General features: G+C 61.5%; 200 protein-coding genes, 1 tRNA gene and 2 pseudogenes (1 of these 203 cut by a window edge). 95 read left to right on the top strand and 108 right to left on the bottom strand.

From position 1 onward, the window contains the following. From QD208_RS04030 to QD208_RS04010, 5 genes are all read left to right on the top strand, one after another. Positions 1-726, top strand: the 3' portion of a protein-coding gene (locus QD208_RS04030; protein WP_279835796.1) for a trehalase family glycosidase. The gene continues 618 nt to the left of window position 1, outside the view; only the last 726 of its 1,344 coding nucleotides appear in the window; the start codon falls outside the window, past its left edge; the stop codon is at positions 724-726. Between the two features lie 71 nt (positions 727-797). Continuing rightward, on the top strand, positions 798-1,988 hold the full coding sequence (locus tag QD208_RS04025; protein ID WP_279835794.1) for an AGE family epimerase/isomerase: 1,191 nt from the start codon (positions 798-800) through the stop codon (positions 1,986-1,988). Positions 1,989-2,326: 338 nt separating this feature from the next. Then, the gene (locus QD208_RS04020; RefSeq protein ID WP_279835793.1) at positions 2,327-3,622 is read left to right on the top strand and encodes a DUF3100 domain-containing protein; all 1,296 of its coding nucleotides are present in this window, start codon (positions 2,327-2,329) and stop codon (positions 3,620-3,622) included. A gap of 97 nt (positions 3,623-3,719) precedes the next feature. Beyond that, positions 3,720-4,883 carry a M20 family metallopeptidase gene (locus QD208_RS04015; protein WP_279835792.1) on the top strand — a complete coding sequence of 388 codons (1,164 nt, stop codon included), beginning with the start codon at positions 3,720-3,722 and terminating at the stop codon, positions 4,881-4,883. An 84-nt stretch (positions 4,884-4,967) separates the two neighbouring features. Beyond that, positions 4,968-5,909, top strand: coding sequence for an NAD-binding protein (locus QD208_RS04010; protein ID WP_279835790.1), 942 nt, complete (start codon positions 4,968-4,970; stop codon positions 5,907-5,909). Here QD208_RS04010 and QD208_RS04005 read toward each other — a convergent pair. Continuing rightward, positions 5,881-6,807 (bottom strand): LysR family transcriptional regulator, encoded by a 927-nt coding sequence (locus tag QD208_RS04005; RefSeq protein ID WP_279835787.1) that lies wholly within the window; start codon positions 6,805-6,807, stop codon positions 5,881-5,883. The genes QD208_RS04010 and QD208_RS04005 overlap by 29 nt on opposite strands. Before the next feature lie 385 nt (positions 6,808-7,192). Here QD208_RS04005 and arfB point away from each other — a divergent pair, with 385 nt between their 5' ends. The 4 genes from arfB to QD208_RS03985 all read left to right on the top strand — a co-directional run bounded on the left by arfB (position 7,193) and on the right by QD208_RS03985 (position 9,173). Next, positions 7,193-7,606, top strand: coding sequence for an alternative ribosome rescue aminoacyl-tRNA hydrolase ArfB (gene arfB / locus QD208_RS04000; protein ID WP_043334927.1), 414 nt, complete (start codon positions 7,193-7,195; stop codon positions 7,604-7,606). A gap of 51 nt (positions 7,607-7,657) precedes the next feature. After that, positions 7,658-8,365, top strand: a complete 708-nt coding sequence (locus QD208_RS03995; RefSeq protein ID WP_043336853.1) for an SIMPL domain-containing protein — start codon at positions 7,658-7,660, stop codon at positions 8,363-8,365. A gap of 97 nt (positions 8,366-8,462) precedes the next feature. Further along, entirely contained in the window at positions 8,463-8,765 is a 303-nt protein-coding gene (locus tag QD208_RS03990; protein ID WP_043336855.1) for a winged helix-turn-helix domain-containing protein, read from the top strand. Positions 8,766-8,870: 105 nt separating this feature from the next. Beyond that, a complete protein-coding gene (locus tag QD208_RS03985; RefSeq protein ID WP_279835784.1) occupies positions 8,871-9,173 on the top strand; it encodes a hypothetical protein in 303 nt (100 codons plus the stop codon). Positions 9,174-9,442: 269 nt separating this feature from the next. On the opposite strand, the gene QD208_RS03980 is transcribed toward QD208_RS03985, so the two are convergent. Further along, complete coding sequence (locus tag QD208_RS03980) at positions 9,443-9,817, bottom strand: hypothetical protein (protein ID WP_279835783.1); 375 nt, start codon at positions 9,815-9,817, stop codon at positions 9,443-9,445. Positions 9,818-10,233: 416 nt separating this feature from the next. Continuing rightward, positions 10,234-10,310: transfer RNA gene (locus QD208_RS03975), tRNA-Pro, on the bottom strand. A 242-nt stretch (positions 10,311-10,552) separates the two neighbouring features. Here QD208_RS03975 and QD208_RS03970 point away from each other — a divergent pair. Both QD208_RS03970 and QD208_RS03965 read left to right on the top strand, forming a co-directional pair. After that, on the top strand, positions 10,553-10,822 hold the full coding sequence (locus tag QD208_RS03970) for a hypothetical protein (RefSeq protein WP_279835781.1): 270 nt from the start codon (positions 10,553-10,555) through the stop codon (positions 10,820-10,822). A 270-nt stretch (positions 10,823-11,092) separates the two neighbouring features. Then, the gene (locus tag QD208_RS03965; protein WP_279835780.1) at positions 11,093-12,196 is read left to right on the top strand and encodes a GGDEF domain-containing protein; all 1,104 of its coding nucleotides are present in this window, start codon (positions 11,093-11,095) and stop codon (positions 12,194-12,196) included. A 135-nt stretch (positions 12,197-12,331) separates the two neighbouring features. Here the strand turns inward: QD208_RS03965 and QD208_RS03960 are convergent, their stop codons facing one another. From QD208_RS03960 to QD208_RS03945, 4 genes are all read right to left on the bottom strand, one after another. Next, positions 12,332-12,871 carry a YaeQ family protein gene (locus QD208_RS03960; protein ID WP_043336867.1) on the bottom strand — a complete coding sequence of 180 codons (540 nt, stop codon included), beginning with the start codon at positions 12,869-12,871 and terminating at the stop codon, positions 12,332-12,334. 180 nt (positions 12,872-13,051) lie between these two features. Then, positions 13,052-14,302, bottom strand: coding sequence for an S-methyl-5-thioribose kinase (gene mtnK, locus QD208_RS03955; protein WP_279835777.1), 1,251 nt, complete (start codon positions 14,300-14,302; stop codon positions 13,052-13,054). Positions 14,303-14,545: 243 nt separating this feature from the next. Further along, positions 14,546-15,973 (bottom strand): cardiolipin synthase, encoded by a 1,428-nt coding sequence (gene cls / locus QD208_RS03950; protein ID WP_043336874.1) that lies wholly within the window; start codon positions 15,971-15,973, stop codon positions 14,546-14,548. A 188-nt stretch (positions 15,974-16,161) separates the two neighbouring features. Next, complete coding sequence (locus QD208_RS03945; RefSeq protein ID WP_043336877.1) at positions 16,162-17,667, bottom strand: fumarate hydratase; 1,506 nt, start codon at positions 17,665-17,667, stop codon at positions 16,162-16,164. 345 nt (positions 17,668-18,012) lie between these two features. Between QD208_RS03945 and QD208_RS03940 the strand changes: the two genes are divergently transcribed. Together QD208_RS03940 and QD208_RS03935 are read left to right on the top strand one after the other, a co-directional pair. Continuing rightward, a complete protein-coding gene (locus QD208_RS03940) occupies positions 18,013-18,951 on the top strand; it encodes an N-acetylmuramoyl-L-alanine amidase (protein WP_052384890.1) in 939 nt (312 codons plus the stop codon). Positions 18,952-19,170: 219 nt separating this feature from the next. Then, positions 19,171-19,530, top strand: coding sequence for a hypothetical protein (locus tag QD208_RS03935; RefSeq protein ID WP_279835774.1), 360 nt, complete (start codon positions 19,171-19,173; stop codon positions 19,528-19,530). Positions 19,531-19,806: 276 nt separating this feature from the next. Here the strand turns inward: QD208_RS03935 and QD208_RS03930 are convergent, their stop codons facing one another. From QD208_RS03930 to QD208_RS03895, 8 genes are all read right to left on the bottom strand, one after another. Then, positions 19,807-20,508, bottom strand: coding sequence for an ABC transporter ATP-binding protein (locus QD208_RS03930; protein WP_043336899.1), 702 nt, complete (start codon positions 20,506-20,508; stop codon positions 19,807-19,809). A 74-nt stretch (positions 20,509-20,582) separates the two neighbouring features. Beyond that, positions 20,583-21,338, bottom strand: coding sequence for a high-affinity branched-chain amino acid ABC transporter ATP-binding protein LivG (gene livG, locus QD208_RS03925; protein WP_043336900.1), 756 nt, complete (start codon positions 21,336-21,338; stop codon positions 20,583-20,585). Positions 21,339-21,435: 97 nt separating this feature from the next. After that, positions 21,436-22,761, bottom strand: a complete 1,326-nt coding sequence (gene livM, locus QD208_RS03920) for a high-affinity branched-chain amino acid ABC transporter permease LivM (RefSeq protein WP_084589644.1) — start codon at positions 22,759-22,761, stop codon at positions 21,436-21,438. Then, a complete protein-coding gene (gene livH, locus QD208_RS03915; protein ID WP_043336883.1) occupies positions 22,761-23,681 on the bottom strand; it encodes a high-affinity branched-chain amino acid ABC transporter permease LivH in 921 nt (306 codons plus the stop codon). Before livH ends, livM begins: the two co-directional genes overlap by 1 nt. Before the next feature lie 269 nt (positions 23,682-23,950). Beyond that, positions 23,951-25,054: a branched-chain amino acid ABC transporter substrate-binding protein gene (locus QD208_RS03910; protein WP_043336885.1), complete on the bottom strand. Its 1,104-nt coding sequence runs from the start codon at positions 25,052-25,054 to the stop codon at positions 23,951-23,953. A gap of 687 nt (positions 25,055-25,741) precedes the next feature. Further along, on the bottom strand, positions 25,742-27,769 hold the full coding sequence (gene uvrB / locus QD208_RS03905) for an excinuclease ABC subunit UvrB (protein ID WP_043336887.1): 2,028 nt from the start codon (positions 27,767-27,769) through the stop codon (positions 25,742-25,744). A gap of 66 nt (positions 27,770-27,835) precedes the next feature. Beyond that, positions 27,836-28,270 (bottom strand): OsmC family protein, encoded by a 435-nt coding sequence (locus QD208_RS03900; protein WP_279835768.1) that lies wholly within the window; start codon positions 28,268-28,270, stop codon positions 27,836-27,838. 78 nt (positions 28,271-28,348) lie between these two features. Then, positions 28,349-28,540: a hypothetical protein gene (locus tag QD208_RS03895; protein WP_043336892.1), complete on the bottom strand. Its 192-nt coding sequence runs from the start codon at positions 28,538-28,540 to the stop codon at positions 28,349-28,351. Between the two features lie 286 nt (positions 28,541-28,826). Between QD208_RS03895 and QD208_RS03890 the strand changes: the two genes are divergently transcribed. Beyond that, complete coding sequence (locus QD208_RS03890; RefSeq protein ID WP_279835766.1) at positions 28,827-29,948, top strand: folate-binding protein; 1,122 nt, start codon at positions 28,827-28,829, stop codon at positions 29,946-29,948. A 147-nt stretch (positions 29,949-30,095) separates the two neighbouring features. Here QD208_RS03890 and QD208_RS03885 read toward each other — a convergent pair whose 3' ends face one another. The 5 genes from QD208_RS03885 to QD208_RS03865 all read right to left on the bottom strand — a co-directional run bounded on the left by QD208_RS03885 (position 30,096) and on the right by QD208_RS03865 (position 36,977). Further along, complete coding sequence (locus QD208_RS03885) at positions 30,096-32,939, bottom strand: EAL domain-containing protein (protein WP_279835765.1); 2,844 nt, start codon at positions 32,937-32,939, stop codon at positions 30,096-30,098. Between the two features lie 74 nt (positions 32,940-33,013). After that, on the bottom strand, positions 33,014-33,781 hold the full coding sequence (locus tag QD208_RS03880) for a TatD family hydrolase (RefSeq protein ID WP_043336078.1): 768 nt from the start codon (positions 33,779-33,781) through the stop codon (positions 33,014-33,016). A gap of 139 nt (positions 33,782-33,920) precedes the next feature. Continuing rightward, complete coding sequence (gene mscL / locus QD208_RS03875; protein ID WP_279835762.1) at positions 33,921-34,403, bottom strand: large conductance mechanosensitive channel protein MscL; 483 nt, start codon at positions 34,401-34,403, stop codon at positions 33,921-33,923. A 346-nt stretch (positions 34,404-34,749) separates the two neighbouring features. After that, a complete protein-coding gene (locus tag QD208_RS03870; protein ID WP_043336093.1) occupies positions 34,750-36,339 on the bottom strand; it encodes a peptide chain release factor 3 in 1,590 nt (529 codons plus the stop codon). Between the two features lie 167 nt (positions 36,340-36,506). Then, positions 36,507-36,977 (bottom strand): helix-turn-helix domain-containing protein, encoded by a 471-nt coding sequence (locus QD208_RS03865; RefSeq protein WP_245163114.1) that lies wholly within the window; start codon positions 36,975-36,977, stop codon positions 36,507-36,509. Between the two features lie 68 nt (positions 36,978-37,045). On the opposite strand from QD208_RS03865, the gene QD208_RS03860 reads away from it, so the two are divergent. Beyond that, positions 37,046-37,798, top strand: coding sequence for a cation diffusion facilitator family transporter (locus QD208_RS03860; RefSeq protein WP_279835757.1), 753 nt, complete (start codon positions 37,046-37,048; stop codon positions 37,796-37,798). A gap of 91 nt (positions 37,799-37,889) precedes the next feature. On the opposite strand, the gene maiA is transcribed toward QD208_RS03860, so the two are convergent. The 3 genes from maiA to hmgA all read right to left on the bottom strand — a co-directional run bounded on the left by maiA (position 37,890) and on the right by hmgA (position 41,119). Then, the gene (gene maiA, locus QD208_RS03855; RefSeq protein ID WP_279835829.1) at positions 37,890-38,540 is read right to left on the bottom strand and encodes a maleylacetoacetate isomerase; all 651 of its coding nucleotides are present in this window, start codon (positions 38,538-38,540) and stop codon (positions 37,890-37,892) included. A gap of 145 nt (positions 38,541-38,685) precedes the next feature. Next, entirely contained in the window at positions 38,686-39,705 is a 1,020-nt protein-coding gene (locus tag QD208_RS03850) for a fumarylacetoacetate hydrolase family protein (RefSeq protein ID WP_279835753.1), read from the bottom strand. Positions 39,706-39,781: 76 nt separating this feature from the next. Further along, entirely contained in the window at positions 39,782-41,119 is a 1,338-nt protein-coding gene (gene hmgA / locus QD208_RS03845) for a homogentisate 1,2-dioxygenase (RefSeq protein ID WP_279835751.1), read from the bottom strand. 246 nt (positions 41,120-41,365) lie between these two features. Between hmgA and QD208_RS03840 the strand changes: the two genes are divergently transcribed. From QD208_RS03840 to QD208_RS03820, 5 genes are all read left to right on the top strand, one after another. Further along, positions 41,366-41,884, top strand: coding sequence for a MarR family winged helix-turn-helix transcriptional regulator (locus QD208_RS03840; protein ID WP_279835749.1), 519 nt, complete (start codon positions 41,366-41,368; stop codon positions 41,882-41,884). A gap of 114 nt (positions 41,885-41,998) precedes the next feature. After that, complete coding sequence (locus tag QD208_RS03835; RefSeq protein WP_084589600.1) at positions 41,999-42,166, top strand: DUF2256 domain-containing protein; 168 nt, start codon at positions 41,999-42,001, stop codon at positions 42,164-42,166. Further along, positions 42,153-43,673 carry a DASH family cryptochrome gene (locus tag QD208_RS03830; protein WP_279835745.1) on the top strand — a complete coding sequence of 507 codons (1,521 nt, stop codon included), beginning with the start codon at positions 42,153-42,155 and terminating at the stop codon, positions 43,671-43,673. Before QD208_RS03835 ends, QD208_RS03830 begins: the two co-directional genes overlap by 14 nt. Positions 43,674-43,856: 183 nt before the next feature. Then, positions 43,857-45,128: an ATP-binding protein gene (locus tag QD208_RS03825; protein WP_043336060.1), complete on the top strand. Its 1,272-nt coding sequence runs from the start codon at positions 43,857-43,859 to the stop codon at positions 45,126-45,128. A gap of 32 nt (positions 45,129-45,160) precedes the next feature. Then, entirely contained in the window at positions 45,161-45,697 is a 537-nt protein-coding gene (locus QD208_RS03820; protein ID WP_043336058.1) for a response regulator transcription factor, read from the top strand. Between the two features lie 153 nt (positions 45,698-45,850). Here QD208_RS03820 and QD208_RS03815 read toward each other — a convergent pair whose 3' ends face one another. The 6 genes from QD208_RS03815 to QD208_RS03790 form a co-directional block, all read right to left on the bottom strand. Further along, positions 45,851-46,624 (bottom strand): 3-hydroxybutyrate dehydrogenase, encoded by a 774-nt coding sequence (locus tag QD208_RS03815; protein ID WP_043336055.1) that lies wholly within the window; start codon positions 46,622-46,624, stop codon positions 45,851-45,853. Between the two features lie 222 nt (positions 46,625-46,846). Then, positions 46,847-48,265, bottom strand: coding sequence for an ATP-binding protein (locus QD208_RS03810; protein WP_279835743.1), 1,419 nt, complete (start codon positions 48,263-48,265; stop codon positions 46,847-46,849). Next, positions 48,262-48,924: a response regulator gene (locus tag QD208_RS03805; protein ID WP_043336047.1), complete on the bottom strand. Its 663-nt coding sequence runs from the start codon at positions 48,922-48,924 to the stop codon at positions 48,262-48,264. The genes QD208_RS03810 and QD208_RS03805 overlap by 4 nt, the downstream gene beginning before the upstream one ends. 137 nt (positions 48,925-49,061) lie before the next feature. Continuing rightward, entirely contained in the window at positions 49,062-49,937 is an 876-nt protein-coding gene (locus QD208_RS03800; RefSeq protein WP_279835739.1) for a hypothetical protein, read from the bottom strand. A 323-nt stretch (positions 49,938-50,260) separates the two neighbouring features. Continuing rightward, positions 50,261-50,989 carry an LrgB family protein gene (locus QD208_RS03795; protein WP_043336043.1) on the bottom strand — a complete coding sequence of 243 codons (729 nt, stop codon included), beginning with the start codon at positions 50,987-50,989 and terminating at the stop codon, positions 50,261-50,263. Continuing rightward, positions 50,986-51,507: a CidA/LrgA family protein gene (locus tag QD208_RS03790; RefSeq protein ID WP_052384830.1), complete on the bottom strand. Its 522-nt coding sequence runs from the start codon at positions 51,505-51,507 to the stop codon at positions 50,986-50,988. The genes QD208_RS03795 and QD208_RS03790 overlap by 4 nt, the downstream gene beginning before the upstream one ends. A 212-nt stretch (positions 51,508-51,719) precedes the next feature. Here QD208_RS03790 and QD208_RS03785 point away from each other — a divergent pair, with 212 nt between their 5' ends. Continuing rightward, positions 51,720-54,986 (top strand): EAL domain-containing protein, encoded by a 3,267-nt coding sequence (locus QD208_RS03785; RefSeq protein ID WP_167333712.1) that lies wholly within the window; start codon positions 51,720-51,722, stop codon positions 54,984-54,986. Positions 54,987-55,193: 207 nt separating this feature from the next. Here QD208_RS03785 and QD208_RS03780 read toward each other — a convergent pair whose 3' ends face one another. Together QD208_RS03780 and QD208_RS03775 are read right to left on the bottom strand one after the other, a co-directional pair. After that, positions 55,194-55,853, bottom strand: a complete 660-nt coding sequence (locus QD208_RS03780; RefSeq protein ID WP_043336040.1) for an HlyD family secretion protein — start codon at positions 55,851-55,853, stop codon at positions 55,194-55,196. A 27-nt stretch (positions 55,854-55,880) separates the two neighbouring features. Then, positions 55,881-56,321, bottom strand: coding sequence for a phosphotyrosine protein phosphatase (locus QD208_RS03775; RefSeq protein ID WP_043336039.1), 441 nt, complete (start codon positions 56,319-56,321; stop codon positions 55,881-55,883). Between the two features lie 359 nt (positions 56,322-56,680). Between QD208_RS03775 and QD208_RS03770 the strand changes: the two genes are divergently transcribed. Further along, positions 56,681-58,063 carry an NAD-dependent succinate-semialdehyde dehydrogenase gene (locus tag QD208_RS03770; RefSeq protein ID WP_279835733.1) on the top strand — a complete coding sequence of 461 codons (1,383 nt, stop codon included), beginning with the start codon at positions 56,681-56,683 and terminating at the stop codon, positions 58,061-58,063. Between the two features lie 214 nt (positions 58,064-58,277). Here QD208_RS03770 and QD208_RS03765 read toward each other — a convergent pair whose 3' ends face one another. Further along, positions 58,278-59,144 (bottom strand): cation diffusion facilitator family transporter, encoded by an 867-nt coding sequence (locus tag QD208_RS03765; protein WP_279835731.1) that lies wholly within the window; start codon positions 59,142-59,144, stop codon positions 58,278-58,280. 396 nt (positions 59,145-59,540) lie between these two features. Here QD208_RS03765 and QD208_RS03760 point away from each other — a divergent pair, with 396 nt between their 5' ends. From QD208_RS03760 to QD208_RS03745, 4 genes are all read left to right on the top strand, one after another. Then, complete coding sequence (locus QD208_RS03760) at positions 59,541-60,470, top strand: DMT family transporter (protein WP_279835728.1); 930 nt, start codon at positions 59,541-59,543, stop codon at positions 60,468-60,470. Positions 60,471-60,565: 95 nt separating this feature from the next. Continuing rightward, complete coding sequence (locus QD208_RS03755; RefSeq protein ID WP_279835726.1) at positions 60,566-61,672, top strand: endonuclease/exonuclease/phosphatase family protein; 1,107 nt, start codon at positions 60,566-60,568, stop codon at positions 61,670-61,672. A gap of 87 nt (positions 61,673-61,759) precedes the next feature. After that, positions 61,760-62,524, top strand: a complete 765-nt coding sequence (locus QD208_RS03750; protein ID WP_279835723.1) for a YiiX/YebB-like N1pC/P60 family cysteine hydrolase — start codon at positions 61,760-61,762, stop codon at positions 62,522-62,524. Positions 62,525-62,640: 116 nt separating this feature from the next. After that, positions 62,641-63,141 carry a DUF1456 family protein gene (locus QD208_RS03745; RefSeq protein ID WP_054557257.1) on the top strand — a complete coding sequence of 167 codons (501 nt, stop codon included), beginning with the start codon at positions 62,641-62,643 and terminating at the stop codon, positions 63,139-63,141. A gap of 89 nt (positions 63,142-63,230) precedes the next feature. Here the strand turns inward: QD208_RS03745 and QD208_RS03740 are convergent, their stop codons facing one another. From QD208_RS03740 to QD208_RS03720, 5 genes are all read right to left on the bottom strand, one after another. After that, entirely contained in the window at positions 63,231-63,566 is a 336-nt protein-coding gene (locus QD208_RS03740) for a metalloregulator ArsR/SmtB family transcription factor (protein WP_279833316.1), read from the bottom strand. Positions 63,567-63,593: 27 nt separating this feature from the next. Further along, the gene (locus tag QD208_RS03735; protein WP_279835719.1) at positions 63,594-64,007 is read right to left on the bottom strand and encodes an arsenate reductase ArsC; all 414 of its coding nucleotides are present in this window, start codon (positions 64,005-64,007) and stop codon (positions 63,594-63,596) included. A gap of 273 nt (positions 64,008-64,280) precedes the next feature. After that, a complete protein-coding gene (locus QD208_RS03730; protein ID WP_054557255.1) occupies positions 64,281-65,297 on the bottom strand; it encodes a substrate-binding domain-containing protein in 1,017 nt (338 codons plus the stop codon). A gap of 483 nt (positions 65,298-65,780) precedes the next feature. Next, positions 65,781-66,644, bottom strand: coding sequence for a PA4780 family RIO1-like protein kinase (locus QD208_RS03725; RefSeq protein ID WP_054557253.1), 864 nt, complete (start codon positions 66,642-66,644; stop codon positions 65,781-65,783). A gap of 147 nt (positions 66,645-66,791) precedes the next feature. Then, positions 66,792-67,877, bottom strand: a complete 1,086-nt coding sequence (locus QD208_RS03720; RefSeq protein ID WP_279835714.1) for an NAD(P)-dependent alcohol dehydrogenase — start codon at positions 67,875-67,877, stop codon at positions 66,792-66,794. A 330-nt stretch (positions 67,878-68,207) separates the two neighbouring features. On the opposite strand from QD208_RS03720, the gene QD208_RS03715 reads away from it, so the two are divergent. Together QD208_RS03715 and QD208_RS03710 are read left to right on the top strand one after the other, a co-directional pair. Continuing rightward, on the top strand, positions 68,208-68,396 hold the full coding sequence (locus QD208_RS03715) for a hypothetical protein (protein ID WP_084589604.1): 189 nt from the start codon (positions 68,208-68,210) through the stop codon (positions 68,394-68,396). Between the two features lie 205 nt (positions 68,397-68,601). Then, the gene (locus QD208_RS03710; RefSeq protein WP_279835712.1) at positions 68,602-69,159 is read left to right on the top strand and encodes an NYN domain-containing protein; all 558 of its coding nucleotides are present in this window, start codon (positions 68,602-68,604) and stop codon (positions 69,157-69,159) included. A 152-nt stretch (positions 69,160-69,311) separates the two neighbouring features. Here the strand turns inward: QD208_RS03710 and QD208_RS03705 are convergent, their stop codons facing one another. Then, positions 69,312-70,082, bottom strand: coding sequence for a UTRA domain-containing protein (locus QD208_RS03705; protein WP_279835711.1), 771 nt, complete (start codon positions 70,080-70,082; stop codon positions 69,312-69,314). Between the two features lie 643 nt (positions 70,083-70,725). Here QD208_RS03705 and QD208_RS03700 point away from each other — a divergent pair. The 7 genes from QD208_RS03700 (at position 70,726) to QD208_RS03670 (ending at position 77,790) form a co-directional block, all read left to right on the top strand. Beyond that, positions 70,726-71,814 carry an extracellular solute-binding protein gene (locus QD208_RS03700; RefSeq protein WP_279835710.1) on the top strand — a complete coding sequence of 363 codons (1,089 nt, stop codon included), beginning with the start codon at positions 70,726-70,728 and terminating at the stop codon, positions 71,812-71,814. Positions 71,815-71,906: 92 nt separating this feature from the next. Further along, positions 71,907-72,740 carry an alkaline phosphatase family protein gene (locus tag QD208_RS03695; protein ID WP_279835708.1) on the top strand — a complete coding sequence of 278 codons (834 nt, stop codon included), beginning with the start codon at positions 71,907-71,909 and terminating at the stop codon, positions 72,738-72,740. Continuing rightward, positions 72,740-73,588 (top strand): ABC transporter permease subunit, encoded by an 849-nt coding sequence (locus tag QD208_RS03690; RefSeq protein WP_216060786.1) that lies wholly within the window; start codon positions 72,740-72,742, stop codon positions 73,586-73,588. The genes QD208_RS03695 and QD208_RS03690 overlap by 1 nt, the downstream gene beginning before the upstream one ends. After that, positions 73,572-74,552 carry an ABC transporter permease gene (locus QD208_RS03685; RefSeq protein ID WP_234368161.1) on the top strand — a complete coding sequence of 327 codons (981 nt, stop codon included), beginning with the start codon at positions 73,572-73,574 and terminating at the stop codon, positions 74,550-74,552. Before QD208_RS03690 ends, QD208_RS03685 begins: the two co-directional genes overlap by 17 nt. Beyond that, positions 74,552-75,739: an ABC transporter ATP-binding protein gene (locus QD208_RS03680; RefSeq protein WP_279835705.1), complete on the top strand. Its 1,188-nt coding sequence runs from the start codon at positions 74,552-74,554 to the stop codon at positions 75,737-75,739. The genes QD208_RS03685 and QD208_RS03680 overlap by 1 nt, the downstream gene beginning before the upstream one ends. Further along, a complete protein-coding gene (locus QD208_RS03675; RefSeq protein ID WP_279835703.1) occupies positions 75,732-76,406 on the top strand; it encodes an HAD-IB family hydrolase in 675 nt (224 codons plus the stop codon). Before QD208_RS03680 ends, QD208_RS03675 begins: the two co-directional genes overlap by 8 nt. A 178-nt stretch (positions 76,407-76,584) precedes the next feature. After that, a complete protein-coding gene (locus QD208_RS03670) occupies positions 76,585-77,790 on the top strand; it encodes a GAK system CofD-like protein (RefSeq protein ID WP_279835702.1) in 1,206 nt (401 codons plus the stop codon). 112 nt (positions 77,791-77,902) lie between these two features. Here the strand turns inward: QD208_RS03670 and chrA are convergent, their stop codons facing one another. The 4 genes and pseudogenes from chrA to QD208_RS03650 all read right to left on the bottom strand — a co-directional run bounded on the left by chrA (position 77,903) and on the right by QD208_RS03650 (position 82,270). Continuing rightward, positions 77,903-79,171 carry a chromate efflux transporter gene (gene chrA, locus QD208_RS03665; protein ID WP_279835699.1) on the bottom strand — a complete coding sequence of 423 codons (1,269 nt, stop codon included), beginning with the start codon at positions 79,169-79,171 and terminating at the stop codon, positions 77,903-77,905. A gap of 264 nt (positions 79,172-79,435) precedes the next feature. Continuing rightward, positions 79,436-80,755 carry an organoarsenical effux MFS transporter ArsJ gene (gene arsJ, locus QD208_RS03660; RefSeq protein WP_279835696.1) on the bottom strand — a complete coding sequence of 440 codons (1,320 nt, stop codon included), beginning with the start codon at positions 80,753-80,755 and terminating at the stop codon, positions 79,436-79,438. 1 nt (position 80,756) lies between these two features. Further along, positions 80,757-81,805 (bottom strand): annotated as a pseudogene (locus tag QD208_RS03655) (ArsJ-associated glyceraldehyde-3-phosphate dehydrogenase). 114 nt (positions 81,806-81,919) lie between these two features. Then, the gene (locus tag QD208_RS03650) at positions 81,920-82,270 is read right to left on the bottom strand and encodes a metalloregulator ArsR/SmtB family transcription factor (protein WP_347881989.1); all 351 of its coding nucleotides are present in this window, start codon (positions 82,268-82,270) and stop codon (positions 81,920-81,922) included. A 526-nt stretch (positions 82,271-82,796) separates the two neighbouring features. Between QD208_RS03650 and trxA the strand changes: the two genes are divergently transcribed. Beyond that, positions 82,797-83,120 (top strand): thioredoxin, encoded by a 324-nt coding sequence (gene trxA, locus QD208_RS03645; protein ID WP_279835692.1) that lies wholly within the window; start codon positions 82,797-82,799, stop codon positions 83,118-83,120. A 200-nt stretch (positions 83,121-83,320) separates the two neighbouring features. Beyond that, a complete protein-coding gene (locus QD208_RS03640) occupies positions 83,321-84,439 on the top strand; it encodes an L-dopachrome tautomerase-related protein (protein WP_279835690.1) in 1,119 nt (372 codons plus the stop codon). Positions 84,440-84,549: 110 nt separating this feature from the next. On the opposite strand, the gene QD208_RS03635 is transcribed toward QD208_RS03640, so the two are convergent. Next, positions 84,550-84,795 (bottom strand): hypothetical protein, encoded by a 246-nt coding sequence (locus QD208_RS03635; protein ID WP_279835688.1) that lies wholly within the window; start codon positions 84,793-84,795, stop codon positions 84,550-84,552. Between the two features lie 182 nt (positions 84,796-84,977). Then, on the bottom strand, positions 84,978-85,820 hold the full coding sequence (locus QD208_RS03630; RefSeq protein ID WP_279835827.1) for a nuclease-related domain-containing protein: 843 nt from the start codon (positions 85,818-85,820) through the stop codon (positions 84,978-84,980). Here QD208_RS03630 and QD208_RS03625 point away from each other — a divergent pair. After that, the gene (locus QD208_RS03625; RefSeq protein WP_279835835.1) at positions 85,707-86,066 is read left to right on the top strand and encodes a hypothetical protein; all 360 of its coding nucleotides are present in this window, start codon (positions 85,707-85,709) and stop codon (positions 86,064-86,066) included. The two genes, QD208_RS03630 and QD208_RS03625, sit on opposite strands and share 114 nt — an antisense overlap. Positions 86,067-86,143: 77 nt before the next feature. Here the strand turns inward: QD208_RS03625 and QD208_RS03620 are convergent, their stop codons facing one another. The 6 genes and pseudogenes from QD208_RS03620 to QD208_RS03595 form a co-directional block, all read right to left on the bottom strand. Then, a complete protein-coding gene (locus QD208_RS03620; protein WP_279835686.1) occupies positions 86,144-87,034 on the bottom strand; it encodes a LysR family transcriptional regulator in 891 nt (296 codons plus the stop codon). Positions 87,035-87,449: 415 nt separating this feature from the next. Then, positions 87,450-88,070, bottom strand: a pseudogene (locus QD208_RS03615) (trimeric intracellular cation channel family protein); the annotation flags it as partial. A 222-nt stretch (positions 88,071-88,292) separates the two neighbouring features. Continuing rightward, positions 88,293-89,354, bottom strand: coding sequence for a helix-turn-helix domain-containing protein (locus QD208_RS03610; RefSeq protein WP_279835685.1), 1,062 nt, complete (start codon positions 89,352-89,354; stop codon positions 88,293-88,295). Positions 89,355-89,551: 197 nt separating this feature from the next. Further along, positions 89,552-90,781 carry a GGDEF domain-containing protein gene (locus tag QD208_RS03605; RefSeq protein ID WP_279835683.1) on the bottom strand — a complete coding sequence of 410 codons (1,230 nt, stop codon included), beginning with the start codon at positions 90,779-90,781 and terminating at the stop codon, positions 89,552-89,554. 216 nt (positions 90,782-90,997) lie between these two features. Further along, positions 90,998-92,419: a sodium:solute symporter family protein gene (locus QD208_RS03600; RefSeq protein WP_279835825.1), complete on the bottom strand. Its 1,422-nt coding sequence runs from the start codon at positions 92,417-92,419 to the stop codon at positions 90,998-91,000. Between the two features lie 74 nt (positions 92,420-92,493). Beyond that, entirely contained in the window at positions 92,494-92,766 is a 273-nt protein-coding gene (locus QD208_RS03595; protein WP_279835681.1) for a hypothetical protein, read from the bottom strand. A 450-nt stretch (positions 92,767-93,216) separates the two neighbouring features. On the opposite strand from QD208_RS03595, the gene QD208_RS03590 reads away from it, so the two are divergent. The 4 genes from QD208_RS03590 to dkgB all read left to right on the top strand — a co-directional run bounded on the left by QD208_RS03590 (position 93,217) and on the right by dkgB (position 97,520). Then, positions 93,217-94,398, top strand: a complete 1,182-nt coding sequence (locus QD208_RS03590) for an MFS transporter (protein ID WP_279835679.1) — start codon at positions 93,217-93,219, stop codon at positions 94,396-94,398. Between the two features lie 108 nt (positions 94,399-94,506). Further along, positions 94,507-95,421, top strand: coding sequence for a TIGR03571 family LLM class oxidoreductase (locus tag QD208_RS03585; protein WP_279835678.1), 915 nt, complete (start codon positions 94,507-94,509; stop codon positions 95,419-95,421). A 120-nt stretch (positions 95,422-95,541) separates the two neighbouring features. Continuing rightward, positions 95,542-96,549, top strand: coding sequence for an alcohol dehydrogenase catalytic domain-containing protein (locus QD208_RS03580; RefSeq protein WP_279835677.1), 1,008 nt, complete (start codon positions 95,542-95,544; stop codon positions 96,547-96,549). Positions 96,550-96,713: 164 nt separating this feature from the next. After that, on the top strand, positions 96,714-97,520 hold the full coding sequence (gene dkgB / locus QD208_RS03575) for a 2,5-didehydrogluconate reductase DkgB (RefSeq protein ID WP_279835676.1): 807 nt from the start codon (positions 96,714-96,716) through the stop codon (positions 97,518-97,520). A 145-nt stretch (positions 97,521-97,665) separates the two neighbouring features. On the opposite strand, the gene QD208_RS03570 is transcribed toward dkgB, so the two are convergent. The 8 genes from QD208_RS03570 to QD208_RS03535 all read right to left on the bottom strand — a co-directional run bounded on the left by QD208_RS03570 (position 97,666) and on the right by QD208_RS03535 (position 108,006). Then, positions 97,666-98,517 carry an SDR family oxidoreductase gene (locus QD208_RS03570; RefSeq protein WP_279835675.1) on the bottom strand — a complete coding sequence of 284 codons (852 nt, stop codon included), beginning with the start codon at positions 98,515-98,517 and terminating at the stop codon, positions 97,666-97,668. Continuing rightward, positions 98,514-99,362 (bottom strand): iron-containing redox enzyme family protein, encoded by an 849-nt coding sequence (locus QD208_RS03565; RefSeq protein WP_279835673.1) that lies wholly within the window; start codon positions 99,360-99,362, stop codon positions 98,514-98,516. The genes QD208_RS03570 and QD208_RS03565 overlap by 4 nt, the downstream gene beginning before the upstream one ends. A 10-nt stretch (positions 99,363-99,372) precedes the next feature. Further along, the gene (locus tag QD208_RS03560; RefSeq protein ID WP_279835672.1) at positions 99,373-101,073 is read right to left on the bottom strand and encodes an AMP-binding protein; all 1,701 of its coding nucleotides are present in this window, start codon (positions 101,071-101,073) and stop codon (positions 99,373-99,375) included. Position 101,074: 1 nt separating this feature from the next. Further along, positions 101,075-101,893, bottom strand: coding sequence for a thermostable hemolysin (locus QD208_RS03555; RefSeq protein WP_279835670.1), 819 nt, complete (start codon positions 101,891-101,893; stop codon positions 101,075-101,077). Positions 101,894-102,056: 163 nt separating this feature from the next. Further along, a complete protein-coding gene (cydC, locus tag QD208_RS03550) occupies positions 102,057-103,802 on the bottom strand; it encodes a thiol reductant ABC exporter subunit CydC (protein ID WP_279835667.1) in 1,746 nt (581 codons plus the stop codon). Continuing rightward, a complete protein-coding gene (gene cydD, locus QD208_RS03545; protein ID WP_347881987.1) occupies positions 103,799-105,610 on the bottom strand; it encodes a thiol reductant ABC exporter subunit CydD in 1,812 nt (603 codons plus the stop codon). The genes cydC and cydD overlap by 4 nt, the downstream gene beginning before the upstream one ends. Next, complete coding sequence (gene cydB / locus QD208_RS03540) at positions 105,597-106,595, bottom strand: cytochrome d ubiquinol oxidase subunit II (protein WP_225346747.1); 999 nt, start codon at positions 106,593-106,595, stop codon at positions 105,597-105,599. The genes cydD and cydB overlap by 14 nt, the downstream gene beginning before the upstream one ends. Before the next feature lie 4 nt (positions 106,596-106,599). Next, the gene (locus QD208_RS03535) at positions 106,600-108,006 is read right to left on the bottom strand and encodes a cytochrome ubiquinol oxidase subunit I (protein ID WP_279835665.1); all 1,407 of its coding nucleotides are present in this window, start codon (positions 108,004-108,006) and stop codon (positions 106,600-106,602) included. A gap of 822 nt (positions 108,007-108,828) precedes the next feature. On the opposite strand from QD208_RS03535, the gene QD208_RS03530 reads away from it, so the two are divergent. From QD208_RS03530 to QD208_RS03510, 5 genes are all read left to right on the top strand, one after another. Beyond that, positions 108,829-109,029 carry a hypothetical protein gene (locus tag QD208_RS03530; protein ID WP_279835664.1) on the top strand — a complete coding sequence of 67 codons (201 nt, stop codon included), beginning with the start codon at positions 108,829-108,831 and terminating at the stop codon, positions 109,027-109,029. 9 nt (positions 109,030-109,038) lie between these two features. Further along, on the top strand, positions 109,039-109,653 hold the full coding sequence (locus QD208_RS03525; RefSeq protein WP_279835662.1) for an SDR family oxidoreductase: 615 nt from the start codon (positions 109,039-109,041) through the stop codon (positions 109,651-109,653). 178 nt (positions 109,654-109,831) lie between these two features. Then, positions 109,832-110,326 carry a MaoC/PaaZ C-terminal domain-containing protein gene (locus tag QD208_RS03520; protein WP_347881988.1) on the top strand — a complete coding sequence of 165 codons (495 nt, stop codon included), beginning with the start codon at positions 109,832-109,834 and terminating at the stop codon, positions 110,324-110,326. Beyond that, on the top strand, positions 110,272-111,219 hold the full coding sequence (locus QD208_RS03515; protein ID WP_279835659.1) for a bifunctional enoyl-CoA hydratase/phosphate acetyltransferase: 948 nt from the start codon (positions 110,272-110,274) through the stop codon (positions 111,217-111,219). The genes QD208_RS03520 and QD208_RS03515 overlap by 55 nt, the downstream gene beginning before the upstream one ends. Beyond that, complete coding sequence (locus QD208_RS03510) at positions 111,216-112,445, top strand: acetate/propionate family kinase (protein ID WP_279835657.1); 1,230 nt, start codon at positions 111,216-111,218, stop codon at positions 112,443-112,445. The genes QD208_RS03515 and QD208_RS03510 overlap by 4 nt, the downstream gene beginning before the upstream one ends. On the opposite strand, the gene QD208_RS03505 is transcribed toward QD208_RS03510, so the two are convergent. From QD208_RS03505 to ltnD, 8 genes are all read right to left on the bottom strand, one after another. Then, on the bottom strand, positions 112,415-113,659 hold the full coding sequence (locus QD208_RS03505; RefSeq protein WP_279835654.1) for a GGDEF domain-containing protein: 1,245 nt from the start codon (positions 113,657-113,659) through the stop codon (positions 112,415-112,417). The two genes, QD208_RS03510 and QD208_RS03505, sit on opposite strands and share 31 nt — an antisense overlap. Further along, positions 113,656-115,035 (bottom strand): GGDEF domain-containing protein, encoded by a 1,380-nt coding sequence (locus tag QD208_RS03500; RefSeq protein WP_279835652.1) that lies wholly within the window; start codon positions 115,033-115,035, stop codon positions 113,656-113,658. Before QD208_RS03500 ends, QD208_RS03505 begins: the two co-directional genes overlap by 4 nt. 298 nt (positions 115,036-115,333) lie before the next feature. Further along, positions 115,334-116,710, bottom strand: coding sequence for a gluconate:H+ symporter (locus QD208_RS03495; protein WP_279835649.1), 1,377 nt, complete (start codon positions 116,708-116,710; stop codon positions 115,334-115,336). 163 nt (positions 116,711-116,873) lie between these two features. Continuing rightward, entirely contained in the window at positions 116,874-117,869 is a 996-nt protein-coding gene (denD, locus tag QD208_RS03490) for a D-erythronate dehydrogenase (protein ID WP_279835647.1), read from the bottom strand. A gap of 83 nt (positions 117,870-117,952) precedes the next feature. Then, positions 117,953-118,765: a 2-oxo-tetronate isomerase gene (gene otnI / locus QD208_RS03485; protein ID WP_279835645.1), complete on the bottom strand. Its 813-nt coding sequence runs from the start codon at positions 118,763-118,765 to the stop codon at positions 117,953-117,955. A gap of 38 nt (positions 118,766-118,803) precedes the next feature. Beyond that, a complete protein-coding gene (gene otnC / locus QD208_RS03480) occupies positions 118,804-119,457 on the bottom strand; it encodes a 3-oxo-tetronate 4-phosphate decarboxylase (RefSeq protein ID WP_043336237.1) in 654 nt (217 codons plus the stop codon). Beyond that, positions 119,454-120,806, bottom strand: a complete 1,353-nt coding sequence (gene otnK, locus QD208_RS03475) for a 3-oxo-tetronate kinase (RefSeq protein ID WP_279835643.1) — start codon at positions 120,804-120,806, stop codon at positions 119,454-119,456. Before otnK ends, otnC begins: the two co-directional genes overlap by 4 nt. Further along, complete coding sequence (gene ltnD / locus QD208_RS03470; RefSeq protein WP_279835642.1) at positions 120,806-121,744, bottom strand: L-threonate dehydrogenase; 939 nt, start codon at positions 121,742-121,744, stop codon at positions 120,806-120,808. Before ltnD ends, otnK begins: the two co-directional genes overlap by 1 nt. Positions 121,745-121,905: 161 nt before the next feature. Here ltnD and QD208_RS03465 point away from each other — a divergent pair, with 161 nt between their 5' ends. From QD208_RS03465 to QD208_RS03445, 5 genes are all read left to right on the top strand, one after another. Beyond that, positions 121,906-122,943, top strand: coding sequence for a LacI family DNA-binding transcriptional regulator (locus tag QD208_RS03465; RefSeq protein WP_279835640.1), 1,038 nt, complete (start codon positions 121,906-121,908; stop codon positions 122,941-122,943). A gap of 280 nt (positions 122,944-123,223) precedes the next feature. Next, complete coding sequence (locus QD208_RS03460; protein WP_279835638.1) at positions 123,224-124,159, top strand: 3-keto-5-aminohexanoate cleavage protein; 936 nt, start codon at positions 123,224-123,226, stop codon at positions 124,157-124,159. Next, positions 124,156-125,109 carry an L-carnitine dehydrogenase gene (locus QD208_RS03455; RefSeq protein ID WP_054557175.1) on the top strand — a complete coding sequence of 318 codons (954 nt, stop codon included), beginning with the start codon at positions 124,156-124,158 and terminating at the stop codon, positions 125,107-125,109. Before QD208_RS03460 ends, QD208_RS03455 begins: the two co-directional genes overlap by 4 nt. Then, complete coding sequence (locus tag QD208_RS03450; protein WP_279835637.1) at positions 125,109-125,576, top strand: thioesterase family protein; 468 nt, start codon at positions 125,109-125,111, stop codon at positions 125,574-125,576. The genes QD208_RS03455 and QD208_RS03450 overlap by 1 nt, the downstream gene beginning before the upstream one ends. 120 nt (positions 125,577-125,696) lie before the next feature. Next, positions 125,697-126,743 carry an alpha/beta hydrolase gene (locus QD208_RS03445; RefSeq protein ID WP_279835635.1) on the top strand — a complete coding sequence of 349 codons (1,047 nt, stop codon included), beginning with the start codon at positions 125,697-125,699 and terminating at the stop codon, positions 126,741-126,743. A gap of 113 nt (positions 126,744-126,856) precedes the next feature. On the opposite strand, the gene QD208_RS03440 is transcribed toward QD208_RS03445, so the two are convergent. Next, on the bottom strand, positions 126,857-127,774 hold the full coding sequence (locus QD208_RS03440) for a hypothetical protein (RefSeq protein ID WP_279835634.1): 918 nt from the start codon (positions 127,772-127,774) through the stop codon (positions 126,857-126,859). 138 nt (positions 127,775-127,912) lie between these two features. Further along, positions 127,913-128,869: a GlxA family transcriptional regulator gene (locus tag QD208_RS03435; RefSeq protein ID WP_054557162.1), complete on the bottom strand. Its 957-nt coding sequence runs from the start codon at positions 128,867-128,869 to the stop codon at positions 127,913-127,915. Positions 128,870-129,408: 539 nt separating this feature from the next. Here QD208_RS03435 and QD208_RS03430 point away from each other — a divergent pair. The 6 genes from QD208_RS03430 (at position 129,409) to tdh (ending at position 139,768) form a co-directional block, all read left to right on the top strand. Continuing rightward, positions 129,409-131,211, top strand: a complete 1,803-nt coding sequence (locus QD208_RS03430) for a BCCT family transporter (protein WP_234368156.1) — start codon at positions 129,409-129,411, stop codon at positions 131,209-131,211. A 617-nt stretch (positions 131,212-131,828) separates the two neighbouring features. Further along, positions 131,829-133,526 (top strand): BCCT family transporter, encoded by a 1,698-nt coding sequence (locus QD208_RS03425; protein WP_279835633.1) that lies wholly within the window; start codon positions 131,829-131,831, stop codon positions 133,524-133,526. A 364-nt stretch (positions 133,527-133,890) separates the two neighbouring features. Next, a complete protein-coding gene (locus tag QD208_RS03420; RefSeq protein ID WP_279835632.1) occupies positions 133,891-135,414 on the top strand; it encodes a BCCT family transporter in 1,524 nt (507 codons plus the stop codon). Between the two features lie 457 nt (positions 135,415-135,871). Next, positions 135,872-137,383 (top strand): Na+/H+ antiporter NhaC family protein, encoded by a 1,512-nt coding sequence (locus QD208_RS03415; RefSeq protein WP_279835631.1) that lies wholly within the window; start codon positions 135,872-135,874, stop codon positions 137,381-137,383. Between the two features lie 124 nt (positions 137,384-137,507). Then, on the top strand, positions 137,508-138,746 hold the full coding sequence (locus QD208_RS03410) for a glycine C-acetyltransferase (protein ID WP_279835630.1): 1,239 nt from the start codon (positions 137,508-137,510) through the stop codon (positions 138,744-138,746). Next, positions 138,743-139,768: an L-threonine 3-dehydrogenase gene (tdh, locus tag QD208_RS03405; protein ID WP_054557159.1), complete on the top strand. Its 1,026-nt coding sequence runs from the start codon at positions 138,743-138,745 to the stop codon at positions 139,766-139,768. The genes QD208_RS03410 and tdh overlap by 4 nt, the downstream gene beginning before the upstream one ends. 15 nt (positions 139,769-139,783) lie before the next feature. On the opposite strand, the gene QD208_RS03400 is transcribed toward tdh, so the two are convergent. Continuing rightward, a complete protein-coding gene (locus QD208_RS03400; RefSeq protein ID WP_279835627.1) occupies positions 139,784-140,725 on the bottom strand; it encodes a LysR substrate-binding domain-containing protein in 942 nt (313 codons plus the stop codon). Between the two features lie 131 nt (positions 140,726-140,856). On the opposite strand from QD208_RS03400, the gene QD208_RS03395 reads away from it, so the two are divergent. From QD208_RS03395 to QD208_RS03380, 4 genes are all read left to right on the top strand, one after another. After that, complete coding sequence (locus tag QD208_RS03395) at positions 140,857-141,309, top strand: DoxX family protein (RefSeq protein WP_279835626.1); 453 nt, start codon at positions 140,857-140,859, stop codon at positions 141,307-141,309. A 61-nt stretch (positions 141,310-141,370) separates the two neighbouring features. Further along, positions 141,371-142,096: a pirin family protein gene (locus QD208_RS03390; protein ID WP_279835625.1), complete on the top strand. Its 726-nt coding sequence runs from the start codon at positions 141,371-141,373 to the stop codon at positions 142,094-142,096. A gap of 245 nt (positions 142,097-142,341) precedes the next feature. Further along, positions 142,342-142,782, top strand: a complete 441-nt coding sequence (locus tag QD208_RS03385) for a YkvA family protein (RefSeq protein ID WP_279835624.1) — start codon at positions 142,342-142,344, stop codon at positions 142,780-142,782. A 175-nt stretch (positions 142,783-142,957) separates the two neighbouring features. Next, complete coding sequence (locus QD208_RS03380; RefSeq protein ID WP_192839265.1) at positions 142,958-143,641, top strand: hypothetical protein; 684 nt, start codon at positions 142,958-142,960, stop codon at positions 143,639-143,641. Between the two features lie 215 nt (positions 143,642-143,856). On the opposite strand, the gene QD208_RS03375 is transcribed toward QD208_RS03380, so the two are convergent. Next, positions 143,857-144,816 (bottom strand): DMT family transporter, encoded by a 960-nt coding sequence (locus tag QD208_RS03375; RefSeq protein WP_279835623.1) that lies wholly within the window; start codon positions 144,814-144,816, stop codon positions 143,857-143,859. 755 nt (positions 144,817-145,571) lie between these two features. On the opposite strand from QD208_RS03375, the gene QD208_RS03370 reads away from it, so the two are divergent. Both QD208_RS03370 and QD208_RS03365 read left to right on the top strand, forming a co-directional pair. After that, a complete protein-coding gene (locus QD208_RS03370) occupies positions 145,572-147,266 on the top strand; it encodes an L-lactate permease (RefSeq protein WP_279835622.1) in 1,695 nt (564 codons plus the stop codon). Positions 147,267-147,464: 198 nt separating this feature from the next. Next, positions 147,465-148,406, top strand: coding sequence for a 2OG-Fe(II) oxygenase (locus tag QD208_RS03365; RefSeq protein WP_279835621.1), 942 nt, complete (start codon positions 147,465-147,467; stop codon positions 148,404-148,406). A 92-nt stretch (positions 148,407-148,498) separates the two neighbouring features. Here the strand turns inward: QD208_RS03365 and QD208_RS17655 are convergent, their stop codons facing one another. The 5 genes from QD208_RS17655 to QD208_RS03335 form a co-directional block, all read right to left on the bottom strand. Then, positions 148,499-149,137: a cold shock and DUF1294 domain-containing protein gene (locus tag QD208_RS17655; protein ID WP_347881986.1), complete on the bottom strand. Its 639-nt coding sequence runs from the start codon at positions 149,135-149,137 to the stop codon at positions 148,499-148,501. Between the two features lie 26 nt (positions 149,138-149,163). After that, entirely contained in the window at positions 149,164-149,721 is a 558-nt protein-coding gene (locus QD208_RS03350; protein ID WP_279835620.1) for a DUF2628 domain-containing protein, read from the bottom strand. Positions 149,722-149,911: 190 nt separating this feature from the next. After that, entirely contained in the window at positions 149,912-152,047 is a 2,136-nt protein-coding gene (locus tag QD208_RS03345; RefSeq protein WP_279835618.1) for a 2Fe-2S iron-sulfur cluster-binding protein, read from the bottom strand. Positions 152,048-152,075: 28 nt separating this feature from the next. Further along, positions 152,076-152,717, bottom strand: coding sequence for a glutathione S-transferase (locus QD208_RS03340; protein WP_279835617.1), 642 nt, complete (start codon positions 152,715-152,717; stop codon positions 152,076-152,078). Between the two features lie 79 nt (positions 152,718-152,796). Next, entirely contained in the window at positions 152,797-153,273 is a 477-nt protein-coding gene (locus QD208_RS03335; RefSeq protein ID WP_279835616.1) for a nuclear transport factor 2 family protein, read from the bottom strand. A 148-nt stretch (positions 153,274-153,421) separates the two neighbouring features. Between QD208_RS03335 and QD208_RS03330 the strand changes: the two genes are divergently transcribed. Then, a complete protein-coding gene (locus QD208_RS03330) occupies positions 153,422-154,345 on the top strand; it encodes a LysR substrate-binding domain-containing protein (protein WP_279835614.1) in 924 nt (307 codons plus the stop codon). Between the two features lie 6 nt (positions 154,346-154,351). Here QD208_RS03330 and QD208_RS03325 read toward each other — a convergent pair whose 3' ends face one another. Further along, entirely contained in the window at positions 154,352-155,284 is a 933-nt protein-coding gene (locus QD208_RS03325) for a LysR family transcriptional regulator (protein WP_279835613.1), read from the bottom strand. Positions 155,285-155,412: 128 nt separating this feature from the next. On the opposite strand from QD208_RS03325, the gene QD208_RS03320 reads away from it, so the two are divergent. From QD208_RS03320 to QD208_RS03300, 5 genes are all read left to right on the top strand, one after another. Further along, positions 155,413-156,333, top strand: a complete 921-nt coding sequence (locus QD208_RS03320) for an NAD(P)-dependent oxidoreductase (protein WP_347881985.1) — start codon at positions 155,413-155,415, stop codon at positions 156,331-156,333. Positions 156,334-156,336: 3 nt separating this feature from the next. After that, positions 156,337-157,902: an aldehyde dehydrogenase family protein gene (locus QD208_RS03315; protein ID WP_279835612.1), complete on the top strand. Its 1,566-nt coding sequence runs from the start codon at positions 156,337-156,339 to the stop codon at positions 157,900-157,902. 305 nt (positions 157,903-158,207) lie between these two features. After that, on the top strand, positions 158,208-158,483 hold the full coding sequence (locus QD208_RS03310; RefSeq protein ID WP_279835610.1) for a CocE/NonD family hydrolase: 276 nt from the start codon (positions 158,208-158,210) through the stop codon (positions 158,481-158,483). Then, entirely contained in the window at positions 158,483-160,276 is a 1,794-nt protein-coding gene (locus QD208_RS03305) for a CocE/NonD family hydrolase (protein WP_279835609.1), read from the top strand. Before QD208_RS03310 ends, QD208_RS03305 begins: the two co-directional genes overlap by 1 nt. A gap of 94 nt (positions 160,277-160,370) precedes the next feature. Continuing rightward, entirely contained in the window at positions 160,371-161,360 is a 990-nt protein-coding gene (locus QD208_RS03300) for a LysR substrate-binding domain-containing protein (protein ID WP_279835608.1), read from the top strand. Here the strand turns inward: QD208_RS03300 and QD208_RS03295 are convergent. Further along, positions 161,281-162,225 carry a LysR family transcriptional regulator gene (locus QD208_RS03295; protein ID WP_279835606.1) on the bottom strand — a complete coding sequence of 315 codons (945 nt, stop codon included), beginning with the start codon at positions 162,223-162,225 and terminating at the stop codon, positions 161,281-161,283. The two genes, QD208_RS03300 and QD208_RS03295, sit on opposite strands and share 80 nt — an antisense overlap. Before the next feature lie 248 nt (positions 162,226-162,473). Here QD208_RS03295 and QD208_RS03290 point away from each other — a divergent pair, with 248 nt between their 5' ends. Together QD208_RS03290 and QD208_RS03285 are read left to right on the top strand one after the other, a co-directional pair. Further along, positions 162,474-163,901, top strand: a complete 1,428-nt coding sequence (locus QD208_RS03290) for a sodium:solute symporter family protein (protein ID WP_279835604.1) — start codon at positions 162,474-162,476, stop codon at positions 163,899-163,901. A 246-nt stretch (positions 163,902-164,147) separates the two neighbouring features. Next, on the top strand, positions 164,148-165,434 hold the full coding sequence (locus tag QD208_RS03285) for an FAD-dependent oxidoreductase (protein WP_279835602.1): 1,287 nt from the start codon (positions 164,148-164,150) through the stop codon (positions 165,432-165,434). A gap of 175 nt (positions 165,435-165,609) precedes the next feature. Here the strand turns inward: QD208_RS03285 and QD208_RS03280 are convergent, their stop codons facing one another. Further along, positions 165,610-165,798 carry a CopG family transcriptional regulator gene (locus QD208_RS03280; protein WP_077377572.1) on the bottom strand — a complete coding sequence of 63 codons (189 nt, stop codon included), beginning with the start codon at positions 165,796-165,798 and terminating at the stop codon, positions 165,610-165,612. A gap of 293 nt (positions 165,799-166,091) precedes the next feature. Between QD208_RS03280 and dauA the strand changes: the two genes are divergently transcribed. Beyond that, positions 166,092-167,864, top strand: a complete 1,773-nt coding sequence (gene dauA / locus QD208_RS03275; protein ID WP_279835600.1) for a C4-dicarboxylic acid transporter DauA — start codon at positions 166,092-166,094, stop codon at positions 167,862-167,864. Positions 167,865-167,985: 121 nt separating this feature from the next. Here the strand turns inward: dauA and QD208_RS03270 are convergent, their stop codons facing one another. From QD208_RS03270 to QD208_RS03255, 4 genes are all read right to left on the bottom strand, one after another. Continuing rightward, positions 167,986-168,687 (bottom strand): FadR/GntR family transcriptional regulator, encoded by a 702-nt coding sequence (locus QD208_RS03270; RefSeq protein ID WP_279835599.1) that lies wholly within the window; start codon positions 168,685-168,687, stop codon positions 167,986-167,988. A gap of 166 nt (positions 168,688-168,853) precedes the next feature. Continuing rightward, complete coding sequence (locus tag QD208_RS03265; protein WP_043334188.1) at positions 168,854-170,374, bottom strand: tripartite tricarboxylate transporter permease; 1,521 nt, start codon at positions 170,372-170,374, stop codon at positions 168,854-168,856. After that, positions 170,374-170,844, bottom strand: coding sequence for a tripartite tricarboxylate transporter TctB family protein (locus tag QD208_RS03260; RefSeq protein WP_052384646.1), 471 nt, complete (start codon positions 170,842-170,844; stop codon positions 170,374-170,376). The genes QD208_RS03265 and QD208_RS03260 overlap by 1 nt, the downstream gene beginning before the upstream one ends. Positions 170,845-170,903: 59 nt before the next feature. Continuing rightward, entirely contained in the window at positions 170,904-171,869 is a 966-nt protein-coding gene (locus QD208_RS03255; protein WP_043334189.1) for a tripartite tricarboxylate transporter substrate binding protein, read from the bottom strand. A gap of 648 nt (positions 171,870-172,517) precedes the next feature. Between QD208_RS03255 and QD208_RS03250 the strand changes: the two genes are divergently transcribed. The 9 genes from QD208_RS03250 (at position 172,518) to QD208_RS03210 (ending at position 183,196) form a co-directional block, all read left to right on the top strand. Beyond that, on the top strand, positions 172,518-173,294 hold the full coding sequence (locus QD208_RS03250; protein WP_279835595.1) for an SDR family NAD(P)-dependent oxidoreductase: 777 nt from the start codon (positions 172,518-172,520) through the stop codon (positions 173,292-173,294). A 183-nt stretch (positions 173,295-173,477) separates the two neighbouring features. After that, entirely contained in the window at positions 173,478-175,070 is a 1,593-nt protein-coding gene (locus tag QD208_RS03245) for an aldehyde dehydrogenase (NADP(+)) (protein WP_279835593.1), read from the top strand. 107 nt (positions 175,071-175,177) lie between these two features. Beyond that, positions 175,178-176,206: a sugar kinase gene (locus tag QD208_RS03240; protein ID WP_279835591.1), complete on the top strand. Its 1,029-nt coding sequence runs from the start codon at positions 175,178-175,180 to the stop codon at positions 176,204-176,206. A 75-nt stretch (positions 176,207-176,281) separates the two neighbouring features. Further along, positions 176,282-177,334, top strand: a complete 1,053-nt coding sequence (locus QD208_RS03235) for a D-glycerate dehydrogenase (RefSeq protein WP_279835590.1) — start codon at positions 176,282-176,284, stop codon at positions 177,332-177,334. Between the two features lie 140 nt (positions 177,335-177,474). Beyond that, positions 177,475-178,602 carry a LacI family DNA-binding transcriptional regulator gene (locus QD208_RS03230; protein WP_279835589.1) on the top strand — a complete coding sequence of 376 codons (1,128 nt, stop codon included), beginning with the start codon at positions 177,475-177,477 and terminating at the stop codon, positions 178,600-178,602. A 174-nt stretch (positions 178,603-178,776) separates the two neighbouring features. Then, positions 178,777-179,871 (top strand): TRAP transporter substrate-binding protein, encoded by a 1,095-nt coding sequence (locus QD208_RS03225; protein ID WP_279835588.1) that lies wholly within the window; start codon positions 178,777-178,779, stop codon positions 179,869-179,871. A gap of 118 nt (positions 179,872-179,989) precedes the next feature. Next, positions 179,990-180,607 carry a TRAP transporter small permease gene (locus tag QD208_RS03220; RefSeq protein WP_192839303.1) on the top strand — a complete coding sequence of 206 codons (618 nt, stop codon included), beginning with the start codon at positions 179,990-179,992 and terminating at the stop codon, positions 180,605-180,607. Beyond that, complete coding sequence (locus tag QD208_RS03215; RefSeq protein WP_279835587.1) at positions 180,604-181,911, top strand: TRAP transporter large permease; 1,308 nt, start codon at positions 180,604-180,606, stop codon at positions 181,909-181,911. The genes QD208_RS03220 and QD208_RS03215 overlap by 4 nt, the downstream gene beginning before the upstream one ends. Before the next feature lie 415 nt (positions 181,912-182,326). After that, on the top strand, positions 182,327-183,196 hold the full coding sequence (locus QD208_RS03210; RefSeq protein ID WP_279835586.1) for a DUF4437 domain-containing protein: 870 nt from the start codon (positions 182,327-182,329) through the stop codon (positions 183,194-183,196). A gap of 154 nt (positions 183,197-183,350) precedes the next feature. On the opposite strand, the gene uxuA is transcribed toward QD208_RS03210, so the two are convergent. Beyond that, on the bottom strand, positions 183,351-184,526 hold the full coding sequence (gene uxuA, locus QD208_RS03205; protein WP_279835585.1) for a mannonate dehydratase: 1,176 nt from the start codon (positions 184,524-184,526) through the stop codon (positions 183,351-183,353). 502 nt (positions 184,527-185,028) lie between these two features. Between uxuA and QD208_RS03200 the strand changes: the two genes are divergently transcribed. The 5 genes from QD208_RS03200 (at position 185,029) to QD208_RS03180 (ending at position 190,135) form a co-directional block, all read left to right on the top strand. Continuing rightward, complete coding sequence (locus QD208_RS03200) at positions 185,029-185,775, top strand: ribonuclease activity regulator RraA (RefSeq protein ID WP_052384648.1); 747 nt, start codon at positions 185,029-185,031, stop codon at positions 185,773-185,775. Positions 185,776-185,904: 129 nt separating this feature from the next. After that, positions 185,905-186,975, top strand: coding sequence for a tripartite tricarboxylate transporter substrate binding protein (locus tag QD208_RS03195; RefSeq protein WP_279835584.1), 1,071 nt, complete (start codon positions 185,905-185,907; stop codon positions 186,973-186,975). 113 nt (positions 186,976-187,088) lie between these two features. Beyond that, on the top strand, positions 187,089-187,643 hold the full coding sequence (locus QD208_RS03190; protein WP_279835583.1) for a tripartite tricarboxylate transporter TctB family protein: 555 nt from the start codon (positions 187,089-187,091) through the stop codon (positions 187,641-187,643). Positions 187,644-187,646: 3 nt separating this feature from the next. Then, positions 187,647-189,209 (top strand): tripartite tricarboxylate transporter permease, encoded by a 1,563-nt coding sequence (locus QD208_RS03185; protein WP_279835582.1) that lies wholly within the window; start codon positions 187,647-187,649, stop codon positions 189,207-189,209. Between the two features lie 335 nt (positions 189,210-189,544). Further along, positions 189,545-190,135 (top strand): hypothetical protein, encoded by a 591-nt coding sequence (locus tag QD208_RS03180; protein ID WP_279835581.1) that lies wholly within the window; start codon positions 189,545-189,547, stop codon positions 190,133-190,135. 150 nt (positions 190,136-190,285) lie between these two features. On the opposite strand, the gene QD208_RS03175 is transcribed toward QD208_RS03180, so the two are convergent. Both QD208_RS03175 and QD208_RS03170 read right to left on the bottom strand, forming a co-directional pair. Next, positions 190,286-191,539, bottom strand: coding sequence for an FAD-dependent oxidoreductase (locus QD208_RS03175; RefSeq protein WP_279835580.1), 1,254 nt, complete (start codon positions 191,537-191,539; stop codon positions 190,286-190,288). Between the two features lie 80 nt (positions 191,540-191,619). Then, the gene (locus QD208_RS03170; RefSeq protein ID WP_225346809.1) at positions 191,620-192,054 is read right to left on the bottom strand and encodes a MarR family transcriptional regulator; all 435 of its coding nucleotides are present in this window, start codon (positions 192,052-192,054) and stop codon (positions 191,620-191,622) included. A 310-nt stretch (positions 192,055-192,364) separates the two neighbouring features. Between QD208_RS03170 and QD208_RS03165 the strand changes: the two genes are divergently transcribed. Then, positions 192,365-194,320: a TonB-dependent receptor gene (locus tag QD208_RS03165; protein ID WP_279835579.1), complete on the top strand. Its 1,956-nt coding sequence runs from the start codon at positions 192,365-192,367 to the stop codon at positions 194,318-194,320. 126 nt (positions 194,321-194,446) lie between these two features. On the opposite strand, the gene QD208_RS03160 is transcribed toward QD208_RS03165, so the two are convergent. Together QD208_RS03160 and QD208_RS03155 are read right to left on the bottom strand one after the other, a co-directional pair. Next, positions 194,447-195,196 carry a siderophore-interacting protein gene (locus tag QD208_RS03160; RefSeq protein ID WP_279835578.1) on the bottom strand — a complete coding sequence of 250 codons (750 nt, stop codon included), beginning with the start codon at positions 195,194-195,196 and terminating at the stop codon, positions 194,447-194,449. Next, entirely contained in the window at positions 195,189-195,674 is a 486-nt protein-coding gene (locus QD208_RS03155; protein ID WP_279835577.1) for a MarR family transcriptional regulator, read from the bottom strand. The genes QD208_RS03160 and QD208_RS03155 overlap by 8 nt, the downstream gene beginning before the upstream one ends. A gap of 237 nt (positions 195,675-195,911) precedes the next feature. On the opposite strand from QD208_RS03155, the gene QD208_RS03150 reads away from it, so the two are divergent. The 3 genes from QD208_RS03150 (at position 195,912) to QD208_RS03140 (ending at position 198,732) form a co-directional block, all read left to right on the top strand. After that, the gene (locus QD208_RS03150; RefSeq protein ID WP_279835576.1) at positions 195,912-196,586 is read left to right on the top strand and encodes an HAD-IA family hydrolase; all 675 of its coding nucleotides are present in this window, start codon (positions 195,912-195,914) and stop codon (positions 196,584-196,586) included. Positions 196,587-196,898: 312 nt separating this feature from the next. After that, positions 196,899-197,987 carry an SDR family oxidoreductase gene (locus QD208_RS03145; protein ID WP_279835575.1) on the top strand — a complete coding sequence of 363 codons (1,089 nt, stop codon included), beginning with the start codon at positions 196,899-196,901 and terminating at the stop codon, positions 197,985-197,987. A gap of 49 nt (positions 197,988-198,036) precedes the next feature. Further along, a complete protein-coding gene (locus tag QD208_RS03140; RefSeq protein WP_279835574.1) occupies positions 198,037-198,732 on the top strand; it encodes a fibrobacter succinogenes major paralogous domain-containing protein in 696 nt (231 codons plus the stop codon). A 330-nt stretch (positions 198,733-199,062) separates the two neighbouring features. On the opposite strand, the gene QD208_RS03135 is transcribed toward QD208_RS03140, so the two are convergent. The 11 genes from QD208_RS03135 to QD208_RS03085 form a co-directional block, all read right to left on the bottom strand. Then, positions 199,063-199,503 (bottom strand): hypothetical protein, encoded by a 441-nt coding sequence (locus tag QD208_RS03135; protein WP_279835573.1) that lies wholly within the window; start codon positions 199,501-199,503, stop codon positions 199,063-199,065. Positions 199,504-199,664: 161 nt separating this feature from the next. Next, on the bottom strand, positions 199,665-200,258 hold the full coding sequence (locus QD208_RS03130; RefSeq protein ID WP_279835572.1) for an ankyrin repeat domain-containing protein: 594 nt from the start codon (positions 200,256-200,258) through the stop codon (positions 199,665-199,667). A gap of 174 nt (positions 200,259-200,432) precedes the next feature. Then, the gene (locus tag QD208_RS03125; RefSeq protein ID WP_279835571.1) at positions 200,433-201,971 is read right to left on the bottom strand and encodes a catalase; all 1,539 of its coding nucleotides are present in this window, start codon (positions 201,969-201,971) and stop codon (positions 200,433-200,435) included. Between the two features lie 550 nt (positions 201,972-202,521). Next, positions 202,522-204,129, bottom strand: a complete 1,608-nt coding sequence (locus tag QD208_RS03120) for a BCCT family transporter (protein WP_279835570.1) — start codon at positions 204,127-204,129, stop codon at positions 202,522-202,524. Positions 204,130-204,816: 687 nt separating this feature from the next. Further along, a complete protein-coding gene (locus QD208_RS03115) occupies positions 204,817-207,327 on the bottom strand; it encodes a CoA transferase (protein ID WP_279835569.1) in 2,511 nt (836 codons plus the stop codon). An 85-nt stretch (positions 207,328-207,412) separates the two neighbouring features. Beyond that, positions 207,413-209,050 carry a BCCT family transporter gene (locus QD208_RS03110; protein WP_215823029.1) on the bottom strand — a complete coding sequence of 546 codons (1,638 nt, stop codon included), beginning with the start codon at positions 209,048-209,050 and terminating at the stop codon, positions 207,413-207,415. A gap of 196 nt (positions 209,051-209,246) precedes the next feature. After that, on the bottom strand, positions 209,247-209,615 hold the full coding sequence (locus QD208_RS03105) for a tautomerase family protein (protein WP_279835568.1): 369 nt from the start codon (positions 209,613-209,615) through the stop codon (positions 209,247-209,249). A 68-nt stretch (positions 209,616-209,683) separates the two neighbouring features. Then, positions 209,684-210,445 (bottom strand): enoyl-CoA hydratase-related protein, encoded by a 762-nt coding sequence (locus QD208_RS03100; protein WP_131433075.1) that lies wholly within the window; start codon positions 210,443-210,445, stop codon positions 209,684-209,686. 147 nt (positions 210,446-210,592) lie between these two features. Continuing rightward, a complete protein-coding gene (locus QD208_RS03095) occupies positions 210,593-212,005 on the bottom strand; it encodes a CoA transferase (protein ID WP_279835567.1) in 1,413 nt (470 codons plus the stop codon). Between the two features lie 26 nt (positions 212,006-212,031). After that, positions 212,032-213,789, bottom strand: a complete 1,758-nt coding sequence (locus QD208_RS03090) for a GMC family oxidoreductase N-terminal domain-containing protein (RefSeq protein WP_279835566.1) — start codon at positions 213,787-213,789, stop codon at positions 212,032-212,034. A 74-nt stretch (positions 213,790-213,863) separates the two neighbouring features. Then, positions 213,864-215,381 carry a CoA-acylating methylmalonate-semialdehyde dehydrogenase gene (locus tag QD208_RS03085; protein WP_107334494.1) on the bottom strand — a complete coding sequence of 506 codons (1,518 nt, stop codon included), beginning with the start codon at positions 215,379-215,381 and terminating at the stop codon, positions 213,864-213,866. A gap of 454 nt (positions 215,382-215,835) precedes the next feature. On the opposite strand from QD208_RS03085, the gene QD208_RS03080 reads away from it, so the two are divergent. From QD208_RS03080 to QD208_RS03065, 4 genes are all read left to right on the top strand, one after another. Continuing rightward, a complete protein-coding gene (locus QD208_RS03080) occupies positions 215,836-216,732 on the top strand; it encodes a LysR family transcriptional regulator (RefSeq protein WP_279835564.1) in 897 nt (298 codons plus the stop codon). 280 nt (positions 216,733-217,012) lie between these two features. Next, positions 217,013-217,381 carry a PH domain-containing protein gene (locus QD208_RS03075; RefSeq protein ID WP_024952722.1) on the top strand — a complete coding sequence of 123 codons (369 nt, stop codon included), beginning with the start codon at positions 217,013-217,015 and terminating at the stop codon, positions 217,379-217,381. A gap of 86 nt (positions 217,382-217,467) precedes the next feature. Then, positions 217,468-217,785, top strand: coding sequence for a hypothetical protein (locus QD208_RS03070; protein WP_279835562.1), 318 nt, complete (start codon positions 217,468-217,470; stop codon positions 217,783-217,785). 132 nt (positions 217,786-217,917) lie between these two features. Continuing rightward, positions 217,918-218,094, top strand: coding sequence for a hypothetical protein (locus QD208_RS03065; RefSeq protein WP_160317890.1), 177 nt, complete (start codon positions 217,918-217,920; stop codon positions 218,092-218,094). 457 nt (positions 218,095-218,551) lie between these two features. Here QD208_RS03065 and QD208_RS03060 read toward each other — a convergent pair whose 3' ends face one another. From QD208_RS03060 to rfbD, 10 genes are all read right to left on the bottom strand, one after another. Beyond that, a complete protein-coding gene (locus QD208_RS03060) occupies positions 218,552-219,220 on the bottom strand; it encodes a DUF938 domain-containing protein (protein ID WP_279835561.1) in 669 nt (222 codons plus the stop codon). Between the two features lie 159 nt (positions 219,221-219,379). Then, positions 219,380-220,432 (bottom strand): glycosyltransferase, encoded by a 1,053-nt coding sequence (locus QD208_RS03055; protein ID WP_279835559.1) that lies wholly within the window; start codon positions 220,430-220,432, stop codon positions 219,380-219,382. A gap of 325 nt (positions 220,433-220,757) precedes the next feature. Next, positions 220,758-221,684, bottom strand: a complete 927-nt coding sequence (gene rfbA, locus QD208_RS03050; RefSeq protein WP_279835558.1) for a glucose-1-phosphate thymidylyltransferase RfbA — start codon at positions 221,682-221,684, stop codon at positions 220,758-220,760. A 323-nt stretch (positions 221,685-222,007) separates the two neighbouring features. Beyond that, positions 222,008-223,081, bottom strand: a complete 1,074-nt coding sequence (gene rfbB / locus QD208_RS03045; protein WP_279835557.1) for a dTDP-glucose 4,6-dehydratase — start codon at positions 223,079-223,081, stop codon at positions 222,008-222,010. A 293-nt stretch (positions 223,082-223,374) separates the two neighbouring features. Beyond that, a complete protein-coding gene (locus tag QD208_RS03040; RefSeq protein WP_279835556.1) occupies positions 223,375-224,433 on the bottom strand; it encodes a glycosyltransferase in 1,059 nt (352 codons plus the stop codon). Next, the gene (locus QD208_RS03035; protein WP_279835553.1) at positions 224,433-225,485 is read right to left on the bottom strand and encodes a phytanoyl-CoA dioxygenase family protein; all 1,053 of its coding nucleotides are present in this window, start codon (positions 225,483-225,485) and stop codon (positions 224,433-224,435) included. Before QD208_RS03035 ends, QD208_RS03040 begins: the two co-directional genes overlap by 1 nt. Positions 225,486-225,546: 61 nt before the next feature. After that, positions 225,547-227,733 (bottom strand): glycosyltransferase family 2 protein, encoded by a 2,187-nt coding sequence (locus tag QD208_RS03030; protein ID WP_279835551.1) that lies wholly within the window; start codon positions 227,731-227,733, stop codon positions 225,547-225,549. A 289-nt stretch (positions 227,734-228,022) separates the two neighbouring features. Continuing rightward, a complete protein-coding gene (gene rfbC / locus QD208_RS03025; RefSeq protein WP_279835549.1) occupies positions 228,023-228,571 on the bottom strand; it encodes a dTDP-4-dehydrorhamnose 3,5-epimerase in 549 nt (182 codons plus the stop codon). 99 nt (positions 228,572-228,670) lie between these two features. Further along, complete coding sequence (gene rfbA / locus QD208_RS03020; RefSeq protein ID WP_279835546.1) at positions 228,671-229,567, bottom strand: glucose-1-phosphate thymidylyltransferase RfbA; 897 nt, start codon at positions 229,565-229,567, stop codon at positions 228,671-228,673. A 57-nt stretch (positions 229,568-229,624) separates the two neighbouring features. Then, on the bottom strand, positions 229,625-230,542 hold the full coding sequence (gene rfbD / locus QD208_RS03015) for a dTDP-4-dehydrorhamnose reductase (protein WP_279835543.1): 918 nt from the start codon (positions 230,540-230,542) through the stop codon (positions 229,625-229,627). Positions 230,543-230,686 lie beyond the last annotated feature (144 nt).

Here is a 230,686-nt window from a genome sequence, read left to right as displayed (position 1 = left end):
ATCTATCTGGTGAAGTTCTTCCAGCAGAATGAGCACGACGCCGAGGTGCTGTATCGCGACTGCCCGTACCGTGTCGAGGACATCAGCCTGATCTCCATCCTGCACCGCGGCACGCGCGACCTGATCGCGCTGTGCGAAGAAGATGCCGCCGGCCTGGGCCTGGTCAACACCCACGGAGAGGCGCTCTTCAGTCTCAAGCAGTCGCTGGCGCGCACCGAGGAAGGCGTGCAGGCGCTGTGGAGCGATGAGCTGGGCTGCTTCCTGAGCCGCGATGCGCGCGCCAACGTTCTGCTGGAGCACGTCACCACCGCCGGCATTCTGCCGCTGTTCGCCGGTGTCGCCAGCGGCGCCCAGGCGCAGCGCATGGGCGGACTGCTTGAGGAATGGCTGGAACAGGCGCCCTTCGGTGTCGCCTCCACCCACCCGGTCAGCACCCGCTTCGAGCCGAAGCGTTACTGGCGCGGACCGAGCTGGCTGCATATCAACTGGATGCTGGCCATCGGCTGCGAGGAATATGGCATGTCCCGCGAGTCCGACCAGATCAAGCAGGCCAGCCAGAAGTGCATCGAGGCCGCCGGCTACTACGAGTATTTCAACTCGGTAACCGGCGAAGGCTGTGGCGGTCGCGACTTCTCCTGGACCGCGGCGATGGACCTCTACTGGCTCAACCCGCTGGAGAGCTTCACTGCCAGCAAGGCGGCAGCCGGCGTCGTGGAGGCTTCCTGATGACTCAGCAAGCCTCTCAACTAGCGCAGGCACCGCAACAGGCACCGCTGACCAGACAGGCAGTACCGCCCATGCCGGCAACTTTCGCCAGCCGCGGCTTTCTGGACACGCATATCCGCTCGATCATGGACTTTTATCTGCCCAACGCGATAGATCATGAGCGCGGTGGCTACTTCCAGGCCTGGCGCGACGACGGCACTGTGTATGCGCCCGCGGCGCGTCATCTGGTCAGCAGCACGCGAATGGTGTTCAACTTCGCGATGGAATATCTGCGCAGCGGTGATGAGCAGTGTCTGGCCGCGACCCGCCACGGCATCGACTACCTGCGCAATGTCCATCTCGATCCGCAGACCGGTGGCTATCTGTGGTCGCTGAGCGAGCAAGGCGAGGCGGACCACACCAACCAGTGCTACGGCCTGGCGTTCGTGATGCTGGCCTATGCGACGGCCTATCGCGCCGGTATCGAGGAGGCTCGCGTCTGGCTCGAGGAGACCCGCGTGCTGATGGAAGACAAGTTCTGGTCGCCAGAGGCGGGGCTCTATGCCGACGAGGCCAGCGCCGATTGGCAGACGCTGTCCGACTACCGTGGCCAGAACGCCAACATGCATGCCTGTGAAGCCATGCTGGCCGCCTTCGAAGCCACCGATGAGGCGCACTATCTGGAGCGGGCCATGACCCTGGCCAGCAACATCTGCCAGCGTCAGGCCGCCAAGGCCGATGGCCTGATCTGGGAGCATTATGATCGCGACTGGAACGTCGACTGGGACTACAACCGCGACGACCCCAAGAACCTCTATCGTCCGTGGGGCTTCCAGCCGGGGCACCTGACGGAATGGGCCAAGCTGCTGCTGATGCTCAAGCGTCATCGCGATGACGACTGGCTGCTGCCGACCGCGCAGCGTCTGTTCGATACCGCCTTGGATCTGGCCTGGGACAGCGAGCGCGGCGGCATCTACTACGGCTTCGCGCCGGATGGCACCATCTGCGACGACGACAAGTACTTCTGGGTGCAAGCCGAGAGCCTGGTGGCTGCGGCGCTGCTGCACGAGGCCACCGGCAATTCACACTACGCCGAGTGGTACGAGCGCCTGTGGGGCTATGCCTGGCAGCACTTCATCGACCACCGGTACGGTGCCTGGTATCGCCTACTGAATGCTGACAACCAGCGCTTCGATGACCTCAAGAGCTCACCGGGTGCCAAGTGTGACTATCACAGCCTCGGCGCCTGCCATGAGCTGTTGCGCGTGATCACCCGCGACTGACCGCAGGCTGCTGTCCCGGGGCATGAATCTCTGCCCTGAACCAGCGGATGGCAATAAAATGACGACCCGACTCCCGCCTCTGCGGGGCGTCGGGTCGCTGCGTTCTGTTCGTTACGTTCGTGCCATCGAGTGCAGGTCGAACCGATGAGCTTGCACATCACGAGCTATTTTTTAGCACACCCATCGTGTTTCTTTAGAACACCGCTAATGACAATACTGAATTGCGCTGATCACCCCACGAGAGGGTGGCAGTCACCATCCGCGGGAATGACCCGACGCGATACCCGTCTCGAATGCTTCAAAACCAGCAGAAACTACAATAACAAGCGGAGTCCCACATGCCCCTTTCTCAACTACTGGACTGGCGGTTACACCTGCTGGTCGTGGTGCTGTCTCTCGGCGCCGAACTGATCGGTATTCTCAAGTTCCCGCTCGGCCCCGGCACCTTGCTGCTGTTGCCGCTGTTCTATGCCTTCATTGCCGCCGTACTGTGCAATCCGCACCTGTTCAGTGGTACCAAGCGCTTCATCCCGCCGGTGGTCAGCGCGGCAGCAGGGCCAGTCATCCTGTTGTCGATCATGCCGTTCATCGCCCGCTTCGGCTCCACCATCGGCCCGGCCATCGAGCAGCTGATCTCGGCGGGACCGGCGCTGATCCTGCAGGAGCTGGGCAATCTGGGCACCATGCTGATCGCGATGCCGATCGCAGTGGTGGTGCTCAAGATGGGCCGCGAGGCGATCGGTGCGACTTACTCCATCGCGCGTGAACCCAATATCGCGATCATCTCCGACAAATATGGCCTCAAGGGCCCGGAAGGTGTCGGCGTGATGGGCGTCTATGTCGTGGGCACCATGTTCGGCACCCTGTGGTTCGCGCTGATGGCGGGCTACCTGACCTCACTGGACATCTTCGATCCGCGTGCACTGGCCATGGCCTGCGGTGTCGGTAGCGGCAGCATGGTGGCGGCGTGTTCCGGCGCCATCGCCGGTGCCCTGCCGGAGATGGGCGAAGAACTGCTGGCCTTTGCCGGCGCCAGCAACCTGCTGACCTATGCCACCGGCCTCTATGTGTCACTGTTCATCGCCCTACCGGTTGCCGAGCGCCTGTTCCGCTTCTTCAGCCGCAAACGGACTGGCAACGATGACGCCATGAATGATGAGGAAGCCAAACTCGCTTCCGAAGCACTGGCCGAGGACCGTCCGGAGAACCAGCTGGGCAAGACAGCACTGGTCGTCGCAGCCGTCTGCGTAGTCGGCTGGGTGGTCAACACCATCAATGGTGCCAGCCTGATCGATGCAGCGCCCGGCATGCTGATCCTTTACGTGATGACCATGCTCGGTCTGCTGGTCGCCCGCGTCATGCCCTTCTACCTGCCGGCCATCGCCTGGGTGTCGCTGGTCAGCATCCTGATGACACTGCCGTGGTTCCCGGGCAGCGGCTGGATCACCCAGCAACTGGGTTTCGTCAACTTCCTTGCCATCGTCACGCCGGTACTCGGCTATGCGGGTCTGGCACTGAGCAAGCGAGAATTCAGCATGTTCCGCCAGGCGGGCTGGAAGCTGGTGATCATCTCCCTGCTGGTCTTCACTGGCACCTATATCGGCTCGGCGGTCGTGGCTCAGGCACTGCTCTGATCACACGGACTTCGCTTTTCGCTTCTCACTTTGCTTCACCCCTTCTCATCACTTTCACGCCGGCACTCCAGGGTGCCGGTTGGTACAGGAATTCAGCATGCAACTACCCGACAAGATCGACGAGGCACTGCTGCGCAGCTGGCGTCATGAGTTTCATCAACATCCCGAGACGGCCTTTGAGGAACACCGCACCTCGGCACGCGTCGCCGAGATCCTGCGTGCAGCAGGCCTGGAAGTCACCACAGGGCTTGCCGAGACCGGCGTGATCGCGGTACTGGACGGCAAGCTCGGCAAGGGCCAGACAATCGGCCTGCGCGCCGACATGGATGCGCTGGATGTCACCGAGGCCAATGCCGTCTCACATTGCTCACATACGCCGGGCAAGATGCATGCCTGCGGCCATGATGGCCACACCACCATGCTGCTGGGCGCGGCCTGTGAGCTGGCACGCAATCCTGACTTTGCCGGGCGCGTGGTGTTCGTCTTCCAGCCAGCCGAGGAGAACGAAGGCGGCGGACGTCGTATGGTCGAGGACGGCCTGTTCGAGCAGTTCCCGATGGACGCCATCTATGGCCTGCACAACTGGCCGGGCCTGGCACTGGGCGAAGCGGCCGTGCATGAAGATGCCGTCATGGCAGCCTTCGATGTCTTCACCCTCACCCTGACCGGCCACGGCTGCCACGCCGCCATGCCACATCTGGGCAAGGACACCATCCTGGCAGCCTGTCAGCTGGTCACCCAGCTGCAGGGACTGATCAGCCGCGAGACCCCCGCGCATCAGACCGCGATTCTCAGCATCACCCAGTTCCATGCCGGCGACGCCTTCAACGTGATGCCGGAAGAGGTCGAACTGCGCGGCACACTGCGCTGCTTCGACCCGACATTGCGCGCGCATCTGCAGCAGCGCTTCCATGACGCTGTCGATGCCATGGCGACCTTCCACGGCCTCAAGGTCAACTTCGACTATCAGCCGCGTTATCCCGCGACCCTGAATGCGCCCGGCCATGCCGAACGCTGCGCCAGCGTGCTCGAACAGCTGCCGAGCATCCAGCAGGTCCATCGTGATCTGCCGCCCTCGATGGCCTCGGAAGACTTCGCCTATCTGCTGCAGGAGTGCCCGGGGGCCTATATCTGGCTGGGCAACGGCGAAGACAGCGCCTCATTGCACAACCCGCACTACGACTTCAATGATGCAGCCACGCTCATCGGCGTCAGCTACTGGACGTCGCTGGTGCGTCAGCTGTTGGCCGTTAGCAGATAGCGGACGGCTGAGGTGAAGCACTGACGAAATAACCACCACTGATCAAGACAACCAGCGACACGGGCCCGGCGAGGAGTGCTGAGCATGAAGATCTGCGTGATTGGTGATGCGCCTATTGGCACTCGGGCAATACAGACGCTTGCGCATGCCGGAGTCGAAGGCGTCATGGCAATGGCGTCGCCTGAGGTGCAAGTCGTCAAGCGCCACTCGCCCTTCAGCGCCGAGGTCTATCTGATGGCGCTGGCCACATCACAACAGGTGCAGAAGGTACTGACGGGCAAGCAAGGCCTGCTGCGCAAGGCGCCACCAGGCAGCACTGTGATCGATCTTTCCAGTGGCGACGTCACGCTCAGCCGCGAACTGGCCGTGCAGACACGCCTCGCCGGCCATCACTGGCTGGAAGCGGCCACCAGTCGCAATCCGGTCGATGAGGCGAATGACAGCCTGACGCTGCTGATCGGCAGTGATGAGGCGACAGTGGCGCGTATGTCAGCGCTGCTCGACACTATCTGCACACACTATCTGCATGTCGGCGATGCCGGCTGTGGGCATGCGGCGGCGTTGGCCAATGATTACCTGCATGCCGCGCACCTGATCACCACCGCCGAGGCGGTCGCCATGGCCTATCGCGCGGGCGTGACACCCCAGGCGTGTATCGATGCCATCAACCTGGGCGCCGGGCGCAGTGCCGTGAGCGAGGTGAATTTTCCGCGTTGGGTGCTGCCAGGCCGCTACGACTCGGGGATCTGCACCGGTCAGCTGCGCCGCGACCTGCGCCTGGCGCGTAGCTTCGTCACCACGCTCAACCTGCCGGAAGGCTTGATGAAGGCGGTCTTCGAACGCTGTCAGCCGCCGGAGCTGTGTCCGGCGGACGAGGATGATCTCCATCATCTGTGCGATCGCTGGCTGAGCAAGGTGCCCGCTCAGCTGCATTCGTCTCGGCTGTCCACGCCAAAAGCACTCACGACCCAAAGTCCTGACACCAGAGCAGCTGCTATCAGCGCGCTTCCTGACGCGGACCACTGAATGCCGTGATCCAGCGTTCGAGATGGCGCAGCAACTGCAGGCTGGCACGCGGCATGCGCCGCCCGACCCGCGTGATGATATGTGCGCGGGCCTGGCGGAAGCTGGCGCACTCCACATCCCGCGCGATCAACACGCCCTCCTGAAGCTCACGCGCCGCGGCGAAGGCCGGCAACAGCGTGATGCACAGCTCGGAACGCGCCGCCTGCTTGAGCACTTCCATGGAATTGGTCTGCACCACCATATGCGGGCGCACCCCTGCCTCACGAAAACCATCGTCCATCAGCTGACGCACCCCGTGGCTCGGCCCCCAAAGCGCCATGGGGTGCTGCGCCACTTCTTCGAGCGTCAGCGCATGGGTCTCGCTCGCCAGCGGATGATCCGGCGACATGATGGCTACCAGCGGCTGCGGGCTTGAATGCCAGAAGCGCAGCTGGGGATGGACCCGCTCGTGATACATCAGGCCGATATCCGCCTCATCTTCGATCACGCTGTCGATGATGCTCTGCATGCTGCCGGTATCGACCTTGAGCGTGATACCCGGGTATTGCCTGCGAAAGGCCCGCAGCGGGCTATTGATGATATCCCCCACAAAGCCTTCACCGATGATCAGACGAATCTCGCCAGTCTCCAGCCGCTGATAGGCATCCAGACGCTCACCGAGATTCTGGTCAAGCTTCTCACGTTGCAGAATGTACTCCAGCAACATCTCGCCTACCCGCGTCGGCTGCACACCATCGCGGGTGCGCTCAATGAGCGACGCAGCCATGGCCTCTTCCAACAGACCGATCTGACGACTGACAGCCGAAGGGGCGATGTTCAGGCGCGCAGCGGCACGCCGAATGGAACCGGCTTCGACGGTAACTTGAAAATAGACGAGACGCTGATGCGGGATATCCATGAGGCGCTCTGCAAAGGATGGAAGAGGGTCTAAGTGAAGTAGTGCCAAGATAAGTGGAGAGTCTTCACACAAGACGCAGTCAGCAGAGTACCCGATATTCTGGCGTCTCGGGCAGCGCGCGGTTGAACTCACCCTCCCCCAACGCCATATCAAAACAAATCATCACCTAGTGCCTTCATTTCTGAAGATCGACCCGAGCCATCGCCTCGTCTCGTCTCCATGACAGCTCTCGCGGCTCTCTCTGCAGTGAAGGAGCTGACCTTGAGGGCAGGTAGACGCACCCGCCATTCTGAAGCCAGTGCGCGAATAGGCTAAGATGGTCCATCGCTTCACTGACTGTGCCTGCGTGACAAACCACACAGTCCTCATGACAAGGAGATTCAATATGCTGACCATCTCCAATTCGGTAGCGCTGGCCGACTGGGAAATCGACCTCACCCAGATTCGCGCCCAGGGCAATGGCGGGCAGAACGTCAACAAGGTCGCCTCCGCCGTCCATCTCCGCTTCGATGTGCAGCGCTCGACGCTGCCCGGCTTCTACAAGGAGCGCTTGATGCAGCTGTCGGATCAGCGCATCAGCAAGGAAGGCGTCATCATCATCAAGGCGCAGAGCCATCGCACCCTCGAGCTGAACAAGGAAGATGCGCTGGCGCGCCTCAAGGCGATGATTCTGGAAGCCGTCAAGGTACAGAAGGCGCGCCGTGCGACAGCGCCAAGCAAGGGTGCCAAGCGTCGCCGCGTCGACAGCAAGACGCGCAAGGGCAAGATCAAGGCCATGCGCGGCAAAGTACAGGACTGACCCCGCCGAGGGCGGCGGCCAGCTCACAGTTCACGTCAGGGACGACAATTCATGCGCAACATCATCAGCTCGGCCGTGCTGGGCGGCCTGCTGGCCGTGGGAATGGTCTGGAGTGGCAGCTACCTCAAGCAGGCCGCACAGGTATGGGAATCTTCCAGCCGTGTGGTCACGGTCAAGGGGCTCGCCGAGCGAGAGGTCAAGGCCGACCTGGCCCTCTGGCCGCTGCACTTCAGCGTCAATGCCAATCAGCTGACAGGCCTTCATGAGGCGCTGGCAAATGACGAGCGCAAGATTCGCGCCTTTCTCACCGCCCGGGGCTTCCCCGCCGACCAGGTCAGCGTAACCTCCCCTCAGGTAACTGACCTCTACGCCAACAGCTATAACGCCCAGCGCCCGGATGAGCGCTATCGCGCCGAAGCCACGGTGCTGGTGCGCTCGCCCAAGGTCGACCTCGTCAAGCAGAGTGCCTCACTGACCGGTGAGCTGGTGCGCGAGGGTATCCTGCTGTCGGCTGACTATGCCTATCGCACCGAATTCCTGTTCACGGGGCTTGAAGCCATCAAGCCTGACATGATCGCGGCCGCGACCGCGGATGCACGACGCGCCGCCCAGCAGTTCGCAGAGGATTCCGGCAGTACGGTCGGTCACATCAAGCATGCCAGCCAGGGCTATTTCTCGATCTCGGATCTCGACAGCTACACCCCTGACATCAAGAAAGTCAGAGTCGTGACCACCATTGACTACACCCTGAGCCACTGATCACCGCACGGCGCCAATCACTGTACTGGCGCCGCCACCCGCTGTCAGAAGCGGCGACGCCTCTCGACAGTCTCCTTCTTCGCCGTATGGAGTCCCCATGTCCGATACCCCGCTGAGCAAGACCCAGACGAGCTTCTATCGACGCCTGTTCGTAGCCCACCTCATCGCGCATGACATCGCCAGCGTACCGGCCATCATCGCGGCCACCGGCATGCCGCGGCGTACCGCCCAGGACACCATCACCGCCCTGGGTGAGCTCGAGATCGTCTGTGAATTCCAGCGCGAGGAAGGCCAGCGCAACAATATCGGCCACTACGTGATTCGTGACTGGGGGCCGATCAATGCCCAGTGGGTGGCCGACAACGCCGAGCGCCTGCAGAAGGCGCTGGGCTATGCGTGAGAGGCGCGAGCTTGACCGAACAAAGAGGGCCGAGAAGTTAAGGTCGAGAAATGAGCGTCAAGGGATGGCTCTCAAGAATGAGGCCTAATGCATGATGGATGACATATGACGGCCGAGATCCTGGGCAGTGCCGTTCAGCATGGCGTGATCGCCATGCTGATCCAGCTGGCGCTATGGCCGCTGTTTGGCGTGTGGTCGGCAGGTGCCATCGCCGTGGCCCTCTTTCTGGGCCGCGAGATCGCTCAGCATGAATACAAGGGCGACGGCCCCAAGGCGGAGAACTGGGACTACGGCCTGCTGCAACACTGGAACCTGGATTCCTGTCTCGATGTCGCCCTGCCGCTGCTCTTCTGTGTGAGCCTGGCCAGTTTGGTCTGGGCGCTCAGGTACTATCGAGTCCGGACATGATCCTGCGCACGCCTTGCGAATACATGGGGCGTGTAAATGCACGGCGAAGAATGAACGTCGTAAAAAGTGTGCGCCGTAAAAAGTGAAAAACCTGCGCAGTCTTCTCTGAACTGCTCCCCTTCCCCAGCGCTGCGTTCTACCCTTCCTTGACCTGCTCGTTTTTCTTTTCCTGGCTGCCTATTTGGCACTGCGCTCGCCTGTCTCATGCCTGCATCTGGCCTACTTTTCATCTCAGCACGGCGCAACGACATTCGCTGAAGAGCGTTGCCTCAAGAATCATCAACCAACAGCAATGCTGGTGACACTGCGCCGTGCGGCGCTCGACGCAGTGGCGGAAGGCGCAGAGGCAGCACGACGACGCAGTGGATGTCGAGCACGATCCTGCAGGTAGGCCGAGAGCGTTTCCGGGCGAAGCCGGGATGCTGGAATACGTAATCCTCGGTGATGATCGACAGAAATTCAGCACTTCGCGCGCCTGCGACCTCAAACCCCAGGATGAAGTGTCGCGACTGAGAGACCTCGAAGCAGTAGTTTTCGGCGGCCACTGCACAGGTCTGTACCACATAGCCTCCGCCCAGCTGTTCTCTGAGGATGGATCGTTCGGGATTGAATCGAGATGCCGTGTAAATGTCTATGATTTTCATTATCACCCCCAATATCGACTGGCGCAGTATATACGAAAACCCTAATACTTACATGCTTAGAGAACTCATCCTTCCTACCCTGCCCTTCGAACCGGCAGAAAATTGATCCACATCAACTCAAGCGGCAGCATTTTCAGGGCCGATTTCAGCGGCATCTGCCTGGATCAACAGAAAAGCACTTTCGCGAGCACAGCGCTGATTGAATTGAGCTCAGGGGCCAGGAAAGTGAGCAATACGGACGAAGGCGAGATGCGGGAGGCAGGCTGATTGTCGCGAGAAGGGAAATGAAGAATGGAAATGAGGGGCGGAGAATGGAAAAGAAGAGCGCAGAGCGAATAGTGAAGAGACAGGCATCTTTTCGACATGCGAAAACGCAAAAAGGCCATCCGTCTCCGGATGGCCTTTTCACTTGAATCTGGTCGGGACGACAGGATTCGAACCTGCGACCTCTGCAACCCCATTGCAGCGCGCTACCAAGCTGCGCCACGTCCCGACAGTGCCTGGAAGAGCTTCCCCCTCAAGACGAGACGTAATGTACCGCATTGATCTCAAAAAGAAAAGCAGGAATCTCACATTTCTTTACCTGCGTCGTGATCTGGTGTCGCAGTGACGCCTGAATCCGCTGTCGGCATTGCAAAATGCCCAGGTGCGACGCATGTTCATGAAGCAGCCATTCGTTGCGCACCTTCGAATGCAGCGCCCCATAAACGACAATCGTCCAGGAGTTACCTACCGATGATCCAATTCACGCTTACGACCACGCTCAAGAGCGGCACCACTGTCAGCGGAGACCCCATCAAGGTCAGCGCCGACAGTGCCCCTGCTGCCGGCAGCCAGATCACCAAGGGGCAATGGCCGGCACTCGATGCCCTGTCGCCCAACTTTCCGGTGACGGTAACGGGGGTCGAAGAGGATGACGATGACAACATTCTCTTGCGCCTCAAGGAAGCCGATAGCCCGGATGCTAACGACCCCGATAGCTACCGCTACACGCCTTGGAAATAAAGGAGACTGCCACAAGCCACACAAAATCGCTCCGGGTAGCTGACGAGATACGCACACTGCAGGTAGCTTTTGCGCCGCTTCAGCAAAACTACTGAACGCCATTGCGCATGACGCTATATACGGCAATCTTTTGCCTTCCTCTGCGTTGGTATAGGGTTAACAAGCTTATCGTTGGCTCCAGCGAGGTGTGACTGATGATGGGGCGTAGTATTATCCAGTCTTTCCCAAGTGGTGCCTGCTGTGCACTGAAATCTCGTTACCCGAGGTCACATGGTCAGCCCATTGAAAATGATAGTTTCCTCTTGGCGGTGGCTGGTTGGTGGGACCGGATCCGCGCGTGAGACACTCCACCATGGCTTTCTCGTATCCGCTATCTTCATCGGGTTGATCTCTGCCCTCTTCAATTCCCTGCTGGACCTTACCCTACCGGCGTATAACATCGTGCTGACCATCATCAGCGCATGCATCGCTCTAATTTGGTATCGCTCGCGCTTTCATGGTGAATTTCAGCGTATGGCCTGGCTGTTCTGCACCTTGGTGACCTTTGTGATGCTACCGGGCAACTGGTTGTTCAATCATGGCGCGACCGGCCCGACCCTGCTGTTCTACTTGATGGCATCGGCTTATGTGCTTGCCGTACTCCCCGACAACCCCAGGCGCCGGGGCGTCATCATAATCGGTCTGATGTTCATGCCTTGGGGGTTGCTGGCGTTTGAACAGGCAAGACCGGGACTGGTCAGTGCCTATCCATCCGAGGGCATGCGCTTCCTCGATATGGGCTTCAGCTATACGCTGTCCTTCGGACTGCTCAGTGTAGTAATTGCCGGATACGCCAAGCGCATCCACGAAGAGCGAGATATCGCCAATGCCTATGCCGCACGGCTCGAGCGCCTCAGCATGCTGGATAGCCTGACTGGCCTCTACAACCACCGCGCCATCCACGAACAGGCCAAAGCCTGGATCAGAAGTTCGCAAAGTGCCTGCCTGCTGATCTGTGACCTGGATCACTTCAAGATGATCAATGACAACCACGGGCACCCTTACGGCGACACAGTACTGGAAGAGTTCTCACGCCATGTCAGCCAGCTGACGCAGGAATTCTCAGGGGAAGCGGGACGCTATGGCGGCGAGGAGTTCATGATCCTGATCCCCGGGACCTTGGCGACGGCTCGCCAGTTCGATAGAAACTTGCGGGAGCGCTGCGAAGCCTCGCCTCTGCTACATGGCGTAATCCTCTTCAGCACCGGCGCCAGCGAATTGCACGCCGATGATACCCTGCCGAGCTGGGTCAAGCGCAGCGATGACGCCCTCTATCACGCCAAGGAAAATGGCAGAGGCCGCCTGATGGTCGACAAGGACCTGAGCGTCATCTAAACCTCGATCCTACTTTCTTGGACCGGCTGAGCCATCCCCAAACACATCGCCCCCGCAAGCTTGGCTTGCGGGGGCGATGTGTTTGGGGTCTGATGCGAAGCCACTACACCCAACGCGAGGCGAGGCAGATGCCGCTCAGCGCTCGCCCTTCAGCCACTCGAGGTTGATCTCGTGCTGGCCGTTGTCATCGGTGATGAAGATGGTGCCTTCGGAGATCATCACGGTCCACTTGATGTTGCGTGGCAGCGACTCGGTTATGGCGTCCAGCGAACCTTCCGGCACGGCCGCGATGTTAAGGTTGGAGAGCCCCGCCACTGCCGGCACGACCTTGGTTTCCCACACGCGCAGGCTGCCATAGGCCAGCAGCGAGGTACGCTCGGTGCGGCGCGAGCACCAGGTCAGGCGCTCGGCATCCGGCTGACCGACTTCGATCCAGTGCAGGACACGACCATCGAGGCTCTTTTCCCACAGCGCCGGCTCATCGACATCGGACAGGCCGCGACCGAACGCGATGTTCTCGCTGTACCACAGGGCGTGGCCCAGCAGGCGCACGCAGAGACGCAGTTCGGTTTCGGAGGGATGACGAGCCACCGTGAAGCGCAGGGTCTCGTAGACGCCGCGATCCAGGTCGGTCAGCGACAGATCCACCTTGTAAGGCGTGGAAGACAGGGCCATGAAAATCTCTTCTTGAAAAGGCAAACGTCTCGGAAAGGCGATGGCAGGGATACATTCCCGATAAAGCACCATGCTCCTCGACTGAACCACGCGCGTGAAAGTGCAAACGCGTGGGTGCGGAGCGCAGAGTCTACCCTAGCCGGGCCCTGAACGCCCGACTCCTGCCTAGCATGCCAACCCTCAGGCGAGGTGACGCGCTACCAGGGCATCAATGGCCTGGATATCGCTCAGGCTTTCGCGCACCATGATCAGCTCGCGCCCGAGCGCCAGCGCCCGCCGCTCGGCGCGTGCGCGGGTGGTCTCATCGCTGATGGATTCGAGTTCCAGAATATGCGCAAGCCCCACGGTACGACGGATCAGCTCACAGCCGGCGTAACCGAGCGCATCCCGCAACATGCGAGCCAATAGACGCTCAGCCACGCCCGGCGCAGCGAAGCTGGCATCCGGCGTGTTGGCAGCCTGCTCACGATACTCACGAGCGAAGTTATCCCAGCTGGCGACCGCCTGGGCGCGCAGCTGGGCCACGTAGTCACGCTTGTCGCCCTGCTCTCCCTCAAGCTCGGTATGCGCACAGGCCGCCAGCCACAGTGCCGCCAGCCAGCTGCCGATATCGAAACCCGCCGGACCGAAGAAGCCGAATTCCGGATCAATGACCTTGGTGCTGTCTTCACGCACGAAGATCGAACCGGCATGCAGATCGCCATGCAGCAGTGCCTCGGGCGCGGACAGGAAACGCTGCTTGAGCTCCGCCACTTCAACCTTCAAGGCGGCGTCCTGCCACAGGGTTTCGGCATCCGCGCGCAGCGCCGGATTGATGCTGTTGCGCTCGTGATCACAGAACGGATCGATGAAGAACAGGTCTTCGGTGATCTTGCACTGATCGGGATTGATGAAACGTGCGACACGCGCCTTCTTGTCGTGGGCATCGAGTGCCAGGTCGCTGCTGCGATACAGCGTGGTGGCCAGAAAACGCCCCATCTGCTCGCCCAGCCGCGGCAATGACGCGCGCGCCAGGAAGGCATGGCGCAGATTGCGGTGATCGCCGATGTCTTCCATCACGATCGCTGAGCGAGCTTCATCGAAGTGATGAAGCGCCGGCACCAAGTCCGGCGCGCAGTCGGCCTCGAACTGCAGGGTTTCCGCCTCGATACGCACGCGCACCAGCGACAACGGCCAGCTTTCGCCGATGATGCGCACCCAGGGCAGACCCTGCTTGACGATCACCGAGGCGGAGCGGTCCGGCGTGCAGACGCGATAGACATAGTTGATGTTGCCGTCGCCGATCTCTTCGACTTGAAGTTCTTCAGCGGTCGCGAAGGCCGGATAGCGCGCGCCGACGTGCTGGCGCGCGAAGGCGATCACATCCGCATCATCGCGAAACTGATAATCGATGGAATAAGCAGTGCTAGCGGCGGGGTCTTGAACAGTCATGGCAGGTCTCAGCGCTGAGTCATGAAGTCGCCGGCCCCGACGGCCCTTCGCGTGCACGGCACGTGAAGCACCTCCAGGCTCTCACCTTATTCCTACCGGAAATAAGAGGGCGATCAGTTATAGCGAGAAGATGCCTGCTGGCGCGACGATTGGCAAGACCTGCCGAGTGAGTTTTGCTCAGCTCGGCAGGCGCTTGTCGCATTCAGGACTTCGCATGCAGGACTTCGCATACGGGGTGCTGCATTACTGGATGGGCGCCAGCAGATAGGCCGCCCGCGAGACCAGCTTGCGCCACATCGGACGTGCATCCAGCTCTTCGCAGCTGATTTCACGACAGTGGCGGAAGTCTTCCTCCAGCATCGCCTCCACTTCCGAGGCGAACTGGTGATCGGGCACGAACGCCGTGATCTCGAAGTTGAGGCGGAAGGAGCGATTGTCGAGATTGACGGTGCCGATGGTCGCCGTATGGCTGTCCATCAACATCACCTTCTGGTGCAGGAAGCCTGGTTGATAGCGGAAGACACGCACGCCGGAGCGAATCATCTCGGATAGGAACGAGAATGCCGACAGGAACACCAGCAGGTGATCAGGACGCTCAGGAATCATCACCCGCACGTCCACCCCGCGCAGTGCCGCGATCTTGAGCGCATCCTGCACGCCCTGGTCCGGCACGAAATAGGGGCTGGTGATCCAAATGCGACTGACAGAGGAGTGTATGGCCTGCTGCACCAGCAGACTGGCCGTCTCGCGACGATCCGCCGGGCCGGAAGGCACGATCACCACATGCTGACATTCGTCACAGCTGATCTGAGGCTGCCATTCGAGCGACAGCACCTCACCGGTCGCCCAGTGCCAGTCTTCCCAAAAGGCTTCCTGCAGGCCCATCACGCTAGGCCCCTCGAGCTTGAGGTGGGTATCGCGCCAGGCGCCGTAGCGCTCGGAATGGCCCAGATATTCATTGCCGACATTCAGCCCACCAACGAAGCCGACGCGCCCATCGATGACGGTGATCTTGCGGTGATTGCGGAAGTTGATCTGGAAGCGATGGCGCCAGCCGCGCGAGGAATTGAAGGCGCTGACCTCACACCCAGACTCCATCAGATCTTTCAGATAGCCGTCGGGCAACTTGCGCGAACCGATCTCGTCATACAGAAAGCATACCCGCACGCCGCGTTCGGCTCGGCGCATCAACTTCTGCTTGAGGCGTATCCCCAGCTCATCGTTGCGCACGATGAAGAACTGGATGAGGATGTAATCCTCGGCGGTATCGATGGCATGGAACAACGCATCGAAGGTGTGTTCGCCATTGATCAGCAACTGGGCGCGGTTGCCGGTGGTGACCGGCATCATCGCCAACCGCTCGATAGCATCAAGATGGGTGGGATTGCCGCCCAGCGGGCGTGACAGCCACGGCGAAAGCTTAGGGCGAAAGCGCATCAGCACGCGGCGCATGGTCGAGTCGCGCTCCTCACGAGCGCTTACGTAACCATAGAAGCGTGGACGTCCGAACACCCAGTAAAGTGGCAGCGCCACATAGGGGAACGTCAGCAGACACAGAATCCATGCGATCGCCCCTTGTGAAGTGCGGCTCGACATCAGGGCCATGACGGCGGACATGGCACCGAGGATATGACTGGTCAGCAGTAGAAAGCCGAGTAGCCAGGCGGTCATTGCAACTCCATTGCAGGCGTCAAGGTTGCAAGAGTATGCCACAGCAGCGAGCGCGACGATGCCGTTGCGTTGGCGCTCATGAAGATGTCTTGAGCGCCGCAAAGCCAAGAACCCCGCCGATGATCGATCACGGGCGGGGTTCTTCGGGTCATGTCACAAGGACGTGACGAGTCATCACTCGGCCGTCATCAGGCGCGACTGGCGATGATTTCCTTCCACTTGGCCGGGCCCGTCTGATGCACGGAGACGCCCGCGCTGTCGACGGCCACGGTCACCGGCATATCTTCGACCTCGAATTCGTAGATCGCTTCCATGCCCAGGTCTTCAAACGCCAGCACGCGTGACTTCTTGATCGCCTGGGCGACCAGGTAGGCAGCGCCGCCGACGGCCATCAGGTAGCTGGACTTGTTGTCACGGATGGCATCGATCGCGGTCGGGCCACGCTCTGCCTTGCCGACCATTCCCAGAAGGCCGGTCTCTTCCAGCAGCGTGCGCGTGAACTTGTCCATGCGGGTCGCGGTGGTCGGGCCAGCCGGACCGACGACTTCGTCACGGATCGGGTCGACCGGGCCGACGTAGTAGATGAAGCGACCCTTAAGGTCGACCGGCAGCTGCTCGCCGCGTGCCAGCATCTCGGTCATGCGCTTGTGAGCGGCATCGCGGCCGGTCAGCAGCTTGCCGTTGAGCAGCAGGGTGTCGCCCGGCTGCCAGCTCTGCACTTCCTCGGGCGTCACGGTATCGAGGTTGACACGCTTGACGCTGTCGCCCGCTTCACGGGTGATTTCCGGCCAGTCTTCGAGCTTGGGTGCCGGCAGTTCTGCCACACCGCTGCCATCCAGGGTGAAGTGCACGTGACGGGTCGCCGCGCAGTTCGGGATGATCGCCACCGGCTTGTTGGCCGCGTGGGTCGGGTAATCCATGACCTTGATATCTAGCACGGTGGTCAGGCCGCCGAGGCCCTGAGCGCCGACGCCAGTGGCGTTGACCTTCTCAAACAGCTCGAGACGGATCTCTTCGGCGCGGTTGGAGGCACCACGCGCCTGCAGCTCCTGGATATCGATCGGCTCGAGCAGGGACTCCTTGGCCAGCTGCATCGCCTTCTCGGCGGTACCGCCGATACCGATGCCCAGCATGCCGGGCGGACACCAGCCAGCGCCCATCTTCGGAATCTGCTCCAGCACCCAGTCGACCACGGAGTCGGACGGGTTGAGCATCGCGAACTTGGACTTGGCTTCGCTGCCGCCACCCTTGGCCGCGACGTGGATCTCGACGCTGTCACCCGGCACCAGCTTGTGGTGGATGATGGCCGGCGTGTTGTCCTTGGTGTTGGCACGCTTGCCGTCCGGGTCTGCCAGCACGGAGGCACGCAGCACGTTGTCCGGCAGCAGATAGGCACGACGCACGCCTTCGTTGACCATGTCATCCAGGCTCATCTCGGCCTCGAAGCGCACGTTCATGCCGACGTGAACGAAGACTGTGACGATACCGGTGTCCTGACAGATGGGACGATGACCCAGGGCACACATCCGGGAGTTGATCAGGATCTGCGCGATGGCATCCTTGGCGGCAGGATTCTCTTCACGCTCGTACGCCGCGTTCATGGCGTCGATGAAATCCTTCGGATGGTAGTAGGAGATGTACTGCAGCGCGTCGGCGACGCTCTGGATCAAGTCATCCTGGCGGATCACGGTCATCAGGATCGGCTCCTCAAGGGCAAGCGATGGGAAAGACAGACACACTGGCGCGGAGGGCACAGGGGCGATTACTGTTGTCAGGCACGGCAATCGCGCCGCCACGGGGCGAGCGTCAGGTCAGGTGCGCAGGATTATACCTCATGCGAGCACGAGGCGGCAGAGCGAATCCTGCAACCCGCAAGTCATGAGAATTCAGCAGGTTATGGCCCAATCGGTGTGATGCCCTCCGCCCGGAGCCGCCTGCTTCGCTGCCGGCAGTCGCGTGCATCGCAAGGCGACTGCCGCCGTCCCGTTGCGGTAACGTCTTGTCATGCAGCCCCCTTCTCCAGCCACGATGATCGCTCAATGACGCTACGCTCCTGTTCACCACGTCCCTGCTCGCGACGTCTGCTCCCGCTGGCCGCTGCCGCGCTCACTGTGTTGCTGGCAGGCTGTGGCACCCAGCCAGGTTCTAGCGCAGGTGACGAAAGCGATGCCTTCGACTGGGTGAAATCTTCTCCCCAGGGCCAGAGCAATTCGCGGATTCGCCATCTGGTGCTGCACTACACCGATGATGATCTGCGCGGCTCCCTGGTCAGCCTGACTGGCCCTCAGGTCAGCGCGCATTATCTGTTGTCGGCACCAATGCCCGAAACTGGTCTGCCGCGAGTCTATCCGCTGGTGTCGGAAGCGCGCCGTGCCTGGCATGCCGGCGTCAGCCATTGGGGTGAGCGCAGCAACCTCAATGACACCTCCATCGGCATCGAGATCGTTAATGCCGGGCCTCTGGCACTGGTGCCACTGCAGGCAGGCGAGCAGGAAGATACCAGGGCGGCGGTCGCCAGACGCTGGTCCTCCTCGCGTGACTTCGCACCGTGGAGCGAGGAGCAGATCACTGCATTGATCGCGCTGCTCAAGCCCATCATCGCACGCCATGGCATCAAGGCGGTGGATGTCGTCGGGCATTCTGACATCGCCCCTGAGCGCAAGACCGACCCCGGCCCGCGCTTCCCCTGGCAACGCCTGCATGACGCCGGCATCGGCGCCTGGCCGCGCAGCTCTGACGTGCTGTGCTTCCAGCGTCAGTTGGCAAGCGAGGGGCTCCCATCACAAGAAGTTCTGCTCACGGCGCTCGCGCACTACGGCTATCCGGTGGACGCCGCACGTCCCGAATTGGCGATTGCCGCGTTCCAGGCACATTTTCGCCCGGGGGCGATCAGCGGAGTCTTCGATGCCGAGAGTGTCGCGATATTGCTGGCGCTCAACACACGTTACCGCCAGTCGCTTCATTGCCAGCAGCTCTAAGGCCGCCAGGTAGAAGGCCGGGCTAGTCATGTGAATGTCACCCAGCTGTCACATTTCTGACGCAGCATCAATTCATCCATGACACGTCAAACAGATTTGCATGGCACTTTAACGACCGCCGTCTACTCTGGGGTGAGGCATGACCAGAGAGGGTCATGGACAGACAAGCTAGCGACTGGCTCGGAGAAGCCGGAATACCCCATCACAATGAGGTTCATCATGGCTGACAACATTCTCAGTGCAATACCTGACACGGCAGCAGACATGACAACACCCGCTACATCCCTCGGCGCTCTCGGATTCGTCGTCTGTGATGACAATCGCATCTACGGTGCTGGCATGAGCGAAGAAGACTGCCTCGACAACGCCCTCGAGTGCCTGTGCGGCTACTGTGAGCGCAGCGCGCTCAAGAAGATGCTTGAACTGTGCCAAGCCGGCGTGCGCTATCCCCTGCGCCAGCTGCCCGCCAGTCAGGCATGCGTCAACAGTTGCCAGGCCTCAGGCCCCACTGATCATTACCGCATTCATGACGGTGTCGCCTACATGCCCGAAGAGTTTCCCGAATCGCTCTCTGCCTGACCTCTGTTCACGCAGGGCACTGACACAGAGGCTGGCGCAGAGCCTATAACAAAACCTGTCAAAGGTCTGGTGCGTTAAGCACACCACTGACCGAGTCAGCCTTTTACCTCTCTTACCCCTCCTTCCACCTCATCCTCATCTCGAGCGCAACAGAAGACGCCGCCCCAGACACTGACGATTCAGTACCGGGGGCGGCGTCTTAGTTTGATGAACCGGACCACTGCCATCCCTCGGAAAGTCTTGGCGAGGGCTGGCAGTCGATCGACCTCCGAGCGATCAGCCTCCGAGATAGGCGCGGCGTACATCGTCATTGGCCAGCAGTGCTTTGCCGCTATCCGCCAATACCACTCGACCATGCTCCAGCACGTAACCGCGATCGGCGATCGACAAGGCACGATGGGCGTTCTGCTCCACCAGGAAGATGGTGGTGCCCTGCTCACGCAACTGCTCGACAATCTCGAAGATCTGCCCAATCACGATAGGCGCCAGCCCCAGCGATGGCTCATCGAGCAACAATAGCCGCGGCCGACTCATCAGGGCGCGCCCGATGGCCAGCATCTGCTGCTCCCCGCCGGACATGGTGCCGCCGCGCTGCTGGAAGCGCTCCTTGAGACGCGGGAAAAGCCCCAGTACATGCTCGATGCTGCGCTCGTTTTCCTCCTTGCTCTGGTAATAACCGCCCATAGCCAGATTTTCCTCCACCGTCATGCCGGTGAAGATGCGGCGACCTTCCGGCACCACCGACAGCCCACCACGCATCACGCGCGCCGTGGGCGTGCCGGTGATCTCCTCGCCCTCGAACCACACCCGCCCGCTGGTCGGACGCGGGTCGCCACAGATCGACATCAGAAGTGTCGTCTTGCCGGCGCCGTTGGCACCGATCAGCGTCACGATCTCGCCCTGGCCGACAGCCAGCGAGACATCATTGAGCGCCTGCACCGGCCCGTAATGGGTGGTCAGATGCTCGAGGGCCAGCATGGCCTCCTGGGGCGCAAGCTCCTCACCGGCAAGCGTGGCCTCGGGCGTCACGTCTTCGACATGCTCACTCATGATCACTCCTCCCCCAGATAGGCCTTGATCACGGCGTCATTGCGCCGGATGTCCTCCGGACTGCCATCTGCCAGCGGCTGGCCCTGATTGACCACGTAGATGTGGTCCGAGATACCCATCACCAGACTCATGTCATGCTCGATCAACAGCACCGAGATGCCCTCATCGCGAGTCAGACTGACGATCAGATCATCCAGATCACGCGTCTCGTTGGGATTGAGGCCCGCCGCCGGCTCGTCCAGCATCAGCAGCCGCGGCTTGGCGACCATGCAGCGCGCAATCTCGAGTCGACGCTGCTGGCCATAGGCCAGATTGCCGGCCTCGCGGTTGGCGAAGTCGAGCAGACCGACTCGTTCCAGCCAGTCTCCGGCATGTTGCATCAGCGTCTTTTCACTGCGTCGATAGCCCGGCGTCTTGAACAGTCCCTTGAGAAGATTGCGCTCGGCATGCATGTGCTGCGCCACCAGCAGGTTCTCGATGACGGTCATCTCCTTGAACAGCCGCACGTTCTGGAAGGTGCGTACCATGCCGGCCTGGGCGATGCGATAGCCCGGCAGGCGATGCATGGCGCGGTTCTGGAAATACACCTCGCCGCCGGTGGGCTGATAGAAGCCGGAGATGCAGTTGAAGACGGTGGTCTTACCCGCACCATTCGGCCCGATGACCGACACCACCTCGCCCGGATGCACCTGCAGCGTCACACCGTCCACGGCCTTGAGGCCACCGAACTGCATGGTGAGATCGCGCACATCCAGCAATGGCGCCCCACCCTCGACGCGCGCCTGACGACGCGCAGAGGCAACCGGTGCTGCTTTTTCGAGGTCTTGCCTGTCGCGGACCTGCTTGTCATGTATGTCAGCCACGGTCGAGCTCCATGTGCGGTCGTTTGAGCGGGACCAGGCCCTGGGGACGCCAGACCATCATCAACACCATCATCAGTCCGAAGAGCAGCATGCGATATTCATTGAATTCGCGTGCCAGCTCCGGCAACAAGGTCATGGCGATCGCGGCCAGTATCACACCCAGCTGCGAGCCCATTCCGCCCAGCACCACGATGGCCAGAATGATCGCCGACTCGATGAAGGTGAAGGACTCGGGACTGATGAAGCCCTGACGTGCGGCGAAGAAGGCACCGGCGAAGCCCGCGAAGCTCGCACCGATCGTGAAGGCCGAAAGCTTGATGCCGGTGGGATTCATGCCCAACGAGCGACAGGCAATATCATCCTCGCGCAGTGCCTCCCACGCCCGCCCGATGGGCATGCGCAGCAAGCGGTAGATCACGAACAGCGTGATCAGCACCAGGATCAAGGCCAGCAGATACAGGTAGATCACCTTGAGGGCCGGGTCGTAGTCGATGCCGAAGTACTCATGGAAGGCAATGTTGCCCTCATCGGCCCGCCGCGAGAACTCGAGGTTGAACAAGGTCGGCTTGGGAATGCGCGCGATGCCATTCGGGCCGCCGGTCAGCTCGGTCCAGTTGTTGAGCAGGATGCGGATGATCTCGCCGAAGCCCAGCGTCACGATGGCCAGGTAATCCCCGCGCAATCGCAGTACCGGGAAGCCGAGCAGATAGCCGAACAGCGCCGTCATCAACCCGGCAATGGGCAATGCCTCCCAGAAGCTGAAGCCCAGATAGCTGTTGAGCAGCGCATAGGTATAGGCCCCGACGGCATAGAAGCCCACGTAGCCGAGATCCAGCAGCCCAGCGAGCCCCACCACCACGTTGAGCCCCAGGCCCAGCATGATATAGATCAGCGTCAGGGTGGCGAGATCCACCGCCGAGCGGTTGGAGAGGAACGGGAAGATCAGCAGCGCGCCGATGGCCAGCATGATCCACAGCTGACGCTTCTGGCCGCTCATCACATCAGGGATGCTGAAACGTGAGGGTTTACGGGTGCGCGCACGCCATTCCTCGATCTGCGGACGTACCAGCTGATGCAGGAAGACGGCCAGTGCCGCGGCCAGCAACCAGCCCCAGGTATCCATGCCCATCAACCGCACCGTGGTGGTGATGCCGGTGGATTCGAGCTGCACACCCAGCACCGAGCCCCCCAGCACGAGGGTCAGCACGGCGGCCGCGAGTGCCGACCACCAAGGGCGCCGGTAGGCCGGCTGTGGCGGCAACGTCTCGGCAGGCGAGGTGCCCGCTTTCTTCAGAGTCTGTTTCGCAAGCTTGGGCATCAGATCTTCTCCACTTCGGGCTTGCCGAGAATCCCGGAGGGACGGAATAGCAGAATCAGGATCAGCAGTCCGAAGGCCACCACGTCCTTGTATTCAGTAGACAGATAACCGCCGGTCAATGCCTCCGCGACCCCCAGCAGCAGCCCGCCCAGCATCGCGCCAGGGATACTGCCGATACCGCCCAGCACCGCCGCCGTGAAGGCCTTGAGGCCGGCCAGGAAGCCGATGTAGGGATTGACCACGCCGTAGTACATACCGAGCAGCAGGCCCGCCACGGCAGCAAGCGCCGCCCCGATCACGAAGGTCATCGAGATGATCATGTCTGTATTGATCCCCAGCAGACGCGCCATGCCGGCATCCTGCGAGCAGGCACGGCAGGCACGCCCCAGGCGGGAGCGCGAGATGAAGGACGACAGCAGCAGCATGCACACCAGGGTGACGCTAAAGATGATCACCTGCATATAGGAGAGATTGACCGCGAAGCTTTCCAGCCCGAACTCCCAACCGCCCGGGATCAGGCTGGAGATCGCCATGTCACGCGAGCCTTGGGCCAGCCGCATATAGTTCTGCAGGAAGATCGACATGCCGATCGCCGAGATCAGCGCAATCAGACGCTTGGAGCCACGTACCGGGCGATAGGCCACCCGCTCCACGGCAAAGCCGTAGGCGCAGGACACCAGCACCGCCACCAGCAAGGCGGCCGCCATCAGAAAGAAGGGGTTGGCGATGCCCAGCATGCCCAGCGCCGCGATGACGATGAAGGTCACGTAGGTGCCGATCATGTAGATCTCGCCGTGGGCGAAATTGATCATGCCGATGATGCCGTAGACCATCGTGTAGCCGATGGCGATCAAGGCATAGGTACTGCCGATGGTCAGGCCATTGATGACCTGTTGCAGGAAGTAGAGGATGTCTTCCATTGAAACGACCCTTGGCCGCGACTGTCTTCGGCTTGTGACCGGTGACCGTCAGGGAAATGCCGCATGCGCGGCGACAACGGGAAGGCACGGCGATATTGCATCACCGTGGACTCGACCGAACGGAGAAGCCCGCCATGCCAGGTGGCATGACGGGAAGCGTCTCGGGGTTGATCCACCACGGCCACATGATTCCTCAAATGAAGTACCAGATGAGATGTCACATGGCCGTGGCGAAGGCTGGGCTCAGACGAGCGAAGGCCAGCCGATGATCAATGTGCCGCTTCGCTCTTGGTTCCGTCGGCGTGCCAGTTGTAGACGACGAAGTTGAAGTCCTTCAGATCGCCCTTCTCGTCGTATTCGACCTTGCCGATGGGCGTGTCGAAGCTGTTGGCGCGCAGATATTCGGCGACATCATACGGGTCGGTGGAGTCCGCGCCCTTGATGCCATCGGCGATCAGTTCCACCGCGGTGTAGGCCGGCATGACGAACGGGCCGGAGGGGTCCTGATCCTTGTCCTTGAAGGCCGCGACCAGATCGGCATTCTTCGGGTCTGTCTCGAAGGCCGGCGGCAGCGTCACGTAAAGCCCTTCGGAGGCCTGACCGGCGATCTTGGAAATGTCCGGGTTGCCGACCCCTTCCGGGCCCATGAAGGGGGCATCAAAGCCCAGCTCACGCGACTGACGCAGCAAGAGGCCCAGCTCCGGGTGATAGCCGCCGTAGTAGACGAAGTCGACGTTCTCCTTCTTGAGCTTGGAGATCAGCGCCGAGAAATCCTTGTCGCCTGCCGTGATGCCCTCGAACAGCACCACATCGATGCCTGCTTCCTCGACGGTGTCGCGCACGCCGGTGGCGATGCCTTCCCCGTACTGCTGCTTGTCGTGGATCACGGCCATGTGCGTGGGCTTGATCGTCTCGGCGATATAGCGCCCGGCGACCGGCCCCTGCAGGGAATCCAGGCCGATGGTGCGGAAGACCAGCTCATAGCCCTGCTCGGTGATGGTCGGGCTGGTGGACGCCGCCGTAATCATCATCACGCCTTCCTCGGCGTAGATGTCCGAGGCCGGCTGCGTCGCGCTGGAGCAAAGGTGCCCGATCACGTACTGGACACCGTCATTGACGATCTGGTTGGCCACCGCCACCGCCTGCTTGGGATCACAGGCGTCATCGTATTTGACGCCCTTGAGCATCTCGCCGTCGACGCCACCGGCGGCATTGATCCGCTCGATGGCCATCTCGGCACCGATGAACTGCATGTCACCGTACTGGGCGACCGGCCCCGTGACTGGGCCTGCCATGGCGATGGTGATATCGGCCTGAGCCTGGGTGGACATCGCCGCGGCGATACCGAGAGCGAGAAGAGACCTGCGCATCATGATGAGTATTCCTGTTCCCGATTATTGTTGTACTACGGCCGGGCAGACCTGACTGACGCCTGGTGGCAGCGCAGGGCTGACCGAAAAGGCTGGCGACAGTGTCTGTCATTCGCTGACCTTGTGCGCCGCTGCCAGCCTGCAGGCAGGGGGTCGACACGTCAGGAATGCCTTGAAAGCATTATTGGCAGCAGCGAATACGCATGTAAAGTGACCGTTTGGGCGCTCATGAATGCAGCTCGGCAGCCTGCCAATAGCGAAAAGCACCACGCTTTCCAATGTGGCCAGACAATCCTCGGAAATCCTGATCGAAGCCAGTCATTGGCACATGCCAATACGCGGATGACAGGATTTCCCTCTCCCCTTGCACCATCAAGACGCACCGCAGCCCCCTGCTCGGCTACGCCCAAGGTTGTAAGAGACGCCATGATGCCGCCCTCCCCGAGCAACCGCCTGTTCCTGAGCCATGCGCTGAACTGCAATGAGATGAACTGCGATGCAATAACAAGATAACGGGATAACTTACTGATGACACTTGCGCAACACATATCCGCCACGCGCTGGTGCTAGGGTGCCTGCAGGCTGGCACACACCAGCCCTGAACGCCACGCGCCCGACGATGGGTGACATCGTCGGGCGCGCAGGGTCATACCTTTAGCAACGTGAATGCTGGGGGGATGGAGAGTAGCGTCAGCCCAGCGCAATCAGGCGATTGCGGACATCGTTGATCTGGTCGCGCAGTCGACCGGCCTCTTCGAACTCGAGGTTCTTGGCCGCGGCAAACATGGCATCTTCGAGACGGCTGATCTCCTTCTCGAGCGCCTGAGGACCTTCGGCCGCCAGCGCAGCGTAGTCCGGCGTCTCTTCCGCCACCTGACGCTCGCTGCCCTTGCGACGGCTGCTCTTGCGTCCCGGTGCTTGGGCGCCTTCCATGATATCCGCCACCGACTTGGTGATGGTGCGCGGCGTGATGCCGTGCTCTTCATTGAAGGCCATCTGCTTCTCGCGACGCCGTTCGGTCTCGGCGATGGCCCGCTGCATGGAATCGGTGATGCGATCCCCGTACAGGATGGCCTTGCCGTTGGCGTTACGCGCCGCGCGGCCGATGGTCTGGATCAGGGAGCGTTCCGAGCGCAGGAACCCCTCCTTGTCGGCATCCAGAATCGCCACCAGCGAGACCTCCGGAATATCGAGGCCCTCTCGCAGCAGGTTGATGCCGACCAGCACATCGAACTTGCCCAGACGCAGGTCACGAATGATCTCGACGCGCTCGACGGTATCGATATCGGAGTGCAGATAACGCACCCGCACGTCGTGCTCGCCCAGATACTCGGTCAAGTCTTCCGACATGCGCTTGGTCAGCGTGGTAATCAGGACGCGCTCACCCACCTGGGTACGCGCCTTGATCTCGGAGAGTACATCATCGACCTGGGTCGAGGCCGAACGGACCTCGATGACAGGGTCGAGCAGCCCCGTAGGACGTACTACCTGCTCGACCACCTGTCCGGCATGCTCTTCCTCGTAAGTGCCAGGCGTCGCCGAGACGAATACGGTCTGCGGCAGGATGCTCTCCCACTCCTCGAATTTCATCGGACGATTGTCGAGAGCCGACGGCAGACGGAAGCCATATTCGACCAACGTTTCCTTACGCGAGCGGTCACCACGATACATGCCGCCGACCTGGGGCACGCTGACGTGGGACTCGTCGATGAAGACCAGCGCGTCCTTGGGCAGATAATCGAAGAAGGTCGGCGGCGCATTGCCGGGATCACGCCCCGAAAGATAGCGCGAGTAGTTCTCGATGCCGTTGCAGTAACCCAGCTCCATCATCATCTCGATGTCATAGAGGGTGCGCTGTTCCAGGCGCTGGGCCTCGACCAGCTTGTCGTGCTTGCGCAGGTAATCAAGGCGCTCGACCAGCTCTTCCTTGATGTGATCGACCGCGGCGACGATGGTCTCGCGCGGCGTCACGTAGTGACTCTTGGGATAGATGGTCATGCGCGGCACCGACTCGGCCACTTCGCCGGTCAGCGGGTCGAACAGACGGATGGAGTCGATCTCGTCATCAAACAGCTCGACACGCACGGCTTGTTCTTCCGAGTCCGCCGGGAAGACATCGATCACGTCACCACGTACCCGGTAGGTACCGCGCCGAAAATCCATGTCATTGCGGGTGTACTGCAACTCAGCCAGACGCCTGAGGAAAGCACGCTGGTCGATCTGTTCGCCACGATTGAAGTGCAGACGCATCTTCAGATACTGATCAGGATCACCCAGGCCGTAGATCGCCGAGACGGAGACCACGATGATCGCATCGCGGCGCTCCAGCAACGCCTTGGTCGCCGACAGACGCATCTGCTCGATGTGGTCGTTGATCGAGGCGTCCTTCTCGATGAAGGTATCCGAGGAGGCGACGTAGGCTTCTGGCTGATAGTAATCGTAATAGGAGACGAAATATTCGACGGCGTTGTCGGGGAAGAACGACTTGAACTCACCGTATAGCTGCGCCGCCAGCGTCTTGTTGGGGGCCATGACGATGGCCGGACGCTGCAGGCGCTCCACGATGTTGGCCACCGTGAAGGTCTTGCCGGAGCCGGTCACGCCCAGAAGGGTCTGATGCGCCAGGCCCGCGTCCAGGCCGGTGATCAGCTTCTCGATGGCCGCCGGTTGGTCACCGGCCGGCTGAAACTTGGAATTGATGCGAAATGGTTTGCTCATGCGCTCTCAATGGTGGCAGTCAGTCGGGTCTTCAACTGACGACAGGCAGATGATTGCCCGGCGGCATCAATCGCTCGCGGGCGCTTCTCGACTGGTCACCGAGACCCGGGTGCTGGTCATCAGGCGATGGATGGGGCAACGCTCGGAGATCTCGATCAGGCGAGCGCGCGTCTCGTCGTCCAGCTCATGGCCCTCCCCGGCCAGGAACTGCATGCTGACAGTGAGGCGATATTCGCTGTTGCTGCCACGCCGCTCGTCGCTGTCGTCCCGATCCACCGTGGTGATGATTCCCGCCAGCGGCAAGCCTTTGCGCAGGGCGTACATCTGCACGGTGATCGACTTGCAGGCCCCCAGCGACAGATCGAAATAGTCATGCGGGTCCGGAGCGCTCTCGTCGCCACCGACCACCGCCGGCACATCGACCAGCAACTCATCAAAGCTTGCGACCTGTACCCGCTGCACGAAGCTGCCTGACCGACGGCTGATTACCTCGATGCTCATTCGTCACCTCCCTGTCGCTGATCTGTCCGTGATCCCGCTCATGAGACGTTGCCTGCTTGCCGCCTCACCGCACTGCGGTCACTTGACCTTGTAACCGGCCTTCTCGACCGTCTTGACCACCGCGTCATAACGCACCTGACCGTCGACTTCGGCAAAGCCACGTCCGACCTCGGCTTCCTTGACGCCATCCATCATCATCAGCGCCGTGGTGACCTTGTTGACGTCCTTGACGCTCTCGACGCCGATCAGAGTAAGAGAAAAGCTGGCCATCGTGTCATTCCTGTCATGCAGTAAAAAAGGGGAGCGCCGCGGCGCATTGCAGCCGTCAAGAATAGCACGGTTGCCTGACATTCAGCGCGCCTCGACCTCGGCGCGAGCCAAGCCGCAGAAACGCCTGGCAGGACGGGAACACTGATTTGCCCGCTCTTTTACTGCCACTTGGGGCACAAGGGGCTGACAGCCGCCAGCTGGCGCGTGACAATGCGGGCATCCGACATGCCGCATGGTTGCCAGTGCGCCACCGGCAGTTCACTCCTTCGCAACAGGATGGTGGTAGATGAATCCCTTGAAGACCCTGATGCAAGACCACGGCTACCAGCTCGGCGAGGACGGCCGCCTGACGCTGGGTGAGCCAGCCGACGCCTCCATGCCACTCGCTGACCTGGCCGACCGTGCCTTGGCCGAAGATGTACTGACCCCGCTGGGCAATTTCGAGGTACTCGAGGTCTGCGGCAAGGATGGCGAACGCTTTCTGCAGGGACAGACCTCACAGCAGCTGAGCCTGGTCGATGGCGAGCTGGCACCGCTGACGACCTTCTGCACCCCGAAGGGACGCATTCTGGCCATGGCCCAGCTGCTGCGCGTCAGCGAAGAGCGCCTGTGGCTGGTGATGCCGGCTGGCACCGCCGAACCGCTGCGCGCCCATCTGGCCAAGTTCGCGCCCTTCTACAAGGTGACGCTGGAGGTGTCGAGTGAGCTGAGCGTGCTCGGCCTGCTCGGTGGGCAGACTCTGGCGGCCTGTGCCGACGCCCTCGCGGCACCTGCGCTGGCCGAGCATGACTTAGCCATGCGCTCGGTCCTCCAGCCGCCCCTGCCGTCGAGCGAGGAAGAAGAACCGCAGACCTGCGCGCTGGCGCGCCAGCCGTCAGGCAATACCCCACGCGCGATACTGGTCGGCCCGCATGCCGCCTTGGCAGACCTCGCGACAGCGCTTTTCGCACGCGATGTGGCCACCAGCGACGGAACCCGCTGGCGTCTGGAAGATATCCGCGCCGGCCTGCAATGGGTCACCTCCGCGCAGACAGACAGCTGGCTGCCGCAGATGCTCAATCTGGAAGCCCTAGCCGCGATCAGCTTCAAGAAGGGCTGCTACACCGGACAGGAAGTCGTGGCTCGTGCCCACTTCCGCGGCCAAGTCAAGAAGCGCCTGCAACGCCTGACGACAACGCAGCCGGCCGACTTGCCAGCGGTGGGCAGCAAGGTCACAAGCCCCGACGGCAAGTCCCTCGGCGAAGTGCTGCAGGCAGCCCATGATGAGCAGGGTCGTCTGGAGCTGCTGGCCGTGATCAGCCTGCGCGATGAAGAGATCGCATTGGCATTAGAAGATAGCACCCAGCTTGAGCGCAGCGCGCTGCCCTATGCCGTCGAGCGTCGCGACCCGGAGCAGCTCAAGGGCTGAAGGGTACGGCTTGAAGGACTGGCTGTCTTGAAGGGCTTAGCCTTGAAGGACTTAACGCTTGAAAGCCGCCACAAGAAAGCCCCACACGTGCCAACGTGCGGGGCTTTCGTCTTTCACGGATTGCAGACCTGATGCACCTACCGGGGCTCACAGCCCTTCCGGCAGCCAGCCATCCCCTGCGATCAGGTGCTCGATCAGCTCCTGCACCGGCATCGGTCGTGCATAGAGATAGCCCTGATGCAGCGAGCAACCATGCGCGAGCAATTCGGCTCGCTGCTCTGGCGTCTCGATGCCCTCGGCCACCACCGCAAGATGGAAGGCCTCCGCCAGCCCCAGCATCGCTTCGATCATGGCCTGCCCCTTGCTGGAGCCCAGCGCCGTCACGAACTGTCGATCGATCTTGAGCTTGTCGAACGGCAACCGCTGAAGCTGTGACAACGAGGAGTAGCCGGTGCCGAAGTCATCCAATGCCAATGCCACGCCGTGAGCCCGGATGGTCTGGAACAGCACGGCCAGGGCCTGGATGTCATCCGGCAGCTGGCTTTCGACCAGTTCAAGCGTCAGGCGCTCACATAGCTCCGGATGTCGGAACAACATTTCCAGGTCTGACAGGAAGCGCTTGTCCATCATGTGGCGCACGGTCACGTTGACGCTCAGATGCAGCTCATGACCGCTTTCGTGGACGCGCATCAGGGTAGCGATGCTCTCCTTGAGCACCCAGCGCCCCAGCGCGACATCCAGGCGTGCGGATTCGACGATCGCCATGAAATCCGCCGAGCCCATCAAGCCATGCTCGGGGTGCTGCCAGCGAATCAATGCCTCCGACAGCTGCAAGCGGCCGGTACGCCCATCGACGATCGGCTGCACGAAGAGCCTGAGCTGATTCTCGCGCAGCGCGACGGTGAACTCGGCCTCCAGTTGCTTGAGACGACGCAACTCACGCTCCGTCTCCTCATCGAAGAAATGCCACTCGCGTTGGCATTGCTGGGTATCGTGCAAGGCACGCTCGGCGCGATAGACCAGCGCATCCACCTGATGGCCATCCTCGGGATAGCGCGTGATGCCCAGGCTCGGCTGCAGATAGATCACCTCATCATTGAGCGTGACCTTGTCGCGCACGGCGTTCAGCAGGTTGTCCAACCAGCCGCTGATACCACCACGCGTCGCTTCCAGCAGTCGGCGCTGGACCATGATCAATAACCTGTCGGTCTCGAGGCGCGCCACATCGCCGGAATTGCCCAGCAAGGGAGCGATACGCTTCTGGATCTGCTCCAGCTGGTGATTGCCCGGCTCGGCGCCGGCATGATCGTAGAGCACCTGCAAGCCACCGATCCGCAGCGCCATCAGCACGAAGCCCTCCATCGGCGCGACCTCGCCCAGCTGGTCAATCCGCACCTTGATCAGGCGCAGCATGCCCTCTCGGCTGAGCAGACCGGTATCGAGATCCGTCTCGCGCTCCTCGAGCAACTGGTGCTGGAGCAGCACGCGCTCCTGCTCCAGTCCTCGTACCACCAGCGTATCGAGAGTCATGTCCAGCAACGGCATCATCTCGGTGGCGTTGAGTCGATGGCCACGACTGGCCACCAGCAGCAACTCGCTGCGCCCGGGATGCGGCGAGACCGAATAGCCCATCAGCTGGCTGGCGCCCAGTCGCTGACACAGCAGCAGCGCGCGATCCTCCTGCTCATCGGCATTCTTCTCGACGCTCCCATCGCCATCGCGCCGCGAGCCATCACCGGCTGACACGCAAACGCGCCCTACCGGCAGGCGCCATAGAGGATCACGCCGCAACGATGCTTCACTCAACCACTCACGCTCATCGTGACTCTGCAGAATCAGGTAGCCGGCATTGGGATTTCCCACCTCACGCCGATAGATGATGATCTCCGCCCCCAGCATCTCGCGCACGCGCTGCAGGTATCGGGTTAGAGACGCACGCGCATTCTGCGGCGCGTGGGTTTCGTAGGGGACGCTCAGAAATTGCTGGTTGAGAGTGTTGTGGCGCTGGTTTTGATGCTCGAGATAGGCGCCATAGGCCCGACTCGCCCTGCGGCGCCGACTGTCGCGCACCAACATGCCAATGGTGCCCATGCCCGCCAGCACAATGATCAACAGCAGCACCGCCAGCGGAGCGCCCATCTCATACACAAGCTGAGCGACGCGATTCTCATCCTGCCAGCAGGCCTTGGCATGGTGGTAGCGATCAACACGGCCAGTTGCCGGCAAAGCCACGCAGACCTGCTGCGTCGCGATGGGCTGTGGCATGGCGTTGCTGACCACATGCAGGCCCTTCAAGCCCAGCACGGCCGCCTGCTCGTCCAGTAAATCTGTCGTGAGCGGCATGCCCAGAATCAACAGCCCCAGCTCGTCTCGCGATGGCAAGGCCTCCTCATCCTCGTAGAGCCCCTGAATACCGATCAGCCATGGCTGATTGTCGACGATCAACCAGGCCAGCTGAGGTTGTGTCGGTGACTGGCGGGCAGCCTGCATGACGGGGGCGAGCGCACGTCGCCAGCTCACCGGCTCCTTGCCCAACCAGTCGGCCCCCGGCGACCCTGCGTTATGCTGCACCCAGGCTGTCACCTGCCCATCGCCACGCACCGCAGATATCAGATGTATGCCAGTATTGATGGCGAACTCGGGGCCATACATGGACTCGAGCCAGGTCGTGTCGAGCTCGGGCTCGCGCAGAAACCTGGTCACGGCTTCTTCCCAGTAGCCGTTTTCCTGCAATTGTCCCTCGAGCAGGCGCTGTTCACTCTTGACCCACAAGGCCAGCCGCTGCCTGTCGGACTCACGATCCGCCTCGCGGGATTGCGTAATCTGGCTGGCCGTCAACCAGCCGGTGGCCAGCAATGCCGCCAGCAACAGTAGCGGCAGCAGATACATCCGATAGTGGGGACCAGCAGGCAGAGAGGCGTGCGCGAAGTCAGCAGAAGACTCGTGTGCCGGCACACGAGAGGCAGAACGCGAAGCTGAAGAATCTGGCATTGATTTACCGATGATGAGGTGACCTCCTAAACCGGGTCGGCAGGCTGTCGCCTAGCCTTTGAGGTCAGTCTAGATCAGACGTTCAGTTGAAGAATACGCTGCACATTCGTCGTGGTGGATAACGCGATATCGTGGCGACTGCTCGAACGGAGTTCCGCCACCACGTCCGCGACCTTCGCCACTCGCGATGGCTCATTGCGCTGGCCCTGAAACCCGCACAGCGGCATGTCGGGGCTATCGGTTTCCAGCACGAAGCCATCGTCTGGCAGTGACGCCACCACTCCGCGCAGCTTGTTGGCACGTGGGTAGGTCACGCTGCCGCCCAGCCCCAGCACGAAGCCAAGCTCGAGAAAGCGCTCCGCCTGCACCTGACTACCCGCGAAGGCGTGGATGATGCCGCCACGGGTGAGTCGTGCCTGCTTGATACGCTTGGCGACTTCGTCATTGGCGCGCACGCAGTGCACGATGACAGGCAAGGAGAATTCGCGTGCCATGCTCAGCTGGGACTCGAACAGCTGCCATTGGGCGTCATGATCGGCCAATCGCGTATCGAAGCCACATTCTCCCAACGCGACGATCTTGCCAGCATGCTGGTCGAGAGCCTGATGAAGCGACGCCAGCGCGTCATCGCCATGCTCGGACAGAAAATAGGGATGCAACCCCAGGGCACCGAACATACGCGCCGATGAACCCGCCAGCGCCAGCACTGCCGGGAAGCTTGCCACCGTGGTGGCGGGCACCACGAAGGCCGAGACGTCTTCCTGCTCGGCACGCGCGATGACCGCCTCACGATCCGGCGTGAAGTCAGCGAAATCCAGATGGCAATGGCTGTCGATCAGCATGGAATCTCCCGGGGATGGTCGTACAGCCATCGTGCTATATCAGCGTGTGTCAGACAAACGAAGGGACCGGCCTGGTGGCCGGTCCCTTGTGGACGAGTGTCGATATTGCTTGTCAGTCGTCGTGACTGGCGCAGATGGCCTAGGCCGCCTCCACCGGCGCTGCCGGCACCAGCTCGGAGGTGCAATGACCACAACGGGTCGCCGCCAGCGGCACCTTGGAAAGGCAATACGGGCAATCCTTGTCGGTGACCTCTTCCGGAGCTTCCTCGGCTTCCTTCTTGAGCTTGTTGATCTGGCGGATCAACACGAAGACCGCCAGCGCCACCAGCGCGAAACTGATGATGGCATTGATGAACAAGCCATAATTCAGCGTCACGGCTCCCGCTTCCTTCGCGGCATCCAGGCTGGCATAGGGGGCAGCCTGAGCGCCTTCCTTGAGCACGATGAAGAAATTCGAGAAATCTACCCCCCCGATCAGCAGCCCGATCAGCGGGTTGAGCATGTCCCCCACCAGACTCTTGACGATTAGTGTGAATGCCCCGCCGATGATGATGCCGACGGCCATGTCGACGACGTTACCCTTGACGGCAAAATCACGAAATTCCTGCATAAATCCGGACATCTGTCATCTCCTGTCACTCGCTAACCATCCGGTGAATTGCCACGCATCATGCATGGCCCGCACTGAGACACATTCCACGCCATTGTTGTTGTCATTGTCTGCGCCCTACCGACCTTCGCCCCAGCAAGCTTCATCACACGGATGCCAGCAAGACAACATGACCCGAACATTATGCCGTGCTGATGCCGCGCCATGGGTTGGCTGTGTAAACGTAGGGTTACACGCATATCTGGACACAAAAAACGCCACCCCGAGGGGTGGCGTTCTTCAAACCGTGATCGACAGTCTCGCCATGGCAGCGCCATAACTACATCGCCGTTGTGGCAACTCCGTTGTGGCAACTGTCTCAGTGCTCACGGGTCGCGCGGAAGGTGATGTCCGGCCAGCGTTCCTGGGTTAGCTGAAGGTTGACGCGGGTCGGCGCGATGTAGGTCAGCCAGCCGCCGCCGTCATAGGCCAGGTTGGCACTGGCCTTGCGCTTGAAGTCTTCCAGCATCTTGGTGTCATCGCAGTAGATCCAGCGCGCGGTCTGCACGTTGATCGCTTCATAGATGCACTCGACCTTGTACTCTTCCTTCAGGCGATGAGCGACCACGTCAAACTGCAGCGTACCGACGGCACCGACGATCAGATCGTTGTTGTCGAACGGCTGGAAGACCTGGGTCGCGCCCTCTTCGGAGAGCTGCTGCAGACCTTTCTGCAGCGCCTTCATCTTCAGCGGGTCCTTCAGGCGCACGCGCTTGAACAGTTCCGGCGCGAAGTGCGGAATGCCGGTGAAGCGCATGTCCTCACCGATGGTGAAGGTGTCCCCGATCTGGATGGTGCCGTGGTTGTGCAAGCCGATGATGTCGCCCGGCCAGGCCTCTTCCACGTGGGAGCGGTCCGCCGCCATGAAGGTCAGGGCGTCAGGGATCTTGACATCCTTGTTGATGCGCACGTGGCGCATCTTCATGTTCTTCTCGTACTTGCCGGAGCAGACACGCAGGAAGGCGACACGGTCACGGTGTTTCGGGTCCATGTTGGCTTGGATCTTGAACACAAAGCCGGTGAAGCGCTCATCGTGGGCCGTGACTTCGCGGGTATCGGTATCACGCGGCTGGGGCGGCGGGGCATATTCGACGAAGCCGTCGAGCATCTCGCGCACGCCGAAGTTGCCCATGGCGGTACCGAAGTAGACCGGCGTCAGCTCACCGCGACGATAGGCCTCGAGATCGAACTCGTGAGAGGCGCCGCGCACCAGCTCGACTTCCATGCTCAGCTCTTCGATCAGGTCCTCACCCAGCACTTCGATGGCTTCGGGGCTGTCGAGGCCCTTGATGCGCACGTCATCGGGAATGCGGTTGCCCTGGCCCTGCTTGTAGAGATGGATCTCATCATTGACCAGATGATAGACGCCCTTGAAGCCCTTGCCGACGCCGATCGGCCAGGTCATCGGCGCGCACTGGATGTTGAGCACCGTCTCGACTTCGTCCATCACCTCGATGGGGTCACGCGTCTCGCGGTCCATCTTGTTGACGAAGGTCAGGATCGGCGTGGTGCGCAGGCGGCAGACTTCCATCAGCTTGATGGTGCGGTCCTCGACACCCTTGGCGCCATCGATGACCATCAGTGCCGAATCGACGGCGGTCAGCGTCCGGTAGGTATCTTCGGAGAAGTCCTCGTGCCCGGGGGTATCCAGCAGGTTGACCATGCGGTCCTTGTAGGGGAACTGCATCACGGAGGTGGTCACGGAGATGCCACGCTCCTGCTCCATTTTCATCCAGTCAGAGGTCGCGTGGCGATCGGCCCGCTTGCTCTTGACCGAGCCGGCCATTTGGATGGCATTCCCGAATAGCAGCAGCTTCTCGGTGATGGTGGTCTTACCGGCATCCGGGTGAGAGATGATGGCGAATGTACGGCGCACATCCGCCGCCTTGGCAATCTGGGAATCTGACATGAGCTGAAAGGCATCCGGCCCGACGTGAGGCACGCCGCGCGCACTGTTGGGTGAATAGCAGAACAAGACGAATGGCGCGCATTGTAGCGGCTGGCGCGGCGCGGCAACAGAGGCGAGCGCGATCAGCGGCCTTCAGTCATCCTTGCGCGCGCGAAAATGCCAGGGCCTTACTCCTCGACCTCGGACAGTGTCTCGACGATACGGCACTGCGCCACTACCCCGCCGGCACAGCAGTGCGTCAGGCGCTGCAACTCCTCCTCCATGACGGCGAGATCGCGCTGGCGCTTGCGTACCTCGGCCAGCTGCGCCTCGATACGCGCGTCGATCTGATCGCACGGCAAGGCCTGCTGATCCGCCAGTCCCAGCAAGGCGCGGATATCATCCAGCGAGAACCCCAGACGCCGACAACGGCGGATAAAGGTCAACCGGCGCAGCTGTGCATTACCATATTCGCGATAGCCGTTGGCCGCACGCCGCTGTGGGGCCAACAGACCCTGCTTCTCGTAGTAGCGGATCGTCACCGCCTGAACGTCTGAGGCCTTGGCCAGCTGGCCGATGCTCATCACCCCTGTAACAGCTCTTGAGCTTTGCGGGTCTTGCGCTGCTGTCTCCGGCTCGAGCTCGAATCCTTGTGTCATGAGGCTTTACCTTATAGTGACTATAACCTCCATGCTGTCAGCAATACGACAGGAGGCCAAGACCCCTTATGAAAAGCTGTTGCGAAGGCAAATCCGGCGAGCTGGCAGAGCTCAGAGCCTCTCAGGGCAAGGTGCTCAAGATTCTGCTGGCATTGAATGCCAGCATGTTCTTCATCGAATTCACCGCGGCCTGGTGGCTGGGCTCCACTGCGCTGCTCGGGGATTCCCTCGACATGTTCGGCGATGCCAGCGTCTACGCGCTGACCCTCTATGTCCTGCATCGCAGCGTGCGTGAACGTGCGTTGAGCGCGCTGGTAAAAGGCATCATGATGCTGGCGCTGGGCGTGATCGTCCTTGGCGAGGCGGGTTATCAGGCTCTCCATGGAGTCGCCCCTGCCGCACACGGAATGGGAGCCTTCGCCCTGCTGGCGCTGACCGTCAATCTGGTCTGCTTCGGCCTGCTGTGGCGTTTCAAGTCGGATGATTTGAACATGCGCTCCACCTGGCTATGTTCACGCAATGACATCATCGCCAATGCCTCGGTCTTCGGCGCCGCGCTACTGGTCGGCTGGACAGGTTCCCGCTGGCCGGATGTGCTGCTGGGGGCGGCGATTGCCGCACTCTTCCTGCAATCCGCCTGGCAGGTGATTCGCGATGCGCGAGTTGAGCTGCGCGAGGCCAAGCAAACGCAAAGCGCGCAAGCTCCTAACGCTCCGGCATCATCCTGCGCCAGCCGCAGTTGTTGCGTCCCATCCACGGCTACCGGGGTGATCGAGCCCGCACACGCCAGCGGCAGCGGCTCCAGCAAGTGCTGTCGTTGAAGCACGACTTCCCTGACCAATGACTACCAGCAACACGAAAGCGCCCCGTCAATGCCGACGGGGCGCTTTCGTGCCGGGGTTCCGAAAATGATCAGGTCGCCGGACAATCTGGCTGATGCTCGGGATGGGCCTGTTGGAAGGCTTCCAGTGACTGACAGGCCGCCTCGATGGCCAGAATTCTCGGATAGTCCTTGAGTTCACACTCGAAGCGCCGCGCATTGTAGAGCTGGGGCATCAGGCAGGCATCCGCCAAGCCCGGGCTATCGCCATGGCAGAAACGCCCTGCACTTGCCGCCAGCATCACTTCCAGACGCGCGAAGCCCTCGGCGATCCAGTGTCGATACCATTCAAGGCGCTGCTGCTGGGTGATCTCAAGCCGATCGGTCAGATAATTGAGCACGCGCGGATTGTTGAGCGGATGCATCTCACAGGCCATGAACTGGCACAGTGAGCGCACCTTCGCACGCGCTTCCGGCGCTGAGGGCAACAACGCCGGAGTGGGCCAGCGCTCCTCCAGATACTCCATGATCGCGAGCGACTGGCTCAAGGCCACAGGTGTTGGTGTCTCTCCCACCATCAGGGTCGGCACCAGTCCCTGGGGGTTGATGGCCAGATAGTCCTCGCTGCGCTGTTCGCCCTTGAGAAGATTGACCGGCACCTGGGCGACCTCAATCCCCTTGAGCGCCAGCGCGATTCTTACCCGATAGCTGGTAGATGAACGGTAATAGCCATACAGGCTCATTGAACTCATGCTGCACTCCTCTATGACGCGGTTGAATGCCGGCCGCCCCTTCGCACTACCTCGCACCCAGTTGGCTTGAGGCTTACCGGCACACGACGTCTTCCCGAGACGTGTCTCTGAGAAGCTCTGCCTCTCTAAGCCGCCATCAGGCGTCCAACTGCGTGACCTGCTGATCAATGGCGCCGAAGATGCTCTGACCATCGCGATCGAACATTTCGATGCGGATGCGATCACCGAAGCGCATGAAAGGCGTGCGAACCTCATCGAACAGGATCTTCTCGACCATGCGCACTTCGGCCAGACAGCTGTAGCCCACGCCCCCTTCGCTGATCGGCTTGCCGGGGCCGCCATCCTTGCCGGGATTGGACACAGTGCCTGAGCCGATGATCGCGCCGGCCCCCAAGGGGCGAGTCTCGGCGGCATGCGCCACCAGCTGCGGGAAACTGAAGATCATGTCTGGCCCAGACTCTGGCTCACCGAACTTCTCACCATTGAGATGCACGCTCAGCGGCAAATGCACGCGCCCCTGCTGCCAGGCATCTCCCAACTCATCCGGCGTCACGGCGATGGGCGTGAAGCTTGACGATGGCTTGGCCTGGAAGAAGCCGAAGCCCTTGGCCAGCTCGCCGGGGATCAGCCCACGCAGACTGACGTCATTGACCAGCATCAACAGGCGGATGTGGTCCTCGGCCTGCTCCGGACTGACGTGCATCGGCACATCATCGGTGATGACGGCGATCTCGCCTTCGAAATCGATGCCATGCTCCTCACTGACGCACACGATATCGGCGCTGGGGGCCAGGAAGCTGTCGCTGCCGCCCTGATACATCAGCGGGTCGTGCCAGAAGGTCTCGGGCATCTCGGCGCCACGCGCCTGACGCACCAGCTGGACATGGTTCAGATACGCCGAGCCGTCTGCCCACTGATAACTGCGCGGCAACGGGGAATGCAGCGCTTGGCTTTCCAGGGCAAAGGCGTCCGTCAACGTGCCATCATTGAGCGCCGCGTAGCGTTGCTCGAGCCTGGGCGCCAGTGACGTCCAGTCTTCCAGCAGCGCCTGCAGCGTCGCGGCGACATCCGCGACCTTGACGGCGCGGGTCAGGTCACGGGAGACCAGCAGCAGTGTTCCATCGCGGGAACCGTCCTGGTAGGTAGCGAATTTCATGGGTGCCTCCTTTAAGAGCAACGTGAGCGAGAATGCAGGAATTGCCTGGGCTCGGATGACGAAGGACTGCCAGGTGTCATCGCTGATGCGGGGTGAATGAAGGGGTGATTTGAGGAGTGAAGTGAGACGCGAGCCCCTGCCAGACCGAGCCGTAGTCGCGCTGACGAGCGCTCGACGACAGGGCCTGCGGGGTAGGCTGGAACAGATAGCGACTCTCGAACATGAAGGCGAGCGTATTGCCTTGATAGCGGGGGGCGAGCTCTGCCTGACTGGCGGCCTCGAAGGTGGCAGCGTCAGGGCCATGCGGGGTCATGGCGTTGTGCAGACTCGCACCGCCCGGACGAAAGCCTTCGCGCTTGGCGTCATACTCACCATGGATCAGCCCCATCAACTCGCTCATCAGGTTGCGATGGAAATATGGCGGTCGGAAGGTGTTCTCGGCGACCATCCAGCGTGGTGGAAAGATCACGAAGTCGAGATTGGCGACTCCGGCGGTGTCTGACGGTGATGTCAGCACGGTGAAGATCGAGGGGTCAGGATGATCGAAGCTGACCGTATTGATCGTATTGAAGGTCGCCAGATCATATTTGTAGGGCGCGTAGTTGCCGTGCCAGGCCACGACATCCAGCGGTGAATGATCCAGGCTCGCGCGCCAGAAACGCCCGCCGAACTTGGCCACCAGCGTGAAGTCACCGGCTTCATCCTCGAAACGTGCCGATGGCGCGAGGAAGTCACGCGGATTGGCCAGTCCATTGCTGCCGATGGGCCCCAGAGAAGGTAACTCGAGAGGCGCGCCATAATTCTCGGCCACGTAGCCTCGACAGCCCTCCGCGTGTCCCGCCAGGGGATTGAGCTGGAACTTGATACCACGCGGGATCACGACGATCTCGCCGCTGGCGACTTCCAGCAGGCCCAGCTCGCTACGTACCTCGATGGCACCCTGTTGTGGCACGATCAGCAATTCGCCATCGGCATTGTAGAAAAAGCGCTGCTGCATGCCGCAAGAGAAGGCGTAGAGATGCGTGGCACAGCCCTGCTGTGCCTGGGCATCCCCATTGACCGCCAGTGTGATCAGACCTTCCAGAAAATCGCCGGCGCAGAACGCGACGGGGTCCCAGCGCATCGGGTTGGGATCCGGCTTTCTCTCGGCCAGCGGTGCGGTAGCGACCTGCGGCAACTCCATAGGCTGATATGCGCCCTGCACCACCGAGGGCCGAATGCGGTAAAGCCAGCTGCGCAGATTGTGGCTACGCGGCGCGGTGAAGGCCGAGCCGCTCAACTGCTCCGCGTACAGGCCATAGGGGCAACGCTGGGGAGAGTTCTGGCCCTGCGGTAAGGCGCCAGGCAACGCCTCGCTGGAGACATGGTTTCGAAAACCGGCATGATAATGACACTCAGCGTTGCGCTCGCGCATGACGATTCATCTCCTTGTGGGCTCACGGCTCCTGATGGCCAAGGGCATCCACGGCACGACATACCGCCATTGCCCGATTAGTTACATATGAAACCATATAGCCAGATTCATAACTTGGCAATCGCTCAAATGCTCGACTTTTGTCTTGCTCGCTGTCGGAAGTGGTAACATCGGTAACCTGATCCGACCGCCATGCACTGATGTGATAACGCTGGCCAGCCCTCTCACCGAGTCAGGTAACTCACGATGCAACGCACTGATGACACTCCCGAAGCGCGCGATGCCCTTGATGGTGAAGCCTCACAGGACCGGCCCCGCTGCGAGCTGGATCTTGACCAGTTCCTGCCCTATCGCCTCAACCGACTGGCTGAGCGCACCAGTGAGGCGATGTTCGCCCGCTATGGCGAGCGCTTCGCCATCAACGTCGCCGAGTGGCGTCTGCTGGCCTGGTTGAGCCGTGGCGTACCGATGACCGCGCGGGAAATCAGCCTGCGCACCCACATGGACAAGGTGCGCGTCTCGCGCGCCGTCAAATCATTGGAAAGCCGCGAACTGATCCTTCGTCGCCCGAGCGAGCAGGACCAGCGTGCGCAGTTGCTCGCCCTCACCGCCGAGGGTGAGGCCATGCTCGACGAACTGATTCCCGAAGCGCGGCGTTTTGAGGATGAACTGCTCGGCGCCGTCAATGCACGCCAATACCGTGATCTGCTGCTCACCATGCAGACCCTCGAGCGACAACTGGATCAACTGCCGGGCAGCGACTGAGGCAGGCATGCACGGCACTCGTCAACAGAACGACAGAGGATTTCCTGACCGCCATTTCGCGCGATGTACAATTATGGTATAGGTTGTGTAATGCTTTTAAGGAGCCTTGCCAGCATGCATCGCAAACCGCACCTGCCCAGCAAGCTATGTCAGACCTGCCAGCGCCCCTTCACCTGGCGCAAGAAGTGGCAGGACTGTTGGGACGACGTACGTCATTGCAGCCAGCGCTGTCGTCGCAACGCGCGCCAGCTGGCACGGGAGGCACGCGATGACGTCCACTGATCCCTGGCTGGTATGGTTGAGCGAGGACCTGCGCCTGGATGACAACCCGTTGTGGCAAGCCGCACTTGAGGAGCGAGCCTCGCACCTGCTGGTCGTGCATGTGGTGGCGGCGACGGCCTTCCAGCCATTCGGCAGCGTCAGCCCCGGGGAGCCACACCTGCAGCCGCTCAGCACGGGACGGCAACACGCCCTGCTCGGGAGTCTGGAATCGCTGCGCACGCGACTTAAGGCGCTGGGCAGTGATCTGCTGATCCTCCACGGCGACGCAGCACGACTGATTCCGCAGCTGGCAAGGCAATATGGCTGCCGGGGCGTCATCACGCGCCGCGCCACGGGCGTGCTGGAACAACGCCAGCAACGCGCGGTGGCAAGCCAGTGTCGCTTGCGGCAATTGAACAGTGGTTTGTTGCTGGACGAAGACGAGCTGCCGGAACCACTCGCCGCACTCCCCGAAAGCTTCAGTGCCTTCCGACGCAAGCTGGAGAAGGCCCGCCCGAGCCTCCACGACATACCCGCCCCGCTACAAGCGCCATCCCGGCTCCCCGGTTGGCCAGAGGCCGCCCCTCGTGGCTTTCAGGGCACGGCTAGGCAACTGCTCGAGGCACGCCACTGGCAGGCCGACTCCCGCGGCGAATACACCTTTGCCCCAGGAGAGCCCGCCGGCCTGCAGCGCCTGCAGGATTACCTGAGCCCAGCCTTCGCCGGCCAGTACAAGACCACCCGCAATCGCCTCAGCGGGGCGGATTTCTCGACCCGCTTCTCCGTGTGGCTGGCATTGGGCTGTCTGTCGCCGCGACGAATACTGGACGCACTGCACCGCTTTCAAACCACGCTGCCCGAACACTGCGAGCATACGCAGGCAGCTTTCAAGGACAGCGACTGGGTCCGCGTCGAGCTGTTATGGCGCGAATACTTCCACTGGGATGCACGGCGTCTGGGCAGACAGACCTTCACGAGCGACTCCCAAAGCCACGACGCGGCTCAGCCGCGCAGCCATGAGCCGGCGTCGGAAGCGATTGAACGCTGGCAGATCGGAAGGACCGGGGTGCCATGGGTCGATGCCGGCATGCGCGAACTAGCGGCTACCGGCTGGCTGAGCAACCGCATGCGCCAGAACGTGGCGAGCTTTCTGGTCAAGGACCTTGGCGTGGACTGGCGCCAAGGAGCGGCCTGGTTCGAACATCAGCTACTGGATTACGACATTGCTTCCAACTGGGGTAACTGGCGCTATCTGGCGGGTATCGGACGTGATCCGCGTGGAGATCGGCACTTCAACATGATGAAGCAGGCACGCCAACATGACCCTCTCGGTCATTACGTCAGCCGCTGGATACCGGAGCTTGCGACACTGCCCTCCGGCATGCAGCGCCATGCACCCTGGCTCGCCTGGTCAAGCAGCGCTGAACGCAACGGATCAGCGGGTCACTACCCCCGCCGGCCTCTCACGCATGTCGAGGGTTGGGAGGCCCATCTGGCCGACATCACTCCGACACGCGTGACGCCCTAGCTGAGTGGCTCCTTCGAGCGAGGCTGACAACCTATGAACCACGAAGAGAAAGCCACAAAGCGGGCACAACGCAGAGGAAGCAACGAAGGGATATTCCATAGCGCCTTGGCGCTAACTGGCCGTCAGGGCTGCACTTTATGAGCCTTATTCACTATCATGGCCGCATTCCTCGCAGGAGTCGTCATGAATCAGCCGCTACCGCCACCACTGTCCACGCCGCACCGCAATCTCATTCGTTTGACCATCGCGCGCGGCATCACCTGGACCGGCTTTCTCATCCTGATCATCTTCGGGATCGAGATTATCGGCTTTCAGCTCAATGTGCTGCCCGTCATCTCGATCATTATCGCGATGGGGCTGGTCAATGTCGCGACCTGGTGGCGCCTCGGGCAATCACATCCTGTCACCGATACCGAGAACCTGATTCACCTACTGGTGGATATCGCCGGTCTGACGATGTTGTTCTTCCATACCGGTGGCTCCACCAACCCCTTCGTGCCCTATTACCTGGTGCCGGTGACCATGGCGGCCGCAACGCTCCCGTGGCGTTATGCCTGGGTGATTGCCGCGGTCGGCATGGGTTGTTACAGCTTCCTCATGGTGTTCTATGAGCCGGTGCCGCAGCTGGCGACCTATGAACTGGGCGGACGTATCAGCCTGCATGTCATCGGCATGTGGCTGAACTTCGGCCTGTCGGCGTCGCTGGTGACCTACTTCATCTACAAGATGGCCCATGCCCTGCGCACCCGAGATCAGGCGCTGTCCACCACGCGTGAGGCCGCCCTGCGCAGCGAGCAGGTATTGGCGGTGGCCAGCCAGGCCGCTGGCACCGCGCATGAGCTGGGCACCCCGCTCTCCACCATGGCGGTACTGTTGAGCGAGATGCGCGAGGATGCCAAGGACAGGAATGACCCTCAGCTGGAGGATGATCTTGCCCTGCTGCGCAGTCAGGTCGACACCTGCAAGCAACGTCTGCAGGCGATGGTGGCCGCAGCCGACCGCCGCCGCATGGAGCAGCCTCAACCCATCAATGCTGCCCAGTGGCTGGAGGAAATCGTTCAGCGCTGGCTGGTGGTGCGCCCGGATGTGCAGCATAGCGTCGAGGTGACGCCCGGCGCTGAACAGGCATTCATGCTGGTGGATACCACGCTCGAGCAGGCGCTGATGAACCTGCTCAACAATGCCGCCGACGCCTGCCCGGATGATATCGAGATCACCCTGGAGCAACGCGATCAGGAAGTGCTGATCGACATCCGCGATCATGGCGATGGTGTGCCCATGGCGGTGGCGGATCAGCTCGGTGAGACCTTCATCTCCACCAAATCCAAAGGCATGGGCATCGGCCTGTTCCTCACGCATGCCACCATCAACCGGTTCGGTGGCGGCGTGAGTCTGTATAACCACGAAGATGGCGGCACCTTGACGGAAGTGCGCCTCCCCCTTCATCTGACATGATGGCGGCAAAGACCGCCCAAGCGAGAACCCTGATGAGCGATGCAACCCGACTGCTGATCATCGACGATGATGAATTCTTCTGCCAGGTCACGGCGCGCGCCATGACGCGTCGCGGCTATGAAGTGGAAGTGGCCCGTGATGAAGCCCAGGCACTCAGCGTGGCACGCAGCCACCGCCCGGAGCTGATCACGCTGGATCTGAAGCTGGAGCAGAGTTCCGGCCTCAAGCTGCTGCCCGAGCTGATCGCCCTGCTGCCAGACACGCGTATCGTGGTGCTGACCGGTTATTCCAGCATCGCCACCGCGGTGGAAGCCATCAAGCTTGGCGCGGTCAATTACCTGTGCAAACCCGCCGATGCCGACGAGATCCTCAACGCCTTCAACCGCGAAGGCGGCGATCCTGCCGCCGAGATCTCCGACAATCCGCCGTCGGTCAACCGCCTGACATGGGAGCACATCCAGAAGGTGCTCAACGAGCACGACGGCAACATCTCCTCCACCGCCCGCGCTTTGGGCATGCACCGCCGCACCCTGCAACGCAAGCTGCAGAAGCGTCCGGTCAAGCGCTGAGATAGCGGCACTGCCGTAGTCTGCACCCCCAGGCGACACTTTGCTGCCGGCCAGGCAAAAGCCCTCACCATCCTCGCTCGCAAGCGCGAATCGATGGTGAGGGCTTCGTGTCTCTGCACTGTCTGGAATGAGCCGTTGCTCAAGGGTACGCTGTTATTGCGCCGTCCACCCCAGGTCCATGTTGAAGCTGGAGCCAGTCACTGAGCCTGCCTTGTCGGACGCCAGCCACACCGCCATGTCTGCAACTTCGGAGGGATCGATCATGTGCTTGATCGCCGCGCCCTTGAGCATGATCTTCTCGATCACTTCATCCTCGGGCATGTCATTGAGCTTGGCCTGCTCGGCAATCTGCTTGTCGACCAGCGGCGTGCGCACGTAGGCCGGGCAGATGGCATTAACGGTGATCCCACTTTCCCCACCCTCGAGCGCAGCGGTCTTGGTCAGGCCCATCAGGCCATGCTTGGCGCTGACGTAGGCCGCCTTGCCCGGTGACGCGACGTGCGCATGGATGGATGCCATGTTGACAATGCGCCCATATCCATTCTTCTCCATATGCGGCCAGGCTGCCTGGATCAGCGTGAACGGCGCACTCAGCATCAAGGCGATGATCTGATTCCACTTGGCTTCGGGGAAGTCCTTGATGCGCTCGACATGCTGAATACCGGCATTGTTGACCAAGATATCGAGGCGTCCGAAACGGGATACGGCTTCTTCCACCGCCGCGCGACACTGCTCGGCATCCGTCAGGTCGGCCTTGAAGAAGGCAGCCCCGGCCTTGTCGGCGACCTCTGCCCCCTCATCACTGAAATCGACCGCCAGCACCTGATGCCCGGCATCGCACATCGCTTGCATGATGGCGGCGCCGATACCACTGGCGGTGCCGGTCACCAGTGCAACGCGGACAGGGGAAGACTGTTGTTCACTCATGCGAATCTCCTGACAGAGGGGAATGTCATGCTGCTCTGCAACATATAATGAAGATAGCGCTAATCTAGCCGTCTTTGCCACCCGACCATCGCCGAGTTGCACTCCCCACTGGCATTATCGAGCGCCAGCAGTATCACAGCCGCATGATGCATTCGACGCAATCGTTGCATCCGCTGACGCAACCCGGCCGCCAGGCGCTATTCACGACGAGAAGTGGGCCGGCTATGACGGGAAGCGAACCTGCACCAGCAGCCCCGGGGCCTGCGGCGTTCCCAAGGGACTCTCCTTCAGCGCAAGCTCTGCGCCTAGACGTTCAGCGAGCTCGCGCACGATGGAAAGGCCCAGCCCCGAGCCTTGAGTCTTCTGGCCGGCCAGACGCACGAAGCGCTCAAAGACGCGCTCGCGTTCACGCAGCGGGATTCCGGGGCCCGTATCGGCCACTTCCAGACGCCATCCATCGTCGTCGCGGCGGATATCCAGACGCACCTCTCCGCCTTCTGGCGTATAGCGCAGCGCATTGTCGAGCAGATTGCGCAGCAGCACGTAGAGGCCGTTTTCGTGACTGACCAGCTGCGCGCCGGGTGCAACCTCGATATGCAGCTTGATGCCTCGCTGGCGTGCCATGGGGCCCAGGTCCCGCGCCAGCTCATTGGTCAGCTGGGCGAGATCGACCGGACGACGCGGTGCCTCTGCCCCGCTTTCCAGTCGTGACAGGGTCAACAGCTGCTCCACTACCCGCGTCATGCGATTGACGCCATCCACGATCATGCGTGCCGAGCGCCGCGAGGCCTCATCCCTGGCATCGGCCTCCAGATTCTGGGCATGCACCTTGATGCCCGCTAGGGGAGTCCGCAATTCATGAGCGGCATTGGCCGTGAAGCGCCGCTCCTTGTCGAGGGTGTCCGCCAGGCGCGCCAGCAGCCCATTGAGGGCATCCACCATGCCGCGTATCTCGTCAGGTGCCTCGCTGGCATCCAGCGGCTCAAGGTACCCGGGTTGACGGGCCGTGATCTGATGACTGATGCGCAATACGGGACGAAAACCCCGCGAGACCGCCACACCGATCAGCAAGGCGATCACGAGCAACCCGACCACCAGCGCCAGCACGTTGTGCAACGCAATCTGGCCGGTCAGTTCATCGCGCACATCTTCACGCTGGGCCGCCGTGACCCAGATGCCACTCTCGGGGAAATACAGCGTGAAGGTGAACCAGTCATGGTGATTGTCATGCTGCATGCCATAGCCAGGCACCGGCAGGTAATCGAGCGCCACGGAGCGTGAAGAGAGGCCAAGCAACGGCTGGCCCAGGGCATCCCACATCTGGAAGATCAGTTTGTCTTCATAGACATGCCCCAGCGGGGATTTCTCGTGACCATCGGCAAAGCTCAAGGAGGGCGGACGCAGGCTGAACTGGCCAGATGTCATCTGCTGCAACGTTTCCTGACGCGCGACCGGTGTCAACGACGCCAATTGAGACTGATAGAGCCGCCCCAGCATGCGTGCATTCTGGGCCAGCTCAGCGTCGAACAGCTCATCAATCTGCTCGCGGGAGTCGAAGTAACTCCAGGCAGCGGCCGTCCCCAGCACGATCACGACGCCACCAATCAGGTTGCGCCGCAGGAAACTGCGGATGGATTTCACGTGAGTTCCCCCAGCCGATAGCCCACGCCGCGCACGGTCTTGACCACCCCGGTGCCGAACTTGCGGCGCAGATGGTGCACATGTACCTCGATGACATTGCTCTCGACATCGCCATCCCAGCCATAGAGCTGCTCGACGAGCTGATCTCGGCTGAAGACACGGCTGGGGTGCAGCAGCAGGAACTCCAGCAGATCAAACTCGCGCCGTCCCAGCGCGACCTCACTACCGGAGAGCGTGACAATGCGGCCAGCTTGATCAATGCGCAACGGCCCCAGCTGCAGGCAACCGCTGGCCTGCCCGGCATGGCGCCTGACCAACGCACGCAGACGCGCCACCAGCTCGGCAATGTCGAACGGCTTGACCAGATAGTCGTCCGCGCCGCCGTCCAGACCACGTACCCGGTCGCTGATGTCATCACGTGCCGTCAGGATCAATACCGGCAACGTCTGGCCCTGACGGCGCAAGTGACTCAAGACCTGCAGACCGTCGAGATCCGGCAGGCCAAGGTCCAGCACAAGCACATCAAAGGGCGAATGCTTGAGCGTGGCGGCAACGTTAGCGCCCTCCTTCAACCATTCAGTGCTCATGCCTTCGCGGCGCAGGGTATGGTTGACCCCCTCCCCCAACAACGGATCATCTTCGACGAGCAGAACTCGCATCTGGACTCCTTGAAATCGTTCTGATTCTGCCATGTCATATCAGGACATGAGACAAGACGTCCGCCACCGAAAGGTGACGGACGTTGGAAGCAAACCTCGGGATAGCACATCGCCGGTGTCGGTAGATCAGCCAGCCATCACACACCGCTGCGTGCGCGACGCCCCGGGTGTCGAGCATGGCGCCACCTGGCCAGACGCGCCGTCAGCAGCATCCTCTGCTCACGCAGCCCGAGCGCGCCTCGCTCCAGCATGCGGCGCGGCCCTCCGATGACACGCCGCAACGCCTCACCCGCCATCAACCAGCCATACGCGAGCGGGTGCCCGGCTCGCGCCAGACGCAGTCGGAAGATCAGCTCGCGCGCCTGACGCGCCACACTGACAGGATGATTGCCCTGATGACGCGCTAGGCGCATCAACAGAGGGTCCTCTTCACCGGTGATCAGCGCCGGAGTATGCAAACGGATACGTGAGTGTTTCGCTGTCGCCAGCGGAACGAAAAAGTCGCCGTCTGCCTGCACGATCAGCTCCAGCAGCGGGCGTCGGCTATCCGCCGAGCCATGAAGCTCAAGACACTCCAGAACCTTGGTGCGCACCTCGGCCGGCCAACCCCCATGCTCGAGCACATGCCAGGCGCGGCCACTCTCCAGATGCCAGCGGCCATCGCCCGGCAGGCTCAGCAAGGTATCGGGGCGCTCCGAAGTCGGGATGTTGCGCAGCTGCGTGCATAGCGCTTCACCCCTCACATCTGCGTGCGTCAGTGAGAGGCGGCGATGTTGCTGGCCACTCGGGGTGGGCAATACCCTGCACAGCAAGGCAAGGTCATCCCCCTCTCGCTCGACCAGAATCAATACAGCCCCTGCTGCCGCCAGCTGCCAACAGAGCTCTCGACAGCTGGAGGCCATCGGCGCCTCGACCAGTACACGATGCCCGGCAAGGCCAACGGGCTTGAGCTTTGCAGCGGTGTGGGCAAGACCAGTGCGTTCAAGAACTGTGCGTGCAAGAGAAGTGAACATGAGGGCTTTCCTTGGGTCGAGGCATTACCAGACACAGAGGCGCGAGTGGATGCCACACCTTGTGGACCTGCGAAGGAGCATGATCGATCAGCTCACTGACAGACATGTGGCAACGAGGTGACATCTCCACAAACGTGCTGGCGATTACCATGGCCAACACGCAAGCGTTCAGCTGAACCATGGAGTGATCACCAGCATGAACGGCTGCGCTTAACGCAAACTTAAGCCCTCACAAGACGATGCCACGATAGCACTGGCCTTCCTGCTTCTTGCTCGCCGCTTGCTCGCTCGAGCTCGACTCTCCGCGAATGCGCCCCTCATGCTCAGAAGCCGAACAGCCCAACGATAGGCGGCACGATGAAGGCGGTCAGCAGACCGGTCAGCCCCATCGACATGCCAGCGAAGGCGCCTGCGAGCGTGCTCACCGACGAGAAGCAGAAGGCGGTACCGATACCATGCGCCGACAAGCCCATGGTGAAGCCCTTGACGGTATCGTCTCGCGCCCCTGCCAGTCGCATGACAACGGGGCCTACCACACAGCCCAGGGTACCGGTCAGCAGCACCAGCCCTGCCGTCAGCGAGGGGATACCGCCCAGTTTTTCGGCGATCCCCATCGCGATCGGCGATGTGACGGATTTGGGTGCCAGGCTCAAGGCCACCTGGGTTTGTGCCCCCAGCGCCAGCGCCAGACCCAGGGTAGTGGTCACGGCAGTGACGATACCGACGCAACAGGCCGTCAGCAGTGGCCACAGCATTTGCTTGACCCGGTCGAGATGATCAAACAGAGGCACCGCCAGCGCGACGGTGGCCGGCCCGAGCAGGAAGTGGATGAACTGGGCCCCTTCAAAGTAGGTGGGATAGTCGGTGTCCGTCAGCCACAGAAACCCGATGATCAGCGCGATGGAGACCAGTACCGGGTGCGCCAGCGATGCGCCCCGTGCCAGACGATTGATCGCCGTCGCCAGCAGAAAGGCCACCAGCGTCAGTAGCAGATGCAGCAACGGAGAAGCGCTCAGGTACACCCACAGGGCGTCAAGCGGGGCCAGATTCATGAGGACACCTCATCGCCGTTGGGTGACTTGCCCCCTGACCCGCTCGGCGTAGCAGAGCCTCGGTCGATCAAACGCTGCAACAGCCAGGCCGTGACAAACTGGGTGACCGCGATCGACGCGACCAGCGTGATGGCGATGGCGGTGAGATCGCGTGCGATGAGCTCGAAATGGACCATCACGCCAACGCCCGCAGGCACGAACAGCAGCGACAGATGCGAGAGCAGGCCATTGCTGGCAAGCCTGAGACTGGCCGGCACGCGTTCCCGCAGCAGGGCACGGGCCAGCTGACGTTGACCGAAGTCTCGATCCGCACTCTCGTCAACGCGCAGCACTCCTTCCCCTTCTCTGTCCGGGGCAGGCAACAACCGTTTGCGCAGCCGCCCTCGCAACATCAACCCCAGCAGCAGGAAAAGCATTCCCAGTACTGGCCCTGGCACCGGCAACAACAACGCACGCCCCGTCACCTCGCCGAGAAACTGGCAAAGCAGAAGGATGCAGAACCCCTTGATCAACGCCATTTCCTTACATACTCCTCTTGACCGTGTCAGCCCGTCAGGCTGCCATACTGACAATTATGTCACAGCCATCCTTGACGACCGCCCCTCTCTGCCCTGACGTCCTTACTGCCCTCAATGTTCAAGACGCTAACAACGGTTTGGCAACGCTCTACTGTGGTAGTCTGCGATCTCGACCACCCATCACCGTTACAGACAGGGAAGGCTGCGACACGATGCCAGACTCTCTCGGGCTTGATACTTCCGTTATTCCCAATTGGATCAAGACATTGCGGCATGAAGAGGATCATCAGGCCCTGATGATTCTTGAGCTGGCTGCGGACCTGGCTGGCGCTCCTATGGGGATGATCAACCTGCGTGACGGCGAGCAGCTCAAGCGCTGGTTGAGTCTGGATGACAACGCGCATGAGTCCGTCCTTATTAGCAATGCGCTGTGTGGCGTGGCGGTACTGCAAGCCAGTCCCCTCATCACGTGTGACGCCCGTCGACAACCCGAATTCGCCGGTTGCAGTTCGGTCCTTGCCGACGGCATTCGTTATTACATCGGCTTGCCCCTCAAGGCAGACAATGGCGAGATAATCGGCTGCATGAGCCTGGCGGACACTGCACCGCGTCAACAGTTGCCCAGCCCGGACGTCCTCATCCGGCTGGACAAGCTCGCGACCCTTGCGACCGAGGCGCTGAAACGCCAAGTCAATCAAAGCTACCTCAATGCAGAGTTCGCAGACAGTCAATCGCGCGCCAGCTGGATATTGCGCAGCATTTCCGATGGCATCATCGAATGGAAAACAGGCAACGAGAGACTGACCATCTCTACCCGCCTGGAAAACCAGTTGGGGTATGAAGCCGGAACACTCGACACCGGACTCGAAGCATTGCATGAGAGAGTCGCACCCGACATGCGTGACGACTTCAAGGCCTTGGTCAACGCCAAGCGACTGAGCGGAACGCCTTTCAATTGCGAGCTGCTGATTCGCACTCAGCAGGGAGACCATCGCTGGTTTGAGCTACGCGCTCAATTCGAGGTCAGAAACGGCGAGCCCTACCGCTTCATTGGCTCATTACTGGATATCCATCAGCAGCATCTGGCCAAGGATGCCCAGGCTGACAAGCTGCGCCGCTATGAACGTCAGCAGGCGGCTTTGATCGAGCTTGGCAACACCCGCCACGATGACAGCACGCAACTGGATGGCCTGCTGCCGTGGCTATGTGAGCAAATCGCCAAGGGCCTGCAGATACGCAAGGTCAGCTTCTGGTACATGAATGCCGACCACGACTGCCTTTCGCTCGCCCATGTCCATGATGCGTGGATCCCCCCGCCGCACGATGCGACGCATAGCACAGTCCCTACTCGCCTTACCCGGACCCAGAACCGGGTCTATTTCGAAGCCCTGGATGCCGGGCGTGCTATCGCGTTGTCCGATGTGACCAAGGCCAATCAGGAGTTGCTGTTTGATGGCACCTTCCGCTGCAGCGTGAAGGCCATCATCGACAGCCCGATCCGTGTGGCAGGCCGGGTGGTGGCCGTCATCTGCTGTACCGAAAGCAATGCCCCGCGCGAATGGGCAGATGATGAGCAGGCGTTTCTGTCCTCAGTGGCGGATCACGTCTCACAGCTCATGACCGAATTCGAGCAACAGGCCTCTCAGAAACGCCTGCGGGCCAACGAGCGACGCTACCGCGCCACCTTCGAGCACTCTGCTGTCGGCATGGCGCACCTGAGCACCAGTGGCCAGCTGTTGCGCGTCAACCAACGACTCGAGAGCATCCTGGGCTACACCGCCGCCACCTTGTCCCAGAGTGTGATACGCGAACTGATCGAGCCGGAAGACCTGGAAAGCTTCCTGCAGCAACATCAGGCGCTGATCGAGCAGCGCAAGGACTTCTTTACCCAGCAATGCCGCTTCATCCACGCCTCCGGAAACTCGGTACATGCAGAAATCAGTGTTTCTGCGGTTGAGGCGACGCCAGACCAGGAGGGCTATACGCTGCTGGCGCTGATCGACAATACGCTCAATCACACCATGTCGCAGCGCATGGCCCATGAGGCCAACCACGACAGCCTGACGGGATTGCTCAATCGCGGCGCCTTCAAACGTGAACTGACGACACTTTGTGATGATGCGCGTGCCACCCGCGCGCTGCATTGTCTCGCCTACATCGATCTGGACCAGTTCAAGGTCGTCAATGACACATGTGGCCACTCTGCCGGCGATGCGCTATTGATCCAGCTGGTCGACGTCATTGCCGCCGGATTGCACAAACAGGATCGTCTTGCGCGCCTGGGAGGAGACGAATTCGGCTTGCTGATGCCCAACATGACGCTGGATGCCGCCGAGGCGCTGCTTGAAGAGCTGCGCCAATCCGTCACCAACTTCCGATTCATGTGGGAAGACAAGCTGTTCACCATCAGTACCAGCATTGGCCTCGTGAGCATCGACAGCAACCACAACGACCCGCACCAGCTGCTGAGTGCCGCCGATGCTGCCTGCTATGAAGCCAAGGATGCCGGGCGAAACCGCATTCATCGGCACAGTGAATCCGGTGATGAAGTAGCACGGCGCATGCAGGAAATGCACTGGCTGACAGAAATCACCGCGGCCATCGAAGAACAACGCCTGGTGCTCTACCAACAGCCGATTGTCAGCACCCTCGCCACTGCACAAGCCGTCCACGCAGAGCCAGGCGAGAGCCCGCACTGCGAGCTTAACTGCGATCTACATTACGAAGTGCTGGTGCGCTTGAAAGGCCGGGATGGCACCATCATTGCGCCGGGCGCCTTCCTGCCTGCGGCGGAGCGTTATGGCCTGTCAGCCGCTATCGATGAACATGTCATCCGCCAATACCTGAGCTGGCTGGCAGCGCACCCTGCGCATGCCCAGCGACTGACCATGGTGTCACTCAATCTCTCCGGACACTCCATCAGCAGCCCGAGCTTTCGCGACCTGCTGGTCACGATGGTCCGCGACAGTGGCATCCCGGGTGACAAGCTGTGTTTCGAGATCACCGAATCCGTCGCCATCACGCGGCTGGGCGATGCTCGCGCCTTCTTCGAGGCACTCGGCGCACTCGGCTGTTCCTTCGCGCTGGATGACTTCGGGAGTGGAGTCTCGTCCTTCGGTTATCTGAAAAACCTGCCCGTCGACTTCCTGAAGATCGATGGCGCCTTCATTCGCGACATGGACACCAACCGCGTCTCCTACTCCATCGCCCGCGCCATTGCCGAAGTCGCACGTGAAATGGGCATGAAAACCGTGGCGGAATTCGTGGGGAGTGCACAAGTGCTCGCCTCCGTCACCAGTATCGGTGCCGACTATGTACAGGGCTACGCGCTTGGCATGCCGGAGCCACTCGAGACAATCGCCATACTACCCAATACCGATGATGCCCACGGCAAGGGGCATACTGAAGGCAAAGTCTCCAGCACAATCTCACGGGGCAATGACACTCGCGTGGTGGAGCCTTCTCCTAAAGTTTACTGAGACAAGGGCTTGCTGAATCAGAGGCTCGGGCTTGCTGAGTCAAGGCGGAGCACGCCATAGAGCAGAGAAGCGGCATTTCTCAAAACCACACACTACCCCTTTCTCCAGAACCAGACCAGAGAAGCCCAGCCTCTGAGCGGCGAACGCCACTCGGGGGCTGGGCTTCTTTTCCCTTTCAGGGTGCAAGATGCAAGAAGAGTAGCGGTGTCAGAAACCGGATTCGCGACGCCAGACCCCGACCACTTCACGCCAGGTTCGGCTCAACAGGCTGCGCGGCTCTGTCTCGACATTGACCATGCCGCGCCGGCCAGGCATCGAGAGTGCCAGGGCCTGTGAGAAGTCCACTGGCTCAAGCGTGACCCGATAGAGGCTGCGCATCAGTTCCAGCTGCCCTTCCTCGCCCTCGCGAACCTTTAACTCCCCACCGTAGGGCGAGGCCATTTCCGGCTGTTCAAGCACCGCAACTGCCTGAGGCTCGACGCTGACCACACGCATTTCCAGCGGCTTGCCTACCGGCGCCAGCGGATAAAACCAGGCAGTGGCACCTTCATCGACGCGCAGCACCTCTTCCTCTTCTACCCAGGCCGTCAGGGTCACCTGCCGGGGATTGCGCAGCGTCATCACCCACTCCCCTTCACCGACCCAGCCTCCTTCTCGCAAGGCAGGGTTGAGCGAGTGCACCTTGCCGGCGAATGCCGCCTCCAGCTGACCGGTCGCCTGCTCGGCTTGCAGCGCGCTGACCCGTTGGCGCTGCACGTCAAGATCAGCCTGCACCACTGGGCTATCCTGCAGCAGCCTGCGATCCAGACCACTGGCGGAGCGACGCCAGTCCAGCTGCTCCACGCGACGCTCGGCGGGAAAATCCATAAAAGATTTTTAAAAGCACAATATTGATTACATCAGTTTCTTGACCCATAGCGCAGCAGCCTCCACCAGCTTCTGATGAGCATGCCGAAAGGCCTCTTCGCTCTTGCGATAGGGATCGGGAATCTCTTCCCCCTGGCCGCCCGCCAGCCAGCGGCCGAACAACATCGTCTTGCCACTGACCTGCGGTGCCATCTGGTTGATGGCGCGGCGATGGCCATCGCTCATGACCAGAATCAGGTCTGCAGCCGTCAGCATCTCGACCGACACCTGGCGCGCACGATGCTCATCCACCTCGAGCCCCGATTCGACGGCGAAGCGAGCTGCCGTGGGTTCGACCGGGTGATCGACCAGTGCGCCCACGCCCGCCGAGTGCACTGTCTTGCCAGGCAACGCCTGCTTCAACAGTGACTCGCCGACCGGGCTGCGACAGATATTGCCGGTACACACCACCAGAATATTGTTGAACACGCTGACTTCCTCTTCCTTGTGACGCTTGCACTCATGTTGATGGCCCGGCGCGCGGCAAGCTTGGCCCCGCGCGGACGTCAGACGCCCATTGTCGCATGCTGGCAGCCTGTTCGGCAGGTTCCGTTTACCAGCTTCGCAACCGATCACAGACGACACCTTTGGCTTTACAAGGGCCAGCAGCGTGCTCATATGGCAACACTGAGATGATCCGACGCAATAGCCCCCTGCCCCTTGAAGACCTCTGGCAATATCTCCAAGTCCTGATATGTAGCCAATGAAGTGACTGGCCTAGGGCGATCCCAATCCCTCGCGACACCCATTCAGTCACTTGCTGAACCAGCACCCACCAGGGAGGCAAGATGAGCAACAAGACACTGACCGCGTCCAATCCGGCCAATGACAAGGTTCTCAAGGAATACGCCACGCTGAGCAAGGAAGAGGTTCAGCAGAAACTGGAGCAGACGCGCAAGGCATACTCGAGCTTCAGTCAGACCACCGTGAAGGATCGTGCGCAGCGCCTCACCGTTCTGGCGGACCTGATCGATGAGCATCAGAAGGAAATCGCCACGCAGATCGCCCATGAGATGGGCAAGCCTTATGATCAGGGCATCAGCGAGACGCAGATTTCCTCAAGCATTGCGCGCTTCTATGCCGACAACCTGCCCGAGCTGATGGAAACCGAGCAACGTGATGTCGATGGCGCCGTGCGTGCCAAGATCGTCAAGGACCCCATCGGCGCCGTCCTCGGCGTGATGCCGTGGAACTATCCGCTCTATCAGGTTATCCGTTTCGCGGCTCCGGCCTTGGCGGGCGGCAATGTCTGCCTGATGAAGCACGCCTCCAATGTCCCGGGCTGTGCCGATCTGATCACTCAGCTATTCCACAAGGCCGACTTTGAAGAGGGTATCTTCACCTGGTTGCCGGTGGGTTCGGAGATGATCGAAGACATCATCAATGATCCTGTCGTCCAGGGCGTCACCTTGACCGGCAGTGAAGAGGCGGGACGCAAGGTCGCCGAGCAGGCAGGCGCGGCGCTCAAGCCAAGCGTGCTGGAGCTGGGCGGTATCGATCCGCTGATCGTGCTGGATGACGCCGACATCGAGCGTGCAGTGGATCTCGCCATCGCCGGGCGTTTCGACAATACCGGCCAAAGCTGCGCCGCCTCCAAGCGCCTGATCGTCGACAAGTCCCTCGCCGAGGACTTCTCCAAGCGCCTGATCGAGAAGGTCAATGACATGCGCATGGACGACCCGATGAGCGAAGGGGTCGATATCGGCCCGATGTCTCGCAAGGACCTGCGCGATGACCTGCATGACCAAGTCCAGCGCGCCATCAAGGCAGGCGCCAAGCTTGAGTGCGGTGGTGAGATTCCGGATCGCGACGGCGCCTGGTATCCGCCGACGGTGCTGACCAACGTCACCCAAGGCAATCCGGCCTTCAATGAAGAGCTGTTCGGTCCGGTTGCCTCCGTGGTGGTCGCGGACAACGAAGCGCATGCCATCGAGCTTGCCAACGACTGCCCCTATGGCCTGGGCAGCACCGTGGTGGCCAAGGACGACGAACGGGGTGAACGCGTCTCTCGTCAGCTACAAGCTGGCATGAGCTTCGTCAACCGCCCGACCACGCCCTTCGCCCAGCTGCCCTTCGGTGGTGTCAAAGGCAGTGGCTACGGTCGTGAGCAGAGCGAATATGGCTTCGGTGCCTTCATGAACATCCGCACCGTCTATGTCGCTGAACACTGAGTCGCTGTACCTTAAGGCGTAACGTAACGCCAGCGACACTAAACAGCTGAATAGAATGAACAGCTGAAGAGACTGCAGCGGATGATTCACTCCAGACCATTCGCGGCAATGAACAACGCCCCGCTTTTCAGCGGGGCGTTTTGCGTCAAGAATTCGCAAGCTCTGCCTTGCGATATTTCCTCTCTCGACCATCGCACTGATCGCACCCATCAGGTCAGCGCATCACGCAGCCCTGCAGGCATGCTTCACCTTCCAGCTGAACCGTGACGTGCGAGATGTCATGGCCGTCGCGCAGATAGGCCTGAACACGCTCCAGCACATCGCCGGGTACGCTGGTGGCGGCCACGACGACGTGCAGGCTGGCAATCGGCGACTGAGGCGTCAGCCCCCACAGATGCAGGTCATGTACGCTCTCCACGCCCTCAAGCGCCAGAACGCCGGCCTGGATATCGGCATGGTCGAGCTGCTCCGGCGTGCCTTCCAGCAAGGTGTGCGCCGACCGCTTCACCAACGACCAGGCACCGCGCAATATCAGCACTGCCGCGAGCACTGACAACAGCGGGTCCGCCTGATTCCAGCCGGTGGACATGATGATCAGCGAGGCGACGATGGCCGCCACCGAGCCGAGCAGGTCCCCCATCACATGCAACACCGCGCCGCGCAGATTGAGGTTGTCCTGATCGCCCTGATGCAGGATACGAAATGCCGCGATATTGACAACAAGTCCAAGCACGGCAATCGCCAGCATCGGCCCCGCCAGTACGTCGGAGGGCAGCCAGAGCCGCTTGATGGCTGCCACCACGATCGCCGCCCCGATCACCAGCAGGGTCAGGCCATTGACGAACGCGGCCAGCACCTGAAAGCGCGCATAGCCGAAGGTCAGCTTGCGGGTCGCCGCCCGATGCCCGAGGCGAAACGCGCACCAGGCCAATGCCAGCGACACGGTATCACTGAGCATGTGCCCGGCATCCGCCAGCAGGGCCAGTGAACCTGCGATCAGCCCGCCGACCACCTCCGCCAGCATGAAGCCGCCCGTCAGATACATCGCCAGCTTGACGCGTCGCTCGCTATCGGCTGTCACCTCAGGCGCATGATCATGGTGGTGCCCGTGTGAATGACCGTGTGTGTGGCTGTGCGAATGACCGTGCGAATGATCATGTGGGTTACCGTGTGGATGGCCATGCGAGCGACCGCCTGAAGGGGCGAGGGCATGGGAATGATCGTGAGCGTGCTGCTCGTAAGGCTCATGAGAGGGTTCGCGAACCTCATCTTGCGGTGTCGATGCCATTCAACCTCCGGCCATCTAATGAAAAAAGAAACATGTCTGCATGATGCGCAGCGTAACGTCGAAAGTCGCGCGGCATTCAAGTCGCATTGGCGGATTTTCGCGTTCCGATAAAGACCAGCAGTCGTTGCGCCGGCTTGGTAGGATAGTTACTACATGTGTCGCAACGAATAAAGGATTCCCGCCTTCCCCATGAGCCTCTCCTCCGAGACGATCCCCTCCCGTTCGCCCCTCAAGGCCGATCTGCTTCTCCTCTTGGTCACCATCATCGCCGCTGCAGGCTGGATCTTCTCCAAGGAGGCAATGGCCGGAATGCCCCCCTTGCTGTTCATCGGCAGTCGCTTCCTGCTTGCGGGGCTCATTCTGGCCATCTTCGATGCGCGCTCACTGGGGCAACTTTCAACCATACGCAAGCTGCGTGCCAGCGGCGTCGGTGTCTTGTTCGGGGGCGCCATGGCCTGCTGGTCATTGGGGGTCGCACTGTCTGATCAGCTGGGCGTGATCGCCTTTATCAACAGCTTCGGCATCCTGATGGTGCCGGTGCTCGCACGACTGCTGTTCAAAGACAGGCCGCCGCTGAGCACCTGGATCGCACTGCCCACCGCCCTGCTCGGCTTCGCGCTGCTTGGCATGGGGCAGCCCGGCGCGACCGATGGCTTCACCATCGAGCCCGCCCAGTGGCTCATCTTCGGCGCCGCCTGCCTGTTCGCTCTGGTGTTCAACTTCAATTCACGCCTGGTACGCAACATCCCAGCCCTGCCGCTGACGGCTATCCAGCTGATGACCACCGGCGTCACCTGCCTGATACTCTCGGCACTCAGCGAGAGCTGGCCCGCCGGTATCAGTCTCGACATCCTGAGCTGGTTCCTGGCCAGTACCCTGATCGCCAGCACGCTGCGCTTCTTCCTGCAGATCTACGCACAGGGCCTGACCACCCCTAGCCACGCCTCGGTCATCCTGATGCTGGAAGCGGTCTGGGCCGCTCTGATGTCAGCCGCCTGGTTCGGTGAGCGCATGACCCTGATCCAGATGACCGGCTGTGGCCTCATTTTCACCGCCCTGTTGATCAATCGCTGGCAATGGATCTCACGCCTGTGGCGTCAACGGCGGTTTGCCTCGTGAGTAATGCGTCCTGACTTGAGTGTCAGGCATGTCGCCACCATGTCTGACGCTTGAGCCTTCGACTTCCCGCCCCATTCTCTACCACCGGAGCCACCATGATCCCCACACTACTCGGCGTACTGACGCTGCTGATGGCAGCCTTCACCCTGCTGCCACTGACGCGTATTCGCCATTGGTCGGTGCGCATCATGGATTTCCCCCGCCTGCAGCTGGCCGCATTGTGGGCGATGCTGTTGATCGCCGACCTCGCAGTGTCCGATCTCGCCTTCGGGCTCAGGGTGACACTGGTCGTGATAGCGGTGGCCGGACTTGTCTATCAGGCACACTGGATCATGCCCTATACCCGCCTCTTTCCATGCGAGTCCGCACGGGCAAAAAGCCATGACAGACAGCGCCATATTCGCCTTCTGACCGCCAACGTTCTGACCAGCAACCACGACAGTGACAAGCTGCTGACCATCGTCGAACGGGAACAGCCCGATGTGCTGGTGACGCTGGAATCCGATGACTGGTGGCAGCAGCGGCTCGACGTGCTCGAGGCGGATAGCGAGCAATACGGCTATACGCATACCCTCAAATGCCCGCTGGATAACCTCTATGGCATGCATGTCTATTCACGCCTGCCACTGCATGACGCCAGCATCGACTACCTGGTCGAAGAGGATGTGCCGTCGATGCATGCGCAACTGGAACTGGCCAGCGGTGACCGTGTACGGGTGCACTTCCTGCACCCGGCGCCGCCCAGCCCGACCGAGAATGACGAGTCATCCGAGCGGGATGCCGAGCTGATCATCGTGGCGCGCAGCGTCGCCGACAGCCAGCAACCGGTGATCGTGACCGGTGACCTCAACGACGTGGCCTGGTCTCGCACCACGCGCCTGTTCCGCAAGCTGTCCGGTCTGCTGGACCCCCGCGTGGGCCGTGGCATGTTCAATACCTTCCACGCCACCATTCCCCTGCTGCGCTGGCCGCTGGATCACCTCTTTCATAGCGAGCATTTCAGTGTGGTACGCGTGGCGCGCATGGAAGCCTTCGGCTCGGACCACTTCCCGCTGCTCACCGAACTGGCGCTGACGCCCGCCCAGGACACTGGCGAGACGCTCGATGCCCCAGAGCCGGACGCCGACGACCAGGCCGAGGCCAGTGAGACCGCCAACGACGAGAATGTCAGTCAGCAGGACGTGCCGAAACCGGGTCGCTGAGCCCGACATGCCTGAGGTGGCATTTGGCTGAATTCACCAAAAGGTCCCAAACTGGCTGATGAGGGTTGAGCCATACGGGAGGCAGGCATGCGAGGACTCGACTGGCTGGGAACGCGGCTGGCGCGTCATCTCACGGCGCCGGGCAAGCTACCGGCGCATCGCGCCACGTCATCACCGGAAAAGCTGGCTGCCACCCTGCGGCGCGGCGATGTCCTGCTGGTCGAGGGCTCCTCGCGTATCAGCACCGCCATTCGCTACCTCACCCAGTCGACCTGGTCTCATGCCGCGCTCTGCGTGCGCACGCCGCTGGACACCAGAGGACGTCCGGTCAGGGGCGACTGCCTGTTGGAAGCGGACGTCACCGCCGGGGTGCGCCGCGCCCCCCTCAACCATTACTGGCATCAGCACACGCGCATCTGCCGCCCGGTCGGACTCACGGAGAAGGAGATCAGCGCGTTGATCGCCCACGCCGAAGCGCGGCTGGGCCATCAATATGACCTGCGCAACATCGTCGATCTGGCTCGCTATCTGATTCGCACACCACCGGTGCCAAGCCGCTATCGACGCCGCATGCTGGCATTGGGCAGCGGCGACCCGACCCGCGCGATCTGCTCATCGCTGATCGCCGAAGCCTTCCAGGCCGTGCGCTATCCCATCCTGCCAGACAGCGACGTCCTGCCCTCCAACGACCCGGCATGCCTGCACTGCTATCAGGAGTTGCTTCATATCCGCCATCACAGCCTATTTGCGCCCTGCGACTTCGATATCTCGCCCTACTTCGACATCATCAAGCCGACCCTGTGCGCCGGATTCGATCCCCATCGCCTGCAGTGGAGCGAACCGCCCGCCTGATCTGGTATGCTGCGCGCCATCCGCGGCCTTGCTGGCCGGCGCTGGTGCATCAGCTCTCCTGTGCCGACTGAGCCGCCTGCCGCCCTTTGACACTCTTCACGACCGGAACCACGCCCGTGACCAATAACGACATCATCCGTCGCCTGCGCTACGCGCTGAACCTCTCCGACACCGACATGATCAACACCTTCGCTGCCGCGGACCACGAGGTCTCACGCGCCCAGATCAGCGATTGGCTCAAGCGCGATGATGATGAAGCTCAGCAGCGCATCAAGGACATCGACCTGGCCAGGTTCCTCAATGGCCTGATCAACGTACGTCGCGGCAAGCGCGAAGGCGCCCAGCCGGCGCCTGAAAAGCGTCTCGACAACAACGTGATTCTGCGCAAGCTCAAGATCGCATTCGAGCTCAAGGATGACGACATGCTCGAGCTGCTGGCACTGGCCGGTTTCGAGCTGATCACCAAGTCCGAGCTGTCTGCCTTCTTCCGCAAGCCCGATCATCGCCACTACCGCGAGTGCAAGGACCAGATCCTGCGCAACCTGCTCAAGGGCATCGAACTGCGCCATCGTCGCCATGACCCCGAGACCGAGCAGCACGCCGTCGATCCGGTCTGATCAGACTCTGATGTGCTCTCAACAACAACGCCGCCCCGGAATCCAGGGCGGCGTTGTTGTATGACGGCAATGGCGGTACCAACAGCGGCTCAGCATTCGCGGTTGGGGCGCCCTTCCATGGTGGCCAGGCGCGCCAGCAACGGCGCCATGCGGTGCTGACTCCCTTCCGCCGCCGCGACCAGCGCCGGCAATACCCAGGACGGCAGGTCAGGCATCAGACGGTAATAGACCCATTGCCCCTGGCGGCGGTCCAGCAGCAGACCGCAATTGCGTAACTGGGCCAGATGGCGCGACACCTTGGGCTGCGACTCCTGCAACACGTAGGTCATCTCGCATACGCAAAGCTCGCCTTCTGCATGGATAAGCAACATCAGCACAAGGCGTGTATCGTCGCTGAGGCATTTGAAAAGACGTGTCGGGGTCAGAAGAGACAATGCAGAATTCCACCTGATTCAATGATGTGAGCGTGCCGCCAACCACAGCTGCAAGCGCGTGCGAATTTCGTTCAAGGCGCGCCCATAGTACACCGCAGTATCCTCATTGCGCGGATCTTCTATATCCCAGAACAACAGCTCATCGGTCTGGCCATCCCACTGCCGACACTGCTGCTGCGCCTTCTGACACAGCACGATGACGGCATCGAAGGACTGAGAGCGGTAGCGATCGATCGACTCGCTCGCCAGACCTGAATTATCCACCCCGGCGCGCGCCAGAGCGTCCAACGCATGCTGTTGCGGGGCATCAGGCGCGACACCGGCACTGAAGGCGTCAAACTCGTCTCCCGCCATGTTACGCAGCAATGCCTCTCCCATCAGGGAGCGGGCAGAATTGGCATTGCACAGAAAAAGCACTCGCTGTTTGGACATGACTCATCTCCAGAGCTGCAATTTTACCTTACCATAAGGTCGCATATCAGAAGTACCGCGCTTGTATAACAAACTGATGTCAGTAGCCTTTCAGGCCTTGGCGCCCCACCTTCAGATCACTTTTTGCAACAACCCCTGCAACAACACCTGCAACAGACGCGAACGGGCCAGCGCAGTGACCGGCAACTGCCAGGCACACCACGCCAGCCCGCGAAGACCGCCACTCGCTACGTTCACGATGCACTCGACCGCCGCACCGCGTGGCTCACGTCATCAGCCCTGCAGGTCCGAAAGCGTCAGGGTCTTCCTGTCGACGACGGCTTGACGCGCCGCCTTGCGCGCTTCTTCGTGCGCCGGAATCAGGCCGATGCCTTTCAGATAGCCCAGGTTGCCGACCATCTTCTCGCTCATGAACAGATCCGCGTAGTCATACATGACCGGCGCTTCGTCCGCATGCTGATTCTTGATGTAGAAGAACATGGTACGTGCGACCGGGTAGGTCTCTTCCGAGATGGCCTCGGGAGACGGGGCGATGCCGTCGATGGTCGCGCCGCTCAGCGAGTCTTCGTTCTCCTCGAGGAAGGAATAACCGAAGACGCCGAAGGCCTCGGTGTCTTCCGACAGCTTCTGCACGATCAGGTTGTCGTTCTCGCCGGCCGGCACGAAGACGCCATCGTTGCGTACCTTGGAGTAGCCTTCGCCGCCATAGCCGTCCATCTCTTCGGTAGCCGCTTCCAGCACCAGCTCCTCAAAGGAATCGCGCGTACCGGAAGTGCTGGGCGGCCCATAGATGGTGATCTTGCGGTCCGGCAAGCTGGAATCGATCTGGTTCCAGCGGGTATAGGGGTTGGCCACCAGCTTGTCATCGACCGGCACCTGGGCTGCAACCGCCAGTGCGATCTGCTCCAGCGTGAAGGCGGCAGGGTCGTTGGTGTTGGACTGCGCGAAGGCGATGCCGTCATAACCGATGAAGGCTTCGGTGATGTCGGTCACGCCATTTTCCTGACAGCGCTCGAATTCGGAGGCCTTCATGCGGCGCGAGGCGTTGGTGATATCCGGAGTGTTGCTGCCGGCACCTTCACAGAAGAGCTTCATGCCGCCACCGGAACCCGTGGCCTCGATGACCGGAGTGGGATGATCCGTGGTGACACCGAACTCTTCCGCCACATAGCTCGAGAAGGGATAGACGGTGCTGGAACCGACGATGCGAACCTGGTCACGTGCTTGTGCACTGGACACGATAGCCGCAGAGGCGATCACAAAAGCGAGCTGCTTGAGAGGGCGATTCATTGCGGTGCCCCGATGCATTGATTTATATGAATAAGCATATATTTGGTGGCGGAATCCCTCACGACTCCGCCGCCCCGATTGGCGCGACACTTTGCCAATCGCCACATGCCAGTGATGAGAATCCCCCTCGGCATGCTGAACACGTATCTCGATGACAGGCATGTCGACAAATACGCATTGGCATATATGAGCATCATTTTATTGCAGTCGCGTGACATCTCCGCTGAGTATCCTGTCGCGGACTGCCTTGCCTCTCTATCCCTTCCTCTATTCCTTCCCCTTTCGCCTCTCTGCTTTACCTTCGGCCGAGACAAGCCCCCAACAGAAATGGCCTGATCTCCCCAGCCACTCGCGGGAGGATCAGGCCATCGAATCGGCAGCGTGCGTGACAGGGCATCACTCGCTTGCCACTGGCGAGCCCCTCCTCAGCGCTTCCGGCGGGAGCCCGAGTCCTGGCAAGCAGTTAGCAGCTAAAGGTTCCTGCTAGTCATCATCGCCCTCTTCGGCACTCTTCTGGCGCGCCTTGCGCTCCTGCTCTTCTTCCATGGCCGCCATGATGTTCTCGAGCAGCGCATCCACGTCCGGCGCTTCGGCGTCGTCCTCATAAAGGCCTGTCAGCTCGACATCCGGGTCCATATCACCGGCTTCGAACAATGCCCAGATCTCGTCGGCGTAGCGTGTCTGTGCCAGTTCAGGCGCGAACATCGCGTAGTAGGCAGTGATATTGGCAACATCACGCGCCAACATGCTCTTGGCATTGTTGTTGGCCGCGGCATCGACCGCCTGCGGCAGATCAATGATCACCGGGCCATAGTCATCGACCAGCACGTTGAACTCGGACAGGTCGCCATGTACCAGGCCGGCATGCAGCATGCGCACGATGTACTGCATCATCAGCGCATGGTCTTCCCGCGCCTGCTCGGCGGACATCGAGACATCATTCAGGCGTGGTGCCACATTGCCGTCGTCATCGGTGACCAGCTCCATCAGCAGCACGCCATCGAAGCAGCCGAACGGCTGCGGCACGCGCACACCGGCATCGGCCAGACGATACAGCGCATCGACCTCGGCATTCTGCCAGGCGGCCTCCTGCTGGTTGCGTCCGAAGCCGGAGCCCTTCTCCATCGCCCGTTGACGGCGACTGTTACGCACCTTGCGGCCTTCCTGATACAGCACAGCCTGCTTGAAGCTGCGCTGGGCAGCATCCTTGTAGACCTTGGCACAGCGAATCTCTTCTCCGCAGCGCACGACGTAAACCGAGGCTTCCTTGCCACTCATCAAGGGGCGGAGCACTTCATCGACCAGACCGTCATCTATGAGCGGCTGGATTCTCTTTGGCGTTTTCATCGCGTTCTTATACGCGTTTTGCGATACATCGGGAATCACCTGTAGCAATTTTGTGACATACCTTACGACAAAACCCCCGCCAATGCGTCATTGGCGGGGGTTTCAGCATTCACTGACAGACTGCCTCGGCGGCAGCAGCGCCAGCGCTTATTGAGCGTTCTTGAGGCTCTGCATGTCGATCACGAAACGATACTTGACCTTGCCTTCCTGCATACGCTTCCAGGCATCATTGATGGTGTTGATGTCGATCATCTCGATATCGCAGCCAATGTCGTGCTCGGCGCAGTAGTTGAGCACTTCCTGGGTCTCCGGCATGCCACCGATCAACGAGCCCGCCAGTACACGGCGCTTCATGACCAGGTTGCCGCCCTGCAGCGCGGGGTCCACTTCCTGCACCAGGCCGACGAGGATATGCGTGCCGTCGTACTTCAGGGTATTGAGGTAAGGGTTGAGATCATGCGGCACCGGCACCGTGTCGAGCAGGAAGTCGAAGGTTTCGGTGGCGGCTGCCATCTGCTCGTCATCAGTCGAGACGATCACATGATCGACACCATTCTCGCGCGCTTCCTCGACCTTGCTCTCGCTGCGGGTGAAGAGCGTCACTTCACAACCCATCGCCTTGGCGAACTTGATGCCCATGTGGCCTAGGCCGCCCATGCCGATCACCCCGACCTTGTCGCCGGACTTCACGCCGTAGTGACGCAGCGGCGAATAGGTCGTGACACCCGCGCACAGCAGCGGCGCGGCCACTGCCGGGTCGAGCTTGTCCGGGATGGAGACCACGAAGCGTTCGCTGACGACGATCTTGTCGGAATAGCCGCCCTGGGTGAGGCTGCCATCGTGACGGTCCGGGCTGCCGTAGGTCATGGTCATGCCGTCGAGGCAATATTGCTCGAGCCCCTTCTGACAGGCGCTGCATTCACGGCAGGAATCCACCATGCAGCCGACGCCGACCATGTCGCCCACCTTGTACTGACTGACGTCATTGCCCACCTGGGTCACCCGACCCACGATCTCGTGCCCCGGCACCAGCGGATACTGAGAAAAGCCCCAGTCATTGCGGCCGACGTGCAGATCCGAGTGACAGACACCGCAGTAGAGAATCTCGATGGCCACGTCATCCGGTCGCGGCTGGCGACGCTCGAAGTTCCAGGGCGCCAGGTCTGCCGTTTCGGATGCCACCGCATAAGCGCGAGTCTGGCCGTCAAAATTACCGTTGGAAGGGCTTGTCATGGAGTCTCTCCTTGCTTGGCTGAGCGTCGGACAGCCTGGTCATCAAAGATGATTCAGCGCCCGTAAAAGGATTCGCATGCCATGCGGCAATCGCGATCATGCCCACTAACTTCTTGCCGACAGCACGACATTTCAATGGCTTGGCTGCCCTGCATCACTGTGTTGGTCAGATCGCAACAGCGCCCCACCAAGCTGCGCGAGGCTTGCAGACACAAGGGAAAGCGACGCAAAACATCTTGCTTCTGATTCCAAATTGACGCCATCAAGCAGCAAAGTTGCCACTGTGTTATCATGCATCTTCACCCCTCACGTCTTGGAACGGAGTCCCGTATGGCGAATACTCGTACTGCTGCAAAGAAAAAAGCACCGGCTGCTGTCGAAACCTCAGCCTCGCTTGAAGCTCAGATGCAGGCCTTCCTGGACCGTGGTGGCAAAGTGGATGTGATTGAATCCGGTGTCAGCGGCCAGGTCATTGGCGTCAAGCCGACCAAGCCGTCAAACCCTGCTGCCAAGAGCTGAGGCTTGCCCATCAAGCCTTGGTGCCCGAACGCGCTGCTCGCCTTGCTCAACTGGCGTCTGCCATCGAGTCACTGACCGGTAACAGCGTTGTTCATCGCTAGATCTCCAGCCGCTGCCCTGCATCATCAGGTAGCGGCCGGCTTCTTTCTGGGGAGAGGAAAATCACCTCTTGCCTGCCCTTGCTCCTCCCGCCACGGCGACGCCCATGCCAGCATCCTCTTCGCGCGACAGCGCTCTCGACTCCCGCCAGCAAAGCGTGCATGGCACTCGCGACGCGGATGGGGCACGCACACGCCTGGCCGTCTTCATTGATGTGCAGAACATCTACTACACCACCCGCGACACCTTCGGTCGGCAGTTCGATTATCGTCGCCTGTGGGCAGAGCTCGAGCGCCTCGGCTCGATTCAACATGCCTACGCCTATGCGATCGACCGTGGCGACCCCAAGCAGCAGCAATTCCAGCAGCGCCTGCGCGAGATAGGCTTTGAGGTCAAACTCAAGCCCTTCATCCAGCGCGGCGACGGCTCGGCCAAGGGCGACTGGGATGTCGGCATCACCATCGACGTGATGGAAGCCGCCCCCGAGGTCGATGAGATCATCCTCGCCTCCGGCGATGGCGACTTCGCCTTGCTGCTGGATCATGTCGCCACCCGCCACGCCATCACCACCCGCGTCTATGGCGTCGAAGCCCTCACAGCCCTCGCCCTGATGAAAAGCGCCCATCACTTCCGCGAAGTCGATGAAAGCCTGCTGATGCGCTGATACCGATCGATCGGGTCTCAACCGCGCTCGAACCCTGCCCATCGCACAAGAAACGCCCGCACGCCCTCCACTAAACAAGAGGATGTGCGGGCGTTTTCGTCTAGGCCACCAGCGGCTTGCCAGGCATTCAGGCTTCGCCACGAACTTGCCGACTAGCCCTGTGGTGCGGCACTCAGCGTCAATTCGATGGCATCGTGGCGCCAGTGTTCATCATCGCAGTCCACCGCGCGACCATTCTGATCAAAGTTGATGCGGGTGATGCGCTGCGCGGGGCTGCCCTGCGCGGCGTTCAGCGCAGCGGCGGCCTCAGCGTCGAACACCGTGGAGGCCAGCTCGAAGCTGACGCGACTGACACGGATGGCGTATTCGTGCCGGTAGAGGTCGGTCAGGGAGTGGGCAGCGAGGTCGAAATCGAGGATGCCCGGGAAGCAGTCACGTCGCAGGTGATGGCAGACATGCAGCACGCGCCGCTCATCGATACGCCGCACGCGAGTGATCCGATAGACCACTGAGCCCTCCGCAATCCCCAGCCGCCGAGCGATCACCGCGTTGGCGGCGACTTCTCCTGCCGCCAGTACCTCGGTGCTGGCCACCCGCTGCTGTGACTCGACCATGTCGCGAAATGGCAGGCACGCCAGCAAGTCATAGCGCAGTCGTGGCGGCGAGACGAACCAGCCCCGCCGATTCTCGCGATAGATACGCCCCTCCGCCTCCAGCTGCAGCAAGGTATCGCGCAGGGTGACCCGCGTCGTGGCAAAGCGTTCGATCATCTCGCGCTCGGAGGGCAGGCGCTGTGAAGCGCGTAACGGCGCTGCCTCAAGATGGTTCAGCAGCTTGCCCTTGAGCCCTGCCACGGGGACATCCGTGTCAGAAGTTGCCGATGAAGCGGCGTCACTCTGGGGCTCAAGCGAAGATGAAGGCATGCGAAGTTCCTGAAAGATAACGAAAGACAGTAATTTCTGGCGAGTCACTTGCATGACATCCAGGGCGTCCAGGATGGAAAGGGTCAGAGCGAAACGATTTCTGTGGTCTAGTTCAGATACCCCGCAAAGCTCAGTGCGACTTTTCAAGACACGCTTGTCGAGACACGCATGAGGAGAATAGTGGCATTGGCGTGACAACTCGGTGACAGCGCAGGTCTGGCTGCCACGACAGGCCAGTCATCACACGCTGGCTCATGCCTTGTACGCCCATGCTTTGCACACTTATGGCTCTGGAAGATAGCGAGGACCGGGGCCCGCGGCAAGGCACGAAGAAGGTATGAAGAAGGCAGAGACAGAGCCGCCATCCCATGCCATGACAACGACATGTTGACGACACGCAACTGTCACAGGCGAGCGCTAGAGTCGATCGTGCCTTTCGAACTGAACTAGACCACACAGTCTCGGCTGTCTCGGCACTTGCCTGAGCACTTGGCAGAGCACTGGTCTGGTCAATGATCTGGAACTGGCCTGAGCAATGACCTGAGCACCCGGACGTGCTCTCAGCGTGTCGACAGAGTGCCTGATGCCCGTCACGCCGTACCTTCAGCGCAGCGATTGTTCATCACCTACTGGGGAAATCTCCTTGAAGTCGATTGCCACTACCTCATCCCGCTCCACCGGCCTGCTGGTTTCCACCTGCATGGCCGCCCTGTTGGGCAGTGCCTCCGTCAGTGCCGCCGACATGCCGGCTGACCTTCTCGAGGCCGCTCAGTCCGAAGGCCGTGTCGATAGCGTCGGCATGCCGGACAGTTGGGCCAACTGGAAGGACACCTGGGCAGACCTCGAGTCGAAGTATTCCATCGCGCATAGCGATACCGACATGAGCTCCGCCGAGGAAGTCGCCAAGTTCAAGGCCGAGGGTGAGAACGCCACCGCCGATATCGGTGACGTGGGCTTCGCCTTCGGTCCGATCGCGGTGCAGCAAGGCGTGACCCAGGCCTACAAGACCACCACCTGGGAGCAGATCCCGGAGTGGGCCAGGGACAAGGATGGCCACTGGGTACTGGGCTACACCGGCACCATTTCCTTCATGATCAACAAGACACTGGTCAGTGAAGATGAGCGCCCGACCTCCTTCGCCGACCTCGCCGAGGGTGATTACAAGGTGTCCGTCGGCGCGGTGGGCAAGGCCTCACAGGCCAACAACGCCATTCTGGCCGCTGCCTTCGCCAATGGCGGCAAGGAATCCGACCTGACACCGGGCCTGGAAGTCTTCGCGGAACTGGCGCGCCAGGGCCGTCTGTCACTGGCAGAGCCGAGCATCGCCAACCTGGAGAAAGGCGAAGTCGAAGTCGCCCTGCTGTGGGACTTCAATGCCCTGAACTATCGCGATCAGATCAACCGCGACACCTTCGAGGTCGTCATTCCGTCTGATGCCTCCGTCACCTCCGGCTACGCCACTATCATCAACAAGCATGCCGCGCACCCGAATGCCGCCAAGCTGGCCCGAGAGTACATCCTCTCCGATGCCGGTCAGCTGAATCTGGCCAAGGGCTATGCCCGTCCGATCCGCGCCGAGCACCTCACCCTGCCCGAGGATATCGCCGCCAAGCTGCTGCCCAACGAGCAGTACGCCAATGCTCGTCCGGTCCAGGACTTCGCGGGTTGGGAAGCCAGTGCCAAACAGCTGCCGCGTCAGTGGCAGTCCCAGGTACTGATCCACCAGCAGTGATCCCCGGCCTCTGCTTCACGCGAGCAGAGCGCGCACCATCCTGACAGACGGCATCGCCTTTGCGGTGCCGTCTTGAGCTTCACGGAGTCACCATGTCTCAGCGTGTCATTCTTGTCGTGCTCGACGGCCTCAACCATGCCGTGGGTCATCATGCCATGGGCTATCTGAGTGCCCTGGTCGAGGCCGGCCGTGGCCAGTATCAATCACTGGACTGCGAGCTGCCGGCCATGTCGCGCCCGCTCTATGAATGCCTGCTGACCGGCGACCTGCCTGTCGACTCAGGTATCGTCAACAACGGTATCGTGCGTCGCTCACGCGGCATCAGCCTGTTCGACCTTGCCAGCCAGCAGGGCAAGCGCACGGCTGCCGCCGCCTATCATTGGGTCAGTGAACTCTATGTCGCGGCCCCCTTCGTGCCGGCCCGTCATCGCTGGCTCGACAATCCGGAATCCGCCATCCAGGCGGGCATCTTCTACTGGCAGGACCATTATCCGGATGACCATCTGTTCAGTGACGCCGAAATGCTGCGCCTGCGTCACGACCCGGATTTCCTGCTGGTGCATAGCATGAACATCGACGATGCCGGCCATCGTCATGGCGGCGACACACCGCAGTATCGCAATGCCGCACGGCATGCCGACGTCGCCCTGGCCGACTACCTGCCGGCATGGCTGGAGGCCGGCTATCAGGTGATGGTCACCGCCGATCACGGCATGAATGCCGACCGCTCTCACTCCGGCCTGCTGGAAGAGGAGCGTCGCGTGCCGCTGTGGACCTTCGGCAGCGCCTTCGCCAACGGCGCCGCGACGGACCTCAAGCAACGCGAGCTCTGCGGCACCCTGGCCACACTGCTGGGGCTCGAGCACAGCAAGGCGAGCAATCCATCGCTGCTGGCGAGTCATTCTGCCACGCGAGGCCTCAAGTGATGTCTGCCGCCTTGAAGCGCCGCCTGACCAGCCCCGTCATGTGGCTGCTGCCGTTTGCGCTGATCTTCGGCGCCTTCCAGATCGCGCCGCTGGTGTGGGTGATGATCAGCGCCTTCAAGACCCCTACTGGCTGGGGGCTGGCCAACTTTCACGAGATCGCCTCCTCGGCCTTCTTCCGCCAGGCCATCTGGCGCAGTCTCGAGATCTCCTTCATGTCCAGCGTGCTGGGGCTGGCGATCGCCGCCGTGACCTGTCACAGCATGCACCGCTGCGGCCCGCGCCTGACGCGCATGATGATCGCCTTCACCAACATGACCAGCAACTTCGCCGGTGTCCCGCTGGCCTTCGCCTTCATCATCCTGATGGGCGCCAACGGCATGCTGACCCTGATGCTGGAGCGCTTCGGTCTGCTCGAGGACTTCAATCTCTACTCGCGCACCGGCCTGATCGTCATCTACACCTGGTTCCAGATTCCGCTGGGCATCCTGTTGCTATATCCCGCCTTCAGCACCCTGAAGACGGAGTGGCGTGAAGCCGCCAGCCTGCTGGGCGCCAACCGCCTCGCCTACTGGCAGCACATCGGCCTGCCGGTGCTGTGGCCGTCACTGGCGGGCACGCTCACCGTGCTGTTCGCCAATGCCATGGGCGCCTACGCCACCGTCTATGCGCTGGTGAATACCAGCTACAACCTGATGACCATCCGCATCGCCAATCTGGTCTCCGGCGACCTGTTCCTGCAGCCGGAACTGGCCAGCGCACTGGCCCTGGTGCTGGTCGTCATTCTCGTCATCGTCACGCTGATTCAGCAATGGCTCATGCGCAGGAGCTACCATGTCACTTCCCGCTGAACTGCCCTATCGCCACGGCAAGCCCTTGCTGCCCAGCCTGATGGCGCGCCTGCGCCGCGTGAACATCTACACCTTCATCGTCACCAGTGTCTTCGCGCTGCTGGCACTGCCGCTGATCGCGACGCTGTTCTACGCCCTGGCGACACGCTGGGGCGCCAGCCTGACCCCCGATGCCCTGACCGTGAAATGGTTTCTGGAACTCTGGACCACACCGCGCTTTCTGGCGGCGTTCGGGCGCTCGCTGCTGGTCGCCGTCGGCGCGCTGGCACTGTCGTTGCTGCTGATCGTGCCGGTGGTGTTTCTCGCCCACACACGCTATCCGCGCCTGGATAGCGTGATGAATGGGCTGATCCTGCTGCCCTTCGCCGTGCCGCCCATCGTGTCATCGGTCGGCCTGCTACAGCTCTACGCAGGTGGCCCGCTGGCCATCGTCGGCACGCCGTGGATCCTGATCCCCACCTATTTCACCATCGTGCTGCCCTTCATGTACCGTGCCCTGGCCAACAGCCTGCGCGCGCTGGACGTGGCGTCCCTAATGGAGGCCGCTCAATTGCTGGGGGCGAGTCCGCTCAAGGCGTTCTTCCTGGTCGTACTGCCCAATATTCGCGTCGGCATCCAGATTGCCGTCTTCCTGGCCTTCTCGTTCCTGGCTGGCGAATTCGTGTTCGCCAACATGCTGGTCGGCACCCGCTTCGAGACCCTGCAGGTCTATCTGAACAATATCCGCGGCGCCAGCGGCCACTTCACCAGCGCCTTGGTTATCACCCTGTTCGTATTCACGCTGATCCTGACCTGGCTCGGCAATCGTCAGCCCGCCGAGCAAGAGATGCCCGCAGATGACCCCGACGAGGCGCTGGCCACCACCATGACCGACGGCTTGCCCGGCCCGGTGCCGAGCGCCGAATCCGAGCCGCGCCACACCCACCACCAGTCGTCAGACTCCGCATCCCGAGGGGACCGCTGATGCTTGCCATCGACACCGCCACCACATTCGATAGCCAGAGCGCCGGCGGCCTTCTGACCAGCGCCCTGCGCGAACGCGCCGCCGACCAGCACTACCTCAAGCTCAATGGCCTGGCCAAGAGCTTCGGCAAGACCCAGGTATTCGCCGAGATAGAGGCCGAGATCGCGCGCGGGGAATTCATCACCCTGCTCGGCCCCTCCGGCTGCGGCAAGTCGACCCTGCTGCGCGCCATTGCTGGGCTCAATGATGTCGATGCCGGCCAGATCATCGTCGATGGTCACGACATCACGCCACTGCCGCCGCAGCGTCGCGGCATCGGCATGGTCTTCCAGCACTATGCGCTGTTCCCCAACATGCGCGTGGCGGACAACGTGGCCTTCGGGCTACGCATGAAGAAGGTGCGCCCGGAAGAACGCGAGCGGCGTGTCAGCGAGGTGCTCAGACTGGTGGAGCTGACCGATCAGGCGCAGCGCTTCCCGCATCAATTGTCTGGCGGCCAGCGTCAGCGTGTGGCACTGGCACGCGCGCTGGTGGTCGAGCCGCAGATCCTGTTGCTGGATGAGCCGCTGTCGGCACTGGATGCGCGTATCCGCCGCCATCTGCGTGATCAGATCCGTGACATACAGAAGAGCCTCGGCCTGACCACCCTGTTCGTGACCCACGATCAGGAGGAGGCACTGCTGCTGTCGGACCGCATCTTCCTGATGCATCAGGGGCGCATCCTGCAGCAGGGCAATGCCGAGTCGCTGTATACCCGCCCGGTGGATGCCACGGCGGCGGGATTTATGGGGCATTACAATCTAATCGGTCGCGAGCTGGCGCGCCCGCTGCTCGGCTACGAGAGTGACAGCCCGCGCGTGGCACTGCGTCCGGAAGCGCTGTATCTGCAACCGGACATCAGCCCCCAGGGACAACAGGATGAATATGCCAACTTCCCGACCCAGCCCTTGCCAGACAATGCCGGCCCCGGCTGCCCGGGCGTGATTCGCCGCCACCAGCTGCTCGGCAATATCGTGCGCTATGAGGTGGACTGTCAGGGACTGCGCCTGAATGTTGATATCCTCAATCGCAGCGCTCGGCAGTTATTGCCGCGCCATCTGCGCGTGGTGCTGCACGCCGATCTGGATGAGGTTCAGGCGCTGGGCGGTAACGAGACCGCCGCCACGTCGCAGGTGTCCCATGGATGACATCACAGGGCTTGCCATCTTCGATCTTGACGACACCTTGCTCGAGGGCGATGCCACGGGGCTTTGGACCGACTGGTTGATCGCAAAGGGCTGGATCGCCGATGGCGAGGAATATCGCGCGATCTGGGCACAACAGATGCTGGACTACGCGGCCGGTCAACTCGACATGGAGGTCCACCTGACCCACCTGCTGGCCCCGCTGGCAGGGCGCGCCGTCAGTGAGGTCGATGCCGAGGTGGCACGCTTTCTCGATGCCGAGCTGATGCCGCGCCTGTATCGTGAGGGGCTGGAGCGAATTCACTGGCACCGCGCGCAGAATCATCAGGTCGTGATCATCTCGGCCTCGACGGCGCATCTGGTCGCCCCCCTCGCCGAGCGCCTGGCACTGGACGCAGCCCTGGCCACGGCACTTGAAACCGAGCAAGGCTGTTACAACGGGCGGGCCTGTGGCATTCGCACCTTCCGCGAGGGCAAGCTCGCGGCACTCAAGGCATGGCAGCAGCAACACGCCAGCCACAGCGCCGGGGTGCCCAGCTGGGGCTATTCGGATTCACGCAATGATCTGGCCTTGCTGGAGTTCGTCGATCACCCCTTCGCCGTTCATCCGGACCCGACCCTCGCCAGCCTGGCGCAACAGCGCGCCTGGCAGACACTACGCTGGCAATGAAGGAAACCGGGTTGGCAATGAGGGAAGCCAGGCTGGCAACAAGAGACGCTGGGCTGGGGTCGAGAGACTGGGATCGAGAGTCCCTGCGCTGGAATTGAGAGAAAGTGCATAATAGGCGACGCTGGGCGTAAAAAAAGGCACTCTATGCCAAAAATGCAAGCATAAAGGAAGCCATGCAATGGCCAAGGTCAGGGTCAGTCGGACCGCACGTGTACCCGATCCCATGCGCGTCAGGCGCTATCTGAAAGCCCCCGAAGTCGGCCCACGCGTGCTGTTCTTCAGTGGCGGTACCGCACTGACCGGGGTCTCGCGCACCCTAACCCGCTATACCCACCACAGCATCCATCTGGTGACGCCGTTCGATTCCGGTGGCAGCTCGGCCAAACTGCGCGACGCCTTCTCGATGCCCGCCATCGGCGATCTGCGTTCACGCCTGATGGCGCTGGCCGATGACAGCGTGCTGGGCCATCCCGATATCTATCGCCTGTTTACCCACCGCCTGCCGCGTGAAGCGCGCCCGGAGATGCTGCACGCCACGCTGCGCGAACTGGCAGCCGGACGTCATCCGTTGACCATGGCGGTCGCGGAACCGATGCGCACCCTGATCTGCCATCAGCTGGGCTTTCTCATCGACGCCATGCCGGAAGGCTTTGATCTGCGCGGCGCCAGCATCGGCAACCTGATCATTGCCGGTGGCTATCTGAACCATCACCAGCAGCTGGATCAGATCATCTTCCTGTTCTCAAAACTGGTGCATGTGCGCGGTACGGTGCGTGCCGTGGTCAATGCCGATTGTCATCTGGCGGTGACGCTGGAAGATGGCCGCGAGATCATCGGCCAGCACTGCATTACCGGCAAGGAAGTCGCGCCCCTCGACTCGCCCATCGCGCGCATGCGTCTGGCCGCGGCAGAGGGCGACCACCATGTGCCCGTGGTGCCGGAGCTGCACGCCAACAATCGCCAGTTGATCGAGTCGGCCGAGCTGATCTGCTTCCCTCCCGGCAGCTTCTATTCCAGCGTGCTCGCCAATCTGCTGCCCAAGGGCGTCGGGCGCGCGGTGCTGGCCAACCCCTGCCCCAAGGTCTACATCCCCAACTGCTGCCCAGACCCGGAACAGACCGGCAAGCGCATGGATGAGCTGGTCAGCGTGTTGCTCGACACCCTGTGTGCCGACCTCACCGGCCGCATGGAAGACTGCCCCACCGAGAACCTGCTAAACATCGTGCTCCTCGACAGCCAGCGCGGTGACTACCCGGGCGGCCCCTGCATCGAGGCGCTCGAGCGCATGGGCATCACCGTGATCGACACCCGCCTGATCAGCGAGCAGAGCGCGCCCTACTACGACAACGAGCTGCTGGTCACCGCGCTGCTGTCGCTGGTGTGACACCAGCCGCTCGGCCTGAAGTTGCTCGGCATGAGTTGCTCTGCAGAACAAGAACGCCCCCGCCTGCCAACAGCAGACGGGGGCGTTCTTTTATCAGATACGACGTCGGGACTTAGATCACGCCACGCACCGCGCCGAGGATCACCATCCCCAGCACCAGCTTCCAGGGTGCCAGCGAGAAACGCGTCAGAGCGATGAAGGCGGCCAGCGCGATCACCAGGTCCGTGCGGCTCAGCACGCTGGTGGTCCATAGCGGGTCATAGAGCGCCATGCCCAGCACGCCCACCACGGTCGCATTGGCGCCGGCGAGCGCAGCGCGCGCCCCGGCGCGGGCGCGCAGACGCCCCCACAAAGGCGCCACACCGATCAGCAGCAGAATCCCCGGCAGGAAGATGCTCAATAGCGCAATGACGGCACCGAACAGTGCCGAACCTCCGCCCACCTGCGCCATACCGGCCCCCAGCCAGGCGGCAAAGGTGAACAGCGGCCCCGGCATCGCCTGGGCGGCGCCATAGCCGGTGAGGAAGGTATCGGCCGCGATATGGCCCGTCTCGACGGTGGAGGCCTCCAGCAGCGGCAGCACCACGTGCCCGCCCCCGAACACCAGCGCCCCAGCACGGTAGAAGATATCGACCAGACTGCCGGAGGCCACCAGCGGCAGGCCGATCAACAGCACGAAGAACGCGACCAGGCAGTAGCGCGCCAGGCGCGTCGAGACCGGCAGTGACAGCCCCGCTGCCTGGACTTGCTGGCGCACGGATGCCGCCTTGTCATCACGACACAGCAGGCTGCCGAGTACTGCGCCCATCGCGATCACCCCGACCTGCGCCCAAGCGCCCTGCGCCAGCGCCAGCGCCAGGCCCAGCATGGCCAACAGCGCCAGACAGGTACGCCGCAAATCCGGGCACAGCTTGCGCGCCATGCCCCAGATCGCCTGGGCGACGACGGCCACCGCCACCAGCTTCAAGCCGTGGATCACCCCCGAGGCCAGCGGCCCTTCGAGGCTGCCCGCCACCAGTGCCAATACCAGCAATGCCAGCGCAGACGGCAAGGTGAAGCCGATCCACGCCAGTATCCCGCCCATTACACCACCGCCACGCACCATGCCCAGCGCGAAACCGACCTGGCTGCTGGTCGGCCCCGGCAGAAACTGACAGAGCGCGACCAGCTCGGCGTAGGCCTTGTCACTCAACCAGCCTCGCCTGCGTACCAGCTCATCGTGGAAGTATCCAAGGTGAGCAATCGGGCCGCCGAAGCTGGTCAGCCCCAAGGTGAGGAAGGTGCGCAGCACTTCACTGCGCCGCGCCTTGTCGCTCGTAAGCGCAGCATCAGGCGTCGCGTGGTCGCGCTCACGCTTCGCAGTTTCATCCGGATGTGACATGACGTTTCTCTTGGAGCGGAAAGGAAAGAATAACGACCAGAAATCCAGCGTGGGGGTTATGTGAGAGCTATACGAAAGAATTTCGACTTGCTGACGCTACGGTGACATCAGGTGAATTCGCAATGAGCTGATCCTCGCGTCACTTGCATCACCCACCAGACTATCGCCGCCAGATGACAGGAAGCCCGCCCCATGGTTGGGACGGGCTTCCTGCATGAGGGCTCCCTGCATAAGGGCTTAGGCGTCAGGTGCCCGGCGAAGGCTTCAGTTGGCCGACGTCTCCTGAGTGGAGGCATGCTGCGTGTCCGAGGGCAATGCGATGGCCATCACGGCACTCGCCGCCACCAGTGCCGCCGACCACCACAGGCAGGCTTCCAGACCATAGGCCTGATAGAGCCAACCGGACAGCAACGTGCCCAGCAGGCGCCCCATGGCGTTGGCCATGTAATAGAAGCCGACATCCATCGACACGCCTTCACTGCGCGCGAAGCGCACGATCAGGTAGCTGTGCCAGCTGGAATTGACGGCGAAGATAACGCCGAACACCAGCAGACCGATGATCAACCACTCAAGGGGCGCCAGCCCCAACAGAATGGCCGCACTACTGTCGCCACCCAGCTCGGCATCCAGCGACATGCTCGCCATCAGCGCGGGCAACAGCGCCAGCACGCCGGCCAGCAGCACGGTCATCCAGCGCATGCCCGCATCACCGCTCAAGCGACGCGCGATCGGCCCGGTGACGTGCGGGGCCTGGGTCTGCACCCCGCCGTAACCGATCACCCATGTGGCCATCAGGATACCAACCGTCCAGAAGTTCCAGCCATGCACCTCGGCCAGATAGACCGGCAAGGCGACCACGAACCAGACATCACGTGCAGCGAACAGGCACATGCGCGCCGCCGACAGCACATTGACCGTCCGCGAGGTCGAGAACATCTCACGAAACGCCGGCTTGTGGCTGGCCTTGCTCTGCCCCAGCGATGGCGAGAGCTTGCGCAGGGACAGCACCAGCACCACGGCCAGCATGAGCCACATGGCCAATACCGTGCCCTGGAAGCCGATGAGGCTGAGCGCTGCACCACCGAGGAAGAAGCCCAGGCCCTTGAGGGCATTCTTGGAACCGGTCAGCAGCGCGACCCAGCGATACAGCGCGCTCTGCGATTCCGCCGCCTGCTGCCCCTTCGGCACCAGCACCTTGATGGCGCTCTTGGCGCTCATCTTGTTGAGGTCCTTGGCGATGCCCGACAGCGCCTGGGCGACCATCACCCAGATCACCGTCAGCATGGGCTCCGGCACCAACAGCATGCCGAGCGCCACCAGCTGCATCGCAAGCCCCGCATTCATGGTGCGATTGAGGCCGAGTCGCGCTCCCAGCCAGCCGCCGACCAGGTTGGTGACGACACCGAAGGCCTCGTAGAACAGGAACAGCAACGCGATATCCAGCGCCGAATAGCCCAGCGAATGGAAATGCAGCACCACCAGCATGCGCAGTGCGCCATCCGTCAGCGTGAAGGCCCAGTAATTCCCCGTCACCAGCAGGTACTGGCGCACCTCATGGGGCAACTCTCGCAGGCGGGCAAGCATTTCAGCGCTCCTGTGTGCTGGCGTCGACCAGATCACCCAGGCCCACTTTCAGCGCCAGCTCTGCGGTGCGGTTGGCATAGCCCCACTCGTTGTCATACCAGGCGTACAGCTTGAGCTGGGTACCCGCGACGACCATGGTCGAGGGCGCATCGATGATGCTGGAGCGGGAATCGGTACGGAAATCGATCGACACCAGCGGGCGTGTCTCGTAGCCCAGCACGCCGGCCAGGTCGCCTTCCGCCGCGCTCTGCAGCGCCTGATTGACCTCTTCCACCGTCACTTCGCGGTTGAGCTCGAACACCATGTCGGTCAGGGAGGCATTGGCCAGCGGCACGCGAATGGCGTGGCCGTTCAAGCGGCCTTCCAGCTCCGGGAAGATGGCGCTGATCGCCTTAGCGGAACCGGTGGTCGTCGGAATCAGGCTCATGCCGCAGGCCCGCGCGCGGCGCAGATCCTTGTGCGGCGCATCCAGAATCGTCTGGGTATTGGTGATGTCGTGCACGGTGGTCATGGAACCATGACGAATGCCGAACTGCTCCTGAATCACCTTGATCACCGGCGCCAGGCAGTTGGTGGTACAGCTGGCCGCCGTCACGATGCGATGCTGTTCGGCGTTGTAGAGGTGATCATTGACGCCCATGACGATGTTGAGCACGCCCTCTTCCTTGACCGGCGCGGAGACCACGACCCGCGCGACGCCCTGCTCGAGATAGGCGTTCAGCACCTCGGTGCTCTTCTTCTTGCCGGAAGCCTCGATCACCACATCGCAGCCCGACCAGTCGGTATCACCGATCTCACGTTGGCTTGAGAATGCCGTGCGCTGACCATCGAGGGTGATGGAATCCGCGTCGCTGGTGATACCGGCGCCCGGCGACCACTGCCATGCACGGAATCGAATTCCAGCAGATGGGCGAAGGTCGCGGCATCGCCACCCGGGTCATTGATACGCACCACGTCCAGCGCGATATCTTCGCGCAGCTTCCACAGCGCGCGCAGGGCGAGACGACCGATGCGCCCGAAGCCGTTGATACCGACGCGCAGGGCCGGCATGCCCTCCGGCACGCTGATGGACGAGGAATAGGACGGAGCGCTATGAGCAGGGCACATGGGCATTTCCTTGAGAGTGTTCGAAAAGATTCGGCTAACGTTCTACGGCCTGTGCGCTCAGCAGCAGCGCACAGGGCGGTTGGGCATCGTCTCCAGCCACGCCACCCAGCGCGACACCTCGCGGACGTTGGCCTGACAGAGAGTCGCGAGAATCAGATGGCACCAAGCTGGAAGGTCAGGTGCCAGGCGGTAGTGCACCCACTGGCCACGCCGCTGACTGGTCAGCAGGCCAGCATCTCTCAGCTGAGCGAGATGCCGCGAGACCTTGGGCTGGGAGATGGGCATGGCGCGCTGTTCCAGCAGCCAGATAAGCTCACAGACACACAACTCTTCCATCTGGGCCAACAGCTGCACGACGGTCAGGCGAGTATCCTCGGCAAGGCACCTGAAGACCTGCAACGGTGTCAGGCAGGCCGCCATGTCTCCCACTCCATCAATAACGTCATTGGTTGACGGTTTCATGGCGATGTCCTCGCGTATGCCTGAGCCACCTTGCTCCCCTCTCGATTCCCCCACCCGATTCCCTCTCCCGCCCCCTCTCACCGGCACCTGGCGCAAGGCAAGGCAGGTTGTCTCCCAGCCGGCTGAAGCGCGGCTATATACGAAATATCATATATGTGCTTTTCCATATATTAAATGACACATGTATGACAGTTGGATGACAGCCGGCGCCTGAATCGATGGCAGCGATGGAGAGCGATTGGAGAGGGAATGGAGGACAAATGAAGCGCGATCAGAGTGTCGCTTGGCTCGGAGTACCAGCGGTTAGCCGGTCACACCATCGCCACTGTTGCGCAAACGGCACGCATATGTTGCTTGGCCTCAAAAGCGAATGCGCTTGCGAACAAAAGTCGAGCGGCGTTAGTGTGTGTGCGTCAGGCACACCAAGTGCCCTTTTGAATCACGCATCCCTCGTGATGCACAGGAGAGACAAATGGCGGATTTCGCACAAGTCGTCGATAACAACTACACCCAGGAAGTCATCGAGAGCGAGCAGCCGGTGCTGGTCAAGTTCTGGGCACCGTGGTGCGGCCCGTGCAAGATGCTCGACCCGATCGTCGAATCCATCGCCGAAGAACAGGGCGATGCCCTCAAGGTCGTTGCCATCAATGTCGATGATGCACCGGACCTAGCCGCCCAGAATGGCGTCCGTGGCCTGCCGACCATCGCGCTGTTCAAGTCCGGCGAGAAGCTCGAAGCCCTGACCGGCGTCCAGCCGAAGGAAAACTTCGACGCCATGATCTCGCGTCACGCCTGATCGAATCGGCCGCTGGCCGCAAGGCCCTGACGCTGCAATGAAAACGCCCTCCATGAGGGCGTTTTTTTGGTCTGCACGGTGCTTTAGGTTACTCTATGCCCATGATTTTTCAGGCAATTATCGTCATAGAGAAATTCCTGCCTTCAAGATATCGCTGACCGCGACAGTAACACCAGCATTACCACGACAAGGAAACATTGATGCCTGACCCCGTCCGTTCGACCCGACATCTGGGCATGGTCGCCCTGCTTACCGGCCTGCTGACGGGCTGCGCCAACGGTCATACGACCCTGCCGGCCACCACCTCAGCGCTCAAGGCCGGGCCTGCCTACGGTGAAATGCGCTCTGTCGCCGTCATGCAGATTCGCCCCGGCAATGTGGCGGTGACGCCCAATGGACAGGTCTTCGCCACCATCCACCCGATGGATGGGGATCACGACGTGCAACTGGTCGAGATCACCGGCCAGAACAGCTACCGCGCCTGGCCCTCCCCTGCCTTGCAGACGCATGCCGGCCGCTACAGCGACGCCACCATCGATTCCCCTCTGGGCATCTACCAGGATGGCCAGGGCGGACTGTGGATCACCGACATGGGGCTGCATCTGGGCAAGACCCGCCTGTGGGGCTTCGATATTGCCTCGGGCAAGCTGATCACTAAGCTGACTTTGCCAGCGAATATCGCCCCCGAGGGCAGCTTCGTGCAGGACCTGGCAGTGGACCGCAGCCGTGGCGTGGCCTATCTGGCAGACATCGCCAATCCGGGCTTGATCACCGTCGACCTGGAGAGCGGCGAGGCCACCCGCTTCAGCGAGCACCCGGCGCTTGAGGCAGAACCCGGTGCCAAGCTCAAGATCGATGGCAAGGACGTCCAGTTCAATGGCAAGCCTGCCAAGGTCGGCGTCGACCCGATCACCCTGTCCGGCGATGGCGAGACGGTCTTCTTCGGCGCCATGACCGGCCACAGCTGGTACAGCTTACCGGCCAAGCTGCTGCGCGAAGGCGCCGATCACGCCACCATCGCCGCTGCCATCACGCGCATCGGCGACAAGCCCGTTTCCGATGGTGCGGACACCGCCGGTGGCACTCACTACTTCACCAATCTCAATCAGCACGGGCTGGATATGCTGGGCGCCGATGGCAAACTGACGCCGCTGGTGCGCGATGAGCGTCTCGACTGGCCAGATGGCGTGCGCATGGCGGCCGACGGCTGGCTCTATGTCACCGTCAATCAGCTCGACAGCACGCCGTCCTTCAATGACGGCAAGGACAGCGGCCAGGCGCCGTACCGTATCTTCAAGGTCTGGCCCGTCGACAATTGAGTCGATAATTGAATCGGCAATAGAGAGGTCGGTCGCGTCGCCCCTCTGAATGACAACGCCCGCATTCCTTGGTCAGGAATGCGGGCGTTGTCATTCTGCAAGGCACCACATCAGTCGGGCTGTCGGAATATCACGAACTCATGCTCACATTGCGGGCAATGCCCCGAGTAGACCGCCCCGGACTTGCTCAGGCGTACGCTGTGATACTCGCAGGCCGGACAGCCCTGCTTGAGTGATGTATTGGCGTTGCAGACCTGACATTTGACGTAATAGCCGTAGGGGCCATAACGCCCCAGCAGTGCATCTTTTTCCTGACATTTCTGGCACTGGACTCGAACTTCCGGTGGCGCTTGCATGGTGGCGGAAGCCTTCAGGCATGCGGTGATTCTGTCGAGATGCTCGCTCAACTGTGGCGAGGCCAGACGCGCTTCAGGTACTGGCGACCCGACAGGTACCTCAGTTGGCGGCGCTGGTGTTTCGGCTCTGGGGTCAGCTTTTGGCTTAGCGACGCTCTCGGCGCTTGCCTTCTCCTCTTTGTCTACCGCGGCGGTGGGGACGGCAACTGCCACTGCACTCGAATCGCCTCCCTGCCTGGCCATGGCGCGCTGCTTCTTATTACAGCGCTTCCGGTCGTCAAGCTCATGACTGCCAGGCGCATTGTTGGCGAGGGCTTTGCTATCAGATTCGCGGATACCCCCTCATTGACCGCCCATCGACTCGCGGCACTGTCAGCGGCGTCTGGCGTCTTCGCTGCCGGCTGCGGGCGACGACTCACCTCGCGGCGAACGGTCTCGACGGCATGCGCGCGACGCGAACGGGCGTCTTGCTTTAGCAGGAACTCACTGACACGCTCAAGCTCATCCTTGGTGAACTCCGGACGCGTATCGAACAGCAAAGCACGCTTGACCATCGAACGCGCCCCGATCAGACCACTGACCTGCTCGTGAAGAAACTCCGGCTTCACCACCTGAGCCGAGACCCCCTTGGCCATATCGTCACGATGCACGATGGCATTGCTCGAGACGGCGCACAGCACTTTCCATTGTCGACCGGCAAAGCCGCCTTGCAGCCCCAAAGTCTTGTTCATCAAACGAGTGCGATGCTCGATCAATAGGCGCTTGAGAATATCCTGCTGCAATTCCGCCTGACGCAGTGGTGACTTGAGCCCAGACCAATTGCCCCGATAGCTGCGCTGCCATTCACCTGCCGCATTGACCCTGACTTCACCAGTGATGCTTTTCGACTCGATGATGATGAAGCCGAAGGGATGCATGACAAGATGATCGATTTGGGCATTCTCCTCACCCTGTTTCAGTCGCAGATCATTGAAGATCACGACCTCGGGGTCGCCCCCGAAGGCACGCCGGAGATGGAAGGCCACATCCTCTTCCTGGCGGTGACCATACCTGGCGCGCTCATCGTCGCCACTGTAGGCCTCTTTTTCCTTGGCTATCATCTGCTCGTCCCTGAAGCGCTGATTACATCCTTGTCAGCCCAATATATCGCTATTGCCCGTAAAATACGTCATGCAACATGCGTCAATAAACAGATTTCAGCAAGAGATTATAAACTTTATTTAAATCAGCCCGACTCCATTGCCATGTTTCTGGTGCGGGATAATCGTTAAAACTCTGCGCCAGGACATATCCGCGCCACTTTACCCGCTCTTGTCAGGACAAGTCTGGGGCGCCAGACATGAGCCACTCACAGCGCCAAGCGAGTGGCGAGAAACTCGACGAAGGCGCTGATGCGCGGCGACAGCGTACTGTTACGGTAATAGACCGCCTGGATCTGCTCGCGGGGATTGGGACTCTGGATCTGGCCGGGCAACACTTCCACCAGAGCGCCGGTCTTGAGGTCATTGCCCAGCATGAAGCGCGAGATCAGCGCGATACCATGCCCCGCCAGGCACAGCTGACGCATGACTTCGCCACTGGTGGTCGGCAGATGGGGTGTCGTGTCAAAGCCCTGAGGAGCCTCCTTGAGCGGCCAGCGATTGAGACGACTGGGGGGCAGAAACCCCAGTAGCTGATGGGTCTGCAACGCCGCGACACTGGACGGCACGCCATGCACGGCCAGATAGGCGGGGCTTGCGACCAGATGCAGCGTGGAGCGCCCCAGCACCTTGGCGTGCAGCGTGGAGTCATCCAGCTCGCCGATGCGGATGGCCACATCGGTACGCTGTTCCAGCAGGTTGATGATGTCATCGGCCGCTGACAGCTCCAGCGCGATGCCGGGATAGCTGCGCGAGAACTCCGCGACCAGCGGTACCAGCTGATGCAGCACGAAGGGGCTCGCGGCATCGACGCGCAGCCGCCCACTGGGCTGATCGCGCTGCTGCAACAGGGCCTCTTCGGCACTGCCGAGCAGCAACAAGCCCTCGCGCACGCGCTCGACGAAGCCGCGCCCCTCATCGGTCAGCGCCACGCTGCGTGTGGTGCGATTCAGCAACGGCGTTTCCAGCTCACCTTCCAGGCGCTGAATGGCCCGCGATACCTTGGCCACCGGTATGTTCAACCGATTGGCGGCGGCGCTGAAGCCCCCGCTATCCACCACGGCCAGTAGCAACTCGAGGTCATCCGAACGGCTGCGCATGCTGTGATCTCCTTGAAAGTACAAGACGCATGGTCCCATGCATCTTTGCAGAAATCACAATAATGATGCGCATCATGACCGCATCTGCAATATGGCTTGCCGATCAAATCACTCAGCAAAAGGATGTCGCCTAGAGCCCACCCCGGCGGCGTTCGCCGGGGCGCAGCATCCTGACCCGTGCCTTGGGGGTGCGCCGCGGCAATGACGGAGGTGCCGGCGATGTCTCGAGCTGCCCCGAGGACGAGACATCGCTGGCACCGATCGAGCCGCCCAGCGTCGTCGCGAATTCCGAGCGCTGACGAGGTCTGCCATCTGGCGCGGCGTGCACGCCCTCGCGACTCTCCCCGCCCGTGCCCGCTGCCCGCGACGGAGCCTGATCATGCCTCTGGCCGTTGACTTGCGAAGCCAGCGGAGGCGGCGGAATGATCACCCAGGCAAAGGTCGGCAAGGTCAGATGCCAATAGATCGCCGGCAGGCGAATCGCCAGTATCAATACGATGGCAGCGCCGGTGGCCCACGCCAGGCCAACGCCCGCCTCGAGAAGCGCGATATAGAGAATGCCGCCCGCCAGTGACGCCGAGGCGTAGATTTCCTGACGCAGCACCATCGGCACACGGCGCGCGAGCACATCGCGAATCATGCCACCCGCCACGCCGCTCATGGTGCCCATCAAGACGGCCACGATGCCATCCACGCCCAGCATGCGCGCCTTGTGCGCGCCCAATACCGTAAACAGCGCCAACCCGAAGGCATCGGTGACCGGCAGGAAAACTCGCGTCAGGCGATGGATATAATGAAAGCCGAGCGTCGCCACCATTACCGTCAACAGGATGACCCACAGATAGATCGGCTGCTCGACCCAGAACACCGGGCCGATTCCCAGCACGAGATCACGCAGCGTACCGCCGCCGATACCGGTCACGGCGCCCAGCACCAGCATGCCGATCGGGTCCATGCGTGAACGGCACGCCACGACGACACCGGTCAGGGCAAAGATCATCACACCGGCCAGGTCGAGCCAGGTTATCCAGTTCATTCTCGTGAAGCCTCCTGCAGTGCGCTGGCGTGCGCATGAAACATTGGCGTATATGCTTGTCGCGAACCGTGATGGCCTCTTCTGCCAAGTCGTCTGCTGCGATGGCGCAGCGGCGCAGCGGCGCAGCGGCGCAGCGGCGCGATCATACTCCCTTTTGCGGCTCTTTTTGTGCCCTCGACGTCATCCGCGCCGCCTTGAGGGAGCGGAGGATGATGACCCGCCTCAGGGCGTGGCCTGACCACGGCGCGCGGTCGCGCTGGGCGGCTCACCGAATCGTTGGCGATAGGCACGCGAGAAGTGCGCCAGATGCGTGAACCCGACGCCGAGAGCCGCCTGGGAAACGCTGCGACTGCTGTCGGCCAATACGCACCGGGCATGATCCAGCCGCATGCCGAGATAGCGCTGCTTGGGCGTTTCCTCGAAGTGAGCCATGAACAGACGCGTCAGCTGGCGCTGAGATTGGCCGACCAGACGACAGATGTCGGGGATCGTCAGCACCTGGGCAAGATTGGCCTCCATCACAGCCAGCGCCTTGACCACACTGCGTGGCAGCGAATCGTCTCGAGTGCTGACAGCAGCAGACGTGGCCAGATGCCCGCGCTGATGTACCAGTTGCCGCCCGACGGCGTCCGCCAGCGACGGCCCGTACAGAAACTCGATCCACGCCAGCATCATGTCGATACTGGCCGCGCCGCCAGACCCCGTCAGCCGCTCGCCCTGCCATTCATAGTCGGCCTGACTGATCTCGAGATGAGGAAATTCCTCGCGAAAGGCCGGCACGCTCTCCCAGTGCAGGGCGACCCGATGACCGGCGAGCACCCCGGCGCGCGCCAGAATGAAGGGGGCGGTATCCAACCCTCCCAACCAGGCGCCGTGGGCTGCCAGGTGCCGAATCACGCCACGCGCCTGGCTGCCGACGCTGCCTTCCGGCCCGTAGGATGACACCACCATCAAGCGCGTCTGCGCCCCACTCTGGCCACCCGATGGCGCCTCATTGACCAGAGACGACAAGGCACCATCGACGTCGATGCGCACGCCATTGCTGGCCACGACAGCCTCGCCATCACTGGACAGCAGACGCCAGGCGAACAGCGGCCGTCCGAAGCGATTGGCAACCCGTAGCGGTTCCAGAAGGCAGAACAACGTCAACATCGAGAAGCGCGGAACCAACCAGACATTCAGCGTGTGCTCTGCGGCCCCGGGGGACAGCAGTGGCGGTGAATCCGGTCGCGGATACGGCGCAGAGAGGGGCTCCGACGCCGTCGCCGACGCTTTAGGAGGCATGCGGGATTGCGAGGGCCGTTCAGAGTGTTCTGACGGTTCTGACAATTCAGACCGTGCTGACAGTTCAGAGGGGTCGGGCTGCGGTTCAGACATGAGGCAAATTTCATCAACCTGTGGCCATTTGCCTCAACCTTACCCGTGTCAGACACTCGAGGTAAGTGGCACGGGGTTGAAACCCGAGAACGGCCTAAACGACGCTAGCCGGCGAAGGCTCGGCCCGGCGCCTGCGGATCCTGCTGAGCAAACAGCTCGCAGCGATCTCGTCCCGAGGCCTTGGCGCGATAAAGCGCCTCATCCGCCTGCTTGAGAATGGTCTCGAAGCTGCAACCCTGGCCGGTGCCTGCAGCAGAGACCCCGATACTGATGGTGACAATACCATGGCGTGAACTTCCCGCATGCGGTAGCGCCAGGTCGCGAACATGGCGGCGAATCTCTTCTGCGCGCGCTAATGCTTGTTGCGATGAACTGGATGGCAGCAGCACCACAAACTCTTCTCCCCCGAAGCGCGCCACGATATCGACATCAGGGTGCACACTTTCGAAGATGGCCGTCGCGATACGCTTGAGACATAGGTCCCCTTTCACGTGACCATAGTGGTCGTTGTAGGACTTGAAATGGTCGACATCGATCATGGCCACGCCGTATTGAAGACGGCTGTCAACCTGCTTTCCGAGCAGCGAACTCACGAGACTGTCGAAGTGACGCCGGTTATAGACTTCGGTCAATGGGTCGATCGAGGCCAGGCGTCGGAACTCTTCATTCTTCTCGGTGAACTCCTCGACCCTGAGCTGCTCACGCAGCAACAGCAGGTAGGAAAGGCGCTCGGCCTTTTCGCTGCGCAGATTGGAAATGATCGAAAATAGCGTGATGGACAAAAACACCATCAACGCCATGAAACCCGCCGAGACATAGGGCGCGGGATGGGCATTGACCAGATACAGCATCACGCCGAAATGGAAGGCCGAAGAGCACAGGGCATACCAGAAGCGCAGCTGAAACAGGACATTGCCCACCAGCACGATAAGGCCAAGTGCGAACAGATCGAGGAATGAATGTGGCGAGACTGACAACTGGATCAACAGGGCGGTGAAGATCATCGCGAAGCACACCAGCGCAGTCATCAACATCTCACGCAATACCGGCGAAACACCCCGTTTGAGCATATAGATGCAGATCAGGGCGATGGGCGTCATGACCCCGACGCGAATGACGATGGCCTCCAGCATGTGATCGGGACGAAAGCGCCAGTCATTGAGCAGAAACAGCACATAGATACTGATCGCCACCGCGCCCATGCAGGCAAGCTTGTGACTGCGCGCGACATGGATATCGTGCTCGAAGCGCGCTTCTATCTCAGCGGGGAAATGCACTCCCAGACCGCCCTCTTGCTGTATCTGTCTGTCCACCTGCACCATCAGATCATTCATGCACATCCCCCTCCCTTGAGGACAGCCAATTAATGATCTCACTCTATACAAGGCGACACGGATCAATAAGCGATCGGGCGCAAACGTGGCAATCGTTCACAACCTTGTGATATGCCTGTCCAAGTTTAATACAACTGCTTGATCGAGCCCAGCGCTCGACTATCAGAGCGGAGTGCCCCCCGACATCCCTCCGCTCACGATATTCCCTGCGCAATCTCAGCGCTTGAGACTCCAGGGAGCGGCGATGCGGAAGAAGCGCAACGTCACTGCCTCATCCACCGGCCGTGTCAGTAGCGACACCAGCACGAAGACCGGCAGGTTGAGCATCAGTCCCCAGAAACCGGCATGCAAGCCTAGAGGATGTGGCCACACGACGGTAAACAGCACCGTGACCACGAAGCCGGCACTGATGCCGCTGATGACACCTGCCGCCGAGGCACGTGGCCAGAAGAACATGCCCAGAAATGCCGGCAATACCTGAGAGGCAAAGCCCAGCCCGATCAAGAGAATCATCACCAGATTGCCCGGCTCCCAGATCGCCAGGGGTGCCACGATCAGGAACATCACCGGGAAGATCAGCCAGCGCGCCAGCTTGCCAGCGCGTTGGTCATCAAGCTTCAGGCCCGGCTGCAGCACATCACGACTCAGGCTCAGGGCTACCGAGTGAATGAAGGGCTCGCTGGAGGACATCGAGGCCGCCAGCGTGCCCGCGCCCAACAGGCCCACCAGCCAGACCGGCATGTTGGCCATCGCGTATTCGAGCACCACGGTGTCGGCGCGCGCAAGCTCCGGCAGGCTGTAGATACCGATGAAGCCGACCACCACCAGCGGCAGGATCACCACATAGTAGGTCGGCAGCCAGCTGGCACTGCGGCGGATGGTGCCGGCGGAGGCGGCGCTCATCCATTGGGTCCATACCGGCGGCATGAAGGACAGCATCGAGACGATGATCGAGGTGGTCCAGAAGCTGAAGCTCATGTCGCCGCCGGCGCCGGGCAGACGCAGATACTCCGGATGGCTGGCCTCAAGACGCGTGAACACGCCACTGAAGCCCCATTCGCCGGTGGAGAGATAGGCCGCCCACAGGCCGATTGCCCAGGCAACGACCAACATCAACACGCCCTGGAAGGCATTGGTGCGACCGATGGCGCGCTGGCCGCTGACGAACAGATAGACGGCAATCGCGCTGAGCACCAGCAACACGCCAGCCCAGAGCGGAATGCGCCCGCCGCTCATCACCAGCAGAATGTAGGCCGAGCCGATGGTCTGCAGGACCGCATAGGCGATGGAGGCAATCGACATCACCAGCGCCGACAGCGCGCCTAGTAGAGGGCTCTGATAGCGGTCCGCGATCGCGCTTGCCTGGGTGACATGCCCGAACTGCTCGCCGAACTTCCACACCTTGGGGCCGAAGTACCAGGCCACCAGCGCCAGATAGGCCAGATAGATGGCGACATAGAACACCGGCACGCCCTTGCTGTAGGCCCAGCCCGGCGCGCCCATGAAGGTGTAGGCACTGACGCTGCCGGCGGCGATCAACAGATAGAGCGTCACGGGCCCCATCGAGCGCCCGGCGACCCCCCACTGCTCCAGCGTGTCCATGCGCCGGCCGCCCCGCGCGCCGAGACCGATGGCCATGGCGAGGACGACATACCCCAGGGTGACCAGCAAGGGCACGCTGTCATGCACGGACGAAAAGGCATGCGGATCGATCACGCGGCGCCTCCGTCTATTTCGCCAGCGGACGTTTTCGACAGCGGGTCTGCGCCGTGGCGACGGCGCAACAGGCAATTGCCCAGCAACATCGCGCCACTGCAGGCGAAGATGATCAGGTAACTCCAGATGATCAATGACGGCATGCCCCACAACAGGGTCTGCTGGTTGATCCAGCCGATCACCGGCCAGATGCCCATCACGACCAGCAGCAGGAAGATCACCAGCAGGCTCCAGCCCCGCCAGGTCGAGGGCATGACGAGGCGCGGCAAGGAACAGGGAGTCTTTGCAGTCCGGGCATCAGGCTGAGAGGAAGACGGGGTGTCAGGCGCGGCCAAGACGATCTCCGATGTGAACAGGGAGTGAATGAAAATTCTCGGCGCGCAGTGTAGCCGCTGCGCCCCGCCCTGTGGAGTCACCCTTGTGAATCCCGCTGTTGAGTCGCCCGGTTGAGTCGCCCTGTCGAGCCCCCCTGTCGAGCCCCCCTGTTGAATCACGCTGTAGAGTCACCTCGTGGCGCCATCTGGCATGAGATCGAGATGGCGACACAAGCTGACAGAGACAGAGACAGGCGCTGCAAGGATGGGGGGAAAGGACGTCGTCATCGGGAATCTTTACGAAAACTGCAAAAGTCTTTCATCATTTCGTGCGTTTATCACAAAGGTATCTCACGGCAGACTGCACAGCATCCAAGACCCACCCATTGCTGATGGAGAACTGCCATGCCCCTTGCCCTGCTGGCGCTGACATTGAGCGCCTTTGCCATCGGGACCACCGAGTTCGTGATCGTCGGACTGGTACCCACCATCGCTCAGGACCTGAGCGTCTCTCTGCCTTCCGCTGGCCTGCTGGTCAGCCTGTATGCCGTCGGTGTCGCCATCGGCGCCCCCGTGCTGACCGCCATGACCGGCCGCTTCAATCGCAAGCTGGTACTGCTGGCCCTGATGGCACTGTTCATCGCCGGCAACCTGCTGGCCTGGCAGGCACCCAGCTATAGCTCGCTGATCACGGCGCGCATCCTGACTGGCCTGGCCCACGGGGTCTTCTTCTCCATCGGCTCCACCATCGCGACAAGCCTGGTGAGCAAGGACAAGGAAGCCAGTGCGATCGCCATCATGTTCACCGGCCTGACCGTGGCTCTGGTCACCGGCGTGCCGCTGGGCACCTGGATCGGCCAGCACTTCGGCTGGCGCGCCACCTTCCTTGTAGTCTCGGTCCTCGGCGTACTGGCATTGATCGGCAGCGCCATCCTGGTGCCCAACAATCTCAAGAAGAGCGTACCCGCCACCTTCGCCCAACAGCTCAAGATTCTGACCCATCCGCGCCTGCTGCTGGTCTACCTGATCACCATTCTCGGCTACGGCGGCACCTTCACGGCCTTCACCTACCTGGCCCCGCTGCTGCAGGACGTCAGTGGCTTCAATGAAGGCGCCATCAGTCTGATCATGCTGGTCTACGGTATCTCGGTCGCCATCGGCAACATCCAGGGCGGCAAGCTGGCTGACCGCATGGGCCCGATTCGCGCCCTGACCCTGATCTTCGGTGGCCTGATCGTCATCCTCGGCGTGCTGACCTTCACTGCCGCCAACCCGATCACCGCCGTGATCACCATCCTGATCTGGGGTGCCTTCGCCTTCGGCAACGTGCCGGGCCTGCAGGTCTACGTCGTGCAGCAGGCCGAACGCTTCGTGCCGCAGGCCGTTGACGTGGCCTCCGGCCTCAACATCGCCGCCTTCAACATCGGCATCGCGCTGGGCTCCATCGTCGGTGGCCAGGTGGTCTCCGGGATGGCACTGACCGACACCGCCTGGATCGGCGCGCTGATCGTCACCGCCGCCCTGCTGCTGACCCTACTGGCCGGTCGCCTCGACAAGCGTCACGCGTCTTCCATCGCGACCGCCTGATCCGCCGCGAAGCCTCCCGCCATCACGACGTGCCCCCGATTCCGACAGCTCAGCCTGCTGGCTCGGGGGCACCGTCGTCTACACACCTGCTTGCTGAAGGAGTCCACCATGATCTCCCCGACCGGCCCGCTGGATCGCCTCACCCAAGGCCCCCTGACCCTAGGCGTCGAACTGCCCCTCGACAATGACTGGGTCCGCACTGACAGAGCCCCCTCCACGCCCTTCGGCGTGCCTGACATGCGCGCCCATGCCGAGCTGATCGGCCAGGTCGACAGGCTCGGCTTCCGCGCCGCCTGGTTGCGTGACGTGCCGCTGTTCGACCCCGCCTTCGGCGACGCCGGTCAGGTCTTCGAGCTGTTCACCTACCTGGGCTATCTGGCCAGTCACACCGACAACCTGCTGCTGGGCACTGCCGCCGCAGTGCTGCCGCTACGCCAGCCGTGGCTGGTGAGAAAGGCCGCCGCCAGCGTGCAGGCCCTGAGCGAAGACCGCCTGCTGCTGGGCGTCGCCAGTGGCGACCGACCGGCGGAATACCCGCTGTTCGGCGAAGAGTTCGCGCCCCGTGGTGCTGCCTTCCGTCATGCGGTGGACGTCATCAAGGGCCAGGCGGACGACGCCCTGAGCGAAGGTCAGGCCATCCTGCCTGCCGCGACGCGTCCGCCGCTGTTGAGTGCCGGGCTCTCCCAGCAGACGCCCGAGTGGATCGGTCGCGAGATGGACGGCTGGCTGGCCTACCCGGGCACGCCGGAGGACCACATCCGCCGCGTGGCGCTCTGGCGACAGGTCGCCGGCGACAAGCCCTACGTCAGTTTCATTCACCTCAACCTGGAAGAAGACCCGCACGCCCCGGTGCGTCGTCATCGCTTCGGGTTGTCGAGTGGCCGCCTTGCCCTCATGGAAGAACTGTCGGCCATTCAGGATGCCGGGGTGAATCACATCGGCTTCCACCTGCGTCGCAATCGCCGCCCGCTCACGGAAACCCTCGAGGAACTGGGCCGTGAGGTGCTGCCGCACTTCTCATGAGGGCGCAAGGGTTGCACTGATCTGCCCGGCTGGCTGAGCGCACTGGCAAGCCGGGCGGGTCGCGCGACCTGCCCCCGCCATGGCGGAAAGGATTCACCGTTCACGCTGCAAGGAGATCCCATGTCAGATTCCACAGAGACCACCACACAAGACATCAGTCACAGCGCCACCCGGGCACCCGCCTGGGTATGGCAAGGCCCGGGAGAGCCTGAGGCGCTCGAGCAGTCAGAGGTGGACATCGGCGCCCCGGGAGACGACGAGGTACTGGTCGCCACGCGTGCCATCGGCCTCAATCCCGTCGACTGGAAGTTCATGGCGATGGACAGCGAGCTGTGGCAAGCCGGTCAGATTCCCGGGGTCGATGCCTCGGGTGAGGTGATCGCCTGCGGCGCGAATGTCTCCCACGTCTCCCCGGGAGACCGCATCGCGGTCCACACCACCCTGGCGGGGCCGGGTACCTTCAGCAAGCGTCTGCGGGTCCCAGCGCGGGCCGTGATGCGCCTACCCGTTACCCTAGGCTTCAATGACGCCGCCGCCTTCCCCTGCCCGGCGCTGACCGCATGGCTCGCAATCGAGAAGCTGCCAATCAAGGCCGGTCAACGCCTGCTGATCACCGGTGCCTCCGGCAGCGTGGGCCGCTGGCTGATCCAGCTGGCCCGACAGCGCGACTTCCATGTCATCGCCACCGCCTCCGAGAAGCGCCACGCGGACCTCAAGGCGCTGGGCGCCGACGAGACCCTGACGGACGCCGAGCAGCTGGACGCCCCGGTCTACGCCGTGATCGATACCGTCAATGGGGATCACGCCCGCAAGATGACCCGCCACCTGGGGGCCAACGGCCATATCGTCTGTATCCAGGACCGTCTGGAGCAGGCGGCCGCGCCGGCCTTCGATCGCGCCATTTCGCAGCACGAAGTCGCACTCGGGGCACTTCACTGGGCGGGTGACGACGAGGACTGGGCACGCCTGGTCGCAGCAGGGGAAGGTCTTCTGGAAGCGATCGCCGATGGCTCCCTGAACCAGCCGGCGCCCTGTATCGAATCATTTACGGCGCTGCCAGCCTGCCTTGCCGAGCTGAAGCGTGGTGAGCGCCGAGCGCTGAAATTCGTGATTACCGCCAACGAGTAAGGTGCATGGCAAAGTCCACGCGACTGTTGCGTTAGTGTAAAAAAGCTAATGCAAAGTCGTGAGGTTGACGTCGCAGTATGCAAGCCTCATATAGGAAGGGCAAAAATGGATATGCGCCCATCATTCACGACTAAATACCGGGCGCGCTTAACAGGAGTTCTAGAATGTCGACTACCCTACCAAATCCCGGCTTTGGGACTTACCGTATCGAGGGCGAAACGCTCCGTGACAGCCTGAACACCGCGCTTGAGATCGGTTATCGTCACTTTGATACCGCGCAGTTTTACGGCAACGAAGCCGAAGTCGGACAGATCATCGCCGACAGCAAAGTGCCGCGCGAAGAGCTCTTCATCACCACCAAGATCTGGCATGACCGTTTGGTACCGGGTGACATGGAGAAAAGCGTCGAGGAAAGTCTTGAGCGCCTCCAAATGGACTACGTCGACCTACTGCTCATCCATTGGCCGTCGCCGAATGATGAAGTGCCGATGGAAGATTATCTGCCGGTACTGGCCAAGCTGAAGGCAGCGGGCAAGGCGCGGCACATCGGGGTGTCCAACTTCACCTGTGAACAGCTGGAACGTGCTGTGGGCATCGTGGGGCGTGACGAGCTGCTCACCAACCAGATCGAGGTCCACCCATTTCTGCAAAACCGCAAGGTGATCGACAAGTGCCACGAGCTGGGCATCCAAGTCACTGCTTTCATGCCACTGGCAGTCGGCAAGGTGATGGACGATGACACCCTCAATGCCATCGCCGAACGTCATGACGCCAGCCCGGCGCAGATCGCCCTGGCATGGCTCAAGATGCAGGACATCGTCACCTTCCCGTCCTCCACCAAGGCGAAGAACATCAAGAGCAACTTCGAGGCCTTCTCCATGTCACTGACCGGTGAAGACATGGCGAAGATCGCCGAGCTGGATCGCGGTGAGCGCATCGCCAACCCGGACTTCGCCCCTGACTGGGACTGATAACCCTCAGGCCTGTGCCTGATGCCACGTCAGAGAAATGAAAAGGCCTCCTTCGGGAGGCCTTTTGCGTTGCTGTCCAAGGATACTGGCAGAGAGACTTCGACGCCGCGGCCGCTCGCACGAATTTGACGTGCTAGTCGCATCCTCACGCTTTATGGGAGGTAGCCTCTATTTTTTCATTCGTATGCGAAAGCGGACCGAGATGGCGTTCCATGACCTGACGCTTGCCTGCCAATCCACGGTCCACTAGTCCCGGCCACAAACTATTGAGCACACCGAAGCATCGCTCTGCCCACCCTATCGTTTGGCGCACTTGCCCACTAGCCAACTGCTTCACCACGAGTCTCGCAACGCTTTCTGGCTCATCAATGGCATTGCCCAGTGCCGCGTTCATCTGCTCAACATGTTGTGGATTGATGGGAGTACGAGTTGCCCGAGGTGCAATGTACTGTATCTTCACGGAACTGCCCGCGAGCTCTCGCGCCAATGCCTCACTGAACCCCCTGAGTCCTGCCTTCGAGGCACAATAGGCAACATTGCCAGGGTGGCCGATATGACCAAGCATCGACCCCACCAGCATCAACTGTGCTTTTTCTGCCAACGCCAGGATCGGCAAGAGCTGCTGGGTCAGCAAGATCGTGCTGGTCAAGTTGATGTCGAGCAATCGTTCCACCTTCTCGCTCGACTGTTGGGCAAACCAGCCAACCTCATTCACACCCGCCAGATGTACCACCAGAAAAGGGCGCTGAGACTGAGGACAGGTCAATAGTGCATCACTCAATGCCTCACGGTCACTGACGTGGGTCAGATCAAGTGCCAGCAAGCTGGTTACCACGCCCTTGGGCAACTCATCACGCAATGCCTCCAACGTGTCACGACGACGCCCTACCAACCATAGTTCACAGCCGAGCCTCGCCAGCTCATGGGCCAGTGCCCGTCCTATCCCGCCACTGGCCCCTGTGATCAATACTCTGGATGCGTGAAGCGAGTGGCTCATGCCAACGCCTCCTTCTCCATAGCGCAACCGGCTGCAAGCGCCGCATCACTCCAGTGGAATGCATCCTCGAGCGCAGCCTGATGGACACTGGAATAGAGATGATAGAAGGCCTTGGCGGCATGGATAATTGCCTGCTGCTCTCCTTCATCGGTGATACTGTCCATGAGGTTGGCGAAGAACTCCATGTGAGAGATATCAAGCTCGCCATGAGAAAAAAGATAGTGGAAGGCATCATCTCCGAGCCCCAGACTGTCACGCACGGCTCGTCCGGCCCCGCTGGCCACAGCAGTACTGGTCCCCTCCAGCACCAGCACCATCCCGAACATGCTGAGTGGATGACGCCGACGTATGCTGTCGTAGGCATAAGCCACCATCAGCTCGGTTGCCAACAGTGGGGCTCGTTGCACCGCCCTCTCACGAGGAACTCCCGTCGCAGCGAGATCATCAAGTACCCAATGCTCATGCCCCTTCTCTTCATCGATGTATTCCGCGACCGCCATACGCAGCGCGTCTCGCGAGACATGAGCGGGTTCTGACAACTGCGCCCCACAGGCCATCATGAGCGATACGGTATGGCGCACATGGTGATAGGCCTGGGCCAGGAAGGCGCGATATTCCGCCAGGGTGATCTGGCCATTCAGTGCACGGGCCACCAGAGGACCGGATAGCAACTTCTCGCGTTCCGTGGCCGTGGCAGCGACCAACTGACGATAGAACCCATCAGGCCGGCCATTGTCGGAGGGGATGCCAGCTCCAGAGGCAGCAGGAGTCTGAATAGCGACTTCGCCAGTATCCGCCTGCCGATTGACAGATTGGTATGATGAGACGTTGTTATTCCAGGACATGATCATTTCCTCAGGAAGCACTGTGATGACGTGACAACACGTCAGACTCTTGGGAAGAAGAGGGGCAGGGATACACGGTCGATGTCGTCGAGATGCGTTGAGCCAATCGCTTGAGATCATCACCACGCCGTTCACGAATACGCGCGCGCCTGAGGCGCCCGTTATCCGTCACTTCACCACTGGCAATCGATAATGGCTGCGAGGTATCCGGTGACGCTTCCAGTACCTGCCAGGCAACAAGTCGGGCGTAATCAGGCAAACGAGAATTGAGCAGGGTAATCGCTCGAGCAATGGCACCCTCCGTACACGTGGAGTCTCCGTTGAGCACCGGTGCCAGCAAGGCAATCAATCCGCATAGACCATCACCCTCCACGAAGGCCTGTCGGATACCGGGAATGAGTGCCAGCTCTGCCTCGATCCATCCTGGCGAGACATTTCGGCCCGAGGAAAGGATCAGCACGTCTCTCTGTCGCCCTTCCAGACACCAGCCCCCGGTTTCGAGACAGCGAGCGAGGTCACCACTGGGCCATGGCTGATCGGCTGACAAGGGATTCAGTTCTCCCAGATAGCCCAGCATGCGACGGCCGTGGATCATCAGCTGTCCCCTATCATCGAGTGAGAGATTCAGGCCCTCAAGCGGCTGCCCGACACTGTCAATTTCGCCTTTTTCCTCTCCAGGCAACGACAGACACACCACGGACCCCAATTCCGACAAGCCATATCCCTGGGCGACCGGCAGGCCAAGCCTCATGGCACGCGCCAGCAGCGAAGCGGGGACCTTGGCCCCACCTACCGCGACCAGCGTCAGTGAGTTGCGCCAAGGTGACTCAATCGGTGAGCTCTCACACAATGCAACCAATGCCTTCAGCAGATTAGGGACCAGAATCAGGCTCTGGGGCCGACGTTCATCAAGCCAGGATTCAAGCGTCAGGGCATTGAGCCCTCCGCTGCCAATCAATCCAGTGCAACCAACGGTATCCACGATGGCGCAGCGGCCTTGCCACAGTGCCAGCAGACCACCAGCGAGGTTTTCCAGCAGCACTGCCAGCGGCAGGAGAACGCCATGCCGCTTGAGCGTCACGAGCTCCAATCGTGCCGATAGCCCCTCAAGAACCTTTTCAAGATGCTCAAGCGACAGACAGACTCCCTTGGGCGCCCCTGTCGTACCAGAAGTAAACGTGATCAATGCAGTGCCGACTGGGACGGCAGCAGGGATGGATGAGCGCTGTATCAGATAGACCGCCTCTCCCTTTTCCAACGACAGACAGCGGGACCTCCATTCGCCCTCGCCAATCTCATGATCCAGCTGCGCATGCCATGACTCATCGGCCAGACTCTTAGTGGAAGCCTCTAGACTGGCCAGACGAGTCAACGCCCCCGGTTCAGCGCTCGCGATGGCATCAAGTGCCGTAGTGGCCAACAGATGTTGGCACTGCTCGGCACTGAAGAAATTCGCAATAGGGGTCACGACAATACCCGCCCGCCAGGCGGCGAGTTGGATGACAAGCCACTGCGGACTGTTGTCCCCAGCCAACCCCAGATGGCGAATACCAGCGGCATTGAAGGCGCCTGCAAGTACCTCGATCGCCTCCCATAGCTGCTTTGCCGTGTAATCTTGATCCTCATGGATGGCATCGCGCCCTATCAGCAAGACTCGCGCAGGATCGACCTCGGACAGGAGCTCTAGCGTCTCCAGCAGTCGTGAGTTCATCTCAGCACCCTCCGTTAGTGGTAGGGAATGCCGGGAATGGTGAAAGACTTGTCTGCAGAAAGCGTGGTGCTCCAGCCAGCAATCGGCGTCCCAAGGGAGAGCTGCCCATACGCTGAGCCTCGTGCAAGGGACGAATCACGACGACGCGAGGATCATGTGCATAGTAGCTTCCCCAATCATCCTGGCCCTCAAGGCATGTGGGGTCGGCCTTGCCCATATCACGCATGGCAATGCCCAGACGTGACAGACCATTTCTCACCTCGCGCGAAGCCGTCACCACCAGCCACTCGATCTCGAGACTCGCCAGCACCTCAACCAGAGCCAACATCAGCATCCGTCCTGCACCCGCAGTGGCGCTGCATAGTGCACCGATTTCCATGATCTGATGCCGTTCGATCTGACGTTGCTCAGTGTCGGCCAGCAGCGTCTCGATGCGAACTCCAAGATAGGCTTCCACCCTCAAGGGACCTTCATCGGCGCGCATCAGCCCAGTCACTGCATGAATGTCGACATCTCCGATATCAAGCGAATGGCCATCCTCTGGCTCCCCCTGCATCACCAGCAGACGAGAATAGTGGACGTGAATGCGCGCACTATGGTGACGCTGGAAACAAGCTTTCACGAAGGCCTCTGCCTGAGGCCGGCCAGCTATATCGCACCAATACAACTCGTTGCGCACCGTGACATCGGATGGCGCTGGCGTCTCAGGAGACGGAGTCCCTGTTGGTACAAGAGAAGAAGTACTGGAACGGATAACAGGCGAAACATCATTGCTGACCGCAACTGTCGCTGTCGCAAGCTGAGAGCTTGAGGATTCCATGGGGGCGCCTCATCGAGGAAGATGCCCCCAGACTAGGGTCGCCAGCTTAGCGAAGGCTTAAGACAGGAAGAAAAGGATCGTTACGAGGAAATGCACGGCCTGAGGGTTAGCCGTGCATGCCATTCTGCAAGCCAGGTCGATGGCCACGGAGAGGATTGCGGGATCAGAGCTCCTTTTGCGCCAGAGCACTACTCGTAACCGGAAGTGAGTGAACCCGAGTGATGCTCTGCGTACCGGGACGCGGCGATGCCAGGTCATGCTCATGCAGCAGATAGATCACCGTACGCGCCTTGAACCAGCCCTCCAGACGCTGTGCCATGCGCTGTGCCGTGCGCGCATCCAGCCCGGAGAAGGGTTCATCCAGAATCAGCAGCCCCGGATCCGTCAGTACCAGGCGCGCCAGCCCCAGGCGCCGCGCCTGCCCGCCCGAGACCTGCCGACCGCCCTCACCCACTCGGGTGGCGAGGCCCTGAGGCAGTTGCGCCACCCATGCGGCGAGATCCACCGCCTCCAGTGCCTGCCAGACATCTTCATCGCTGGCCTGACGCGCACCCAGCCGCAGGTTGTCGGCAAGGCTGGCATCCAGCAATTCCACCTGTTGGGTCAGGCATCCCACGGCATGGGCCAGTGACTCGGGCGAGCAGGCGTCGATGGGCTGTCCGTTGAGCGTGATGCTGCCGCTCTGCAGCCGGGTCTGGCCAGTCAGCAAGGCCGCCAGCGTGGACTTGCCGGAGCCGGAAGCACCGCAGATGGCCACCTGGGTGCCGGGGGTGATCTCGAGGGTCATCTCGTTAAGCGCCTCGAACCAGGCACCGGGATAGCGCCACGACACCTGCTGGATCTGCACCTGCACGGCACCGCGGGCCAGGGTCTGCCGACCTTCCAGTGGCCGCGTGGCGGAGGACAGCTCATTGAGTCGCTCGGCAGCGCCCAGGGTAGCACCGGCCTGAGTGAAGGCCGCCGGCAATCCCGCCAGGCCCTCACTCAACGCCATGGCCGTCAGCGGCAGCATGACCATCACCGCCGGTGTCAGTCGCTCATCCGTCATTCCCTGCATGGCGGCCGCCAGCAACAGCAACCACGACAGGCCGATCACCAGACTGGCCAGGCCATTGCCGATGGCCGTGATCACCGCCAGTCGCCACTGATCTCTCAACAGGCGGGTCTCGATCTCATTCAGGCGCTGACGGGCAGTGCCCAGCGCCGCATAGGCCTCAAGCTCCGCCTGACCACGCAACGTCTCCATCAGCGCCGAGCGCAACGACTCCAATGTCGTGACGCGGCGCCGACTGGCCACCAGCCCCCAGCGCGCCTGCCCCAGCGTCAGCCAGGCCCAGCCCAGCACCAGGAACCCCGCCAGCCACGCCGCCGTTGCCGGCAGCCAGACAGCGACCAGCGCCACCAGCACCGCGATCAGACCCAGCGCCATCAGTGGCGGAGCCGCCAGACGCAGGTAGAGCGCATCTAGAGTGTCGATATCCGCGGTGAGGCGATTGAGCCAGTCACTGGAACGCCGCGCCGCCACCCGCGCGGGGTCCATCGTCACCAGTGCGGCGAAGGCAGTGCCGCGCAGGCTGGCCAGCAGACGCAGGATGGTGTCGTGGTTGTAGAGCCGTTCCAGATAGCGCGACACGGTGCGCGAGACGGCGAACAGCCGAATGCCGCTGCCGGGGGTGTAGACATCCAGCGTCATGGCCGCGCCGGCAGCCAGCGAAGCCCCGGTCAGAGCGGATGCAGTGATGAACCAGCCGGACACCGCCAGCAGGCCGAGTGCCGAGCAGGCCGTGAGCATCATCAGCACCACGCCGAGTATCAGACGACGGCGATAGCGATCATGCAGACGCCACCAGGGGGCCAGACGGGAAAGTGCCTCGCGCAAGGTCACGCTGTCGCTCTCGGGGTGCATCATGCGCGGTCTCCTGTCGGCTCGTGCTGTTGGCGCGTCGCCGTGGCCGTCGTGACAGCCATCGGTAGGATTTGACCCTCCTCCAGTACCAGATGGCGCGTCGCCATGGCGATCAAGGCCGGATGGTGGGTCGCGATCACCAGGGTTCGCCCTTGCGTGCTCAACCACTGAAAGCCCGCGATCAGATGACGCTCCGTCTCGGCATCCAGACTGGCGGTGGGCTCATCGAGCAGTACCAGCGCAGCATCGCTCAGAAACACCCGCGCCAGCGCCAGGCGCTGTGCCTGGCCACCGGACAACCCGCGCCCGCCCTCGCCAAGCGGCGTGTCGATGCCCTGAGGCAAGGCGGCAAGCACGGTCTTGAGCCCGGCACGCTCGAGCGCGAGGGTGATATCAGCGTCACTGGCCTCGGGAGCTGTGATCCGCAGGTTGTCGGCCAGGCTGCCCTGCATCAACAGCGGACGTTGATCCATCCAAGCAAGCCGCAGCCGAGCGCGAATGTGGCGGATCCCGTCATCAGGGGCCACGAAGCCGGCCATCACTTGAAGCAGGGTCGACTTGCCTGCCCCGGACGTCCCGCTGATGACCAGCACCTCGCCCTCCATCAGCGCCAGACCCAGCGGCCCCAGCACCTGCCCGCGCTCGGGGTGGCTCAAACAGACCTCCGTCAGTCGAAGCAGCTCATCCGTTGTGGGTGAGTCAGCAGCGTCACGAGGCGCAGGCTTCTCCACAGGGTCGGCATGGCGCGGCGGCGCGGTATCGGCGGCCGCTAGGATCTCCATCAGTGTCTCGGAGGCGGCAAGCGCCGAAGCGCGATCATGATAGAACTGGGACAGAGTTCTCAACGGCTGGAAAAACTCGGGCGCCAGCAGCAGGATCACCAGCGCACTGAATAGCGTCAGCTCATCGGCGGGCCCGATGGGGATGTCGCCGAGCAGGCCGAAGCCGATGTAGATGGCGACCACAGCGATCGACACCGAGGCAAAGAACTCCAACACCGCCGATGACAGGAAGGCGAGCCGCAAGGTGCGCAGACTGCGCTTGCGGTAATCATCGGCCACCAGCGTCACCTCACGAGTCGCCAGATCCCCTAGCCCGAACAGTCGCAGGGTGGTGATAGCACGCACTCGATCGACGAAGTGACGCGACAGCCGCAAGACCGCCTGGAACTGGTCACGATTGAGCGACTCAGCCCCCATGCCGACCAATGCCATGAACAGCGGTATCAGGGGCGCGGTCAGCGCCAGCAGGATGGCCGCCAGCCAATCCAGACTGACCACGATGGCAAGAATCACCAGCGGCGTGATCATCACCAGGCGCATCTGCACATGAAAGCGCGCGAAGTAGCCTTCCAGCGCCTCGACCTGTTCCACCCAGCGCTGGGCGAGCTCGGCACTGTGATAAAGTGCAGCGCGGACCGGCCCCAATGTCTCGAGCGCCGTCAGCACCTCGCCACGAATGGCCTGGCGCAGTCGCTGGCTGGCGCGCTGGGCCAGCAGCTCCTGTGCCCCCGTCGCCAGCACCCGCGCGCCCAGAAGCGCCAGCAGACCGACGAAGGGCCATATGAGCTCTCCCAGCGCGGCGGGAGACGCGATGGCTTCGCTGATCACCCAGGCAGCAAGCACCAGCTGGGCGACCGTCAGGCCGCCGGCCAGAATGCCGAAGCACGCCGCAAACCCAAGCAGGCGACGCTCTCGCGTCGCCTGCTGTCTCAGCCATCGACCGGCCTGGCGCCGTTCCGGGGTGACTCGATCAGACGCGCCCCGGTCAGGCGTGCCGACCGGGGACTTGCGTGACTCAGTGATAGCCACCTTCCTTGACCTTGCCGCGGAAGACCCAATAGCTCCAGGCGGTGTAGCCCAGCACCATCGGAATGACGAACAGCACGCCCAGCAGCAGGAACAACTGCGATTCCGGCGCGGAGGCAGCGTCCCACAGGGTGATGTCCGGCGGCACCAGGTACGGCCACTTGCTGAAGATTAGCCCCAGATAGGTGAACAGGAACAGGCCCAGAGTCGCGACGAAGGGCTGTCCTTCCAGGCGCTTGCTGGTGGCCCGCCAGATCAATGCCGCGCAGCACAGCGCCAGTACCGGGAAGACCCAGAACACGCCCAGATGGTCGAACCAGCGCTCCCGCACGTACTCATCCACGAACGGGGTGTAGAGACTGATGACCCCGAAGCCGACCAGCACGGCAATCAGCAGCTTCGGCGTGATGCGATAGGCCCACTCCTGCACCTCGCCCTCACTCTTCATGATGGTCCAGGTGGCCCCTAGCAGGGCATAACCTACCACCAGCGCAAGCCCGGTGATCACGGTGAACGGGGACAACCAGTCAAAGGCGCCGCCGACGTAGACATGCCCTTCGGTGGCGAAGCCCTGAATATAGGCACCGACCACCACGCCCTGACAGAAGGTCGCCAGGAAGGAGCCACCGCTGAAGGCGATGTTCCACCAGTGGCGATTGCGCGAGGACTTGAAGCGGAACTCGAAGGCGATGCCACGGAAGATCAGCCCCGCCAGCATCAGAAACACCCCCAGATACAGCGCCGGCAGCAGGATGGTGTAGACCGCCGGGAAGGCGGCCAGCAACCCGGCCCCGCCCAGCACCAGCCAGGTCTCGTTGCCGTCCCAGATGGGCGCGACCGAGTTCATCATCACGTCGCGGGCGTGCTCGTCAGGAGCGAAGGGATACAGGATGCCCACCCCGAGATCGAAGCCATCCATCAGGATGTACATCATGACGCCAAAACCGATGATCAGCGCCCAGATCATTGTCAGATTGATCATTTCCATCAGCTCAACTCCTCACCGTACGACTGGCATCGTCATCCAGGCTCTCATGGGCGGCAGACAGCGGACGCATCGCGGTCTCGACTTCGTCATGCGGCAGTTCTGGTTGCATGCCCCCGCGGATGACGCGGGTCAGGTAGTAGCTGCCGGTCACGAAGACCACCAGATAGACTAGGAAGTAGCCGATCAGAGTGGTCAGCACCATCCATCCGGTGAGTGACGGCGTGACGGCCTCCTGCTGAGTCATCATCTCGTAGACTAGCCACGGCGAACGTCCGGCCTCGGTCACGAACCAGCCCGCCAACACCGCGAAGAACGGCGCGATGGACATCAGGCGCAACGTCTGCAGGAAGGGGCGTGAGTGATAGAGTCTGCCTCCGCGACGCAGGTAGAAGCCGACGAAGGCCACGGCGATCATCAGAAGGCCCATCGCCACCATCACGCGGAAAGACCAGAACACGAACCATACCGGCGGTTGCTTGTCAGGCGCGACCTCCTTGAGCCCCGGCACCACACCGTCGGGGTCATGAGTCAGGATCAGACTAGCCAGCTTCGGAATCGCGATCTCGAAGTGATTCGTCTGGGCTTCCTTGTCCGGCCAAGCAAACAGCAGCAGCGGCGCGCCCGACTGGGTCTCCCAGTTGCCTTCCATCGCCGCGACCTTGGTCGGCTGGTGCTCCAGCGTGTTGATGCCGTGCATGTCACCCACCACCGCCTGCGCCGGCGCCAGCACCAGCAGCAGCCACATGCACATGGACAGCGCGCGCTTGTTGGCCTCGACATCACGCCCGATCAGCAGATACCAAGCGCTCACCCCAGCCACCACGAAGCCGCCGGTCAGGAACGAGGCGATCGCCATGTGGGCGAAGCGATACGGCAGCGAGGCATTGAAGATGGCCGCGGCCCAGTCCTTGACGAAGAAGTGACCATCCACCAGCTCCACCCCTGCCGGGGTCTGCATCCAGCTGTTGGTGGAGAGAATCCAGAACGCGGAGATGAAGGTCCCCAGCGCCACCATCAGGGCCGCGAACAGATGCACCCCTTCCGGCACCTTGCCACGCCCGAACAACAGGACGCCAAGGAAGCCTGCCTCCAGGAAGAAGGCCGTCACCACCTCATAGCTGAGCATCGGGCCGATGAAGTTGGAGCTGGCATAACTGAAGTTGCTCCAGTTGGTGCCGAACTGGAAGGCCATCACGATGCCCGAGACCACCCCCATGGCGAATACCACGGCAAATACCTTCACCCAGAAGGCGGCAAGTCGATCCCAGGCCGCATTGCCGGTCTTGTAATAAAGCCCGTGCAACAATGCGACATAGGATGCCAGGCCGATGGTGAACACCGGAAAGACGGCGTGGAATGACACGACAAATCCGAACTGTATTCGCGACAGCATCACGGGATCCAGTTCCATGGGCGACTCCTCACGACTTCAAGCTTCAGGATTGCACAGCGCGCGCTTCATCCAGAGACAGAGCGCACTGTGACAGCGATATCACGGTCAGGCCGTGATCCCACGACAGACAGGCTTCATTCAGCATTCATTCGATCGGCTGACATGCTGAGCATACAAAACAACGTTCTCTCATGCACGATGACGCTTTGCCGCATGCATGAGCCGCATCTCCATCAGTCCTTGCGATCAGCTCTTGCGATCAACCCTTGGTGATCAGCTCAAGGAGACACGGAGATGAGACCACAATGCTGCAGGACAGCATCCACGTATTTTCCACTCTTCATGCTGCGAATTTCCACACACATCACGCCGTACATTCGCCTTTATTGACGTACATCAAAAGAAATACAAGACGAGCATCAAATGCGACCCATGAAGCTGACCACGCCCGAATTCAGTGATAAAGAAAGTATCAGGTAGCGCAGCAGTGACAAGGGAGGCAAGGCGGACATGGGCGTCCATTCCTCCAATATTGCGGTCGACTCTGCTACGGCCTTCTCTGCGTCCGAGCGCTCTTCTGCTTACGCTTTTCCCCTTCATCAGTCTTCCCAGTGATTTCTGCGCCGTCGGCTTATCTGTCCACGATTCGCTGTTGAGCTTCCTGATGAGCTTGCTGGTGAGTCAGGGCCACAGCTCTTCTTGGTCTCGTGGACCAACCCCGATGCAACGCTTCGCGACATGGGCATGGAGCACGGGCGTTATCGCGTGCTCTGTGATGCACCCGGCATCCACGTGAAGCAGACCTGAGCCACCCGACACATCCGATCAAAGAGGCCAATCATGTCGCTCCAATCGCCAGACGCTTCCGAGGCTCCCGAGACAGTTGCCTCTCCCGCCCCTTTCAAGCCGCTTGAAGGCAAGGTAGTGCTGGTGGTGGGCGTGGCGAATGCGCACTCCATCACGACCGGCTGCGTGAAGGCATTTCGTGCGGCCGGGGCACACATCGTGATGACCTACCTGAATGCCAAGGCCAGAGCCTAAGTGGAGCCCGTGGCAAAGGAGGTGGAGGCAGCGCTGCTATTGCCGCTGGATGTCGAGGCCACAGGCGAGATGCAAGCCGTGTTTTCTCAGATTGAAACTCGCTTCGGGCGCCTCGATATGCTGGTGCACTCCATCGCCTATTGTCCGCTGGAAGATCTGCACGGCCGGGTGACGGACTGTTCACGCGAAGGTTTCTCACGCGCGATGGATATCTCGGTGCACTCATTGATCCGCATGGCCCGACTGGCCGAACCCTTGATGATCGAAGGTGGCAGCATCCTGGCCATGAGTTATTACGGCGGCGAGAAGGTCGTCGATCACTACAACATCATGGGGCCGGTCAAGGCGGCACTGGAGGGAACGGTACGCTCACTGGCCGTGGAGCTGGGGCCACGTCAGATCCGGGACAATGCCCTCTCACCGGGCCCACTCAAGACACGGGCCGGGTCCGGCATCGCCCATTTCGATGAGCTGATCGACGAGGCTCGCGCTCGCGCCCCCGAAGAGGCTCTGGTGACGATCGAGGATATCGGCAACCTGGCGGTGATGTACGCAAGCCCCGCGACCCGTCGCATCACAGGGGAAACGGTCCATATCGATGGAGGTCTGCATGTCCGAGCATGACGATAACGTGTCACGCGCAAGCCCGTCCGAGAAGGGCTTGCCTGAGAAAGGTCCGAATGATTCATCAGCTGAGCCGGCTCGCAACGGCCCGATGCAGGAGGGGTTGCTCGGATTCGGTGAGCCCCTCGGCACACCCCGAGCAGGACAGCCGGTTCACGACACAGTCCCCAGTGACAGCCTGCAGTACATCGAGAATCGTACCTGGGAGGATATCGCCGTCGGCGATAGCGCCGAGCTGGTGCGTACCTTGCAGACAACGGATATCCAGCTCTTCGCGGTGATGTCCGGTGACGTCAATCCCGCCCACGTCGATGAGGAATTTGCCAGCACTGACATGTTTCATGGCGTCATCGCACATGGCATGTGGGGCGGCGCCTTGATCTCGGCCGTACTGGGCACCGAATTGCCGGGGCCGGGCACCATCTTTCTCGATCAGACCCTGAGCTTCAAAGCGCCGGTGCGCCTGGGCGATACCCTCGCCGTGCGCCTGGAGGTCAGCGAGAAGCTGCCCAAGGGACGCCTGCGCCTGGCATGTCGCTGCACCAACCAGCAAGGTGAGACGGTCATCGAGGGTGTGGCCAAGGTCATCGCGCCCCGCGAGCGCATAAGACGCCCAGCGTGGTATTGCCCGAAGTGTATCTGCACATCCAGGGCGCCCAGTACAAGCGTCTGATCACGGCCACCGAAGGGCTGGCTGCGATTACCACCGCCATCGTGCATCCCTGCGATGCGCTATCGCTGGGAGGTGCGCTGGAAGCCGGTCGCCGTGGGCTGATCCAGCCTGTTCTGGTCGGGCCGAAGGCGCGCATTCTCGCCGCCGCCCAGGCCGGTGAATCACTCACGAGCATCGAGATCATCGATGCGCCCCATAGCCACGCAGCCGCCGCGATGGCCGTGGCAATGGTACGCAGCGGCAAGGTCAGTGCGCTCATGAAGGGCGCGTTGCATACCGATGAACTGATGGAGGCAGTGGTGAATGCCGAGCTTGGCCTGCGCACCGAGCGCCGCATGAGCCATGTCTATGCTCTTGATGTGCCGACCTATCCCAAGCCTCTGCTGGTGACGGATGCCGCCATCAACATCTATCCCGATCTCGCCCACAAGCGAGATATCGTCCAGAACGCCATCGACATGATGCAGTCACTTGGCGTGACCTGCCCGAAGGTAGCGCTGCTCTCGGCGGTGGAAACGATCAATCCTCACATCACCTCCACGCTGGATGCCGCCGCCCTGTGCAAAATGGCGGACCGTGGCCAGATCCAGGGCGGCATGATCGAGGGTCCGCTGGCATTCGACAATGCCATCTCCGCCAAGGCCGCCGCCGAGAAAGGCATTCGTTCTCAGGTCGCGGGGGAGGCCGACATCCTGGTCGCACCGGATCTGGAAGCCGCCAACATGATCGCCAAGCAGCTGATCTATCTCGCGGGGGCCGATGCCGCCGGTATCGTGCTCGGTGCGCGAGTTCCGATCATTCTCACCAGTCGCGCCGACAGCCTGCTGTCTCGACTGGCGTCCTGCGCCCTGGCAAAGCGCTATCTCGATCACCAGACGGGAATCCGCTCATGACCGAAGTGACGCTGGTGCTGAACGCTGGCTCCTCCAGCATCAAGTTCGCGCTCTTTCCAGCAGTAGAGGGTGTGACGAAGCCAGTATTGCGCGGCAAACTCTCCGGCATCGGCAGTCACCCCAGGTTCACGGCGCAAACCCGCGATGGCACCGACGTGGACTGGGATGCTCAGCTGCCATTGACTGCCAAGGCTAGTCATGAGGACCTGACCCCCGCGCTTTTCGACTGGCTTGAACGCCACGATGATGACCTGACCATCACCGCCGCCGGTCATCGCGTCGTACATGGTGGCCGTGAGCATCATGGCCCCGCACGTGTCAGCCTGGCCTTGCTCGAGGACCTGGCCGCACTGATACCATTGGCTCCCAACCATCAGCCCCATAGCCTGGTGGCGATCCAGTGCCTTGTTGATGCGGCCCCGCACCTCCCGCAGGTCGTATGCTTCGATACCAGCTTTCACCGCACCCAGGATTCAATGGCGCAGACCTTCGCCCTACCCCGAGCCCTCAGCGAGTCTGGCATCGTGCGCTATGGCTTTCATGGTCTCTCGTATCAGTACATCGCCGACCGGCTGCCCGAGACGCCACTCGGAACGCGCAGCGAAGGTCGAGTCATCGTCGCGCATCTTGGCAATGGGGCCAGCCTGTGCGCCATGAGGCAGCGCAGGAGTGTCGCCACCAGCATGGGCTTCACTGCACTGGAAGGATTGATGATGGGGCAGCGCTGCGGCTCGCTAGACCCCGGTGTGCTGCTGCACCTGCTGGATGGCAAGGGCATGAGCACGACGCAACTTCGCCACCTCCTCTATGAGGAATCGGGGCTATTGGGGGTCTCCGGCATCAGCAATGACATGGCAGAATTGGAGGCCCATCCAGCGCCCGAGGCACGCGAAGCCATCGAGATGTTCTGCTATCGCGCCGCCTGCGAAATGACATCGCTGGCCACGGCATTGGGTGGCCTCGATAGCATCGTGTTCACCGCCGGTATCGGCGAGAACTCGGCACTGGTGCGCCATTTGATCATCCAGCGTCTCGCCTGGCTCGGTGCGACGCTGGACACTGATGCCAATCAGCGCAACGCCACCTCCATCACTGGCAAGGACTCTACCCTCGAGATCCTCGTCATCCCCACCGATGAAGAAGGTATCATCGCCAGCGAGACCCGGCGTCTGCTATCAGCACAGCCCATCTTTTCTCACCGTACGACACAGCAGTCGCGTCCCTGATGCTTGGCGTCATAGAGCGCCGCATCGGCGGCACGTACCAGATCGGTCAGATTGGTGTGCTGCTCAGCCTTGTAGCTCACCGCCCCGACGCTGACGGTCAGCACTTTCGCCACCGAGCTGTCAGGGTGGGTCAGTTTGAGCGCACGCACCTTGCGACGGACGCGTTCGGCGAAGGCCCGCAATTGCAGCTCGGTCACTGACTCCAGCAGAACCAGGAATTCCTCACCACCATAGCGCACCACCATGCCCGGTTGCGGGCCGATGGCGGCCTGGAGCGCGCCGGCGACCTGCTGCAGGCAGTGATCCCCTTCCACATGGCCATGATGGTCGTTGTAGATCTTGAAGTGGTCGACATCCACCATCAGGATCGCCAGCCCATGCTCACGGGTCAGGCCCACCCAGCGTTGCGTCAGACTCCGCTCAAGGTGACGTCGGTTGAATACGCCCGTCAGCGCATCGCAGTTGGCCTCTCGGGTGAGACGTTGACCGGCAACCTGCTTCTCTTCCAGCAATAGCCGCTCACGCCGACGCAGCAGCCATACCTGGCGCTCATTGTGTTCCAGCTGATGGTTGGCCAATAGCGAGAGCCCCGTGGTGCTGACGAAGATCACCATCGCCAGCAGCTCCAGCCCCTCCTGATCCGCAGGTTCCAACACGATCACCCCGGCCATGATGAGCGTACAGGTCAGCGACGCCGTCAGTGCCTGGGGGAAGCGCAGCCGAAAGAGAATGTTGCCGACCATCGGAAAGAAGCCGAACAACAGCGTATCGACATGCGAAAGCTCGGTGCGCGACAGCTGCAACAGGATGGCGCTGACCAGCATGGTGTTGATCACCAGCGCGGTCATCAGCCACTCCTTGAGCCCCATGGAAGACGCACGCTGCACCAGCGGCAGCACCAGCAGGGCCACCACGCAGACACAGCCCAGCCGCAGCATGGCGGCCAGTGCCAGGTCCTCACTGCGATGGATGGTGTCACTGATCAGGAAGGTGGCATACATCACGAAGGCGAAGATGCCGGAATACAGCAAGCCGCGCGTGCGCGAGACGCGCGTCTCTTCCACATACCGGGTCTCGAGGGCGTCGGGGAACATGAGCCGCCAGCGTGACGCGCCGCGACTGTCGATCAGCCCCTCGACGACCCCGCGCTCGGCGGCCACCGACGCCGGCATCATCGCCTCGTGGCCGCCGGGGAGCCGCTTTTGACTTCTCATGACAGGCCCGCTCCGCCCATCGGCGGCCTGTGATCTGGCAACTTAGCCTTCTGTTCATCGTGCTGTGCATTCTGCCGCGCAGCCTGGCGCTCATCGTGAAGGCCATCACTCAGGTCATCACTGGCCTGGGCGCGCGACTTGCCATTGCCATGGCCGTTGCCACGTTGCACGCAGGTACGGTTGCGACCATGGCGCTTGGCACAATAGAGCCCCTTGTCGGCCTGATCGACCCAGCGGCTGAGCAGCGTCTCGACCGCCATGTCACGCGTCACCTCATCCTCCATTCCCTCGCCCTCGAGCAGGCGCGACAAGGGGATGACGCAAAGCCCCACACTCAGGGTGACGACACCGAGTTCCGACTCGCGGTGAGGCAGCTTGAGCGACTTGACGGCATAGCGCATCGCCTCGGCCAGACTGCGCGCATGCTCGAGATCCCGCACGGCCACCAGGGCGGTAAATTCCTCGCCGCCGAAGCGGACGACGCTGGCCATCGCAGCCTCTTCCCCCTCGAGAGCACCGATGATGCCAGCGCCTTTTTCCCTGTCCAGTGGTTCCTGCAAGGCCTGGGCGATCTGATACAGGCAGTTGTCACCCGCGACATGACCGTAGTGATCATTGAAGGCCTTGAAGTGATCGACATCCATCATCATCAGCGCCAGACACGGCAATGGTGGCACCGGATGGGGCCCTGACACGCCGTTCTTCGCCTGCTGAGCATCGCCATGGTGCTGCTTGAGCACCTCGATGAGGTGACGGCGATTGTAGAGCTGGGTCAGCGGATCTAGACAGGCCATTTCCTGCAGCTCGGCATTGCGTGACTCCACATCCTGCAGGCGCAGTTGATCGATGGAGGTCATCAGATAGGCATGACGGGCCGAGAACTCGATGCGGAAGCTGGCAATCAGCGAAAACAGGCAGAACGCCATGAAGACGAAGGCGATCGCGAAGTCCATATGGGCATAGGGCATCGCTACGCTCAGAGCTACGCTGATCACGATGGCCATCCCCCCTGCCGACAGCCCCAGAGCCGCGACGAAACGCAGCTGCATCAGGACGATACCGACCAGTGGCACCACGCCCAGCGCATAGAGTTCGAGGAAGCAGCGCAGGTGGTTCTCGCGAACCGCCAGCCACGCCGCCAGGCCGATCACGCCCCACAGGGTCGCGACCAGCAGCGCATCACGCTCGATGGGGCGACAGACCTCACTCTTGAGGACCAGCACGAGGATCGCGAGCGCGATACAGACACACAGGCGCAGCATCACGGCGAGATTCTCTGTCACCGGCATCGCGACCGGCGCATAGACGGTGTCATAGAGCACGAACATCAGCTGAAAGATGATCAGGCTCCAGCAGCCCATTACGGCACGACTCATGCGCCGACGATGCTCGAACTGTTCAAAGTCCCTCTCGAGTTCAGGGGCAAAGCTCAGCCTCGCAGGAGTCGTGGCACTCAGGTGTTGCTCCGATATTGCCATTCGTGAAGGCATGTCTGATTTCCCTTCAATCGCACTGCTTCATTTATCACATGCGCAGATGTTGAAAGCACGCTGACGGAAATGCTCAAGCGCCATATGTCCGTGTTGATACCTTGCTCATGAACGGCAATCCAACGAAAAAACCGGGCCTCGATGAGGCCCGGCGCTCCTGATAAAGCAGACTGCTCTGGCTGGCTCAACCGACGATGGCGTTGAGCAGCAACAGGGTAATGATGGAAATGGCCCAAGCCAACGTCGTCGGCAGGGTCAGAACCAGCATCTGATGCTTGGTGCTCTTGACGCCAAGCATGCGATTGACGACCCAGAAATAGCTGTCATTGAAGTAGCTGAAGAACATCGCGCCGATACAGGCGGCCTGGGCGGCCAGCACCATGTTGACGTCCGGCATGCCCATCAGGATAGGTGCGGAGATCGAGGCCGCGGTAATCATCGACACCGTGCCACTCCCCTGGATGAAGCGCACCAGGGTGGCGATGATGAACGGAACCAACAGCGGCTGAAGCCCCAGCGCCGCCACCTGCATAGCGATGTAATCGCCGCCGCCACTGGCACGCAGTACCGAGCCCAGCGCACCACCGGCACCGGTGACCAGCAGGATGATACCCGCCGTCTCGACACCCTTCTCCAGATGATCGAACACTTCCTGCTTGGGGGTCTTCGGCATCAGACCATAGATGGCGACCAGTACCCCGATGCCCACGGCGATCACCGGGTTGCCGACGAAGGCGATGGTGCTGGTAAACGCGTTGCTGGTATCGCCCATCACGGCACTGACCAGCGTATTGAGGAAGATCAGCGCGATGGGCAGGCCGATCGGCATGCAGGACATCAGCAGGGAAGGCAGCTCCGATTCAGGCATCATGCTGTCGGTGTCATGCTTGACGCTTCCTTCGAAACCACCCGGTTGGGCTTCCAGCATCGCCTCGATGCGCGGGCCCATCAGGCGGGCATAGATCACCAGTGCAATCAGTGCCGGTGCGGTAATCACCAGGCCCCAGCCGATCATCAGACCGATGTCGACACCGAAGATACCCGCCACGCCCAGCGGGCCCGGGGTCGGTGGCACGCTCGAGTGGGTGATGATCAAGCCAGCTGCCAGCGCGATGCCCAGACCGATCACCGAACGTCCGCTGTTGCGCGCCAGTGAACGTACCAGCGGATTGAGGATGACGTAGGCCGAATCACAGAAGATCGGGATGGAGACGATGTAGCCCGTCAGCGCCATCGCGGCCTCTTCCTTGTTCTTGCCCAGCAGATTGAGGATGGCGTAGGCCATGCGCTGCCCGGCACCGGTCACCTCCAGGATACGCCCCATCATCACGCCGAAGCCGATCACGAGACCGATGGTAGAAAGCGTCTTGCCAAAGCCGGTGGTGATGGCACTGATCACCTCATTGGGCGGCATGCCACCGATCAACCCCGCCAGCGAGGCGGCGATGATCAAGGCCAGCAAGGCATGCACGCGGGTTTTCAATACCAGATAGATCATGACGAAGATGGCGATGCCCAGGCCGATGATGACCTGTGGCCCCGCGACGGCGGCGTCTGTCATGGGGTGCGACTCCTGTAGTTTGTTATTGTGTGGCGCAAGGTATGCGGTGTCGGCGCTGCCGTCTGGCATGACGCCGATCGTTGTTATTGACGAGCTGATGTGACGAGCAGGTCTGGCAAAGGTGTCTGGCGAGCTCGTCCTGGATGAGATGGCCAGACGCTGGCTAGGCGATGGCGCTCTCGTCGCGATACGCATTGAGAATCTCGTGCAGGTCGGCATCGCCGACGAAGCCCAGCGAACGCGCCTTGCGGGTGTCAAAGCGCGCCGGCCAGCTGCCGACGATGGCGGTGATACGCGGGTCAGGCTCATGCTTGACGAGTGCCAGCGCCTGCTCGCCGGCGATATCCTTGAGCGCCGCGAGCATTGACGCGACGCTGACGGTGATGCCCGGCAGCATGAAGCAGCGAGAGAGGCCGAAGTCCGCGCTCGCCACCTCCGCGCCCTTGAGCAGGGCCGCGACCACCCGACGGGGCGACATTACGAACATCTCGAGCTCGCTCGGTACCGGGCAGATTGCGGCTTCGCCATTGAGCGGTTCGCGCAGGATGGAGGAGGCGAAGCTCGAGGCTGCCGCATTGGGACGTCCGGGGCGCACGATGATGGTGGGCAGACGCAGCACGCAGCCATCCACCAGCCCGCGACGGCTGTAGTCATTGATCAGCAGTTCCGACATCGCCTTCTGGGTGCCGTAGGAGTTCTGCGGCACCAGCGCGGTCATGTCGCTCAGCGTCTCGGGAAGATCGCCTCCGTAGGCGGCGACCGAACTGGCCATCACCAGCCGGGTGTCGCGCAATCCACGCGCCGCGCAGCCTTCCAGCAGCAGGCGAGTTGCGTCGAAGTTGACGCGCATGCCGAGCGCCAGGTCCGCCTCGGCCGCCGAGCTGACCACGGCTGCCAGGTGATAGATCACCTGCGGCTCGCCCGCCAGGCAGCGATCAAGCACCTCGGCATCGGCGATATCGCCTGCCACGATCTCGATATCCAGCGAGGTGGCCGGTTCGACTGCCAGACATGACGCCGCCTCGGGACGTGGCGCCTCGATCTGATCCAGCAGGGTCAAGCGTGACAATGGCTGCCCCTTCAGGCTGCCCGTGTCGATCAAGGCCTCGGTCAGGCGCTGACCGAGAAATCCGGCGGCGCCGGTAATCATGACGTGCATCGTGTGGACTCCTTGCTCGCCGCCTGGCATGACGGCTCATGACGTGTTGTCGTTATTGGCGTTTCTGCTGTCTTGAGTCGTGATCAGGCGGTGACGGACTGGCCGTCGTTGAGCCCGAAGGCGCGACCCCAGCCGAGGCCTGCGCGCGTCTCACCCCGCGGACGGTATTCACAGCCGATCCAGCCGTTGTAGCCAAGGCTCTCCAGCCGGTCGAACAGCGCCGGATAATGCACTTCCCCAACATCCGGCTCGTGACGGTCCGGCACGCCGGCGATCTGCACATGGCCCATATGCGCGAACTGCGCTTCCAGATTGCGGATCAGATCGCCCTCGACGATCTGGCAGTGATAGAGATCGAACTGCACCTTGAGGTTGGCGGCGCCGACCTGAGCGAGAATCTCGCGTGCCTGCGCCTGGCCGCTCAGATAGAAGCCGGGCATGTCGCGCGGGTTGATCGGTTCGATCAACAGTGTCTTGCCGACCTTCTCAAGCTCGGCGGCGGCGTAACGCAAGTTGCTGATATAGGTCTCGGTGCAACGCGCGCGCATGGCGTCATCCGCGCCCTGCGGCACCAGGCCCGCCATGGCATGCACGCGCGGACAATCAAGCGCCTGGGCATAGCGGATCGCCTCTGCCACCGAGGCCCGAAACTCCTCCTCGCGCCCCGGCAGACAGGTCAAGCCACGCTCACCGGCCTCCCAGTCGCCCGGCGGCAGATTGAACAGCACCTGCGACAGCTGGTGCTCATCGAGCCTTGCGCGCAATTCTTCCGGGGAATAGGCATAGGGGAAGAGATATTCGACCCCGCGAAAACCGCTTTCGGCCGCAGCCGCGAAGCGATCGAGAAAGTCATGCTCGGTGAACAGCATGCTGAGATTGGCGGCCAATCGGGTCATGTCAGATCCTTGGATTTCACAGACGAAGACGTCATCACTCAGGGGCGCCCGAACTTGGCTTCGAGTTCCGCCACCTGTTCCGGGGTCATCCCACGTGGGTTCTTGCCCTGCAGCAGCAGGAACAGCTTGGCGGTTTCCTCAAGCTCTTCCGTGGCATAGACCGCCGCCTCCAGCGTCTTTCCAGCCACCACCGGGCCATGATTGGCCAGCAACACGGCGCAGTGCTTGCCGGCCAGGCCACGCACGGCATCGCCCAGCGCGGGGTCGCCCGGCATGTAGTAAGGCACCAGCGGCAGCTTGCCGACCCGCATCACGTAATAGGCCGTCAGCGGAGGAATGCACTCGCAGGGATTCACGTCCGGCAGGCAGGACACCGCCACCGAGTGGGTCGAATGCAGGTGGACGATGGCACCCGATTGCGGGCGCTCGTCATACATGGCGCGATGCAGGAAGTGCTCCTTGGTCGGCGCGTCGCCATCGATCAATACGCCCTGGGCGTCGAGGCGCGAGATGCGCGCCGGGTCCAGGCGCCCCAGGCAGGCATTGGTCGGCGTCATCAACCAGCCCCCATCGTCCAGCCGCTGGCTGATGTTGCCGCTGGACCCCATGGTCAGGCCGCGGTCGAACAGTGACTTGCCGTAGGTGGCGATCTGCTCACGCAACACGTTGATATCGTGCTGTGACTGACTCATGCGTTCTCCTCGCGAGGATTCATGGCATCCAGCACGTCGAATGCCCGGGTAAAGAAGTCTTCCCCCCCGAAGTTGCCGGACTTGAGTGTCAGCGAGAGCATCGCCTCCGGCTGCGAGGGGCCGGCGGCCGGGTGCGGTGCCTGTGTCCAGGGCACGCCGGGGTCGATCTGACCGCCGATACGCAGCTCACGGATGTCGAGTGCCGAGACCACCGCGCCGGAGGTTTCTCCCCCCGCCACCAGCAGACGCCCGACGCCTTCCGCGACCAGGGTGCTGGCCAGACTGGCTAGGGCGCACTCGATGAGCTCACCGGCCTGCTTGACGCCCAGTGACGCCTGCGCCGCCTTGACGCTTTCCGGCTCGGCCGAGGCGTAGATCAGAAATGGCTTGGGGTCCGTCGCCGCCAGTTGCTCACGGGCGAAGCCCAGCGCCGCCTCGAAGTGGGCATCGCTCGCGTTGAGCTTGACAGGGTCCAGCGCGAAGGCAGCATGCTGCTGCGTGAAGTGCGCCACCTGCTTGAGCGTCATGCGAGAACAACTGCCGGACAGCACCATCGCGGCGCCCTGCGCCGGGGTCAGCACCGCCGCATCATTGATCGGCTCAAGCCAGCCCTTGCGACGGTACTGGGCAGGCAAGGCCTGCGCGAGGCCAGAGCCACCGGTGACCAGTGCGTGATCCACCAGCGACTCGGCCAGTACCTCGAGATCCTGCTCATCGAGGCTGTCACAGACCACATGACGCACGTCTTGATGGGCAAGCTCGTCCAGACGCTGACGGGCCTCCTGCGCGCCGCGGCGTAGAGTGGCGTGATCGAGCAGCCCCACGCCATGCGGCGTCTGGCGTGACAGCACGCGCACGATATCTGCATCGGTCATAGGGTTAAGGGGATGATGCTGCATGCCGCTGTCATTGAGCAGGCGGTCGCCGACGAACAGATGGCCCTGATAGACACTGCGCCCGTTGATGGGGAACGCCGGCACGAAGGCCGTCTGCGTGGCGGACAAGGCCTCCAGCAAGGCATCGGCGACCGGCCCGATGTTGCCCTCGGGCGTGGAATCGAACGTCGAGCAGTACTTGAAGAACAGCTGGCGCGCGCCCTGGGCTTTCAGCCATTCAAGCGCCGCGAGGGATTCGCTGATCGCCTGATCCACCGGGCAGCTGCGCGACTTGAGCGCGACCACCACGGCGTCGACCTCAGTCAGATCCAACCCGTTCGCCGCCCCTTCCTGCAGCGCAACCTGGGGCACCCCGATCACCTGCACGGTGCGCATGCCGGCACGTACCAGGTTGTTGGCAAGATCCGTCGCGCCGGTGAAGTCATCGGCGATTCCACCCAGTACGATCGGCATCACTGCGCTCCTTCATCATTCGCGGCCGGCAGGCTGAAACTGCCGAGACGCTGATAGACCTTGATGACGGCCGAGTCGTCCTCGCGCCCGAAACCTGCGCCACTGGCGGCGGTGAACTGTTGCAGGGCACTGCCGGCCACCGGCATGGCGAGCTTCAGCTCGCGCCCGGTGCTGTGCACGATGTTCAGGTCCTTGACGAAGATGTCGACGGCCGACAGCGGCGTGTAATCGCCCTTGAGGATGTGCGGCACGCGATTCTCGAACATCCAGGAATTGCCCGCGGAATGGGTGATGACGTCATAGAGGGTGTCGGGGTCGATCCCCATGCTCATGCCCAACGCCATGGCTTCTGCCGCCGCCGCGATGTGCACGCCGGCGAGATGCTGGTTGACCAGCTTGACGCTCGAGCCTGGCCCGGCGTAGTCACCCAGCCGATAGACATTGGCTGCCATCGCCCCCAGCACGCGTTCCGCCTTGACGTAAGCCGCTTCACTGCCGGAGGACATCACGGACAGCTCACCACTGCGTGCCTTGACGGCGCCGCCGCTGATCGGGGCGTCGAGCAGCTCCAGCTGCATGCCGTTCAGGCGGGTTTCGAGATCACGCGCGAAGCTCGGCGCCACGGTGGCGCACTGGATCACCAGGCTACCCGGCGCGAGTCGCTCGGCTAGACCGCCCTCTCCCTGCGCCCCGAACAGCACCTGCTCGACCTGATCGGCATTCACCACGACCAGCACCACCACCTGACACTCGGCCGCCAGTTCCAGCGGCGAGGCAACGGCGCGGCCTCCCGCCGCTTCGAAGGCCTGACAGGCGGCGGGCGATATATCACAGCCGATCACGTCCAGGCCTGCTTCCAGCATGGCGCGCGCACTGCCCATTCCCATCGCGCCGAGGCCGACAAGGCCGATCACCGGTGAAGTCGTTGCTGCTGTCATCTCGCATCTCCCGCGGAAGCTGTTCAAGTGCTGATCAAGGCGGCCTCATGCGGCACACCGACCAACACTTCGCTGAATGTTAGCGCTACCATGTTAGCGCTAACATCATTAATAGATTAGGCTCCAAGCCACGACAAGCGGCAAATGAGAAAACGCGACATATGTCTAATCCACCATCATCTCCCCGCCGCAACCGCAAGGGTGCCATGCAGCCGACCCTCAATGACGTGGCCCGGGAAGCCGGGGTCTCCTCGATCACCGTCTCGCGCTACTTCAATAGCCCCGACAGCGTGCGCGAAGCGACACGCGTCAAGGTCGAAGCGGCCATCGAGAAGGTCGGCTACGTGCGCAACATGATTGCCGGCAGCCTGGCCTCGGCTTCCAGTCGCGTGATTCCGGTGATCGTGCCCTCGTTGTCCAACGTGGTATTCATCGACGTGATCAAGGGCCTGCAGGACGAATTCGAGGCACACGGCTATCAGCTGCTGCTGGGCAAGACGGATTACGATCTGGCTCGGGAAACCCAGCTGATCCGTACCTTTCTGGGCTGGTCGGCCGCGGGCCTGGTGGTGACAGGGCTGCGCCATGACGATGCGACGCACCAGATACTGGAGAACTGGAATCAGCCGATCGTTGAGATCATGGAGCTGGGGGAAGGGTTGGATCTGAACGTGGGGATGGATCATGTCGCCGCTGGGCGCGCCATGACCGAGCACCTGCTGGCACGCGGATATCGCACGATCCACTTCGCCGGTGCCGAGCTCGATCGCGACTATCGCGCGGCGATGCGCTATGCCGGGCACCGTGAGGCGCTGGCGGCGGCCGGCATCGAGGACGCCCCCCTGCTCGACCTGCCCGTGCGTCAACAGATGACCAGCGGTGCTCAGGCGCTTGAGCGTATCAAAGCGACATTCCCTGACTGCGACGCCATCCACTTCGCCAACGATGACATGGCCTGTGGCGCCATTCTCGCCGCCGCGCGGCTTGGCGTGCGTATCCCGGACGACATCGCCATCGCCGGCTTCAATGGCCTGCCGATCGGGGAGCATGTCACGCCGCGCCTCACCACCATCGTCTCACCGCGGGAGCAGATCGGCCGCATGGCAGCGCGCAAGCTGCTGGCGCGCATCAATGGTGAACCCGTCGGGGAACTGAGCCACGACCTGGGGTTCACGCTGCGGGTCGGTGGCAGTACCTGAGGCCACGAAGCCCCCTCTGGCGAAGCCCGATTGGCTCACGATCGAGGCTTCTCACCGATGCATTCGCCTCCGTCAGGGCGGGTTGGCGCCCGGTCTGGGCAAAGTTGACGTAAAACGCAAAGTATTCGGCGTCTTCTGATCATCTCGCTGCCCTCAACTTCACGACACTGTGTTCAACAAAGGCGCAGAGGCAATGCGACCGGGACGTGCAGGTCGACGTCTGGTGACATGGCCGCTGCGACTTACCGCAGACAAGTGTTCTGACACGTGAGGCCCGACGATGAATCGCAAGACTATCCTGACATGCGCCATCACTGGCGCGGGTGATACCGCCAGCAAGAACCCGAATGTCCCGGTGACGCCGAAGCAGATCGCCGATGACTGCATCGCGGCCGCCAAGGCCGGTGCCAGCGTGGCCCACATTCACGTTCGTGATCCGGAGACCGGCGGCATCAGCCACTCCACCGAGCACTTCCGTGAAGTCATGGACCGTGTGCGTTCCGCCGACACCGACATCGTCATGAACATCACCGCCGGTGGTGGCGGCGACTGGATTCCGGACGTCAACGACCCGACTCGTGGTGGCCCGGGCACCGACATCCAGACCCCGGCCGAGCGTCACGCGCCGATCCAGGAACTGCTGCCGGAACTGTGCACCCTGGACTGCGGCAGCCTGAACTTCGGCGACATGGTCTACATCAATACCGCCGACTGGCTGCGCGAGCACGCTCGTCTGGTGCAGGCCGCTGGCGTCAAGCCGGAGCTCGAGTGCTTCGATCTGGGCCACGTCTGGTTCGCCCGTCAGCTGCAGCAGGAAGGCCTGCTCGACGACGACCTGCTGTTCCAGCTGTGCCTGGGCATTCCGTGGGGCGCGGAAGCCGACACCGAAACCATGCTGACCATGAAGAACAAGCTGCCGACCAACTCTAACTGGGCCGCCTTCGGCATCGGCCGCATGCAGATGCCGATGGTCGCACAGGCCGTGCTGCTGGGCGGTCACGCTCGCGTCGGTCTCGAAGACAACCTCTATCTGTCCAAGGGCGTGAAGGCGACCAATGCCCAGCTGGTCGAGAAGTCCTCCGGCATCATCGAGAACCTGGGTTCCAGCGTGATGACCCCGGCCGAGACGCGTGAATTCCTCAAGCTGCGTGATCCGTCCACCGGCAAGACCGCTGGCGATATCGCTGCACTCGAAACCGCTGGAGGTGTCGCATGAGCCAGTTGTCTGTCGTAGGAACCGGTGTCATCGGCAATGGCTGGATCTCACGCGCACTGGCCAATGGCTGGGATGTGGTCGCCTTTGACCCGGCGCCGGACGCCGAAGCCCGCACCCGCGCCTTCGTCGCGAATGCCTGGCATGCGCTTGAGAAGGATGGCCTGGCAGAAGGTGCCTCCGTCGATCGTCTGCGCTTCGCCGCGACCCTCGAGGAAGCCGTGGTCGGCGCCGATCTGATCCAGGAAAACGTGCCGGAGCGTCTGCCACTCAAGCAGGAAATCCTCAGCGCCATAGACGCGGCGGCCGAAGAACACGTCGTGATCGGCTCTTCCACCTCCGGCTTCAAGCCGACCGATCTGCAACAGGACTGCAAGAAGGCGCCGGGCCGCGTCATCGTCGCTCACCCCTTCAATCCGGTCTATCTGCTGCCGCTGGTCGAGCTGGTCGGTGGCGAGCACACCTCACCGGCACTGCTGGAAGGCGCCCGTGACGACTACCAGCAGCTGGCGATGCGTCCGCTGATCGTGCGTCGCGAGATCGAAGGTCACATCGCTGACCGCCTGATGGAAGCGCTGTGGCGTGAAGCCCTGCACCTGGTCAACGACGGCGTCGCCACCACCGAAGAGATCGACGCTGCCGTCGTCTATGGCTGTGGCCTGCGCTGGTCGCTGATGGGCACCTTCCTGACCTTCCACCTCGCAGGCGGCGAGCCGGGCATGCGTCACATGCTCGAGCAGTTCGGCCCGGCCCTGAAACTGCCGTGGACCAAACTCGAAGCGCCGGAGCTGACCGACGAGCTGATCGACAAGGTCGTGGAAGGCTGCGAATACCAGGCTGCGGGCCGCCCGGTCGCCGAGCTGGACCGTCGTCGCGATGAGTTCCTGGTCGAGCTCTTGAGCCTGACGCGCAAGTACTGGCCGGAAGCCGAAGGTCTCGAGGGGCGTATCTGATGGACCTGCTCGAGATCACGGTACCGCATGAGTGGGTCGACTATAACGGCCACATGAATGATGCCGAGTACGCGCGTGCCTTCTCGATGGCGGTCGAAGCCTTGATGGAGCACGTGGGGCTGGATGCCGAGGGGCGTCGCGAACACGACCTGACCATCTACACCCTGGAGACGCACCTGTGCTATCTGGCGGAAGCGCATGAAGGTCAGACGCTCAAGGTCAAGGTGCTGCTGCTGGACCATGACGCCAAGCGCCAGCATGTGCTGTTCATCCTGACGGATGCCGACGGCGGCGAGATCGCCACCAGCGAGCAGATGTTGATGGCGATGAGCATCAGTGGCGGTCGCCCGACGCCCTGCCCGGAATCGGTAGCGGAGCGCATTGCCGCCCTGCCCCAGCCGGCAGGCGATGATGACTGGCCCAAGGCGGCCGGTCGCCGTATCGCCATCCGCCGCAAGACGGCCTGAAACGTCTGACAATCGATGTCCGCTTCGGATAACAAGTCGCTGATTTAGCGTCGAAACCCGCACCCTGCCAGTCTTCTGGCGGGGTGTTATTGTCTTGGGACACCCGCCGAGAGCCGATTCATGACAATGACGCCTTCCCCCATCACCTGTCGCGCCTTCATCGATGCCTTCGCACGCGGCATGGATGAAATGGTAGAGATGCCGCTGGCAGATGCCCGCTGGCGCTACGAAAAACTGTGCCAGCAACTCGGTGCGCCGCTCGCCGAGGGCGTCACGACCCACGAGGATCACGTCGAGATCGCCGGCCGCGCGACGCCGCTGCGCCTGCGCCACTTCATCCCGGAGGTGGCACGCAAGGCGGACGGCCAACTGCCGGCACCGGTGGTGTTTCTGCACGGCGGGGCCTGGCAGATAGGCTCGCCGGAGAGCCATCAGGGCATCGCCTCCAGTCTGGCCGCCCAGCTGGGGCGTGAGGTGGTCAGTGTCGATTATCGCCTGCTGCCGGAAGCCAACTATCAGGACGCATTGGCAGATTGCCTGGCGACCATCGAGCACCTCTCCGCCACTGTCGAACCAGTGGCTATCGTCGGTGACAGCGCCGGCGCACGACTGGCGATGGATGTGGCGCGTCGACTCGATACCGAGATGCCCAACATCGGCCTGCAGGGTACCCGCATGCAAAGCCTCGGTACCCACGGTGCGGAAATGGAGACGGCCCACCATCAGGAGCACCCAGCCCCCAAGAAGCCCACAAGCTATGTGCTGGGGCTGATCTACCCGCCGATGGACCCGGTCTTCGTGCTGGCCAAGGAAAATGAGTTCGCGCTTGGCTCGGATGCACCACTACTCGGCCGCGATGAAGTGGTCAGCATGTGGCTAACCGTCGCCGAGGGTGATAGCTCCAACAGCTACTCCCCCTCACCGGCCCACTCCCAGCAGCCACCTGCCCGCCAGATCGAAATACTGGCCGCCGAGCATGACCCACTGACCCAACCGCTGGAAGCAGCGGTGGATGTCTGGCGCTGGCGTGGTGCCGATGTCGGTTATCGCAGCGCACGCGGCATGGTGCATGCAGCACTACATGCGCATCACGAACTACCCGAGATGGAGCACGCCTGGCGGGCCTTCTGTGAAGCCCTCGACCGGCGCTTGTGCGCCCTGGGCTAGCGCAGCCCCTCACGCACGAAAACGCCCAGCCACGATAGTCGTGACTGGGCGTTTTCGTAGCTCGTGACAGATATAGCTAAGAACAGAAAGGCTCGGTGACCACTGTTCGAGCGTCAAACCATCGGCCAAGTCTTCAAACTCGCCGGTGACATAAAGCGCAGCTCGATGGCGACCGGGCACTGACTGATTCGCTGATGCCACTCTTGCTCCAGCCGCTCCCACGTCATGTCCTGAGATGAATCGTCCGTCAGCACGACCACGACGATCAGTCTGAAATTGGCCTCCAGGGTGCGGTCCGCCAGCAGCGCTTCGTAGAGCAGACTTTGCAGCACCGTCTGCGCTCTGGCGTAGTGCTTGAGCACCTTCACTTCAATGAACGTGAAGGGGGCACTTTCTCCCTCGAGCAACGCATCGAAGCAGGCATCAGTCTCGCCGACACGCACATGCCGCGTCATCGCGCCGCTCGCACCACCGCCCGTAGGGGAGGATTCCTGCATCTGACGCAGCACCGCATCCTTCAGCTGGGTCATCTGCTGGCGATGATGATCCAGATGCTCGGCACGCGATAACGGCGCCTTCTCATCGGCGCCGTCCTGCGGGCTCAACAGCTGCGCGACATCGGCATCGTCGACGGCCTGCCCGCTATCCTCAGCGGCGGCTGACTCCTGAGCCTCGGCGTCCGCTCCGCCCTGCTGCCAATCACTCTCCCCCAGCGACTCCTGCACCTCGCGAGTCAGACGCTGCTCCTGCTCGGCTGGCGACAGCGTGCGCATGAAGGAGCGGTCCTTGTCGTAATCCCCCGGCGCATACAACTTGCCGTGATGATGGGTCACGAGTCGATAGAACACCGCCAGCACCAGCAGCGGAAACACCACGATGAAACCGATCAACGGCCAACGCTCCGCCACCGTCAGCGTCTCGGCCGCCGAATTCAGCAACAGACTCGCGAAGCCATAGATCAACGAGATGAACAACGCGATGATCCCCAGCGGGTTTCGCGCCAACTGCCTGGCATATTTCATGAACTGCATACGCGCTCCATTCCTTGGGGCTTACTGAGGGCATCTTCATGTAATGGAGGCGAGCAGCCTGATAATGCAAGAGGCCCGCCTCACCACTGCATCACGATTAACGTCAGCGTCATCACGACGATGGCGACCAGCCAGGCCTCAGCGCGTCTGGCGCGGGGAATGCCCGAAGTGGTTGCGGTAGGCACGCGAGAAGCTGGAGCTGGAGGTAAAGCCGCTCGACAGCCCGACCGAGAGAATATCGAGGTCGGTTTCCTTGAGCAGATGCCGCGCCCGCTCCAGGCGCAGCCGCAGGTACCAGGCCCGCGGCGAGGTCGACAGCTCCTGCTCGAACAGGCGCTGCAACTGGCGCAGCGAGACGCGACAGCGCTTCGCCAGCTCCTCCAGCGACAAGGGGGTATCCAGGTTCTGCTCCATCAGGGCGACCGCATCCACCAGCTGGCGCTTGTGGGTGCCCAGGCGGCGCGCCAACGTCATGCGCTGCTGGTCCGTCCGCGTGCGCATGCGGTCGTGTACCAGCTGCTCCGAGACATCCACCGCCAGCGCCGTGCCGTGCCGGCGGGCAATCACATCCAGCGCCATGTCCATCGCGGCTGCCCCACCGGCACAGGAAAAGCGCCGCGCGCCCAGCTCGAACAGCTCATCCGAGGTACTGATGGTCGGGAATCGCTCACGAAACGCCGGCAGGCTTTCCCAGTGCAGCGTGACACGCTCACCGTCCAGCAGTCCTGCCGCCGCCAGCAGGAAACAGCCGGTATCCAGGCCGCCCAGCACACAGCCTCCGCCATCGAGACGATGCAGCCAACCGGTCAAGGCGCGATTGAGGTGCGCCTCGGGCTCGAAACCGCTGCATACCGCCAGCGAAGGCAGGGAGCGAATATCGAGAATGCTGTGGTCGGCGACCAGCGTCATGCCACTGGAAGACGTGACCGGCTGGCCATCCTCACTGATGAGCAACCAGCGAAACAGCGGCTTGCCACTGATGCGATTGGCGATTCGCAGAGGCTCCACGGCCGCGAAGAACGCCATCATCGAGAAGCGTGGCAGCAAGAGAAACCCGATGGTTTCCGGTAGCGGGCCGATGTAATCGAGTCGCATCGTGCAGTGGCTCCAGAGAGTAAGAAGGTGAATCCGCCCTGCCCGTCGGCTGAGCGCAAGCAGCGTCAATGACGTCGTGAGGGCAAGCGCCTGAGGTGCAGGCTCCGCTCACGACCCTGCACCGCCGGAATGTTATCCCAAAAGCGCCCAGCAGACGGCCAGCATTGTCGCTTTCAGGCAATCAAGAGTCGCATAACGTCAAGAATATCATTGCATGTTTTCTGCCTCTCGGACAGCCACAACGCCCCAGCGCGATAGCCCTTGCCAATGAGTCTGCGTGACCGAATGGGCTCGCTGGCAAACGCGCTCTTGCGACACAGCCAATTTACCAGAAGCTGTAGCCATCAAAATCAATTCCATACATAATATATTGTAATGCTTTGAGGGAGTTAGCGTCTTCTTGCGCCTCTCGACAAGCATTCACGTCTTCATCTCGTTGCCTTATCGACAACAATTTTTCGCGACAGATGAACGGTCATTCCGCCGTGACCGCGACAGGGAACGCTGGCCCTACGACCAGCTCGAACAGGAGATATTGCGTGACCCCACCTCAGCCTGATCCCGCCTCACCTGACATTGCCAGTACCAAAAACGCCACCGCTAAAGACACCACCTCCAACAACGCCACTTCTGATGGCAGCGCCGCGGCAGTCGTCGGCTCTCAGCGCTACCATTCGCCGGACCTGAGCCTGCGCGTCGAGACCTCCGGCCCGCTCAAGGGCATGCACAAGGGCATGACCCTGACCTCCGCCGGCCTGCTGCTGCTTTTCGTTCTCGCCACCGGTCTGGCTCCCGAGCTGTCCTCCAGCCTGTTTGGCGCCGCGCGCGCCTGGATCGAATCCACTTTCGGCACCTATTACCTGGTGACCATCGTCGGCCTGATCGGCCTGTGCATTGCCCTCGTCTTCTCCCCTTGGGGCAAGCTGCGCCTGGGCGCGCCGGATAGCCGCCCTGAATTCTCGCGCTTCACCTGGATCTCGATGCTGCTCTCGGCAGGCGTCGGGATCGGCATCCTGTTCTTCGGCGTCGCCGAACCGATGTTCTACTTCGACAACTCCGGCGGCTTCGGGTATCCCAACAATCCGCACGCTGACCTCGCCGGCCATATGGCGATGGATCACGCCCGCGCCGTCGACGCTCTCAAGCTGGCCTTCTTCCACTGGGGTCTGCACGGCTGGGCGGTCTATGTCATCGTCGGCATGACGCTGGCCTACTTCGCCTATCGCCGCAATCTGCCGCTGGCACTGCGCTCCGCGCTCTATCCCCTGATCGGTGACCGCATCTACGGCCCCATCGGCCATGCCGTCGACATCATGGGAGTACTGGGCTGCGTGTTCGGTATCGCTACCTCACTGGGGCTGGGTGTCAGTCAGATCGCCGTCGGCCTCAACCGCCTGACCGGTATCGACTCGGGTATCGGCACCCAAGTCGTGCTGATCGCGATCATCAGCGTCATTTCCATCGCCTCGGCGGTCTCCGGCGTCAAGCGCGGCATCCGCATCATTTCCGAGCTGAATGTCGGCGTGTCCGTCATCGTGGTCGGCAGCTTCTTGATCGGTGGCCCGACCCTATGGCTGATCAGCATGTTCGGCGAGACGGTCGTCTCCTACGTACGTGACGTCATCCCCATGGGGCTGTGGGTCGCGAGCACGCCGGTCGAGCGCGACTGGCAGGATGCCTGGACCATCTTCTACTGGGCATGGTGGCTGGCATGGGCGCCGTTCATCGGTCTGTTCATCGCGCGTATCTCCAAGGGCCGCACCCTGCGTGAGTTCATCCTCGGCGTGCTGATTGCCCCGCCGCTGATCATCTTCATCTGGCAGACCCTGTTCGGCGGCACCGCGCTGCATCAGGAGCTGAACGCGGCCATGGGCCCGGGCACTGGCCAGTTGATGGGCATGATTCGCGACTGGAATCTGCCAGAGGCGCTGTTCGCTACCGCCGATGCGCTGGTGAGCAATGACATTCTTAGTACCGTGCTTACATCGCTGCTGATCTTCCTACTGATCAGCTGGTTCGTGACCAGCTCGGACTCCAGCACCCTGGTCATCACCACCATCCTGTCGATGGGCGATGAAGATCCGCTGCCGCGTCACCGCATCTTCTGGGGTGTCTGCATCGGCTCCGTCGCGGCGGTGCTGCTGATGGCAGGCGGGCTCAAGGCGCTGCAGACGGTCCTGATGGCTGCTGCCCTGCCGGTCAGCTTCGTGATCCTCGCCATGACGCTTGGCCTGCTGGTCGCGCTGGTCGATGAATCGCGCAGCATGATCAAGTCGCGTCGTCAGCCGAAGACCGGCCCGCAAGCCACGCCGCGAGCGGTCAGCCAGACCAACGCGGGCTAGGCCCTCTGCCAGTGGTTTCGGAATGTAAGGTTTCATAATGCAAGCGTAGAGAAGGCAACATGGCGCTCTCAGCAAAAGCGCCACGGCTCTCTCGGCAATTGCACCGAGATCACAGGCTCACTGACCCGCATTTATTAGAATGTGTGTGACCACAGCATAAGAATCGCGTGACCATAGCGTCACAATCGTGTCACCCACGCGTCATCAATGCCCGCTCAGGCCAACACCTGAGCGGGCATCGTCATTTCTGGCGTCTTTTGCATGCTCTTCACGTCGTGTTGTGGCAAGCAGGCGTCGCTTACCTCCAACGTCCACGCACCGCGCCTGACTAGTCTGGAAGGGCGCAACCCTCAGCCTGACAACCGGTTGCGTTGCTGACAGGACACTGACAGCAAAAGTGCCTAGCCAGGTACGCATGACACTCTTGGCGCTCTCGAGATTGGCCATCCCCGGCATTGGCCTGAACGAGAATCCCACCCCCACTTTAGCCACCGGCCTTGCCCGTATCGATTCCGCTCTCAAGGCCTCAAGGCACTCAGGCTGCAGCAGGAGCGACGCTCAAACAGCAATTAGAACGACAGCTCACACAACAACTACAACAATTCAGGAGTCTTCTCATGGCAGCGACAGACCATGATCCGCTCGGTGATTCCGCACCACACCCTTCGCAGAACAATGCCCTCACGGCACATATCCAGGTGGAAACCAGCGGCCCGCTCAAGGGCATGCACAAGGGCATGACCCTGACATCGGCCGGCCTGTTGCTGGCGTTCGTCGTCGGGGCCGGCCTCTCTCCCGATGGGGCGGCCGCCATCTTCGGTGCCGCGCGCAGCTGGATCGAACATACCTTCGGCACCTACTACCTGGTACTGGTGGTCGCGATGATCGCCCTGTCGCTGGTACTGGTGTGCTCGCCGTGGGGCAGCCTGCGCCTCGGTCCCAAGGACAGCGCCCCGGATTTCTCACGCTTCACCTGGATCTCGATGTTGCTCTCGGCAGGTGTCGGCATCGGCGTGCTGTTCTTCGGTGTCGCCGAGCCGATGTTCTATTTCGACAATTCCGGTGGCTTCGGCTACCCGAACAACCCGCATGCGGATCTGGCCGGCGCGACCGCCATGGATCACGCCCGCGCCGTCGAGGCGCTCAAGGTGGCCTTCTTCCACTGGGGGCTGCATGGTTGGGCGATCTACGGCATGGTCGGCATGACACTGGCCTACTTCGCCTATCGCAAGAAACTGCCGCTGGCGCTGCGTTCCGCGCTCTATCCGCTGATCGGTGATCGCATCTACGGCCCGATCGGCCATGCCGTCGACATCATGGGCGTGCTGGGCTGCGTGTTCGGCATCGCCACCTCACTGGGCCTGGGCGTCAGCCAGATCGCGGTGGGCCTCAATCGCCTTACCGGCCTGGATGCCGGCATCGGCACCCAGCTGGCGCTGATCGTCGCGATCAGTGCAATCTCGATCGCCTCGGCGGTATCCGGCATCAAGCGCGGGATTCGCTTCATCTCCGAGCTGAACATCGGCGTGTCGGTTCTCGTGGTCGGCAGCTTCCTGATCGGCGGCCCGACGCTGTGGCTGATCTCGCTGTTCGGCGAAACGCTACTGGCCTATCTCCGCGATGTGGTGCCGATGGGGCTGTGGGTCGCCGAGACCGCGGGAGAAAACAGCTGGCAGGTCGGCTGGACCATCTTCTACTGGGCCTGGTGGCTGGCGTGGGCCCCGTTCATCGGGCTGTTCATCGCCCGCATCTCCAAGGGCCGCACCCTGCGGGAATTCATTCTGGGCGTGCTGATCGCCCCGCCGCTGATCATCTTCATCTGGCAGGCACTGTTCGGTGGCACCGGCCTGTATCAGGAGCTGACGGCTAGCATGGGGGTCGGCAGCGGCGAGCTGATGACGCTGGTGCGCAACTGGAATCTGCCCGAAGCGCTGTTCGCCACCGCCGATGCCCTGGCGGGCAATAGCGTGCTGAGCGTCATCCTGTCGTCTCTGCTGATCTTCCTGTTGATCAGCTGGTTCGTGACCAGCTCGGATTCCAGCACCCTGGTGGTCACGACCATCCTGTCGCTGGGCGATGAAGAACCGCTGGCGCGCCACCGCATCTTCTGGGGCATCTGCATCGGACTGGTGGCCGGTACGTTGCTGATGGCGGGCGGGCTCAAGGCGCTGCAGACCATCCTGATGGCTGCCGCCCTGCCGATGAGCTTCGTGATCGTGGCGATGACGCTAGGCCTTCTGGTAGCGCTGTGCCAGGAATCCGGCATCGCCCTCATGAAACTCGGCAAGCCGAAGCCGGGCAGAGGCCAGGCCTGAGCTCGAGGCTGAGAGTAAGCCTGAACTTGTGTCAGTCCCCACATGAAGCCTCACTGGCATGACATGTTCTGCCAGACCGGTCCTGCCAACCCCCACTCGCCGAGCCATCCCGTCACAGGGGCGGCTCGGCGAGTCGCGTTGGGCAACACATCAAGCTCATGCCTGCCGATATCGCGCTGGAGTGGGCCGTCATGTCGCAACAAGCCAATTAGTTGTCGTGCATATCCAAAACTGCTTACCCAGTACGGATAGTCTTATGAGGTCCTTGCCATTCACAGGAGCTCAGCATCGGCCTCTTCAACGCGTCACCTCATCCCCGTATCACGTTGCCTGCCACGACAATAACAACATCAGGACTCGCACAATGACCCACCACTCGCCCTCTGCACCGCCTGCTTCTGAACAGTCCGTCTCTAGACAGTCCAATCATGAACAACAGAACGCGCACTCCGCTGACGACATCTGCGGGCTAGGAAACTCGACCTGTGGCAAGGAGCAATACCTGACCTCGATCGCGACCGTCTGCGTGATCGCGCTACTGATCGGTGCCGCCGCCCTGTTTCCCGAAGGATTTCTGGCCAGTCTCGACCTGATCAAGGGCTCGGTGATCGGCAACTTCGGCTTCCTGTTCACCTGGCCGGCCTTTGCCGTCTCGCTGCTGCTGGTTGCGGTCTGCTTTACCCCGCTGGGCAAGCTGCGCTTCGGCGAAGGCGACCCTGAATTCCATACCCTGAGCTGGATGGGCATGCTGTTCGCCACCGGCATGGGCATCGGCCTACTCACCTGGGGCGTGCTGGAACCCAAATATCACACCGATGCCGGCCTGAGCACCGACATGGCGCTGCTCAACGCCTTCAATCACTGGGGCTTGCTCGCCTGGGCCGGTTATCTGGCCATCGGCGCGCTCTTCGCCCACGCCATGTACAACATGAAGATGGCCAAGCCTGCCGAAGAACTGCTGGGCAACGGCCTGTGGAGCAAGCTGAACCTGATCAGCCTCGTCGTCTCCACCGTCATCGGCCTGTCACTGTCCTTCACCTACGCGACCACCCCGATCCAGCAGGGGCTGGTCAAGCTGGTCGGCATCGAATTCAGCCCGACCCTGATCATTTGCGTGCTGGCCGTGTGCGCCATCATCTCCTCCGCCTCGGGCCTCAAGCGCGGCATCAAGTGGCTGAGCAACTACAACACCCTGTTCGCGATCATCCTGATGCTCGGCGTGCTGGTGCTGACCGTGCCCGGCGATATCCTCTCCACCTTCGTGCGCCTGGTGCCGGAATACCTGCTCAAGTACCCCGCGATGGCCACCGATATCGGCCTGGGCGATCCGGAGCGCAAGACATGGCTGGCAGACTGGCTGTATGCCTTCGAGGCGGCCTGGTATGGCTGGTTCATCTTCACCGGCGTCTTCATCGCCCGCATTTCCAAGGGCCGCACCCTGCGTGGCATGGTGCTGGGCGTGATGCTGGTGCCGACCCTGTTCTCATGCCTGTGGTTCGTGGTCTTCGGGCTCGGCAGTCTGAGCCTGGGCGTCGATGACGTGTTCAAGCTGATCGACACCATCGACAGCAGCGGCCTGCTGTCCCTGATCCTCACGCTCAACATCCTGCTGTTCTTCATCACCAGCGCCGACTCCGCGGGCCTGGTGTGCGAGATGCTGACCGTCAAACGCTCACGCGCCTTCTGGATCGTCTCCATGGCGGCCCTGGCTGTCGTGGTCAGCTGGCTGGGCGGCGATGTCTACAAGACCCTGCTGAGCCTGATCTCGGTCGCCGCCATCCCGGTCGCCTTCGGTATCTTCGCGCTGGTAATCGCCTTCGTGATCCGCGTACGCCGTGATCGCGCCACCCGTGCCGCCCCGGCACCGGCGCCACTCACCCAGCGCTGAACGCCATGGTGTGAGATGCGTCGCAGCGCGTACTGATGCGATGCATGACAACGCAATCTGTCCAACGCAATCTATCCAAAACACCGGCCCTGCCCTCAAATGAGGTGTAGGGCCGTGTCACGTCTGATGAACACCTTTTTTCGCTACCTACCAGGAACGACACGTCTTGCGCCTTCGCCGCATTGACAGTCCATCAGCACACACTGATAGGCTGAAATGACTGGCAGAACGCTGGATTTTCAGCGCTTCATGCTGGCAAGACATCAAACATCCACAAGCCGTGCTGGCGTTTGTATTGCTGACAAGGCCATGCAGACATCGCCATTGCGCTCAGGCATGTACCGAGTGCCATCCGATGCAAGGTGAAGCAAGTGCCTTGCCATGCGGAAGATCGTCTTGCCCAGCGCCTGCCTAAAGTCGTCACCCAACAATCACAATGACGTAGACAGGTAATGACATGTCCCCGACTTCCCAGCAGGATCATGGGCAGCAGAACGCTGCTCACCCGCCCAATGACGCTTCACACGCAGCGCCTGACTCCCCTTCGCTGACATTCCGCTTCGGTGCCTGGGGCGCCGCCATCCCGTTGATCTTCTTTGTCGTCTGGGCAATCACGACCAGCGTGATGGGGCTGTCCTCTGAAATCGGCCTGGTCATGGGGGCACTGTTCGGGCTGACCCTCGGCCTGTTCTTCTGCACCAGTCGCTGGGAGGACTATGCCAACGGCCTGTTCGATGGGCTGACGCAGCCCATCGGGGTGGTCGCCATCGTCGCCTGGTTCTATGCCGGGATGTTCGCTCAGGTTCTGCAAGTCGGGGGACTGGTCGAAGGGCTTGTCTGGCTGGGCGGCATCTCGGACATGACCGGCGGCTGGTTCGTCGGGCTCACCTTCCTGCTCGCAGCCGTGTTCTCGACCGCTGTCGGGACTGGTTACGGCACCACGGTCGCCTTCTGCACGCTGATGTATCCGGCCGGCATCGCGGTGGGCGGTGACCCCACCCTGCTGTTTGCCGCGATACTGTCCGGTGCCATCTTCGGCGATAACCTGGCCCCGGTGTCAGACACCACCATCGTCTCCGCCACGACCCAGGGCGCGGATGTCCCCGGCGTGGTGAAAAGCCGCTTCAAGTACTCGATTGCGGCAGCCTTGCCGGCGCTGGCGCTGTTCGTGATCTTCGGCGGCAGCGAGCAAAGCGGCATCACCGACCCCGCGGCGGTTCAATCGATGCAGGAGGCCGCCGATCCAGCGGGGCTGATCATGCTGGCGCCCTTTGCACTGGTGCTGATACTGGCACTGCGTGGACAGCACCTGCTGACCTCTCTGACCTGGGGCATCCTGCTCGCCATTCCTGTCATGCTGATCGCCGGCACCGGCAGCCTGTCACAGATCATCGCCTTCGATGCCGAGGCCGATGGCGTCATGACTGGTGCATTGGTTCGCGGCGTCGAAGGTTACGTCAACATGGGCATCCTGATCCTGCTGATCGTCGGTGCCGCCCACCTGATGACCCTCGGCGGCACCATGGAGCATGTCACGCGCCTGCTGATGCGCTGGATCAAGCAATCGATGCGCCGCGCCGAAGTGGCCATCTGGGGCATCGTGGCGCTGCTCAACAGCGCCATCACCATCAATACCGCCGCCGAGATCGCGGCCGCGCCCTTCGTGCGTGCGCTGGGCACCCGCTACCGCATCCATCGCTATCGCCGCGCCAACATGCTGGACGCCGTGACCTCTGCGCTGGGCTACATCTTCCCTTGGGGGGCACCAGTACTGCTGGGCTGGTCGACGATCCAGTCCATGCAGGGCACCTATGATTGGCTGCCCTCCGTCTCGCCGACCGCCGTCTTCCCGTTCGTCTTCCAGGGCTGGTTCCTCGTGGTCATCATGCTGCTGGCCGCCGTCACCAGCTGGGGGCTGACCTTTGAAGACGAGGATGGCAACGAACTCAAGGAGCGTCCGGCCAGCTGAGCGCACTATCCGCACCACGCCGCTGACAGACCCCGACTACGCTGAAAGCCTGTGCCATCACGTTTCCCGCAGGCGCTCAGCGACCATCGGAAGCGAACAGGACCACGACAGACAGGAGCGACGCATGCCAGCAAGTTTCCACGACCATCTCAGCCGTCAGATCAATGAGCTGCATGAAGAAGGCCTCTACAAGCAGGAGCGCGAGATCACCTCGCCCCAGCGTGCCAGCCTGCGGGTCGCGGGCGGTGATGAACACGAGGGGCAAGGGTCGGAGGTGATCAACTTCTGCGCCAACAACTATCTGGGCCTGGCCGATAGCCCCGAGCTGATCGCGGCCGCGCAACAGGCGCTGGAGCGTGACGGCTTCGGCATGGCCTCGGTGCGCTTCATCTGCGGCACTCACCATCAGCATCGCGTGCTGGAAAAACGCCTCGCGGCCTTTCTCGGCATGGACGATGCCATCCTCTATTCCTCGTGTTTCGACGCCAATGGCGGCCTGTTCGAGACACTCTTCGGACCTGAAGACGCCATCATTTCCGATGCGCTCAATCATGCCTCCATCATTGATGGCGTACGCCTGTGCAAGGCCAGCCGCTATCGCTATGCCAACAATGACATGCGCGAACTCGAGGCCCGCCTCCAACAAGCGGACGCCGCCGGTGCACGCTTCAAGCTGATCGCCACCGACGGTGTCTTCTCGATGGATGGCGTGATCGCCAACCTCAAGGGCATCTGCGAGCTCGCCAGACGCTACGACGCGCTGGTGATGGTGGATGACTCCCACGCCACCGGCTTCGTGGGGGCCAACGGGCGTGGCAGCCACGAATACCATGACGTGATGGATCAGGTCGACATCATCACCACCACCTTCGGCAAGGCACTGGGCGGGGCCTCGGGTGGGGTGACAGCCGCGCGCGGGCCCATCGTCGAGTGGCTGCGTCAGCGCTCGCGCCCTTATCTGTTCTCCAACTCGCTGGCACCGCCCATTGTGGCGGCGACTCTCAAGGCGCTGGACAAGGTCGAGGACAGCGCCGAGGCGCGCCATCAACTGTGGGAGAACGTCGAACGCTTCCGTCGTGGCATGCAGGAGCCCGGCTTCACCCTCGCGGGTGCCGGTCACGCCATCATTCCGGTGATGATCGGCGATGCACGCCTGGCGGGCGACTTCGCCAATCGTCTGCTGGAGGCCGGCATCTACGTGATCGGGTTTTCCTATCCGGTGGTGCCCAAGGGGCAGGCGCGCATTCGCACCCAGATCTCGGCGGCGCATACTCCGGAGCAGATCGAGACGGCCATTGCCGCCTTCACGCGTATCGGCCGCGAGATGGGCGTGATCGACTCCACGACGGGAGGTGATATATGAAGGCGCTGGCCAAGCTCAAGGCCGAACCCGGGATCTGGATGACCGAGACGGCCGTGCCGGAAATCGGCCACAACGATGTGCTGATCAAGATCCGCAAGACCGCGATCTGCGGCACGGACATGCACATCTATCAATGGGATGAGTGGTCGCAGGCGACCGTGCCGGTGCCGATGGTCACCGGTCATGAGTATGCGGGGGAGATCGTCGCACTGGGCAGCGAGGTGCGTGGCTACGAGATCGGCGACCGTGTCTCAGGCGAAGGGCACATCACCTGCGGCCATTGCCGCAACTGCCGCGCGGGGCGTCGCCATCTGTGTCGCAATACCGAGGGCGTGGGCGTCAACCGCCCCGGCGCCTTCGCCGAATATCTTGCCCTGCCCGCCTACAACCTCTTCAAGCTGCCGGATGAGATCAGCGATGACCTGGCGGCCATCTTCGACCCCTTCGGCAATGCCGTGCATACGGCGCTGGCGTTCGATGTGGTCGGCGAGGACGTGTTGATCACCGGTGCCGGGCCCATCGGCATCATGGCGGCGGCGGTCATCCGCCATATCGGGGCTCGCCACGTGGTGATCACCGACGTGAATGACTATCGGCTGGCACTCGCCGAGCAGATGGGCGCGACCCGTACCGTCAATGTCAGCCGCGAATCCCTGAAAGAGGTGATGGCGGAGCTCGACATGCATGAAGGTTTCGATGTGGTGCTGGAAATGTCCGGCGTGCCCTCCGCCGTCGAGCAGATGCTCGATGTCATCAATCATGGCGGCAAGATCGCCATGCTGGGCATTCCGCCCGGCGAGATGGCCATCGACTGGACCAAGGTCATCTTCAAGGGGCTGACCATCAAGGGCATCTATGGCCGCGAGATGTTCGAGACCTGGTACAAGATGGCCAGCCTGATCCAGTCAGGGCTGGATCTCTCGCCAATCATCACCCATCGCCTGGGCGTCGCAGACTTCCAGCAGGGTTTCGAGATCATGGGCTCCGGTCAGTCGGGCAAGGTGGTGCTCGACTGGGGCTGAGGGCGTCTGCTCGGTTCAGTCTCCACGCAAGTCAGTCACCGCCTCGCGCGGCAACAGCCCGAAGGCCTCACCCATGCCGGGGACGGCAAGGCGCTCGAGGAACCATTTGAGCGCCTTGCCCTGACGACCACTGCGCCAGGCGAGCGAGAGATCGATCGGCGCGCGCTGCGTCTCAAGCTGCATCAGTGCCAGACTGCCCTCCTCCAGATGACGATGGATTCGATGCCGCGGCAGATAGCCGACTCCCAGCCCCTTGCGCTGGACCTCGATCTTCTGCGCCGTGGTCTTGACGATGATCTGGCTGCGGCCATCCAGCAAGCCGGAAGAATGGCCGGGCAGGCTGCGCGAACTGTCCGCCACGATCACGGTGGGATACTCCTGCAGCGCCTCGATATCAATCGGCTGCGCCAGCCGGGTCAGCGGATGATCTGCCGCCACGGCGAAGACCGGCTCTATTGCGCCGAACCGCCGGCACGCAAGCCCCGACACCGGTGGCTCGCCAGGCGCGCCGATCACCAGATCACAGCGATTATCGTGCAGCGCATCCCAGGCACCCGCCATCACCTCCTCGCTCAACACCACCCGCGTGCGCGGCTGGATGGCCTGGAATTCCTCCAACAGCGGATAGAGCGCCTCCGGATCAAGAATGGTATCGACGCAGATACGCAGCTCGACCTCCCAGCCCGCTCCCGCCTGACGCGCCAGCGCCGTCATCTCCTCGGTGGCCAGCAGAATGCGCCGCCCATGCGCCAGCACCAGGTGGCCCGCATCGGTCAGCTCGGCCTTGCGACGCGAGCGGTCGAACAGCGGCACACCCAGCTCTTCCTCCAGCTTCTGGACCGAATAGGAAATCGCCGAGGGTACGCGATGCAGTGTCTCGGCGGCCGCGGCGAAACTGCCCCGCCGCTCGATGGCATCCAGCACGCGCAGGGCGTCGAGTGTGATGGGTGAGACCATAATTCAAAAATTCTGATCATTGAGACCAGAATCCTCCATTATTTTTTTGATAAGCCTCATTCTATAGTAGCTCCATCATTCAAACACACTGATCTGAAAAACCTCATATCCCCTGATCACTGGAGCCACACATGTTCACGTCTGCCCTCTCTCGCCTGATGACCACCGATTCCAGCCTCGCAAGCCTGGTGCTGCGTGTCCCGACCGGCATCATCTTCATGGCCCACGGTTCACAGAAACTGTTCGGCGCCTTCGGCGGCTACGGCCTGGAAGGCACCGGTCAGTGGATGGCCTCCATCGGTATCGAACCCGGCTACCTGATGGCGCTGCTATCCGGTAGCGGCGAGTTCTTCGGCGGACTGGCGATCCTGATCGGCCTGCTGACACGTCCGGCGGCTGCCGTGCTGGCCTTCACCATGCTGGTCGCCATCCTGACCGTGCATATCGGCAATGGGCTGTTCGCGAGCAACAACGGCTATGAATACGCGCTGGCACTGCTGACGATCGCGGCGAGCCTAGCGATCACCGGCGGCGGCAAGCTGTCACTCGACCGCCTGCTGAGCCCGGTCAGGCACGATTCATAAGCCTGCTGAAGGCTGGCTATTCATCACTCAATTCGCGCCCGCACAGTCTCAGGAGGTTGCCATGCTCACGTTACGTCCCGGCAATGAACGCGGCCATGCCAGGTTCGCCTGGCTGGAGAGCCGCCACAGTTTCTCTTTCGCCAGCTACTACGACCCGGCTCACATGGGCGTCTCCGTGCTGCGCGTGATCAACGATGACCGCGTGGCGCCGGGCGCGGGCTTCGATCCGCACTCGCACAGTGACATGGAAATCATCAGCTATGTGCTGTCAGGCAGCATCGAGCACCGCGACAGCATGGGCTCACGACACACCCTGGGGGTGGGCGAAGTCCAGCTGATGAGTGCCGGGACGGGCATCGAGCACAGTGAGTACAACGCCTCGTCCCGCGAGCCCCTGCGCTTTCTGCAGATCTGGATCACGCCACAGGCCAAGGGGCTGCCGCCGCGCTATCAACAGCAGCCCTTTGCCGCCCGCGACGGTCTCACCCTGTTGATCGCACCACCGGCGCAAGCCGCGCCAGGGGTGCTGGCCATCAATCAGGATGCCCGGATGTATCGCATTGGCCTGCAAGGGGATGACGAGCAGCACACAGCACTGGAACAGCCTCTGGACACCGAGCGCCGCTACTATCTGCACGTAATCGAAGGGACCACGCGCGTGAGCACGGACGATGCGCAAAGTGTCTCGCTGGGCGCAGGCGACGCCGTGACGCTGGATCAGGTATCACGGCTCGCGCTGAGCGATGCCCACCGGCTGCATGCCCTGCTGTTCGACCTGCCCGCCTGAACCGTTGATGCTGATCTGTGCCTGATCACCAAAAATGACGCCGCCTCCTTGCCCAATCGATAAGGGTGAGGAGGCGGCGTCTTTCTGTCTGCCATTGCCAGCACGCAGCGATTGCCGAAGTGACTCACGGAGCGAACCATGGAACGACGCAACCCGTACAAAGTCACATGGTAGAGTAAGGCCTAAAGCGCAGAGTATGAAGCCGGCAGCCATTGCCGACACCTTCAGATGACGGAGACAGCGCCATGACGAATGAGACCATCATCGCCGCCGAGCCGCCTGAGACACTCAGGCTGCCAGCACCGGATCAGGTAGCGCAGACGGGCGATGGCAGCCGTCCACACCAGGAGGCCCTCGACGCCCATACCGAGGACTACTCGGAGGCCGGCTTCTGGCGCAAGGTGAGCGGCGCCGCCAGAAAAGCCGGCAAGCGCGTGCTCAACCCTGCATTTCGCATGTATTTCGCCGCCCAGGACCCCGACACGCCTCTCTGGGCGCGCACCACCATTTATGGAGCGCTGGGCTATTTCATCTCACCCATCGATGGTCTGCCCGACTTCACGCCGCTGCTTGGCTACACCGATGACCTGACGCTGATGGCAGGCGCCGTCGCCATCGTCGCCGCACATATCAAGCCGGAACACTCCGCGCGCGCGGAGACGACGCTCAAGCGCTGGTTCGATTGAGCTGGCGCCTCTTGCGAGCCTTCACATATATAAATGCAACAATATTCAACAAAAGTTAACAATGGTTGAAAGGCGTTGTCTGGCCCGTGTTTAGCCTTGTGACATGCGCATGTTACGGTGAGCGACAACTTCGCCACGCCCGAGAATTCGTCATATGCCCGTCACTCGAATGCCCATGCCATTGATGAAACTCGCTAGCGCGGGCATTGCCCTCATGGTGATGGCCGGCTGTGTGTCGCGCGCGCAGATCGATGTCCCGAAGGTCACGCCGGTGGAGGCGCAGGCCTACCAGCACAAGGTGTTCTATTCCGACGTCTATTACAGCCAGCCACAGGCCAACCTGTTTTCCGGCGCCGCCCAACAGGCCATGCAACCACTGGGCAACATCAAGCTGTCGCGCGCCTGTTCGCCGGCGATGACCCACTTCAATCAATTGCTGCGTGAGCAATTGCCCGCGTCTTCGCGCATCACCCATGATGCACGTGCCAGCGACTACCGCCTGCAGGTGGAAATCCAGGCCCATGAGAATCGTGGCCCTGTCTATCTTGATTACCTGATCGCCCAGAACCTGACCAAGAATCTGCTGACCTTCGGTGTCGCCAATGAAGATTTCGATATCATTGCCGATTTCGATGTCCAGTATCGTCTCTACGACAAGAACGAGCAGTTGCTATTCAGCAAGGATTACGCCGTTCAGGACTCCGTGCCGCACCAGGCAGGCAACTTCGACTTCGGAGATCGCATCTTCCTGCCGGCCCAGAACATGATGAAGAAGTACCTGCTATTGACGATGAATGACTTCTTCGTCAACGCCAGCCGCCCGAGCCCTGAACTTGCCGCCGTGCTCAGCGATAGCTGACAGCGAGCCAGATCCAGTACGCACTGGCAACACTCGACGTCATATACGTCACAACACGACAACGCCTCGCCAGTCATGCTGACGAGGCGTTGTCGTGTTTCAGGCCCCTTCATCCCTTCGCTATTGCCCTCGAGACTCACGCATCGTGTACCTCGCTGCATTCATCACGATCGCGAGCAGAAGGAAGGCGCTGGTTCAGGGTTCACGAGACGTCATTAACTTGTCTGTTCCGTCTGCTTCACCTGCGCGTCTCTTGAGGTGTCCTTGCGCAAGCCTAGCGGCATGCGCAGCAACACATCCGGGCGATTCTGCGCCAGGCTCAGCACCGTGATCGCGAGCAGAATCAGCGCCATGCCACCTATCTGCATGGCATCCAGCCCCTGTCCCAGAATCAACAGGCCGTAGAGAGTGGCAGTGATCGGCTCGATCATGGCGACGATGGAGGCGACCGACGGCAAGCTATGGCGCAGCCCGGCAATATAGCAATAGAAGGACAGGCCACCGCCCACCAGCCCGAACAGGATGAAGACCCACCACTCATCGGCGAAGGGCACCGCAATCGCCTGCCCCATGTCCGTGAATGGCACCATGATCAAGGTGCTCAAGCCCAGCGCGATGGCCAGGATGCCCGGCACACTGCCGTGCCGCGAAGCGGACTTGAAGGCAAAGATGAACACGGCATAAGACACGCCCGCCAACAAGCCAAAGGCGATGCCCAGGGGGGTGACAGAGGCAGAGCCGGATTGCAGCACGCCTGTCAACAATACAATGCCGATCATCACCACCACGATCGACCCCAACTTGACCGGCGTCGGTTTCTCGACCCGCGCCAGGAAAGAGGCGATATAGACAAAGATGGGCGCGCTGTACATCAGCGTGGCAGCCACCGCGACGCTGCTCTCATTGACGCTCTTGAAATAGAACATGAAATTGCCGGCGACACCCAGCCCCGCCAACAATGACCACCCCAACAGACCACGCGTGGAGTCGGCCGGGCGCTTGTGATAGCCCAGCAGAAACATCCAGCCCAGCATGCAGATGAACCCCACCATGGCGCGCCAGAACGAAATGACTTCGGCCTGCCAACCCCACGACATCAATTGACTTCCCAGCCCACCGGTAATCCCCCACTGGAGGGCTGCAAGAATGACCAAAAACGTGCCCCATTGTGCCATGCGCTCTCCATAGACGTGATTGATTGAGGAAAGACAGCGTAACAAGACACGCCCACACCCTGTAAATATACACAGCCGGCTTATTTGTACTTTCTTTTATTTAAAGGTATCCAATTGTTATACTCAATCATTTAACGAAAGTTAAACTTGAATACCTGTCGCCAATACATGACAGACATGACGGCTACTAGTGACTTGTCACTGAATCGTGCGCGACTTCTTGAATAATCAGTGGATATACCCTTGACTGAATAGGGCTTATTTGGCCCAGCATCTCGAGACAATGACGACCACCCCGAAGAGAGAAGTCACGCAAGCCAGCAAGGCGTGAGCCGCCCTTATGGCGCGCAAGACAACCCCACCCGACCAGCTTCTTGTTCGCCATTCCTCCTTCTATTGGGGCACTTGGGGCACGTGAAGTGCGTAACATGCAGATGTCATTGGCCGGACGCCCTTCCTGTCATGCTCAGGAAGCAGACGCCTCTCATCCGGTAAATGGCCGCCTTTTAGTCTAATAAACTGGCCTGTTGTGCGTGATGAGTGGGCTGCGATACTTCACAGAGTCATTGACTATCAATGAGTTGGCGAAAATAAACTTCACGATCATCACTGGTAATACCAGATGTCCTCAAGTAGCAGAAACAAATGGACTCTCTTACCTTGAGCTAGCGTCAGGTGCGACATAACCACGCACCCACCAACAACAAAGACTTATAAAACGACGTTCGCCACGCAACATAGGGAGAGTGCTGCACATGAATCAGTCGCTATTGGCACTATTGGCCTTTGTGCCATTGCTGCTCGCCGGGGTACTGCTGATCGGCTTTCGCATGGCCGCCCGCCTCGCCATGCCCATCGTCTTCGTGGTCACTGCACTGATCGCCCTGCTGGCCTGGGACATGACCTTCACTCGTGTCCTGGCCTCGTCATTCCAAGGGCTGATACTGACGGTCGCGATCCTGTGGATCATCTTCGGCGCCCTGCTGCTGCTCAATACTCTCAAGCATTCCGGCGGCATTGCCGCGATACGCAACGGCTTCTCCGGCATCAGCCCGGACCGCCGCGTACAGGCCATCATCGTCGCCTGGCTGTTCGGCTGCTTCATCGAAGGTGCCTCCGGCTTCGGCACCCCTGCCGCCGTCGCCGCCCCCTTGATGGTGGCGCTGGGCTTCCCGGCACTGGCCGCGATCGTGGTGGGCATGATGGTGCAATCGACGCCGGTCTCCTTCGGTGCGGTCGGCACGCCGATCGTGGTCGGGGTCTCCGGTGGCCTCGACAAGGCCGGTGTCAGCGAGACACTGGTCGCGAATGGCTCGAGCTGGGATGCCTACTTCCAGCTGGTGACCTCTGAAGTCGCCATCACCCACGGCATCATCGGGATCTGCATGCCATTGATCATGGTTGCGGTGATGGTGCGCTTCTTCGGCGCCAATCGCTCCTGGCGTGAAGGGCTGGAGGTCGCCCCCTTCGCGCTGTTCGCCGGTGTCTGCTTCGTGGTGCCTTACGTACTGGCGGGCATGCTGCTGGGGCCGGAATTCCCGTCGATGATCGGCGCCATGGTGGGGCTCGCCATCGTGGTACCCGCGGCGCGCAAGGGCTTCCTGCTACCCAGCAGAACCTGGGACTTCCCGAACGCTGACAGCTGGCCCGCGGAGTGGATCGGCAAGCTGGACATGACACTTGAGCCCGTCGAGGGCCGCAAGCCGCTCTCGGTCGGCATGGGGTGGTTGCCGTATGTGCTGCTCGCGGTGTTGCTGGTGATGTCGCGCGTCATCGCGCCGATCAAGGAGGCGCTGACCTCATGGAGCTTCGGCTGGAGCGGCATTCTCGGGGAGGCTGACATCTCTGGCAGTCTGCAGCCCTTGTACCTGCCCGGCGGTATCCTGGTGGTCGTGGTACTGCTGACCATCGTGCTGCACCGCATGCGCATGCGCGATGTCAGTGCTGCCGTCAGCGAATCCAGCCGCACCATCCTCGGCGCAGGCTTCGTGCTGCTGTTCACGATTCCGATGGTGCGCATCCTGATCAATTCCGGCGTCAACGAGGCGGATCTGGTGTCGATGCCGGTGGCGATGGCGCAGTTCATCGCCGATGGCGTGGGCGATATCTATCCGCTGTTCGCGCCGAGTGTCGGTGCCCTCGGGGCCTTCATCGCCGGCTCCAACACCGTCTCCAACCTGATGCTAGCCGATTTCCAGTTCAACGTCGCCCAGGCCCTGGGTATCTCCAGCGCCATGATGGTCGCCCTCCAGGCAGTCGGCGCGGCTGCCGGCAACATGATCGCCATCCACAACGTGGTAGCCGCCTCGGCTACCGTTGGCCTTCTGGGTCGCGAAGGCGTCACGCTACGCAAGACGATCCTGCCGACGCTCTACTACGTGATCTTCGCTGGCATCATCGGCATGATCGCCTTCCACGGCCTGGGGGTGGTCGATGGTTTGATGCGCTGACAAAGCGCCACGTATCACTGTGACATGCGACAGCAGGCCCGCATTGTATGCGGGTCTGCTGTCGCATGGAGATCATCAACAGAATATTGAATGTGTTTACTCCAGGGACCTGTTTATCAACAAGGCACGGCGTAATAAATTGCTCCATATCACCGAAACGGCAGCCTTCATGCCGCAAGTTTCTGGAGCAGACACCCCATGACCCACTCTGTATTGCACCCCACCCGATTACAGCAGACCCGGTTGCAGCAAGCCCGCGAGCTCGAACTGCCTTCCCGCGAAGCCATGCTGCGGCGCGCCCCCTCCGTCCAGCAATTCTGGGACAGCCATCGTCAGCTGCTGAGTGACGCCTGGCGTGAATGGGAAGCCGTCGAGCAAGACGACCTCGCCATCCTCGATAGTGGGTTGATCGACGAGGCGCTGCGCACTGCCGTCAAACAGGCGTGGGAGAATCCCGAGCGCGAGACGGACGTCAGGGCGCTGATGACAGAAGTCGCTACTGACGTCTATCAGTTCCAGCTCTTCGATGTCGAGCGCATTGCTGATCTGCGCAACATGCTGGAACAGGCATGGGACGCCGGCATTCCGCTGCGCCCGCCCTACGGCATCGTGCTCAATCGACGCGGCGCCATGCTCGACCGTCGCTCAGAGGGCTATCTGGCGATACCGACTTTCCAGGCGTTCTATCAGCAACTGCTGGACACTTACATGCGCCCGATCTCGCGGTTGCTGTTCCCGGAAATCATTGGCTACGACAGCCAGTCCTTCGGCTTCTCGATCCATTATCAGCCCACCACGGACGCCTCGATTCGGCCGCATACCGACGCCTCGTCCGTGACCCTCAACATCAACATGAACCTGCCCGACGAGACCTTCGAGGGCTCTGAACTGGACGTTCTGGACGCCGCGAGCGGAGACGCAGTGCGCTTCTCGTTCACGCCCGGCTCGGCCATGCTGCATCGCGGTAATGTGCCGCATGCCGCGCAGCCGATCACCAGCGGCCAGCGCTCCAACCTGGTGCTGTGGCTGTATGGTGAGCGAGGCCAGATACCGCCACAGGGCGTACAACGCCGGGCGATACCTGCCAGAAACCGCTGGGTCGCCTCGAGCGCCGAACAGGATGATTTCGCACCGTTCTGATGGCAAATACAGTGAGAAAAACGACAAAGGGGGCCTGGTTCAGGCCCCCTTTGTCGTTGTCATGCGCTCGATAACGCCGCTCAATCATCCGCTCATGACCACCTGATCATGGCCTCGCCTGCCATGACGGGAAAGCCGAGCAGGTCACGAAGGGTCGCGGCATCCGGCGAGAGAGTCAGCCAGCTCACGGCGGCGATATTGAGCAGTACCGCACACCAGAACACGAACTGGTAGCTTGTCTTGCGCGTCTTGTGGCGCAGGCTTTGCTGGGCGATCAGCGCGCCCGGCCAGCCACAGACAAGCTCCATCAGGTGCAGGGTGCTCTCGGCTACACGCCACTCACCCTGTGCGGCCGCTTGCTTGTCGACTCGATAGGCCAGATACGCCACCAGACTCATGCCCAGATACGCTGCAGGCAACATCCATGGCAGACACTCCTGCCACCAGCCTACCCCGAGCATGACCGCGACGACCAACGCCATCAGCCACGCAAACATCACACCAGCGGACGTACTCGAAGCTTCGGCCCCATGGGTGCGAAAGCGTGTGGCACGCGGACGATTGTCTCCATCCATGCCCAGCTGATAGTGCACCTGTGCATTGGCCCTTGGCCGCCCACGCCCCTGGTAGGCGCTGATGTGGACAAAGACATCCTTGCCACCCGACGCCGGGGTGATGAAGCCAAAGCCCTTGTCATCGTTCCAGCGCGTCAATCGTCCTTGAAGGTTCATCGTCTCATCTCTTCCCGGTCCGGCCCTTAGCCGATGAAGGTGCCCGTGGGGTTGCCGCCGCCCTTGCCACTGGAGCCACCATCGCCGTTGTCATCGTCATCTTTTTCATCTCTTTCAACTCTGTCACCCCTGCCATCCTTGCGCTCCCGCTCGTCACGCTGATCGCCCCAAGCGTCCTGATCCCGCGAGTCAGCGCCGCCTTGTCCATGGTCGCGGATATCGGGAGCAGAAGCCTTTTGCGAATTGGCGTACACGGCCAGCGCATCATCGGGATTGCGCCCCGAGACATGGGCCTGCTCTTGATAGCCCTGGGTTTCCAGCAGGCTCGCGTACCACTGGTTGCCCTTGAAGCTGATGGTCAGGTTCAAGCCCAGGAACAGGACGTTGGAAATCAGCTGCCCTTCCATGGTCGCGGGAATGAAGAGCGAGCTGAGTACGATGAAGCCGAACAGGCTGCCCGCCAGCAACCACATGCGCTTGTAGAGTGCCCAGAACATGCCGAAGAAGAACGCCGGCCAGGACCAGCCGATCTTGACGGCACGCGTGCCGTGCTGGGGATGGGTCAGAATACGAAATGAAGCCATCGAAGAGATCCTTGTCTATGACGCAGAGCCAGCCGTGAGCCGCCAGGGGCGCGGAACAAATGATATGCATCGTCCACTATACCGCTGCCCACTTGTCAGGACCATGAACCTCGCTGGCGCTATCTCACTGATTCTCCTCAAGCTTGTCAGCCGCGCGAGTGATCGAGCCATTCGCGCCTGACGACACAGCTCACAGCGTCTGGATGACCAGAGGCGCCTCTCCCGCCGGATAGGCACAGCACATCAACACCTGTCCCTTAGCCACGGCGGCCTGTGGCGGCTCGGGATACTGCACCTGCCCCTCGACGATTCGCAGTGCACAGCTACCACAGCGCCCGGAACGACAACTGGACATGGCATTCACGCCTGACTGCTCGGCCAGCTCCAGCAGGTTGCCCTGTTCGGGCGTCCACTGTCGTGTAATGTCCTCATCGCTGGAGGACGGCTGGCCAGGTGCCATGCGCGGCGTGAAGGTGACTTGGGCATGTTCCGGCAAGCTCGCCTGAAAGTCTGCCGATAGCGTAACCGCGGTTGCCTCCCCCTCCTCCAGTGAGCCAAGGCCGAAGAATTCGTGATGCAGTCGCTCACGCGGCAAGCCCAGTGCCATCAGGGCGGCGTATTGGGCGCGCATGAAGCCCTCGGAGCCACACAGATATACATGGCTCAAGGTAAGGCCCGGCAGATTGCCCGCCAGACTCACCAGCTCCAGCCTGCCCACTGACTGATGCCGCCCGGCCACGAGATCCGCCTTACTTGGGCGTGACAGGGCGATATGTACCTGCAACCACGCATGCACGCGCGACCAGCGCTCCAGCGTGTCGAGAAACGCCAGCTCACGCCCATTGCGCGCGGCGTGCACAAAGATCACCTCGCTGAGCGGGGTATTCCCCGCGTCTGCCTGCTGAACCAAGGCCTCCAACATGGCGATCATCGGCGTGATGCCGACCCCCGATGACAGCAGCACGATGGGCGTGGGGGAGTCCTGCAACATGAAATCCCCGGCCGGTGGCGTCGCTTCCAGCACATCGCCCACCGCGAATTCATCATGTAGCAGTCGTGAGGCGAGCCCCTTGGGGTCGCGGCGTACCGAGATGCGGTAGGCATTCTGTCCCGCCCGCCAAGCCTGCGAGAGACTGTAGCTACGCATCACCGCAATATCGCCTGACGACAGAGGTTGCTGTGGCTTGGAGGCCAGACGCAGGGTCAGAAACTGGCCGGCTTGATAGGCCGCGATTTTCGCCGATTCGCGAACCTGCCCCGCTTGCGGCCATGGCGTCAGATAAAAGGAGGTGATCGTGTCGCTTTCGCGCACTTTGTCGATGACGCGCAGACGTCGCAGCGTCGATGGCTCATCGTGCATTGCCGGCCAGTCACCGGTGAGCGCAAGCGATGGCGAGCGTTCAATCAGTTGCCCCTGGGCGGGCAAGGCATGCTCGACATGCAGTACCTGCTCCGGCACCACATCCACGATGCGCTCGGCGCCCTCGACCAGTGCTGCCCGCTGGGGGTTCCAGTCGACCCGAGCATGCCCCTTGAGCAACAACACCTCGCCCGTGATGAAGTCAGGAATCAACAGGCTGACCCGCGAATCCAGCTCGATATTGCCCAGGGTGTTGAAGAAGCGATTGCCGGCAAAATCGGGAAACGACAGGCTGCCATCGGCATTCATGTACAGGAAGCCTGGCCTGCCGCCACGATGCGAGACATCCACGCCGTTGGGCGCAGCGTCATCCAGCTCACCTGCGCGGGTCGCGATGAAGAAGGTGTCTGCCTGGGCCAGCAAGGCACGCGACACCTCATCGCTCAGTGCCACCTCACGGCTGGCGAGCAATTTGGTCTGCTCGCCAGCCCAGTCGATCTCACGTTGCTGGATGTATTGCGGACAGTTGCCGAAGCTCTGATCGACCCCTATCCGCAGCCCATCGGGCGCGATGTCTGCCACCGCGTCAGGGAAAAGCAAGGTGCCATTCAGACGATTGCGCCGCCGAGTGGCGAGGTCCAGTCCCAGCACGCCGACCTTGGTACCGGGAGTGAACTCCAGTCCCAGCAATTCCTCCAGCGCGGGTCGTGCATGCACCTGCAGCTCACCGGTCGTGGCATTGCAGAGCTGCCCGGGCGGCGCAAAGCTCACCACCGCCCACGGCCAACCGTCGCTGTCAGGCACGCCCATGAACAGCACCGGCAAGCTCGCGAAGAACGCGACATGCTGTTCAGGCAGCCGGTCGCGCACATAGGGAGCGACCTGCTCGAGATAATGCTCTGGCACGCCTGCGCGAGCCTGGACACGTCGCTCACCTGCATGAAACACCTGCCGCTGCTCTTTCATGGGCAAACCCTCAGGATGACAGGGAGGCTCAGGCCAGTACCGGGCTCGTCGCCATGCCCACGAACCCCGGCTCGGCTTCGATACGCGCGAGCCAACCACGAATGGCGGGATAAGAACTCAGGCTGACACCACCTTCCGGGGCATGGGCGATGTAGCTGTAACCCGCGATGTCGGCCAAGGTGAGGCGCTCCCTCACCAGGTAGTGACGCTGCTCCAGATGGGACTCCATGACGGCGAACAGGGCATGTGCGCGAGCGATGGCCTGCTCGTGCTCAAAGGGAGCACCGAACACGGTCACCAGGCGTGCCGTACAGGGGCCAGCGGCTATCTCACCGGCCGCCACCGAGAGCCAGCGTTGCACTTCGGCCGCCGCCAGTGCATCGCCAGGCATGAAACGCTGCTCGGCATCATAGCGGTGGGTCAAGTAGACGAGGATGGCGTTGGAGTCACTCAGGAAGAGGCCATTGTCCTCGATGGCCGGCACCTGTCCGAACGGACTGATCTTGAGGAAATCGGGCGCCTTGTGCGCGCCGTTGGCCATGTCGAGATCCACCGTCTCATAGGGAATGTCCAGCAGCGCCAGCATCAGCTCGACGCGGTGACAGTGGCCGGACTTAGGATTGCGGAACAGACGGATGGGAGCTGACGTAGCAGCAAAGCGTGGGTTCATGATTCACCTGACAATGTAAGGAAAGAGCCGAGAGCGGCAAGCGCAGTGCGCTGCAGGAAACGTGACTGGCGATGACGAATCAGAAGCCGAAATCGCTCAACCCCGGGTGGTCATCGGGACGACACCCGAGCGGCCAATGGAACTGCCGCTCGCTTTCAGCAATAGGATGTTCATTGATGCTTGCGTGGCGGTGGGTCATCAGGCCTTGTGCATCGAACTGCCAGTTTTCATTGCCGTAGGCGCGGAACCACTGGCCGCTGTCGTTGCGGTACTCGTAGGCATAACGCACGGCAATGCGGTCGTCTGCCGTCGCCCACAGTTCCTTGATCAGGCGGTACTCGAGCTCGCTTGCCCACTTGCGGGTCAGGAAGGCCACGACCTCATCACGCCCGGTCACGAATTCGGCCCGATTGCGCCAACGGGTATCCGGGGAATACGCCAGCGCAACCTGCTGGGGATTGCGACTGTTCCAGCCGTCTTCAGCGAGACGCACCTTCTGAGCAGCACTGTCCGGGGTGAACGGTGGCAAGGGATGACGTGGAAGATTGGCAGACATGGCAACGACTCCAGCGATTGGGGGGATCAGACACAGATTGGATAGGCGCCTCTCCAAGGTACTCTGCCCGCCATGCCACTAGAATCCTCACCAAACACAATTCATTATTCCAAACAATGACAATAATCGCTGTGAACAGGAGCCAGCAATGGACCGATTGCAGACACTGGAGGTCTTCGTGGCCGTGGCGGATACCGAAAGCTTCGCGGCAGGCAGCCGCGCGCTGGGCATGAGCGCTCCCTCGGTGACACGCGGCATCAATGCCCTGGAAGCCCGCCTGGGCGCACGCCTGTTCACGCGCACCACGCGCCGCGTGCGCCTGACCGAGATCGGTGAGCGATATCTGGAGGATGCACGGCGCATCCTGGCGGAACTTCAGGCAGCGGAGGATGGTGTCAGCGGCGCCGTGACACGTCCTACCGGCGTATTGCGCATCACCTGCCCCACCGAGTTCGGCCGCATACACGTGATGCCGCTACTGATGGAGTATCTGGAGCACTATCCCGAGATGCGCGCCGAAGTGGTGATGGTGGACCGCGTGGTCAACATGATCGAGGAAGGCTTCGATATCGCCGTGCGCATCGGCTCACTGCCCTCTTCGGGGCTCTCGGCACTTCGTGTGGGTAGTGTGCGACGAGTCGTATGCGGCTCACCGGCCTATTTCGCCCGCGAAGGCATTCCCACCTCATTGGATGCGCTGACCACACAGCGCGTCATCGCTTCAAGCACACTGAACAACGGAAGGGAGTGGCGTTTCGGACAGGAGATGGAGCAACAGGCAAGGGTAAGCGCACAGCTAACGATGAGCAGCATTGCCGCCTGCATCGAAGCAGCGCGTACTGGTTGGGGGATTACCCGTGTGCTGTCCTATCAGGTCGGCGATGACCTCGCAGCGGGACGTCTGCAGGCCGTACTGGAAGAGCTCGAGCCACCACCGTTGCCGATTCATTTGCTGCATAGCGAGGGGCGCGGCGCAGTGGCCAAGGTACGTACCTTTCTGGATTTCGCCGCCGAGCGCCTGCGCGCCAATCCCGTACTGAATCCCTCACCGTCAGCGCGATTGACCGACTGAGTCTGCCTATGGCGGGTTGAAGGCCGTCATGTCCTGTTGCAGCAGGCCCAACAGGCGGTTGGCGCCCCCGCTCAATTGCCGTCCCAGTCGGCTGATCAACTGCACATGGGGCGTGACGAACTGGGCTTCCTGCAACGGAATGCGGCACAGCCGTCCAGCATCGACCTCCTCGGTGACCACGAATTCCGGCAGCAATGTCACTCCGCCATGCAAGGCGAACTGCTTGAGCATGGCAATGGCATTGCAGGTCAAGGTCGGGCTCAGCATCACGCCCGCCTGATGCTCCGCCAATGTCACCAGTTGGCGAATGCCGAAAGACACCTCCGGCAGTGCCAGAGAGTGACTGGATAGCTCTCCAAGCGCCAAGGGCTCACGCGTTTCACCCGAGCCCGCCGCACACTGCTGCGCCAGCGGATGCGCTGGATTGACCACGGCGCACACCGGTTGCGGTCGCGAAACATGCGTGCGGATCTTGGGGTCACCCGCTGGGTGAAACACCAGCCCAAGATGCGCTTCATCCTCGACGACCTGACGGATCACCTCATTGGTTCCGCACAGATTCACCTTGAGCTCGATGCCCGGATAGCGCGCGGAAAAGCGGCTCAATGGCCCTGCCAGACCCTCGATGAATCCCTCGCCGATTGCCAACACCAGCGAGCCACTCTGCAGCCCTTTCAATGACTGCAATGACTCGAGTAGCACTTCCTGCTGTGCCAGGCGCTGTCGATAGTATTCAAGCACCCGCTCCCCGGCCTCCGTCGGCTTCACCCCACGCCTGTGCCGCTCCAGCAGCGGCATGCCCAGCTCATGTTCCAGCTGGGTGATCTGTCGACTGACCGCGGAGGGCGCCATATTCAGATAATCGGCCGCCGCACGCACGCTACCGAGTCTTGCCGCCTCAAAGAGATGCCCGATCCGCCGCTCCTGCACCTGACTCATGACGCCTCCAGCATTGCTTTTAAAGCAACATTAAAGTGAATTCTGGATTATTGCTGGAACGCAGAAGCCCTGTCCATACTCGAGTCACTGGGTGCTACTCCCCCTTTCACCACGACAGGAACCACACAATGACAACAACCGTCGGTGTCATCGGACTGGGCAACATGGGCGGCGGCATGGCCGCAACGCTTGCTCGCCATGACTTCCCCGTCTTCGGGTTCGATCTCTCACAGGCTGCGCGTGACAAGGCCGCTGCGGCAGGCGTCATACCGGTCAGCTCACTGGCAGAGCTGCTGGACAGGATCGACGTCGTGATCCTGTCACTGCCCAAGGCAGAGCATGTAGAACAGCTGTGTCTGGGCAAGGCAGCGGGACAGGCAAATGGGCTGGACGCCTCAAGTCTGATGGCCCTGGCCAGGCCGGGATTGATCGTGATCGACACCACCACCTCGACTCCCGAGACCAGCCGAAAGGTGGCGGCGGCGCTGGCGACTCGTGGTATCGACTTCATCGATGCCCCAGTGTCCGGCGGCCCCAAGGGCGCGGCGAGTGGCAGCATGTCGATGGTGATTGGCGCCGAGGAGGAAGTGCTGGCCCGCGCCATGCCGGTACTGGAAGCCATGAGCGGCAGCCGCGTACACGTTGGCAGCTGTGGGGCGGGCAACGTCGCCAAGATCGCCAACAACATGCTCGCGGCCTGTCATCTGATCAGCACGGCGGAGGCCGTCTCCATGGCCGCCAAGGCAGGCGTATCGCCGGAGAAATTGCTGGAAGGCCTTAACGCGGGTTCGGGTCGCAGTGGTGCAAGTCAGGTCATGTTCCCCAGCTGGGTGATCAACAAGGCCTTTGATTCCGGCTTCACCATGGGCCTGATGCGCAAGGATGTCGGGCTGGCCAGTGATCTGACGGCAGAACTGGGGTTGGCGCTTCCGCTCTCCAGTACCGTCGCGCAGCTCTGGGATGAGAGCCGCGCGACGCTGGATGACAGCGAAGACTTCTGCGCCATCGTGCAACGCACTGACCCGACCCTCTTTGGCCACGGAGAATAAGCCATGCTGACCCACGACATGACCCCGGCATTCTCAACGACTCAACGTATCGCCGAGTTGATGCAGAATTTTCAGAACAGCAGCCAATCTCATGACGACAGTTTTATCGTCAGCAGCCTGATCGGTGGTGAGTTCATCACCGGCACGCGTGAGCCCATCGAGGTGCGCAACGCTCACGATGACAGCCTGATGCTGTCCTTCCCGGATGCCGATGCGTCTCAGGTCGCGCTTGCCAATGCCGCCACGCGCCAGGCACAACCGCAGTGGGCTGCCATGACCGCCCAGGCGCGTGGGCGCGTCATCTACCAGATAGGCAGCCTGATTCGTGAGCAGGCCGAGACACTGGCCGAGCTCGAGGCGCTGAGCGCCAACAAGCCGATTCGTGATGCTCGCGTCGAGGTGGCCAAGGTCGCCGAGATGTTCGAGTACTACGCGGGCTGGGCAGACAAGCTGCACGGAGAGGTAATTCCGGTACCGACCTCACACCTCAACTACGTGACCTATGAGCCGCTGGGTACCGTGCTGCAGATCACGCCGTGGAATGCGCCGATCTTCACCGCCGGCTGGCAGATAGCCCCGGCCATCACTGCCGGAAATGCGGTGATCCTCAAGCCATCGGAACTGACAGCGCTGTCTTCACTGGCCCTTGGCGTCTTGATCGAGCGCGCCGGCGTGCCGCGCGGGCTGGTCAATGTCATCGCGGGCCATGGCCATAGCATCGGTCAGGCCTTCATCGCCGAGGGTGACATTCGCAAGGTGGTGTTCGTCGGCTCCCCCGCGACTGGCCGCCATATCGCCACCGCCGCGGCACAGCGCTGCATTCCCAGCGTGCTGGAGCTGGGTGGCAAGTCGGCCAATATCGTCTTCGAGGATGCCGATCTCGAGGTCGCCCTGCGTGGCGCTCAGGCGGCCATCTTCTCCGGCGCTGGTCAGAGCTGCGTGTCGGGTTCGCGCCTGCTGGTACAGGCCTCGATCTTCGACAAGTTCACCACTGCGCTGGCTGAGGCCGCCACGCAATTTACGCTCGGTGACCCGCAGGACCCGGCTACCCAGATCGGCCCGATCAACAACGCAAAACAATACCAGCATGTGAAATCGATGCTTGCCGGGGCCATCGAGGATGGCGCGCGTCTAGCCGACACCTCGACGGACCCCGTCCCGGACACCGGCGGCTATCATGTCGCGCCGACGGTCCTGCTGGGCGACAACGCCATGACCTGCGCGCAGGAGGAGATCTTCGGTCCGGTCGTGGTCGCCATACCGTTCGAGGATGAAGCCGACGCCATCCGCATCGCCAATGACAGTCGCTTCGGGCTGGCCGGCGCCGTCTGGACACGTGATGTCGGTCGCGCGCACCGCGTGGCGCGTCAGGTACGTGCGGGTACCTTCTGGGTTAATGGCTACAAGACCATCCATGTGAGCTCGCCCTTCGGGGGCTACGGCGAGAGTGGCTATGGCCGCTCCTCCGGGCTGGATGCACTGCGCGAATACAGCGAAGTGAAGAGCATCTGGGTCGAGACGGCAGCCGAACCGGCCGCCAGCTTCGGCTATGGGGCGAGCCTGGAGTAGCGAGATGTGATCGTGTTGCCTGTCAGCAGGGCAGCACTCAAGACAAGCAGTGGTTAACGAGATGCATGGCCTTGAAATGCCATGCATCTTTACTCTCTCCCCGCATGACACCGCAAGGCGCCGTGGATTTCCCACCACGGCGCCTTGCGGCGTTTGACGGCATGCGCCAGCATCGACTTCCGACTTCTGTTTTACGAATTCTGAGTTCCAGCGTCGCGGCCAGTGGCAAGCAGTGCTCCCGTGACAAGCAGTACTCCCGAGACAAGGCATCCGTCCATCGCCCCCGACGACACAAGGATACGTGAATGCATGTCAAGACCGACTTCCCCCATCGCGTCCGCGAGATCGAGCACACGCTGATTCCGCTCTCTGATGGCACCCAACTGGCTGCGCGTATCTGGCTGCCGGAAGGGGCGGAACAGGCGCCGGTACCGGCCATCCTCGAATACCTGCCCTACCGCAAGAGTGACGGCACCGCACCGCGCGATGCGCTCACCCACCCGTACTTCGCTGGCCACGGCTATGCCTCAGTGCGCGTCGACATGCGCGGCAACGGCGAGTCTGATGGACTGATGGACTGATGGAAGATGAATATCTGCCGCTGGAGCAGTCCGATGCGCTGGAGGTGATCGACTGGATCGCCAATCAGCCGTGGTGTACCGGCAAGCTCGGCATGATGGGTATCTCCTGGGGCGGCTTCAATTCGCTGCAACTGGCGGCACACAAGCCGGAACCGCTCAAGGCCATCATCACCCTCTGCTCCACCGATGATCGCTACACCGATGACATCCACTACAAGGGCGGATGCCTTCTCAACGAGAATCTGGCCTGGGCCGCCACCATGCTCAGCTTCTCCGCGGCCCCACCGGCCCCGCGTCTGGTGGGTGATGAGTGGCGCGCCATTTGGCAGGAGCGCCTCGACGAGATGCCGCTGCTGGCCGAGACCTGGCTGTCGCATCAGCACCGCGACGAGTACTGGAAACAGGGTTCCATCAACACCGATTACGCCGATATCGAAGCGGCGGTCTATACCATCGGTGGCTGGGGCGATGCCTACAAGAACACCGTCGGGCGGATGATGGAAAACCTGAGCTGCCCGCGCAAGGCGCTGATCGGCCCCTGGATTCACAAGTATCCGCACTTCGCGGTACCCAATCCGGCCATCGGCTTCCTGCAGGAAGCGCTGCGCTGGTGGGACCACTGGCTGAAGGGTGAGGAAAACGGCGTGATGGACGAGCCGTCCGCCACCTTCTACCTGCAGGACTCCCTGCCGCCGAAGACGATGTATGCCGAGCGTCCGGGACGTTGGGTACAGACGGATGGCTGGCCCGCCAGCGATGTCGAGATGTACCAGATGTCTCTGAGCGAGTCAGGCCTGAGCGACAATGCACGCCAGGGCCAGCAGGCGCTGGCCAGGCCAGTCGTGGTGGATTCCCCGCTCACTGCTGGCCGTCATCAGGGCGAGTATTGCGCCATCTGGTTCGGGCCTGACCTGCCGGCTGACCAGCGTCTCGATGATGCGCTGGCCGTGTGCTTTGACAGTGAACCGCTCGAAGCGCCGCTGGATATCCTCGGCAAACCCAAGGTCACGTTGACATTGGCCAGTGACCAGAGCTGCGGCCAGCTGGCAGTGCGCCTGAGTGACGTGCAGCCGGATGGTCAGGTCGCACGCATCACCTACGGCGTGCTCAACCTCAACCTGCGCGATCACGACAATCCGCAGACACTGGTGCCGGGCGAACCCATAGAGGTGGAGCTTGAGCTGGACATGGCGGGCTATCAGATTCCGGCCGGCCACCGTCTACGCGTGGCGCTCGCGACCGCCAACTTCCCGATGGTATGGCCGGCGGCAAAGCGTGCGGCACTGACCCTGCAGCCGGGCCTGCAGTCACTCGCCCTGCCGGTGTTCACCGGCGAGGCCGCGGCCAATCCCTTCCAGCCACCGGAGTCCGCGCAACCGGCCAACATCAGCGAGCAGCGTGTTGCCAAGCCCAGCCGGAGCGTGGTCGAGGACGTGGCGAGCGGAGAGATCATCACCATCGTCGAGGACGACATGGGGGCGATGACCTTCGAGGACACCGGCATGCGGGTCGAGCATCGCTGCACCGAGCGCTATACCGCGCATCCGGAAGAAGCGGATCGCACGCGTGCCGAGATCGTCTGGCATTACCGCGCCGGACGCGATCAGCACGGGCGTGACAGTGACCTGGGCGAGACCACCCCGGGCCAGTTCGACATCCGTGTCGAAAGCCACTATCGCATGCGCTGCGACGCCGAGAACTTCTACCTCGAAGCTGAGCAGATCGCCTGGGAAGACGACAGAGAAGTCCATCGTCGTGACTGGCAGCGCACGGTGCCGAGAACCGCGGTGTAAGCGGACTGCGCCATGAGTTGAACGCACCACGAGCCTCACGGGTCGTCATGTTATCCTTGGCCGAGCCATTCCACGCACTGCTCAAAGGACTCGCATGCCGGCCCGTGATGCACTCCCTCCGCTGCAATGTCTGCGCGCCTTTGAAGCCGCTGCCCGTCACGGCAGCTTCACGCAGGCCGGACGCGAACTCAACCTGACCCAGAGTGCCATCAGCCGCCAAATCAAGCGTCTGGAGGATGACCTCGGCCGTCCGCTGTTCGAGCGTGATCCTGATGGCCTGCGCACCACCCCTGCCGGGGAAGACTATTATCGCGTGATTCGACGCGTGCTACGCGATCTCGCCGATGAAACCACTCGCCAGCGCCGCCGTGGCAATGAGCGTCAGCTCACCCTCGCCACCAGCCCGACTGTCGCCTCCACCTGGCTTGCCCGCAGGCTGACCGACTTTCGCGACGCCCACCCCGACATCGGACTGCGCATCCTGACGGTGGAAGACCCCTACCGCCTGGATCTCGCCGAATTCGATTTGGGCATCTACTACCACCTCAGCAACGAGATCGACCCGCCCGGCCTGAGTGCAGAGGCCATCTTCCATGAGGAAGATGTCATTGCCGTCTGCAGCCCTGCCTATCTCGAACGCTACGGCCCCATTCACGACGCCGAGAACATGCTCGCCAACCACACCCTGCTGGTGGTCGAGGACTTCTTCAAGGACTGGCTGACCTGGCAGCACTGGTATCAATCGCTAGGCCTCGAGTGGCAACCGCCAGTCCACAGCCTGCGCGCCAACAGCTATCAGCTGCTGGTCCATGCCGCCTTCGCCGGTCAAGGAGTCATCCTGTGCTGGTCACGCCTGCTCGGGGATGACATCGCACAGGGGCGCCTCATCAAGGCACTGCCTCATGCCCTGCCCAGTAGCGGCACCTTCTCGCTGCTCACTCCCCAGCATCGCCACATGAATCAGGCGGCGCAACGCTTTACCCGCTGGGTGTTGAAGACCGGGCCTACGCCTCAAGTGTCTCGCCATACAGATGATGGGAACGTTGCTGCCAGGCCGCCAACTCTTCCGCCAGATACGGCATGAAACGCTGCCCCTGACGCGAAATGGTGTGAAAGCGCGAGGTGACCAGCGCGACATCCAGGGTGATGGTCGGTGTGAAGGGCACGATGCGCAGATGGCAATCGCGGCGTGCCAGCATCGCCTCCGCCGTCACCGGGTCGATCAGAGCAATCCCCAGCCCTTCATTGACGAGCATCGCGACCGAGGGAAACAGATGGGTCTCGATGCTCGCCTGCAAGGTCATGCCGACCTGCTGGAAGGCACCCGCGAGTTTCAGAGTGCTCTGGTGATGCTGGTCCAGCGTGATGATGGTCTCCCCGGCCAAGTCCGCCGGGCTCAGTGATGCCTTCTCGACGAGAGGATTGCCTTCGGGGACCGCAAGTGCCATGCACAGCCGATACTCCTCGAGCACCAGCTCCTCGATGGCGGCGTCCGACTCGATCACGCCGAGATCGAACTGGCCCTCGGCGACCCACTCGGCGATCTTGCGCGAGCTGAACGTCTGTAACGACAGGCGGCTGTCGGGAAAATCGACCAGATAGCGCGCCATCACTCGGGGCATCACCGTGGGAGACAGCCCCGGCATCGAGGCCACGGTGAGCTTGCCGGCATGGCCGTCACGCAGCCCATCGGTCAGCTCATCAAGGTGGCCCACCGACGCCAGCACCTTGTCGACCCCCTCGGCCAGATGGACGGCTTCCGGCGTCAACTGTGTGCCGTAGTGGTTGCGGCGAAAGAGCAGAAAGCCGACTTCGCTTTCCAGATTGGTGATCGCCGTGCTCACCGCGGGCTGGGTGATGGCCAGGCGACGCGCTGCCTGGGAGAGACTGCCCGTACGTACCACTTCCTGAAAGATCTGCAATTGACGCAGGTTGTGTCTGAGTTTCATGACGGCTGGGCTCTCATCTCGTGGCAGGGCTCTCGTGGCAGGGCTCTTGTGGCAGGGCTCTTGTGGCAGGGCTCGCTTGGCAGGGCTCTCGCGGCGGAGCACTCATGTCCCGATTCTCGAGACTAGCCTTTCTCGGGCAGACTCTAAATTGTTCTTATGACTTAATAGATAGCCTTTAGTTGTACTTATACCCCCTGCGGGAGGAAGCTGACCAGACCCTCATAACCAACAACAAAGGGCCACAGACAATGCATATGATCGACCTCATGGGGCTATTGCTGTATTTCGCGATACTGCTCTACATCGGCTACCGCAGTGCCAAGAAGACCTCCAGCAGTGCCGACTTCGCCGTCGCCGGCAACAAGATCATCTGGCCGGTGCTGTTCGCCACGCTCGCCGCTTCCTTCCTCGGCGGAGGTGCCTCGATGGGCCGCGCCGGCAAGGCCTTCGATGAGGGCTACGCCTTCATGTTCGCGGCCTCCGCCTTTCCCATCGCCACCATCATCGCAGGCCTCTACATCGCACCGCGCCTCAAGCGCTATGCGGGCGCCCAGACGGTCGGTGACATCATGGCGCATCACTATGGTCGCAGCGCTCGCCTGCTGACCGGCATCTTCTCGGTGATCTTCTGCGTCGGCATCCTCGGCGCTCAGGCGCTGGCCATCGGCACCGTCTTCAATGCCATCCTGGGCATCGAGATCAGCACCGGCATCCTGATCGGCATGGCAGTGGTACTGGTGTACTCCACGGCCGGCGGCATGTGGGCCGTAATCCAGACCGACGTGGTGCAGTTCGTGATGCTCGCGGTCTTCCTGCCCATCACAATGATCGTCGGGCTCGACAAAATCGGCGGCCCCGATGCCCTGATCGCCGCGCTGCCCACCGAGCACTTCAGCATCATGGGCGATTACACGCCGCTGATGTTCATCAGCATCTTCATCGCCTTCCTGCTCGGCGAGACCCTCGTCCCGCCCTACACCCAGCGCGCCCTGTCGGCACCGGATTCGCGTCATGCCAAGATCGGCTACTCGCTGGCCGGCGGCTTCGGTCTGCTGTTCTATGCCGTCAGCTCCACCATCGGCCTGATTGCGCTGGTGCTCTATCCGCAGATCTCCCCCGATCAGGCCATGCCGGAACTGATTCGTGACGCCCTGCCGCTGGGCCTGACCGGTCTGGTGCTCGCCTCACTGCTGGCCGTGGTGATGTCGACGGCGGATTCCTACCTGAACTCGGCAGCGGTCATCTTCGTGACCGATATCTACAAGCCCTTCATCAATCCCGCCATGTCCGGCAAGCAGCAGCTGTGGATCGAGCGCGGCGTCAATCTGGCCATCGGACTGGGCGCCATCGTCTTCGCGCTTTACGCCACCTCGATCATCGATGCGCTGCTGCTGAGCTACGCGCTGTGGGCGCCGACAATCCTGCTGCCGTTCATTTTCGCCGTGCTGTTCAAGGTTCGCTGCAAGCGTGCCGGCATCGCCGCGATGCTCGCCGGGGCACTGGCTACCAGCGTCTGGAAATGGAGCAGCCTGGAACTTGAGGCATTGAGCGGCATCACGCCGCTGATCGCCGGCGTCATCGCCAATATCGTGGTCTTCACCCTCGTCTATCAGTTCTTGAACGCGGCGCCGGACCACAACGGCAAGAACGCCCCATCCCAGCCCACCCACTCCTGAGGACCTGACCATGTTCGGACTGACCCTGTATGTGATCTGCCTGCTGAGCATCCTCACCGCCGTGGGCATCGCCATCGCCTCCTGGAAGTTCTACCGCGACAACTGAGCCATCGGCAGGGCCTGCGCCGCTCGACCATGAGTATTCCCAGGCTCTGTCATGGCCCTCACACGGCCCTACCACCGTCTTCATCACGCCGATCATGTCGGGCAATCCGCCCGGCATGACCGGCAAAGAGAGTACGCGCGATGACCCCGCAATCCTCCGCCGCCGAAGCGGCGAGTCACGCCAGCATTGCCGTCATTGGCGCCGGCATCATCGGCTTGGCGACCTGCCGCGCCCTGCAGGCACGTGGCTGTCACGTTCGACTGTATGACCCGAACCCCATCGGCGAAGGCACCTCCTTCGGCAACGCCGGCCTCATCGCCAACTACGCCACCTCACCGATGGCCAGCGGCGATACCCTGCGTCAGCTGCCGGGCTACCTGCTGAGCAGGCAGCCCTCCCTTGCCATCGCCCTGCGCCACACGCCTGCCCTCGCAGATTTCGGCTGGCGCTTCCTCAAGGCGGCAACGCCCTCCAATTTCCAGCGCCACAAGGCGGACCTGATCGCCCTGCTGGCCAATGCCGTCGAACGACAGCATGCTCTGATCGATGATCTGCAGACCAGAGCGCCCACTGCACTGGCCAGCCAGACAGGCTGCCTGCAGATCCAGCGCGACACCGCCATCACCCCGGCATCGCTGGAGAAGATGGCCCAGGCGAAGCGCCATGACGGAGTCGAATGTCAGGCACTGGGCGCGAACCAGCTGCGGGATCTGGAACCGTCGCTCAACTCGAAGGGACTGGCAGGCGGCCTCTACTACCCTGATACCCGCCATCTCACCAGCCCGCTGTCACTCAGCCGCCAGCTCTTCGCCCAGCTCGAAGAAGGCGGCCTTGAATGGACGGCGCAGCAGGTCGACGCCCTCACGCCGCTTTCCAGTGGTGGCTGGCGCATCGACACCGCCGCCACCTCGCAGGAGGTCTCGCATGTGGTGATCTGCGCCGGTATCGCCAGCAATACGCTGCTGGCAGGACTCGGCAAGCGCCTGCCGGTGGTCAGCGAGCGCGGCTATCACATCGAACTCGCCACCTCGCTGCCACTCTCACGCCCGGTGGGCTGGCTGGCGCATCACTTCTACGCCTCGCCCATGGCCGCAGGCATTCGCCTGGCGGGCACCACCGAATTCTGCGCCCCATCGCGCCCCGCCTCCCCGCAGCGCTGGCAAGCCCTCAAGCAATGGGGCGAGACACTCTTCGGTCAGCCGCTCGACGTCGCCCGCCACTGGGTGGGCGTGCGCCACTCCACCCCCGATGGCCTGCCAGTAGTGGGAGAAATGCCTGGATGCCCCGGCCTGCTGCTCGCCTACGGGCACGGCCATCTGGGACTGACACTTTCAGCCGAGACGGGCGACCTAGTAGCCCGGATGGTGGCAGGCGAGCCCCTGCCGGAGTACACGCATAGCCTGTCACCGGTCAGGTTCTGCCAATGATCTCGCCTATCTGAGAGAGCTGGGTGAATGGCCTGGCCCATGAACGTGAAAGCCCCTGACAGGCGAACCTGTCAGGGGCTTCTTGTCTCTAGCGTCAGCGCAGAGCTTGTCAGCGCAGGCCACTTCAGCGAAGACCAAGTCACGGCTTGCCAGAAGGCCCTTCACACCCGTTCTTTCAGGAAGATGGTGGTTGTGGACGCACAGGCTGGGACGCGTACTCGACGCCATGCGCCTGCAGATACTCGCGGATCAACTGACGGACGACCTGAGACGGCGTCTGATCCTGCGAGGCACACAGCTGCTCGAAGGCCTGCTTCTTGTGCGGGTCAATCATCAGGGTCAGGCGTGCGGTCTTCTTTTCCATCTTCAGCTCTCCCGAAATCATTAACATCAGATGGTAATGCCGGGACGCCGATACCGACAAGCCAATCCTTGTGAACCCGCGCCGAACCTCTGGGCAAGCGAATGACGATCATGCTAATTACATGTTAATGTTTTTACCATATGATTATCATGTAATCATGACAGGGCAGTCCGTCACAGACGGCTGGCCTGCTGTCGCCTGACGCAGTGTCATGTTCGGACATGCCACGCCATGTCCTGATACGGCCAGCACCAGGTTCAGCGTCGAGATTCCCTCCGCGAGGACCCGCCCCGATGACCTCCAAGCGCTCTCCCATGCGCCTGCCCCCGATTGCCACCGGCCTGCGCAGTGCATGGCACTCAGGCTACGACCTCACCGATCTGCGTCAGGACATCCTGGCCGGGTTGACCATCGGCACCGTGGCAGTGCCGCTGTCCATGGCACTGGCCATCGCGGCCGGGGTCGAGCCACAGCATGGCCTCTATACGGCCATCGTCGCGGGGGCAATCATCGCCATGACGGGCGGGTCACGCGTCAACGTCTCGGGACCCACCGCGGCCTTCGTGGTGATCCTGTTTCCCATCGTTCAGCAGTACGGACTCGGCGGCCTGTTGATCGCCACCATGATGGCGGGGGCGATTCTGATACTGCTGGGGCTGACGCACATGGGGCGGCTGATCCAGTTCGTGCCCTATCCGGTCGTGCTCGGTTTTACCGCCGGCATCGCCGTGGTGATCGCCGTCCTGCAGGTGCCTGACTTTCTGGGCCTGAGTGTCGGACAGCTCAGCGAGCACTTCGTCGAGAATGTCGGGCATATTATGGCCGCCCTGCCGACGCTGAACCCTCATGAGCTCTCCATCGGGGTCTTTTCACTGGCCGTCATGCTGCTGTGGCCACGCCTGCATCTGCCCGTCCCCGCGCCACTGGTCGGCTTGATCGTCGGCGCACTGGCGGCCCATGCGCTCGAACTCGCCTTCGGCGGCGACACCCAGGGCCCGCTGGTGGAAACCATCGCCTCCCGCTTCAGCTGGGAAGCGGCGGGCAGCAGCGGCACGGGGATTCCGCCCATCGCCCCAACACTGGTGGCTCCCTGGCAGCTGCCCAGCGCGGATGGCCAGCCGCTGACACTGGATTTCGAGTTGATCCGTGAATTGATGGGGCCCGCCATCGCCATTGCCATGCTGGGGGCGATCGAATCCCTGCTGTGCTCGGTGGTATCCGATGGACTGACGCGAACGCGCCATGACCCGGATGCGGAGTTGATCGGCCAGGGGCTGGGCAATCTGATAGCGCCGTTGTTCGCGGGCATCACGGCAACTGCCGCCATCGCACGCACCGCCACCAACATTCGCTGCGGAGCCCGTTCACCACTGGCGGCAGTGGTGCATTCCGCGGTGGTACTGCTTGCAGTGATCGCACTGGCGGATCTGCTGGGCAAGGTGCCGATGGCAACATTGGCGGCGCTGCTGTTCATCGTCGCCTGGAACATGAGTGAGGCTCGCCACTTCGTGCATAGCCTGCGTTCCGCCCCGGGAGGCGATGTGGCGATCCTGTTGATCTGCTTCGGCCTCACCGTGCTGTTCAACATGGTGCTGGCGGTGGCAGTCGGCGTCGGTCTGGCGGCGGCGTTGTTCATACGCCGCATGATGCAGCTGACGCAGACCCGCCAGATCACCGACACGCCACAGGACGAGGCGCTTCGCCAGACACCATGCGAGGGAAGCGACAGCAGCGCCATCGCGCTCTACGACATCGATGGCCCCCTGTTCTTCGGCGTGGCCGAGAAGGCGCTGACCTCACTGCGCCTGGTCGATGATAGGGTCCGGGTCGTGATTCTCGACATGAGCGATGTACCGAGCATGGATGGTACGGCCATCGTGGCCCTGAAATCCCTGATCGATGACATGCGCCACCAGCACGTGGCGCTGGTCCTGTCGGGGCTCCCCAGCCATCTGATCGTCAAGCTGCGCCGGGCCGGCATTCGCAAGCGCACGGGAGAACTGACCTGGTGCCGCAACCTGCCACGCGCCTTCGCGGTGGCACGGCGCTGGCTGGCAGACGAGTGACGAGCGCAGCCATCACGGGGTCAGCATTGCTCTCCAGAGACGACAATGCCTCTGACCGGGAATGATCAGAGGCATTGTCGTGGAGCTGAAATGGCAGGTGGAGCGCCCGCACCCTGTGAAGCTAGGGCGTGTGCACCCCCTCGAACATGCGCCGACGCGCGCCCTCGAGATGGGCTCGCATGGCGCCTTCCGCGGCGGGTGAATCCTTGCCGGCGATCGCATCGATGATCGCCTGATGCTCATCCTGGACGATCCGCAGGCGCTCTTCGGAGGCACGCAGTGACAGACCGCGCGTCAGATTCATGCCTTCCTTGATGCTCTGATTCAGCGAACGCAGCACGGTGGCGTAGTAGTGATTGCTGGCGGCTTCGGTAATTGCGAGGTGGAACTCGAAGTCTTCATCCGAGGCACGATCGTGGTTGAGATTGGCCTGGTTGATGGCTTCGAAGCGCTGGCGAATGTGCTCCAGCTGCTCCGGGGTGCGTCGCAGTGCGGCAAGACCCGCCGCACTGGCCTCGACATTGGTGCGAAACTCGAAGCAACGCTGGATGTCGGCGATGCTGGAGATACGCGCAAATTCGAGCACGGCGCTGTCGGGTCGATTGATGACGAAGCTGCCGGAGCCCCGCCGCGAAACGACGAGATTGTCCTCGCGCAGCCGCGCCAGCGCATCACGCAGCACCGGGCGCGACACCTCATACAGCTCGCACAGGCGCGCCTCGGTGGGCAGCTTCTTGTTGACGGGGTAATCACCGCTGATGATGGCCGCCAGAATCTTCTCGTAGACCACCAGTGCCAGTGAATGCTTGGCTGCGTCACTCATCGTGTCATGTCGCCCTTTCTCATCACTCTTGGTCCACCTTCAGGCATTTCAAATGGTGTGCAATTCTACCGGAAACCCTGCCAGTTGAGGAAAGGCCACGGGACAGCGACGTTCCCCGGCGTCATCACTGCCGCTCGCCCACCCGCTCCACTCGGCTGACGTCCTTTCAGGCATCCTGGGGCTGAGTCGCTTCCTCTGCCTGCGGTGCCTTACGCCCTGCCTTCACCCCGTTGACGATGATCATGCTCCACACCGCCACCGCGGCGATGGCCAGCACCATGGCGATGGGACGGTCCACGAAGGCGGTCAGGTCGCCATTGGACTTGAGAATCGAGCGCATGAAGTTGCTCTCGACGATCGGTCCGAGAATCACTGCCAGAATCATCGGCCCGACCGGGAAGTCGTTCTCGGCCATGAAGAAGCCCATCAGGCCGATGCCGAGCATGATCCAGATATCGAACATGGCATTGTTGGCCGCGAAGGCACCGACGATGCAGAACATCAGGATCAGCGGGAACAGGATGCCGGTGGGAATCGACAGGATGTGACGCGCCCCGCGGATCGCCATGAAGCCCAGCGGCAGCAGCAGCAGGTTGGCCAGCACGAAGACCATGAAGATGGCGTTCACCAGCGGTGCCTGGTCAGTGAAGACATCCGGCCCCGGGGTGATGCCCTTGGTCATCAAAACGCCGATGATGATCGCCGTCACCGTATCGCCCGGGATACCGAACACCAGCGCCGGAATGTAGGCACCGGAGAGCGACGCATTGTTGGCGGAACTGGCCGACACCAGGCCCTCGGGATGGCCCTTGCCGAACTTCTCCGGCGTTCGGGAGAACTTGCGGCTGACGGCATAGCTGATCCAGGAGGCGATGTCGGCACCGGCGCCGGGCAGAGAGCCGATCACGGTTCCCAGTGCCCCACCGCGCAGCACGCCACCCTTGTACTTCCACAGGGTCGAGCCGACGCCCTCGAAGGGACGCTTGATGACCGGCGGCACGATCGGCGCCGGGTTGCGCGTCTCGGGCATGCGGCGAATCAGCTCGGAGATCGCGAACAGGCCGATCAGCACCGGCAGGATGGAGATACCGGCCAGCAGGTCGTAGTTGCCGAAGGTGAAACGCATCTGGCCGGAGACACTGTCCATGCCCACCATCGCGATGACCAGGCCCGCCAGCATCGAGATGCCGCCCTTGAGCGGATCACGCCCAGAGACGAGAATCGCGCAGGACAGCCCCAGCAGTGCCAGCCAGAAATACTCATCGCTGGTGAACTGGATGGCGAACTCGGCGATGCGCGGTGCGAAGAAGGCCAGGATCAGCACCCCGATCACGCCGCCGATCATCGAGCAGGTCACGTTGAGACCCAGCGCCAGGCCCACCTTGCCCTGCTTGCCCATCGCATAGGCCTCCTCGGTATAGACCGCCGAGGCTGGCGTACCGGGGATTCGCAACAGCGCCCCGGGAATGTCCCCGGCCACGATTGCCATGGCCGTGGCGGACACGATGGCGGCGATGGCCGGCAGCGGGTCCATGAAGAAGGTGACCGGCACCAGCAGGGCCGTGGCCATGGTGGCGGTCAAGCCCGGAATCGCGCCCATGAACAGCCCGAAGAGGGAGGCGGCCAGGATGATCAGCATCACTTCCCAGGTGAAGACCATCGTGGCGGCTTGCAGTAAGTCACTCATCAGTAGATCACCTTTTCCAGCAGTCCCAGCTCGAGCGGCACGTGCAGCAACTGGCCGAACACGCCCCAGATCACCCCTGTCGCCGTCACCGCGATGCCGGCAGCGGGCATCCAGCGTCGATGATGGAAGGTGTAGAGCAGCAAGGTGAGCAATACAAAGGACACCACGGGGAAGCCGACCACCGGGGTGAGGTAGATGTAGGCGATGATGGAGGCACAGATGGCCACCAGCGTCAGAATGAAGGTGATCAGCGGCACGGGGTGCTGCCAGGCAAACCAGACTTCACGATTGCGCAGCCCACGGACGAGCAGGATGGTCCCGAACAGTATCAGCAGTGCGCCGATAACGGTGGGAAAGGTACCGGCCCCATATTCCTGGCGCGGCAGGTTCTTCAAGTCGAGGGAGGCATATATGACGGCAGCCCCGAAGGCTGCCGTCACCACACCCGTTACCTTGTCGTTGGTACGCATGTGCGGTTACTCATAAAGACTCAGGGGGAAACGTTCGAACACGAAGCGATGCGACGTGCTCAGTTGGCCAGCCCCAGCTTTTCGATGGTGGCAGCGTTCTTTTCGTCCTGGTCTTTCATGAAGGCACGGAACCCTTCAGCGTCTTCCCACACGGTGCCGTAACCGCGACTGGCCATGAAGTCCTGGAACTGCTCGGACTTCCAGACCTTCTCGGTCGCTTCAGACAGGCGCGCGGTGACCTCTTCCGGCAGGCCCTCAGGGCCGACCAGACCACGCCAGGAACCCTGGCTCCACTCGGAGCCGGTCAGCTCCTTGGCAGACGGAATGTCCTCGAAGGAATCGACACGCTCATTGGCGAGTACCGCCAGCGCCTTGACGCGACCCGACTGGCGCATGGATTCGATTTCCGGCAGCGAGGAGAACACGATATCCACGCCACCGGCGGCCAGTTCCTGCAGGCCCGGTGCCGCGCCTTCGCTGGGTACCAGCGTCACGTCATTCGGGTTGATGCCCTGCTGATCCAAAAAGCCCGCGAAGGACAGATGGTAGGCCGCCCCCGGCGCAGAACCGGACACGGTGTAGTCACTGGGGTTGGCCTTCAGCGCCGACAGCGCATCATCCAGCGTCTTCCATTCGGAATCGGCATTCACGGTGAAGGAGGCGTAGTCCAGGTTGAGCAGCGCGATCGGCGTGAAGTCCTCATAGGACAGCTGCGCGGTGCCGATATGCTGATAGGTGGCGATCTCTGCCGTGCCAAGCCCCAGGGTATAGCCGTCGGGACGCGCCATCTTCATGGCCATGTGCCCCACCACTCCGGAACCGCCGGTCTTGTTGACCACATTGACCGGCTGACCGAGCTCTTCCTGCAGGCCCGCCGCCAGCTGACGACCGACCGCATCGGTACCACCACCGGCAGACCAGGGCACGATCAGCGTGATGGGCTTGTAGGGATAATCGGCTGCCATCACCGCGGAAGCGGACAGGGTCAGCACGGAGGCGCAGAGGACTTGTGACAATTTACGCATGGCGAAGACTCTCTCGTTGTCTTGTTATGGAGGCGTTGCGTGGCTGTGTCGATTGTGGCGTTGCAGCGTGGGGCAGCCGCTTTGAGGGTTGGCGATGACTGCCCCGAATACGCAGATCAGTGTCAGCGGGATGCACGAATTTTACAAGTTATGACAACTTGAACTTTAGACCAATCCAAAAATGGACGGCAGGGAGGTAGCGGGGATTGTAGGTCGTGACGGGCTGGCCGGATCAACCCCTAGGATAGCCGACCCCGGCCCCTGCGACCCTTATCCAATGGCCGCAACATCTTGAGGATTGTCGGCCGAGAAGCATCGCTTGAATTGCCACAAACCCCTGATTTATCGGCTTTATCAGAGATTTTACGACAAATCAGTCTCTTGCTTGATGCGCACAGTCCCCTCCCCCTTCAGCCCCGGTCAGCACCGCGCGAGCCAGGCCTCAGGACAGCCTTCTCATGTCAGTCGAGAGGCGGGACTGCACTAAAGCACTATTCGACAGTTGTCATTATTTGTTTGTCGATCCTGTTTGTCTGGGCTAAGGTGACTCGTGCCGAGAGGGAGCCGATGCTCGCCGCAGGCCCCTCCACCTTTCATTCGCCATGCCGCCTCCAAGAGCGTACGGCTTTCCACCGTCAGGAATCCCACATGTTCACCGATCTCAAGCAGAAGAAAGTTCTCATCACCGGCTCTACCAAGGGCATTGGTCTGGCTGCCGCTGCCGCCTTCGCCCGTGAGGGTGCCGTGGTCGGCATCAACAGCCGTCAGCAGGATGACGCCGCGCGTGACGCCATCGCCCAGCTGGAAGCCACCGGGGCACGCTTTGAATATTTCGCACGTGACCTGTCCACCAGCGAAGGCTGCGCCGCACTGGTGGAAGACTTCACCAAGGCCTTCGGCGGCATGGACGTGCTGGTCAACAACGCCGGTGGCCTGGGCGTGCGTGCAGGACTCGAGAGTCTGGACGATGCCGCCTTCGACCTGGTGATGGACCTGAACCTGCGCTCCGCGATCATGACCACCAAGTACGCCATGCCGCACCTGAAGGCCTCCGCCAAGGACTCCGGCACCACCGCCAGCGTCATCAGCACCGGCTCCATCGCGGGTCGCGAAGGCGGCGGTCTGGGCGCCTCCCTGTACGGCGGCACCAAGGCCATGCTGCACAACCTGCATCGCAACTGGGTGAAGGAATTCACCAAGGACAACGTGCGCTTCAACATCGTGTCGCCGGGCACCATCGATACCGTCTTCCATGCCGACAAGAGCGAAGAGCTGCGCACCAAGATCGCCGGCAGCATCGCCATGGGCCGTTTCGGCACCTCCGAAGAATGCGCGCCGACCTTCCTGTTCCTCGCCTCGCACGCCACCAGTGGCTACATCACCGGTCAGGTGATCGACATCAACGGCGGCCAGATGTGCCCGTAAGGCATATCGCTTGTCACCTTCAGCGCGGTGGAATGACGTGAAGTGACGCGCAACCCCCAAGGCGGTGACGCCTCGACCGGCCTGGCCCACTGCGCGTCCTACGCACAGCACCTACCACGCACCCCAGGCCCCACGCACCGTACGTCCCACGCACAGCACGCCCAACGAAAAGAGAGACGCCTCATGTCACCTTCCGATCAGACGACACTGCGCGGCCATCAGCTCATCGGCCAGCAGAGCCTGCTGGCTGACGGCAAGCCGGTTCATGCCATCAATCCTGCCAATGGCGAGCGACTGGACCCCGCCTATCCCGCCGGTGGTGCCCGCGAGGTGGAGCTGGCCTGCCAGTTGGCGCATGACGCCTTCGACAGCTTCCGGGAGACGGACGCCGAGACCCGCGCCGGCTTCCTCGAGACCATCGCCGAGGAAATCGAGGCCATCGGCGAGCAGATCACCGAACGCGCCCTTCAGGAAACCGGCCTGCCGCGCGCACGTCTGGAAGGCGAACGCGGCCGCACCTGCGGTCAGCTGCGTCTGTTCGCCGGCGTCGTACGCGCCGGCGAATGGCAGGATGTGCGCATCGACCCGGCCATGCCGGAACGCAGCCCGATGCCACGTGCCGACCTGCGCCAGCGGCGCATCGGCCTCGGCCCCGTAGCGGTGTTCGGGGCCAGCAACTTCCCGCTGGCCTTCTCGGTGGCCGGTGGCGATACCGCCTCGGCCCTCGCGGCGGGCTGCCCGGTCATCGTCAAGGCGCATTCCGCTCACCCGGGCACGTCCGAGCTGGTCGGCGGCGCCATCCAGCGTGCCGTGAAGCGCTGCAACCTGCCGGAAGGCGTCTTCTCGCTGCTCTACGGCAGCGGCAACACCCTGGGCCAGGCACTGGTCAATGACCCGCGCATCCAGGCCGTGGGCTTCACCGGTTCACGCAGTGGCGGCACGGCACTGCTCAAGACCGCCCAGGCCCGTCCTCAGCCGATTCCCGTCTATGCCGAGATGAGCAGCATCAACCCGGTACTGCTGATGCCGGCTGCGCTGGAAGCGCGCGCCGAAGCGCTGGGACAGGCCTTCATCGCCTCGCTCAACATGGGTGCCGGCCAGTTCTGCACCAATCCGGGGCTGGTGCTGGCGCTCGAAGGCGAGGCGCTGGAGCGCTTCCTCAACACCGCCGCCGACAATGTCGCGGCCAGTGCCTGCCAGACGATGCTGACGCCGGGCATTCACGACGCCTACCGCGGTGGCGTGGAGAAACTCTCCGCCCTGCCTCAGGTACAGGAAGTGGCGCGCGGTGCGCTGGATGGCGACAACGCAAGCCCGTGTCAGACCGCGCTGTTCCGCACCACCGGCAGCGACTTCCTGAGTGAAGCCGCATTGCAGGAAGAAGTCTTCGGCGCCAGCTCGCTGGTCATCGCCTGTCGCGATCTGGACGAGATGCGTGCGGTCTGCGAGCACCTGGAAGGCCAGCTGACCGCCACCCTGCATCTGGACGATGCCGATATCGATGCCGCGCGCAGCCTGATGCCGGTACTGGAACGTCGCGCTGGGCGCATCCTCGCCAATGGCTGGCCGACCGGTGTCGAGGTCTGTCAGGCGATGGTCCACGGCGGCCCCTGGCCTGCCACTTCCGACAGCCGCACCACCTCGGTGGGCAGCGCGGCGATCGAACGCTTCCTGCGTCCGGTGTGTTACCAGGACCTGCCCGAAGCACTGCTGAGCCCGACCCTGCGTGACAGCGCCGACCTGCCACGCCTGGTGGACGGCAAGCGCCAGCACTGAGTCGCGCCATCACTATCGGTACAGCACTACCATGACGGCGCGGCTTCGCCAGCCGCGCCGTCATGCCTGACAAATACAAGGAATGTCTCCAAGACAAAGGACACGCCATGATGTCTGAGCAAGCCAGCGCGTCTGCGACGCCCACCTCTTCCCCTTCTTCCTCGCCACTGGAAATCCTCGCCTTCGGCGAAGCCATGGCCATGCTGGTCGCCGAGAGCGAGGGAGATCTTGCGCACGTCTCACATTACGAGCGCCGTATCGCCGGGGCCGACACCAACGTCGCCATCGGCCTCGCCCGCCTGGGCTTTCATGTCGGCTGGCTGAGCCGCGTGGGTGACGACAGCCTCGGGCACTATCTACGCCAGACCCTGCAAGACAATGGCCTGGACTGCCGCCATCTGACCCGGGACAACGAGGCGCCCACCGGCCTGATGTTCAAGGCGCGCGCCAGTCAGGGCGAAGACCCCCATGTCGAGTACTTCCGCCAGGGCAGCGCCGCCAGCCGCATGAATGCACGCGATGCCGATGGCATCGATTTCAGCGCCCTGCGCCACCTGCATGCCACCGGCATTCCGCCGGCCATCTCCCCCAGCTGCCGCGAGCTGTCCTTCCACCTCTTCGAGCAGGCCCGCGCCTCAGGCGCCAGCATCTCGTTCGACCCCAATCTGCGCCCCACCCTGTGGTCGAGCGAGCGTGAGATGCGCGACACCCTCAATCAGCTGGCAAGCCGCGCTGACTGGGTGTTGCCGGGACTGGCGGAAGGCGAACGCCTGACCGGCCACAAGACCCCCGAGACCATCGCGGGCCACTACCTCGAACAAGGTGCCAAGGCCGTCATCATCAAGCTCGGCCCCGAGGGCAGCTATTACCGTGGACTGATCGGTGGCCAGGAAGCCGCCTTCAGTGTCCCCGGCCAGCGCGTCGACCAGGTCGTCGATACCGTCGGCGCCGGCGATGCCTTTGCGGTGGGTGCCATCAGCGCCTTGCTCGATGGACTGTCACCTGAAGCTGCCATGCTGCGCGCCAACCTGCTGGGCAGTCGCGCGGTGCAGGTGCGCGGTGACATGGAGGGCCTGCCGGATCGCCAGACACTCACGGCGATCGAGAACGGAGAGGCCGCCAGTCTCGTGTCCTGAGCCGCGATCTGCGCCTGTCGATCCGCGCCTGTCGATCCGTTCGTGTCGAACGCTCATGAACTCAAGGAGACCTCCATGCACGCACAGCACTATTCGCCCCAGGGTGCCAGCCAGATGGCCAGCGACGCGGCCAACCCCCTGCCCCGCCGCAAGGTCGTCGTGCTCAAGGCACTCGACGATGACCAGATGAGCACCCTGCGCGAGCATCATGATGTCGTGGTGTTGCCGGAGGGCCTGTCCGCACAGGCGCGGGAAGACGCGCTGCGCGATGTCCTGCGAGATGCCCACGGCCTGATCAGCTCAGGCCATGTGATCACGCCAGCGCTGCTGGACGCCGCCCCTGTACTGCGGGTGATCTGCTCGGTCTCGGTGGGCTATGACAACTACCCGTTGGAGGCGATGAACGCGCGCGGCATCCTGTTGTGCAATACCCCGGATGTACTGACCGAGACCACGGCGGACACCGGCTTCCTGTTGATCATGGCCACGGCGCGGCGCGCGGTGGAGCTGGCCTGCAAGGTTCGCGATGGCCAATGGACAGCGAGCCTCACACCGTCCCACTTCGGCACGGATGTGCACGGCAAGACGCTGGGCATGATCGGCATGGGGCGCATCGGCGCGGCGATCGCGCGGCGCGGCGCGCTCGGCTTCAACATGCGCATCCAGTACTCGAACGCCTCCCCCAAGCCTGAGCTGGAAAGCGAGATTGGCGCGACCCGTGTCGAACTGGACTCACTGCTCAAGACCAGCGACTTCGTGTGCGTCACCGTCCCGCTCAGCGAGCAGACCGAACGCCTGATCGGCAAGCGCGAAATGGAGTTGATGCCCGCCAGCGCCTTTCTGATCAACATCGCCCGCGGGCGCGTCATCGATGAAGGCGCCTTGATCGAGTGTCTCGAGCGCGACGGCATTCGTGGGGCGGGGCTGGATGTCTTCGAGCAGGAACCGCTGCCGGCAAGCTCGCCGCTGACACGCCTGCCTCAGGTCGTGGCGCTGCCGCATATCGGCTCGGCGACCCATGAGACCCGGCGCGCCATGGCGCGGCGTGCGCTGGACAACCTGCTGCTGGCGCTGGCAGGCGAATCCCCCTTGAGCGCGGTCAATGAAGCCCACTGGACGCGCCGCTAGCACGGGCTGCCAGACCAAAGTGCTGAAGGGATAGCCGAGGGATTGCTCTATGCTGACGACAAGGAATTGGAACAATCCAAAACGCCAGCGCCCCAGCCCAGGCTTGGGATGACAACAAGAAAATGCCCAGGAACGACGCCATGAAAGCGCCCATCACGCCCCCCCCTGCTCGGGAAGATGCCGACCCGTCATCACAGGCCTCGTCATCACAGGGCCATTCAACCCAGGGCGCCTCGAGCAGCATCACGCTCCAGGATATCGCGGCCCACGCCAAGGTCTCGCGCAGCACGGTCTCGCTGGTGCTGCGCGAAAGCCCGCTGGTGGCGAAGCGCACCCGCGAGAAGGTCCAGGCCTCCATCAAGGCGCTGGGCTATGTCTACAACCGTGGCGCCGCCGCCATGCGTGGCAGCCGCACCGCCACCCTGGGCGTGGTGGTCTATGACATCGCCAACCCCTTCTTCGGCTCCATGGTCGCGGGTATCGATGCCGCCCTGCATCAGGAAGGCTATGTGTCATTTCTCGCCAACAGCGAGGATTCCCCCGAGCGTCAGCAGCGCTTCATCGAGCGCATGCGTGAACATCGCGTCGATGGCCTGCTGCTGTGCCCCGCCGAACACACGGACCCCAACCTGATCCATCAACTGGCCGACTGGGGCATGCCCTGCATCCAGGTGATGCGCTATCTGGACGCGCCGCCCTTCGATTACGCCGGCACCGATTTCCGGCGCGTGGCCGAGATGGCCGTCAATCATCTCGTCAGCCTGGGCCATCAGCGCATCGCCTTCATCGGCGGCGCGGATCACTCAGTCAGCCATGACCGTTGGCTGGGCTATCAGGCCGCGCTGGACCGCCACGGCCTGGCCTATCGCCGCCTGGTACGCGGCAATGGCGTGACCCGACGCGTCGGCCATGAATTGATCAAGAGTCTGATGCAGGAAAGCCCGCGTCCGACGGCGGTGGTCTGCCACAACGACCTGGTGGCCTTCGGCGCTATGCTGGGCCTGCGCCAGATGGGGCTCGAGCCCGGCCGCGACTGCGCCGTGATCGGCACCGATGACGTCGAGGAAGCCGAACTGGGCGACCCGCCCCTGACCAGTATCGCCACGCACCCCTACGCCATCGGGGAGCAGGCGGCGCGCCTGGCCTTGCGCCGGATCGCCAACCCCGGCGGCGAGCGAGAGAGCGTCATCATGCCGCCGGAACTCAAGATACGCCGCTCCTGCGGGAGTCCTGACGACGCCAGCGTCGCGACGCCCCCAAAAGAGTGATACCAAGCTTCAGCTGAACGGCACGTCATGCCTGGAGAGCATCGACAAGCCTCACAGCACCCGAGCATGGACCGGCCGTCTGGAGACTGTCGGTCTGGCAAGCGCAACACGGCAAGACTGCAAGACCAGAAGATGCAAGGCACAACAACAAACAACGCCAAGGAAAACGCCATCATGCTGAATTGGATCAATCCAACCAATACCTCTCGCTCTATCTCCACCTCTACCTCTATTCCCACCTCTCCCTCCCAGCGCTCACGTCTGGGCTCCCGGCTGGGCAAAGGGCTAGGCAAGAGCCTGGCCATCGCGGCCACCACCGGCACCCTGCTGGGTGCCACGCTCGGTGCCTCGGCCAGCGCCCAGGCGATGGAACTGCGCTTCGGCCACGCCGGCACCGAAGATACCGCCTATCAACTCGGCGCCGAGCGGCTGCGCGACCTGCTCGCCGAAAAGACCGATGGCGACATCACCATGACCATCATGGGCAACTCGGTGCTGGGCCATGAGACCGAGATGTTCGAGCAACAGATGGCCGGCGCGCTGGACATGTCCATCGTGAGCCCGGGGCTGATCACCGACTTCTCGCCCACCGCCAACGTGTTCACGATTCCCTTCCTGTATCGGGATGTCGATCACTGGCAGAAGGTGCTGGATGGCGATATCGGCCAGGAGATCGCCCAGAAGATCAGTGACGAGACCGATGTGAAAGTGCTGGCCTACTTCGGGGGCGGCAAGCGACATATCGTCAGCTCGCGCGAGGTCACCTCACTCGATGAACTTGAGGGCCTCAAGCTGCGTACCAACCCGACCAAGCCGCTGATCGTCGCCTGGCAGGCACTCGGGGTCGAACCGAGCGTGGTGGCCTGGAAGGAGATCTACACCGCCATCCAGCTGGGCGCGATCCACGGGCTGCTCAACGAGCCGGAATGGACCCTACGCATGCGCTTCCACGAAGTCGCGCCCAACATCGCGCTGTCCGAGCACGACATCACCGTGCGCCTGCTGACCATGTCCAAGATGTCCTGGGACAACCTGGATGAGCAGCAGCAGAAGACCCTGATGGAATCGGCCCATGACGCGGCGGCCTATGCCCGCAAGGTGCAGCTGGAGCAGGACGCGGATGCTCTCGCCGAGCTCGAGAAGCAGGGCGCCAAGCTGCATGAGATCGACCGTGAGCGCATGCAGGAAATCGTGGCTGAGCCGCTCAAGGAAGTGATCGCCGAGATGGGCCTCAAGGAAATCTACGACAAGGTGCGTGCGGTCAAGTAAGCCACGCCTGGGGGCAGCCCTGCAGCGTCTGGCTGCCCCGCCGTCAGGTTGGCTTGAATGATCTCGCCGCCTTGCGTCGAGCTCCCTCCCCCCTCGCACTCTTCTTGAGGACAGTGCCATGCATCCTGTGCTCTCAGGGCTTTCGCGCCTGAACCGGACGCTCGAACGTCTGCTCTATCTCGTCTTGCTGGCGCTGCTGGCAAGCTTCATCGTCTTCATCATCTATCAGATCGCCAGTCGCAATCTGGCCTTTCTGCCGCGCCTGTTCTGGACCGAGGAATTCAGCCGCTTCGCCTTCCAGTGGATGGTGATGCTGGGCACCGCGGTCGGGGTGCTGCACGCCGATCACTTCGTGCTGGAAGCCTTTGCGCGTGGCAGCCGTGCCGATCTCGTCACGCGCTGGATCCGTGATCTCGCCTGCCTGTTGCTGGGGGTACTGTTCATCGTGCACGGCAAGGACTTCGCCCTTTCCGGTCTGCGCCGCAGTGCGATGGCCTCGGGACTGTCGATGATCTACGTCTACTCGGTATTCACCGTCAGCGGCATCTTCATCGTGCTGTTCAGCCTGCAACGGCTGCTGCATGCCTGGCTGCACGGCATGCAAGCCATGGAGAAGGCGCTCAATACGCCCAATGAGGCGGAAGAACTGGCAATACCGGAGGAGACGGCAGCGGTTCTGTCTCCCGCCATCGCCAGCCATGCGCATGGCGCGACTGATCGGAGGCCCCTGTCATGATGCCAATGGACTGGCTCTACCTGATGCCCTGGCTGCTGTTCGGCGTGCTGGGCGTGTTGATCGTGATCGGCATCCCCATCGCCATGGCGCTGGTGCTGACGGCGACGACCCTGATTCTGCTCGACCCGCGCCTGACCTACTGGATCATGTTCCAGCGCATGTACAACGGCATGGATTCTTTCGTGCTGCTGGCCGTGCCGCTGTTCCTGCTGGCCGGCAACCTGATGAATGCCGCCAGGATCACCGATCGTCTGATCACGCTGTGCATGCGTCTGGTCGGCCACTTCCGTGGCGCGCTGGCTCACGTCAATGTGCTGGTCAGCATGCTGTTTGCCGGGGTGTCCGGCTCCTCCACCGCCGACAGTGCCGGCGTGGGCACGGTGCTGATTCCGGCCATGAAACGCGAAGGCTATCCAGTCAGCTTCGCCGTCGCGGTCACCGCGGCCTCCTCCGTGATGGGCACCATCATCCCGCCGTCGATCAACATGATCGTATGGGGCGCGCTGACCAATACCTCGATCGTCGGCCTGTTTCTGGGCGGTATCCTGCCCGGCGTGATGATCGGCGTGGCTCAGCTGCTGCTCAATACCCGCTATGTCCGCCGCTATGATGTGCCGGTGCGCAAGCGCGCCACCCTCAAGGAGCTGGCCAGCTCCGGCAAGGATGGCCTGCTGGCCGCCGGGATTCCGATCGTCATCATCGGTGGTATCACCCTGGGCATCGTGACCCCCACCGAGGCCGCGGTGATCGCGGTGGTCTATGCGCTGGCACTGGGTTTCGTGGTCTATCGCGAGCTGGATCTCACCAAGTTGCTCAATGCTTCCACCGATACCGTCAGGCTGTGTTCGCTGTCGCTGTTCAGCCTGGTGGGCGCGGCCATCTTCGGCTATCTGATCAGCTTCTATCAGATTCCGCCCAAGCTGATGGCGGGCGTCAGCATCACCGACCCGACGGTGCTGTTGATCGTGATGACCATCGTGCTGCTGGTGATCGGCACCTTCATGGATGCCCTGCCCGCGATGGCGATCATGGCGCCCATCTTCTATCCGCTGGCGATGTCGGCAGGCGTGCACCCCGTGCAGTTCGGTGTCATCGGCGTGATGGCGCTGGGGCTGGGCCTGATCACGCCGCCCTACGGCCTGTGTCTGATGATTTCCGCCAAGATAGGCGGCATCCCTCTGCTCAAGGCCATGGCGACCACCATGCTGTATCTGGGCGTGATGCTGGCCGTGATCCTGCTGATGATCCTGTTCCCGGAATTCGTGTTGACCATTCCGCGCCTCATCGCCCCTGACTTCGTCTGACCCGGCGCATTATCCGGACATTCCGAAAACTGTTTGAGGAATGTCCGGAACTGCCAATTTCTCGTCCTCGCACACCTCCCCGCCTTCCCCTAGCGGCTCATTCCTGCACGCCTCACCCCAGCGGGCCGGGCCGCACTAGCGGCACGAACCCGCACCAAAAGCGCGCCAACGTCGTGATCTGTCGAGAAATCCTCCTCGATTCAGGGTGATCGTCACGCCACAGGTCATGGCATCGTCTTGAGCCTTTGCGCCGATAACACGCCCAAGATGAACGGCCGATTATCATGCTTTGATTGAAAGTCTTTACGCCATCTGCCGCTATATCCCGCCGCCTGCCCGTTCCAAGATTCACTGCGTCGATTGCCAGCGCATCGGCATTGTCCCCCTTCTTCCCATGACCAGACAGGCAGCCACCATGAAACGTCCCTTCTCCCTTGCTCTTCTCGGCCTCTCGGTCGCCTTCGCCAGCATGACCGCACACGCCGATGACCACTCCACGCTCACACCGTCCAGTGAAGTCGTCCAGCAGTCCGACATCGACTGGGGCTACCTGAACCCGCTGCGCGGTGACCAGAGCCCGGCGGCCGGCGACCTGTGGGGCGACCGCACCAAGGATGGCGCTTCGGGCTTTTTGGTGAAGTTCAACGAAGGCTTCTCCTCACCGCCCCACATCCACAACATCACCTACCGTGGCGTGGTCATCCAGGGCGAGGTCCACAACGATGACAAGAACGCCGATGAGCAGTGGCTGCCCGCAGGCTCGTTCTGGATCCAGCCGGCAGGGGAATCGCACATCACCGCGGCCAGAGACAAGGTCAACATGGCCTACATCGAGATCAATGAAGGGCCCTACCTGGTACAGCCGGAATCCGAGGCCTTCCACAACGATGAAGAGCCGCTGAATGTCGCAGAGAACAACATGGTATGGCTGGATGCCAATGACATCCGCTGGATCAACCTGCCGGGCAGCGACGACGCCGAGAAAGGCCCGAAGACCGCCTTCCTGTGGGGCAACCCGGACGTCGGCCAGCTGAGCGGCCGCCTGGTGAAACTGCCGGCCGACTTCTCAGGCGAGATCACAAGCCATGCCGACGAATTCCGCGCCGTGGTCATCAAGGGCGACCTGACCCACGAGACCGAAGGCAAGGACGACAGCCAGAGCCTGGCGACCGGCAGCTACTTCGGCTCTCAGGGCGAGATCACCCATGACATCACCACCGGCACCGACGGCGAGACCCTGCTCTACGTGCGTACCAATGGTGATTTCGACATCGTCGAAGGCTGAAACCTGAGGTCGTCTGAACTCTTGGCTCTTAGCCCTGAATCAGCAGACATCGCGACCTGCAGCAAACACGAACGGCCACCCCGGTCTCAAGACCGCGGGTGGCCGTTCGTGTTTGTGTTGCGTTGGTATGCGTACCCGCCATCAGGCGACGCCGTCAGGCCAGTCTTTGGACCGCCATTTCGAGGCCACGGATTTCCGCCAGTCCCTTCATGCGCCCATACAGTGGATACCCCGGGCGGGTCTCGCGCCTGGCATCATCCAGAATGTGGTGGCCGTGATCCGGGCGCATCGGCAAGGGCGCGCCGCCAGGCACCAGACGACGACGCTCTTCCGCGACCAGCACGCTGATGATGTCCACCATGTCCAGGTCGCCCTCGAGATGTTCAGCCTCATGGAAGGAGCGCTTGTCTTCACTGTCACGCCCGGTGGCCCGCAGATGGGCAAAGTGGATATGAGGGGCGAAGCGCCGCGCCATGATGCACAGGTCGATCTCCGGATTGGCCCCGTAGGAGCCAGTGCAGAACGTCAGGCCATTGGCGGGACTGGGCACGACGCCCAGCAGCCAATCGGCATCCACCATGCTCGAGACCACGCGCGGCAACCCGAACATCGGTCGCGGCGGATCATCAGGGTGAATGGCCAGTCGAATGCCGACTTCTTCCGCCACCGGCACGATGGCCTTGAGGAAGGTGGCCAGGTGCTGGCGCAATCGCGCGGCATCGATACCGTCATAGGCCGCCAGCGCCGCTCGGAACTGGGCCAGCGTGTAGCCTTCTTCCGCACCCGGCAGCCCCGCGATGATGGTGCGGATCAACTTCTCACGCCCGGCATCATCGAGCGACTCCAGATGCCTGAGCGCGGCCTGCTGCTCTTCGCTGCTGTACTCGTGCTCGGCGCCGGGGCGCTCCAGCAGGTAGAGATCAAAGGCCGCAAAGGCATCCTGATCAAAACGCAACGCCGTGCCGCCCTCCGGCAGCTGCCAGGCTAGGTCGGTGCGCGTCCAGTCCAGCACCGGCATAAAGTTGTAGCACACGGTGCCGATCCCGCATTCCGCCAGGTGGCGCAGCGACTGCTGATAATTGGCGATATGGCTATCACTGCCGGGCGCGGCCTGCTTGATGCTCTCATGCACCGGAATGCTCTCGACCACCGACCACCTGAGCCCGGCCGCCTCGATCTGCGCCTTGCGCTCACGAATGGCCTCCAGCGGCCAGACCTCGCCGTTGGGAATCTCATGCAGCGCCGTCACGATACCTGTCGCGCCGGTCTGGCGAATTTCCTCGAGCGTGATGGGGTCCGCGGGGCCGAACCAGCGCCATGTCGCTTCCATGTCATCTCCTTGACGGTCAAAGGGGGCAAATGCCACCTGCCGACAAAATATGACAACTTGTGTCAGGTGCTGCCATGCGACCTATGTCGCTTCCGGCGAGCGGCTCTCCCGGCACACTTCCCTCTGAAGGTGGACTCAACGCTATATCGCGTCTCGAGGTGCCAGGCCGACCAGATACCCATCACGCTTACACCTCACAAAAAACCATTTTTAATCAATAATTTGACACCAAAACCCAATAGCTCACCATCAATCCTCCTTGCGCAATCGCTGCCACTGCCCTTTCGCGACATGCCTGTTGGCGGTCACCTTGACCCGCTTTTCGGGTCACAATACTAGACTTATTGCTCATCAAAAGTTGTCAATATTTGTTTGATCAGTCATCCCTTCCCCCCTATAGTGAGTCTCGAAAGCACATCAGACGCACGTGTCGACTGATCACTTGGGCCAGGCACGTTGCCGAGAGCCGAGACTCCTTACCTATACTGACGACGGACGCCATATGACTGCCATTACCTCCACAGAGCATCCCAGCTACGCCGAGCTCTCCTCCGTGACCCGCGAGCGTTTGATGCGCGCCTCCACCGCCTCCCTACACACCCTGCTGTTCAAGCGCGGTCTGCGGAACACCTTCATCCAGAACGTGGTGCAGATGAACAACAGGACCACCCAGATGGTGGGCCAGGCCTTCACGCTGCGTTACATCCCGGCGCGGGAAGACATCGATACCGTCGCCGCCTTCCGCGACCCCAAGCACCCGCAGCGCCTGGCAGTGGAAACCGTCCCGGCAGGTCACGTGATGGTGTCTGACTGCCGCCAGGATGCCTCGGCCGCCAGCGCCGGCAGCATTCTGCTGACGCGTCTGGAGTATCGTCAATGCGCGGGCTTCGTCTCCGATGCCGGCATTCGTGATTCAGGTGCGGCCGCCGAGATGAACCTGCCGATCTTCTGCGCCAAGCCGAGCGCGCCGACCAACCTGACCAAGCATCATGCAGTGGAGCTGCAGGTGCCGATCGGTTGCGGTGGCGTGCCGGTCTTCCCGGGCGATGTGCTGGTCGGCGATGCCGATGGTGTCATGGTCGTGCCGCTGGAACTGGCCGACGAGATCGCCGAGGAAGCTAGCCAGATGGAAGATTTCGAGGATTACGTGCTGGAAAAGGTACGCAACGGCACGCCGGTGATCGGTCTGTATCCGCCAACCGACGAAGCGCGTGCAGAATTCGAACGCTACATGGCCGCCAAGCAGTAACCGGCTCGCCAGCCGCCGTCTTGTCCACGGCGGCCACGGACGACAGACCACGCCGACCTGTCGTCCGCCATCCCTCCTGCCTCAATGCGCCTCGAGTGACCACAACCATAACAACACTGGAGTCATGCCATGACCCATCTGAATAGCCGTCTCAACAGCCGTCAGGCCAACGTGAACGCTAGCTCTAATGCCAGTCAGCAATCCCGCGCAGACCGCAAGCGCTGCAGTCGTCCACTGCTGGCCTTGCTCGCCCCGCTGGCCCTGTCCGGCATGGTGGCGGCCTCGCCCTTCGTCAGCAGCGGCGTGCAGGCCGACTATCCCGTGCGAGACATTCGCCTGATCGTGCCATGGCCGGCCGGCGGTGGTGCCGACGCCATCAGTCGCAAGATCAGCAACCTTGCCGAGCAGGACCTGCCGAAATCGATCTACGTCGAGAACATCGGCGGCGCCATCACCGCTACCGGCCTGATGCAGCTCAGCAAGGCGCGTCCGGACGGCCATACCGTCGGCGTGATGACCTATGACAGCATCATCACCCTGCCACGCGGCAATCTGGTGCCCGGCTATTCACTGGACCGGATGATCCCCTTCGCCCGCATTACCAAGGAAGCGGATGCCATCGTGGTCTCCAAGCAGTCCGGTTACGAGAATTATGAGCAACTGATCGAGGCCGCACGCGCAAACCCCGGCACCGTGAGGATCGGTGTCGCTCCTAAAGGCTCGGGCCCCTATCTGGCGGTGCGCCGCCTGGAAGCGGCAGCGGGCGTCGAGTTCAATGTCATCAGCTATCCTGGCTCTTCCACCGCCGAAGCAGAGGCTCTGCTCTCCGGTGAGATCGACGGCGCCATCTCGAGCCTGGGAGACTTCTCCGGCATTCTGGATTCCGGCGACGCCCACGGCCTCGTCGAGTTCTCCTCCGAGCAGAATCCGGCCTACCCGGAGGTGCCGCCGATGAGCGAACTGGGCGGCAATCTCGAGACCGGCAGCTTCATCGTGCTGGCCGTGCCCAAGGGCACCCCGGAGGATGTGGTCAGTACCCTGGAAAGCGCCTACCACAGCGCCTACGAGACACCAGAATTCCAGAAGTGGATCACGGGAGTCGGCGTCACGCCCAGCTGGCTGGGGGCCGATGAGGTCAACGCCTGGATCGAGGACTACCAACAGAAGACCTTCACTGCCATGGATGAACTCGGCCTGTAGACGCGCTGGCAGGCGGCACCTCTGAGTGCCGCTGCAATCCCACGTCTACCCGTCCTCCTTCACTTCCATCGTCAAGCGGCGCTCGGTCACGGGCGCCGCCAGGGAATTCTGTCATGTCTCCTTCCGCCTCTCCTCCCGTCCGGCGTCACTGGCTGCTCAGCGGCGCGACTCCGCTGACGCTGGTCATGACCGCCATCAGCGCCCTCTATCTGATCAGTGCCTTCCAGATGGCACCGCCATTGGACAATGGCCGTCTGACGGCCTCCTTCTTTCCCGTTTTGATCGGCAGCATCGCGCTCGCGCTCTGCGTGGCGCAGCTGGTGAGCCAACACTGGACGAACCGTGACTCCCGCAGCAACGAGTCCGCCAGCGCTAACACCTCCAGCGCGGACAGCGACGCAAGCTCGTCTCTCTTCTCGCCGGCGCTGCGCCTGATGCTGGTGACCGCGCTCTATATCCTGGCGTTCTCGCATCTGGGATACCTGCTCTCGTCAGCGCTATATGTCTTCGCCGTGATGCTGCTGTTCGCGGGGCGCGACAAGTGGATCAGCAAGGCAGTGATCGCCTGCGCCATTTCCGCGCTGGGCTATGGGCTCTTCGAGCAACTGTTCAACGTCCATCTCCCTGCGCTGGATCTGTCTGCGCTCGGCCTGGGCAACGGGAGCTGACCCATGGAATTCATTGCCCAGGTATTCTCGAGCTTCGCCCTGCTGCTCGACCCCGTGATCCTGTTCTACGTGGTCGCCGGCTTCGTGATCGGCACCATCTTCTCGGCCATCCCGGGTCTGACCGCGACGCTGGCACTCGCCCTGCTGCTGCCGCTGACCTACAGCCTCGATGTCACCACCGCCCTGATGGCGTGTGCCAGCATCTACATGGCCGGCATGTGTGGCGGCAGCATCACGGCCACTACCATCAATATCCCCGGCGCGCCGTCCTCGATGATGACAGCGCTGGAAGGCTACCCCATGCAGCAGCGTGGCGAAGGCGCGCTGGCGCTGGGCCATGCCTCCTTCGGCTCGATGATCGGCGGCAGCCTCGGCGCGCTGCTGTTGATCGTGCTGGCCCCCTTCATCGCCGAGGCCTCACTACTGGTCAAGACGACGGGCAAGTGTGCACTGATCGCCTTCGCGCTGATCGTGATCGTGGTCGCCCAACGCGGCAATATCCGCAAGGCCGGCATCACCGCCTGCCTGGGCTTGATGCTCGCGACCGTCGGGCTGGACGCCATGCAGCCGCTGGCCCGCTTCACCTTCGGCATCAGTGAGCTGACCGCCGGGATCGATCTGATGCCGGTCATCATCGGTACCTTCGCCATCAGCGAGCTGTTGATCCAGGTCGGCAACCGCAAGAAGGACGCCGCCATCCGCCAGCAACTCAAGGCCAGCAAGCAGCTCAAGCGGCATGATTTCATTCCGCCGCTGAGTGCCATTCGCGAGATCGGCCTCGGCTGCTATCTGAAATCGACGTTGATCGGCTATATGGTCGGCACCCTGCCTGGCGCAGGGGGCTCGATGGGTGGTTTTCTCGCCTACGTGGAAAGCGTGCGCACCTCGAAGAAGCCGGAGAGCTTCGGCAAGGGCAATCCCCAAGGAATCGCCGCCGCAGAGAGCGCCAACAATGCCGTGTGCGGTGGCGCCCTGGTGCCGATGCTGACCTTCGGGATTCCGGGCGACCCGGTAACGGCCATCGTGCTGGGGGTGCTGGTGATCAACGGCATCCAGCCGGGACCGCAGCTGATGGCCTCGCAATCCGGACTGATCGCACCGATGCTGGCCTCGCTGCTGTTCAGCGCGCTGATCCTGATTCCTCTCACGCTCTACCTGATGGGCCCCTACTTCCTGCGCATCGTCACGATCCGCAAGGACGTGCTCTATGGCGCCATCGCTCTGCTGGCCGTGGTCGGCAGCTTCGTGGCCACCTACTCCGTATTCCAGATGATGATGACGCTGGTGCTGGGCATCGTCGCCTACCTGATGCGCAAACATGATTATCCGGTGATCACGCTGCTGCTCGGCTTCATCCTCGGCCCGAACCTGGAAGAATTCCTGCGTCGCGCGCTGACGCTCTCCAACGGCAACCCGATGACCTTCATCACCACGCCGGACAGCCTGTTCTTCGTCGTACTGACGGTGGTCTTCGTCTACTTCCTCGGCATTCGCAAACCAGTGCAGTTGAAGCAGGCGGATCCGAAAACGCAGAGCCAGCCCTTGAAGGGACAGGTTGGAAAGTGACAACGTCATAGATTGCAATCACCGCTCGAGTCCTTACCAGACCCTATCTCGATGATTATTTGGCCCGACACCGAAAGGTATCGGGCTTTTTCGTATTCATTAGCCGCACCCAGATGTGCCAAAAGTCTTGCTTGCCAATACCTCACAATGTTGGCACTTTATATTCGTAATCAAAAATCTAATACTCGTAGTTGATATATCAATAATGCGAGAATCCACTTCCGTTAGGCTCCGCAACGCTGGCCATCATGCCTATGACAGGCTCGGATAGCAGCATTCAAGAGCCAGCAGTGCTGAAGTTGATCGGAGTCAATGGAAACGACAGGGAACGTCACATGAAGTCCTTTGCCAGCCTCGCCGCCCTCTTCCTGCTCTCTGGTTGTGCAGCCTTGCAGTCCACACCTCCCAGTTATGACAAGACACAGCACGCTTTTCTTTCACCGGGTTACCCTATCGAGCGGGTCAATCAACCCGAGGGCTTCAAGCTGATAGGACAGGACAGTTCTGATTCTCGTGAGGGGTTCGCCAGTGCATCAACGGAGGGCAATGCACATGTCAGAAGAGAAGCTGTCGCCTGGAATACCGATGATGACAATACTGCTCTGATGATGGTGATTGCAGGGTCACTCGGGCACTCAGCACGTTATCTCGAATGGACAGACACGGATGGCTACCAGTTCGTGGGTAATCAGAGAGTGCAATACAAGTTTGCTCAGGGGCGATTCGAAGACATGGTGAGTGAGTCCAGTCTTATCCCACGACTGGCGCCAGATTGCGCACAACGCATTACGCTCTCTGCCCACAACCATAACAAGAAGGTGACGGGCATCTATATTGAAGGCGTGACCTGCTACGACCTTCCATTGATCAACGATTATCACCGCGAACAACTTCGCCAGGAAGCTTTCCGCCTATTCGGGCTGTAACGAACCCCACGATAATCGCTTACAAATCTTGAAACACGAAACGCCCCATCCACTACCGCAGCAGTAGGTGGGGCATTTCAGGTATCGCGGTATTAGCAGCCGATCACTACTACTGCCAACACATCACACTTCTAGGCCGGTGCCCGACTATCAGGCGGGGGCAGAGCAGGCGTTGCGAGTAGCTGAGACATTGCAGACAGGCGCCGGGCGAATGGAGGCGGGGTCTGCCAGCGCGGCCACCGCGGATCTGACCTGCTGATAGCCGGTGCGCATCAGGAAGGTCGGCGCTCTGCCGTAACTCTTGATGCCGAGGATGAACAAGCCTGGCTCGGCATGCAGCAGTTCGGCCGCGCCGTGTTCCGGCACCGACCCACAGCTGTGCTGGTTGGGGTCGATCAGCGGCGCAAGCTTGATAGGGCTCTGCGTCGCGGGGTCCAACGAGACGCGCAATTCAGACAGCAGCTCCAGAGAGGGACGGAAGCCAGTGGCCGCGATGATGCGATCCACCGCTGGCAGCCGGTGTTCGCCACTCTGTACGACCCAACGCCCTGCTTGATGATCGATTGCCTCGACGGCAAGCCCGGTCACTACCTCGATCCGGCCTTCCTCGAGCAGCGCCTTGATCCGCAGTTCAAGCGCCTTGCGCTCCTCCAGCTCATCATTGGGCGCCGGGCGGATGACCTCATCGATATTGGCGCAGCGCACACCCCAGACGATTCGCATCCCCTCTTCGTGGTCTGCCAGCGCGATCAGGTCCTGCAGCGCATTCAGCGCCGAGTGGCCGCTGCCGATCACGAGTACCGACTTGCCGGCATACTCAGCCGCTTGTGTGCCGCGAATGTCCGGCACGCCATAGGCGATGACTTCGGCCGCCGCTTGCTCACCGATGGCGGGAATCCCGTGCGCCCCGATCCAGTTGGGGGTCTGGTAGGTGCCGGAGGCATCGATCACCGCGCGGGCCAGCACATCGCGCGGGCCGTCAGGGCCCTCGACGCGCAGCACGAAGGGCGCCTCATCGCGTCCGCCACTGCGCAGCACATCATGCTGTTGTCGACTGACATGGGTGACGCGGCTATCGACATGCAGCCGCGAGCTGATCGACGGGTGCGCGGCGAGCGGTGCGACATAGCGGTCAAGAAACTCTGCCCCGGTGGGATAGGCAGCGGCGTCCGGGGCGCGCCAACCCTGTTCCTGCAGCAACTCGGCCGCTAAAGCATCGATATTCCATGACCAGGGCGAGAACATGCGCACATGTCCCCAGCTGGCCAGGTTGGCGCCTGCGTGTGCGCCCGACTCGAAGAGAATCGGCTCCAACCCTGCCTGCAGCAGATGGACGGCGGCGCTCAGTCCTATCGGCCCGGCGCCGATGATGGCCACCGGCAGGCTTGGGATATCACGACTCATGGCATCTCTCGCAGCAATATGTTGTCAGTGACAACAAATCTAGTATTCCTTCACGCCAATGTCTACTCCCAGGCGCTCAATCAGTCACCCAGGCGCTGCCGCGCGGCAAGCGTCAGCTTGTTGAGCAGTGTCACTGCGCCCTCCACGACCTCCGGCGACAGGTCCTCGATCATTGAGGCCTCTTCCGCGACCAGCTCGGCGTGAATCTGCTGGTACAGCGCCCTGCCCTCCGGGGTCAGCGAGAGCTCAACGGCACGCCGGTCGTTGGGGTCCTCGATCTTGCGCACATAGTGCTTGCGGATCAGCGAGTCGGCGACCCGGCTTGTCGTGCTCTTGTCGAGGTACATCTCGTCCGCCAGCGCCTGCAGTCTCAGCGGTCCGCGCTTGACCAGCGTCTCCAGTGCATAGCATTGAGCGACGGAGACGTTGTGGTGGCAGATGCTTTCCCTGTCGCGAAACTGATGGACACGGATGAGCTGATTGACGGCTTCGTACAGTGCTTCTGCTTGATCCACTCTGGTGCCTCACGTGACGGTGATCAAAAAAGGGGGGCGTGGCTCGCCACGATAACCGAGCACGATAAAGAGCGCATCGATTTCCGGCAGCCCTTATTCGGCAGCCTTTATCCAGCAACCCTTATCCACCAACCCTATCGGCTTGCACGTGGCAATGCCTTGCGCGAGCAACTCAATCGCGGTCTTTCTCCCCGATACGACGCCAGCAAACCTTGCAGGCAAGAATTGTGCAAGAATCTTGCAATTCATTATTGAGAACGATTAGCATTGCCAGTCGCAACATATAACTATTCAAAGCAAGGGATCTCACGTGCACCTCCGCCTCCATCCGCTTACCGCAGCCGTCCTTTCCGCCAGTGCGTTGACCCTGAGCCTCTCGGGCCACGCCTCGGCGGACGACATGTCCACCCTCGTCATCAGCGAAGACCGTCTCGAACAGAATGTCGTGATCAGCACTGAAGAGATCGAACAGCGTCAGGCACGCGACCTGGAAGACCTGTTCCGCGCCGAACCGGGCGTCAGTGTCGGCGGTGGCATCGCCATCGGCCAGAAAGTCTATGTACGCGGCCTGGAAGACACCAACCTGAACGTCACCATCGATGGCGCGCGTCAGGGCGGCTACCTCTTCCACCATACCGGTCGATTGACTATTGACCCGGCACTGCTCAAGCAGGCGGAAGTCGATAAAGGCCCCGCGACCGCCGATGACGGCCCGGGCGCGCTTGGCGGCAGCCTCCGCTTCGAGACCAAGGATGCGCAGGACCTGCTCAAGCCCGGTCAGGACCTGGGCGCACGCGTCTCCGTCGGCACCGAAAGTGCGGCGGACGCCACCTCCGGCACCACGGCGTTCTATGGTCGCCTGGGGGAGAATCTCGGTCTGATGGGATATGTCAGCGGCCGCAACAGCGATGACTATGAAGTTGGCGGTGGCGGTGAGCAGGAACAGACCGCAGGCCAGCAGCGCGGCTACCTGCTCAAGATGTCACTGCTGGACGTCAATGATCAGGGCCTGCGCATCAGCGCCGAGCGCACCACCGATCACGGCACCTATTTCACGCGTCCGCACATGCCGAGCTTCAGCAGTCAGCAGCCGACCTATCAGGAAATGGAGCGTGAGACCTTTACCATCAATCATGCCTGGCATCCGGGCAATGATCTGATCGACACCAGGACCACCCTCTACCACACCACTCAGGAACTGGATCGTGTCGAGGCGGGCAGCACCAGCCGCTCCAGCGAATTCGGCGCGGATGTGCGCAACACCTTCCATCTCAAGACGGGTGATGTGGCACATGCTCTGACCACTGGTGTGGACTTCTATGATCAGGACACCCGTCGCTCCGATGATGCCGGCAGCTCCGGCCCCAACAACGAAGACACTTCACGTAACCTGGGAGTCTACGCCCAGAACCGCATGACGCTGGGCCCGTGGGCCCTGTCCGTTGGCGCGCGTCTGGATGATTACGACAGTGATTACGGCGAGGCGGGCAGCGTCAGTGGCAGCGAGGTCTCCCCCAACGCGATTCTGAGTGTCGATGCGACTGACAACCTCACCCTGCATGCCGGTTACGGCGAAGCCATTCGCGGCGCCAAGGCGCGGGAAGTGATTCTGATCGGCGATGAAGTCTCCATCGCACAGGGGCTTGAGCCGGAGAAGGCGCGTCAACGTGAAATCGGTCTGGATTGGCATCAGCGAGATGCCCTGATGGAGGGAGATCGTCTCGGCTTCGCGCTGACCGGCTTCCATACCGATATCGAGAACTATCAGGCCTATGATCGCGGCAGTGATCCGGCGGTGCTCTACAACCTAGATGGCGAAGTCGAGAGCCGTGGCTATGAAGCCAGCCTGAACTGGGGAGTCGGCGGCTACGACACGCGCCTGGGCTATGCCAAGGTGGTGATGAAGAACAACGATGGCGACCCGCTGGGCGACGAGATGAACATCGGTGCTTCCACCGGCGACAAGTGGACCTGGGATCATCAGTACCGCCTGCCGAACCACAACGTGACCCTGGGCTACACCCTGAATGCGGTGGAACGCCTGGAGCGCGTGGCAGAAGGCGACGAGGAGAAGCCGGGCTACGTGACGCACGACATCCGCGCCCAGTGGACACCCGCCTCATATCAGGACCTGACTCTGACATTGGCGGTCAACAACGTATTCGACAAGCGCTACAGTGACCACAGCAGCTACCTGCTCAGCAGCGGTGACAGCATGCTGGAGCCGGGCCGTGACGTCCGCCTGGGTGCCAGCTACAGCTTCTGACCCAGCCCCTGATTTTCGCGATCAGCTCACGAACAGCTCGCGATCAGCTGACGAAAAAATGCCCCACCGGCCAGGCCTGTGGGGCATTTTCCTCTCTGGAGCTGGGTGGCATCACTGGCTCAGGCTTCAGTTCGCCCCTTCCGCCTCGGCGTCCTGCTGCTTGGCCAGCTTGTGACCGTCTTCTGACTGGCCGATCTTCCAGTAGCTGGAGACATAGAAGTGGGACTTGGGGATCTCATGCACCTGCTTGAGGTGAGCACGCAGCGCTCGCATGCTGCCGAATTCACAGGCCGCCCAGACAGACACCTGACCCTCCAGGCTCGGCAAGGAGGCGATCTTGTCCAGCAGCGGCTGGCCGCTCGGGTCCGGCTGCGCATTGATGACCCAGTGCAGCTCGATGCCGGCCGGATGCTCAAGCATCTGGATATCGGCTTCGCTGGTCACCTCGATGACGGCGTGGCCGCGCGCGTCTGCCGGCAGCTCGGCCAGATTGACGCTGATCGCCGGCAAGGCTGTCATGTCACCCGCCAGCAGGAACCAGTCGGCTTCCATGTTGATCAGCTTCTTTGGCCCCGGGCCGCCGATGGTGATGCGGTCCCCCGGCTGGGCGCTGACGGCCCAGGCAGATGCCGGGCCGGCGTGATCGTGCAGCGCGAAATCGACATCGATCTCGGTCGCACACTGATGACGAATGGTATAGGTGCGCATCATCGGGCGCTCGCCTTCCCCGCGCGGAAACACCAGTTTGATATAGGCGCTCTCCTGCCCCTCGGGGATGGAGCCGATATTCTCCCCGCCCAGGGTGACGCGCAGCATATGCTCCGTCACCGGGGTGGAACGAATCACTTCAAGCTCTCGCATTGCGGGCTTACCCATCTTGCGCACTCCTCTGGCAAACGCCTTCAAGTTGTTCAGCATCGCGTGCTTCACACTCGCTTGTATTGTGGATCATGGCAGATGCCGTTTTCAGGAAGGTGGCGACCTCCTCATCGCTGAGGTCTCCCGCCATCCGCCGAGCGGTCTCATCTTCCAGGGCTTCAATCTCTTTGAGCATGTCGTGGCCCGCCTCGGTAGGGGCGAGAAACAGGCTGCGACGGTCCTGCGGATTTTCCGTCTTGACGATCAATCCCGCCCTCATCAATTCATTGAGCACCCGCGTCACGCGCGCCTTGTCCTGCCCCAGATGCTGCACGATCTTGTGCGCCGTGCACTCAGAGGTACGGCCAATGCCCTTCAGCACCCGAATGTGCGTGACAGGCAGATCAAGCTGGTAGCGCTGAATGCCCAAGCGAAGCTGCCTGCGATAGACATGCATCAGCTGATGCAGCACATCATTGAGTGATGCCTGACTCATGTGTCACTCACCATATGGTTGGTATAGGTCAACTATATTGGCAGATGGTTGATACTGTCAACAAAAATATAATCGAGAAGCATTCTCATCTTAATACCGAAAATCTCATATGCCTATCACTTTTCCCACCACTGCCAAGCGCGCTTTCGGCAACTCTTGCTGCGTGACATGGTGACAGCGAGCGGGAACCTGCTAAGGTCGAAGGCCACACATTCCTGACGCCCACGAGAGGCATCGATGGCTGAACTCTGCCTGCTGTTTGATTCCGATGGCACCCTGGTTGATAGCGAAATCCTCCTCGCCGAGGCCATGTCCAGCACCCTGCCCCGCTATGGTCTGCCGTTTACCAGCGACCGCTACATGAACGAGTTTCGCGGCATGCGCTTCATGAGCATCGTGCGCACGCTGGAGGCAGCCCATGGCGTTCTGGAAGAAGAGCCAACACGGCGCATGGAAGGCGAGATGCGCGCCCTGCTGGAAGAGTTGATGAAGGCACACCTGACGGCGATGCCCGGCATGGCAGCCGCCTTGATGGAGCTTGAAGGCTACCCCTGTGGCGTGGTGTCCAACGGGCCTGAGCGCAAGGTGCGTCTGGCACTCGATACCACGCGCCTGGCACGCTTCTTCGATGGCCATATCTACAGCGCCTATACCCTGGGCGTGTGGAAGCCGGACCCGCGCATCTATCGGCTCGCGGCCGAGCAGATGGGCTTTTCGCCATCACATTGCGTGGTGATCGATGATGCCATCGTCGGGGTACAGGCAGGGCTGGATGCCGGTATGCAGGTCATCCACTTCGCCCATCACGACGACGGCCATGAAACGCCGCGTGGCGCACTGCGCATGCACCATGCGCGCGAGCTGCCAAGACTGGTGGCGCAGATTTCCCAGAAGCTCGCTGCGCAGTACTAGAAGCTTGCGGCTCAGTACTAGACGTCGTCGCGCCTTCTCCCTCAGTTCCCGCACCATGCCCCCCCCCCCGGCTCGTGAAACCCCGTCTCATGACATCCCGCAGTGAGAATCCCGCAGCGAGAATCCCGCCCCTGAGGCGGGATTTTTCATGCCTGGCGCACAAGACAGGCTGCTTGTGGTGTGACTCGCTTTGCCTGTCGCAGCCACCAGCACTCCCGATCGCGAATGCCGCAAGCCGCCCTCTCCAACCGACACGAATAGGCAAGTTTTAGCGACTATAGCGCCTATATATCGCCCTCCTCGATACTTATAGTGTCTCTACCGCAAACACGCACCAGACACGCAAGGCTCGCAGGACACGACCGTACGCAAAGCCAGACGCAGCTCTCGTGCCCGCCCCTGACTTATCACAAGCGCAACCGCCGCACACCTGCAATCAGGATCTTGACCATGACTCGCAACCTCCCATTTGGCCCCAAGGGCTGGACCCCGGACAGAATCGGCTCGCTCGTCGGCAAGACCTATCTCATCACCGGCGCCAACAGCGGCGCGGGCTTTCAGGCAACGCGCATATTGCTGAGCAAGGGTGCCGACGTCGTGATGCTGAATCGCAACCCGACCAGATCAGAGGCGGCCATCGCGGCGCTACAAGAGGAGCTTGGCCCCGCGGCGAATGTCAGTCACATACGCATGGATCTGGCGGAGCTGGCCTGCGTGCGCAGCGCGGCCGCAGAAGTGCTGGAGAAGGTCCCGCAGATCGATGCCCTCATCTGCAATGGCGCCATCGCTCAGGTTTCCCGACAGCAACTCACCGTCGACGGTTTCGAAAGCCAGTTGGGCGTGAATCATTACGGGCATTTCCTGCTGTGCGGGCTGCTGTTCGAGCGTATCGATGCCTTCAACGGGCGGATCGTCGTGGTCTCCAGTGAAGGCCACAAGATGGGCCTGAAAACCATCCAGCTCGATGACATGAACTGGGAGCACAACTATCACCCGAACAAGGTCTATAGCCACAGCAAGCTGGCGCAGATGATGTTCGCCTATGAATTGCAGGACAGGATTGAGGCCGCAGGCCGCCAGGTAAACGTCTTTGTCTGCCATCCGGGCGCGTCCAACACCTCACTGATACGTGACAACGCCAATCTGGCGACTCGACTCAGCTGGGCAGTGATGGTGAAGACGGGCATGGCGCAGACGGCGGAGAAAGGCGCTTACCCGGAAGTCATGTGCGCCACCGAGGAGACCCTCAGGCAGCGGGCCTACCATGGCCCGACGGGGCTGATGAATTTCGGCGGCCCGGTGGGCGAGTGTGAATTGGGGGCATTTGTTCTGGAGAAGAGCGTCATGACCCGGCTATGGCAAGTCTCGGAGAAGGCAACGCAGTTGAGCTGGTCGATTTGACCTTGAGCCGACCACCGACCTTCCCGCCACCTTCAGGGAGGCGAATCCCATGAATGTATCACTGGTAGTGACAGGTCTTCTGATGATGATTCCGAACATGTCGTTTGCCAACAGCCTTTATGACGAGATCATCCAGCCGGAGACCTCGATTCAGGACAGTGAAGGCAATACCTATCACACCGTGAAGATCGGCGCTCAGACCTGGCTTGCAGACAACCTCAGAACGACTCGCTTTCAGGATGGCTCGCCTATCCGGACGGCATTCATCCCCGAGGATGACCCCGACAACCTGCTGTCATATGGCCGTCTGTATGACTGGCACGATGCCAGTGATGCTCGCAATCTCTGCCCGGCGGGCTGGAGAGTCGCCTCGGATGAGGACTGGAAAGCGCTGGAACGCGCCATCGGAATTGCAGAAAAGGAGATCGACTCGATGGGCTGGCGTGGCGATGATGATATCGCCATCACGCTCAAGGCGGCTCAACCCGACTTCCTGTTGACGTCCTTCGATCAGGCGCGCATCAATTTCACCGGCTTTTCTGCCAGACCCGCGGGCGTGAAGTGGAAGGGCTGGTATATCACCCAGGGCGCCTACGCCGAATTCTGGACCCGCAGTGAGGCAACACCGACCAAAGCGTTTGCCAGAACTCTGGCCTACTCCTGGTGGAATCCGCACAAGGGCGAGATCCGCCGAGCAACACTTGGCAAGAATGGCATGTTCTCGGTGAGATGCCTAAAGGACTGATCAGGGCAAAACACTGGGGGTAATGGGAGGGGCACAGTCGTTAGTGATATAGGCGCGAGGAGCGCTTGAGCAAGGACTCTGATCCGCTGAATCACGCCGATTGAAGACATTCTGGCGTCAGCGATTGAAAGCGTGGTTCAACAAGAATCCTTGCTGAAGGGTTCCTGCCGGTTCCGGGAGCAAGATGACATTGTCATGGTCAAGCGTCTTTCCGCAAATGGCGGGCTTCACGTTATTGTGTCGTGCTGATCATTGCTGGCTTGCAGCTAGCGCTCAGAAAGACTCGACCATGCTGTCACGCACACTCCATCCCGGAGGTGATATCGGCTGTCAGGCGCTCTCGCTCAAGGTATGTTCGATGCGGGTGGCGGGGACACTCTTGCCGGCATCATTCACGAAATCCGTCGCGTGATTCTTGTCTTCAATGGCCCACTTGCGAGCATGTCCGCGGCTGCCTTCTTCACTCAAGGCATGCTGCACTCTGCCTGCCGCCACGCTCATGCCGCTTTCCACATAGACTTGCGTGCTGCGCTCGGCCGGCTGCGCCTGCCCCATGATACGGCTCTCGCTCAATCCCTCACGAACACGGATGTCGCTTTCGCCATTGTCGGCAAGCGCCGCATTGCTCGCAGCACACAGGGCAGCTGTCACACACAGTACTTTCATGGCTTTCATGGCTTTCATGGCTTTCATGGCTTTCATGGCTTTCATGATGTTACTTCTCGTCTTTTTGATGGGTAGGTCAGATCTATCAAACTTGCGATTTTCCAAACGCCTGATTGATGCAACGCAAGATTGATAGAACGTAAAATTGATGGAATGCGGAATTGATACGTCAGGTTCGTGGCACTAAAGGCCTGTGAGCCATTTGTGTTGTCAGCCGATAGATTCCCCGAACAGACTTCACCGGCCAGCCTTGGCCACGCCTTGCCTCACATATTGAATTTTACCAGCGTCACGATACGTGACAGGCCCTGGGCCGCTGCCAATGACTGCGCAGTATTGCCACGTGTATCCTTGATCGAGGGGTCCGCACCGGCCTGCAGCAGCTGCTTGATGATGTTTTCGTTGCCGAACAGGGACGCCATCATCAGTGCCGTCTGGCCACTGTAATTGCGATGATTAACATCACAGTCGGTATTGGCGAGCAGCCACTTGGCTGTCTCGTCAAAGCCGCGAAACGCTACGCCCATGAAGGCATTGCTGCCCTTCTCATCCAGAGCACACGCATCAGCACCAGCGGACTTCAGCAGCGCCAGGGTGTCGGTATGCCCGTAGTAGGCCGCGAGAATGAACGGCGTATAGCTTCGCGAGTTGGTGACGGAAAGGTCACCGCCCTGCTGAACATATTCCTGGATCGCGGCATTGTCGCCGTCGCGTGCGGCATCAAAGATATCAATGTCGCCAGCCGCGACAGCCTGACCCGCCATGACCATCAGCAGCAGACTGGCCAACACCGCCAGCCATCTTCTGCCCAGGCCGTGTTGCGGCCCGCTGTGGTCTGTGGCTCGCATCGCATGGTGCATCTTGCGCTCCTCTCTGATACTGCTCTCGTGTGCGGCCGGCAGAGGAGCGCAAGCTCCCCTGCCGGGTGAAACAGGCCTGGGACTTCCGGGCAGCGGTTGATCGCGACCGCATCACGCTTATCTTCCTGAGCTCTGCTTTCTGAGCTCTACTTTCAGCCCGCTGCCTCAGATGCTTCAGTCCTCGATCAGCTCTTCCACGTCGTCCATGTCGACGTCTGCCACCTTGGCCAGACGCTCACCATATTCGTGGTCGGCCTGGTAGAAGTAGCTGACCATGATCTCGCGGATCTCCTCGTTCTTGACCTTGCCCAGGTCAGTCCCCAGCGCCTGGACCAGAGCGTCCTGATCCTGCTGGGAGAAGGAGCGATACAGCTCACCGGCCTGAGCGAAGTTCTGCTGCTTGCCGATCGGCTGCTGCTGGGTAGTGCCATTCAGGGTATAGCGCTTGTACTCGTACTGGCTGTCATCCACCAGCGAGTCGGCGTTGCGGCTCGGCTGATAGTTGATGGAGCCGGAACGCGGCTTGGAGTAACCCGCGCCGTCCTGGTGGTTGTTGTGCACGTCATTCTTGGGCGCATTCACCGGCAGCTGCATGAAGTTGGCCCCCAGGCGATAACGCTGGGCATCGGCGTAGGCGAACAGACGCCCCTGCAGCATGCGGTCTTCGGACGGCTCGACACCCGGCACCAGGTTGGCCGGCGACATGGCCGCCTGCTCGGTTTCCTGGAAGAAGTTGTCCGGCGTACGATTCAACGTCAGCTCACCGACCTTGCGCGCCGGGATCAGGTCTTCCGGCCACAACTTGGTGGTATCGAGCGGATTGAAATCGAAGCTGTTCAGCTTGCTGGGATCCAGAGTCTGGATATAGAGATCCCAAACCGGGTCATCGCCGGCATCCAGATGGGTGTAGAGGTCATCGGTCAGATGGTTGAAGTCAGTGGACTGCACCTTGGCGGCTTCTTGCGGCGTCATGCCGTGGTTGCCCTGACGCGACTTCCAGGTGAACTTCACGTACTTCCAGTCGCCTTCGGCATTGACGAACTTGAAGGCATGCACGCCGGAACCATCCATCTCACGCAGGCTGGTCGGAATCCCCAGCGGCGAGTAGAGGTAGGTCAGCATGTTGGTGCTTTCGGGAATATGGCTGAAGAAATCGAAGTAGCGATTCGGGTCCTGCAGGTTGGTACGCGGGTCCGGCTTCAGCGCATGGATCATGTCCGGGAACTTCATCGCATCGCGGATGAAGAACACCGGGAAGTTGATGCCAACGATGTCCCAGTTGCCCTGCTCGGTGTAGAACTTGACGGCGAAGCCACGCGGGTCGCGCAGGGTCTCCGGCGAGCCCTTGCTGTTGATCACGCTGGAGAAGCGCACGAAGACCGGCGTCACCTGGTCCTTGTCCTGGAAAGGTGCCGCAACGGTCAGGTCGGTCAGGTCCGCGGTGGCACGGAACTCACCGTAGGCACCGGTACCACGAGCGTGGACGACACGCTCCGGAATGCGCTCACGCTCGAAGTGCGCCAGCTTCTCCAGCAGGTGGTGGTCCTGCAGGAGTGTCGGGCCGTTCGGGCCGGCGGTCAGGGAGTTCTGGTTGTTGCCGACCGGCGCACCATTGGAGCGAGTCATCACTTCCTGCTGCGCCAGACTGCTGGCAGAAAGGCCCAGCGCCATCACGGCCGTCAGGGTCTTCATGGGAAAACGTACGTTCAGCATCTCGCAAATTCCTCGTTAAATCAGGGAGTAACGGGGCGAGAAGTATTGGCGAGAAGTTCCCATAGCAAAAATAAATAATAACTAACCAGCGGATAGCGAAAACCTAATGTGTTGCAATGTAGGCACCAGTTGATTCATCCCGCCGGCGAGGAACCCGATGTGGCGTCCGCCACGACGACCACGGCTTTCTTCATGTTCATGCATACAGGTGTCGCGCTGATGCGGTTTCCAGGTCAGATGCAAACTCCTCAATCATCAATCGCTCAGCGAGAGAACGCGAATCCGAGGCCTGAGGGTCAGACCTTCAGGTCAGGATTGTTGCGTCCTGTCATCCAATCTGAAGGGCTCGATACACTCGATGCGGCCCCTCAATCACCATGAATACGCACGGACGCAGCCCCACCGTGAGCCCACTCCCCCACATTCTGCCTTGTCCTCCGCAGCCGTCGCCTTGTCAGGCATGTCCATAGGCCAGAAACGACAACGGCCCCTCATGTTGAGGAGCCGTTGTCGTGAAGTCTTGCGACGTATCTGTCAGCGTATCCCGCGGTTACGCCTGTCGATTCGTCTTCTTCGGCTTGCGCTGGAAGGCCGGCATGTCATCGATGACCAGCACCGGATTTAGCTCTTCCTTGGGGAAGTCATTTTTCAGCCAGCGCAGCATGGAGAGCGCCAGAATCAGCATCACCGGAATCATCGGCAGCGCCACCACGATGGTCGAGGTCTGCACCGTCTGCAGGCCACCCAACTGGATAAGCGCAACACCCACGGCTGCGATCAGGAAGGCCCAGATCAAGCGGAACGAGCGCTTGGGCTCCTGATACCCAGACAGCTTGCGTGAGGTCACCGAGGCCAGTACGTAGGCCGAGCTGTCCAGCGTGGTCGCCAGGAAGATGAAGCACAGCAGGATGAAGGCCACCGTGACCAGCTTGGCATACGGCAGGGTCTGCAGAATGCCTTCCACCGCCAGCGGGATACCGCCACTGTCCAAGAGCGCCTTGATGTCCAGCGCGCCACTGATCTGCAGGTCCAGCGCGTAACCGCCCCACACCGCGAAAAACACCCAGGTCCCCAGCGAGCCGAACACCAGCTCCGCGATGATCAGCTCACGAATGGTACGGCCGCGCGAGATACGGGCCACGAACAGGCCCACCATCGGCGCGTAGGCAATCCACCATGCCCAGTAGAAGACGGTCCAGTCCTTCCAGAAGGTGGAAGCCCCCGCCGGGTCGGTCCACAGGCTCATCGGGATGAAGTTGCCCAGGGTCTTGCCGAGGCTGTTGACGAAGCCTTCGACCATGAACTGGGAGTCACCGACAATGAAGGTGAAGGCCAGCAGGAAGATCGCCAGAATCACGTTCACGTCGGAGAGGATCTTGATGCCCTTGGCCAGGCCGAACCAGACACTGGCCGAGAACATCGCCGTCCAAATGCACAGTACCGCGACTTCCAGTCCGAAGTTGGCTTCCATGCCGAGGATGCCGCTGACCAACTGTGACACCAGCGGTACCGCCAATCCCAGCGAAGTGCCGACGCCGCCGACGATCCCGAATACGACGATGGAATCCAGCAACACGCCCCAGGCGCCATCCGCATGACGCCCCAGCACGCCACGTGAGGCGACGGACAGACGCACGCCATCACGCTTCTTGACGTACATGGAGTAGGCGATCGGCAGGCCCGGCAGGCAATAGAAGGCCCACGGCGTCAGCCCCCAGTGGAACTGACCGAAGGCCAGGGCCCACTCCGCGGCCTCACGGCTCTTGGCCGCCACGTGATAGGCCGGCGAGGTGTAGTAGTAGATCGGCTCGACCCACGCCCAGTTGACGATCGCGATCCCCATCCCGCAGGTGAAGATCATCGCCACCCAACTGAAGTAGGAGAAATCGGGCGTATCCTCTGCCCCGCCCAGGCGGACGTTGCCGTAGCGGCTGAAGGCTAGCCAAATGAGGAACCCGACGACGCTCAAGCCGGCCACCAGATACAGCCAACCGAACTTGCCGGTGGCGAAGGAGAAAGCGGCATTGATCAGCGCGGTGCTGGCATCCGGGAACAGGATGACCGGGCCAATGAAGGCCAGGATAACCAACACGGCGGGGATGAAGACACGCGGGTCCAGATGATCGCCATCACTGGCGGGGGGAACTGCTTTTTGCACGACTACCACCTTAGTAAGAAAGCCCGAGCAAGAGGGGCGAGACGTCGCTCTTGCTCGGGCAATTCGCTGCATTCAATAATTTTTCGTAATGAAAAGAGCGCAGTATTATACATTTTCCTATTCCACGCGCATTATACTTTCCCGGTAACTGCGGGGAGCATGAATCGCGACACAGTATTTTCTCGTGCAAAAATGAATATAATTCATTATCCTCGCGATACGCACTTCACCTCCTCGCGCTCTCATCGTGCCTTCTTCGCGCCCTCCTCGACTAACTTTCCGCCAGGCGCGAACAGGCCGCCGACACGTCAATGTCGGCGACCTGTGGATCACAAGCGCTCATGAGCGGCGACTGTCGCGCAGAAACCAGCACCTGACGCGCCAGTCTTTCCGCCTTTGCATCGCGAGGGTCACGCTAACCGATGCGTCACTATCATGAGCAGCATCATCAACGTTCGCCTCGTGTCACAAGACGCTCAGCGCTTGAGCACTTCTCATGCGCCGGGATCTGCCCCCAGCAAGCTCAGGGTCAGGCAAGCCGGTCTTGAGCGATTAGCACTGGCTGACGTACTGGGGTACAAAAAACGCCCCACCTCGTGAATCACAAGATGGGGCGTTGGAACGTCCAGGGCGCTGTCGACTGTCTTCAGTCGGCGGCCCTCGGTGAACAATCATCGTATGGCGGGATCAGCTTGGCAGGTACTCCTCACTCCAGCTTTCGGACACCACGCCCTCCTCGATCAACTGGTCGATCTCTTCATCGCTGTGATCAAGGCCCTTGAGTACCGAGCGAGTCGAGGCGCCGTATTTCTCGGCCGGCGACAGTGGGTAGATGCGTCCACGCCGCGGACGGATGGCGTAGGGGTCAAGCTGGGTGATCTCGTGACCGCTGGGGTGGTCCGAGTAGACCGAGAACGAATAGCTGCCGGCATCGATCCCGGTCCGCTCACCAGCCGGGTGGACGTTGTAGGAGCGCAATGTCTCCAGGTTCTCGCACACAGCCGCGGCGATATCCGCCGCCTGCAAGCGCTCGACCCAGTCATTGGCTCGCGCGCTGATGAAACGCGGTGCCAGGTAGGCAGCACGCTCCTCACGCGGGATTTCCGGCAATTCTTCCAGTCCCTCGACCTTGCGGAATTTCTCCAGCTCCGATTCATAGGCACTGACCAGCAGGATGCCATCGGAGGCCGAATAGAAACGCGCCAGGTCATCGTAGCCGGTCGCCTCACGACCGGACGGCTCGTCGAACAGGCCACGGCGCTCATAGTCATAGCAGAACGGCAACTGGGCCAGACCGCTCAGTGCCGACAGCGAAGTCTTGATGCGCGAGGTGCGGCCGGTCTTGAGCTTGCGATACAGCGCGGTGGCAATCCCCAGCGACGCGCCAAAGCCGCACATGACATCGATGGTGCCGACGTGGGCGTGCTCTTCCGGGGTGTCCATGCTACCGCCGAAGCGCAGCATGATGCCGGTGGTGGCCTGCACCAGATCGTCATAGCCGAGGTAGTTGGTGCGCGGCCCGGGCAGCACGCCACTGAAGCAGTCCAGCTGACAGAAGACGGCGTCCGGATTCAACTCGCGCATGGCCTCCTCGCTCAGGCCCATGGAGGCCACCTGCCGGTCGGTGGCATTCCAGACCACCACATCACTCTGGCGGATCAGCTCATCCAGGATGGCACGCCCGCGGGGCTGTCTGACGTCGGTCAGCAGCGAGCGCTTGGAGCGCATGTGCGACAGGCCGAAGATGACGGTATTCCAGCAGTCATAGAACGGCTTGGCCGGGTCGACCTTGATGACCTCGGCACCGAAGCGCGCCAGATACGCCACCGAGTGCGGCCCGGCGATCACGTTGCACAGGTCCAGAATCTTGACGCCTTCCAGCCAGCCATCGCGGGCATTGCGTGCCCGCACCCGCGGCAGCTTGGTCTCGATGCGGGTCAGCACCGACAGCGCATGGGTGACGCTCACCCAGCGCCGCGGCCTGGGCGTCAACATCTCCTGGCCGCTGTCGGCCATCCACACCATCGGGCCGGGCTGGATCATCAGCCCGAATTCCGGGTCCTCGACCTCGACCATCAGGCCCGCCGTCTCGGCGTGGTCATCGTGGATCCACTCCTGCAGCCAGCGCTGCGGCGCGCCGGGGAACTTGCCCTTGCCGAAGATCTTCTCCCATTCCTTGGAGGTGCGCGTGAGGAAGACCTCCTTCATGCGCGCCGCGATATGGTCCGCCCAGGACTTGGGCAACGGATAGACGCCCAGCGACATGTCGGATTGCCATTCGCTGCTCGGGCGATAGGTATCCGGCTCCTCGCTCATGCCTTCGGCGACCAGCTCATCGTAGAGGCCCAGCACCTTCAGGCAGCGCTTGGCGTGCTCGCGGTGACTCGGACAGACCACATAGAACATGCGGCCATCCTTGCACTTGTAGCTGCGATAGAAGGGATCGAGCAGCTCCTGCAGCTCGTCGTAGTCGAGATTCATCGGCTGGCCTTCGATACGCCGACGTTCGATCTCCTTCTCGCGCTGGGTCTTGTAGCGCTCCGGCAGGCCCTCGATCTTGATCGAGTTGTAGCAGAGCCCTTCCATCAGCGCGCAGGCCAGCGGCACCTCGATCTCGTCGCCCATGCCGGTCCGCTCGCGGGCCTGCAGCGCCAGCACCACCGAGGAAGCCGCCAGCATGGTGCCGTAGGCCGAGCCCAGCGGCAGCGGCGAGAAGGACGGGTTGATGCCCATCAGCACCCGGTTGAGGCCCATGTCGGTGAAGACGCCGGAGTTGGCGGCGATCACGCTCTCGAAAGCGCGCCAGTCGCGGCGCAGGGTATCATTGGAGGCAAAGCCGGGAATCGACAGCGTGATCAGCTCATTGCGCTCCTCGCGCAGGGCCTGGAAATCGATGCCCAGCCGCTTCATGACCCCGGGGCGGAAGCTCTCGATCACGATGTCGGCCTCCTCGATCAGCGCCAGCGCCTGCTCGACGCCCTCCTCTGACTTGAGGTTCAGCGAGACGATCAGCTTGTTGCGATTGAGCGTGGCGTTGGCCGGCGACTGCCACATCGGCCCGCCGGGCGGGTCGACGTGAACCACGGTGGCGCCCAGATCGGCGAGGATCATGGCGACGGCAGGGCCCGCCATGTATTGACCGAAATCGATGACCTTGACGTCAGTCAGCGGCAGGCGGGTTTCGGAGTGGGTTGTCATCGGTGCGGTCCTTCTGTCCGGGGGGCATGCGGGTTGCGTCAGCCCCGGTGAGCGTCATGTGTTGAGAGAGACAGGAAAAGTGCACTCAGCGAGGCTTGGCGTCATCACGCGGGCTGGGGGTCTCCAGCACCAGATGCGGTTCGAGCACCTTGCGCGCGAAGTCCTGGCGCAACCAGCGCACCAGCGACCAGGTCAGGATGAACAGCACCGGGATCATCGGCAGCGCGACCACGATGGTGGAAGTCTGCACCGCCTTGAGGCCGCCCAGCTGGATCAATGCCACCCCGACACCGGCGATCAGGAAGGCCCAGATCAGGCGCACGCTGCGCTTGGGCTCCTGATACCCGGAGAGTTCACGGGTGGTCACCGACGCCAGCACATAGGCCGAGCTGTCCAGGGTGGTGGCGAGGAAGATGAAGCACAGCAGGATGAAGCTTGCGGTGATTAGCTCGGAGAACGGCAGCGTGGCGAGAATCGCAGACACGGCGCCGGGGATACCGCCGTCGCTGAGCGCAGCCGCGACATCCAGGGTGCCACTCACCTGCAGGTCCAGCGCATAGCCGCCCCAGACCGCGAAGAATACCCAGCAGCCCAGCGAGCCGAACACCAGCTCGGCGATGATCAGTTCACGGATGGTGCGCCCCCGCGAGATGCGGGCGACGAACAGCCCCATCATCGGCGCGTAGGCGATCCACCAGGCCCAGTAGAAGACGGTCCAGTCCTTCCAGAAGGTCGAATCGCCCACCGGGTCGGTCCACAGGCTCATGGTCACGAAGCTCGACAGCATGGTGCCGAGACTGTTGACCCAGCCTTCCACCATGAACAGCGATGGGCCGGCGATGAAGGTGAAGGCCAGCAAGGCGATGGCCAGAATCACGTTGATGTCGGAGAGAATCTTGATGCCCTTGGCCAGCCCGAACCACACACTGGCGGAGAAGATCGCCGTCCAGATCAGCAGCACTCCCAGATTGAGCGCAAAGGACGGCTCGATGCCCAGCAGGTCTCCGAGCAGTCGTGATACCAGCGGCACCGCCAGCCCCAGCGAGGTGCCGACACCACCGACGATGCCGAACACCACCACGGCATCCAGCAACACGCCCCACCAGCCATCGGCACGCTTGCCGAGCACGCCGCTGGAGGCCACGGAAAGACGCACACCCGGGCGATTGCGCACATACATGGAATAGGCGATGGGAATCGCCGGCAGGCAATAGAACGCCCAAGGCGTCAGCCCCCAGTGAAACTGGCCATAGGCCAACGCCCACTCGGCGGCCGCATCACTGCCGGCCTTGACGTCAAATGGCGGGCCGGTGAAATAGTAGATCGGCTCGACCCACGCCCAGTTGACGATGGCGATACCGATGCCGCCGGCGAAGATCATCGCGACCCAGCTGAAATACGAGAACTCCGGTGTGTCCTGCGGGCCGCCCAGACGGACGTTGCCGTAGCGGCTGAACGCCAGACCGATCAGGAACACGACGACGGAGAAGCCCGCCAGCAGGTAAAGCCAGCCAAAATTGCCGGTCGCGAAGGCGAAGGCCGCATTGACGGCAGCCTCACCGGATTCGGGGAACAGGATGATGGGAATGATGAGGCCAGCGATGACGAGCACCGAGGGCAGGAAAACCCGCCAGTCGATCTCGTCGCGGGCCTTGTGGGAGGCACGGGGCTCGCGTGTCGGGCTCCCGCTGCCGGAAGACGTCTTGGGCGCAGAACTGCTCATGTTGATCACCGTTATTGTGGTTATGCGATTCGGTGTTTAGGCGAGGTCCACCGCGATTGGCGTATCGCTGGTGGACCACTCAACGCATGTTGTTGAAAGGGTATGGCTGTCTAAAGCCGAAATCTCTGACGCGTCACATCGATTGCCGCCACTTCTCAGACACGGCATAAACAATGCCGAGGCTCATCCGCCCCGCTCAATCGGGACAGAATTGCGCAATGCCATCCTCGAAGGACCAATCGATATCGTGATTCTCCGAGATCGTGATCAAGACGTTGCCGGGGGCAATCCCCGGGTTTCTGGCCAGCGCCTCGACCACTCTGGCGTAGAACGCCTTCTTGGCCTGGTCCGGCTTCCCGCTGCGCATCACCAGATGCATCATCACGCGGTCCTGATTGCGTGACTGGAATTCGAGGTCCTGATCGGCACATTCATGGATCACCTGGTAGCGATCATCTGCCGGGAAATCCAGGGTCTCGATGACGGCGGCATTGACCTCATCGGCAATCGCCTTGCGATAAGCATCAGACTTGCCTTTCAGAACATTGATGGTGACAAAGGGCATCATGGCCTCCGCTGGCACCCGGGGAAGGGGTGCGGTGAATGAACATCGAATTTGCCAGACCCCGGGGTCTAGCGATGACGGAAGACCGGCGCACGCTTGGCAACGAAGGCGCTCATGCCCTCCTTCTGGCCCTCGGTCGCGAAGGCGGCCTGAAAGAGCAGACGCTCTTGACGAAGCCCCTCATTGAGCGGGGTCTCGAATGCTGTGTTGACGGCTGACTTGGCCATCTTGACCGCCGGCGTGTTGTAGCCCGCGATGGTATGCGCGGCCTCGAGCGCGTTCTGCATCAACTCATCCTTGGGCACGACCCGCGCCACCAGGCCAATCTCCTTGGCCTCCTGAGCGCCGATGTTGCGACCGGTCAAGACCATATCCATCGTCATCGCCTTGCCGACCGAGCGGGCCAGGCGCTGTGATCCGCCGATGCCCGGCAGAATGCCCAGCTTGATTTCAGGTTGGCCAAACTGGGCGTCTTCCGAGGCGATGATGAAGTCGCACAGCAGGGCCAGTTCACAGCCGCCACCGAGGGCAAAACCACTGACGGCGGCGATGATCGGCTTGGAAATCCTGCGCACCTCGTCCCAGGGCGAGAGAAAGTCATCCATGTAGAAATCAGTGAAAGACTTCTCGGCCATTTCCTCGATATCCGCACCGGCGGCAAAGGCGCGGGGATTGCCGGTGATGACGATGGCGCCGATGCCAGGGTCGGCGTCCAGCTCGCGGAGGACCGCCAGCGTCTCCTCGGCCAATTGGCGGTTGAGCGCATTCAGGCTTTTCGGGCGATTGAGGATGATCAACCCGACGCGCTCGCGGCGCTCGACGACGATCATCTCGAGAGTTTCCGGCTCCAGCGCGTCAGACGCCGACTGTTTGGCCTGGGGTTGCGATTTCACCATCTTGTTCATTCTTGTCTCCCGATGTCGGGTGGCGTCACTCTGGCATGAGTTCTGCGTAAATTCGGCGTCAGTTCGGCGTACTTACTGCGCATCGCAGGACGTTGCGGTACTGGGCGATGACGCGTCACTGGATGACGCGGCGTCTGGCGCTGCGCCGCGCGTTTTCGCGGCGGTACCTGATGACTTGCGAGCCGGACGGGCCTTGTGTGCGCTGCCATTCTCGCTGCGATTCTCGACTGTCTGTTCGCTGCCATTCTCGACAGGCTGTCCGCCGTGCTTCTGGCGGTCAGATTCGGGCAGATGATAGGCACCATGGCGTGCCATCAGCTCGTCCAGAATCGCCTCGCGATGCTGGCCAAGGCCCGGCGCACTGCAGGGCACCTGACTGTCGATGTCCCGGCGCCCCGTGAGCTTGATCGGATTGCCCGCCGTCCTGAATGGCTTGCCGGCCTTGCCCTGGACCTGAACGATCATGTTGCGGGCCTTCAGCTGCGGGTGATCGAACAGCTTGTCGATGGTATTGATCGGCGAGCACGGCACGCCCTCCTCATTGAGCAGATCCACCCAATGCTGAACCGGCTGCTGCACCAGGATTTTTTCCATCTCGATCACCAGTTCCGGGCGATTCCTGCAGCGCATGTCGTTGCTGAGAAAACGCGGATCGAAGGCCAACCGCGCCGCACCGATGGCATCGGCCATCAACAGGAACAAGGTGTCGTTGCCGGCCGCGATGACGAGCTTGCCATCCTGCGCATTGAAGCTTTCAAACGGCGCCAGCGAAGGATGGCAATCACCGGTGCGGTGCGGCACCTTGCCCTCGATATCGAAGCGCGCCAGCGCCGTTTCCATCAGCGCCGCCTGGCAGTCGAGCATGCCGATATCCACCCGCGTGCCCTGGGCATCCCGAGTGCGGCTATAGAGCGATGCGAGAATGCCCACCGCGGCAAACAGCGCCGCGCTCAGGTCACCAAAGCTGGTCCCCACGCGGGCGGGCTCACCGTCAGGCCAGCCGGTCAGGCTCATGATGCCGCCCATGGCCTGCACGACCATGTCGTAGCCGGGCAGTTCGCTGAAGGGGCCGGTGTGCCCGAAGCCCGAGATCGAGGAATAGATCAAGTGAGGATGCGTTCTGGCCAGGCGCTCAGGGCCATAGCCCAGGCGGTCCATCACCCCGGGGCGGAAGTTCTCCACCAGCACATCCGCCTCATCCAGCAGGCGCTCAAGCAGCTCGCGGTCACGCGGCGACTTGATGTCCAGCACGATGCTTTCCTTGTTGCGGTTGAAGCAGCTGAAATAGGCGCTTTCTCCCTCCACGAAGGGACCGAATTCGCGGGTATCGTCTCCGGTCCCGATCTTCTCCACCTTGATGACACGTGCGCCCAGGTCAGCCAGCACCATGGTGCAATAAGGCCCGGCGAGTACCCGTGAGAAATCCAGCACGGTGATCCCGTCCAGTGGCCCCTTCTTGAGTTCCGTCTGCGTCGAGATGGCCATCGGTCAACTCCCAAAGTCGTGGCGTATTACTGTGCGTTCAGGATCCATCCCGCGGCTTTTTCCGCGATCATCAGGGTCGGCGAGTTGGTATTGCCGCTCACGATGGTCGGCATGATGCCCGCATCCGCCACCCGCAAACCCTGGATACCGCGCACACGCAGACGGCTGTCGACCACCGCCATCGGGTCATCCGCGCGCCCCATGCGCGTGGTGCCCACCGGATGGAAGATGGTGGTGCCGATATCGCCGGCGAGCCTGGCGAGCTCTTCATCAGTCTGGTACTCGACCCCCGGCTTGATCTCTTCGGGCTTGTAGCGCGCAAAGGCCGGCTGGGAGGCGATACGCCGCGTGACCCGCAAGGAATCGGCCGCGACCTTGCGGTCCTCCTCGGTGCTCAGGTAGTTGGGCGCGATGGCCGGGGCCTGGCGCGGGTCGGCGCTCTGCAGACGCACCGTGCCACGGCTGGTGGGGTTGAGATTGCAGACACTCGCGGTGATCGCCGGGAAGGGATGCAACGGCTGCCCGAAGGCCTCGAGGCTCAGCGGCTGGACGTGGTACTGGATGTTGGGATGGGCGTAGTCATCGCTGCTGCGCGTGAAGGCCCCCAGCTGTGACGGCGCCATGCTCATCGGCCCGGAACGCTTGAACAGGTACTGCATGCCGATGCCCATCTTGCCCAGCAAGGTGCTGGCCATGGCGTTCAGGGTCTTGGCATTGGTGACCTTGTAGACCGAGCGGATCTGCAGGTGGTCCTGCAGGTTCTCGCCGACGCCGGGCAGGTCCTTGACCACCTCGACGCCGTGTTCCTCCAGCAATGCCCTGGGCCCGACGCCCGAAACCTGCAGCAGATGTGGCGAGCCGATGGCGCCGGCACACAGCACGACCTCACGCTTCGCCGAGAGGTTGATGACCTTGCCGTCACGCACGACCTGCAGCCCCGTGCAGCGCAGATCGGTAGCTTCCTCCGCCGCCCCTGTTCCAGCCCCCATGCCCTGCTCGCCGCCCGCAAACAGCAGACGATTGACCTGGGTGGAATGCCACAGCGTCAGGTTGCTGCGCTTGAGCGCCGGGCGCAGGAAGGCCTTGGCCGTGTTCCAACGCCAGCCCGCACGCTGGTTGACCTCGAAATAGGCCACCCCTTCATTGCTGCCGCGATTGAAATCCTTGGTGCGCGGAATGCCGGCCTGCTCGGCCGCACTGGCGAAGTCATCCAGCACTTCCCAGTTGAGGCGCTGACGCTCGACGCGCCATTCCCCACCGTGACCATGGAAATCCCGCTGCTCGGGGTCACTGCTGGCGCCGTCATCCAGTAGCGCGTGATCCTCGTGACGCATGAAGTCAGCCAGACACTGCTCCCAACGCCACTCGTCATCGCCGGACACCTCGGCCCAGTGATCGTAATCCCGCGCCTGGCCGCGCATGTAGATCATGCCGTTGATGCTGGAACAGCCGCCCAGCGTCTTGCCGCGCGGATAGATCAGCGAACGGCCGTTGAGGCCCTTGTCCGGCTCGGTGCGGAACATCCAGTCGGTGCGCGGGTTGTTGATGCAGTACAGATAGCCCACCGGAATGTGAATCCAGTGGTAGTTGTCACGTCCGCCCGCCTCGACCAGCAACACGCGGTGGTCAGGGTTGGCGCTGAGGCGATTGGCCATCAGGCAGCCGGCGGAACCGGCGCCCACGATGATGTAATCGAATTCAGAGAGATCGTCGCCCGGTTTGGCGGGGCGAGCGTCCTGCTCGCCCTCCGGGGATCGATGCGGGTTGTTCTTGTTGTCTGACATGGCGCGTCCCTCTCCAGACAGCTGGCGTATGCTGGTAGGTAACCAGAATGCAGATGACCGCAGTCGCGAGCGACTTACTTGGCCGTCGGCATGGCGAATTCGGCACCGGCATCGATGGAATCCGACCAGCGCTGCATGATGGACTTCTGCTTGGTGTAGAAACGCACACCCTCTTCACCGTAGGCGTGGGTATCCCCGAACAGGGAGCTCTTCCAGCCACCGAAGCCGTGCCAGGCCATCGGGACCGGAATCGGCACGTTGATGCCGACCATGCCAACCTGAATGCGGCGCCCGAATTCACGCGCGACACTGCCGCTCTCGGTGAAGCAGCTCACGCCGTTGCCGAATTCGTGGTCGTTGATCAGCTGGATGGCGGTCGCGACGTCCGGTACACGGACACAGGCCAGGACCGGGCCGAAGATCTCTTCCTTGTAGATGGTCATGTCCGGCGTGACGTGATCGAACAGCGTGCCGCCCATCCAGAAGCCTTCAGTGCTGTCGCCGCCGATGTCGTTGCCGGTGAATTCACGCCCGTCGACGATCATCTCGGCGCCTTCCGCGACGCCCTTTTCGATGTAACCGCAGATACGCTCATGCGCCTGACGGGTGACGATCGGGCCCATCTCGGCATCCAGGTTCATGCCGTCCTTGATCTTGAGCTCGCGGGCACGCTCGGCCAGACGCGGCACCAGGGTGTCCGCCACATCGCCCACCATCACCGCGACGCTGATGGCCATGCAGCGCTCACCGGCGGAGCCGTAGGCCGCGCCGATCAGGGCATCCACCGCCTTGTCGAGATTGGCGTCCGGCATCACCACCATGTGGTTCTTGGCGCCACCCAGTGCCTGGATGCGCTTGCCGTGACGTGCGCCGCGCTCATAGATCAGGTTGGCGATCGGGGTCGAGCCCACGAAGGACAGTGCGCGCACCTTGGGGTGGTCGATCAGCGCCTCGACGGAATCCTTGTCGCCCTGCACCACGTTGAAGACGCCATCCGGCAGGCCCGCCTGCTTGAGCAGGTCCGCCATCATCAGCGAGGCGCTGGGGTCCAGCGGGCTCGGCTTGAGCACGAAGCTGTTGCCTGCCGCGATGGCGACCGGGAACATCCACATCGGCACCATCACCGGGAAGTTGAACGGCGTGATGCCGGCGACGACGCCCAGCGGCTGGCGCATCGTCCAGTTGTCGATGCCGGTGCTGACCTGATCGGTGAAGTCACCCTTGAGCAGCTGCGGGATACCGCAGGCGAATTCGACGATATCGATGCCGCGTGCCACTTCGCCCTGGGCGTCGGTGAATACCTTGCCGTGCTCGCGGGTGATCGCCTCCGCCAGCTCGTCCTTGTGCTCGTTGAGCAGCGCGAGGAACTTGAACATCACTCGGGCACGGCGGATCGGCGGCGTGTCGGCCCAGGCCGGGAAGGCGGCGTCGGCAGCAGCCACGGCGGCATCGACATCACTGTTGCGTGCCAGCGCGACCTGACCGGTCACCTTGCCGGTGGCCGGATTGAAGACATCCTGAGTGGCGCTGGAATCGCCTCGGGTCACCTGGCCGTTGATGAAATGCTGGATAGCGTTGGCTGCTGTCGTCATGGTGCTGATCTCCGCTGGCGGTGTTTTATAGGAATAAGCCTGTGTAATGCACATGTCTGGCGCTGAAGGTCCTTCGCCTGGTCAATGACGAACGAGGACATGCCATCAGCAGGTGTTCATGAAATTACGCCGCCACGCGCAGGGTGCAATTGAGTAATTCTTGGGTGAGATATAACGATTGCTGATATCCGATTTCGCTCAGAAATTTCTCCGCTTCCCTCGAGAACCAGAGCAACATTAAATCGTTTATAATCAACAATTTACAACGGAAAAGAAGGAAGGGGCACCGACAGCGGCAGGCGCTTCGATCACGAGGCCTATCCCGGGTGAACACGGCTTACCGCGACCAATGGCCAATAGGTGGCAGAGAACGCATTCAGGCCACAATGCGTGATGCAGGGCCAGCAGCACGTCTCTCGCCGGCCAGAAAATGCCAAACACATGGATGTCACTGATGCAGGATCTATCCCGACTCAATGCCTTTGTCACCGTGGCGCGCACCGGCAGCGTGTCGCGAGCGGCGCAGGCGTTGCACCTTACCCAGCCCGCGATCAGCCTCAAGCTCAAACAATTGCAGGAAGGCCTGGGGTTGAGCCTGTTCGAGCGTCACCCCCATGGCCTGTTGTTGACGGCCGAGGGCCAGGCCTTGCTGCCCAGTGCCGAGAAGACCCTGGCCAGCGCACGTGGCTTCGAGCAGGCCGCCGCGGCACTGCACAGCACAGTGCGCGGCAAGCTGCGCATCGGCACCATCGTCGACCCGGAATTCATTCGTCTGGGTAGCTTGCTGCGCCATCTTCTGGAACGCGCACCCAATCTGGAAACGGAACTCCACCACGGCATGAGCGGCTGTGTCCTCAAGGCGCTACGCCAGAATGAGCTGGAAATCGGCTTCTACCTCGCTCCCCCTGGAGAAGGCCCACGCGATGACTCCCTCTGTTATCGCGAGCTGGCATTCTTCGACTACTTCATTCTCGCTCCCAGCGGCTGGTCATCGCGCCTGACGGAGACTGACTGGCCCTCCTTGGCCGCCCTGCCATGGATCGTGACGCCGGAAAATTCCGTTCACTCACGCCTGTTGGCGCATGCCATGCGTGACAGTCAGTGCAGCCCCCACCGCGTCGCGCAGGTAGATCAGGAAGTCTGCATGCTGGACCTGGTGCGCGCCGGCGTCGGGCTGACACTGGCCCGCGATGTATTGGCGCTGGCCGAACGCCAGGAACGTGGCCTCAATATCGTGCCGGATACCCGCCTGCCCTGCGCCTTGAGCGTGGTATGGCGTCACGACAAGCAACACGAACCCTGTGTCGAAGCTGCCCTGAAAAGTCTCGAAGAGGTCTGGCCGACTGAGTGAATGAAGGTGGCCTCCCGAGATCGGACAGCAAGCGTCATGCTGACCAGAGAGGCCGGTGTGCATTCCGCGTTCTCCCTTCTTGCACGGCCATGCAGCACACTTGATAGCCTCGGAGCTCTGGTGTCAGAGCACGGGGCTACTCCGTTGGCGCGGGATGGATTATTCTAGTCGTGATACTGAAAAAAACCGCATGTCCCGCCAGAGGCCGAGGGATGGCCCCTGCTCATGCGCTAGCGAAGTATCCCCAGATGGCAGCACTGTCGAATCACAAGGTAATACAATGATAGATTTCAATAATAAAGGCTTTTTTAAACTCAAACAGAACGATGAATATGCCGAACGCGTCAATGACCTGCTGATCGAGGGCGAAGAAATCATTTCAGCCTATAAATCAATGCGTGACGGGGTCGTGTTTACCAACAAGCGTATTATCGCTGTCAATGTTCAAGGATTGACGGGCAGCAAGAAAGACTTCACCTCCCTCCCTTACAAGAAGATTGAAACCTATTCCATCGAAACTTCCGGCACCTTTGATCTTGATTCAGAGCTCACGATCTATTTCTCGGCACTCGGTACGGTGAGATTTGAATTTACCGGCAAGACGCGCCTTACCGAAATCTCGCAAGTCATCACCACCTATGTGTGTTGATTCCCTGCTGCTTCAGATGTGAATTCCTTTGATCAAACGGGGTTACCCAGATGAGTGACATGTCAGTCGACCAATTCGAAGAAAGCATGAAACGCGAACTCGACAAGTTCGTGCGCAGTACCAACAGAACCGCCAGTGCAACCTCCCGTGAGTCCGCTCCTCGCGCCCGTCCTGATGCACCACGCGCCAGAGAGACCACCACTCCCCTCAAGGGACTGCGGGTGACGCTTGGCGTCAAGCAGAAGCGACTGGCATTGGAAGTGCCCTTCACGGTGCAGACCGACAGCATCTCGCGAATGGAAGCGCGCATCCATGCCGAGAAAGCGGCACGCAAGGCCGGCTGGAAGATCATCAGCCATGTGATCGACTGGAATGATACCGAGCGAGAACCCGACGTTCGCTGATACTTCGGTTACTACGCCTGAAGGGGGTGACATCGGTTGCGCCACTAGCCCATATCGAGATTACCGAAAGGCAATCACGCCTTGGGCGGCATAGGCTCTGTAGACACACTCACGGTCTAGAGGGGTATGCGCATGAAACACTTCGATTCTTTGTTCTCGCTGTTCGCGGCGGTCCTGTTGTCAGCCCTGCTGCCCTTTACCATGGAAAGTGACGCAAGGTCTGCCTCTCACGATCCGCAACCTTTCTCATCCCCTCTGGCAGAAGGCTCGCTCAAGGAAGACGACGGTGACGAGACGCCAGACGCGTGAGTTACCGACCTTGCGCTGCCCTGATGTATGGCAAACGTGCTCGGCCTCTCGGAAGCGATCGCCTGGAAACGTCCGCCCCGGTAAACGCCACATTCCTCGACACTGCCCGCTGGACCACCTCTCAGGCCTGCGCTATCGCTTGCGCCCCCCCGTTGCACTCAGCCTACGCAAGCAGGATGTCTTATAAGGTTCGTTGCGCGGCGGAGGGGCTGTGGTATTCCCCGTTTGATGTCAGTCAGGTTGGCTGCATCAATACATATATAGGTAGATAGATAGCGGCCCTTATTGAAGGTGAGTCGGGGGTTCAAGCGCTTGCGCACTACCGTGGAGCCGCATTTCCTTCGCCAAGACACGAAAATGCCCCAACCTGGCGACAGGACGGGGCATTGTCGTAGTGAGTGGGCCACATGAGGTGAACTCACCACCTCTGACGACCTACTGACGGCCATCGCCAGCGCTAACGCCGAAACACCACACTCAAGTTGTTCGCCGGCATCTCGACCACCTTGTCGAGGGTCAGGCCGTTGCGCTCCGCTTCCTCGATGACCGCCTCCAGATCACGCACGCCCCATAGCGGATTGCGGCTCTTGAGCTGCACATCAAAGCCTTCGTTGCTCGGCGCCGTGTGCTGCCCTCCCCGCTTGTAGGGGCCGTAGAGATACAGCACGCCGCTCTTCGGGAGACGCCGACCGGCCTGCAACATCAGCTCGGACGTGACCCGCCACGGCGAGATATGGATCAGATTGATCGCCACCAGCGCATCGCAGGCCACCTCAGGCCACTCGGCCTGCACATCCAGCGTGATCGGCGCCTTGAGGTTGGGCAAGGCGGCCTCGGCGCGCCAGTCCGCAATGGATTCCAGTGCACGCGGACTGGCATCGCTGGGTTGCCATTCCAGATGGGGGAGCCCGTGGGCGAAATGCACCGCGTGCTCGCCGCTGCCACTGGCCAATTCCAGCACCTGACGTCGTTGTGCCAGCACATCCCGCAGGACATCGAGAATCACGTCACGATTGCGAGCGACCGCTGGGCTGGCGAGACGCTGGCTATGCGCCACCTCTGCATCCTTCTGCGATGATCGCGACGCAACGCTTGGCAAGTCATCGGGTAACTCGGGGGTGGCCATGCAGCACTCCTTTCAATAGGGCAAATGACTCAGAACGAAAAGATGGCTAGATCATAACAAAGCGCCGCACCCCTTAGGGGCGCGGCGCTTGAGCAAACAGTGATTGGATCGGGCGATTTCGGTCAAGCTGTTTGAGTCAGGCCATTACAGACGACTCCGCTAGCGGGCACGCGCCACCGTCGAGCGCGCGCGCCAGAAATCCAGCACCCGCAGCGGGTCACCCACTTCATGGGCCTTGTGTTGCGCGTTGTGCGCCATGGCACGCGTCGCATCACGATCGCCCAGCAGGCGCTCGAGGGCGGCAGTCCATTCTGCTGGGTCATCCCCCACCAACAGGCCATCGACGCCGTCCTCGATCAGATCGACATAGGGCGCCCGTCGACTATAGATGCCCACCCCGCCCATGCGGGTGATATCGAGAAACCGCAGCCAGGAGGCGGCGCGGTTGTCGGAGTTTTCCATCAAGGGCGCCAGGCCGATGGCGATCCGACGCCGCGAGCAATAATCCTGAAAGGCCCCCCAGCTGACGGCCTCCATCGTCTTGAGGCGGGGAATATCGCTGAGCGCCAGCGGCAGGTGGCGGCCCATCATCAACTCCACCTCACTGTCCGAATGCCGCGTCTGGATATCGCGCAGCACCGGGGCCAACGTGAGGATGTCCTCACGATGTGCCAGGGTGCCGTGAAAGCCGATGCACCAGTCGCTCTGCTCGAGATGATGCAGATCCGGCAGCTTGCCGGTCAGTGGCGGCGTCAACAGGCTGACTTTGGGATGCAGGCTCGCCAGAGCGGCCTCCAGCTGCTCGCTGACCACGACGACCTCATCCGCCAGCGCGAACAATCGCTGCTGCAACTGAGCCGCTTCAGGCTCAGAGCCTGCTTCAGGGGGGGAGGTGCCCTGCTCCGCTGCCAACAGCTCAGACGAATACAGATGATCGACGAGGTAGCAGATACGACCGTGCTGCTCACGGTGATTTTCCAGCATCTCGATCCATTCTCGCCCCAGGCTCCGCGCGATCAGCAGGCAAGCGCCGGTAAGGCGCGCCTTGGCAAGCTTGGGGGAGAACTTCCAGCGGCGGGTTTCAAAACGCTCGACACGTGTGCCTTCCTTGCGCAACGCGGCCATGGCAGGCAGGAAGAAGTAGATATCTTCCAGCGCCTGGGCTTCATCACTGAGTACGATCCAACGAGGAGTGGTCGGGAAGGCGGTCATGTCAGTCTCCTTTACTCGAGGCATTCATGGTCCCGGCACGTTCGGCGTTACCGCCAAACAAGCGCGAGCGAGAGCACACACTGACTCTGGGACGCTTACTTTGAGCTTAATGATTTCTGGGCATCACACCACTCAAATTTTGCTGGTGTGTAGCGGATGTAATCAACGTGTTACCTGCGTTGGGCGCTGAATCGTCGCTGGCAGTGGCAGATTGGACGGCCCCAGGTCCAGAAACGACAAGGCCCGCAGGGTTAGCTGCGGGCCTTGGGGGTTGATGATCCCGATGTCGAATCGGGTCATTTGCCTTGCGTGAAGCTGATTCTCATCACGCCACGCGTATCAGTTCGTGGCGGTCTTCACCCAGCGCCGTGGCACGGCGTACATCCTCCAGTCGCTTGAGCAGGTATTGGCCATAGCCAGTCTTGCTGAGACGCTGGCCGAGCGCGAACATCTCATCGTCATCGATCCAGCCATTGCCCCAGGCGATCTCTTCCAGGCAAGCGATCTTGAGCCCCTGACGATGCTCGATAGTCTGCACGTACTTTCCAGCCTCCAGCAGGCTGTCATGCGTGCCGGTGTCCAGCCAGGCGAAGCCACGCCCCAAGCGCTCAACATGCAGGTCGCCCCGCTCCAGATAGGCATTGTTGATGCAGGTGATTTCCAGCTCCCCCCGAGAGGAAGGCTTGACACGCTTGGCGAGCTCCACGACATCGTTGTCGTAGAAATAAAGGCCGGTCACCGCGAAGGGCGAACGGGGATGGGCAGGCTTTTCTTCGATGGAAAGCGCCTTGCCCTGTTCGTCGAACTCCACCACGCCAAAGCGCTCCGGGTCCTGCACCAGATAACCGAAGACCGTCGCCCCCGTGGCGCGGGACGCGGCGTGCTTGAGCTGACCCGTGAAGTTGGGGCCATGGAAGATGTTGTCCCCCAGCACCAGGCAGACATCATCACCACCGATGAAGTCCTCGGCGATCAGGAAAGCCTGAGCCAGCCCATCCGGGCTAGGCTGCACGGCATATTCAAAGCGAACGCCATATTGCTCACCACTGCCCAGCAGCTGCTGATACTGCGGCAAGTCCTCAGGCGTCGAGATGATCATGATGTCCTGGATACCGGCCAACATCAGGACCGAGGCGGGATAGAAGATCATCGGCTTGTCATAGATAGGCAGCAACTGCTTTGAAACGCCTAACGTGATCGGGTGCAAGCGAGTGCCGGAGCCCCCCGCGAGAATGATGCCTTTCCGTGCCATGTTACGCTCCCTGTCCCTGCTGAATTTCCGCTGCCGTCACAGATCAGTCAGTGCCTACGCTCACTGACCCAGTGAACTGACAAGCTCACCGAGCTTCCTGACGCAGTCATCTGATTCAGCTCATAGCGTAACAGCAAGAAGACCGCCTGCAGCATGGTTTTTGCCGCAATATTACGCATTTTATTGCTATTTATACTGCTTATCAAAATATCACCAAATCAATATATATGGCTCAGGGCTGGCCAAGGCAAGAGCATGATGAGACTCATGCCAAGATACGCCAGGCCGCTGAGTCACTTCAGCTCCTACTGCGTTGATCCGGATCAGATCTCGGCTCCCAGTCGCTCTCCCTGATAGCGGCCATCACGAATCCGCTGCCACCACTCTGGATTATCCAGATACCACTGAATCGTCTTGCGCAAGCCCGACTCGAAGGTCTCCTGCGGCCGCCACCCCAGATCACGCGCTATCTTGTCGGCATCAATGGCATAACGCAGATCATGCCCGGGCCTGTCTGTCACGAAGGTGATCAGATCACGGTAATGCGCAAGGCCTTCAGGCTTTTGCGGCACCAAGGCTTCCAACGTCTCACAGATCAGGCGTACCACGTCGATATTACGCTGCTCGTTATGCCCGCCGATGTTATAGCTCTCCCCCAGCGGCGCCTCACACGCCACCTTGATCAAGGCACGCGCGTGGTCCTCGACGTACAGCCAATCGCGCACCTGATGGCCATCGCCATAGACCGGCAATGGCTTGCCCGCCAAGGCATTGAGGATGGTCAGGGGGATCAACTTCTCGGGGAAGTGATAGGGGCCGTAATTGTTCGAACAGTTGGTCATCACTGTCGGTAGACCGAACGTCCGCTGCCAGGCTCTTACCAGATGGTCCGACCCCGCCTTGCTGGCCGAATAGGGAGAACTCGGTGCATAGGGTGTCTGCTCGGTGAAGCCGGGGTCATCCTCTGCGAGGTCACCAAACACTTCATCGGTCGAGATGTGATGGAAGCGGAACGTCTCAGCCTTGGCAGGATTCGTCAACACCAATTGCTTCCAGTAACGTCGTGAAGCCTCCAGCAACCGGCAGGTGCCCATGACATTGGTTTCGATGAAGGCCTCCGGCCCGTCGATGGAGCGATCTACATGGCTCTCGGCGGCAAGGTGCATGACGATATCCGGCTGATGCAAATTGAAGATTCGTGCCAACCCATCAGCATCACAGATATCCGCATGCTCGAAGGCATACCGGGGGTGCTCCCTGACGGACTCCAGCGAATCCAGGTTGCCGGCATAGGTCAACTTGTCCAGGTTGACCACTTCATGGGACGTCGAATCGATCAGCTCACGCACCACGGCAGAGCCGATGAACCCGGCACCGCCGGTAATCAGAAACTTCATGCTTCACCTCAACCACGCACTCGGCGCAGAAAGAAAATGTGAGAGTGTTGACAGCAGTGGCAACATCCCGGTCAAGTTTCAATATAGCGCTGTCCGTTGCTATATATCCTCGATAGTATACTGGATTCAGGCATATCCTTGGCCCGAATAGCCTGAGCCCACCACGCTGAAATTACTCCATCAAAGCTTGCAACCACAACATGAGCCATCTTTTATGTATTAGGGATAAAAGTCCTACACATGTATGACCTGCTTGGCAGGAATGAAAGCAGGCTCTCGATAAGCGCCTTGAGTTATGTTGCTCTCCTCTCGTAATAACTCATATCCGACCAGAACAAGGCACATCTCTCCTTCCCTGCAAGACCTGATGCTTTTTGCCGTGCCCGCTCTGCCATGGCCTGCGTGGCGGCTGGGTCAGCCAGCAATTGCTCAAGCGCTGCCCGCCACTCGCTGGAGTCGTCCCCGACCAACAGCCCATCAACGCCATGCTCGACGATCCCGTCATACGGCGCTCGACGACTGTAGATACCGACGCCGCCCATGGCGGTGATATCGAGAAATTTGATCCACGACTTGCCACGATTGAACGGCGTCTCCAGAAGTGGCGCGAGGCCGATCTGGATGCGGCGTGTCGCCTGATACTGTTGAAAGGCCTTCCAGGGCATTGCCTCTGGTGTCTCCAACCCTCCAATCCTGGAAAGCGATTCCGGCACATGCCGCCCCATCATGATCTCGAGGCGTATCTGGGGATGTGATGCCATCACTGGCGTGAGTGCCGGCGCCAGATGCGCTATGTCATCACGATGCGCACGGGTGCCGTGATAGCCGATGGTCCAGTCAGACTGTGTGAAATCGGCCAACTCAGTTGCTGATGCCAGCATTGGCGGTGTCAGCAACGAGACATTGGTGTGCTCTCGCCCAAGCTTCTCCACCAGCGCCTCACAGCAGGCCACTATCTCATCCGCGAGCGCAAGCAGTGTGGGCTGACGCATCGCCAGACCGCTCAAACGAGCGACATAGGCGGCAGGCAAGCCATCGGTACGGGTCACGGCACCAAGATCATCATCAATCAGATAGACGATACGGCCGAAGCGCTCACGATGCCGTTCGAGCAGACGCCCCCAGCGCTCGCCCAGAGAGCGCACGATCAGCAGATTGGCACCCGCCAGGCGCCGCAATGCCCATCGCGTCGGCAGGTGGTAGCGGCGGGTGTCGAAACGCTCGACGACGGCCCCCTGCTGGCGAAGAGCAGGTGCGGCCGACTCAAGAAAGTAGATATCTTCGGTGGGTCGAGCACCATCGCTGAGAACGACCCACCGCACACCTGCCAAGGGTGAAGCTTCAGCCGACATCAGGACGGGTCCTGCGCACGCGAGGAGTCACGTGACACGACATGCCAGGACGACTCGACACCACGCGCTGCGGCACGCTTGTCATCGCGCGCCCGCTCCGCCTTGAGCACACGATACTGCAGGCGATTGAGCCATTCGCCGCCCAGCCCCGGCAACGGCAGAAAAGGTGTCGTGCGACTCATTCCCCACAGCGCCAGACGCGAACTGCCTACCTCGGCAGGACCACGGCCGTGCATGCCGAAGGTATCCGCGATCAGCAGCGTGTTGGCAGGCACCTTGAACAGCGTGGGCGCATTGAGACCGAAGCGAGCCAGTGCGCCTTCCTCGACACGGAAGGACCCTCGCTGGGTATAGCGATTGGTATGCTCACGCGCCGTCAGACTCATGTGATATTCCCAATCCAGACGGCCCTTGTTCAACTGCGCGGACTGAGGCACGAACATGAAAGGCCCGTTGCGCTCGCTCACCTCCTGCAGGTAAAGCCAGAACTTCATGGTCGGCTGGAAGGTATCCACGTGCAGGGACTTCTGTGGGTCAGCCTCAACACTCTCGCGAGCGCCATTGAACACCTTCTCGAGATGCACGATGGGCAGCCGACGATGGCCGGCGCAGAAACGCAGCAGACGCTTGAGCTGAGGGTCAGCCAGCACCTGCCTAGCCACCGGCAGCTCGCTCAGGGTCTCCGGGTCCAGCAATACACGATGTGTACGAGTATCCCCCTGACAACATTCACGCACCTCACCGGGACCGTGATCATGCACGGTTGCAAGTTCTGCCTTGAGCCGCGCGAACAGCTCTGGCGACAGGAAGTTCTGCTTGAGCAGGTAGCCATCACGCAGATAGGCCTCACGCTCCGCTGACGGCACGCCGCGACTGAGCATGGCCATGCGCCAGCGCATGATCCGAGACGCCGTCTTCACCCGCCAGACGTGCAGCCCGCGGCGATTCAAACGCTCACTCCCGATCAGCGGATTGGCGATGAAGGACTTGGCACCGGTGAATAGCGCAAGACCCCACAAGGGAGCCTTGAGCAGAAATCGTGAACGGGACATGGCGTTCCTTGCGAGACGATGTTCAATAGGCAGCTACAGGCATGACGGGACGACACTCTGCTCAGCGTAACGAAAAGTCTTCGTGGACGAGAGTCAGGTTGGGGTTATATGCCGGATCATTATCCAGCTGCTCTGCCCAGGTAGTGCGCATGTACTCACATTCAGAGAGCCAGCGCGCTCGCTTCTTCGGCGTATCATCAGCCCCCCTCGAGATGGATTCGTGATGATACAGCTCTGCGTAAGGTGTCCATAGATTACGGTAGCCTGCCTCACGAACTTTAAGGCACAGGTCAACGTCATTGTAAGCAACCGCCAGATGCTCCTCATTGAGTCCATTGACTTCCTCAAAGACAGAGCGACGCAATAGCAGGCATGCGGCTGTCACCGCAGAGAGATTCTGAATCGCTTTCAAACGACCTTGGAACCCATCCTCATGACGCTGGAAGAAACGGTGTGCATGCCCGGCAATACTACCGAGGCCGAGTATCACGCCAGCATGCTGAATGGTCTCGTTTGGGTAATAGAGCTTGGCACCAACGCAGCCAATATCATTACGGCAGGCTTGGGATACCATCTCGCTCAACCACTCGCCATTGACAGGTTCGATATCGTTATTGACCAAACCAATAATGTCACCGCGAGCTTCACGGGCACCGTAATTGTTGATCCCCGAGTAATTGAAGGGATGGTTCCAGCGCAGTACACGTACCCGCGCGTCCCGTTCGCATACATCGCGCATATATTCAAGCGTCAATGGGCAGCTGCTCTGGTTATCGAGAATCAGCAACTCGAAATTCCGATACGTGGTGTGTGCCAAAATAGCATTCACACACGGCTTGAGAATTTCGACACCATCCCGGGTAGGGACAAGCAAGGAAACAAGCGGCGCAGGATCGGGAAGCTCCCAGCGTACCCTGACTATCCCGTTCGCTTCCTTGGGGGACACGGCATCATCAAGGGGCGCACCCTTGACTGCGGTGGCAGCCAAGGAGTGCCGCTCCAGGTAACGCTGCACTCGATTCAGATGAGCATACTCACCATTTTGCGACTCCGTCCCGCGAAGTTGATGATTATCATCACGGACATGCAGCAGGATGCGCGGTACACGGATAACAGATGACAGCGGATCAAGATCAGCCAAGTACATCAATTCCAGGCCCATTGCATGAATCATATCGACTGCATCATGTGAAAATTCAGGAAGCCTCGGCATTGAGTTGCGAACTTCCTCCCAGCAAGTGGGTGACCAAAGGGCAAGGTGTCCAAGATAAGGTGTCGATAGCAGCAAATCCGGATTCCATTCCGGTTTGAAATTCGGCGAGTGGCGATCTCCCTGATCATCCAGACAATCCTCATCACAATAAACCATGCTTGCATCTGATTCAGAGCGCACTGTTTCTGCAAATACAGACAAGGCGTCAGGTGAAAGCACGCCTCCAACGGCTATGAGGCCTTTCCATTCGTTCCGCCGTCCCGCATCGCCCATTGCTACATGCCACCCTTCCAGGGTTGATGCACGGTCTTTCTGACCACAATGGATCAAACGCATGCGGTCATCCTGATCGCAAAATGATGCAAGCCAATGACGTTGCTCTGGGGGCAATCCGATAGCCAACACGTCCAACTGCCACTGAGCGTACGTTTGCGCAATGAAACTGTTCAGGGTGCTGGCAATGGCGTCTTGTAAATGAAATTTCGTCACTGGTAGCACAAGAGAAAAAACCTCATCTTTTGCCCTGCCAACATTACGGGGAGTTATTGCAGGAGAAGACACGGCACTTTTCGATGTCATGGATTCAATAGTATCGATCCACTGACGGTAATTATGCTTCGAGCTCAGGCTGACAAAGGTGCTGTCATAATGGCGAAGTGCCAAGCACCGCCAAGGTTCGCCACCGCGACGTGCTTCTTGTTTGAGTGCTTTGCTAACGTCTGAGTGCTTCTGCCCACGAAAGTGACGATGGGCAGTAACCAACCGCTGAATCAGACGATCCTTGGCAAATCTCGGAGTTAACCACACAAGGCGGAAATGCTTGAGACGAAAGTTGCCCACAGTATTGATAGGACACAGGGAGATACTGCGTACACCGCCAGGCACCCAGCACATACGACGTGTTACTTTGCCTGCTCGTAACGGTAGCTCGACCTCATACGAACCATGCCTCGTCACAAGCGTAAGGATCGCAACCGCTCCTGTCACTGAACGATCCATGTCGATTTCGATCATGTTCCAACCGGGAAGTGGCATGGGCCCTTCCCAAAGAAAAGACGCTGCGCTGGAGGTAGTGCGCCACTCGCCCCCTTCCAGGGCCTCGATACCAGAATGCACCCGTAGATAACGGGGCACGCGAATATGCAATGGAAAAGATAACAGGGTGGGCACTTTAGTAGTACGAGACTGAAACTGTGAACTTTCCAGATACAATGGTGTAGACAAAGCACTCACCTGACTATCGATTCGTGGGCCAGCAAAGCTGATAATTGTAAGGTACAAGGTTGTGACAACCTATAAGATTACCTTGAATCCCTCATGAGTGCTATGCGAAGACTGCAACCGACTCCAAGGGCAATCCTGCACGGTCTTTCTCAGACAGAATCGGTACCTGGTTGGCGGAAAGAGGCCATGAAATGCCAACGCGTGCATCATCCCATTTCAATGAGTGCTCATCATGGGGTGCATAGTAATCTGTACACTTATAATGAAACTCAGCCGTTTCACTGATCACATAAAACCCATGTGCAAATCCTGGAGGCACCCATAACATCTGGCGATTTTTATCGCTCAGTACAACACCCACCCACTCACCAAAGGTATCGCTATGCTGGCGTAAATCAACCGCCACATCAAAAACCTCACCTTGGGTGACCTGAATCAGTTTTCCTTGAGGATTTTGAAGCTGAAAATGCAACCCACGAAGGACACCATGGCGAGAACGACTATGATTATCCTGAACAAATATATACTCACCACAATGCTTCGTGAATTCGGTGTGGCGAAATGTCTCCATAAAAAAACCCCGTTCATCTCCATGAACTTTGGGAGTAATCAGTACAACATCAGGAATGCTCAAGCATTCAAATTCCATACCCACCTCTAAAAAGGTTTCAACAACATGACTCAGAGTAAATGAGACATCGATACAACAAATAAAACATAACACTCACTAATAGAATATACAGTCGACCTACATGGCATGATTATCACGATGACCGCCAGCTAACATTTTCAGCAAATACTGCCCGTAGCCAGTCTTTCTCAAAGCGGTAGCTTGGGACTCCAACTGCGAATCAGTAATCCAGCCATTGTTCCAGGCGATCTCCTCCAAGCAAGCAATTTTCAATCCTTGGCGATGTTCAATTGTCTGCACATACTGGCTAGCATCTAGCAAGCTGTCATGGGTGCCTGTATCCAGCCATGCAAAACCTCTCCCCAAACGCTCAACACAGAGATCGCCGCGTTGTAGGTAAGCATTATTGATACATGTGATTTCAAGCTCACCTCGTGATGAGGGCACAACGGACCGAGCAATCTCCACCACGTCGCTATCATAAAAGTAAAGCCCGGTAACAGCATAAGGTGACTTGGCCTGAGCCGGTTTTTCCTCTATCGAAATTGCCTTGCCGTGATCGTCAAACTCGACCACACCAAATCGCTCAGGATCATGTACCAGATACCCGAATACCGTCGCACCCGATTTTTTCTGGGAAGCGCGCTTCAACTGATCTGAAAAATGCTGACCATGGAAGATGTTATCTCCCAGTACGAGACAGACAGAGTCGCTGCCGATAAAATCAGCCCCAATGATGAATGCCTGGGCCAATCCATCGGGAGATGACTGCACCTTGTATTCGAAACGCACCCCGTACTGCGAACCACTCCCCAGCAATGCCTGATACTGGGGTAAATCCTCTGGTGTCGAAATGATGAGAATCTCTCTGATCCCTGCCAGCATCAATACAGAAATCGGATAAAAAATCATAGGCTTGTCATAAATGGGCAACAGTTGCTTGGATATGCCCAGAGTAATAGGGTGCAACCGAGTACCAGTTCCACCAGCAAGAACAATTCCCTTACGCGTCATGAAAACCTCACATCAGTTCTTTGAAGCATTATCCAAGGCAGGTAAGCCATGTTCAGACTAAGCATCGGATAGAATATCACTACCACTACTAGCGTTAGGGTATTTTTTTTCAAGCAATTCATTCAGCGTCAATATCAACTGGGAATCCCAAGCCGGTAGTGAAAGCCCAAGTTCAGTTTCAAGTTTTTGAGATGATAATCGAGAGTTCAATGGACGACGAGCAGGAGTCGGATAATCTTGGGTTGAAATGCCTTCCACATTACCAGGATCTATCTTGAGTGCAATGCCATTAGAAATTGCATGACGAAATATGGCTTGTGCAAAACCATGCCAGCTGGTGCTACCACCTGCAGTAAGATGATAAAGCCCAGTTGGGATCTGCTGCCGAATGGCCTCAGATGTTACCTGTGCAATCAACTTGGCAGGGGTTGGCGCCCCTATCTGATCATTCACCACCCTTAGACTATCGTGCTTCAATCCCAAACGAAGCATAGTACGCATGAAATTATTTCCATGCGCAGCATATACCCAACTGGTACGAAATACCCAATGTCGACAATGACTGCTCAAGACAGACTCATCACCTGCTAGCTTGGATCTTCCATAGACTGAAAGTGGGCCTACATTACTCTCTTCCGTCCAAGGATTATTCCCCGTCCCGGGATACACATAGTCTGATGAATAATGTATGAGAATTGCTCCCCTCTCACTTGTTTTTTTGGCCAGTAAAGATGGCAGTGATGCATTGATTAACATTGCACTGTCCACTTCCTCTTCCGCCTTATCCACTGCAGTATAGGCAGCTGCATTCAAGATAATATCTGGTTGATAGAGATCGATACATTTAGATACTTCAAACAAGCCCCCAACATCCAGACTTTCACGAGTGGGAGCGTATACTTGGCCGATATCTGCAAAAGCATATTGTAACTCTACCCCTAATTGCCCTGCCCCACCCAGTAGAAGAATTTTCATTGGAGCACCTGATTTCATAAGACCCCTCAATAATTTTTGGTAAGGCGTAGGTAATAGTTATATATCACAAACCAATAAATCACAAACTGATAAATCACAAACTGATAAATCACAAACTGATAAATCACAAACTGATAAATCACA

The organism is Cobetia sp. 29-18-1 (assembly GCF_029846405.1).
In the GTDB taxonomy this organism is placed as follows: Bacteria; Pseudomonadota; Gammaproteobacteria; order Pseudomonadales; family Halomonadaceae; genus Cobetia; species Cobetia amphilecti.
This window is presented reverse-complemented; position numbering and strand designations above follow the sequence as displayed.

Coding starts and splice junctions, on each gene's coding strand:
- uxuA (WP_279835585.1), bottom strand. CDS start 184,526: ATGGAAGCGACATGGCGCTGGTTCGGCCCCGCGGACCCCATCACGCTC.
- dkgB (WP_279835676.1), top strand. CDS start 96,714: ATGTCGACTACCCTACCAAATCCCGGCTTTGGGACTTACCGTATCGAG.
- QD208_RS03860 (WP_279835757.1), top strand. CDS start 37,046: ATGAAAAGCTGTTGCGAAGGCAAATCCGGCGAGCTGGCAGAGCTCAGA.
- cls (WP_043336874.1), bottom strand. CDS start 15,973: ATGACCGCCTGGCTACTCGGCTTTCTACTGCTGACCAGTCATATCCTC.
- QD208_RS03565 (WP_279835673.1), bottom strand. CDS start 99,362: ATGTCCTGGAATAACAACGTCTCATCATACCAATCTGTCAATCGGCAG.
- QD208_RS03835 (WP_084589600.1), top strand. CDS start 41,999: ATGCATCGCAAACCGCACCTGCCCAGCAAGCTATGTCAGACCTGCCAG.
- otnK (WP_279835643.1), bottom strand. CDS start 120,806: ATGCCGATCGTACTGGGTGGAATCGCCGATGACTTCACCGGCGCGACG.
- QD208_RS03825 (WP_043336060.1), top strand. CDS start 43,857: ATGAATCAGCCGCTACCGCCACCACTGTCCACGCCGCACCGCAATCTC.
- QD208_RS03035 (WP_279835553.1), bottom strand. CDS start 225,485: ATGTCCCGTTCACGATTTCTGCTCAAGGCTCCCTTGTGGGGTCTTGCG.
- QD208_RS03695 (WP_279835708.1), top strand. CDS start 71,907: ATGTCTCAGCGTGTCATTCTTGTCGTGCTCGACGGCCTCAACCATGCC.
- QD208_RS03180 (WP_279835581.1), top strand. CDS start 189,545: ATGAAGTCCTTTGCCAGCCTCGCCGCCCTCTTCCTGCTCTCTGGTTGT.
- QD208_RS03570 (WP_279835675.1), bottom strand. CDS start 98,517: ATGAGCCACTCGCTTCACGCATCCAGAGTATTGATCACAGGGGCCAGT.
- QD208_RS03930 (WP_043336899.1), bottom strand. CDS start 20,508: ATGCTGGCCCTCGAGCATCTGACCACCCATTACGGGCCGGTGCAGGCG.
- QD208_RS03250 (WP_279835595.1), top strand. CDS start 172,518: ATGTTCACCGATCTCAAGCAGAAGAAAGTTCTCATCACCGGCTCTACC.
- QD208_RS03155 (WP_279835577.1), bottom strand. CDS start 195,674: ATGAGTCAGGCATCACTCAATGATGTGCTGCATCAGCTGATGCATGTC.
- QD208_RS03160 (WP_279835578.1), bottom strand. CDS start 195,196: ATGGGTAAGCCCGCAATGCGAGAGCTTGAAGTGATTCGTTCCACCCCG.
- QD208_RS03780 (WP_043336040.1), bottom strand. CDS start 55,853: ATGGATTTTCCCGCCGAGCGTCGCGTGGAGCAGCTGGACTGGCGTCGC.
- QD208_RS03620 (WP_279835686.1), bottom strand. CDS start 87,034: ATGCGCAGCCGTTCGGATGACCTCGAGTTGCTACTGGCCGTGGTGGAT.
- dauA (WP_279835600.1), top strand. CDS start 166,092: ATGACCTCCAAGCGCTCTCCCATGCGCCTGCCCCCGATTGCCACCGGC.
- QD208_RS03255 (WP_043334189.1), bottom strand. CDS start 171,869: ATGCGTAAATTGTCACAAGTCCTCTGCGCCTCCGTGCTGACCCTGTCC.
- QD208_RS03185 (WP_279835582.1), top strand. CDS start 187,647: ATGGAATTCATTGCCCAGGTATTCTCGAGCTTCGCCCTGCTGCTCGAC.
- QD208_RS04025 (WP_279835794.1), top strand. CDS start 798: ATGCCGGCAACTTTCGCCAGCCGCGGCTTTCTGGACACGCATATCCGC.
- QD208_RS03870 (WP_043336093.1), bottom strand. CDS start 36,339: ATGTCAGATTCCCAGATTGCCAAGGCGGCGGATGTGCGCCGTACATTC.
- QD208_RS03460 (WP_279835638.1), top strand. CDS start 123,224: ATGAATCGCAAGACTATCCTGACATGCGCCATCACTGGCGCGGGTGAT.
- rfbB (WP_279835557.1), bottom strand. CDS start 223,081: ATGAAGTTTCTGATTACCGGCGGTGCCGGGTTCATCGGCTCTGCCGTG.
- uvrB (WP_043336887.1), bottom strand. CDS start 27,769: ATGAGCAAACCATTTCGCATCAATTCCAAGTTTCAGCCGGCCGGTGAC.
- QD208_RS03970 (WP_279835781.1), top strand. CDS start 10,553: ATGATCCAATTCACGCTTACGACCACGCTCAAGAGCGGCACCACTGTC.
- QD208_RS04010 (WP_279835790.1), top strand. CDS start 4,968: ATGAAGATCTGCGTGATTGGTGATGCGCCTATTGGCACTCGGGCAATA.
- QD208_RS03580 (WP_279835677.1), top strand. CDS start 95,542: ATGTCAGATTCCACAGAGACCACCACACAAGACATCAGTCACAGCGCC.
- QD208_RS03505 (WP_279835654.1), bottom strand. CDS start 113,659: ATGAGAAGTCAAAAGCGGCTCCCCGGCGGCCACGAGGCGATGATGCCG.
- QD208_RS03800 (WP_279835739.1), bottom strand. CDS start 49,937: ATGTTCACTTCTCTTGCACGCACAGTTCTTGAACGCACTGGTCTTGCC.
- QD208_RS03815 (WP_043336055.1), bottom strand. CDS start 46,624: ATGAGTGAACAACAGTCTTCCCCTGTCCGCGTTGCACTGGTGACCGGC.
- QD208_RS03100 (WP_131433075.1), bottom strand. CDS start 210,445: ATGATCGTCGTCGAGCGCCGCGAGCGCGTCGGGTTGATCATCCTCAAT.
- QD208_RS03705 (WP_279835711.1), bottom strand. CDS start 70,082: ATGCCTTCATCTTCGCTTGAGCCCCAGAGTGACGCCGCTTCATCGGCA.
- trxA (WP_279835692.1), top strand. CDS start 82,797: ATGGCGGATTTCGCACAAGTCGTCGATAACAACTACACCCAGGAAGTC.
- QD208_RS03610 (WP_279835685.1), bottom strand. CDS start 89,354: ATGCCTCCTAAAGCGTCGGCGACGGCGTCGGAGCCCCTCTCTGCGCCG.
- QD208_RS03070 (WP_279835562.1), top strand. CDS start 217,468: ATGAAACGCGAACTCGACAAGTTCGTGCGCAGTACCAACAGAACCGCC.
- QD208_RS03265 (WP_043334188.1), bottom strand. CDS start 170,374: ATGAGTGACTTACTGCAAGCCGCCACGATGGTCTTCACCTGGGAAGTG.
- QD208_RS03965 (WP_279835780.1), top strand. CDS start 11,093: ATGGTCAGCCCATTGAAAATGATAGTTTCCTCTTGGCGGTGGCTGGTT.
- QD208_RS03190 (WP_279835583.1), top strand. CDS start 187,089: ATGTCTCCTTCCGCCTCTCCTCCCGTCCGGCGTCACTGGCTGCTCAGC.
- QD208_RS03535 (WP_279835665.1), bottom strand. CDS start 108,006: ATGGAACTGGATCCCGTGATGCTGTCGCGAATACAGTTCGGATTTGTC.
- QD208_RS03220 (WP_192839303.1), top strand. CDS start 179,990: ATGCATCCTGTGCTCTCAGGGCTTTCGCGCCTGAACCGGACGCTCGAA.
- livH (WP_043336883.1), bottom strand. CDS start 23,681: ATGGAAGACATCCTCTACTTCCTGCAACAGGTCATCAATGGCCTGACC.
- QD208_RS03945 (WP_043336877.1), bottom strand. CDS start 17,667: ATGACCGTGATCCGCCAGGATGACTTGATCCAGAGCGTCGCCGACGCG.
- QD208_RS03900 (WP_279835768.1), bottom strand. CDS start 28,270: ATGAGCATCGAGGTAATCAGCCGTCGGTCAGGCAGCTTCGTGCAGCGG.
- QD208_RS17655 (WP_347881986.1), bottom strand. CDS start 149,137: ATGAACCTTCAAGGACGATTGACGCGCTGGAACGATGACAAGGGCTTT.
- QD208_RS03635 (WP_279835688.1), bottom strand. CDS start 84,795: ATGCAAGCGCCACCGGAAGTTCGAGTCCAGTGCCAGAAATGTCAGGAA.
- QD208_RS03210 (WP_279835586.1), top strand. CDS start 182,327: ATGAAACGTCCCTTCTCCCTTGCTCTTCTCGGCCTCTCGGTCGCCTTC.
- QD208_RS03215 (WP_279835587.1), top strand. CDS start 180,604: ATGATGCCAATGGACTGGCTCTACCTGATGCCCTGGCTGCTGTTCGGC.
- QD208_RS03335 (WP_279835616.1), bottom strand. CDS start 153,273: ATGTCTGCCAATCTTCCACGTCATCCCTTGCCACCGTTCACCCCGGAC.
- QD208_RS03990 (WP_043336855.1), top strand. CDS start 8,463: ATGTCCGATACCCCGCTGAGCAAGACCCAGACGAGCTTCTATCGACGC.
- QD208_RS03315 (WP_279835612.1), top strand. CDS start 156,337: ATGCTGACCCACGACATGACCCCGGCATTCTCAACGACTCAACGTATC.
- livM (WP_084589644.1), bottom strand. CDS start 22,761: ATGCCCAAGCTTGCGAAACAGACTCTGAAGAAAGCGGGCACCTCGCCT.
- QD208_RS04020 (WP_279835793.1), top strand. CDS start 2,327: ATGCCCCTTTCTCAACTACTGGACTGGCGGTTACACCTGCTGGTCGTG.
- QD208_RS03760 (WP_279835728.1), top strand. CDS start 59,541: ATGAGCCTCTCCTCCGAGACGATCCCCTCCCGTTCGCCCCTCAAGGCC.
- otnC (WP_043336237.1), bottom strand. CDS start 119,457: ATGAGTCAGTCACAGCACGATATCAACGTGTTGCGTGAGCAGATCGCC.
- QD208_RS03240 (WP_279835591.1), top strand. CDS start 175,178: ATGATGTCTGAGCAAGCCAGCGCGTCTGCGACGCCCACCTCTTCCCCT.
- QD208_RS03675 (WP_279835703.1), top strand. CDS start 75,732: ATGGATGACATCACAGGGCTTGCCATCTTCGATCTTGACGACACCTTG.
- QD208_RS03585 (WP_279835678.1), top strand. CDS start 94,507: ATGATCTCCCCGACCGGCCCGCTGGATCGCCTCACCCAAGGCCCCCTG.
- QD208_RS03985 (WP_279835784.1), top strand. CDS start 8,871: ATGACGGCCGAGATCCTGGGCAGTGCCGTTCAGCATGGCGTGATCGCC.
- QD208_RS03395 (WP_279835626.1), top strand. CDS start 140,857: ATGTTCACGTCTGCCCTCTCTCGCCTGATGACCACCGATTCCAGCCTC.
- QD208_RS03880 (WP_043336078.1), bottom strand. CDS start 33,781: ATGCTGATCGACAGCCATTGCCATCTGGATTTCGCTGACTTCACGCCG.
- QD208_RS03105 (WP_279835568.1), bottom strand. CDS start 209,615: ATGCCCTTTGTCACCATCAATGTTCTGAAAGGCAAGTCTGATGCTTAT.
- QD208_RS03310 (WP_279835610.1), top strand. CDS start 158,208: ATGCATGTCAAGACCGACTTCCCCCATCGCGTCCGCGAGATCGAGCAC.
- QD208_RS03385 (WP_279835624.1), top strand. CDS start 142,342: ATGACGAATGAGACCATCATCGCCGCCGAGCCGCCTGAGACACTCAGG.
- QD208_RS03935 (WP_279835774.1), top strand. CDS start 19,171: ATGGCTGACAACATTCTCAGTGCAATACCTGACACGGCAGCAGACATG.
- QD208_RS03600 (WP_279835825.1), bottom strand. CDS start 92,419: ATGGCCATCGGTCTCGGCGCGCGGGGCGGCCGGCGCATGGACACGCTG.
- QD208_RS03830 (WP_279835745.1), top strand. CDS start 42,153: ATGACGTCCACTGATCCCTGGCTGGTATGGTTGAGCGAGGACCTGCGC.
- QD208_RS03345 (WP_279835618.1), bottom strand. CDS start 152,047: ATGAAAGAGCAGCGGCAGGTGTTTCATGCAGGTGAGCGACGTGTCCAG.
- QD208_RS03150 (WP_279835576.1), top strand. CDS start 195,912: ATGGCTGAACTCTGCCTGCTGTTTGATTCCGATGGCACCCTGGTTGAT.
- QD208_RS03415 (WP_279835631.1), top strand. CDS start 135,872: ATGTCCCCGACTTCCCAGCAGGATCATGGGCAGCAGAACGCTGCTCAC.
- QD208_RS03055 (WP_279835559.1), bottom strand. CDS start 220,432: ATGACCGCCTTCCCGACCACTCCTCGTTGGATCGTACTCAGTGATGAA.
- ltnD (WP_279835642.1), bottom strand. CDS start 121,744: ATGACAGCAGCAACGACTTCACCGGTGATCGGCCTTGTCGGCCTCGGC.
- QD208_RS03325 (WP_279835613.1), bottom strand. CDS start 155,284: ATGAGTCAGGTGCAGGAGCGGCGGATCGGGCATCTCTTTGAGGCGGCA.
- QD208_RS03225 (WP_279835588.1), top strand. CDS start 178,777: ATGCTGAATTGGATCAATCCAACCAATACCTCTCGCTCTATCTCCACC.
- QD208_RS03795 (WP_043336043.1), bottom strand. CDS start 50,989: ATGAATCTGGCCCCGCTTGACGCCCTGTGGGTGTACCTGAGCGCTTCT.
- QD208_RS03195 (WP_279835584.1), top strand. CDS start 185,905: ATGACCCATCTGAATAGCCGTCTCAACAGCCGTCAGGCCAACGTGAAC.
- rfbC (WP_279835549.1), bottom strand. CDS start 228,571: ATGGAATTTGAATGCTTGAGCATTCCTGATGTTGTACTGATTACTCCC.
- QD208_RS03715 (WP_084589604.1), top strand. CDS start 68,208: ATGGCGAATACTCGTACTGCTGCAAAGAAAAAAGCACCGGCTGCTGTC.
- QD208_RS03290 (WP_279835604.1), top strand. CDS start 162,474: ATGCATATGATCGACCTCATGGGGCTATTGCTGTATTTCGCGATACTG.
- QD208_RS03735 (WP_279835719.1), bottom strand. CDS start 64,007: ATGTCCAAACAGCGAGTGCTTTTTCTGTGCAATGCCAATTCTGCCCGC.
- QD208_RS04015 (WP_279835792.1), top strand. CDS start 3,720: ATGCAACTACCCGACAAGATCGACGAGGCACTGCTGCGCAGCTGGCGT.
- QD208_RS03320 (WP_347881985.1), top strand. CDS start 155,413: ATGACAACAACCGTCGGTGTCATCGGACTGGGCAACATGGGCGGCGGC.
- QD208_RS03375 (WP_279835623.1), bottom strand. CDS start 144,816: ATGGCACAATGGGGCACGTTTTTGGTCATTCTTGCAGCCCTCCAGTGG.
- maiA (WP_279835829.1), bottom strand. CDS start 38,540: ATGAGCCTGTATGGCTATTACCGTTCATCTACCAGCTATCGGGTAAGA.
- QD208_RS03060 (WP_279835561.1), bottom strand. CDS start 219,220: ATGGCCACCCCCGAGTTACCCGATGACTTGCCAAGCGTTGCGTCGCGA.
- QD208_RS03820 (WP_043336058.1), top strand. CDS start 45,161: ATGAGCGATGCAACCCGACTGCTGATCATCGACGATGATGAATTCTTC.
- QD208_RS03425 (WP_279835633.1), top strand. CDS start 131,829: ATGGCAGCGACAGACCATGATCCGCTCGGTGATTCCGCACCACACCCT.
- QD208_RS03300 (WP_279835608.1), top strand. CDS start 160,371: ATGCCGGCCCGTGATGCACTCCCTCCGCTGCAATGTCTGCGCGCCTTT.
- QD208_RS03980 (WP_279835783.1), bottom strand. CDS start 9,817: ATGAAAATCATAGACATTTACACGGCATCTCGATTCAATCCCGAACGA.
- QD208_RS03410 (WP_279835630.1), top strand. CDS start 137,508: ATGCCAGCAAGTTTCCACGACCATCTCAGCCGTCAGATCAATGAGCTG.
- mscL (WP_279835762.1), bottom strand. CDS start 34,403: ATGTCCGGATTTATGCAGGAATTTCGTGATTTTGCCGTCAAGGGTAAC.
- arsJ (WP_279835696.1), bottom strand. CDS start 80,755: ATGCTTGCCCGCCTGCGAGAGTTGCCCCATGAGGTGCGCCAGTACCTG.
- denD (WP_279835647.1), bottom strand. CDS start 117,869: ATGCACGTCATGATTACCGGCGCCGCCGGATTTCTCGGTCAGCGCCTG.
- QD208_RS03890 (WP_279835766.1), top strand. CDS start 28,827: ATGAATCCCTTGAAGACCCTGATGCAAGACCACGGCTACCAGCTCGGC.
- rfbA (WP_279835546.1), bottom strand. CDS start 229,567: ATGACGCGTAAGGGAATTGTTCTTGCTGGTGGAACTGGTACTCGGTTG.
- QD208_RS03790 (WP_052384830.1), bottom strand. CDS start 51,507: ATGGCGTTGATCAAGGGGTTCTGCATCCTTCTGCTTTGCCAGTTTCTC.
- QD208_RS03805 (WP_043336047.1), bottom strand. CDS start 48,924: ATGCGAGTTCTGCTCGTCGAAGATGATCCGTTGTTGGGGGAGGGGGTC.
- arfB (WP_043334927.1), top strand. CDS start 7,193: ATGCTGACCATCTCCAATTCGGTAGCGCTGGCCGACTGGGAAATCGAC.
- QD208_RS03200 (WP_052384648.1), top strand. CDS start 185,029: ATGACTGCCATTACCTCCACAGAGCATCCCAGCTACGCCGAGCTCTCC.
- QD208_RS03670 (WP_279835702.1), top strand. CDS start 76,585: ATGGCCAAGGTCAGGGTCAGTCGGACCGCACGTGTACCCGATCCCATG.
- QD208_RS03450 (WP_279835637.1), top strand. CDS start 125,109: ATGGACCTGCTCGAGATCACGGTACCGCATGAGTGGGTCGACTATAAC.
- mtnK (WP_279835777.1), bottom strand. CDS start 14,302: ATGACTGTTCAAGACCCCGCCGCTAGCACTGCTTATTCCATCGATTAT.
- QD208_RS03260 (WP_052384646.1), bottom strand. CDS start 170,844: ATGCGTACCAACGACAAGGTAACGGGTGTGGTGACGGCAGCCTTCGGG.
- QD208_RS03940 (WP_052384890.1), top strand. CDS start 18,013: ATGACGCTACGCTCCTGTTCACCACGTCCCTGCTCGCGACGTCTGCTC.
- chrA (WP_279835699.1), bottom strand. CDS start 79,171: ATGTCACATCCGGATGAAACTGCGAAGCGTGAGCGCGACCACGCGACG.
- QD208_RS03555 (WP_279835670.1), bottom strand. CDS start 101,893: ATGGAATCCTCAAGCTCTCAGCTTGCGACAGCGACAGTTGCGGTCAGC.
- QD208_RS03330 (WP_279835614.1), top strand. CDS start 153,422: ATGGACCGATTGCAGACACTGGAGGTCTTCGTGGCCGTGGCGGATACC.
- cydB (WP_225346747.1), bottom strand. CDS start 106,595: ATGGAAATGATCAATCTGACAATGATCTGGGCGCTGATCATCGGTTTT.
- QD208_RS03455 (WP_054557175.1), top strand. CDS start 124,156: ATGAGCCAGTTGTCTGTCGTAGGAACCGGTGTCATCGGCAATGGCTGG.
- QD208_RS03590 (WP_279835679.1), top strand. CDS start 93,217: ATGCCCCTTGCCCTGCTGGCGCTGACATTGAGCGCCTTTGCCATCGGG.
- QD208_RS03440 (WP_279835634.1), bottom strand. CDS start 127,774: ATGCAGTTCATGAAATATGCCAGGCAGTTGGCGCGAAACCCGCTGGGG.
- QD208_RS03730 (WP_054557255.1), bottom strand. CDS start 65,297: ATGAATCGCCCTCTCAAGCAGCTCGCTTTTGTGATCGCCTCTGCGGCT.
- QD208_RS03095 (WP_279835567.1), bottom strand. CDS start 212,005: ATGGCCATCTCGACGCAGACGGAACTCAAGAAGGGGCCACTGGACGGG.
- QD208_RS03625 (WP_279835835.1), top strand. CDS start 85,707: ATGCATGACAAGATGATCGATTTGGGCATTCTCCTCACCCTGTTTCAG.
- QD208_RS03390 (WP_279835625.1), top strand. CDS start 141,371: ATGCTCACGTTACGTCCCGGCAATGAACGCGGCCATGCCAGGTTCGCC.
- hmgA (WP_279835751.1), bottom strand. CDS start 41,119: ATGCGCGAGCGCAACGCTGAGTGTCATTATCATGCCGGTTTTCGAAAC.
- QD208_RS03530 (WP_279835664.1), top strand. CDS start 108,829: ATGTCGCTCCAATCGCCAGACGCTTCCGAGGCTCCCGAGACAGTTGCC.
- QD208_RS03685 (WP_234368161.1), top strand. CDS start 73,572: ATGTCACTTCCCGCTGAACTGCCCTATCGCCACGGCAAGCCCTTGCTG.
- QD208_RS03235 (WP_279835590.1), top strand. CDS start 176,282: ATGCACGCACAGCACTATTCGCCCCAGGGTGCCAGCCAGATGGCCAGC.
- QD208_RS03080 (WP_279835564.1), top strand. CDS start 215,836: ATGCAGGATCTATCCCGACTCAATGCCTTTGTCACCGTGGCGCGCACC.
- QD208_RS03465 (WP_279835640.1), top strand. CDS start 121,906: ATGTCTAATCCACCATCATCTCCCCGCCGCAACCGCAAGGGTGCCATG.
- QD208_RS03865 (WP_245163114.1), bottom strand. CDS start 36,977: ATGACACAAGGATTCGAGCTCGAGCCGGAGACAGCAGCGCAAGACCCG.
- QD208_RS04005 (WP_279835787.1), bottom strand. CDS start 6,807: ATGGATATCCCGCATCAGCGTCTCGTCTATTTTCAAGTTACCGTCGAA.
- QD208_RS03995 (WP_043336853.1), top strand. CDS start 7,658: ATGCGCAACATCATCAGCTCGGCCGTGCTGGGCGGCCTGCTGGCCGTG.
- QD208_RS03380 (WP_192839265.1), top strand. CDS start 142,958: ATGCCATTGATGAAACTCGCTAGCGCGGGCATTGCCCTCATGGTGATG.
- QD208_RS03140 (WP_279835574.1), top strand. CDS start 198,037: ATGAATGTATCACTGGTAGTGACAGGTCTTCTGATGATGATTCCGAAC.
- QD208_RS03245 (WP_279835593.1), top strand. CDS start 173,478: ATGTCACCTTCCGATCAGACGACACTGCGCGGCCATCAGCTCATCGGC.
- QD208_RS03110 (WP_215823029.1), bottom strand. CDS start 209,050: ATGAGCAGTTCTGCGCCCAAGACGTCTTCCGGCAGCGGGAGCCCGACA.
- QD208_RS03710 (WP_279835712.1), top strand. CDS start 68,602: ATGCCAGCATCCTCTTCGCGCGACAGCGCTCTCGACTCCCGCCAGCAA.
- QD208_RS03065 (WP_160317890.1), top strand. CDS start 217,918: ATGAAACACTTCGATTCTTTGTTCTCGCTGTTCGCGGCGGTCCTGTTG.
- QD208_RS03305 (WP_279835609.1), top strand. CDS start 158,483: ATGGAAGATGAATATCTGCCGCTGGAGCAGTCCGATGCGCTGGAGGTG.
- QD208_RS03885 (WP_279835765.1), bottom strand. CDS start 32,939: ATGCCAGATTCTTCAGCTTCGCGTTCTGCCTCTCGTGTGCCGGCACAC.
- QD208_RS03725 (WP_054557253.1), bottom strand. CDS start 66,644: ATGAAAACGCCAAAGAGAATCCAGCCGCTCATAGATGACGGTCTGGTC.
- QD208_RS03230 (WP_279835589.1), top strand. CDS start 177,475: ATGAAAGCGCCCATCACGCCCCCCCCTGCTCGGGAAGATGCCGACCCG.
- QD208_RS03295 (WP_279835606.1), bottom strand. CDS start 162,225: ATGAAACTCAGACACAACCTGCGTCAATTGCAGATCTTTCAGGAAGTG.
- QD208_RS03605 (WP_279835683.1), bottom strand. CDS start 90,781: ATGAATGATCTGATGGTGCAGGTGGACAGACAGATACAGCAAGAGGGC.
- QD208_RS03680 (WP_279835705.1), top strand. CDS start 74,552: ATGCTTGCCATCGACACCGCCACCACATTCGATAGCCAGAGCGCCGGC.
- QD208_RS03770 (WP_279835733.1), top strand. CDS start 56,681: ATGAGCAACAAGACACTGACCGCGTCCAATCCGGCCAATGACAAGGTT.
- QD208_RS03040 (WP_279835556.1), bottom strand. CDS start 224,433: ATGTCGGCTGAAGCTTCACCCTTGGCAGGTGTGCGGTGGGTCGTTCTC.
- QD208_RS03510 (WP_279835657.1), top strand. CDS start 111,216: ATGACCGAAGTGACGCTGGTGCTGAACGCTGGCTCCTCCAGCATCAAG.
- QD208_RS03115 (WP_279835569.1), bottom strand. CDS start 207,327: ATGACAACCCACTCCGAAACCCGCCTGCCGCTGACTGACGTCAAGGTC.
- QD208_RS03960 (WP_043336867.1), bottom strand. CDS start 12,871: ATGGCCCTGTCTTCCACGCCTTACAAGGTGGATCTGTCGCTGACCGAC.
- QD208_RS03495 (WP_279835649.1), bottom strand. CDS start 116,710: ATGACAGACGCCGCCGTCGCGGGGCCACAGGTCATCATCGGCCTGGGC.
- QD208_RS03365 (WP_279835621.1), top strand. CDS start 147,465: ATGACCCACTCTGTATTGCACCCCACCCGATTACAGCAGACCCGGTTG.
- QD208_RS03895 (WP_043336892.1), bottom strand. CDS start 28,540: ATGGCCAGCTTTTCTCTTACTCTGATCGGCGTCGAGAGCGTCAAGGAC.
- QD208_RS03285 (WP_279835602.1), top strand. CDS start 164,148: ATGACCCCGCAATCCTCCGCCGCCGAAGCGGCGAGTCACGCCAGCATT.
- QD208_RS03090 (WP_279835566.1), bottom strand. CDS start 213,789: ATGTCAGACAACAAGAACAACCCGCATCGATCCCCGGAGGGCGAGCAG.
- QD208_RS03030 (WP_279835551.1), bottom strand. CDS start 227,733: ATGCCACTTCCCGGTTGGAACATGATCGAAATCGACATGGATCGTTCA.
- QD208_RS03755 (WP_279835726.1), top strand. CDS start 60,566: ATGATCCCCACACTACTCGGCGTACTGACGCTGCTGATGGCAGCCTTC.
- QD208_RS03840 (WP_279835749.1), top strand. CDS start 41,366: ATGCAACGCACTGATGACACTCCCGAAGCGCGCGATGCCCTTGATGGT.
- QD208_RS03270 (WP_279835599.1), bottom strand. CDS start 168,687: ATGAGTGACGCAGCCAAGCATTCACTGGCACTGGTGGTCTACGAGAAG.
- QD208_RS03125 (WP_279835571.1), bottom strand. CDS start 201,971: ATGCTGAACGTACGTTTTCCCATGAAGACCCTGACGGCCGTGATGGCG.
- QD208_RS03500 (WP_279835652.1), bottom strand. CDS start 115,035: ATGAGTCGTGCCGTAATGGGCTGCTGGAGCCTGATCATCTTTCAGCTG.
- QD208_RS03175 (WP_279835580.1), bottom strand. CDS start 191,539: ATGAGTCGTGATATCCCAAGCCTGCCGGTGGCCATCATCGGCGCCGGG.
- QD208_RS03560 (WP_279835672.1), bottom strand. CDS start 101,073: ATGAACTCACGACTGCTGGAGACGCTAGAGCTCCTGTCCGAGGTCGAT.
- QD208_RS03130 (WP_279835572.1), bottom strand. CDS start 200,258: ATGCACCATGCGATGCGAGCCACAGACCACAGCGGGCCGCAACACGGC.
- QD208_RS03280 (WP_077377572.1), bottom strand. CDS start 165,798: ATGGAAAAGAAGACCGCACGCCTGACCCTGATGATTGACCCGCACAAG.
- QD208_RS03640 (WP_279835690.1), top strand. CDS start 83,321: ATGCCTGACCCCGTCCGTTCGACCCGACATCTGGGCATGGTCGCCCTG.
- QD208_RS03785 (WP_167333712.1), top strand. CDS start 51,720: ATGCCAGACTCTCTCGGGCTTGATACTTCCGTTATTCCCAATTGGATC.
- QD208_RS03910 (WP_043336885.1), bottom strand. CDS start 25,054: ATGATGCGCAGGTCTCTTCTCGCTCTCGGTATCGCCGCGGCGATGTCC.
- otnI (WP_279835645.1), bottom strand. CDS start 118,765: ATGACCCGATTGGCCGCCAATCTCAGCATGCTGTTCACCGAGCATGAC.
- rfbD (WP_279835543.1), bottom strand. CDS start 230,542: ATGAAAATTCTTCTACTGGGTGGGGCAGGGCAATTAGGGGTAGAGTTA.
- QD208_RS03350 (WP_279835620.1), bottom strand. CDS start 149,721: ATGGCTTCATTTCGTATTCTGACCCATCCCCAGCACGGCACGCGTGCC.
- QD208_RS03720 (WP_279835714.1), bottom strand. CDS start 67,877: ATGACAAGCCCTTCCAACGGTAATTTTGACGGCCAGACTCGCGCTTAT.
- QD208_RS03370 (WP_279835622.1), top strand. CDS start 145,572: ATGAATCAGTCGCTATTGGCACTATTGGCCTTTGTGCCATTGCTGCTC.
- QD208_RS03400 (WP_279835627.1), bottom strand. CDS start 140,725: ATGGTCTCACCCATCACACTCGACGCCCTGCGCGTGCTGGATGCCATC.
- QD208_RS03435 (WP_054557162.1), bottom strand. CDS start 128,869: ATGCGACTCGATTACATCGGCCCGCTACCGGAAACCATCGGGTTTCTC.
- QD208_RS03690 (WP_216060786.1), top strand. CDS start 72,740: ATGTCTGCCGCCTTGAAGCGCCGCCTGACCAGCCCCGTCATGTGGCTG.
- QD208_RS03420 (WP_279835632.1), top strand. CDS start 133,891: ATGACCCACCACTCGCCCTCTGCACCGCCTGCTTCTGAACAGTCCGTC.
- QD208_RS03340 (WP_279835617.1), bottom strand. CDS start 152,717: ATGAACCCACGCTTTGCTGCTACGTCAGCTCCCATCCGTCTGTTCCGC.
- QD208_RS03445 (WP_279835635.1), top strand. CDS start 125,697: ATGACAATGACGCCTTCCCCCATCACCTGTCGCGCCTTCATCGATGCC.
- QD208_RS03075 (WP_024952722.1), top strand. CDS start 217,013: ATGATAGATTTCAATAATAAAGGCTTTTTTAAACTCAAACAGAACGAT.
- QD208_RS03085 (WP_107334494.1), bottom strand. CDS start 215,381: ATGACGACAGCAGCCAACGCTATCCAGCATTTCATCAACGGCCAGGTG.
- QD208_RS03750 (WP_279835723.1), top strand. CDS start 61,760: ATGCGAGGACTCGACTGGCTGGGAACGCGGCTGGCGCGTCATCTCACG.
- QD208_RS03850 (WP_279835753.1), bottom strand. CDS start 39,705: ATGAAATTCGCTACCTACCAGGACGGTTCCCGCGATGGAACACTGCTG.
- cydC (WP_279835667.1), bottom strand. CDS start 103,802: ATGATGCACCCCGAGAGCGACAGCGTGACCTTGCGCGAGGCACTTTCC.
- rfbA (WP_279835558.1), bottom strand. CDS start 221,684: ATGGCACGGAAAGGCATCATTCTCGCGGGGGGCTCCGGCACTCGCTTG.
- tdh (WP_054557159.1), top strand. CDS start 138,743: ATGAAGGCGCTGGCCAAGCTCAAGGCCGAACCCGGGATCTGGATGACC.